This is a genomic window from Mycobacterium kubicae, from assembly GCF_015689175.1.
Classification (GTDB): Bacteria; Actinomycetota; Actinomycetes; order Mycobacteriales; family Mycobacteriaceae; genus Mycobacterium; species Mycobacterium kubicae.
Genome location: NZ_CP065047.1, coordinates 634,387 through 865,072, shown reverse-complemented (window position 1 = coordinate 865,072; position 230,686 = coordinate 634,387). Strand labels below are relative to the sequence as shown.

The window sequence follows — 230,686 nt, the reverse complement described above, 5'->3', positions numbered from 1 at the left end:
GCCAGAACCGGCCATCGCGCGGATCGTCCCAGTCTTGAGCCCGGCGTGGATCTCCTCTTTGAACCGCGATATCAGCAGCAAGTTGTAATCCGAGCCGACCGCCAGCAGCAAGATGATCGCCATCGCCAGCACCATCCAGTGCAGCTTGATGCCCAGAATGTATTGCCATAAGAGCACCGACAGGCCGAACGAGGCGCCCAGCGACAACAACACCGTCCCAACGATCACAAAGGCTGCGACGACGCTTCGGGTGATGATCAGCATGATCACGAAAATCAATGTGGCAGCTGAAATCCCGGCAATCATCAGGTCGATGTTGGACCCGTCGTGCATGTCCTTGTACGTCGCGGCGGTGCCACCGAGGTAAACCTTGGACCCTTCCCAGGGGGTGCCCTTGATCGCCTCGTGGACGGCCCGCTTGATCGGCTCGATGAGGTTGATGCCTTCAGGAGTCGCCGGGTCGCCTTCGTGCGAGATGATCAACCGGACAGCGTGCCCGTCCGGCGAGATGAACTGCTTGAGACCGCGCGCGAAATCCGGGCTCTGAAACGCTTCGGGCGGAAGGTAGAACGTGTCGTCGTTCTTGGCTCTGTCGAACGCATCGCCCTGGGCGGTGGCGTTGTCGGCCTGAGCTTTCGCCTGGGCGTTGAGACCCATGGTGGTCGCATAGTTCGACATGATGGTGTCCAGATTGCGCTGCTGGCTCTCGATCTGCGGCGGTATCAATGCCACCAGCTTGGGCTGAATCTGGTCCAACTTATCGAGATTGGCGCTGAGAGCCATGATGTTCTGCGCCACTTGGTCGATTCCATCGAGGGCATTGAAAATGGACCGTATCGCCCAACAAATCGGAATGTCGTAGCAGTGCTTCTCCCAGTAGAAGTAACTACGAATCGGCCGGAAGAAGTCGTCGAAATTGGCGATATCGTCCCGCAACGCCTCGGTGATCTTCACGGTTTCTTTGGTCAGCTTGGTGGTTTCGTGCGTCGTGTTGCTGAGGTCCTGAGTGACCTGCATCTGCTCATGCAGCGTCGCCATCGTCTTTCGCAGCTCGTCCGCCTGGTTCAGCAGGTTTTTGGCCTGCTCATCCTGGTAGTGCTGGGTCTGAAGCCGCGACGCGGCCTGTGCACCCATCTGAAAACCGAGAGTGCTGTGGTCGAGCGGTGTGCCCAACGGCCGGGTGATGGTCTGCACCCGACCGACACCGGGAATGTGGAAAATCGCCTTGGCGACCTTGTCGAGAACGAGGAAGTCGGCCGAGTTGCGCACGTCATGGTCGGTTTCGATCATCAACAGCTCGGGATTGAGCCGGGCCGGGTTGAAGTGCCGGTCGGCAGCGCTGTAACCGACATTGGCCGGGGTGTCCGCCGGTAGGTAGTGGCGGGTGTCGTAGTCCGTCTTGTAACCAGGCAGAGCAAGCAGACCGACCAGAGCGACTGCGATAGTCACCGCGAAAACCGGCGCGGGCCAGCGGACGATGGCGGTGCCGATCCGTCGCCAGCCCCGAAGTTGCATTTGTCGCTTCGGGTCCAGCAACTTGAAGAAGCTGGCTACCGTCAATACCGCCGGTCCCAGCGTCATCGCGGCAATGACTGCGACCAGCATGCCGACGGCGCACGGCACACCCAGCGTCTCGAAATACGGCAACCGGCAGAAGCTGAGGCAGTACATCGCGCCGGCAATGGTCAGACCCGACCCCAACACGACGTGCGCCGTGCTGTGGAACATCGTGTAAAACGCTTCTTCGCGCGTCTCACCCAGACCGCGGGCTTCGTGGTAGCGGCCGACCACGAAGATCGCGTAGTCGGTTCCAGCGGCAATCGCGAGCAAGACCAGCAGGTTATTGGCAAAAGTGGACAGCTCGATGATCCCGTAGTTGCCGAGTACCGCGACGACCCCTCGAGCTGCGGCCAATTCGACGAAGACCATGAACAACACCGCGAGGACGGTGACGAGCGAGCGGTAGACGAAGAGCAACATCACGAGTATCACCAGAATGGTGATGAGCGTGACGATCGCGACGCCCTTCTCACCCGCGTGGGATTGATCGGCGATCAGCGGACCCGCGCCGGTGACATAGGCCTTGATTCCTGGCGGCGCGTGCACCGACTCCACGATTTTGCGGACGGCGTCGCTGGATTCCGCACCCGGCCCACCGCCCATGTTGCCCGCGAGGTAGACCTGAACGTATGCGGCCTTTTGGTCGTGGCTCTGGGAGCCTGCAGCCGTGAGTGGGTCACTCCAGAAATCCTGGACGTGCTGCACATGCTTCTTGTCTTGCTCGAGTCGCTTGACGATCTCGTCGTAATAGCGGTGCGCTTCAGCCCCGAGCGGCTGGTCGCCCTCCAGCACGATCATCGCCGAGTTGTCGGAATCGAACTCTTTGAACGTCGATCCGACGCGCATCATCGACTGGAACGACGCCGCGTCCTGGGGACTCTGCGACACCGAGTGCTTCTTCGAGACGACCTCGAGCTGCGGCGCGACCGTGTTCGTCACGAAGACGATGCCCAACCACACCAGGACGATCGGTACCGCCAGCCGATGGATCATTCGGGGTAGGAAAGGCGGGATCAGCGGCTGATCGACGCGCGGTGCGTCGGTTTCGGTGGGCTCGCTCATGCGGACTTGTCCAGGCAGTAGACGAAGGCATTCACCGTTTCGTTGTCGGGTGAACGATTCGGAGCCTTGATGACGTCACCGCGCCCGTCGTTGTTGTTGACGACGAACCGGCAGGCGATCCAGCTGCCGTCTCCTTGTGCCATCAGGTTGGCCGGGATTCCGGGCTTCGTTGACTTCAATTGCGTCTTCCAGGGTAGGGGGACGTTGAGGGCCTGCTGAGGATGCGAATTTTCGTCCAGGTAATTGATCGTCGCCGTGCTGCCCGGTGCGCCCCAGACCTCGAGCGTGATCGTCTTGGGGTTGAACTGGTCGATGACGTCACCGGATGAGCCGCCACCGAATGATCCGCTGTGGACGCCGAAGACATTGTGCAATCGGTGGACGACGAATGCCGATACCGCAACGACGGCTAACACGGTGAGGACGAGCCAGAACCGGCTGACGAGGCGCCTCAGTCTTCCGCCGTTGTCGCGCTGGCGAGTCGCCGCTTTGCCTTGGCTATCTGCAGTGTCCGGCCGCCCTGATGGGTCGGTCCGTGGCTCGGTCATCGTCATGGCCGCGCTTTCTTAACCAGTGACGAGAGCCGCCAACTAATTAGCCTATATGTCAACTTAGGCCCCCTAACCTAATGCAAACCCGGTAGCAAAGCGCGACGTGGTGCATCAAGGCCCGGTGCCATCGAGGCGCGCGCACCGACGGCCCGTCCGACGTCATACGTTCCGCGCTGGTCATCGAGCCCCCGAAAGCGTGCCGATGCAGGTCGCGCTGAGTACCCGGGTGAGCGCGGAACCGAATTCGATGTTCCATTCCGGCGGGAGTACCTCAGGATCTTCCTCGTAGACGTCCGAAATCTTGGCCGGCGGATTGGCGATCTGCCAGAACGCCGCGGCCAGTGAGTAGGCGGCGATCAGAATGTCGAAGGCGCCGGACCGCCCGAGCGCGGGCAGGGCCCGCTCGATCGCATCGGCCAGCGCGATTGCCGCAGCAGCGATGGTTCGTCGGATCTCGATGACGCGTTCGATCTCCACTTCGTGTTCAAGATGCAGATGCAGATTGGCCAGCAGGTCGCAGAACAGCGGGTCGGCGGCAAGGCCGTTGGCCAGGGTCTCGGCCACCCGCTCCGGCGTCATGGCCTCGGGAGCGGTCAGCTGCTCGCACACGGTGTTGGACCACCGCACCCAACCTTCGGCCGACAGGTGCAGCAGGACCTCTTTATGGGAGGTGAAGTAGCGGCGGACCGCCGAGTAGTGGATGCCTGCGCGGCTGGCCACGGCGGTCAACGTCACGGACGCAACGCCGGTTTCAGAGGCCAGCGAGCGCGCGGCCTCGACCAACGCCGCCGCACGTTGGCGCTTGTTCTCCTCGGTGCGCGCGCGCCGGAAGCTCAGTTGCGCCATCGGCAGAGGATAACGCACATAGTGTGATTTGCGACACGTAATAGCAGGCGGTACCGTGCGGTTACGCACGTGATATGCGTTACACCTTCGGTGCGACTAGGAGGGAGTGAGAACTCCGGACCTAGCATGTCTGGGGTCGTGGTTAACTTAGGTAAGGCTTGGTTGTCTCGACGATTGGGGCGCGTGCGGGGCGCGGCCATCGCAGTTGCACAGGTTTGCGCGGGCCACGTAAGTTCCGCCCGAAGAAATGCCTACCGGTAGAGGGGATTTGAGATTTTCAGGGTGCTGGCGCGGACCTGGATTCCGCTGGTAATCCTGGCGGTCGTCATCGCCGGGGGTTTTACCGTGCACCGAGTTCGCGGCTTTTTCGCCTCCGAGAAGCGCGAGGCATACTCCGACAGCAACCTGGAAAACAGCAAACCGTTTAATCCCAAACAGATTTCGTACGAAGTCTGGGGACCACCCGGAACGGTCGCCGACATCAGCTATTTCGATGTCAATTCCGATCCCAAACGCGTTGATGGAGCAGTCTTGCCCTGGTCGTTGCATGTCACGACAACCTTGGCTGCCGTTATGGGAAACCTTGTGGCACAAGGCAATAGCGACAGCATTGGCTGCCGGATCACGGTGGACGGCGTCGTCAAGGCCGAGCACGTTTCCAACGAGGTCAATGCATTCACCTATTGCTTGGTGAAATCGGCGTGACCACCACATTCGCCAACGAGCCTCAAGCCAGCACGCACGCCGAGAGGCCCTTCATCGCCCGGATGATCCATGCCTTCGCGGTGCCGATCATCCTGGGCTGGATCGCGCTGTGCGTCGTGCTGAGCTTGTTCGTCCCGTCCCTGGAGGTGGTCGGCCAGGAACGCTCGGTGTCGCTGAGCCCGAAAGAGGCGCCCTCCTATGAGGCGATGAAGCGCATGGGTGAGGTCTTCCACGAGGGCAACTCCGACAGCTCGGCGATGGTCATCCTGGAGAGCAAGCAGCAGTTGGGCGATGAGGCCCACCGGTACTACGACGTCTTGATTCGCAAATTCCGGGCCGACAAGGCACACGTCACCAACGTTCAAGATTTCTGGGGAGATCCGCTCACCGCGGCCGGCGCTCAGAGCAACGACGGCAAGGCGGCGTACGTCCAGATCAATCTCGCCGGCAACCAGGGCGAGCCGCTGGGCAACGAATCCGTCGACGCGGTCCGCAAGATCGTGGCCGAAACCCCCGCCCCGCCGGGCCTCACGACGTATGTGACCGGGGCCTCGGCGCTGGTCAGCGACATGCACAACAGCGGCGACAAATCGATGATCAAGATCACCGTCACTACCGTCGCCGTGATCTTCCTGATGTTGCTGGCCGTCTACCGGTCGGTGATCACCGTCATCGTGCTGCTGATCACCGTGGGCTTCGAGTTGACCGCCGCACGCGGGGTGGTGGCGTTGCTGGGCCATAGCGGGGCCATCGGTCTGTCCACTTTCGCCGTCAGCCTGCTCACCTCGCTGGCGATCGCGGCCGGCACCGACTATGGGATCTTCATCTTCGGGCGCTATCACGAGGCGCGGCAGCTCGGCGAGGACAAAGAAGCGGCGTTCTACACGATGTATCGCGGCACCGCCCATGTGATCCTGGGGTCCGGGTTGACGATCGCCGGCGCCACCTTCTGCCTGAAGTTCGCCCGCATGCCTTACTTCGAGACACTCGGCATCCCGTGTGCGCTCGGCCTGACGGTCGCGGTCCTGTGCGCGCTCACCCTGGGCCCCGCAGTGCTGACTGTCGGCAGCCGGTTCGGCTTGTTCGATCCCAAGCGGCGGTTGAGTTTCCGCGGCTGGCGACGGGTGGGCACGGTGGTGGTGCGCTGGCCGCTGCCGGTGCTGGCCGCCACCTGCGCGGTCGCCCTGGTCGGCCTACTCGCGCTGCCCGGCTACCGGATCAACTACAACGACCGGGCCTACCTGCCCACGGACATCCCGGCCAACGAAGGGTTCGCGGCCGCCGATCGGCACTTCTCCCAGGCCCGGATGAAGCCCGAGATTTTGATGATCGAGTCCGATCACGATATGCGCAATCCGGCGGACTTCCTGGTGATCGACAAGCTGGCCAAGGGGATCTTTCGGGTGCCGGGCATCTCGCGGGTCCAGGCCATCACCCGCCCCGATGGCACCGCGATGGACCACACCTCGATCCCGTTTCAGATCAGCATGCAGAACGCCGGCCAAGTGCAGACGATGAAGTACCAGCGCGACCGCATGGACGACATGCTCAAGCAGGCCGACGACATGGGCACCATGGTCCTGACGATGCGCCACATGTATGACCTGATGACCCAACTGGTGGCCAACACCCACCGCATGGTCAACGACACCATCGAGATGCAGCAGATCACCACCGAACTGCGCGACCACATCGCCGATTTCGACGACTTCTGGCGCCCCATCCGCAGCTACTTCTACTGGGAAAAGCACTGCTATGACATCCCGATCTGCTGGTCGTTGCGGTCGATCTTCGACGCCCTCGACGGGCTGGATCAGATCGACGAACGCCTCAACACCCTGGTCGCTGACATCAAGAACCTCGATGCGCTGATGCCGCAGATGATCGCGACGTTCCCGCCGATGATCGCGACCATGGAAAGCACCCGCACCATGATGCTGACCATGCACAGCACCATGTCGGGCATCTTCAGCCAGATGGACGAAATGAGCGAAAACGCCAACGCCATGGGCAAGGCGTTCGATGCCGCCAAGAACGACGACTCGTTCTACCTGCCACCCGAGGTGTTCAAAAACAAGGACTTCCAGCGGGCCATGAACTCATTTTTGTCCCCCGACGGGCACGCCGCGCGGTTCATCATCTTGCACCGCGGTGACCCGCAAACCGCCGAAGGCATCGCCAGCATCGACAAGATCCGCACCGCCGCCGAGGAGTCACTCAAGGGCACCCCACTCGAAGACGCCAAGATCTACATCGCCGGCACCGCCGCAGTGTTCAAAGACATCTCCCAAGGCGCCAACTGGGACCTGGTCATCGCCGCCATCTCCTCGCTGTGCCTGATCTTCATCATCATGCTGATCCTGACCCGCGCATTCGTGGCCGCGGCCGTGATCGTGGGCACGGTCGCGCTGTCGCTGGGCGCCTCGTTCGGGTTGTCGGTGTTGTTGTGGCAGCACATCTTGGCCGTCGACTTGCACTACATGGTGCTGGCGATGTCGGTGATCGTGTTGTTGGCGGTGGGCTCGGACTACAACCTGTTGCTGGTCTCGCGGTTCAAAGAAGAGATCCATGCCGGGTTGAAGACCGGCATCATCCGCTCGATGGGCGGCACCGGCAAGGTCGTCACCAACGCCGGGCTGGTGTTCGCCTTCACCATGGCCTCCATGATCGTCAGTGACCTGCGGGTCATCGGCCAGGTCGGTACCACGATCGGTCTGGGTCTGCTGTTCGACACCTTGATCGTGCGCTCGTTCATGACGCCGTCCATCGCCGCACTGCTGGGCCGCTGGTTCTGGTGGCCGATGCGGGTGCGTACCCGCCCGGCGCGCAGCCCGGCGCTGCCGGACAGTGAGCCACCCACCGAGCGCTTCGCGGCCTACAGCCAGTCTGAGCGGGGTTCCAGCTAGCCGCTGACACCTCCGTCCACCCGTCGGTGGGCTCCGAATACAAGGTGTGCAGCACAGTCACCCCGCGAGCCCGCCGGCTGCCACGGACTTGTCCGCGTCGGCCCCTGCGGGGATGTCGACGCCGGCGAGCTACCGCACCTGGTTCAGCTACTCCGGGCAGGCGCCGGTGCAGCACACGTTCGAGTACCTCAGCTACAGCTGGTACGTCGATCTGGACCGGATCCCCGACCTGCCCTGGTGGCTGCGTCCATTCCTGCGATTGAACGGCGAGGATCACTTCGCGGGCCGGTGGGACGGCTCGCTGCCGAATCGGGTGCGAGCGTTCGTCGCCGAACACGGCGAGTCCGCGCCCGAGGGGCGGATCACCGCCCTGCTGCAGGGTCCCGTTCGCGGTTGCTCCTTGAGCCTGTTCTGGTGTCATGACCGCGACGGCACGGTGCGCCACGTGATCGCCACGGTGAGCACCGCCGACGGCGGCCGACACGCCTGCCTGCTGCCGCCGGCCGATGTGCCCGTACTGGTCCGCGAGGGGCTCTGCCCACCGTTTCTTGCCCGGGGCGGCCGGTACTTGGTGCTGGCGCCGCCACCGGCGCAGGAGGTGGATGTCGTGGTGTCGTTGCATCACGAAGACCGGCTGACGTTCACCGCCGCGCTGCGCGGTCAGCGGCGCCCGGTGCGGGGATGGGCAATGGCGCCGCGGCTGTGGTTGCACCGCGCGGCGACGCGCAGGTTGCGAGGCAACCGGTGAAACTGTGTACCGGCTTGGCTCACCAGCCACCGGCTGGCGCTAGGCTACCGACCGATGACCGGACCCGCGCCGCAAAGCAGCGACCTGGACGCCTTGCTGCGCCGGGTGGCCCGAGGCGACGATGCGGCGTTCGCCGCGTTCTACGACCAAACCAAGACCCGGGTGTACGGACTGGTGACCAGGGTGCTGCGTGATGCTGGATACAGCGAGGAAACCACCCAGGAGATCTACCTCGAGGTGTGGCGCACCGCTTCGGAGTTCGATTCGGCCAAAGGTTCCGCGCTGGCCTGGCTGTTGACCATGACACACCGGCGCGCCATTGACCGGGTGCGCAGCGAGCAAGCCGGCACTCAGCGGGAGTCGCGCTACGGCATGACCAGCGTCGAACGCGCCACCGACGTCGTCGCCGATTCGGCCATCGCCGGTGATGAACGTCGTCGGGTGACCCAGTGCCTGGAGGCGCTCACCGACGCCCAGCGCCGCTGCATCGAGTTGGCCTACTACGGCGGACTGACGTATGCCGAAGTCTCGCAGCAGTTGTCGGCCAACCTGTCCACGATCAAGTCCCGCATGCGCGATGCGCTGCGCGGGTTGCGCAACTGTCTGGACGCGGCATGACTCAACCCAATGACTTCGAACTGCTCGAGCTGGCCACCCCGTATGCGTTGCACGCCGTGTCCGACGCGGAGCGGGCAGAGATCGAGCGGCGGGTGGCCGCCGCGCCGGCGTCGGTGGCCACGGCCTTCGACGACGAGGTACGTGCGGTGCGCGAGACAATGGCGACCCTGTCGGCGGTGACGGCCGTCGAGCCGCCGCCGCAGCTGCGCGCGGCATTGCTGGCGCAGACCAAGCCTGCTGGTGCAAAGCGTCAATCACGTTGGCGCACAACTGCTTTAGCTGCCGCGGCGGCCGTCGTCATCGGTCTGGCGGCGTTCGGGCTCGGCGTGCTGACCCGGCCGTCGACGCCGCCGACCCTCACCGAGCAGGTGCTGACCGCCCCAGACGTGCGGACCGTTTCGCGCCCCTTGGGCAACGGCACGGCCACGGTGGTGTTCTCCCGTGACCGCAACGCCGGTGTGCTGGTGATGAACAACGTGCCGCCGCCGTCGCAGGGCACCGTGTATCAGATGTGGCTGTTGGGCGCCAAGGGCCCCACCTCGGCCGGGACGATGGGGGCCGCGGCGGTGACGCCGTCGACCAAGGCCACGCTGGATGACCTGGGCAGCTCGACGGCGCTGGCATTCACCGTCGAACCGGGCGCCGGATCGCCTCAGCCGACCGGCGCGATATTGGCCGAGCTGCCGCTGGGTTAGCGCTGGGCTTAGGGCTGCGCCGGTCGCTTCACCACGCTGCCGCCCACCGCGGCGAGCACGCCGAGGACGACCAGTGCCGCGCCGGCGACCAGCGCCAAGTTGAGCCACACGTGCAAGCCGCGTTCGGCGTAGCTGACCATCACGTCGGCCACCCGGCGGATGTCGCCGGTGGTCTGATTGAGCGCGGCGTTGATATACCGCCAGACGGTTTCCAGCCCGGCCCACCCCACCGCCCCCACCAGCAGCACCGACACGCCCAGGCTGGTCAGCGCCCGGCCGCGGCCGCGCGCGATGAGCAGCGTCAGCAACCCACCAACAGCGCTGACGGCCACCGCGCCGATCGTCACCCCGGGTCCCCACACCGCCAGCCGTCGCAGCTGCCCCTGCCGCATCGGCTGCGACACCGTCGCCGTCACCGGCACCCGCAGCGTCGTGGGCACCGTCACGTGGTAGCTGCTGAGCATCTGCTGGATCGTCGGGTCCTTCAGCATCGGCGCCAGATCGACCAGCCATTGATCGCCGTCGCGCACCGACGCCGGGTCGCTGAAGACATAGCCGTGCACCGCGCGGTTCAGCTGCGCGAACAGTTGCGGAAAGGCGGGCCCGGCGGTGAACGCGGCGGCGGCGTCGTGCACGACGGAGCTGTTGATCGGATAGCGTCCGCCGCCGTGCTCGATGATGAGCGCCATCGCCCGGGTGGTGAGCTCACCGGCCATGGCCGACTGCAGGGTGGGGTCGGCGGCGGCCCGTTGCGCCAGCGCGGCGTAGCCGTCCTCGTCGACGATGTTGAGCTGGGTCCAGGCGGCCGGAATCGCCACCGCCAGTGCGATCGTGGTGATCAGCCAGCACAGCACCGCCGCCGCGAATCGCACGCCTTCGAACCTACTGAATCCCTCTCAGGTAGGCGGCCTGGCCGAGGTGCTGGGCGCAGTCGTCGATGATGCTGACCAAGCGGGCGCTGGCGGTCACCGGCGGGTCCCAGTTGGTGTCGACGATGCGGGCCAGCTCCTCGGCGGTGATGCCGGCTACGTACTCGAGGGTCAGCTGGTGCACGGCGTGGTAGTACCCGGCCAGCAGATCCGCCGGCGCACGCACCTTCGCCACCTCCTGCGGGCCGTGCCCGTACCCGGTGTCATTGGGCGGCAGTTCCAGGCCCAGCCGGTCCACCCAGCCGTCGCGGCTGTACACCTGCTCCACCCCGGCCACATCGGCCAATTGGGCGTCCTGGACCCGTGCGCTGTGCCAGAGCAGCCACGCGATGCTGTTGGCGTCGTCGGTCGGCCGGTAGGTGGCGACGTCGTCGGTCAGGCCGTCGGCGATGTCGTCGACGTGTTCGATCAACCGGGTGAACGCGTCGCGCAACAACTCTCGGGCCGCGGAATCGGGGTTGGCCATATCAGCGACCCTACGACAGCGCCCCGTGGCAGACCGCTTCGATGTTGTTGCCGTCCGGATCGCGCACGAAGGCCCCGTAATAACCGGGGTGGTACTCGGGCCACAGCCGCGGTTCGTGCAGCGACTCGGCGCCCAAGTCGACCGCCGCCTGGTGAAAGGCGCGCACCGCGGCCTCATCGGCGGCCTGGAACGCGACGTGGTTTTCCCGGTTCGGGCCCATCCCGGAGCCATCGGCGATCCAGAACGCCGGATGCCCGTCGCGGCCGTAGCCGATGGCGACGCCGAAATCCATCTGCCGGGAGAAGCCCAGCACACCCAACACCGTGTCGTAGAACTGCTGCGACTTCGGGTAGTCCGCACAGTTGATTCCCAGGTGATCGATCACGGCTCGATCCTGGCATGAGCTACCGACACGGTCGTAGATTAATTCGATGACCTATGACCTGATCGTCCGCAACGGCACCATCGTCGACGGGTTGGGCGGTGAACCGTACGTGGGTGACGTCGCGGTGCACGACGGGGTGATCGCGGCGGTCGGAACCGTGAGCGGCGATGCGGCGCGCGAGATCGACGCGACCGGCCTGCTGGTCACTCCGGGCTTTGTCGACTTGCACACGCACTACGACGGCCAGGCCATCTGGTCGGAGCGCCTGACACCGTCCTCCGCGCACGGCGTGACCACCGTGGTGATGGGTAACTGCGGTGTCGGCTTCGCGCCGTGCCGCCAGGAAGACCACGACGTGCTCGTGGACGTGATGGCCGGGGTCGAGGACATTCCCGGCGTCGTGATGACCGACGGGCTGCCGTGGACGTGGGAGACCTTCCCCGAATACCTGGACGCGCTGGACTCGGGCCGGCGCGATATCGATGTGGCCGCCTACTTGCCGCACTCGCCGCTGCGGGTGTACGTGATGGGTCAGCGCGGGGCGGACCGCGAGCCGGCCACCGCCGAGGATCTGGCCAAGATGCGGGCGCTGGCCAAGGAGGCCATGGAGGTCGGCGCGCTGGGCTTCGCGTCGTCGCGGCTGACGATTCACAAGACCGAAAGCGGCTCGCCGATCCCCAGCTATGACGCCGCCCGGGAGGAGATCGAAGAGATCGCCAAGGGTGTGGTCGACGGCGGCGGCGGCGTGCTGCAGTTCGTGCCCGACATCCCGGCCGGTGGCTACCAGCCGGTGCTGCAGACGGTGTTCGACGTTGCCGAGGACGTGGGGCTGCCGGTGACGTTCACCCTCGTCGTCGCCAACACCGGCGACCCGACCTGGCCGGACGCGATCAACATGGTCGAGAAGGCCAACGCGGCCGGGGGCGACATCACCGCCCAGCTGCTGCCGCGTCCGATCGGCTTGATCATCGGGCTGCAGCTGACCGCCAACCCGTTCGTGCTCTACCCCAGTTACCGCGAAATCGCACACCTGCCGCTGGCCGAGCGCGTCGCCGAAATGCGCAAGCCGGAGGTCCGCGCCCGCATCCTGGCCGACAAGCCCGGACACGGCCATCCCATCCTCTACGTCGCCCAGGCTTGGGACTGGATCTTCCCGTTGGGAGACAACCCGAACTACGAGCCCAACCCGCAAGACAGCATCGGCGCCCGGGCCCGCGCCCGCGGGGTGAACCCGATGGAAGAGGCCTACGACCGGCTACTCGACGACGACGGCCGCGCCATGCTGCTGGTGGCGACCAGCAACCTGGAGAACAACTCTTTGGACACCGTTGGCAAACTTTTGCACCGCGACGATGTGGTGCTGGGACTCGGTGACGGGGGCGCGCACTACGGCATGATTTGCGACGCGAGCTACTCGACGTACTTCCTGGCGCACTGGGCGCGCGACCGCAAATCCGGACGGTTCAGCGTCGCCGAAGCGGTCCGCGAACTCACCTCGGTGCCGGCGCGGGTGGCCGGGCTGGCCGACCGGGGACGCATCGCCGTGGGCTACAAGGCCGACCTCAACGTCATCGACCACGACGGCCTGCGACTGCACAAACCGGTCATCAGTTACGACCTGCCCGCCGGCGGACGGCGCCTCGACCAGACCGCCGAAGGCTACGTCGCGACCGTCGTCTCGGGTCAGATCATCGCCGAAAACGGCGTGCCGACCGACGCTCGCCCCGGCAAGTTGGTGCGCGGCCGCCAAGCCGCGCCGGTTCTCACCTAGGTGCTTGGCAACCACTTGGACTGGGCTGTGAGACGGCTGAGGATAGCCGGTTTTTAGATTCCGATACGGCCACGGCAACGGGCGCTGCCGGGTAGTTTGGGTTGGTGACAAACCCGCATTTTGCGTGGTTGCCGCCAGAAATCAACTCGGCACTCATGTTCGCCGGTCCCGGGGCGGGGCCGCTCCTTGCCGCGGCCGCGGCATGGGGCAGCTTGGCTGAGGAGTTGGGTTCGGCGGCTGCGTCATTCAGCTCGGTCGCCCAAGATTTGACCACCGGTTCCTGGCTCGGTGCGTCGTCTGCGGCGATGATGGCCGTGGCGACTCAGTACATGGCGTGGCTCAGTGCGGCGGCGGTCCAAGCCGAGCAGGCCGCCGCACAGGCGACGGCGACCGCGTCCGCGTTCGAGGCGGCGCTCTCGGCCACGGTGCAGCCGGCGGTGATCGCCGCCAACCGCGGGCTGGTGCAGATGCTCGCGTCGACGAACTTCTTCGGCATGAACTGGCCGGCGATCATGGACACCGAGTCCGCCTACGAGCAGATGTGGGCGTTGGACGTGATGGCGATGGCCAACTACCACTTCGACGCGTCCGCGGCCGCCGCACAGTTGGCGCCTTGGCAGCAAGTGCTGCGCAACCTGGGCATCGACATCGGCAAAAACGGATTCAACTTCGGCTTCGGCAACAGTGGCAGTGGCAACATCGGCAACAACAACATCGGCAACAACAACTGGGGCAGCGGCAACGTCGGCAGCGGCAACTTCGGTAGCGGGAACACCGGCAGCGGCAACATCGGTAGCGGCAACACCGGTAGCAACAACTTCGGCTTCGGCAACTTCGGCAGCGGCAACATCGGCTTCGCGAACACCGGTAGTGGTGACTTCGGCTTCGGCCTGACCGGTGATCAGCAATTCGGCTTCGGGGGCCTCAACTCGGGCAGCGGCAATGTCGGCTTCGGTAACTCCGGCAGCGGCAACGTCGGGTTCTTCAACTCGGGCTCGGGCAACCTCGGCATCGGCAATTCCGGCTCGCTCAACTTCGGTCTGGGCAACTCCGGCAGTTCCATCGCCGGCTTCGGCAACGGCGGCATACCAGCCACCGGCCTCTGGCAGGGCGGGCTGCACGAGAGTGTGTTGGGCAACGCCATCGGCGGGGACCTCAGCCTGGGCTCCCACTACGCCACCGGCGGGTTGAGCACCGCAGCATCCGGCATCCTCCATTCGGCGCTGGGCAGCACCGGCGGCCTCAGCCCGGGCCTGGCGGCGTTGAACACCGGCCTGGTCGGCACCGCCGCCGTCAGTCCGGCCAGCGCCGCCACCGGGGTCCTGGAATCCGGCAACCCGAACGCAGTGACGGCCAACGCCACCAGCAGCGCCGCGGCCAACTCGGCGCTGCGCACCACCAACGGCGCCGGCTACACCGGTCTGTTCAGCCCCGGCAGCGACGCCGGAGCACGGGCCACCACCGGCCGCGAATCGATCCTCAACTCGGGCACCGCAGGTCTGTCGAGCTCCAACATCCCGAAGTCCGGCTTCTATCCGCAGGACGAGCGCGAGCCCGTGCGCGGCATCAGGCAGCATCTCCCGTCGGAGTAGGGGCGGGCCTATCCTCGGATCATGGCTACCAAGGCCGCGAAGAAGGTCGATTTCCAACGGCTGGCCGCCGCGCTGCCCGACTTCCCGTACGCCTACCTGATCTCGGTCGACGACGGCTACCGGGCGCACACCGTGACGGTCGAGCCGGTGCTGAACGGAGAAGTCCTCGACATCGGGCTCATCGGTGGACGCACCCGGGGCAATCTGGCCCAGCGCAGCGACGTCACACTGCTGTTTCCGCCGCGGGAACCGGGCGGCTACTCGCTGATCGTCGACGGCCGCGCCGAGTTGTCCGATGCCGGTGACGAAGCCGTGCGGCTGGGTGTCGTGCCGACGCGGGCGCTTCTGCACCGCGAAGCCGACTCTCCGTCGCAAGCCAAGGGCTGCCTGCACGACTGCGTGGTGTTCTCGCTGCCGGCCTGAGTTCTTGCGCCCAAGGTGGGCGCCACGCACGAAAACGGCGTCACATTCGTCCATAGGCCCCACGTTCGCCGAGCTTCGCCCTGACGCGTTCAACGATCACCTCCGGCCGCCGCGACAGCATCTCGGCGCTGACCCGGATGACCACCCAGCCGGCCGCTTCCAGCAAGGCGATCCGCTCGATGTCCCACGACCGCTGGTATCGGTCGTTCCAGTGCTGAACACCGTCGTACTCCACGGCCACCTGCCACTCGCGCCATCCCATGTCGACCCGGATGCGCAACTGCCTGAATTCGATCTGCGTCTCCGGCTTCGGCAGCCCAGCGCCTATTAACAGCAGGCGCACCCTCGTCTCCTGCGGCGACTCCGCACCCCCGTCAGCCAGATCCAGCGCGGCCCGCAGCCGCCGAATGCGGCGAGCGCCCTTGTGCTGGTCGGCCAAAGCGGAGACGTCCGCCGGTTTGATACCCGTCGCGTTGAGCAAGGCGTCGAGGATCGCCACCGCCTTCGCGGTGGGCACTTCGCGGCCGATATCGAAGGCCGTGCGGGCCGCGGTCGTCACGCGCATCCCCGCGACCGTGCGGACCTCGTCCTCGGCAAGCTGGTAGCTGTGCACGACGATGCCCGGCTGGCCACGCCGGTCCGCGCGCACCACTTCTGCCGGTGCCGCCGCGTCGAGCCACTTCGTGCCCAGCGCCGCAGCGGCGGACTGGCCGCACAACACCGCACCGGTCGACAGCCAGGCCGAGCGCGCCTTCACGGCAGCGGTGAGTTCGGCCTCCTTGGGGATGTAGACGTTGCGGAAGACCGGCCGGTATCGCGTGCGCAATTGACTGCGGGTGACGGCGCCGGTGGCGAGTGCATAGCTGCCCACAAATGGCTGCATGCCGGCATCTTCGCCGTCACCACCGAGCCGCGTGTGCGCCAAGGTGGGGGCTGTGGAGGAAACTCCGGGTGTGGACGTCCCTATCCCCCACATTCGACAGACACGAAAAAGCCCGGCCTGCCAAGCAGACCGGGCTTCTTCGCTGAAGGACTTAGAAGTCCATACCGCCCATGCCACCGGTCGGGTCGCCCGCAGGAGCGGCCGCCTTCTCCGGCTTGTCGGCGACGACGGCCTCGGTGGTCAGGAACAGCGCCGCGATGGACGCCGCGTTCTGCAGCGCCGAACGGGTCACCTTCACCGGGTCGGCAACGCCGGCCTTGAGCAGGTCCTCGTACTCACCGGTGGCGGCGTTCAGGCCGGTACCGGCGGGCGAGTTGCGGACCTTCTCGGCCACCACACCAGGCTCCAGGCCGCCGTTGAAGGCGATCTGCTTGAGCGGAGCCTCGAGCGCCACGCGCACGATGTTGGCACCGGTCGCCTCGTCACCGGACAACTGCAGCTCGTCCAGTGCCGGGGCCGCGTGCAGCAGGGCCACGCCACCACCGGCGACGATGCCCTCCTCGACGGCCGCCTTGGCGTTACGCACCGCGTCCTCGATGCGGTGCTTGCGCTCCTTGAGCTCCACCTCGGTGGCAGCGCCGGCCTTGATCACCGCAACACCGCCGGCCAGCTTGGCCAGGCGCTCCTGCAGCTTCTCGCGGTCGTAGTCGGAGTCGCTGTTCTCGATCTCAGCGCGGATCTGGGCCACCCGGCCAGCGATGGCGTCGGAGTCACCGGCGCCCTCGACGATGGTGGTCTCGTCCTTGGTGATGACCACCTTGCGGGCCTTGCCCAGCAGGCTGACGTCGGCGTTCTCCAGGGTCAGGCCGACCTCTTCGCTGATGACCTGACCACCGGTGAGGATGGCCATGTCCTGCAGCATCGCCTTGCGGCGGTCACCGAAGCCGGGAGCCTTGACGGCCACCGACTTGAAGGTGCCGCGGATCTTGTTGACGACCAGGGTGGACAGCGCCTCGCCCTCGACGTCCTCGGCGATGATCAGCAGCGGTTTGCCGGCCTGAATGACCTTCTCCAGCAACGGCAGCAGGTCCTTGACCGTCGACACCTTGGAGCTGACCAGCAGGATGAACGGGTCCTCGAGGACCGCTTCCTGACGCTCGGCGTCGGTGACGAAGTAACCTGAGATGTAGCCCTTGTCGAACCGCATACCCTCGGTGAGCTCGAGCTGCAGGCCGAAGGTGTTCGACTCCTCGACGGTGATGACACCCTCGTTGCCGACCTTGTCCATCGCCTCGGCGATCAGGTCGCCGATCGACTGGTCGCCCGCGGAGATGGCCGCGGTGGCAGCGATCTGGTCCTTGGTCTCGACCTCCTTGGCCGACTTGAGCAGCGTCTCGGTGACCTTCTCGACGGCCTTCTCGATGCCGCGCTTCAGGCCCAGCGGGTTAGCGCCCGCCGCGACGTTACGCAGACCCTCGCGCACCAGCGCCTGGGCCAGCACGGTAGCCGTGGTGGTGCCGTCACCGGCGACGTCGTCGGTCTTCTTGGCGACTTCCTTGACCAGCTCGGCGCCGATCTTCTCGTACGGGTCCTCCAGCTCGATCTCCTTGGCGATGGACACACCATCGTTGGTGATCGTGGGGGCACCCCACTTCTTCTCCAGGACGACGTTGCGGCCCTTGGGGCCCAACGTCACCTTTACCGCGTCGGCGAGGCTGTTCAAGCCCCGCTCGAGGCCGCGACGGGCCTCTTCGTCGTACGCAATTGTCTTGGCCATTGCGAAGTGATTCCTCCGATTGGGGATGACTCCGGGTGACCTCGGGTCACCCGTTACTTACGCTGGCCGGGCGCAGTGCCCGCGACGGACGACCTGCTGGTCTCACCGTCCCGACCTAGCACTCGCCGGTCGCGAGTGCCAACGTCATTCTTAGCACTCGCCTATGCCGAGTGCAAGAACACCGGCCCACGCTATCGGGTGTGCGCACGCGGTTTTCACGGTGCGGCCACGGCGGCAATTGCGACGGATCTCCGCCGTGGCCGCACCGGGAAAGCCCAGCCTGCACGCTCGCTGCGGCAGACTGGGTTGATGTCGCTGGTCGTACCGCCCTATCCGCCGCCCCGCTATACGAAAGAAAAGCCGGAAGTCAGCGCCTGGCTCAAACGGGCGGACGCCGCTCCCGACTATGAGGCGTCGGGCGTCAAGTACCACTACCTGGCCAATCAGCAAGCGACCAACGGCGACTACGGCCTCTATCGCGTCGACATCGCACCGGCCGGCGGCGGCCCGGGACCGCACTTTCACCGCGCCATGTCCGAGGCCTTCTTCGTGCTGTCAGGAACGATGACGCTCTACGACGGCACCGACTGGGCCGACGGCCACCAGGGCGACTTCCTTTACGTCCCACCCGGCGGCATCCACGGCTTCCGCAACGAAGCCGACGAGCCGGCGTCCATCCTGATGTTGTTCGCTCCCGGCGCACCCCGCGAGGCCTACTTCGAAGGCTTCACCGCGCTGGCTGACATGACCGACGACGAGCGGCGCGAGTGGTTCATCCGGCACGACAACTACTGGGTGCAATGACGCCCTAGCGGCCCGGCGACAGATCGCCCTCGATGTAGTGCTGCAAGTTGGGAGTGATGGCCGCGAGCACCTCGTCTTCGGTCATCGATGCCATCGGTTCGATCTTCCAGATGTAGCGCATCAGCGCGAAACCAATCATCTGCGACGAAATGAGCCCGCTGCGCAGCATGCGGTCGCGGTCGTCGACACCCAGCTGCGAGACACCCATCAGACTGCTTTCGACGATGCGGCGCAGCTTCTCGTGCGTGACGGGCTCGTGAGCCGCGGTCTGCATGACCGCCCGCAGCGTCGGCCCGGTCTCCTCGTCGGCCCAGCTGTTCAATAACAACTTCAGTAGCGCTGCACCCAGGTCCGGAAGCGGCGTGGTCCACACCTTGGCGACGTTGTCCAGCCACTTCTGCGGCGGGTTGGTGGCGGCGTCGAGCAGCTTTTCCTTGGATCCGAAGTAGTGGTAGACCAGCGCCGGGTCGACGTCGGCCGCGCGAGCCACCGCCCGGATCGTGGTGCCGGCCCAGCCGTGCCGGGCGAACTCCTCACGCGCCGCGGCGACGATCCGGGCGGACAACACCCCACGCTCGTCGCGCGGGCCGGGAGGCAACGACTTCTTCGCCATAGGTTTCATCGTAGCGTGAATTTCCTCTTGCGTTGAAACTAGTTTCATCGTACGGTGAGACTAGTTTCAACGGACCGTGAAAAAGGATTCCGCCCATGAGCACCACCTCGTCCACCACTGACGTCGTCGTCGTCGGCGCCGGCCCGGTCGGCCTGGTCGCCGCATATGAACTCGCCCGCCGCGGCGTCCGGGTTCGGGTGATCGACAAACTCAGTCAGCCGACCACCGAGTCCCGAGCTATCGCCCTGCACGCCCGCAGTCTCGACATGTTGGACCGGATGGGGGTCATCGAGGACCTGCTCGCCACCGGGGTCAAGTCGACCGGCATGAACATGGTCGCCAACGGCAAGACCCTGGTCCGCGTGCCGCTAGACCGCGTCGACAGCGCGTTTCCCTACACACTGGTCACCGCGCAGACGGAAACCGAGCGGGTGCTCGGCGACCACGTGCGGGCCCAAGGCGTCACCGTTGAGCGAGGCGTCAACGCGACCGCCCTCAGTCAGGACGACACCGCGGCCCACCTGTCGGTGCAACACCCGGACGGGTCGACCGAGGAAATCACGGCGTCGTGGGTGATCGGCACCGACGGCGGTCACAGCACCATCCGACGTCTCGTCGGCACCAAGCTCGACGGCTCCTTCCACGGCGAGCGGTTCATCCTCGGCGACGTCGAAGCCGAGCACGATCTCGGCAACTCGCACATGTACACCTTCTTGTCGCCCAAGGGTCCGGTGGTGACGCTGCCGATGCGCGGCGGACGGGTGCGGTTCCTGGCACAGATCCACGACGCCCCGGGGCAACCACTGAACCTGCATCCCACTCAACAGCAGTTACAGCAGATCCTCGACGAGCGCATCGGGGGCATCACCATCACGCAGTCGCACTGGCTCACTTGCTTCGAGGTGCACCACGGCCAGGTGCCGCAGTACCGCCACGGGCGGGTGTTCCTCGCCGGCGACGCGGCGCATATCCACAGCCCCGCCGGCGGCCAGGGCATGAACACCGGCATGCAGGACGCCTTCAACCTGGCATGGAAGCTCGCGGCGGTGGTCCGCGGCGAAGCCGGACAGCACCTGCTCGACAGCTATCACGCCGAGCGCCACCCGGTCGGCAAGAGCGTCATCGACTTCACCACCGTCCTGGCCAAGGTCGGCACCCTCAAAGGCGGCGCGCGGGTGGCACGCGACGTCGCCATCCGCGCCGCCGCCGGCATCACCCCCGCGCTGCGCAAGATGGCCGGCAACGTCGAAGAGACCAACGTGAACTACCGCAACAGCCCGATCGCCGTGGGCCAGCGCCCAAGACACGCGAAAGTCGTTGCCGGGGAACACGTTCCGCACGTGACCGATGCGGCCGTGGACAAACAGCTCCGGGCGGCATGCGGTGCGTCGAACCCCGGTCACGCCGTGGTCACCGTCGCCGCCGGGCAGGTGGCTCCCGCCGCCGGCGCTCACGGCCCGCTGCAAGTGCTGGTCACCGCGGACGACACTCCGGTCCCCGGCTACGACGACGTCGTCGCCGACCCCGACGGCATGCTGGCGCGGCGACTCGGACTCCGCCGCGGCGGCCGCCTGGTCATCCGGCCGGACGGCTACCTCGGCGCCATCGCCGCACTCGACGACACCACGACCCTCGCCGACTACTTCGCCACGATGAGGAGCTGAAACACCATGTATACCTACGACATCGACGTCGCGGACATGTTCACCGACCGCGCTCATCAGTTCGAGAAGTTCGGCATCCCCCGGGCCGACATCGAGCGGGTACGCGCCGCTTGCACCGACATGTGGGTCGACGCCCCCGGTGGCTGGCCCTACGAGTGGTCGCAGCTGGCCGAGGAATACGCCGCCCGCGACGACCACTATCTGGCGTCGATGATCTACGGCTGCGCGAAGTTTCCCGCGTTGACCGACCCGCCGCGAGAACGTGCCTTGGCTCACCAACTCGAGCAATTCGAATTGGCCGCCAAGGACTTCCCGGTGTCCTTCGAGCGCCGCATCATCACGGTCGGATACCGCGGCGGCCGCGTCGAGGTGCCCGTCCACCTGTACTCCACCGACGGTGACTACGCGCGCCGGCCGGTGCTGATCGCCAGCGGCGGGGTGGACACCTGGAAGATGGACATCCACCCGTGGTGGGTTGCTTTCACCCAGGGCGCCGGTGTGACCACGCTGGCTTTCGACCACCCCGGTACCGGCGAAACCGCCATTGCGCTCGACAAGCACGCCGACGAGGTGATCCGCGGCCTCGCCGAGTACGCCCGCACGCTGGGCGACGGTAGGGTGGCCCACTTCGGCGCCTCGTTCGGCGGCAACTTCTCGGCGATGTCGGGGCTCGCCGGAATCGTCGACGCGGCCGTCGATCTCGGCGGACCGGTCCACTACGCCTTCGCACCGGACAACGCCGCCAAGCTGCCCTTCGGTATGCACGACATTCTCGGCAACGCCATGCACTGGGATCACTCGCCCTCACTCGACGAGCTGACCGCCGGCCTCGAACAGCTTGACCGCGGCAATCTGCTTGCCCAACAAGTCAATTCGCGCATGTTGGTGATCAACGGCGCGGACGACTACTTCGTCCCCCAGTCCGACACGCTGGTCTTCCGGGGCCGGCCGCGACCGAAGTGCACCTGATCGAGGGCACCGGCCATGTCGCCATGAGCAAGGCGCCCGAGGTGGTGCCGCAGATCATCACCTGGCTGCGCGACCTCTGGTAGAGATCGCCAGAGGTTGGATCAAGCGCCGAGCGTGAAGTCGCCGGGGATCATCGCCCGGGTGCGTTCATAGAATGTGCGGCCGCTGTAGGGCAACTGGGTGACGACCTTGCCGCTGGGATGGCGGTAGTAGCTGTTGCAATTGGCCAGCCACACCTTCCCGGCCATGGCGGCCTGGATCTCGTCGTTGTAGCGCCGATGCGCGTCGGGCGTCACCTCGACGGTGCGGGCTCCCTGGGCCCCCATCCGGTCGAGGATGTGGCGGACGAAGGTGGTCTGCGCCTCGTGGATGTAGATGATGGAGTTCACGCCGTTGGTATTCGGCCCGTAAAGCATGAAGAAGTTGGGGTAGCCCGTCGCCAGCGTGCCCAGGTACGCCTCGGCCCCGTCGCGCCAGTCCTCGCGCAGGTGGCGTCCACCGGTTCCGAAGACGTCGATGCTCGTCAAATAGTCGGCGGCCTGGAAACCGGTGCCGTAGATGATGGTGTCGACGCGGTGTTCGACGCCGTCGGCGGTGCGTACCCCGCGCTCGGTGATCTCGGCGATCGCAGTGGTTTCCAGCCGCACGTTGGGCAACGCGAAGGTGGGATACCACTCCCGCGACATGAGCGGACGCTTGCAGCCGACCGGGTAGGCCGGGGTCAGCTTGGCGCGCAGTTCAGGATCGACCACCTTGCGCATCAGATAGCTGCGAGCAAGTTCGGTCGCTTCGCGGGTCTGGGCGGCGTCGACGTCGAAGCTCGAGGACTCGTAGGAATCGAACGCCTCGGCCCGCAGCTGCAACGCCATCGCGGGGTCACGTTCGAACAGCTCGTGCTGCTCCGGGGTGAACGGAAAGTCGAATCGGGGTGAGATCCAGATCGGCGTGCGCTGAAAGACCGTGAGGTGGGCGGTGTGCGGGGCGATCGCCGGGACGTACTGGACCGCGCTGGCGCCGGTGCCGATCGACGCCACCCGCTCACCGGCGGTCGACTTGCTGTGATCCCAACGCGCCGAATGGAATTGGCGGCCGCGAAAACGCTGCGCTCCGGCGATGACGGGGATGTTGGGCACGTCGAGCATCCCCACCGCACTGACCACGACCTCGAAGTCGTAGTCGCGGCCCCGGTCGTCGGTCAGCGTCCAGCGGCGGTGCTTGTCTGACCAGCGAACCAGCGTGATCGCGGTGTGGGGCCGTAGGTGGGCGTTCAGCCCGTGATCGGCGGCGACCTTTTCCAGGTAGGCAAGGATCTCGGGTTGGTTGGCATACGTCTTGCTCCACCGCGGATTGAGCGCAAACGAGTAGGAGTACAGGTGCGAGGGCACATCGCAGGCGGCCCCCGGGAAGGTGTTGTGGCGCCAGGTGCCGCCGAATCCGTCGGCGCGGTCGAAGATCGTGAAGTCGTAGCCGCCGGCGGCCAATTGAATGCCCATCGCGATGCCCCCGGCGCCGGCGCCGATGATCCCCACTCGGGGCCGAGTGCCCGTCACGCCCGCTCACCAGCGCTGCGAACGGCATTACCGAACACGGTAATCACGTTCTCAACCTTACGTCACGTCGCGCCGCCGCCGGCATGAGAGCGCGGACACCGCTGAGTATGTTGTGGCCATGACCAAAAAGAACCGCAAGTGGTCGCAGGCTGACATCCCGGATCAGCGGGGCCGGGTCGTCGTGGTCACCGGCGCCAACACCGGCATCGGCTACCACACCGCCGCCGCCCTGGCCTACAGCGGCGCGCATGTGGTCCTGGCGGTGCGGAACCTGGAGAAAGGCAACGCGGCGCTGGCCCGCATCGTGGCCGCCAAGCCGGAAGCCGACGTCACCCTGCAGCAACTGGACCTGGGGTCGCTGGCATCGGTGCGCGCCGCCGCCCAGGCACTGCGCGACGCCTATCCACGCATCGACCTGCTGATCAACAACGCCGGGGTGATGTGGACGCCCAAACAGGTCACCGCCGACGGGTTCGAGTTGCAGTTCGGCACCAATCACCTGGGCCACTTCGCGCTCACCGGGTTGCTTCTGGACCACCTGCTGCCGGTGCGAGACTCGCGCGTGGTCACCGTCAGCAGCCTGGGCCACCGCATCCGCGCCGCGATCCACTTCGAGGATTTGCAATGGGAACGCAGCTACAGCCGCGTCGGCGCCTACGGGCAGGCCAAGCTGGCCAACCTGTTGTTCACCTACGAGCTGCAGCGCCGACTGGCCGCGCAGGACAAGGCCAACACCATCGCCGTCGCCGCGCACCCGGGTGGCTCCAACACCGAACTGGCCCGCAACCTGCCGGGAATCTTCCAGCCGGTCAAGGCGGTGCTGGGGCCACTGCTTTTCCAGAGTCCGGAGTGGGGTGCCCTGCCGACCCTGCGGGCCGCCACCGATCCCGACGTTCAGGGCGGGCAGTACTACGGTCCCGACGGTCTCGGTGAACAACGCGGCCACCCGAAACTGGTGCAGTCCAGCGCCCAGTCGCACGACGAGGACCTGCAACGCCGACTGTGGACGGTGTCCGAAGAGCTCACCGGCGTCACCTTCCCGGTCTGATCATGCGATCAGTCGACGAACATCAGCGTGCGGTAGCCGAGATGATCCGGGCCCGGCCCCCGGTGCGAGTCCCGCTCGCCGACGCCCTGGGCCTGGCGCTGAGCGAAGACGTGGTCGCGCCGCTGTCCCTGCCGGTGTTCGACAACTCCGCGATGGACGGCTACGCGGTGCGCGCCGAGGACACCGCGGAGGCGAGTCCGGAGCGCCCGGTCGTGCTGCCGGTCGCCGAAGACATCCCCGCCGGACGCACCGACGTCCTGACCCTGCAGCCGGCGACGGCGCATCGAATCATGACCGGCGCGCCGGTCCCAGCGGGCGCAACCGCCATCGTCCCGGTGGAGGCCACCGACGGCGGCGAACAATCGGTGCAAATCCGCCAGCATTCGCAAGCCGGCAAGCACATCCGCCGAGCCGGCGAGGATGTCGCCGCCGGTACCACCGTGCTGCGCGAAGGCCAGGTGGTGACGCCGGCCGCACTCGGCTTAGCCGCCGCGTTGGGGCTGGCCGAGCTGCCGGTGTTCCCGCGGCAACGGGTGCTGGTGATCTCCACCGGTTCGGAGCTGGTGGCCCCGGGCACGCCGCTGCAGCCGGGCCAGATCTACGAGTCCAACTCCGTCATGCTGGCCGCGGCGGTCCGCGAGGCCGGCGCAGAGGTCATCGCCACGCCGACTGCCGGTGACGACGTCGCGCAGTTCAGCGCGGTCCTGGACCGGTACGGCAAGGACGCGGACCTGATCATCACCAGCGGCGGCGTCAGCGCCGGCGCCTACGAGGTGGTCAAGGACGCCTTCGGCCGGGACGGGGACCAGGGCGTGGAGTTCGTCAAGGTGGCCATGCAGCCGGGCATGCCGCAGGGGGTGGGCCGGGTGGCCGGCACACCGATCGTGACGTTGCCCGGTAACCCGGTCAGCGCGCTGGTCTCATTCGAGGTGTTCCTCCGGCCCGCGCTGCGCCGGGCCATGGGCCTGCCGGACGTGCAGCGTCCGCATCGATCGGCGGTGCTCACCGAAAGCCTGACCTCGCCGCGCGGCAAGCGGCAGTTCCGCCGAGCGATCTATGACCCCGTGGCCGGCGAAGTCACCAGCTACGGCCCGCCGGCGTCGCATCATCTGCGCTGGCTGGCCTCGGCCAACGGCCTGCTCGACATCCCCGAGGACGTGGTCGAAGTGTCCGCGGGAACCGAGCTGCAAGTGTGGGACCTCACTTAATCGGTGGGCGCCCGATGAAATTCGTCGGCGGTGTCGAATGCCGAGGTGCAGTAGACGGCGGTCGCCGCGATCACCAGCATCGCCGGGATGGTCAGCAGCGCCGCCCCTAGCCCGACCAGTGCGGCCAACTGCCCGATCAGCGGCGGCCCGAGCACATACCCGAACCAACCGGTGGCGGCGACGAGAGCGATCGCCGACCCGCCGACGCTGGTCGCCGAATATGCCGCGCTGAAGGTCGTCGGCACCAGCAGCGCCACCCCCGCACCGAGGGTCGCGAAGCCGAGCACGGCGAGCACCGGGTCGGCCGTCGCCAGCGCCACGCTCATCGCGACCGCGGCCAGCAACGCCAACCCCGGCAGCAGACGCCGACTGGACAGTCGCGATTGCAGGCGCAGCCCGGCGAACCGGGTGACCACCATGGTCAGCGTGAACGCGGCATAGCCGAGACCGGCTGCGCCGTTGCCGCGGTGAACCACGTTGTGCAGGTAGGTCGCCGACCAGTCGGCGGCGGCGCCTTCGGCCACGAACGACGCAAAGGCGACCGCACCCAAGATCGCGACCGTCGACGTCAGCCACGTCCGCTTCGGTGCGCCACCGGCCTGGGCGGATCCGTGCTCCTGGTGGTCCGGGATCAGCCTGCGCACCAGCGGTGCAACCGTGACGAGGACGATCCCGCCCAGCACGGCTAACTGCGCGGCCAGGCCGATATGCGCGCTGACCGCCCCCGCACCGATCAGCGCGCCGATCAGGGCACCGAGGCTCCACACCCCGTGAAAGCGCGACATCAGCGGCGCCCCGGCCCACCGCTCCACCGTGGCCGCCTGGGTGTTCATCGCGACGTCGAGCCCGCCCTGAAACGTCCCCCACAGGGCGAGTGCGGCGAACAACCAGATGCCCGAGCCGGCCAGCCCTACCGTCGGCCCGGCCGCGGCGTAGCCGGCGACCAGCGGCGGCACCAGCCGCTGGCTGCCCCACCGGGGCAGCGCCCAATGGCCGAACACGCTGGCCAGCACCGACCCCAACGGTGCACCGAACAACGCCAACCCCAACTGCGCGTTGGACAACCCGAGCCTGGCTTGCACCTGCGGGACGTGCGCGGCCCACGAGGAGAACAGCACCGCGTGGGCCAGGAACGTCGCGGCGACGCCGAGCTTCACGCGCTGGCTATTCATAGTCGAGTCATTCCCCCGGCAAAGAGTATTTCTTGCCTTCACCGCAACGGCGTCATGGGGCGCGAAGGGCTTCCGTAAGATGACCGCGTGGCACGACGCCCTCGTCCCAGTGGTCCGCAACACATATTCGAGTTGGTGCGGTCCTCCATCCCGCCAATCCACCCGGCCGGCCGACCCTTCATCTCCGCCGGCCTTGCGGTCGCGGCGCTCGGATACCGCAACCGAGTGCTGCGCAGGACGGGCCTGCTGGCCGCAGGGGCGTGTGCGGGTTTCTTTCGCCATCCGTTGCGGGTGCCGCCCACCCGGCCCGGCGCCATCGTCGCACCCGCCGATGGCTTGATCTGCGTCATCGACTCCGCGGTCCCGCCCGCCGAGCTAGGGCTGGGTGAGCAACCGCTGCCCCGGGTCAGCATCTTCCTGTCCATCCTGGACGCCCACGTGCAGCGGGCCCCGGTCAGCGGAGAGGTGATTGCCGTGCAACACCGGCCGGGCCGGTTCGGTTCCGCCGACCTGGCCGAAGCCAGCACCGACAACGAGCGCACCAGTGTGGTCATCCGCACGGACACCGGCGCCCAAGTGATCGCCGTGCAGATCGCCGGACTGGTGGCGCGGCGCATCGTGTGCGACGCGCACGTCGGGGACAAGCTGTCGATCGGCGACACCTACGGCCTGATCCGGTTCGGGTCCCGTCTGGACACCTACCTGCCGCCGGGGGCCGAACCCATCGTCACGCTCGGCCAGCGCGCTGTCGGCGGCGAGACCGTACTGGCCGAGCTGCCGTGATCGACAAGCCCCGGGTCCGGCGGACAGTCGACCTGCATCTGCTGCCGAGCGCGATGACCGTGTTGTCCATCTGCGCCGGGCTGACCTCCATCAAGTTCGCCCTCGACGAGAAACCGATCCCCGCGATGGCGCTGATCGCGGTGGCCGCCATCTTGGATGCGCTGGACGGCCGGGTGGCGCGCATCCTGGACGCCCAGTCACGGATGGGTGCCGAGATCGACTCGCTGGCCGACGCGGTGAACTTCGGCGTCACACCCGCCCTGGTGGTCTACGTGACGCTGCTGTCGAAGTGGCCGGTCGGCTGGGCGGTGGTGCTGCTGTACGCGGTGTGCGTCGTGCTGCGGCTGGCCCGATACAACGCCGAGCAGGACGACGGCACGCTGCCTCCCTACGCCAAGGAATACTTCGTCGGCATGCCAGCGCCCGCGGGCGCGGTGTCCATGATCGGCACCATCGGGCTCAAACTGCAGCTCGGCGAGGGCTGGTGGAGCTCGGTGTGGTTCCTGTCCCTGTGGATCACCGGCACCTCGCTGCTGATGGTCAGCGCGCTGCCGATGAAGAAGTTCCACACCCTGGCGGTCCCGCCGAACTGGGCTGCCCCCCTGCTGGCGGTGTTGGCGATCGCCGCGGCGGCCGCCGTCTTGGCGCCCTACATCCTGATCTGGGTGATCATCATCTCCTACGTGTGCCACATCCCGTTCGCGGTGCGCAGCAAGCGCTGGCTGGCCAAACACCCGGAGGCATGGGGCGACGACAACAAGCAGCGACGAGCGGCGCGACGAGCGACCCGTCGGGCCGAACCGCACCGCCGTTCGATGGCGCGGCTGGGGCTGCGCAAGCCGGGCCGGCGGCTGTGACTTGGCCGAGCAGCTCACCCTCACCGCCCGACTCAACACCTCGGCCGTCGACTCGCGCCGAGGCGTCGTGCGCCTGCACCCCAGCGCCATTGCCGCCCTTGGCATCCGGGAGTGGGATGCGGTCGCGCTGACCGGCTCGCGCACCACCGCCGCGGTGGCCGGCATGGCCACCCAAGACATCCCGGTGGGTGTCGTGCTGCTCGACGATGTGACGCTGTCCAACGCCGGATTGCGCGAAGGCACGCCGGTGCTGGTCAGCGCGGTCACCGTCTACGGCGCCCGCACGGTGACGTTGAGCGGCTCGGCGATGGCCACCCGATCCCTGTCGCCGGTCACCCTGCGGCTGGCGTTGCTGGGCAAGGTGATGACCGTCGGCGACGCAGTGTCGCTGCTGCCGCGCGATCTGGGCCCGGGCACGTCGACGTCGGCGGCCACCCGCGCGTTGGCCTCCTCGGTCGGCATCAGCTGGACCTCGGAACTGCTCACCGTCACCGGCGTCGACCCCGACGGGCCGGTGAGCGTTCAGCCCAACACGCTGGTCACCTGGGGCACCGGGGTCCCGTACGGCGTCCGGGCTCCCGCCGCACCGCACCCGGCCAGCGTCTCCAATCCCGACATCGAAGTCGAAGAGCTCAAAGGCGCGCAGCCACAAGCCGCCAAGCTCACCGAGTGGCTCAAGCTGGCGCTCGACGAACCGCACCTGCTCAAGACCCTGGGCGCGGGCACCAATCTGGGCGTGCTGGTGTCCGGCCCGGCCGGCGTCGGCAAGGTCACGTTGGTGCGCGCGGTCTGCGCGGGCCGCCGTGTGGTGGATCTGGACGGCCCGGAGGTCGGGGCGCTGGCCGCCGAAGATCGGCTGAAAGCCGTCGCGTCGGCGGTGACGGCGGTGCGCGACGGTGGCGGGGTGCTGCTGATCACCGATGTCGACGCCCTACTGCCGGTGGATCCGGAGCCGGTCGCTTCGTTGATCCTGGCCGAGCTACGCACCGCGGTGGCCACCGACGGGGTGGCCTTGATCGCCACCTCCGCGCGGCCCGACCAGCTCGACGCGCGCTTGCGCGCCCCCGAATTGTGCGACCGGGAACTCGGTCTGCCGCTGCCCGACGCGGCGACCCGCAAGGCGCTGCTGGAGGCGTTACTCAAGCCGGTTCCTGCCGGTGACCTCAACCTCGACGAAATCGCTGCCAAGACACCGGGATTCGTGGTCGCAGATCTGGCCGCGCTGCTGCGCGAGGCGGCGCTGCGGGCCGCGTCGCGGGCCAGCGCCGAGGGTCAATCGCCCAAGCTCAACCAGGAGGATCTCGTCGGGGCGCTGACGGTCATCCGGCCGCTGTCCCGCTCGGCCGGTGAAGAGATCAGCGTCGGCAACGTCACGCTCGACGACGTCGGCGACATGGCCGCAGCCAAACAGGCCCTCACCGAAACGGTGCTGTGGCCGCTGCAACACCCCGACACGTTCTCCCGGCTCGGTGTCGACCCGCCGCGTGGCGTGTTGTTGTACGGGCCGCCCGGCTGCGGCAAGACCTTCGTGGTCCGCGCCCTCGCCAGCACCGGGCAGCTGAGCGTGCATGCGGTCAAAGGCTCTGAGCTGATGGACAAGTGGGTGGGCTCGTCGGAGAAGGCGGTCCGGGAATTGTTCCGCCGGGCCCGCGACTCCGCGCCGTCGCTGGTGTTCCTCGACGAGGTGGATGCGCTGGCGCCGCGGCGCGGCCAGAGCTTCGACTCGGGCGTGACCGACCGGGTGGTGGCCGCGCTGCTCACCGAATTGGACGGCATTGATCCGCTGCGCGACGTGGTCGTCTTGGGGGCTACCAACCGCCCCGACCTCATCGATCCGGCGTTGCTGCGCCCGGGCCGGCTGGAGCGGCTGGTGTTCGTCGAACCGCCCGACGCGGCGGCCCGCCGCGAGATCCTGCGTACCGCAGGCAAATCCATTCCGCTGAGCTCCGATGTCGACCTGGACGAGGTGGCCGCCGGGCTGGACGGTTACAGCGCCGCCGATTGTGTGGCGCTGCTGCGCGAAGCCGCGCTGACGGCCATGCGCCGCTCCATCGACGCCACCGACGTCACCGCCGCCGACCTCGCCGCTGCCCGGGAGGCGGTGCGCCCGTCCCTGGATGCCCTGCAGGTGGATTCGCTGCGCGCGTTCGCCAAAGCCCTCTAGCGTCGGTCAGCTAGTCCGACAGCTCGAACTCCACCATCGCCGTCACCGAGTCCACCGCCTCGAGCAATGCGACCAGCCGGTCGGCGGCCGACGGCGCGGCCAGCACGGCATACCGGTCGGCGGGCCCCATCGGAACGCGAGATGCCAACGCGTACAGCCACTTTCCCGCATCACCCGGCGGCGGCTCACCGAGCAGGACCTCACGCGGCGGCAACTCGACACCGCGGACGTCCGCGATCCGCTCGAACAAGGCCAGCACCCGGTCTTCGACGTCGCGCAGCTGGGCACCGGTCACCGGTGACGTTCCGCGTTCGTCCGGCCAGGCCCACACGGCGGCTCGCGGATAGGGGTCGTCGGGCAACCAGTCGCGCACCCGGATCCGTTCCCCCACCCGGCAGCTCAGCACGTACCGGCCGGCGCCGGCATCGATGCACTCGGCGATCTTGGCCAGGGCGCCGACCTCGCAGCGGCCCTCACCGCCGCCGACTTCACGGCCGCGCGAGATCAGCACCACGCCGAAACGCGGATCATCGCTGTCCAGGCAGTCCCGGACCAGCGCGGTATAGCGCGGCTCGAAGATCCGCAGCGGAAGATCGTCGCCGGGCAGCAACACCGATTCCAGCGGGAACATCGCCAGCTCGACCGGTTCGTCAGGTTCGACGGGCAGCACGGCTAGATCACCAGCTCGGCGACCAGCGCGTCGACCACCGCGCGCAGGTCGCCGTCGTGCTCCTCGGCCACCCGCCGCTGCCGTTGATAGGAGCCTCCCACGCGCGGAATTTCGGCTACCGCGGCCAACTCGTCCACGCAATCCAGCGACTTCGCGACGGGCTGTAGGCGGGTCAGCACGTCGTCCAGGTCGTCGGTGACCAACCGCTCGTTGCTGTCGGCGTCAAGGATGATCACCGCGTCCAGGCCGTAGCGAGCGGCGCGCCACTTGTTCTCCTGAACATGCCACGGCGGCATGGTCGGCAGCTTCTCCCCGGCGTCCAGCCGGCGGTCCAGGTCCACGATCAGGCAGTGCGTCAGGGCGACCAGTGCGCCCAGCTCCCGCAGGTTGGACACACCGTCACAGACCCGCACCTCCAGGGTGCCCAGATGCGGTGACGGCCTGATGTCCCAACGAACTTCGTCGATGTGGTCGATGATGCCGGTCTTCTTCTGGTCGTGCACGAAACCTTCGAATTCCGACCAGGTTTGGAACTGGAACGGCAACCCGGCGGTGGGCAGCTGCTGAAACATCATGGCCCGGTTGCTGGCGTAGCCGGTGTCTTCCCCGCCCCACCACGGTGAGGACGCCGAGAGCGCCAGCAGGTGCGGGTAGGCGTTCAGCAACGACGACATGATCGGCATGACTTTGTTGGCCGACGAAATGCCGACGTGCACGTGCACGCCCCAGATGAGCATCTGCCGGCCCCACCACTGCGTGCGTTTGATCAGCTCGGCGTACCGCGGTGCGTCGGTGAGCTTTTGGGTGGACCACTGCGCGAACGGGTGGGTGCCGGCGCAGAACAGTTCCATGCCGCGGTCGCGGACGATCCGCCGCGCCGGTCCCAACGTTTGACGCAAGTCCTCCATCGCTTCGGGCGCGGAGGCGCAGACCCCGGTGACCACTTCGACGGTGTTGCGTAGCAACTCCTTGTGCACGCGCGGGTTTTCGCCGATTTCGGCGATCACCGCGGTGGCTTCGTTGCTCAGGTCACGAGTCTGCGCGTCGACGAGCGCGAACTCCCATTCCACCCCGACCGTGGGCCGGGGTGAACGGGCGAAGTCGATACGCGCGCCGGCCCGGGTATCGGGTGAGCCAACCGGACCCTTACCCCGATCCGTTGACACCGCACGCCACCCGCTTGCCGGCGTCACCGGTGGTCATCGTCGTCTCGTCGGGGCCAGGCGTCCCGTTGGCCTGGTTGTAGCGATCCGACGGAATGTTGGCGAAGTTGTCCGCACCCGCGTGGATGATGATGGCCGTCTTCTGGCCGTTGGTCAGGTCGTCCATGGTGAACGCGTCGGTGGTGGTGACCAGCATGCCGGTCCCGTCCCCGCGAACCTGCAGGGAGGTCAGGTCACCGCCGGCCTGCCCGGCACCATGCCCACCGCCGTGGAAGTGACCGCCGGCCGACAGGAAGTCGCCGGGTGCACCACCGGTGGGTGCGACGGAGTTCGGTTCACACTTGCCGATCTGATGGATGTGCACGCCGTGGAAACCGGGCGACAGCTTGCCGGGACCGCTGGTCGTGATCGTGACGGTCGCGTAGCCGTTGGCAAACTCGAATTTCGCCGTCGCGACCTCGGTGCCGTTGGGCCCGTTGAGTCGAGTGGTGAGCGTTTGACCGTTACCCCCACCGTTGCCCTGGCCGTCGGCCTGCCCGGCCGGCTGGCCGCCGTCGTGATGACCGCCGCCCTCATGCCCGGAGCCGGCGCCCGACGGCGCGGGCGACCCGGTCCAGACCGGCGGCGTGCTCCCCGGTGAGGTCGCGGGATGCTGGGGCGACGTGCACGCGCTGAACAGCGCGACGCTGGCAGCCGCGGACAAGGCGGCGACGAAAGTGCGGTGACCGGCGGGCATAGGCATAGCGAGAGCCTAACCTGATCGCGTCATCGAGTGTGCGCCCACGGCTTTGAGTGAGCGTCGACGGCGACGATCTCGGCTAATCCTCGCCCTGGACTCACTCGCGAAGCCGGCCATTCACACTCGACGGGGGCCGACCAAGACGAGAGCTCAGCCCGCCACCAGCACGATGACCCCGGCCGGCTGGTCGGCGAGCGCGGCTATGCGCCGTTCGACGGGCGCGCCCAGCTTCTGGCCTACCGCATCGGCGGTGGCTTTCTCTCCGTCGGCGTCGGTGTAGTACACCGTGGTGGCCGTGACGTCGGCAACGGTGAGGTTGGTGACGTCGGTGACCTTGAAACCGGCCGCCTTCAGCTCGTCGCCGGTCCGGGCGGCCACGCCCTCTTTGGAAGAGATGTTGTAGACGCGCACCTCGGCCTGATTGGCGGCCGGCTTCGCGCTCGTCGCCGTCGCCGCCGTGGTGGTCGCGCTCGAGACCGGCGAGCTGTCATCGTCGGACTTCCCCGACGAGCCCAGAGCTTGCCAGCCGAGCAGCAGGAAGATGACGCCGAGGAACAACAGCACCATCACCATGGCCCGGAGTGGAAGTCCCGTGGAGTCGGGTACGCGCTCGTTCATCGAGCCCACTGTAGCCAGCCGGCAACGGGAGGCGTCAGGTCACCTCGAAGCCAAGGCGGCGCGCCGCGCGCGCCTTCTGGCGACTGGCGCGCAGCCGTCGCAGCCGCTTCACCAGCATCGGGTCGGCAGCCAGCGCCTCGGGCCGATCGACGAGCGCATTGAGGACTTGGTAGTAACGCGTCGCCGACATCGAGAACAGCTCTTTGATCGCATCTTCCTTGACACCGGCGAACTTCCACCACTGCCGCTCGAACGCCAAGATGTCGTGCTCGCGTCGTGTCAGCCCATCAGCGATGTCCGAGTCTTCCCCCGACCGACTTGCCCGCGCCATCGCGCTGTCCATATCGCTTCCCCTGGACCCTTCCGGCGAATTCCCAAACTGCTCTTATGACTTGACTATCTGTGGGCTTGGTTCGGCGATTATTGAACCACGCCGCGAACCCTCAAGCTGTAATGCAGACCCGCGAGTCGGCCGAGTCGCTTGGATTGCCCCGCCTCCCCCCGGCGCCACCGCGCGGCCCGCATAAGCTAGCCGACCATGGCAGTGGTTCCGATCCGGATTGTGGGAGATCCCGTACTACGCACTCCGACGACGCCGATCCCGGTCGGCGCGGACGGATCACTGCCCGCCGATCTGGCAGAACTGATCACCGATATGTACGACACGATGGACGCCGCCCACGGCGTTGGACTGGCCGCCAACCAGATCGGGGTGGGGCTGCGCGTCTTCGTCTACGACTGTGCCGACGACCGCGGACTGACCGACCGCCGCCGCGGCGTCGTCGTCAACCCGGTCTTGGAGACCTCCGAAATTCCCGAGACGATGCCGGCCGCTGGCCACGACGACGATGAAGGTTGCCTGTCGGTGCCGGGCGAATCGTTCCCCACCGGCCGTGCCGACTGGGCACGCGTCACCGGGCTCGACGCCGAGGGTAAGCCGGTCTCGATCGAAGGCACCGGACTGTTCGCGCGGATGCTGCAGCACGAGACGGGGCACCTGGACGGATTCCTCTACCTGGACCGCCTGATCGGCCGGCACGCCCGCGCCGCAAAACGCGCGGTCAAGTCGCACGGCTGGGGCGTGCCCGGCCTGTCGTGGCTGCCCGGCGAGGGACCCGACCCGTTCGGTCACTGATGGTTTCGTGGCCGAGCCTGGGCACCCGGGTGACGGTTCGCTACCGCCGGCCCCTCGGGTCGGCGCCACCGCTGACCGACGCGGTGGGTCAGCTGTTGGCCGTCGAGCCGGTGGTCCAGGTCCAGACGAAAAGCGGTGCGATCGTCTCGTGTAGTCCGTCGGACGTGGTGGCGCTGCGGGTGCTCACCGACACCGTGGTGCGCACCGCCGACATCCGCAACCTCGAGCACGCCGCCGCCGCAGCCATCCCCGGCCTGGACCGGGAGTGGCTGGATGGCTGGTTGCTACGGGCGGGAACCGACGTCGACCCCATGCTGAATTCTGCTGTGCCGCTGGACCGCGCCGCCCACGCCGGTACCCTTCCCGGCATCGTCGACTGGTACCGGCGGCGCGACCTGCCACCGCGACTGGCGATTCCGGAGCGCCTACTCACCCCACCGGCCGGACTGGTCTACGAGCGGACCGACCTGGTCATGGTGCGCGAGCTGTCGAGCGTCACGCCGCAGACGCCGACCGCGGACGGTGAGCCGGCGGTGACGACCGCACCCGACGGCACCCGATGGCTGGGCCTGTCCACGATCAGTCTGCGCAACCACGGCGCAGCCCCGCTCGCTTCGGGCGCCGGGCACGGCGCCACCCGTGCCGTTGTGCGGGCGCACCAGCCAGACGACATCGCCCTGGCCGAGGAGCTGGGTTTCACCCTGCACCACCGCAGCCGCTACTTCGCCGTGCCGGCATCCCGATAGCCTCTAGCCATGCCCGACGGCGTCCTGCGGCTGGCCACCTGGAATGTGAATTCGATTCGCACCCGGCTGGATCGCGTGCTGGACTGGCTGACCCGCGCGGAGATCGACGTGCTGGCCATGCAAGAGACCAAGTGCTCGGACACCCAGTTCCCCAGCCTGCCGCTGTTCGAGCTGGGTTACGAAGTCGCCCACGTCGGCTTCAACCAGTGGAACGGCGTGGCGATCGCCTCACGCGTCGGGCTGGACGATGTGCAGATCGGCTTCGAAGGCCAACCGACCTGGAGCAGCAAACCCGAGGTGGCCGCCACCGCGGAAGCCCGGGCGCTGGGCGCCACCTGCGGCGGGGTACGGGTGTGGAGTCTCTACGTGCCCAACGGTCGCACGCTCGACGACCCGCATTACACCTACAAACTCAAATGGCTTGCGGCTCTGCGTGATACGGCCGCAGGCTGGCTGCAAGACGACCCGAACGCCCCGATAGCGCTGGTTGGGGACTGGAACATCGCACCGACCGACGAAGACGTCTGGAGCCCGGAGTTCTACCGCGGCTCCACCCACGTCTCCGAGCCGGAACGCAAGGCGTTCAATGCCATCGTCGATGCTCAATTCGCGGACGTGGTACGGCCTTTCGCTCCCGGACCAGGCGTCTACACCTACTGGGATTACACCCGCTTGCGGTTTCAGAAACGCCAAGGCATGCGCATCGACTTCGTCCTGGCCTCACCTGCGCTGGCCGCCCGCGTCGTCGACGCGCGCATCGACCGCGAGGAACGCAAAGGCAAGGCGCCGAGTGATCACGCGCCGGTCGTCGTTGATGTGAACGTCGTGTGAGTTCGGTATCCGTTCCGTTTGCGCCAGCGGAGAGCGCCGTCTGCCCAACTTGGTCGTTGTCCGCGCGTTTGTAACGTGGCAGGCTGGCTCGTACAGATGCTGAGAACGAGAACCGTTTCGCCGCTATTAACCGTGCGTTCAACGGGTATACACGCGGTACCACCAAGGTTCTTACGCAAAGCGGTCGAGACCAGGGAGTCATCATGAGTGTCATCGGCGGAGCCGTCCGCAATGTCGGTCGAACGGTGAGTCGGGCCGCGACGGCCACCACGACGGCCGCGGGCGCTGTCGGCGGCGCGGCGGTCAACGGTGTCGTGGGTGGCGTCAAGGGAGCCGCAGACGGCGTCCAGCGCGGCATCAGCACCGGTAGCAAGTCAACGCCCGCAGCGGCATTGGCGATCGGCGCGATCGGCGCCGCCGGTCTGGTCGAGTGGCCGATCCTGTTGGCCGTCGGCGGTGGCGCCTTGCTGTTGCGCCGCCTCAACCAAACCAGCGAGAACGGCGGGGCGCCCACGAAGGCGACGCTGAGCCCGGTACCCGACGCGGGTGAGCCCGAGCAGGCCGCGCCGAAGAAGGCGCCTCGCAAGGCAGCCAAGAAGACGCCCGGCCGCCGGGCGGGCGCAAGCGAACTGCGCAGCACCAACTAGCGCCGAGCGTTGAACGCCCGGTGACCATTGCCACATCGCTGAGACGGTCCCTCAAGGGCGGCCTGGACATTGCCGCCATCCCACTGCGTGAAGGAGTTCGGGCGCTCACCGCCGACCTCTCCCTCGAAACGCTCAACCGCCATTGCTGGCGCGGCCCGAATCGGGCCTGGGTCGAGGTGCGTGGCCTCGCTGGTCCCGACGGGGACCAACTCGGGGACCTCGTTCTCGAGGCGCTGCGCGCCCACCCCGGCGTGACGTCGGCCGTCTTGAATCATCCGCTCTCGCGGGTGGTGGTCGGCCTGGACGACCGCGACACGTCGCTGCGTGACTTGTGCCGCGTGGTGGAGCGTGCGGAAAAGCGTTGCGGCGCAACACAAGAGGCTGCCTCAGCACCAAGCCTGCCGGCCGACGGCGTGGTCCTGGCGACCCGAGCGGTGACCGTCGCCGCCAACGCGGCGGGGTTGGGACTAGCCGTCACCGGCCGAGCGTTGCGGTGGCCGCGAATGCCGGTGAGTGTGCTGGCCGGGGTCGCAGCCGTGGACTACCAGCCGCGGCTGCGTGGATTGCTCGAAGACAGGATCGGCGGGCCGGCGACGGACACGGTGCTGACCCTGGCCGTCGCGGCCGCCGAGACGCTCGCGCAGGCGCCCGCATCGCTGTCGGTGGGTCTGGTCATGCAGTCACTCAAAGCCGCCGAAACCCGTGCCGAGGCCCGCGCCTGGCACCGGCACGAACCCGAATTGGCCCGTCACGCCGAGGCGCCGGTCGCGCCGTTCCCCCAGTCGCCACCCCCCGCGCGCACCGTCGAACGCCACGCCGATCGGTTCGGACTGATCCAGGCGCTCAGCGCCGGGCTGGTCGGCCTCGGCAGCCGCGACCTCAACGCCGCCGCCACCGCGGCACTGGTCGCCACCCCGAGAGCCAGCCGGACCACCCCGGAGGCGTTTGCGGCGGCGCTGGGCCAGGGCTTGGCCGATCGGCATGCGGTGCTGCCGTTGCGGCCCGACGGCTTGCGCCGGCTGGACAAGGTGGACGCCATTGTCATCGACCCCCGGGTGCTGTGCACCGACAGCCTGCGGGTGGCCCGGATTCGGGGCGCCGACGAAACCGAGTTGTCGGTGGCATGGAATCGCGCGCAGCTGGTGCTGGAGAAAAGCGGTCTGCGCCCGGGTTGGCATCCGGTGCCGGGGATCTCGCCCAGCGGACCGGGCTCTCAGGTGCAAGCGCTCTTCCGCTACGCGCACGACCCGTTGGCCTCCGCCGTGGTCGGCGAGGCACACCGCAGCGGAGCCGACTTGGTGTCAGTGGATGTCGATTCGCTGGGCGAGTTGCGCCCCGCCTTCGACGAGGTGCGGCCGGTGACCACCGATTCCGACCAATCCATCGACGACGCCCTGGCGCGCGCGGTCACCGATCTGAAGTCCGCCGGGCGTACCGTCGCCGTCTTGTCCTCTGTTGCCGCACAGGCGATTTCCCTGGCCGACGTGGCGCTCGGTGTGCTGCCGCACGGGGAGTCCAGCGCACCACCCTGGTATGCCGACCTGCTGCTGCCCGACCTCGCCGCCGCCTGGCGCGTCCTGCTCGCCCTCCCGGCCGCCCGGGCCGCCCGTCGCCGTGGCGTCGAAATATCCGGTGGCGCTTCGGCATTGGGCACTCTGCTGATGCTGCCCGGGGTCCGGGGCCGGGGACCCGGACCGGTGACCACCGGCGCGGCGGCCGGAATGTTGTCGGGCTATTCGCTGGCCCGCAAGGTCGTCGGAACCCCCACCCCACGCCCGGCGGCGTTCCACGAGTGGCATGCGATGTCGGTCGAGCAGGTGCGCAAGGTCCTGCCGTCACCGCCTGAGCAACAGCCGAGGACGCGGCAACGTGCGACGCTGGCCGGACGAGCAGTGGCCGGCGGGGTGGGGACGGCCAGACGCGGGGTAGAGCTGACCGCGCCGCCGGTCCAGGCGGTGGGCAAGCTCTTTGCGGCCGTGCGCGCGGAGTTGTCCGATCCGTTGACTCCCATGCTGGCCTTGGGGGCGACCGCCAGCGCGGTCCTGGGGTCTCCCGTCGACGCAGTGATGGTCGGTTCGGTGCTGACCGGCAATTCCATCCTGGCGGCGACCCAACGACTGCGTGCCGAGAGCCGACTCAATCGTCTCTTGGCGCAGCAGATTCCGCCGGCGCGCAAGGTGGTGGCCGGGGCCGACGGGCAACGCGAATACGTGGAGATCGTCGCCGAGCAGCTGCAGCCCGGTGATGTCATCGAGGTGCGCACCCATGAGGTGGTTCCCGCTGACGCCCGCGTGATGGAAGAGGTCGACGTCGAGGTCGACGAGTCGGCGCTGACCGGTGAATCGTTGTCGGTGACCAAACAAGTCGAGGCCACGCCGGGGGCCGATCTGGCCGACCGCCGCTGCATGCTCTACGCCGGCACCACCCTGGTCGCCGGCACCGCGGTCGCCGTGGTCACCGCGGTCGGGGCCGACACCCAGGAGCGCCGCGCCGCTGACCTGGTGTCCGGCGACGCCTCCACCGTCGGCCTGCAGCACCAACTGAGCCAGCTCACCAACCAGGCCTGGCCGATCAGCATGACCGGTGGCGCCTTGGTCACCGGGCTGGGCCTGTTGCGCCGCCAAGGCCTGCGTCAGGCGGTGGCCAGCGGTATCGCGGTCACCGTGGCCGCCGTTCCCGAAGGCATGCCGCTGGTCGCGACCCTGGCTCAACAGGCGTCGGCGCGGCGACTGAGCCAATGCGGCGCGCTGGTGCGCATCCCGCGTTCGGTGGAAGCCCTCGGCCGCGTCGACATGGTCTGCTTCGACAAGACCGGGACGCTCAGCGAAAACCGCCTACGGGTGACGCGGGTGCAGCCCGCGCCCGGCCAGCCGAGCGAGGAAGTGTTGCGGTGCGCCGCGCATGCCGCCCCGCCGTCCAACGGCGGCCCGCAGATCCATGCCACCGACGTCGCCATTGTCGAGGCGGCCGAGGCCAATGGTTCGGGTCCCGACACCGAACCGGCGGCGCACCTGCCGTTTCGCTCCGGCAGGTCGTTCTCGGCGTCGGTGACCGGCACCCAACTGACCGTCAAAGGGGCGCCGGAAGTGGTGCTGCCGGCGTGCGGCCAGACCAGTTCGCAGCTGGCCGCCACGGTGCACGAACTGGCCGCCGACGGGCTGCGCGTCATCGCGGTGGCCCAGCGCCGGCTCGACGACGAGCAAGCACAAGCGGTGCTAGACGATCCGGACGGCATCGCCGACTTCTGCGATGAAGGTTTGACATTGGTCGGATTCCTGGGTCTGTCGGACACCCCGCGAGCCACCGCCGCCGACCTGCTGGCGGACCTGCGCACCCACCACCTCGACGTGCGCCTGATCACCGGTGATCACCCGGTGACCGCTGCGGCCATCGCACGGGAGCTGGGCATGTCAGTGGACGTCGACCAGATCATCAGCGGCGCGGAGTGGGATGCCCTGTCGCGCAAGGATCAGGAGAAGGCGGTCGCCGAGCGGATGATCTTCGCGCGGATGACACCGGAGAACAAGGTGCAGATCGTTCAGACGCTGGAGCGCAGCGGCCGGGTTTGCGCAATGGTCGGCGACGGCTCCAATGACGCGGCCGCGATCCGCGCCGCCACCGTCGGCATCGGGGTGGTGGCGCACGGCAGCGACCCGGCGCAGGTCGCGGCCGACATGGTGCTGGTGGACGGGCGGATCGAGTCGCTGCTGCCGTCGATCCTGGAAGGGCGCCAACTCTGGCAGCGGGTGCAAGCGGCGGTTTCGGTGCTGCTCGGCGGCAATGCCGGTGAAGTCGCGTTCGCCATCATCGGCAGCGCGGTCACCGGGGTCTCCCCGCTGAACACCCGCCAGTTGCTGCTGGTCAACATGCTGACCGACGCGCTGCCCGCCGCCGCGCTGGCGGTCAGCAAGCCGCGCGATCCGGCGGATTCGGGCGCTCGCGGCCCGGATGAGCGCGCGCTGTGGCGGGCGGTCGGTGTCCGGGGCGCCACCACGGCGGCGGCGGCCACGGCAGCCTGGACCATGGCCGGTGTCACCGGCTTCCCCCGCCGCGCGTCGACCGTGGCGCTGGTCGCGCTGGTGTCGGCGCAGTTGGGTCAGACGTTGCTCGACTCGCGCGACTGGCTGGTGGTGTTCACCGCGGCTGGGTCACTGGCCGCGATGGGCACGTTGATCAGTATTCCGCTGATCAGCCAGTTGCTCGGCTGTACGCCGATCGGGCCGGTCGGGTGGGCTCAGGCCCTGGGCTCGGCTGCCGCCGCGACCGTCGCGGTGGCGGTGCTGAACCGCGTTCTGGAAAGTCGCGACCAATCGAATCGGCAACCAGCGGAGTTGGGTACTCCTCCGATGCAGGAAGGTCCGCAGCACGATGAGGTGCCGGATCGGACGTCACAATGTCCACCACCCCAGCGCGCCACAACAGGGCGTAAAGCTCCCGCAACGGCACGCACAGCAAAGCGGCAAACGACGAAACTAGCGGGTCGGCCGGGGCGTCGGTCGTCGACATACACCCGACGGTGACGGCTTCATCCGGCAGGACGGCAAACCCTTAGTTACTGAAAGGCAAATGATGGCCGAAAAGAAGGCGCGGCAGGCAACGTCTCAGCGTGAGGCCGTGGAGAAGATTCGGGCCGGGGAAACCTTCGCGGTGAACCTGCCGGTGGTGGGTCAGGTGACCATCCCACGGCCCGACCAACTCGCCTACTACGGTGGCCTGGCCGCCCTGGCCGCGTTCGAGCTCATCGACTGGCCGGTGGCTTTGGTCATCGCCGCCGGGCACGTGATGGCGAGCAACCATCACAACAAGCTGTTGGAGGAGTTCGGCGAAGCGATGGAAGAGGTCTAGCCGCCCTCCCCCGCGAGGTGCTGTCAATCCTCAGTGGGTTGATCGCGCTGCAGCGCGTCGTCGACGGTGGGATAGATGTCGAAGATGCGGTTCAGCAGCGTCACTTCGATCGGCTGCAGGACCTGGGCATGGTCAGCGACCAGTCGCACCGACGTGCCGGCGGCTACACCGGCTTCATGACAGTCCAGGATGGCGTTCAGTCCGGCGCTGCCGAAGAAGGTCACCGCTTTCAAGTCGACAATCACCAACTGGGCCGGATGTGTCGCCGCCAACCGCAGCGCTTCGGTGAGATGCGTGACGAGTTCGTCGACCGTGCTGGAGTCGACGTCGCCTTTCACATGCACAAAGATTGCGTCGTCGCGGGCCGCGTGCTCAACAGCCAGCAGTTCCATCCCTTGACCCGTCTTGAGTGCCTCAGGGTTTCCGGCGGCGGTCAACCGCGGTGCCCGAACCGCGGCGTGCGCCGGCCAAAGTCGCATCGAGCCTAACCCGCGCAGGTGCGCTTCCGTGATGAGTCACGTCAGGACTTGCGATGGGAATCGCCAGGAATACGGTCGTGCGCGGTCAACAGCAGATGATCGAACTGACTTTGCACCGCCGCCGAGGGTGCGGTCATGGTCATGACGTCATCGAGGAGTTGTTTGGCGAGCGCGCGAACCTTGGTGTTGGTCTCTTGCGACCGCCACTGCAGCACGCGGAAGGCTTGCTCGGCGCTGACGCGGTAGACGTACATCAGCACGCCCTTGGCCTGCTCGATCGCCGCCCGATTCTCGAACAGGTCGGGCAGCGCCTCGTCGAGCACCTCCTGTCGCGTCTCGAACCGCGCTTCATCGAAGGTGTCGGTGAGGTCTATGTAGTGGCCGGCGGTGCCAAGCACCGTCCCGTTGTCGTCGAGCATGCGGTCGGCGACCACGATCGCGTCGTGCACATTGCCCGCGGTGTCGATGAACCGGTGCCGGCTGGAGAACGACTCCCCGGACCGCAGCGCATAGTCGAGCAGGTCTTGGACGTGCGCGCGATCGTCCGGATGTTTGTGGGAGAGAAGCAGTTTCGTGGTCGGCACCACGGTGCCCGGCTCGTAGCCGTGCATGCGGGCAACCTCGTCGGACCACTCCCAGCGCTGGCCGACGAACCAGAAGCGGAAGCTGCCCACGTTCAAGTACGCGCCGGCCCCCGCAGGCATCGCGGTGGCGAACCGATCCATGTTTGCACCGGCTGCTGATGTGCCAATTCGAGCGGACTGCTGCACGTTTGCATCATCGCATTTGGCCCTGGCGGGGGCCAGCACCGTGGCGGCGCTGCGCCTGCCCTGCACATTGGGGTCATGCTGCGCTAGCGTGGACGAGGTCCAACTCGATACGCGGGAGCGCACGCCCAGTGCGCTGAGAGGACGGCTGGGGCCGTCGACCGTACGAACCTGACCGGGTAATGCCGGCGTAGGGAGATGAAATGACCGTAACCATTGAACCGTCGGTGACCACCGGACCCATCGCGGGCAGCCACAAGGTCTACCGGGACGTGGCAGGCATGCAGGTGCCGTTTCGGCGCGTGGACCTGTCCACCGGCGACCACTTCGACCTTTACGACACCTCCGGGCCGTACACCGACGACAACGCGGTGATCGACCTAGCCGCTGGCCTCCCGCCGAGACCGGGCGTGGTGCGGGACCGGGGCACGCAGCTGCAGCGGGCGCGCGCCGGGGAGATCACCGCGGAGATGGCCTTCATCGCCGCCCGCGAAGGCCTACCCGCCGAACTGGTGCGCGACGAGGTGGCCCGGGGGCGTGCGGTGATCCCGGCGAACTTCAACCACCCCGAGAGCGAGCCGATGATCATCGGCAAGGCGTTCGCGGTCAAAGTGAACGCGAACATCGGCAACTCCGCGGTGACCTCGTCGATCGCCGAAGAGGTCGACAAGATGGTGTGGGCGACCCGGTGGGGAGCCGACACCATCATGGACCTGTCCACCGGCAAGAACATTCACGAGACCCGAGAGTGGATCCTGCGGAACTCGCCGGTGCCGGTCGGCACGGTGCCGATCTACCAGGCGTTGGAAAAGGTCAAGGGTGATCCCACCGAGTTGACTTGGGAGCTCTACCGCGACACCGTCATCGAGCAGTGCGAGCAGGGTGTGGACTACATGACCGTGCACGCCGGGGTGCTGTTGCGGTACGTGCCGCTGACCGCCAAGCGGGTCACCGGGATCGTGTCTCGCGGCGGCTCGATCATGGCGGCCTGGTGCCTGGCGCATCACCGAGAGTCGTTCCTGTACACCAACTTTGAAGAGCTGTGCGACATCCTGGCCAGCTATGACGTCACCTTCTCCCTCGGCGACGGACTGCGTCCCGGCTCCATCGCCGACGCCAACGACGCCGCGCAATTCGCCGAACTGCGCACGCTGGGCGAGTTGACCAAGATCGCCAAAGCCCATGGCGCACAAGTCATGATCGAGGGCCCCGGGCACGTGCCGATGCACAAGATCGTAGAGAACGTGCGCCTGGAAGAAGAGTTGTGCGAAGAGGCGCCCTTCTACACGCTGGGTCCGCTGGCCACCGACATCGCACCGGCATACGACCACATCACCTCGGCGATCGGCGCTGCCATCATCGCCCAGGCCGGCACCGCGATGCTGTGCTACGTGACGCCCAAGGAGCACCTCGGACTACCGGACCGCAAGGACGTCAAGGACGGTGTGATCGCCTACAAGATCGCCGCGCACGCAGGCGATCTGGCCAAGGGGCATCCGCACGCGCAAGACCGCGACAATGCACTGAGCCAGGCACGATTCGAGTTCCGCTGGAACGACCAGTTCGCGCTGTCGCTGGACCCCGACACCGCCCGGGAGTACCACGACGAAACGCTGCCGGCCGAACCCGCCAAGACCGCGCACTTCTGCTCGATGTGCGGCCCGAAGTTCTGCTCGATGCGGATCACGCAGGATGTCCGCGACTACGCCGCCAAACACGGCCTGGAGACCGAAGAGGACGTGGAGGCGATGTTGGCCAGCGGGATGGCCGAAAAGTCGCGGGAGTTCGCCGACCACGGCAACCGGGTGTATCTGCCAATCACGCAGTGAACTACCTGCCACTGCCGCCGCCGGGAACGACACCGCTGCGGGTGTTGACCATCGCGGGGTCGGATTCCGGTGGCGGCGCGGGCATCCAGGCCGACATGCGCACCATCGCGATGCTCGGCGGGCACGCCTGCGTGGCCGTCACCGCGGTGACCGTGCAGAACAGCTTGGGCGTCAGAACGTTCCACGAGATCCCCGATGACATCGTGGCCGGACAGATCGACGCCGTGGTCACCGACATCGGCATCCAGGCCGCCAAGACCGGAATGATGGCCTCGGCCACCATCATCACCACCGTGGCCCAGACGTGGCGACGGTTGGGAGTGACGGTTCCCCTGGTCGTCGACCCGGTGTGCGCCTCGATGCACGGTGACCCGCTCCTGGCTCAAGACGCGCTGGATTCCCTTCGCGCGGAGCTGTTTCCGCTGGCGACGCTGGTGACTCCGAACCTCGACGAGGTGCGACTCCTGGTTGACATCGACGTGGTGGACGGCGAATCGCAGCGGGCGGCGGCGAAGGCCCTGCACGCCATGGGTCCGCGGTGGGTGCTGGTCAAGGGTGGGCACCTGCGCTCGTCGGACCGCAGCAGCGACCTGTTGTATGACGGTGCCGATTTCCACGAGTTCGATGCGCCACGGGTGCCCACCACCAACGATCACGGCGGCGGTGACACCTTGGCGGCCGCGGTCGCCTGCGCGTTGGCGCACGGGTTCTCCGTTCCCGAGGCGGTGAGTTTCGGCAAGCGCTGGGTGACCGAGTGTCTGCGCGCGGCTTATCCCCTGGGCGGCGGCCATGGGCCGGTCTCGGCGTTGTTCCGGCTGGCATGACGCGCCGGGTGATGAGGAGGAGCGGCGCCATGGTTCTCGATTCGATCGACGGCGTCGCGCACCAACCTGAATATACCCCGGCCGGCGTCGTGGTGCTCACCCATGGTGCCGGCGGGAACCGGGAATCGCCTCTGCTGCAACGCGTTTGCGATGAGTGGTCCAGACGCGGCTGGCTGGCGGTCAGATACAATCTGCCCTACCGTCGGCGCCGCCCGAAGGGGTCGCCGTCGGGTTCGGCAGCGAGCGACCGGGAAGGCATCGTCGAAGCGATCGAACTGTGTCGCGGGCTGGTCAGCGGTCCGGTGATCGCCGGCGGGCACTCCTACGGGGGCCGCCAGACGTCAATGGTGGTGGCCGCCCAGCAGGCGCCCGTCGCCGTCCTGACGCTGTTCTCGTATCCGGTCCATCCCCCGGGCAAGCCGGAACGCGCCCGCACCGAGCACCTGCCGGACATCACGGTTCCAACGGTGTTCACACATGGCACCTCAGACCCGTTCGGTACCCCGGCGGAACTGCGCGATGCCGCGGCGCTGATTCCGGCGCCGACGGAGATCGTCGAGATCACCGGCGCGCGACATGACCTGAGCTCAAAGACACTTGACGTTGCCGCATTGGCAATCGCGGCGGCGCTTAGGCTTTCACGAACCGCCCGGCGCTAATCGGTACCCGAACAACCACCCGGTAGCAGCAGTAGCGCGGGCCACAGGACCGTCGCCTCGCCGAGTGCGGCGATGTCCGCACCGGCCGGCAACAACTTGTCCCAATAGGCTTGCCGTTCCTGGACCTTGCCGGCATGCAGGAACGCCCAGGCGATGCCGATCACGATGTAGGGCACCGCGAGCCACATGGCCAACTCGAGCATCGCCCCGACCGATATGGGACGCGCGAGAGTGGATCTGAGCAGTTGCAACCCTCGCATGATCACTCACAGCAGGGGTTTGCGGCGCCGCACTCGCCGCCGCACATCGGCCAGCAGAACGTGGCTGCCCCCTTGGCGCAGAAAGGGAGGAATGAAGCGGTTGACGAACGCGACGAGTAGGAACAGCCGTTCAAACCGCCACTGCTTGCCGGTGCTCCACGACACGCCCAACGCCTCGCGAAAGACCGGCGCCAGGAAGCCGATGGTCAGGAACTTCAGCAGCGGCCGAAACGGCACACCCAGGAGCGGATTGACCATCTTCAACTCGATCAGGTCCAGTAGGTAGCCGCGCACCACGTCGTCGACCATCACCCGCCGGCAGGCCGTGTTCCAATATTCGTCGAACGCGGCGCGAGTCGGCGGCCATTGTTCGGTGCTGACTTGCAATGTCGTCCCCAACGTCCATGCCGACCGGTAGAACTGTTCGGCCTGTTCGGCGGTCATCTGCCCCCGCAACAGTTGGTAGGTGTCCTCTAGCCCGACGAACAGACAAGCGGCCACCCACATCTGCAGGTCGCGGTCAAAAGCGTTGTAGGACAACGGGCTAGCGGATGTGGAGCGGACGTGGCGATGAGCTGTGTCGACCGCGGCGCGAAACGCGCGACGGTCATCGTCGGTGCCGAATACCGCCACGGCCAAGTATTGGAAGGTGGTGCGGGCCCGTTTCCAGGGGTGCTTGAATAGGTTGCCGGAATCGACCTTGGATTCGACGACGCCGTATCCGACCTCGGGCCAGGACAACTGCATGATGACGTTCGCAGCCCCCGCGGCGAAGGCCCAGAAATCCATGGCATCGGTGACCGTGACGGGCCCGTCGCTCCAGCGAGCCGTGCGTCGGCCGATGCTGATCCGCGTCTGGCTGGTATTCAAGGGGGCGGCGGCCGACGCCGTCGCACGCGGTGTGGACATGGCTATCCCTGGCGTATCCCTGGTCGCTTTGGTGCGTGCGCTTGCACGGGCGGAATCCCGTGCCTCGAGCGTCTCACATGCTCGACGGGGCGCGCAACGTTAAGTGAATGGCTATTCTTCTTACATGAAGTAGGTGCCGCTGGCTATTAGCCGATCGCAGGCGGGAGAAGTGAGCAGTCATTCAGGTGTTAGATGCGGCGGGGTCGGCGCGGCAGAACGAGGCGCTAGCGTGAACGCCATGACCGGTGCCCGCGACGAGTCCGCCCCTCCGATACGCCGGCGCCCGAAGGACCGGAAGGCCCAGATCGCGCGGGCCTCCACCGACGCATTCAGCGCTCACGGTTATCACGCCGTCAGCATGGAGGACATCGCCTCGCGGGTGGGCATCTCACCTGCGGCGTTGTATCGCCATTCCCCGAGCAAATACGACCTCTTCCGCGATGCGGTCCTGTCGTTGGGCCGGCAACTCGTCGACGCCACCGCCTTCGCAGACGACGCCACCGGCACCGATCCGGCCGAATTGCTGACCGGTCTCATCGGCGCCCTCGTCGACACCACGATCGCCAACCGCACCGCCGGTGGTCTCTATCGGTGGGAGGGACGTTATCTCAGGGGCGCCGACCAGACCACGCTCAAAGACCAACTCAAACTCACCAACAGACGGCTGCAACGACCGTTGTCCGCGCTGCGGCCCAAGCTGCAACCGCCGCACCTGTGGACGTTGTCTGCGGCGGCCCTCAGCGTCATCGGCAGCATCACCGATCACTCGATGCCGCTGGCGGTCAACGAGATTCGCAGCGGCGTGGCAGAGATGGCCGCCGACGTGCTGGCCGCGGAGTTGCCGGCCATCAAGGGCCGCGCGTCGATGCCGTCGCCCCGGCCGGTCGTCACCGCGGCCGCGGGCGTCTATGAGTTCGTCCTCTCCGAATCCATGCGGCTGTTCTACGAGCGCGGCTTTCGCGATACCAGCATGGACGACATCGCGGCGGCGGTCGGCATGCAACCGTCCGGGCTGTACCGCTACTTTCCCAGCAAGGTCGACATCTTGGCCGCAGCGTATCGTCGCGCGGCCGACCGCTGTTCGGCCGATGTCGCCAAAGTCATTGCCAAAACCGACGACCCGGAAGTCGCGTTGGCCGCGCTGGTCGACGCGTACGTCGCCCGGTCCTTCGCCCGACCCGAAATCGCCTACGTCTACTACACCGAGCGGCACAACCTGCCGCCCGACGAGCTGTCCATGCTGGACACCATCCAGCAGTCCACCGCCGAGGCCTGGGCCCGTCTGATGACCGCCGTCCGTCCGGAGCTGAGTGTGGCGCGGGCCCGCTACGGCGTCTATGCCGCCTACGCGTTGATCGTCGACTCTGGGCGCCTGGTGCGGCGACACGACTTCGCGCAGGCACGGTCAACCGCTCGCCGCCTGACCGAAATCACTGCGCTGGGGCGGCCGGCCAAGAGGAGGTGAGCCGCGTGATCACCAAAGTGCGTCAAGTGCTCAGTTACCAGATGACTGTCGCCGAGTGGATCGGACTCGGCGTGCTCTTCGGCGCGCCGTACTTGGTCGTCGGGCTGATCTGGTCGGCAACCCACACCGACCACCTCCGCGGCATGCAGGGCGCCGACCTCGTCGTGTCCTTTCTCGGTTCGATCGTCTCGTGGCCGGTGCTGGTGGTCTCCAACGTCTGTATGACCTGAGCCCATCGCGTTACCCGACCTACCGCACGAGAAGAATATTCATTAACATAAGGCGCAGCCGGGGGGCTTGATCAGGTTTCAGCAGGGCCTCCGTCAAAATGGCTGAAGGAACCGATCATGTTGGACAAAGCGCGCCGAATGCTCAGTTACCGTGTCAGCGTCGGCCAATTGATCGCCGTTGGATTGACGCTCGGCACACCGTACTTGCTCGTCGGCGCCATCTGGTCGACCACCCACACCGATCACCTGCATCGGTTGCAGGGCGCCGACCTGGCGGTGTCCTTCCTCGGGTCAATCGCATCCTGGCCGGTGCTGTTGTTCTCCGACGTGTGCATGACGTAGCCGACAACCGCCGTAACCGCTATTTACTTACAGACCCGACATGGGAGAGGCCGTGAGTCGTCGTCAAATCTATATCGGCGTTGCGGGCCTGGTGCTGCTGGTCATCGGCGTGGCCGGCCTCTGGTATCCCGTGTATTTGAATCAATTCGACATGTATGGCATCAAGGTCAGTTGCGGCAACGGCTTCGCCTCCGCCGTTCCCCAGAACGCGCTCTCCGACGGCGGCAACCCTGCCACGCGCTGCGGTACCGCTCTGCTGGTGCGCCGCGCCTGGACCATCCCGGTCGTTGCCCTGGGCTGGCTACTTCTCACCCGGTTCGCCGTGGCGTGGGTGCACACCGGTCAACAGACATCCGGGGAAGCTTCGCCCGCCTGACCTCCGCCTACGCCGGGTAGCGCGCGTAGCAGCCGTCCATCTCGCCGGCCACGCCGCCACGGAAGGCGGCGATGCGGGTGAACCCGGCCGGCACGCTGACGCCGTCGGCGTCGCTGGCGACCATGTGGTTGGTGAGCAGCCCGGAGACGGCTTCGTCGAGGTCACCGGCGGTGAGCACCAACTGGTTGCCGGATGCCAGTTCGATGGGGTCGGCCATCTTGCGGTGCGCAACGCCGGTCAGGCAGGCCGTCCGCAACGCGGTCCACGGGCTCCGCATCGCCAGTCCGCGTTCATGCTGCACGGCGAGCGCGTAGCGCGACATCACCACCGACAGGGCGGTGTCGTCGCCTTGCGGCAGGCTGTGTTGCTTCTCGCCGGCAACCTTTCCCATCGCGGCCAGCGCCGGCAAGTCGACGACGATGGTGTTGCTGGCCGGGCAGTACGACGCCGGCGGGCTCGCTTTGGCATCCGAACAGCTCGCCCCCTGATAGGACAGCGTCGGCGGGTTCTTGGGCGAGAAGATCTTGCCCATCAACTCCATCAGCGTCTTCAAGGTGTCCTGGGTGATCTGTACCTCTCCGGTTTCCGGACTCCCGGTGGTGTCGACCCGCAACGTCGTCGGCAAATCCCCGCGGCGCCGCTCGATTTCAGCTCTGTTGATTGCCGCGCACGCCGAAGTGCCGGTGATGAAGCCCATCTGGAAGGCGCTCACCCGGTCCAACGCGGACCCGTGTTCGTCGTCGTTTTGCGTGTCGGACTCCATCACCGGGTCGCGGGTGGTGATGATTCCGGCGAGCACATGGTCGAGGCCGTCGGCGGTACTCAGCGTGAACCGCGGCGACTTGCCTTCAGCCACGTGGTAGAGGTAAACCCCGGCGAAGCAGTCGGCCTGCTGCTCCCGGACGATCGTCGGGTCCTTGCGGCTGACCAGTTTGGCCATCGTCTGTAACGCATGCCCGAACTCGTGAGCCAAGACACCGTTGACGGACATGTCGCCGAAGTACTTCTGCGCGACCGCCATGAATACGCCCCGGTCCCAGGCGATCATGTTGCAGCGAGAGGTGAAGAAGGCGTTGACCAGCTGATAGGTGTCGTTGTGGCAGACGATCGGACTGTTGGGATCGTCGGAGTCGTAGGAGACCAGCTTGTCGACCGGCTTGAAGGTCCCCTTCAGCGGATCGCGGTAGTTCGCTTTCCAGAATTCTTGGATGTCGTTGATCGATAGCAACGACAACTTGTCGATGGGGCCGTTGTTGGTGTTGATCACCGTCCCGGTGGGCGCGGGCCCGTTGGGCCGAGCACCGCTGGGACCGTTGTCCGCGGGCAGCCCGCCGACCCGGAACGGGTCGTTGAGAATGGAGAGCGCGTGCCCGTTGACCATGGTGGTACAGCCCGCCACCACCAGTATCGCGGCGAGGCAGGCCATGGCGGCCCGCGCTGAAGCGATTACCCTGCGCGAGCGCCTATTCATCAAATCAACCCCGTCCCGACCGGTGCCATCAAGGGAACCCCATTTTAGAACGCTTCGTTTGCTGTCAAGCCCCAAATGCGCCGCTACGACGGCCGTATTCGGTGACGTTTGTCGTGCGGTGTGACGCCGTTGACGCCGGTGATGGACTGCGCGTAGTACCCGACGGCGAATGCGACGCCAGCACCCATGACGGCCAACGCCTCGGAGTTGATGTTTTCCACCGTGTCACCGGCTCCCGGGTAGTTGGGATCGAACGGTGCACCGGCCTGCCCGCCCCAAAGCCGGGCCTGCACCGTGGTTTTCGTCTGCGAGGCGCCGGTGTTCATCCCGCCGACCGGAACGCCGGCAACCAGGAACGGATGGTAGTCGGTGCGGGTGTTCAGCGGCATGTCGGCGGGCCGCCGACCGGCAAGGTTCAAGTATCCGGCCAGGGTGCGCTCGAGTCCCGCCGATCCCTCGGGCACGTCTGCCGACGCCACCCCCGGCCCCGGCGGACCCGACTGGTCACCGTCATCGGTGAAGTAGCCGGCGTTCGCAGAGCCCAGCATGTCGAAGTTCAGATAGAGCGCGATGTTGTTGAGCTGCTCGTTGTCCAACCCGAACACGTAGTCCGTGGCGCCGTTGATCCCGTTTTCCTCGGCTCCCCAAAACACGAACCGCACCGCGTTGGTCACCGGCGCGAGCGGGCCAAGTTGCAGCGCGGTCTCCACCAGGGCGGCCGTCCCGGAGCCACCGTTGTTGATGCCGGGGCTGTCCCCCGGGCTGTCCAGGTGCGTACCGACCATCACGACCTCATTGGCCGCGCCAGTTCTCGTCTGTGCCACCACATTTCGTGACGTGATGTCAGCGGTTTCCGCGTCCAGCACCAGGCGCACCGGAGCGGTGGCTCGTTCCAGCGCCGTTGCGCCTTTGCCCCCGACCACCGCGACGGGCACGGTGAGCTGCTTGTAGTAGCCGCGGTTGAACAGCCCGGGCGGGGCCCCTTGACCGGTGGACCGGTTGATCACCACAACGGCCGCCGCTCCGCGGGCCACAGCGCTGTTCTGTTTGTCGACCACCGAGCAGCGGCTGTCATCGACCACCGCGACGGCGCCCTTGGGGACCACGGGTGGATAGTCACCTGCGGCGCATCCGGCCGATTGCGTGGGCCGGACCACCGGACCGGTCAGGCCCCCCGGTGGGGTTCGAACCAGCAGCGAAGCCTGGTCGACGGGGTAGCTGCGGCCGACCACCGTCAGCGTGGGCTTACCTTGCGACACGGTGACCAATCGTTCGAACTGCGGTGTCGATACGTCGAACCCTTTGTCGCGCAGCAACTTAGCGACGTAGTCCACACTGGCGTCATAGCCCGGGGTCCCCGCGGCACGGTTTCCGCGATTCGCATTGGCGATGGCCTGTAACGCCCGCAGATGACCCATCATTGCGTCGACGGTGACCTTGGCGGCCAGCGATCGACCCAGATCCGGCGCGGCGGCCGGCGGCGCGGGATGGTGTGTCGTGGTGCACGCAACCATCACAGCGGCCAGCAGCGCCGCGCCGAGTGCCTTCCAGCCGCCTGCGATCACGGTTTGGCGAGCACGTGCCGCGTGCGGTCCCCCATCGCCGGAACCCCGTTTCGGCCACTGAGATCTTGGGCGTAAAGCCCTATCGCGTAGGCGACACCGCCCCCTTGAATGCCCAGCGACGTGCGGTCGATGTGCTCGAGGGTGTCGCCTTTCTGGTGGTAGTTGGGGTCGAACGGTTGGTCGGCCGCTCCGCCCCACAACTTGGCCTGTTCGTCGGACTTCTTCACCTCGGCGCCGGAGAACAATCCGCCGGCTGGGATCCCCGAGAGCGTGAAGCCGTCGTAGTCGGAGCGACCGTCGAACGAGGTGTCCTGCGCGGTCTTACCGGCCGCCTTCAGATACGCGACCAGCGTGCGCTCGATGCCGGCCGAGCCCTCGGGCACCACCGGCTGGCCCCGGGCATCCATCGGCAGCGACTGGTCGCCGTCGTAGGTGAAATAGCCGGGATTGGGCGACGCCAGCATGTCGAAGTTCAGATAGAGCGCAATGCTTTTCAGAGCGTCGAGGTCCAGTGACTCGACGTAGTTCCGGGAGCCGATCAGCCCGAGTTCCTCGGCGCCCCAGAAGCCGAATCGCACCGCGTTGTGCACCTGTGGCGAATTCCCAAGTTGCACAGCGGCTTCCAGGATTGCAGCCACCCCGGAGCCGTTGTCGTTGATGCCGGGCCCCTCAGGCACGCTGTCGAGGTGCGCGCCGGCCATCACCACGTCAGTGGGCGATCCGGTCTTGGTCTGCGCGATGACGTTGCGGGCCTTGAAGCTTTGCGTATTGGCGCTGAGCTTGACGGTGGTGGGTCCGGACCGTTCGCGCAGTTGGAGCCCGACGGACTTGGTCACGCTGACCACCGGAAGCTTGACGTCGGTGTTTGCTCCCAGCGTGCCGCCCATCGTCTGTTCGTCGACATTGTCGACGATGACCAACGCCGCGACACCCCGCTGGGCGGCGGCGTCTTCTTTCTGGGCGAATTGGCAACTGCCGCGGTCCACGACCACGACCGCCCCCTGCACCGGCAACTTGTCGTAATCCGACGGAGTGCAACCGGGGCTCTCCTCGGCGGGCGCGACCACCAGCGGTCCGGTCACTCCGTCGGGTCCGGTGCCCAGACTGAATTCCAGCGCGCGGGCCTCGACCGTCTGACCCGCCACCGTCACCGATCCTTTGTCGGCGTGGAACACCCGGGCGGAAAACTCCGGTGTCTGCACGTCAAAACCGCTGCTGCGCAACGTGTTGACGACATAGTCCACACTGGCTTCATAGCCGGGGGTGCCCACCGCACGGGTGCCGTTGTTGGCGTTGGCGATGTCTTGGAGTTTGGACAGGTGCCTCATCATCGCGTCGGTCGTCACTTTGTTGCGCAACGTGTTGGCGAATTCGCCCGCGGCGGGATTGCCGGCCGGGGGCTGCGACTGAGTCGACCCACGATGACAACCCACCAGTAACGACGCGACCAACGCGGCCACGACGAGCACCGCAGACATGGTTCTCGATTTGTTCACCATCGCGCTCAGACTAGACGGCGCCGTGGCAGACGCGCCCGTTAACCACCCATCCGGTGCTCGAATCTTTTGCTACTCAGACGAACAGCGCGTTGAACGGGGACATCGGAATGTTGCGCACCACGAACCAGACGGCCACCAACGACAGTGTCACCGCCGCCGCCCAGCGATTGTGCTGCCAACTGCCAATCCGTCGACCGACCAGGCGACCATAGGTCCAGGCCAGGTAAGCCCAGATCAACAGTGCCAGCGCCGCCAGGCCAAGAGCATTGAACCTGGCGGCGGCCAACACGTTGCCGTGCAGAAGGCTGTAGAGCATTCGTAAGCTGCCGCACCCTGGGCAGTCGATGCCCAGTAAGGCTTTGGTGGGGCAGGTGGGGAGCGGACCGTTCGGGGTAGTCGGGTCACCCACCCAAATGGCGGCGCACATCAGCGTCGAGGCCGCGGCCACCAGCAGTGGCGCTCCCAGACCCAGTTGCACCGACCCTGGACGGGTCACCATCGACGCAACCCGGCTTAGAGCATCGCCGCCATGGCGGCGTTGGTGTCAGTGTTCATCGCGCCCAGGGCAATCAAGATGCCGTAGATGACCAGCGCGACGACGCCGGCGATGACCGACCACTTCACCCACTTCTTGGCGGCTTCGGAAGCCGCTTGCGCCTCGCCGTATTGGCCCTGCGCCCACAGCCCACTGACCTGAGAGGACTTCACAATCGCAACTACCCCAAGAGGAAGGCAGCAGAACAACGTCGCCAAGATCGACCACACCAAGTAGTTGTCCGGCTGTTGCCCTGCGGGCGGCTGCTGCGGGGGGGTAACCGGGCGGTGGGGGCGGTGGTTGTGTCATGGATTCTCCAGTCAAGAGAAGTTAGCTGGCGTAAAGCGGTGCTTACCATACCGGAGAGCCGTCGCAACGGCACCACCAAAGTGCAAAGTTTTTGCGCGACGGGTGTGCCGCGCGGCATCAGCGGTGGTGAGCGCGCCGCTGACGCGGTGATTCGACGAATCAACGCCCATACGACCCCGAGTGCGCACACAATCACCCGCGAAAGTCGGGGTGACGCCTCAAAGATGTTGGCTGAGTTGTTGTTTCGGGATCGCTGCCAGCGCTCCATCGCAAGCTTGAGCACACTGTTGCGGCAAATTGATTCCTACACAGATAATTTCCCAGGGCACGTGTTGCATGGCCAACTCATTGCCCACTCATGCCAATGGGCGGAAAGCTGGCGGATTCAAGGTTTGCTTGCAACAGTGGCTGTTGACGCGCTCGACAGTAGCCGATCGAGCATCTTGGCGGGGCTGTCCCAGTCGAATCGCTTTCGTGGCCGGTTGTTGAGTTCGGCAGCAACCTCGTCGAGGTAGGCAGCTGAGTGGATTGATAAGTCGGTGCCCTTCGGAAAGTATTGGCGCAAGAGGCCGTTGGTGTTTTCGTTGCTGCCGCGTTGCCAGGGTGAATGTGGGTCGCAGAAGTAGATGTCGAGGTCAGCGGCAAGGCTGATACGGCCGTGAGCGGCCATTTCGTGGCCTTGATCCCAGGTTAGGGTCTTCCACAGATCTCGTGGCAGGACTTGGATTTTGGCGATCATGGCCTCGGCGACCACATCGGCCTGGCGGCTAGCGGGTAGGTGCAGCAGCTGCACGAATCCAGTGGAGCGCTCGACTAGGGTGCCTATCTGAGAGGCCTGGTTCTTGCCGATGATGAGGTCTCCCTCCCAATGCCCAGGTACGGCGCGGTCGGCGGCCTCGGCGGGGCGCTCGCTGATGTTGACCATGCCCGGAATGCGGCTGCGACCATCTCCTGCGCGAGCTCTCTTACGGGGTCGACGCAGCGCGCGCCCGGTGCGCAGGCAGGTGACCAGATCGCGGCGTAACTCACCGCGTCCTTGCACGTAAAGCGCTCGGTAGATGGTCTCGTGGGACACGTGCATCTCCGGGCTGTCGGGATAGGTCTTGGCTAGCTCGCCGGCGATCTGCTCCGGGCTGTATTTCTTAGTCAACAATGCCTGCACCTTGCCGGCCAACTGCGGGCAGCGGGTCAGCTTGCCGGCCTTCGGGCGGCGCGCCCGTTCCTCGCTCCGGCGTTGAGCGATCCGCGCCGAATACCCCGACGTGGCATCCCACCCGCACTGGCGGGCCCCGAACCGATACTTAGCCCGATAGCGACCGGTCAGACCGCGAGCAGCGCCGTTTCGGTCAATCTCGCGCATGACCGTTGACGGCGCCCGCTTCAATCGATGAGCGATCAAGCGAATCGACTCACCTCGTGAGGTGCCGATCATGATCTGTTCGCGCTCCTCAGGCGACAGCCGCGGACGCTTGCGCCCCTGTGGCGCTTGCAGTTGTGGATTCACGCCACCAAATCTGCAAAACCATCTCCAGCCGCAGCTTCCAGACACGCCGACAGCAACACCGGCATCCTCTGAAGACCATCCCGCAGCGATCAACTCCCAGAACCGACGCCGAGCCGATAACCCCTGCCATTGGCGCGTCACCGAACACTCCTTACTACGAAGTGTTGCAATTACCCCCTGAACCCAAGGCTCTGTTTTCCGGCGATCAATAGAAATACACTCCCGAATGTCAGCGCCGCTGCACCGTCGGTCCGACGACCTAAGGAGTCAAGGATGTTCAACACCACTCACGCACTTCGGGCAGCGACGGCTGCGGCGCTCCTCGGCAGCGTTGGCTGTCTGGGCGCTGCGACCGCGAACGCCGACCCGTCCGACGCGCTTACCAGCTCGCTGTCGAAGGGCTACAGCACGAGCAACTGCGGCACACAGCCGGTTTCGGAAGTGCAGTCGACATTCCCCACCGTGCAGGCGATCATGGCGTGCGGGCAGAACGCCGACTCGGCCGGGCCCGCCTCGGCCAAGTACTTCCAGTTCCCCAACAGCGCCGACCTGGCCAGCGCCTTCCACCAAACTCATTGGCACCGACACCCTCACCAACTGTGGGGACGCCAAGTCGCCCACCACCTGGCACCAGGGCACCAACAACGACTCGGCCGGGCAGGTTGCCTGTGGCACCGATCAGGGCCAAGCCGAGGTCATCTGGACCGTCGACGCCAAGAACGTACTGGCCTTCGTCCGCGCGTCCAACGGTGACACCTCGAGCCTGTACCAGTGGTGGCGCACCAACGGCTGACCGTCACAATTCGGCGGCGATCAGTTCCGCCACGGCACGCATGCCGGCGCCGTTGGGATGCAGCGGCGCCGGCCTACCGGGAACCGGCACACCAGGTTTCGTCGTCCACGCCGCCGCAGACCACGCGTGGTGATCGCGGCTGGCCGCGCCGGCCCGAATGACGCCACACCCCGCTGCCTCGGCGGCCTCGGCCGTGCGTTGCTCCAGTGTGGCCGCGACGTGGCGTCCCAAGGCCGCATCGGCTTGCGACAACGGCGGTGCGGGCACGCCGGCCGGTGGCAGCACCGTCAGGTAATCGACGAACAAGACCCGGGCATGCGGTGCGCGCTCGCGCACCGCATGGCCGACCGAACACAGCGAATCAAAGACTGCGGCCAGAGCTTGTTCGCGACTGCCGCGGTCGAGCAATTCGCGAATATGATTGCCCACCAAGGGTATTCGTCGCACTACAGCGGGCAAGGACGCCGCCATCAACAACGGGATGTAGCCGACGTCATTGCCGCCGATGGTGATCGTGACCAAGGATTCCGAGCCGTCCAACGCGGTCACTTGCGGCGGCGCCCCATGTCGGTGCTGGGTGAGCAGGTCGGCGGTGGTGGCACCCGAATAGGTCACGTCGACCAGGTCGAAGTCGTGTTGGCGCGCCAGCAGATGTGGGTAGTTGCGGGCCGATCGGCCTGCCCTCCTTGGCGAATCGGCCGCGCGTGGCCGGATACCGGGCCCGGCAGCCATCGAACTACCCAGTGCCACATAGCGTTTCATGGAACGGTGGGGCTGGAGGCTTGGGCCCAGAAGCGTTTCGGGATCCGACCGGCCCGGCGCGCCAGATAACCGGCGGTGACGGCGGCGTTCATCGCCGCGGCCATTGCCGGTGGATCGACGGCCCGGGTCACCGCGGTGGCCAACAGCACGGCATCGCAACCCAACTCCATCGCCAGTGCGGCATCACTGGCGGTGCCGATGCCCGCATCCAGCACCACCGGAACCCCGGCGCGCGCCACGATCATCTCGATGTTGTGCGGGTTGTTGATGCCCAGGCCGGTACCGATCGGGGAACCCAGCGGCATTACCGCCGCGCATCCGGTGTCTTCCAGTCGACGCGCCAACGCCGGGTCGTCGTTGGTGTAGGGCAGGACGACAAACCCGTCGTCGACCAATTGTTCGGCAGCTCGGACCAATTCGACCGGGTCGGGTAGCAGGGTGCGTTCGTCGGCGATCACTTCCAGCTTGACCCAGTTGGTGTTCAGCGCCTCGCGGGCCAATTGCGCGGTCAACACCGCCTCGGCCGCGCCGCGACACCCGGCGGTGTTGGGCAGCGGTGTGATGCCGAGCCGGTTGAGCAGGTCCAGTAACCCGGTGCCGCCTTCGGCGTCGACCCGGCGGATCGCCACGGTCGTCAGCTCGGTTCCCGAGGCGATCAACGCCTCTTCGAGCACCGCCAGGTTGGTCGCTCCCCCGGTGCCCATGATCAGTCGTGAGGAGAAGGTGCGGTCCCCGATCGTCAGCTTTGCGTCAACCACCTTGCACCGCCGTCACCACTTCCAGTCGCACGGGCTCCGGTAATTCGGAGACCCGTCGTGCCCAATCCGATCTGGGCAGCACCGAGAAGTCCAGAGCCACCGCGACTCCCCGCTCCGGATAACCCAGGCGCTCGAGCAACGCGGCGACCGTCGTCTGCGCGTCGACCTCGATTTGTTGTTCGTTGACCGTCACGATCATCGGTGCGCTCCGACCGGGCTGAGTTCGGACACAATCTGTTCGGCGGTCCACGGCGCCAGCAGGAAACCCGATCGTCCGTGCCCGGCGGCCACCAGCGTCCGCGCGTCCAGACGGTGCACCAACGGCAGATTGTCCGGTGTCATCGGGCGCAACCCGGCGGCGCACTCGGCCAACTCGTATTCGCCCAGGGCGGGCAGCACCGCACACGCGTCGTCGAGCAAGTCGCGCACCCCGGACACCGCCGGGGCGGTGTCGCGGCCGTGTTCGTACTGGGTGGCGCCCACCACCACCCCGTCGGACCGGGGCACCAGGTACACCTGACGCCCGTGCACGCGGGCGCGAATAACCCTGTCCAGCAACGGCATACATCCTTTGCGCCAGCGCAGGCGCAGCACCTCGCCCTTCACCGGCCGCACCGGCAAGCCGGGCCACAACGCGGGCGCGTCGATCCCGTTGGCAATCACCACCGCGTCCGCAGTCACGGCGGACAGCTCGGTCACCGGCGCCGCCCACCGGACTCCCAGCTGCTCGCAGTCCGCGCCCAGCGCCTCCAGCAGCGCGCGGTTGTCCACCGCCAGTTCGGTGGGTGCGCGAAAGCCGTGCCGAATGCCTTGGGCCAGGAGGGGTTCGATGTCGCGCATCGCCGACTCCCACACCACCGGGTGGCCTTGCGCACACAACCAGTCGGCGACGGTGCGCAGATCCGCGACGTCGGCCCGATCGACGGCGACCACCAACGACTCGCGCGCGGTGATCACCTGTGGGGGCAGCCGGTCGAGAAATCCGCTTTCGTGCCACAGCCGCAGCGATTCCAGACCGAGCCGCAGTAGCCGTTCCTCCCCCGGCCAGGCTTCGCTGTGCGGGGCCAGCATCCCGGCAGCGACCCACGAGGCGCCACGCTCGTTGCTGCGGTGCACCCGCACCTCCCAGCCGGCCTGGGCGGCTCGGCGCGCCACCGACAGCCCGATGACGCCGCCGCCGATGACGGCAAGCGACCCCGTGGGGATGGTGGGCATTGACTGCTCCCTTCGCCGGCATGACCCGGATCAGGTGTGACGGTCAGGACAGGCCCAGACGCGGTCCGGTGGTGTCCACTCTCAGCCCCGCTGGTACCCGGGACTCCCGTGCTCTTCGGGGTCCACGCTAGCGCGCTACCGTCGGTTTGTGCACAGTCCCAGTACCAGCGCCCGGGTCCGGTTGGCGACGGCCCGGCTCTATCTGTGCACCGACGCGCGTCGGGAGCGAGGAGACTTGGCCGAATTCGCCGACGCCGCCCTGGCCGGCGGCGTGGACATCATCCAGCTGCGAGACAAGGGCTCGCCGGGTGAACAGCGGTTCGGCCCGCTCGAGGCACGCGACGAACTGGAGGCCCTGGCGGTGCTGGCCGACGCGGCCCGCCGGCACGGCGCCCTGCTGGCGGTCAACGACCGCGCCGATATCGCTCTAGCGGCCCGGGCCGACGTGCTGCACCTGGGCCAACGCGACCTGCCGCCGCATATCGCGCGGGACATCGTGGGGCCGGACACGGTGATCGGCCTGTCCAGTCACGACCCCGACCAAGCCAGGTCGGCGGCCGGGGCCGGTGACTACTTCTGCGTGGGCCCGTGCTGGCCGACCCCGACCAAGCCGGGCCGTGCCGCGCCCGGGCTGGACCTGGTACGCGCCGCCGCCCAACAGGCCGCCGGCATACCGTGGTTTGCTATCGGCGGCATCGACGCCCAGCGACTGCCCGAAGTGCTGGCAGCCGGCGCCCGCCGCGTCGTGGTGGTCCGCGCGATCACCGCGGCCGAGGACCCGCGGGCCGCGGCCCAGCAGCTCAGCTCGGCGCTTGCAGCAGCGAGCTGATCCGCCGGCTCAACTGCGACGGCACCTGGTCGGCGGCGCCGGGCATGCACCACACGAACACCCCGGCCTCGACCTCCATGGTCCGCGGCAGGCCGTGGCGTCGCTCGTCGCCGTCGCCCAGCGGCACGGTCGCCGGAGCCGTGCGCAGCCGCTGCCAACTGGCCGCGAACCCCGGATGCAGCGGCAGGTCGGCCACTTCGTCCTCACCGACCCACCGCAGCTCGGCGCTTTCGTGGTTGGGCCTGGTGTGCAGCAACTCGTCAGCGTCGGCGACGACGGTGGTGTAGGTCCAATCGGTGCCGCTGGCGACCGCGGTGACGACAGTGCCCCGCACGGTCACCCGCTCAGCGGCCAATCCAGCCTCCTCGTGCGCTTCACGCACTGCGGTTTGCTCGGGCGTCTCGTGGCTGTCGCGGGCACCGCCGGGCAGTCCCCAGGTGCCGCCCTGGTGGCTCCAAATCGCCCGGTGTTGCAGCAGCACCGCGGGCGTGCCGTCGGGGCGGGGCGCTCGCAGGAGCAGACCTGCCGCGCCGAACCTGCCCCAGTAGTGGGCGCCGCTGTCGGATACCACCCACCCGTCGCCGTCGCCCCGCACGAGTTCAGGATAGGCAGACTGTTCCATGAGGTTCCTCGCAATTGGGGTCGAATTAGGTCCGCCTACCCCCATCTGACGGAACATTCTCTTAGAATTCGCTTATTCGGGTTCGACATGGTCGAAAGATGAGGTCCGAGCAGACGTGACGGTTGAGCTGGCGCACCCGTCGACCGAGCCGCTGGGGTTGCGCTCGCCCGTGGAACCGGCCCACCCGCGCTGGTGGTTCGTCTCGACGACGCCCGGCCGCATCCTGACCATCGGCATCGTCCTGGCGGCGCTCGGCGTGGCCAGCGCGTTCGCCACCTCGACGACCATCAACCACCGCCAGCAGGTGCTCACGACCGTGCTCGAGCACACCGAGCCGCTGTCCTTCGCGGCCGGACGGCTCTACACCACGCTGTCGGTGGCCGACGCCGCGGCGGCTACCGCGTTCATCGCCCAGGCCGAACCCCGCGCGGTGCGGTTGCGCTACGAGCAGGCCATCACCGACGCCGCCGTGGCCGTGACGCGCGCGTCCAGCGGACTCAACGACGAACGGCTGGTGCAGTTGCTCGGCCGCATCAACGCCGAGCTGGCCGTCTATACCGGCCTGATCGAAATCGCCCGCACCAACAACCGCGCGGGCAATCCCGTGGGTTCGTCGTATCTGTCGGAAGCATCCGGGCTGATGCAATCGACGATCCTGCCGGACGCGCAGCAGCTGTATCAGGCGACGTCTGCCCGGGTGGACAGCGAAACCACCGCCTCGACCCAGATCCCGGCGCCGGTGATCCTGGTCGTCACCACCACGGCGGTGTTCGGCGCGTTCTCACATCGCTGGCTGGCCCGGCGCACCCGACGGCGCATCAACCCAGGTCTGGTGGTCGGCGCCCTCGGCATTCTCGTCATGGTGGTGTGGGTCGGAACCGCCCTGACAATCTCCACCACCGCCAGCCGCAGCGCCAAAGACACCGCCGCGGAGTCCCTCAAGACCATCACCAACCTGGCGATCACCGCCCAGCAGGCGCGCGCCGACGAAACCCTGTCGTTGATCCGTCGCGGCGACGAAGAGGTCCGCAAGCAGGCCTTCTACCAGCGCATCGACCGGATGCACCACCAGCTCGACGAGTACATGGCCCGCAACGACGCCGTCGACAAGCCCGACTTGCAAGGCGCCGACCAGCTGCTGGTGCGCTGGCAGCAGGCCAACGACCGGATCAACTCCTACATCTCGGTCGGCAACTACCGGGCCGCCACCCAGGTCGCGCTCGGCAAGGGCGAAAACGACTCGACGCCGGCGTTCGACAAGCTCGACGAAGCGCTGACCAAAGCCATGGATCAAAGCCGCAATCATCTGCGCAACGACGTCCTCAATGCGCACGCCGGGCTGGCCGGCGCGCAGGTGGGCGGCGTGGTGCTCAGCCTCGGCGCCGCCATCGCGGTGGCCCTCGGCTTGTGGCCCAGGCTGAAAGAGTATCGGTGATGGCGCGCCTGCCCATGCTCCGGCGGGCCGTGACCGTGCTCGGCGTGGCGGTGCTGTTGGCCGGCTGCGGGCATACCGAGCCGCTGAAGGTGGAGGCGACGCCGACGCTGCCGTTGCCCACTCCGGTCGGTATGGAGGAACTGCCGATGCAGCCTCCGCTGCCGCCAGACAACACCAGTCAGGGCTGCAATCCCACCGCCAGCCTGCGCCCGTTCCCCAACAAGGCCGACGCGGACGCCGCGGTTGCCAACATCCGCGCCCGCGGCCGGCTGATCGTCGGGCTGGACATCGGCAGCAACCTGTTCAGCTTCCGCGACCCGATCACCGGGGAGATCACCGGCTTCGACGTCGACATCGCCGGGGAGATCGCGCGCGACATCTTCGGCGTTCCCTCCCACGTCGAGTACCGGATCCTGTCGGCCGACGAGCGGATCACCGCACTACAGAAATCCCAGGTCGACGTCGTCGTCAAAACCATGACCATCACCTGCGAACGCCGCAAGCTGGTCAACTTCTCCACCGTCTACCTCGACGCCAACCAGCGCATCCTGGCGCCGCGCGACTCGCCAATCTCCAAGGTCTCCGACCTGTCCGGCAAGCGGGTCTGCGTGGCCCGGGGCACCACCTCGCTGCGGCGTATCCGCGAGATCGCCCCGCCCCCGATCGTGGTGTCGGTGGTCAACTGGGCCGACTGTCTGGTGGCCCTGCAGCAGCGGGAGATCGACGCGGTGAGCACCGACGACTCGATCCTGGCCGGGCTGGTTGAAGAAGATCCGTACCTGCATATTGTGGGGCCTAACATGGCCACGCAGCCCTACGGCATCGGAATCAACCTGGACAACACCGGTCTGGTCCGGTTCGTCAACGGCACCCTGGAACGCATCCGAACCGACGGCACGTGGAACACGTTGTACCGCAAATGGTTGACCGTTCTCGGGCCGGCTCCGCTGCCGCCCGCGCCGAGGTATGTCGACTGATGGGCAAGCCAACGCAGAACGCGCACGATGAGCTCCGGACCGACCAGTCGGTCCCCGCCGGTCAGCAGGAGACCGAAGAGGCCACGCACGATTCGGGCATGCAGGCCGCGGACGCGCAGACCGGTTCGGCGGCGGCCAGCCGACCCGTGGCCACCCAGGCGTTGTTCCGCCCGGATTTCGATGATGACGACGACGACGATTTCTCGATCTCCGTCGGCACGATGGACACCCAGCCCCAGGACCAGATGACGGCCGCGACGCGGGCGTTGCCGCAGGTGCGCAAGCTCGGCGGCGGCCTGGTGGAGATTCCGCGGGTGCCGGACATCGATCCGCTCAAGGCCCTGATGACCGATCCGGTGGTGCCGGAGAACAAGCGGTTCTGCTGGAACTGCGGGCGGCCGGTCGGGCGATCCGGCTCAGAAGGCGAGGGCGCATCCGAGGGGTGGTGCCCCTACTGCGGCAGCCCGTACTCGTTCCTTCCGCAGCTCAACCCCGGTGACCTCGTCGCCGGCCAGTACGAGGTGAAGGGCTGCATCGCGCACGGCGGCCTGGGGTGGGTGTATCTGGCCGTCGACCACAACGTCAACGACCGCCCGGTGGTGCTCAAGGGTCTGGTGCATTCCGGGGACGCCGAAGCGCAAGCGATCGCGATGGCCGAACGGCAGTTCCTGGCCGAGGTGGTGCACCCGCAGATCGTCCAGATCTTCAACTTCGTCGAGTATGAGGACAAGCATGGCGATCCCGTCGGCTACATCGTCATGGAATACATCGGCGGCCAGTCGCTCAAGCGGAGCAAGGGCGAGAAGCTGCCCGTCGCCGAGGCCATCGCCTACCTGCTCGAGATACTCCCGGCGCTGAGCTACCTGCATTCGATCGGCCTGGTCTACAACGACCTGAAGCCGGAGAACATCATGCTCACCGAAGAGCAGCTGAAGCTGATCGACCTGGGCGCGGTGTCGCGGATCAACTCGTTCGGCTACCTCTACGGCACTCCCGGATTTCAGGCGCCCGAGATCGTGCGGACCGGCCCGACGGTGGCCACCGACATCTACACGGTGGGTCGCACGCTGGCCGCGCTGACGTTGAATTTGCGCACCCGCAACGGCCGCTACCTCGATGGCCTGCCCGAAGACGACGCGGTGCTCAGCCAGTACGACTCGTTCGGCCGGTTGCTGCGCCGCGCCATCGACCCCGACCCTCGACGCCGCTTTGCCACCACCGAGGAGATGTCCGCCCAGATGATGGGTGTGCTGCGCGAGGTGGTGGCCGCGGACACCGGGGTGCCGCGGCCCGGCTTGTCGACGATCTTCAGTCCCAGCCGGTCGACGTTCGGGGTGGACCTGCTGGTCGCGCACACCGACGTGTACCTGGACGGGCAGGTGCATTCGGAGAAGTTGACCGCCAGGGAGATCGTCACCGCCCTGTCGGTGCCGCTGGTCGATCCGACCGATGTCGCCGCCTCGGTGCTGCAGGCGACGGTGTTGTCCCAGCCGGTGCAGACGCTGGACTCGTTGCGCGCGGCACGCCACGGCGCGCTGGACGCCGAGGGCCTGGACCTGTCGGAGTCGATCGAATTGCCGCTGATGGAGGTGCGGGCGTTGCTCGACCTCGGTGACGTCAGCAAGGCCACCCGCAAACTCGACGACCTGGCCGAGCGGGTGGGCTGGCGCTGGCGGTTGGTGTGGTACCGGGCCGTCGCGGAATTGTTGACCGGCGACTATGACTCTGCCACAAAGCATTTCACCGAGGTGCTCGATACTTTCCCCGGCGAGTTGGCGCCCAAGTTGGCGCTGGCCGCCACCGCGGAATTGGCCGGTGATACCGACCAGCACAACTTCTACAAGACGGTGTGGCAGACCAACGACGGGGTCATCTCGGCAGCGTTCGGACTGGCCCGGGCGCTGTCGGCGCAGGGCGATCGGTCCGGCGCGGTGCGGGTGCTCGACGAAGTGCCGCCCACCTCAAGGCATTTCACCACCGCGCGGCTGACCAGTGCGGTGACCCTGCTGTCCGGGCGGTCGACGAGTGAGATCACCGAGGAGCAGATCCGCGACGCCGCCCGGCGGGTGGAGGCGCTGCCGCCCACCGAGCCGCGGGTGTTGCAGATCCGCGCGCTGGTGCTGGGCGGGGCGATGGACTGGCTGGAAGACAACGAGGCCAGCACCAATCACATCCTGGGTTTTCCTTTCACCGAGCACGGGCTGCGACTCGGGGTCGAGGCGTCGCTGCGTCAACTCGCCCGCGTCGCGCCCACCCAGCGGCATCGGTACACGCTGGTCGACATGGCTAACCGAGTGCGGCCCACGAGCACGTTTTAGTCGCCCTTGGGTGGTGAGTGTGCGTGTGGGGCCGGCGAGTGTGCGTGTGGGGCAGCGAGTGTGAACCCTGAGCGTCGAGTGTGCGCCTACGGCGCCGAAACACCACAAACCCCGCCCTGGACGCACACTCAAAGCCGCTACCGCACACTCAAAGCCGCGACAGCACAGTCGATTCGGCCGGCCCGCCGCTGAAGCACACTGAGCGCCGAGCGTGCACTGACGGCGTCGAGTGTGCGCCTACGGCGGCGAAACGCCGCAAACCCCGCCCTGAGCGCACACTCAAAGCCGCGAGCGCACAGCCGATTCGACGATCGCTTCGCGAACCCGTCGCAGGATGTCGGCGGGCCGATCCTCCACGACGACCCGTACGATGATCCAGCCCATCCGCTCGAGCATTTCTATCCGGCGCAGGTCCTTGACGTACTGACGTCGGTCCATCCGATGTTGGTCGCCGTCATACTCGACCGCGACCAGGTGTTCCGGCCAGCCCAAGTCGAGGTAGGCGACCGGGATGCCGTCCACGCCCAATACCGGAATCTGCGTCTGCGGTCGAGGCAGTCCGGCGTCGATGAGCAGCAGCCGTAGATAGCTCTCACGCGGCGACTGTGCACCCGGGTCAACGAGATCCAGCGCCGCTTCCAACCGCCGCAGCCCGCGCGCGCCGCGATGGCTTTGCGCGACGGCCAAGACGTCGTCGACCTTGAAACCGGTAGCGCGGGCCAGCGTGTCCAATCGGGCGACCGCCGAGCGGATCGCGCCGCGCCGGCCGATGTCGAACGCGGTGCGCTCCGGTGTGGTCACCGCGAGCCCGTTCATGGTCTGGGATTCACCATCGTGCAACGCCTCGCGGCGCGTCAGTACACCCAGTGGCGGTCGAGTATTCGGATAGATGAGCTCGACTGGGACGTCGTCGGGAATCCACTCGGCTCCGTGCAGCGCCGCCGCGGCCGCACCGGCGATGGTCGCCTGACGGTGAGACCACAGCCAGGCTCCGCCGATGCGTTGCCGCAGGGTCGGATCGACGCCCTTCGTCAAGTAGACGTTTGGATAAACCGCGCAAAACCGCGTCCGCAGCTGATGCCGGTTCAACACTCCGCACGCCAGCGCTTCACTGCCGATGAACGGCTCGCCGAGATCCATGCGAGCAGAGTGGCACGACGAGCCCCATCCGCGCGTTCACCTATCCACAGGGGTATCGAGTGTGCGCTCGCGGTTTCCAGTGAGCGTCCAGGGCGGGTCTGACGGCGATTTCCCGCCGTCAATGCACACTGGAAGCCCACGCTTCACACTCGACGCGGCGACGCCGACTCCTGAACGCCGAACCCCCCTACGACTCCGCCATAACGCTGACGCAATCGCGGGCGATAGCAAGTTCCTCGTTGGTCGGAACCACCAGCACGGCAATCCGCGACCCCGTTGCCGAGATGACCCGCGCCCCCGACGCCGGAGCAGCATTCAGATCCTCGTCGACCTCGATACCGAGTTCGGCCATCCCGGCCAGAGCGTCTCGGCGCACCGCGACGTCGTTTTCCCCGATCCCGCCGGTGAAGGTGACGGCGTCGGTGTGCCCCAGCACGGCCAGATACGCTCCGACGTACTTGCGCAACCGGTGGATGAACACGTCGTACGCCAATTTCGCTGCGCTGTCTCCGGATCCGATCAGCTCACCGATCTTGCGGAAGTCGTTCGACCCGCACAATCCCAACACTCCCGACCGGTGGTTGAGCATCGACTCGATGTCCTCGACATCCATCTGCGCGCTGCGCCATAAGTAGTAGATGACGCCCGGATCGATGTCCCCGCTACGGGTGCCCATCACCAACCCCTCCAGCGGCGTCAAGCCCATCGACGTCTCCACCGGCCGGCCACCGGCGATCGCGGACGCTGAGGCGCCGTTACCCAGATGCAGCACAATCTGATTCAAACTGTCCAACGGCCGCCCCAGCACCTCGGCAGCCTGCCCACTGACATACTCGTGGGAGGTGCCGTGGAAGCCGTAGCGGCGAATCTGCCACGCTTGGGCCACTTCTCGGTCGATGGCGTAGGTGGCCGCGGCGGGCGGCAATCCGTGAAAGAACGCCGTGTCGAACACCGCCACATGCGGAATCTCGGGCAGCAGTTTGCGCGCCACCTCGATGCCCTCGACCGCGGGCGGGTTATGCAACGGCGCCAGCGTCGACAATTCCTTCAGCTTGTCGATCACCGCGTCGTTCAGCAGTGTGGGCTGATAAAAGTCGTTGCCGCCGTGAACAACTCGATGTCCAACGGCCACCAGACCGCAAGTCTGTATGTCGATGCCCTCGTCGGCCAACTGCTCGAACGCGCGGTGTAGCGCCGCTTCATGATCGGGCACCGACGACGATGCCTCCCCGATCTGCTCGACGCGCCCGCTCGCCCGCGACTGCCCGGACGAAGGGTCGACCAGCTGGAACTTCAGTGACGAAGATCCGGAGTTGATGACGAGGACCAAGCGGCTATCCATGAACACCCTGTGCCTGAATCGCAGTGATGGCAACGGTATTGACGATATCCTCGACCAGCGCACCGCGGGAGAGGTCGTTGACCGGTTTCCGCAGGCCCTGCAGCACCGGGCCGATGGCGATGGCGCCGGCGCTTCGCTGCACCGCCTTGTACGTGTTGTTGCCCGTATTGAGGTCCGGGAAGATCAACACCGTCGCGCGACCGGCTACCGGCGAGTCCTTCATCTTGGTGGCCGCGACCGACGGGTCCACTGCCGCGTCGTATTGGATGGGGCCTTCGACCAGCAGGTCCGGTTTCCGCGAGCGAACCAATTCGGTTGCGGCTCTGACTGATTCGACGTCGGCTCCCGTCCCGGACTCTCCGGTGGAGTAGGAAAGCATCGCCACGCGCGGGTTGATCCAGAACTGCGCGGCGGTGCGCGCCGAGGAAATGGCGATATCGGCAAGCTGCTCGACGGTCGGGTTGGGGATGATCGCGCAGTCACCGTAGGCCAACACCCGATCCGGCAGACACATCAGGAAGATGCTGGACACGGTAGACACGTCGGGCACCGTCTTGATGATCTCCAGCGCCGGGCGGACGGTGTGGGCGGTGGTGTGCACGGCCCCGGACACCATGCCGTCGACCATGCCGTTGTACACCAGCATGGTGCCGAAATACGTTGCGTCGTTCATGATTTCGTGCGCTCGCTCGATGGTCACGCCCTTGGCCTTGCGCAGTTCGGCGTACTGATTGGCGAATTGGTCGTGCAACTCGCTGGTGCGCGGATCGATCACCCGAGCGTCGTCGAGATTCACTCCGAGTTCTGCGGCTCGCAACCGGACTTGGGCCTCGTCGCCCAAGATGGTCAGGTCGGCGACGCAGCGCTGCAGCAGGCGACCGGCCGACCGGAGGATGCGGTCGTCCTCCCCTTCGGGCAGCACGATGTGCTTGCGGTCGGCTCGGGCCTGCTGGCGCAGCCGATGGGTGAACATCTGCGGCGTGACGATGGCTGGAATCGGAACGCTGAGCTGGGCCAGCAGGTCGGCGGTGTCGACGTATTGGTCCATCAGTTCCAGCGCGGTGTCGATCTTGCGTTGCGATGTTGCGGTGACCCGCCCGCGTGCCGACGCCACCGCGCTGGCGGTGTCATAGGTGCCCAGGTCGGTGGTGATGATGGGCAGCCGCAGCCGCAGCCCCGAGACCAGGGCCGCTATGGCGGGATGCGGTTGCAGCCCACCGTTGAGGATGATGCACGACAGCGCCGGAAAGCCTTCTGCGGCATGCGCACTCGCGACGGCAAGGACCACGTCGGAGCGGTCGCCCGGGGTGATCACGGCCATGCCGTCGCGCAACCGCTCCAGCACATGTTCGGCGGTCATCCCGGCGACCAGCACGCCCATCACCTCGCGCTCGGCCAGTTGCGCGTCGCCGCGGATCTGCGTTCCGTTGACCGCCGTGGTCAGTTCGGCCACCGTCGGCGCGGCCAGCAACGGTTCCTCGGGCAGCACGTAGGCACGGGGTTCGAACGCGCGCAACGCTTCTGCGACAGCGTCGAGTTGGGCGGGATCGCACCGGTTGGCGATGACGGCCGCCGCATGCGCGCGCTCGGCGGACAGCTCAGCCAGGCACACCGCCACCACACTGGCGATCTCGTCGGGAGTGCGGCCCTTGCCGCGCACCGTCAACAGCACCGGCGCGCCGAGGTTGGCTGCGATGCGGGCGTTGACCGACAACTCGGCCGGGCTGGTGACATCGGTGTAGTCGCTGCCGACGATCAGTACTGCGTCACACGACTGCGCCATGGCGTGATAGGACTCCACGATGGTGCTGATGGCGCCGTCACGGTCGTCGTGCAACTGCTGGTAGGTCACGCCGACGCACTGTTCATAAGGCAAGTCCGCGCTGGTGTGCTCGAGCAGCAACTCGAGGATGTAGTCGCGTTCTTCGTTGAGCCGCGTAATCGGGCGGAACACACCGACTTTGGCGACTTTGGCGGTCAACCGGTGCAGCAGCCCCAGCGCGACCGTCGACTTACCGGTCTCCGGTTCGGGCGCAGCGACATAGATCGACCAGACGTCGGTGTCGGGGCTGGGCACAACCCGTCAGCCCAGCCGCCGCAACCGGGGCTCCAGGTCCCGTTGGAATAGCTCCAGGAACCGGCGCTGGTCGTGACCGGGTGCGTGGAAAACCAAGTGGTTGAGGCCCCAGTCGACGTAATCCTTGACCTTCTCGACCGCCTGGTCGGGGTCCGATGCCACGATCCAGCGCTTGGCCACCTGCTCGATCGGCAGCTCGTCGGCCGCCTTCTCCATCTCGAGGGGATCGTGGATGCTGGTCTTCTGTTCGGCGGTCAGCGACAGCGGCGCCCAGAACCGCGTGTTCTCCAGCGCCAGGTCGGGATCGGTGTCATAGGAGATCTTGATCTCGATCATCCGGTCGATGTCGTCGGGATTCTTCCCGGCCGCCTCGGCGCCCTCCCGCATGGCCGGGATGAGCTTGTCCTTGTACAGCTCCTCGCCCTTGCCGGAGGTGCAGATGAAGCCGTCACCGGCGCGGCCGGCGTACTTGGCGACCTGCGGGCCCCCAGCCGCGATGTAGATCGGGATTCCGCCCTCGGGCACGTCGTAGATCGAGGCGCCTTTGGTGTGGTAGTACTCGCCGTCGAAGTCGACGCGGTCGCCCAGCCACAGCTCGCGCATCAGCCGCACCGATTCGCGCAACCGGGCGTAGCGCTCCTTGAATTCCGGCCACTCGCCTTCGTATCCGGTGGCGATTTCGTTGAGTGATTCGCCGGTGCCGACGCCGAGGAAGATGCGGTCGGGATAGAGGCAGCCCATCGTGGCGAACGCCTGGGCGATGACGGCGGGGTTGTACCGGAAGGTGGGGGTGAGCACCGAGGTGCCCAGCAGCAGTCGTTTGGTGCGTTCGCCGACGGCGGTCATCCAGGCGAGGGAAAACGGGGCGTGCCCGCCCTCGTGGCGCCACGGCTGGAAATGGTCACTGACGGTGGCGCTGTCCATGCCGTGCTCTTCGGCGGCGACGGCCAGTTCGACGAGCTCACGCGGTGCGAATTGTTCGGCGGATGCTTTGTACCCGAGTCTTAGTTCAGCCACTAGTTCTTTCTACTCCTGTGCCCCTGGTCGCGACCCGCCGCGCCCGGCTACGCCGCGCTTGCGATCGCTCCTGTGCCCCTGGTCGCGTCCCGCCGCGCCCGGCTACGCCGCGCTTGCGATCGCTCCTGTGCCCCTGGTCGCGACCCGCCGCCGCCCGGGTCTCAACGCACCAGCCCTAAACTCGCGGGCATGGCGGAGCTAGTCCAGGTCACCGACACCGTGCACCTCGCCCAGGGCCATGCGGTCAACTGGACGCTGGTCACCGACGACACCGGCGTCATGTTGATCGACGCCGGTTACCCCGGCGATCGCGAAGACGTGCTCGCCTCGCTGGGCAAACTGGGCTATCAGCCCGGCGACGTGCGCGCGATCCTGCTGACGCACGCCCACATCGACCACCTGGGGTCAGCGATCTGGTTCGCCAGCCAGCACAACACTCCGGTCTACTGCCATGCCCGCGAAGTCGGTCACGCCAAGCGCGAGTATCTGGAGCAGGTGTCGACCATCGATGTGGCGCTGCGCATCTGGCGGCCCCGCTGGGCGGTGTGGACCACGCACGTGATCCGTAGCGGCGGCCTGATCCGCGACGGCATCCCGTCGACCCAGCCGCTCACCCCCGAGGTCGCCGCCGGCCTACCGGGCCACCCGGAGCCCGTGTTCAGCCCCGGTCACACCAACGGGCATTGTTCCTACCTGGTCGACGGCATTCTGGTCAGCGGCGACGCGCTGATCACCGGGCACCCGCTGGTGCGGCACCACGGACCGCAACTGCTGCCGGCGATCTTCAGCCACAGCCAAGAGGACTCCATCCGCACCCTGTCCGCGCTGGCGAAGGTGGAAACCGAGGTGCTCGTCCCCGGACACGGAGACCTGTGGCGCGGACCGATCCGCGAGGCCGCCGAGGCAGCTATCGCGCGGGCTCGCTGATCCCGAGGTGGTCGCGCAGCGTCTCGCCGGTGTATTCGGTGCGGAAGGCGCCGCGTTCCTGCAGTATCGGCACCACCTTGTCGACGAACTCGTCAAGACCGTGCGGGGTCAGATGCGGTACCAGAATGAACCCGTCGCAGGCATCGGCCTGCACGTACCGGTCGATCTCGTCGGCGATGTGTGCGGCGGTGCCGACGAACTGGTGCCTGCTCGTGACGGCGATGACCAGCTCGCGGATGGACAGATTCTCCGCCTCGGCGCGCTCCCGATAGCGGCGCGCCACCGCGACGGGGTCGCCGTGGCGAACCCGGCCTTGGGTGATGGTGCTGTCGACGATCGGGTCGACGTCAGGTAGGGGCCCGTCGGGATCGTAGGCCGAAAGCTCACGGCCCCACACCTGTTCGAGCATCGTGATGGCGGTCGCGCCGCTGACCTGCTGATAGCGGATGTGGCGCGCCTTGTCCCGCGCTTCGGCGTCGGTGTCGCCGAGCACAAATGTCGCGGCCGGGAACACCTTGAGCTGGTTGGGGTCTCGACCGTAGGACCGGGCGCGGCCTTTGACGTCGGCGTAGTACCGCTGGCCGTCTTCCAGCGATCCGTGCAAGGTGAACAAGGCGTCGGCGTGCCGGGCGCCGAATGCCCGGCCTTCGTCAGAGTCGCCGGCCTGCAACAACACTGGATGGCCCTGAGGCCCGGCCGGAAGTGTCGCGAAGCCGTGCACGTCGAACTGCGAGTCGGAGTATTCGACGCTGTGGATGCCGTCCGGGTTGACGTACACCCCGGCCTCGACGTCGGCCACCACCGCCTCGAGCGACCAGCTGTCCCAGAACTTGCGCGCGGCGGTGAGGAATTGCTCGGCCCGCGTATACCGGTCGGCGTGCGACAAGAAGCCGCCCCGCCGGAAGTTGGCGCCGGTGAAGGCGTCCGAGGAGGTCACTATGTTCCAGCCGGCGCGGCCTTCCGACAGGTGATCCAGAGTCGCGAATTGCCGTGCCACTTCGAAAGGTTCGTTAAAGGTGGTGTTGATGGTGCCGGTCAGCCCCAGCCGCTCGGTGACACCGGCGAGCGCGGCCAGGACGGTGAAGGTGTCCGGACGGCCGACGACATCCAAATCATGGATCTTGCCGCGGTGCTCGCGGAGTCGCAGCCCTTCGGCCAGGAAGAAGAAGTCGAACAGGCCCCGTTCGGCGGTCCGGGCCAGGTGAACGAAGGAGTCGAATTCGATCTGGCTGCCGGAACTGGGGTCGGTCCACACGGTGGTGTTGTTGACGCCCGGGAAATGCGCCGCCAGATGAATGGGCTTGCGGGTCATGACGTCAACCCCCAGCGCTGTGCGATCAACTCATGCGACCGCAGCCGGTCCTCGTGCCGGTGTGTGACCGAGGTGATGACCAGTTCGTCGGCGTTGGTGACGCGCTGCAAGGCCTGCATCCGCTCGGCAACCTCGTCGGCATTGCCGACGAATTGCGTTGCCAGTCGGTCTTTCACCAATGCGAACTGCTCGTCGGTGAGCGGTGGGCAGTCATCGGGATCCGGGAACGGCATGGCGCCGACGCCGGTGCGGATCGAATACACCCAATGGCCATAGCTACCGGCCAACCGGGCAGCCGTGGCGCTGTCGTCGGCGACCACGATGTCAGCCGACACCACGACGTAGGGACGCTCCAGCGCCGCAGACGGAACGAAGGCATTGCGGTACGCCTCGATCGCCTCGAGCGCGGTAGCCGGCGTGATGTGGTAGCTGGCGACGAACGGCAGTCCCAACGCCCCGGCAACTTGGGCGCTTTGGCCCCGGGTGCTGCCGAAGATCCAGGGTCTCAAGTTCGCGTGCTCACCGGGCACGGCGTGCACGTCGAACTCGCCGGCGCGGTAGCGGCCCTCCAAGAGTGCGACGATGTCACCGACCTGTTCGGCGAAGTCAGGCGAAACCGCCTCGGGCTGCTGCAGGACGGCCATGGTCGCCTGCAACCGGTCGAGGTCGAGTAGTCCGCGCAGGTCGAACGGGGTGGGAACCACGACACCATCCACCTCGTGCCACTCACGCGGCGGCCGTGGCGTTCTCGGCTTTTTGGGTTTGTTCTCATCTGAGCGGCGCTGACCGGACCGACCCACACCCAGATCGATCCGGTCCGGGTAGAACGCGTCGAGCATGCCGAAGCTTTCGACGACGGCGACGGCAGTGGTGTACCCGAGCTGAACGGCGGCCGCTCCGACGCGAATCGTGTTGGTGGCCGCGGCAATCTGGCCGATGAGTACGGCCGGAGACGAACTGGCGACACCGACGAAGTGGTGCTCGGCCACCCAGTACCGGCGAAAACCGCACCGCTCGGCATGCTGGGCCAAGTCGATGGTGTTGTGCAGCGCCGTCGTCGCGTCGCTGCCGGAACTGATGGGCGACAGGTCCAAGATGGACAGCGGCACAGCACTCATTTGTCCACCCTCACATAGCGATTGAGCGCGACGGGCAGACCCAGTCGCTGACGCAGCGTCTGCCCCTCGACGTAGCCGGACCGGAAGCGGCCCGCGCGCTGCAGCAACGGCACCACCTCGTCGACGATCACCGGCAGGTCCGTGCCGTTGACGGCCGGACGCAGGCGCGCGCCATCGATGCCCAGCTCTTGCCACTCCACCAGCATGTCCACCAACTCCGTTGCCCTGCCGCCGAACACCAACGCGTCGGAGCGGAAGTCGGTGTTTCCCTTGAACGAGACCACCACGTCGGCGAAGACTTTCAAGTCCTGGCCGCCGGCAGTGCGCACTTCGCCCAGGATGTTGCGCACGCCGGCCTCGTCGGTGGGGGTGATGAACACGACGTCGACGCTGGCGGCGGCGAATTCGTAGATCGGTCCGGCGTGCGCGAGCGCGGCCACCACTGGTTGGCCCTGCGGCGGGCGCGGTGTGATGGAGGGCCCCTTGACCGAGAAGTACTTTCCGGTGAAGTCGATGTAGTGCAGCTTGTCGCGATCGATGTAGCGGCCGGTGGTCACGTCGCGAATCACCGCGTCGTCTTCCCAGCTGTCCCAGAGCCTGCGCACCACCTCGACGAAGTCACGCGCCTCGTCGAACAACTCCGACGGGTCGACCGAACGGCGCCCGAACAAGGCCGCTTCGTGCGTGGTGGCGCTGACCCGCGGTTGCCAACCCGCCCGTCCGTACGAGACGAAGTCAAGCGTGGCAATGGACTTGGAGACGTGAAACGGCTCCGTGTGAGTGACCGTGGCCACCGGGATGAGCCCGATGTGTCGGGTCGCCGGCGCGATGCGGGCCGCGGTCAGCACGGCGTCGGCCCGGCCGGTCAGCCGATCCGGATGAATCCGTGCGCTCCGCCCTACCTGCGGCATCAACGTGTCGTCAATGGTGAGGAAGTCGAGCAGGCCCCGCTCGGCGGTAACCGCCAACTCCGCCCAATACCGGCCGGTGAGCATCGCCGTCGGGGCGGTGCCGGATGCCACTGTCGGGCGCCAAGCGTGCGGATCCCAGCCGTATCCGTCGAGCGCGACGGCCAGATGCAGGTGCTGGGTCATGACAGTTCCTTGACGAAGGCGATCGGGAACACCGGGCCAGTGCTGGGCAGCGGTTCGGCCAGTCTGGAGTATCCGGTGGCTTCGTACAGTTCCTCTGCCTCGGGCTGGCGATTGCCGGTCATCAGGTAGATCCTGCGGTAGCCGCGGGCGGTGATCTCGGCCTCCAACTCGGTGAGCAGCGCGCGCGCAAAGCCGCGGCGCCGATGCCCGCTGTCGGTCCAGATCCGCTTCAATTCCGCGGTCTCGGCGTCATAGCGTTTGAACCCACCGCCGGTGACCGGCCGTCCGTCCAACAACCCGATCAGCATGCCACCGTGCGGCGGTGCGAACTCGTCGTCCGGGTTATCGGTCAACCAGGCCAGCACTGTCGGCGCTGAGCTGTCATAACGCTGCGCGTACTCGGCGGCCAGCTCGGCCAGCAACGGCTGGGCCAGCGGATCGTCCAGCGCAGCAGGAACGAACCGCAGCTGCGCCGCCGGGGGTGACTGGCTGGATCGGGACATCACCACATGTCTAACGTCTACGAATTGGATGCATTCCGGTCGTCCATCCGGATGGCCGTCACGTAGCGCGGCGAGATCTCCGCGTGGCGAGGGCTGACCTGTGGACGCCCGGCCATCCCAATGGTCTCGAGCAACTCGACGACCGTGAGTTCTTCGACCTGCCAGCCATTTGCCGCCATGAATTCCGAGACAGAGGTGAATTCCGCGGCGTACGTCAGCCGGGAAAGGTCCACGTCGAGGCCGTGTCGGCGCCAGCGGTCCACGAAGGCTTGACCTTCCCGCAGCTGCATCGATGTCCAGGTAGGCATGTGGTCGGCGGCCAGCCGGCTACCCGGCGCACTCACGTCGGTGACGTCGCGCAGTAACCGATCCTGGGCATCGGGCGGCAGATATCCCACCAACAGGTTCTCCGCCACCCACACCGTCGGTTGGGCGTCGTCGAAACCGACCCGCCGCAGCGCGGTAAGCCAGTCCTGGCGCAGGTCGATGCCCAACGCGCATCGGTTAACGCCCAGCTTGGCGCCCATGTCGCGCAGCACCTGGGTCTTGAAGTCGATGACGTCGGGCAGGTCGATCTCGTACACCGTCGTCCCCCGCGGCCACCACAGTCGATACGGGCGGGTGTCCAGCCCAGAGGCCAGGATCACCGCTTGGCGAAGGCCGGCCCTGCAGGCGTCGGTGAGGAACTCATCTACGAACCGCGCGTGCAACGCAAGTATTTGCAGCATCCCGGAGATAAGTGGGTCATTCTTCCCGTCGGCCCCGTACCGCTCGTCGTCGATCAGCCGGGTGAAGTAGTCCACTCCGGCCGCGCGCACCAGCGCCTCGGCGAACGGATCGTTGAGCAAGCCCTTGTTGGCGGCCACCGCCCGGGCGGCCGCGCCGAACGTGGCGGTCATGCCAACACCGGTGGTGGGATCCCACGTGTCGCTGTCGGTCGGAACCATCTGCGCTATCAGCCGTCCGAACGGCGCCGTCGCGCCAGGCCCAAAGCCGCTCGCCAGCCGAGTAGCAGCAGCGCGGTGACCGAGGACGCGACCACGATGAAGCTGGCCGCCACACCCGCGGACGTCGCCTTGCGTAAGACCATGCCGACCACCACGGTGGACAGCCACACGACCACTCCGGTGGGTACCACTGCCGTGGGCCGCCGCCAGCCTCGCGAGGCCAGCCACCCCAGGGCGGTCCCGGTGAGGAACGGCCAGGCCGTCGACGCGACACCGGTGACGTTGAGTCCTTCGTCGTGACTGCGGCGGCCGATCGCGCAGAAGAAGACGACAGCGACGACGTCGGTGACCAGCCAGGCCGGCCAAGTCTGCCGCCGCCGTGGTTGCATGCAGCGAGATTACCGGGCAGGGCAGGATGGGAGCATGAGCACCAACACACCGCCCGCCTTCGACGGGCAGGACCCGCTGGGCCTTGACGCGTCGCTGTCCGACGACGAGATTGCGGTCCGCGACACCGTCAGACGATTCTGCGCGGAGAACGTCACCCCATATGTCGCGGAATGGTTCGAGGAAGGCGACCTTCCGGTCGCGCGGGAATTGGCCAAACAGTTCGGGGAACTGGGCCTGCTCGGCATGCATCTGGACGGCTATGGCTGCGGCGGAGCGTCGGCCGTGCACTACGGCCTGGCCTGCACCGAACTAGAGGCCGCCGACTCCGGGGTGCGGTCGATGGTTTCCGTGCAGGGCTCACTGGCGATGTTTGCGATCTGGAAGTTCGGGTCCGAGGAACAGAAACAACAGTGGCTGCCCGGCATGGCCGCGGGCGACCTGCTGGGCTGCTTCGGGCTGACCGAACCCGACGCCGGTTCGGACCCTGCCGCGATGAAAACCCGCGCGCGACGCGACGGTTCGGATTGGGTCCTCAACGGCCGCAAGATGTGGATCACCAACGGCTCGATCGCCGATGTCGCGGTCGTGTGGGCGGCCACCGACGACGGCGTGCGCGGGTTCGTCGTGCCGACCGACACGTCCGGATTCGCCGCCAACACCATTCACCACAAGTTGTCGTTGCGGGCGTCGATCACCAGCGAACTGGTCCTTGACGACGTGCGACTGCCGGCCGAGGCGATGCTGCCGGAGGGCAAGGGTTTGCGCGGGCCGCTGTCTTGCCTGTCCGAGGCCCGCTACGGGATCATCTGGGGCTCAATGGGAGCGGCTCGCTCAGCATGGCAGGCTGCGCTGGACTATGCGACCCAGCGCACCCAGTTCGGCCGTCCCATCGCCGGATTTCAGCTCACCCAGGCGAAATTGGTGGACATGGCAGTCGAACTGCACAAGGGCCAGCTGCTGTCGCTGCACCTGGGACGACTCAAAGACAGCGTCGGCCTTCGCCCGGAGCAGGTGAGCTTCGGCAAGCTGAACAACACCCGCGAAGCGCTCAAGATCTGCCGGACAGCACGAACAATATTGGGCGGCAACGGGATATCGCTGGAGTATCCGGTCATCCGGCACATGGTGAATCTGGAGTCGGTGCTGACCTACGAGGGCACACCTGAGATGCACCAGTTGGTGCTGGGTCAGGCGTTCACCGGTAGCAACGCCTTCCGCTGACGGGAGCATGATGGCCGACCGTTTGGAGTACACCTCCGAGCATCGTCAATTCCGCGAACTGGTCCGTGAGTTCGTGCAGCAGACCGTGGTTCCGGCTCACGAGCAGTGGGAGCGAGACGGCCAATGGGACCGCTCGCTGTTCATCGAAGCGGGCAAGCTTGGCCTGCTGGGCTTTTCGGTTCCCGAGCAGTTCGGTGGCCCGGGTGTGAACGATTTCCGTTACAACGCGATCGTCATCGACGAATTGCAGCGTGGCGGAGCGGCGTCGGAGGCCATCGCGTTCACGTTGCAAAACGATGTGGTGCTGCCATATCTGACCGATCTGACGACGCCGGAACAACAACAGCGGTGGCTGCCCGGTGTGGTGACCGGTGAGACGGTGCTGGGCATCGGGATGACCGAACCCGGCGCCGGTAGTGATCTAGCGGGAATCCGCACGACTGCGGTCCGAGACGGCGACCACTATTTGGTCAACGGCGCGAAGACCTTCATCTCCAACGGGCAAAGCGGCGATCTGTTCGTCATCGCCGCGCGCACCTCACCCGACCGGCACAAGGGTCTGACGCTTCTGGTGGTCGAGGGTGATACACCGGGATTCGAGCGGGGCCGCAATCTGGAGAAGATCGGTCTGCACGCCCAAGACACCAGCGAACTGAGTTTCACCGATATGCGGGTGCCGGCGGCCAACCTGCTCGGATCCGAAGGTGACGGGTTCTACCAACTGGTGCGCAACCTGCCGCAGGAGCGATTGGCGTTGGGCGTCGGCGCGGTGGCCGCCGCAGAGAGCATCCTGGCGGAGACCCTGGACTACGTGCGAGACCGCAAGGCGTTCGGGTCACCGATCGCCAGTTTCCAGAACAGTCAGTTCGTGCTGGCCGAGCTGGCAACCGAGATCGACGTCGCGCGAACCTATCTCGACGATTGCCTGGCGCAGCACCTGGTGGGCGAACTGACCGCCGCGCGGGCGGCGCGGCTGAAGTGGTGGACCACCGACCTGCAGGTGCGTACCGCCGACCGGTGCCTGCAGCTTCACGGCGGCTACGGCTACATGCGGGAATACCGCGTGTCGCGCGCATTCGTGGATGCCCGGATTCAGACCATTTACGGCGGGACCAATGAGATCATGAAGACCATCATCGCCAAGGAGTTAGGCATCTAACCGCTATGGCCACTATTGCTTTGACAGTCCGGATCGCCGCGTGCGCGGTGTTGCTCTGGGTGTCAGCCGCGCCCGCGGCGTCCGCGGACCCGGTGACCCTGCCACCGATGACACCCACCGGCGCAGGACCGATCATCGGTGGCGGAGGCGGCGGGCCGATCGCGCAGCAGCTCACCAGCCTGGGCAATCCGAACGTCCAAGAGGTGGACGGCAACGACGCGGCCGCGTTCATCAATGCGGCGGCATCGACCGCCAACCCCCAATTATCCGCCCCGTTTTCGCTGTTGCGGCGGGCGCTGACGTGTCAGAACAACAACGCCGGATTCGCGGCGCGGGCCTTCCGGCGCAACGACGGCCTGTGGGGCGGCGCCATGTTGGTGGCGGCGAAAACCGCCAAACCCGACATCGAAGCCCTCACCACTTGCGCCAAGACCAACTGGCGGCGGGCGACGGTGGGAAATGAAACGTCCATGTGCAACAGCGGGTGGAACACCCCCACCGCGTTCAGTAGCCGCGGCGGCGAGACGTACTACATCATGCTGGCGGGCACAGCGTCGGACTTCTGTGTCGCGCTCAACGGCAAGTACAAAGAGAACGCCACCGGTTGGCCCACTTAGCCGCGCGACGTGCATGAAGCGACCGCGCCCAGACGCCAAGACGCCAAGACAGCTCAACGGTTGAGTAGCCGGGCCTCCGCTCAGATGCTCGGCGGTGTCCTGGCCGGGCCACTGTTCGTCACTTCCTTCACCGCGATCGGCGCGGCGCGGCGCGACTACGACTGGCGGCGCTACCCGGTCAGTTCGCTGGCGATCGGTCCGCACGGTTGGCAGCAGCGCCTCAACTTCATCCTCACCGGAGTCCTCTATTCATGCGCGGCCGTGGCTCTCGGGCGCTCCGATCGGCGGCGCATTGGACCCCGCGCCGTCCCGGTACTCAGCGCAGCGGCGGGAATCGGCCTGATCGGCTCGGGCGTGTTCGTCACCGATTACGTTGGTGACCCGCTGAGTGGGGAGCCTGACCCGACTCGCCGCAATTCGGCCGATGCCGCTGCGCCGGTCCGCACTCGTGTCGGGCAGATTCACGACCTCTGCGGTATTCCGGTGTTTGCGGGCATACCCCTGGCCGGGCTGGCCAGTGCGGCCACCGCCGTGCGCAGCGGAGACTGCCGCTGGGCCTGCTACTCGGCAGCATCGAGCATGGTGATGACGGGCAGTTTGGTCGTCTTCGGTGCCACGATCAAGGGTCGCCCCGGCTTTCGCGGGAATAGCGGTGTGTTGCAACGGATTGCGATCGCAATCGGACTCGGGTGGCTCAGCGCTCTGTCATTTCGCGCGCTGTCTCAGTAAGAACCCGCACCGACCTGCTTCGCCCATCATGCTCGCGGGCACGGCGTTCGAGAGACCACCTGCGGCCGACCTGACGAACGTGGTTCAGCCCTGGTCTATCCAGATCGTCAGGCCAGCCACAGCCACGGCAAGGGTGGCCAGGAAGATGGTGTCGACCTTCCGCAGGCCTGGCGACTCAGAGTCAGCCATGCGCAATTCGCGGGCGATGAGAAACAGCGGGAAGGCCACACTGACCGCAACGAAAAACCCGGCGATGTAGAGCCACACCCATCTCACGCCATACCTTCGGCCCTCGATCACGGTCAAGATCGCGACGGAAGTGCCCAACATCAAGGCGTCGACCGCGACGAACCGAGAGGCCGAATTGACCTTGGTGTCGTGTCAGAAAGTCACCAAGAAGTCGCTGACGTCGTGGAGGTAGGGCCCCCCTTGGCTCCACGTCCCAATGAGGGCTGCGACAGCGATCGCGCCGTAGCAGATGCAGAGCGCTTTGCGCGACCTCGGGATGGACGATGCGTGCTCGGTTGTTGTCACAACCTCACGTTAAGGGATGTGACCTGCGCTGTTCGCTTTCCACGACGGTCTGGCGAGCACGAGCACGAGCACGGATCGTCATCAGGATCCTCCAGCGTCGCCTAACGATCCTCTCGCGAGGCCTCAAGCGCTGCAACCGAATTCAATCCAGCAGGCGCACCCGCTTCTGCGGCTTCGCGATGTTTTGTGTAAGCCCGGTTATATTGCTAGTCATGTGGACGGTGTCGCAGAAGGCCAAAGACAAGCCTTCCGCGCTCACCGACGCAGCGGCTAGCGCCCACAAAGCCATTCAGATCAGCCGCCACGGGCCGGGTCGCCGCGGCCAGTATGTCCGCCGATGATCTCCAGTCCCTCGATGCCGGCCGGCACGCGAAGCGGACTCGGTAGCGCCGAGGATCTCGTGCGCGACGACGCCGACCACAGCGAGCAGACCCGAAAATGGTGCGGCCGGAAGTGACAGACCGCGCAGCGTTCGACGAACTCGACGCCAGGATAACCGCGGGCATGAAGGCCTATGCGATTCCGGGCGTCGCGGTTGCCGTCTGGGTACACGGTCACGAATACGTCAGGGGCTACGGGGTCACCAACGTCGACCATCCGTTACCTGTCGACGGTGACACCGTCTTTCGAATCGGTTCGACGACAAAGACGTTCACCGGTACGGTGATGATGCGGCTGGTCGAGCAGGGCAAGGTCGACCTGGATGCACCGGTGCGCCGCTACCTCTTCGACTTCGCGGTGGCCGACGAATCAGTCAGCGCCAAGGTGACCGTCCGCCAACTGCTCAACCACACCGCAGGCTGGGATGGCCGCAATGGGCAGGACTTCGGGCGCGGCGATGACGCGGTGGCGCGCTACGTCAGCGCGATGACTCGGCTACCGCAGCTGACTCCTCCGGGAACCACGTTCGCGTACAACAATTCGGCTCTGGTGGTGGCGGGGCGCATCATCGAACTCGTCACCGGAAAGACGTACGAGTCCGTGGTGCAGGAGCTGGTGATCGACCCGCTGCAGCTGGCTCATACCCGCTATTTCTCCGACCAGATCATCGGCATGAAGGTGGCGGCAGCCCACAGTGTGGTCGACGGCCAACCCGTTGTAGAGCCCGACTTCTGGCCCTTTCCACGCAGCTGCAACCCCACCGGCGGGTTGATGTCCACCGCGCGAGACCAGTTGCGCTACGCGCAGTTTCACCTCGGTGACGGTAGAACGCCGAACGGTGAGCGGCTGCTGAGTCGACGGTCGTTGCAGGCAATGCGCTCCCACCCCGGGGCGGGCGGGACACTGTGGGTCGAGCTGACCGGGATGGGCGTGACTTGGATGCTGCGGCCCTCGGCGGAGAATGTCACCATCGTCGAGCACGGCGGCACCTGGAAGGGTCAACGGTCCGGGTTCATGATGGTGCCCGATCGCAACTTCGCCATGACCGTGCTCACCAACTCCGACGGCGGATTCCATCTGATCAACGACCTGTTTTCCCATGACTGGGCGTTGCACAGATTCGCCGGCGTCACCAACCTGCCCGCCACGCCGCAACACCTTTCCGCCGCCGAATTGGCGCCTTACGAGGGCTGGTACATCGCCGAGCAAGTCGCCCAGAACGGCAGCATCGAGCAAACGGTGATCGACTTCCAGGCCGGGGACGGCCAGCTGGTGGGTAGCATCTGCGTCGGTGATGCCGACCCGGAGGGCCAACAGAGCGAAAAGCTCGGCCTCGCCTTCTACCGGCTCGACTATGGGCTGGACCTAGGACCCGACAACAATCCGACCGGCAGTCGATCCAATTTCGTCCGCGGTCCGGACGGTGACATCGCCTGGTTCTGTAGCCAACATGGGCGCTTGTTCCGACGCCAATAAGGAGATTTGATGCCCCGCACTGACGACGACGACTGGGATCTGTCATCTGGCGTCGGGGTCACTGCGACCATTGTCGCGGCCGGGCGCGCAATGGCCACCAAAGATCCGCGCGGTTTGATCAACGACCCGTTTGCCGAACCTCTGGTCCGCGCGGTGGGGCTGGATTTCTTCACCAAGATGATGGACGGCGAACTCGACATGTCGGCGATCGGAGACGTGTCACCGACCGTGGCGCGCGCGATGGTCGACGGAAACGCGGTCCGCACCAAGTACTTCGACGACTACGTCCTCAACGCCACCGACGCGGGCATTCGGCAGGTGGTGATCCTGGCCGCCGGGTTGGACGCCCGGGCCTACCGCCTTCCGTGGCCGACCGGGACTGTGGTGTACGAGATCGACCAACCCCAGGTCCTGGACTTCAAGACGACCACCTTGGCCCACCTGGGCGCCGAACCCTGCGCCACCCGGCGCGCCGTAGCCATCGACTTGCGCGCAGATTGGCCGACGGCTTTGCAAGCCGCAGGCCTTGACTTGGCAGCACCGACGGCGTGGCTGGCAGAGGGGTTACTGATCTATCTGAAGCCGCAGGATCAGGACCAGCTGTTCGACAACATCTCCGCACTCAGCGCGCCGGGAAGCATGATAGCGACCGAATTCGTGTCCAGCATCGCAGATTTCAGCGCCGAGCGCGCACGGACCATCTCCGACCCGTTCCGCGACCATGGCGTCGACGTCGACTTGGCCTCTTTGGTGTACACCGGCCCGCGCAACCACGTCCTCGACTACCTCGGCGCCAAAGGCTGGCAGCTCCAAGGCGTGCCCCTGGCAGAACTGTTCCGGCGCAGCGGCCTGGATGTGCCCGCTGCAGACGACGACACCATCTTCATCAGCGGCGGCACCGGCTCGGCACACCCCTGACTCAATGCGGAGAAATAGTGTCACCCAGCACGCTGTTGGTGTGCGATTCTTGATCCCGGAGAGGATCGTGATGCGTACAGACGACGACAGCTGGGATCTGACCAGTCATGTCGGCGCGACCGCGACACTGGTGGCCGCGGGCCGTGCCAGGGCTACCAATTCGGCCCGGCCGTTGATCGAGGACCGGTTCGCCGAGCCGTTGGTCCGCGCGGTGGGTATCGAGTTCCTCATCAAGTGGGCCACCGGAGACCTGTGCGCGTCCGACGTCGACGAGCCCGAAGCGGCCTGGGGCCTGCAGCGCATGACCACCGAATTGGTGGCTCGCACTCGCTACTTCGATCAGTTCTTCGCGGACGCGGCCGCCGCCGGGATTCGGCAGGCGGTGATCCTGGCGTCGGGGCTCGACACGCGCGGTTATCGACTGCCGTGGCCGCCAGGCACGACGGTGTATGAGATCGACCAGCCGCATGTGCTGCAGTTCAAGGCCGAAACGTTGGCGCAGCTCGGTGCTGAGTCGACGGCGCACCTGCGGATGGTGCCGGCCGACCTGCGCCACGACTGGCCGTCCGCGCTGCTGCGTGGCGGATTCGACCCGGCCCTGCCCACCGCCTGGATCGCCGAAGGACTGTTCGGTTATCTGCCTCCCCAGGCCCAGGATCGGTTGCTGGACAACGTGACCCGGCTCAGCGCACGGACAAGCCGGATGGCCATGGAGACGTTTGTGGGGTCATCGGACTCCGGACGGGTCGAAGAGATCATCCGCAGCGCAACTCGCAACTGGCGCGAGCATGGATTCGATCTCGACATCTGGTCGCTGAACTATTCCGGGGCCCGCAGCGAGGCTTCCGACTACCTCGCCAACCACGGGTGGCGATCGGTGGGGACCACGTCGGCTCAGTTGCTGGCCGCTCACGGCGTGGCCGCGACCCCTGGCCATTACGTCGCGCCGTCCGACAAGCCCAGCTACTACACGTCGATTCTCGCGTGATCCACGCGACCTAGCGGACACCACGATGCGGATTCTGGCGGTAACGCGCGCCCACAATGCCGGGAAAACCTTGGCTGCGACCTTGGACTCGCTGGCAACCTTCAGCGACGAGATCTACGCCATCGACGACCGCAGCACCGACGACACCGCTGCAATCCTGGCGAACCACCCCGCGGTCACCAATGTTGTTCGCGCGCGGACAGATCTACCGTCGACACCATGGTTGATCCCCGAGTCCACCGGGCTGGAGCTGCTGTACCGGATGGCGGATTTTTGTCGCCCGGATTGGATGGTGATGGTCGACGCCGACTGGATCTTCCAGATCGACATCGATATCCGCGAGGTGCTTGCGCGCACACCGGGTGACGTAGCAGCACTGATGTGTCCGATGGTTTCCCGCTGGGACGATCCGGAATACCCAGACATGGTGCCGGTGATGGGCACGGCCGAGGCGATGCGCGGGCCGTTCTGGCGTTGGTACCCGGGTCTGTACGCGGGACCCAAGTTGATGCACAACTCGCACTGGCCGGCCAACATCACCGATCACGGTCGGATCGGGCAGCTGGACGGAATCCGCTTGACGCACAACGGCTGGTCGACGCTAGAGGAACGGATCTCGCGAGTCGGGCACTACATGCGGCTCGATCCGGATTTCCGGCACAACTTCGGTGTCGCATATGACCGGTCCCTGTTGTTCGGCTACGCACTCGACGAAGTCGACCTCCTCAAAGCGGACTACCACCGGCGGGTGCGCGGCGAGTTCGACCGTACCGAGCCAAGGCCACGGCTGCCTATCGAGGCGGAGCCGCGCGCGATCGGCCGCGGATACGGACCCCGCGCCGACGGTTTCCATCCCGGCGTCGACTTCGCCGCTGATCCCGGCAGCCCTATCTACGCCGCCATATCCGGAACTGTCTGCTACGCAGGCGAACTCGATCACCTTTACTCGGTGATCATCTCGAACGGCGACACCGAGACCCGCTACGTGTTTCGGCCCGGCGACGCCGGACACATCGCCGTCGGTGATCGGATCTGCGCGGGAACCCAGATCGGCAGTCTCGGCGCGGAGGACGAATCGACAGACGCATACCTGCATTTCGAGACGCGGGTGCGGCGCGCACATGTCAATCCGCTGCGCTATCTGGGCAATATGGGGCTGCGGCCCTGGCCACCGCCGGGGCGGTTGCGCGCCGTCTCGGGCAGTTATCCGCCCGCCACACCATGCACGATCACCGCAGACGATTAATCGTCGGCGACCTACGCAGGGCGCTCCGCTGGTAGGCCTCGACCCGTTCCAGCAGACTGCGGCCCGCGCGGATCGTCGAGCGGACTTCTTGCAGCAGTTTGGCGGGGTGCTGCAGGTCCATGTCGTGCAGTCCTTCGTAACGGTCGATCCCGAAACCCACCGTCTCGATGCGAATTCCGCACGGCAACGTCAGAGTGCGCAGCGCGTCGAAGTTCTGATAGGGCACGAATGGCTGACCGGTCACCAGTAGACAGCTCGATTGCCGCATATCCAGTGTCTGGGCGGTGAAGGCAAAGGTATCCGCGGAGGTGGCGCGACGGTTTTTCGGGTCCGGCGAAGGTGCCTCGAGCAGTGTGATCGGCAGCCCGAGGTCATTACTGTCTCCACCGAAGCGCCAAACCATCTCGCCCCGATGCGGGTCGCTGACTCGCTGCTGCCCATGCCGTACCACTTCGCGCGTATCCACGCCGAACGCGTCGGCCGCGGCGGCCGCCAGCAGGTCGAATTCGGTACGCGCGCCGGGTGCGCAGGACGCGACCGCGTCGGCTTCCGACGGCAACAGCCGCCGAGACGCGGCGGCCAGGACGATATGACCGATGCGATAGTGGGCAGCCAGTTCCCGCGCCCACCGGGCCCGAAGCATATTGGAGTAACGTCCGGTGCCGATCACCAGTACATAGTCGAATGCTGTTCCGGTGGGCACTGATTCATCGGTGAGGCCTAGCTGTTGGGCCAGCGTCATGATGGTGTCCAGTTGCCGGTCCGACAGGTCCAAACGTGGGATCATCCATCGTGCTCCGCCGCCGGCGTCTTGGGATTGGACCTGCTCCCCGCTCGGATGTGCCCTCGTCCGGCCCCGGTAATCCCATACCTCACTGAACTCGTCCAGGGCGGCCAACCGGGCCGCGAGATCGTCGTACCTCGGGAATACTCCGCCGAACATCGCAACCAACTGGGCCAGCGCGTCCTGTCCGGTCCACGAGTCCACCTGCGCGCGCAGCGACATCAGACATTCTGTGTCGAACGAGCCGCCGAACGCCGACGTTTCGAGCGAACTGTTCACTTCATGTTCCTTGCTCCCTCAACACGCCACGTTTTCCCGGAGGGCCGTAATCGCGGTGATCACCGCGGAGACAAGGCGCCGCTGTATCCGTCATGTTCATAGGCGTACTGCGGCTGGTCCTTCGCCCATTGGATATACCGGTCGATGCCCTCCCAGATATCGACTTCCGGTTTGAATCCGATGCTCTTGGCGAGGTCAATATTGGCGGGAAAACGGGCGACTTCGCCGGCGCGTGCGTCGCAATGGGTGATCTTGGCGCCGAACTTTTCAGCGATGTACTCGACGATATCCTTCACCCGGGTATCCGTGCCGCTCGCGAAATTGATCGCTTGTCCGCGAAGCCCGGTGTTTTGCAACACCAGGTTGTAGGCATTGACGATATCGCTTACGTACAGATAGTCGCGCGTTGCCGAGCCGTCGCCGAAGATCGTGAGGTTTTCGCCGTTGATGGCCTGCCGGACGAGGCGTGGAATCAGCGCGCCGAATCGGCCGGTTTTCTGGCGCACGCCGAAGATGTTGAATGGCCGAACAATCGTGACGTCCAAACCATAGGAGCAGTAGTAGGAGTAACACAACCGATCGGCCGCTGCCTTGGAGGCGCCGTAGGGGCTGTTCGGTCTCAGCTCCGCTGTCTCGTCGAGACGCTCGCCCTCCTGCAAATCGTGTCCGTCGCCGTACACTTCGCAGGTCGACACATAAATCAACCGATTCTTATAGCGCCGGACCGCCTCAAGCACCCGGTAAGTACCCATGACGTTGGTTTCGAGGAAGCTCTCTGGATCACCGAGAGATTGGTCGACGTTGATATTTGCGGCCAGATGAAAAACGACGTGGTGCTCGCGTACCGCGCGATGGACCGTTTCTCCATCGGTCACCGAGCCGGAAATAAAGGCGGCTCGTTCGTGCGAACGAAAGTCATTCGTGTTCCGAGTCGCGCTCTTCGATGACGTATTCAGGACAGTGACCCAATGCCCGTTGGCCAGGAGCGACTCCGACAGATGACTTCCCTGGAAGCCTGCGCCCCCGGTAACAAGTATTTCCAACTGGTTCGCCCCTTGGTGTCTTCGGTACGGCGTGAGCTTAATCGATGCTCGCGGCCAAGTCAGCGAATCGACTTGACTCACACGAACTCCCGCGAAACACCCTCAGGCAGTCCTAGATAAGAATTTGCTCGCCAAAATGTGCTGCCGTCACACTCGGAAGTGCGTTGTCGATCGGATGATGCCATGCCCGGCCCCTGGGGCACCTGGCGGCGAGGATTGTGATCAGCATCAGTCGTCAGCCGCAGACGGTCGACGGCCAAGGACCAAATTCAGCCGCCTCGTTGGCCAAACCGCCACTCGCGCTGTGCAATTCGACCCCGACCGCGCCGGCACATCACCTGAACGCCAGCCCAAGAAGCCAACGCTGAACACACAGCAGTCTCGCGGGTGGTCATGCGCCTACATACAGTTAGCCTAAGTAAAAAGATTCTCATGGGACACTACACACACTGGGCAGCAGCAACAGCCGTGATCGCCGCGGGCTTTGGGTTGGTTGGCGTGGGTGTCGGCGCCGAGGCGCACGCCGATCCCGGTCCGCCGCCACATTGGTGTCCGGGTGACTTCTGGGATCCCGCATGGGGTCCGAATCTCAACCCGTTCAGCTGTCACGATGACTCCCTGCCACCCGATCCGAACCTCGTTCCTTACCCCGTCGAGCCGTTCCCGGGATCCGGCACACCCGGATACCACCCCGGCCATCCCGGCCATCCCGGTGCGCCTGGCAATCCCGGCGGGCCCTACCACCCCGGCGGACCTAGTGGACCCGGGGGCGGCGCTGGCGGACCGGGTGGCGCGCCTGGCGGACCTGGGAGCGGCCCCAGCGGGGCACCAGGTGGACCCGGCGATGGACCCGGCGGCGGCGCCCCGGGCGGACCCGGCGGCGCACCCAGCGGCCCGGGGGGCGGCGCCCCTGGCGGACCCGGTGACGCGCCGGGAGGCGGCGCACCGGGCGGTGGTGGCGCACCGGGCGGCGGCAGCATCGGCGGCGGTAGCACTGGCGGAGGCGGTGGCGGCCTCGGCGGAGGCGGAGGCAGCACCGGCGGAGGCGGCGGTAGCACTGGCGGCGGAGGCGGCGGTAGCACTGGCGGCGGAGGCAGCACTGGCGGCGGTGGCGGTGGCAGCACCGGCGGCGGTGGCAGCACCGGCGGCGGCAGCACCGGCGGTGGCCACTAAGCCAATCAGCGCGCCAGTCGCCACGGCGCTCATCTTCGTTCCAGAGACCGGTCCGGGACCGTAGCAACATTGCGCCACCTAGAGACGTGTGCCTAGGCGAGTCATAGGGTGGGTATGCGCTGCGGAGAGTGTGAGACAACACGGACCGGAGAAAGGGAAGAAGAATGACGTCCCCATCCAGCGAGCTCTCGACCACCAACCGGCGCCATCACGTCGTCATCATCGGCAGCGGATTTGGTGGCCTGAACGCCGCCAGGGCGCTGAAGCGGGCCGACGTGGACGTCACCCTCATCTCCAAGACGACCACCCACTTGTTCCAGCCCCTGCTCTACCAGGTGGCCACGGGAATCCTGTCCGAAGGCGACATCGCCCCGACCACCCGCCTGGTCTTGCGTAAGCAGAAGAATGTCCGCGTGCTGCTGGGCGAGGTCACCGACATCGACCTCAAGGGCCAGACAGTGACGTCGAAGTTGATGGACATGAACACGGTGACCCCCTACGACAGCCTGATCGTGGCCGCCGGCGCGCAGCAGTCCTACTTCGGCAACGACGAATTCGCCACCTTCGCGCCCGGTATGAAGAGCATCGACGACGCCCTCGAGTTGCGCGGCCGCATCCTCGGCGCGTTCGAAGCCGCCGAAGTAAGCACCGACCCGGCCGAACGCGAACGTCGGCTGACCTTCGTCGTGGTCGGCGCGGGACCGACCGGCGTGGAACTGGCCGGACAGATCGTCGAACTCGCCGAACGCACGCTGACCGGAGCGTTCCGGACCATCAAGCCCAGCGAGTGCCGCGTCATCCTGCTCGACGCGGCCCCGGCGGTGCTGCCGTCCATGGGAGAGAACCTGGGCAACAAGGCGCAGCGCCGGCTGGAAAAGATGGGCGTGGAGATCCAGCTCAACGCGATGGTGACAGCCGTCGACTACAAGGGCATCACCGTCAAAGACAAGGACAGCGGAGAGCGCCGCATCGACTGCGCGTGCAAGGTGTGGGCGGCGGGCGTGCAAGCCAGCGGACTGGGCAAGATCATCGCCGAGCAATCCGACGGCACCGAGACCGACCGCGCCGGACGAGTGATCGTCGAGCCGGACCTCACGGTCAAGGGGCACCCCTATGTCTTCGTCATCGGCGATCTCGCCTTGGTCCCCGACGTACCGGGGATGGCACAAGGCGCCATTCAGGGGGCGCACTACGCGACCAAGACCATCAAGCGGGCGGTCAAGGGCCAGGACGACCCGGCCAACCGCAAGCCCTTCGACTACTTCAACAAGGGCAGCATGGCCACCGTCTCTCGGTACAGCGCCGTCGCCCAGGTCGGCAAGATCGAATTCGGCGGCTTCCTCGCCTGGTTGGCGTGGCTGGTGCTACACCTTTATTACCTTGTCGGGCACCGCAACCGGATCGCCGCATTGTTCAGCTGGGTGATCTCCTTCCTCGGCCGCACCCGCGGGCAGATGGCCATCACCAGTCAGATGATCTATGCCCGAGTGGTGACGAACTGGATGCAGCAGACCCAGGGGCAAGGCGCGCTGGCCGCCGCCGAGGAGGCCGAGCACGCCGAACAAAAAGCCGCGGGCTAGCCCAACGCCTGGTCGATATCGGCGATCAGATCGTCGGTCCCTTCCAGGCCGACCGAGATGCGGACCACGCCGTCGCCCAGACCTATCGCGGCGCGACCCTCCGGGCCCATCGCCCGGTGCGTTGTCGTTGCCGGGTGTGTGACAAGGGATTTGGCGTCACCGAGGTTGTTGGAGATGTCGATCAGCTGCAACTTGTCCAGCAGCTCGAAGGCGCGCTGCTTGGCGGCGCCCTCGTCGGCGTCGAGCTCAAAGGTCAACACCGTTCCGCCGCCGGTCATTTGACGCTTAGCCAAGTCGTGCTGCGGGTGCGACGGCAAAAACGGGTAACGGACCCAGCGCACCGCAGGGTGGCCCTCCAGGAACTCGGCTATCCGCTGGGCCGAAGCGTTGCTGTAGTCGACCCGAACGGCCATCGTCTCAAGGCCTTTCAGTAACACCCAGGCGTTGAACGCGCTCATCGCCGGGCCGGTGTGGCGCATCAGCTTCTGCACCGGGCCGTCGATGTACTCCTTGTCACCGAGGATTGCGCCGCCGAGCACCCGGCCCTGACCATCGATGTGCTTGGTGCCCGAATACACCACCACGTCGACCCCCAGCGGAAAGCCCTGCTGCAACAGCGGTGTCGCAAAGACGTTGTCCAGCACCACTTTCGCCCCGGCGGCATGGGCCAGTTCGGTCACGGCGGCGATGTCCACCAGCGACTGCATCGGGTTGGACGGCGTTTCGAAGAACACCGCCTGAGTGGGCACCGACAAGGCTTGCTCCCATTGCGAGAGATCGTCGCCGTCAACGAAAACCGTCTCCACACCCCAGCGCGGCAGGATCTCGTTGCACACCACGAAGCACGAGCCGAACAGGCTGCGCGCGGCGACCAGCCGATCGCCGGCACCCAGCAGCGCGCCCAGTGACGTGAACACGGCGGCCATGCCACTGGCCGTGGCGAATGCCGCTGGCGCCCCTTCGATGAGCCGCAGCCGCTCTTCGAACATGGTGACCGTCGGATTGCCGTACCGCGAGTAGACGAAGTGGTCGACTTCGCCGGTGAAGGACTGCTCGGCCACCCCGGCCGACGGGTATACGTAGCCCGACGTCAGGAACATCGCCTCGGCGGTCTCGTCGAAACCCGAGCGCAGCAGGCCGCCCCGCACACCGATGGTGGCTTGGCTGACGCCCTCGGGCAATGCCTTGGGCGTGCGGACCGAGTTGTCTTCAGCCATCGGCGGGTCAGCCCTGTTTCCAGGGCAACCCGATGGCCCGCCAGCCGCCCAGGCCGCGGTGGCCATGGTCGTCGAGGTGTCCTTCGAAACCGTCCAGCACGTTGTAGGCCGGCGCCAGGCCGGCCTCGGTGGCGGCCTCGGCTGCACCGATGGAACGATTGCCGGACCGACACAAGAACACCACCGGCCGTTCTTCTTGCCCGTCAGGCGCGATCTGGTCCTGCAACTCGGCGAGGAAGTTCTCGTTGTGACTGCCGTCGGTCTTGTTCCACTCGACGTACACGACGTCGCGGCCCAGGCTCGACAGATCGGGCACACCAACGAAACGCCATTCCGCTTCGGTCCGAACGTCAACCAACACCGCTTGAGGGTTGTCGCTGAGCATCTTCCACGCTTCCAGCGGCGTTATGTCTCCTGCGTAGCTCACTCGCGTGAGTCTCGCATATTCAGCCGAACCGCGACGTCGCGGGCGCGGTCGCGAGCGACCGTGACCTCGGGCGCGGTGGCCAACGCCACACCCAGCCCACGGGCGGTACCGACGTGACGGCTGCCCCCCGCTCCCCCGAACACCCGCACGTCGCTTTCCGGGGTGGCCAGCGCGGCGGTCAACGCGTCAGCGGTGGGCACCGCCCCGTGGCTTTGCACCCCCACGGTGCGCGCGGCGCCCGGCGAAACCATCATGGTGTCCACCGCCAGGCCCATGATCGCTCGGGCCTGCAACTCGAACACCGAAAGCCGTTGGCTGCGTAGGGTCGGCCAGGCGGTTTCCTGCGGCCACGCCGTGACGTCGGCGAAGTACACCTCGTCGCCGTTGATCATCAGTTCGACGCTGAACACCCCGCGGCCGCCCAGCGCCTTGGCGATGCGGGCGGCGATCGACTTGGCCGCGTCCAGTGCGGCGGCGCTGATCTTCTGCGGCTGCCACGACTCCAGCTCGCCGCCGTCCACGCCGACATGGCCGATCGGGGAGCAGAACTCGATCACGGGTCCGGACGGACCCTCGCTGCGGATCACGATCAAGGTGACCAGAACCTCGACCTCGACCACGGTCTCGGCCCACACGCGTGGCTGCGCACTGCCGGCGTATGCGGCGATGGCGTCGTGCCAGGCGCGCTCCACCTCAGCGGGTTCTTTCACGACCGTGTGCCCATGCCCGGCCCCGTTGACCGGTTTGACGAGCAGAGGAAAACCGGCGTGGGCGGCGACGGCCTCGAGTTCACCCAGCGATCCGACGAACCAGAACGGGGCGGTGGGCAAGCCGAGTTGGTCGGCGGCGAGCTTGCGCAGGCCCTCGCGGTCGGCCGTCAACCGCACGCAGCGCGCGCTGGGCACCAATTCGGTGATTCCGCTGGCCGAATCGGCCTGTTGCGCCTCCTGGGCGGTGAGCGCTTCCAACGCCTCCACCGATACCGCGTCGGTCAGGGTCACCACGAAGTCGGGCTGCAACCGATCGAAGACGCCGGCCAGCTCGTCGGCGTGGGTCATGGGCACGACCAGCTGCTGGTCGGCGACGCGATGCGCGGGGGCGTCGGCGTACTCGTCGACGGCGATCACCTCGGCACCCAGGCGCTGCAACGCGACCGCCAGCTCGCGGCCGAGTTCACCGGAACCCAGCAGCAGCACACGCGGCCGCGGGTCGGAATCGAGGGCGACGGGCTCGTCAGCCGGCTGCGCTGTCGGCTCGTCAGTCGGCTCGTTCAGCGGCGCAGGCGCCACCGTCGGCGGGATGTCGAGGACCGTTGTCTTGTCGTCCTCGGCGGGCGCGGGCTCCGGGTGCGTGCCGGTGGGCTCGTCTTGTCCTTCGGTCAAGCCCTCAGTCACCAGCTCAGCCTCTCGCTCGTTTGCATGCCGATCAAGGATAGGTGCGCCGACTGGGGTTGAGAGAGGGCTCTATAAGAGAAAGCCGCGTCTGCACTCATTTCTTGAGTTTTTGTGTAAGTCTGCTGGCAGCTTGCTGTGCGATTCTCGCTGAGGAGGTCGGGGCGGACCGATGTTGATGGATTTCGCGTCGCTGCCGCCGGAGATCAACTCCGCCAGGATGTACTCGGGCCCCGGCTCGGCCCCGCTGATTCATGCGGCGGCGGCGTGGCACCGGTTGGGCACCGGTTGGCCAGGGACCTGACCGCGACAGCGGCTTCCTATGCGGAGGTCATCTCGGGGCTCACCGGTGAAGAGTGGGCCGGTTCTTCGGCCTTGTCGATGGCGGCTGCCGCCGCCCCCTACGTGGCGTGGATGAAGGCGACCGCCGCGCAAGCCGAGCAGGCGGCGGCTCAAGCCGTGGCCGCGGCGAACGCGTACGAGTCGGCCCACGCGGCGACGGTTCCGCCGGCGGAGATCGCGGTCAACCGCAGCACGATGATGGCGCTGGTCCAGACCAACATCTTCGGGCAGAACACCCCCGCGATCGCCACCAGCGAAGCCGACTACAGCGAGATGTGGGCCCAGGACATCGTCGTCATGGACAGTTACGCCGGTAGCTCGGCGGCCGCGGCGGAACTGACGCCGTTCACGCTCCCGCCGGGCACCACCACCGGCACCGACTCGGCTGTCGAGGCGGCCGCGGCGGCAGCAGCCGCGGGACCCGCCGCAGCAGCGACGTTACCGGCCGCCGCCATCGGAATACCGACTCCGCTTGGGGATCTCGATGTCCTGGTGGCCGCGGCCGTGGCAGTCGCGACGGTCAGCACTGCCGTCCAGGGCGCCCAGCTGATCGAGGTTTACCGCCACGACGCGGTCGCAGAGAGCGACGCGGGCCGGTGCGGCACCGACATCGACGACGGTGGCGCGGCCGGCGGCGGAAACATCTCGATTCCGGGTGGTTCCCGGGCCGATGACGCGAACCCGGGAACCGGACGAGCTATCACCCCGCCACAACGGCCGCCGACCGTTGCGCTGTCGGGCTACTCGGCCAACATCGGCGGCCTGTCGGTGCCGCAGAACTGGTTCGTCCCGCCGGCGGTGCGCCAGGTGGCCGCGATGTTCCCGGGCACGACGCCCATGTTCATGACCGGCGGCTCGGACGGCGGCTATACGGGGATGGCGGCGGCGGGCTTGGCCGGCACCAGCCTGGCCGGTCTGGCCGCCCGGGGCGGCGGCGGGTCGACCACGCCGGCTGCGGCCGCGCCGACGGCGGGCGGCTCGGCAGGAGGGGCCGCGGCGGCCATCAGACCCGCGGCGAACACGCCCGCGATCCCGGCGGCCGCCACCGGGGTGCAGTTCCCCGGCCTACCGTCCGGGCTGCCGGCCGGTGTGGTGGCCAATCTGGCCGCAACCCTTGCGGCGATCCCGGGCGCGACGATCATCGTGGTGCCGCCCAACCCGAATCAATAGTTACGGTTGCCCCGGCAACAACTGCACCATCAGGCCGTTGCCCTCGGCGAGCAGCGTCTCCTCGGTGTCGACCAACTCCGCGGACACGAACGCCTTGCGCCCTTCAATGCGGCTGACCCGGCCACGCATCACCAACGGCACCTCGATCGGGGTGATCTTGCGGTAATCGACGTGCAGGAACGCGGTGCGACTGATCGGCCGCGAGGCGGCATGCGACACCATGCCGAACATGTGGTCAAACAGCAGCGGCAGCACACCGCCGTGCACGGCGGAGTTGCCCCCGACATGGAACCGGCTGAACGAGCCCGTCATTTCGACGCCTTCGGCTTCATAGCGGGTCAACGTCCACGGCGGCAGCAGCAGGCTGCCCATGCCGGGCAAATCGGGGGTGCGGCCCGCCGGTGACTGCCCTTCGGCCGCCTGGAACGGGCCGAGCAGATCGACCAAAGCGGCGGCCCGCTCGGCGGCCTCGTCCCACACGTCGTCGCCGGGGTCGGCGGACACCGAAAGGTCTTGCAGGCGATGCATGGTGGTGACGAACCTGCGGAATCCGACGCCGGGGTCGGCCGGCCCGTATTCCGGGAAGCCGCCGTGGTGTTCGTAGTCGGGATCCACATCTTCAGGACGAATCGACGAATAATGCGTCACGGGCGAGCCTGCAGCACGTCCCGGCGCACGATGGTCTGGTCCCGGCCCGGGCCGACACCGATGCACGAAACGTGGGCTCCGGCAAGCTCTTCCAGCCGCAGCACGTAGTCGCGCGCCTTGGCCGGCAGGTCGTCGAATTCGCGTGCGGCCGAGATGTCTTCCCACCAGCCGGGCAGCTCTTCGTAAACCGGTTCGGCGCGGCACAGGTCGCTTTGCGTCATCGGCATGTCATAGGTGATCGATCCGTCGATGCGGTAGCCGACGCACACCGGCACGGTTTCCAGACTCGACAGCACGTCGAGCTTGGTCAGGAAGAAGTCGGTGATGCCGTTGACCCGGGTGGCGTAGCGCGCGATGACCGCGTCGAACCAGCCGCAGCGCCGGCGCCGGCCGGTAGTCACCCCGAACTCGCCACCGGTTTTGGACAGGTATTCGCCGTACTCGTCGAACAGCTCGGTGGGGAACGGGCCGGAACCGACCCGGGTGGTGTAGGCCTTGAGGATGCCCAGCACCGTGTTGATGCGGGTGGGGCCGATGCCGGAGCCGACCGCCGCGCCGCCCGCCGTCGGATTCGACGACGTCACATAGGGATACGTGCCGTGGTCGACATCGAGCAAGGTGCCCTGCGAGCCTTCCAGCAACACCGTTTCACCGGCGTCGAGCGCGTCGTTGAGCAGTCGCCGGGTGTCGGCGATGCGATGGCGGAAGCCCGCGGCCTGTTCGAGCACCTGCTCGACCACCTGCGCGGGTTCCAGCGCCTTGCGGTTGTAGATCTTGACCAGCACCTGGTTCTTGAACTCCAGTGCCGCTTCCACCTTGTGCGCCAACCGGTCCGCGTCGAGCACGTCGGCGACCCGGATCCCCATGCGGGCCACCTTGTCTTGGTAACACGGCCCGATGCCACGGCCGGTGGTGCCGATCTTCTTGCTGCCCATGTAGCGCTCGGTGACCTTGTCGATGGCGACGTGGTAGGGCATCAGCAGATGCGCGTCAGCGGACAGCAACAGCTTGGAGGTGTCCACGCCGCGTTCTTCGAGGCTGTGCAGTTCCCCGAGCAGGACACCCGGATCGACCACCACGCCGTTGCCGATGACGTTGGTCACCCCGGGCGTCAGCACGCCCGACGGAATGAGGTGCAGCGCGAAGTTCTCTCCGGTGGGCAGGACGACGGTGTGGCCGGCGTTGTTGCCGCCTTGGTAGCGGACCACCCATTGCACCCGCCCACCCAGAAGGTCTGTGGCTTTACCCTTGCCCTCGTCACCCCACTGGGCGCCGATGAGGACGATTGCCGGCATGCCTTGCTCCCTGATCTGGCGGGTCATCAGCCCGCTTATTGTGGTCAGCCGGTGACCTACCCTACCGAGCAGGTTGCGAGGAACTGATGAAAAGCGCCCGGAAAGCGGCGGACAACGCTCCCAGTATGGCGGTTCTGCTGTTTGCCGGGGCCCAGGTGCCCAAGCCGCTTGCCGACCTGCCCGTCCACCCGATCGGGGCCGCCGCGGACGTCGACGCGGCCGTCGGCGCCTATCAACGGCTGGTGGTGGCCGGCGGTGACGCCGACCTGGCTACCACGCTGACCCGGTTGCTGCGCGCCGAGCGGCTCGACGTCGAAGTGGGATACGCCGCGCCCCGGCGCACCCCTGCCACGCGGGTGTACCGGCTGGCGACCGGCAAGCGTGCGGCGCGGCGGGCGCGCAGCGGGACGGCGCGTCGGGTTCCGCTGATCCGCGACGACACCGGAACGGTGATCGTCGGCCGGGCGCAGTGGCGACCCGCCGACGAGAGCCGAGTGATTCACGGTGAGGCGGTCGTCGACGACACCTCGTTGTTCGACGGCGACGTCTCCGGCGTACGCATCGAACCCACGCCAGCCGTCCCGGGCTTGCGGGCGTCGATCGACGGCGGATTGTTCCGCCGCTGGGTGCCCGGGCGCGCCGCTCAGCTCGGCACCACCGGCGCCACCGTCGTGCGCGATGGCGTCGCGGGCGGGCGCCCGGTGCGTCGATCGACGTTCTACCGGCACATCGAGGGTTGGCTGCTGGTCGGGTAGGTTCGACCGGTGCGACCCAGCCCGATCTTTCTGGGCCTGGTGGGACTGACAGGCTTGGGTGCAGTGCTGGCGTGGTTGGCCGGGTCCAGCGTGCGCCCCTTGTCCTACGGCGCGGTGTTCCTCTTCGTCATCGCCGGCTGGCTGGTGTCGTTGTGCCTGCACGAATTCGGGCACGCGTTCACGGCGTGGCGCTTCGGGGACCACGACGCCGCGCTGCGCGGTTACCTGACGCTGGATCCGCGCCGCTACACCCATCCGATGCTGTCGCTGGGCATGCCGATGCTGTTCATCGCGCTGGGCGGGATCGGCCTGCCCGGCGGTGCGGTCTACCTGCGCACCTGGTTCATGAGCGCCCGACGCAGGACGCTGGTCAGCCTGGCGGGCCCGGCCGCCAACGTGGCGTTGGCGGTGGTGCTGCTGGCGGCGGCCCGGCTGGGCTACGACCGGGCCCATCAGGTGCTGTGGTCGGCTGTGGTGTTCCTGGGTTTCCTGCAGGTCACGGCGGTGGTGCTGAACCTGCTGCCCATTCCGGGCCTGGATGGATACGACGCCCTGGAACCACATCTGAGCCCGGCGACCCAGCGGGCGGTCGCTCCGGCCAAACAGTTCGCCCCGTTGTTCTTGGTGTTCCTGTTCTTGGCGCCTGCGCTTAACCGCTGGCTGTTCGCCGTCGTGTACTGGTTGTTCGACTTCTCCGGTGTCCCGCACTGGCTGGCCGGGGCGGGCAGCACCCTGACCCGGTTTTGGAACGTGTGGTTCTAGGCGGCGCGCGCCGGCCATTGCTATACATGCGTAAGTACGCATATATTACTCGGCATGGGTGCAGGACAGCGCCAGCGACTACGAGAGACGTTCTAGAGCCCGAGCGCCGGCCGGGCCTGCGGGTCGCAGTCGTCGAGCAGGTCCTGGCAGCGCAGCAGCTCGTCGGTTTCACCGATCGCGTCCGCGGCCTTGGCCAGCGCGGCCACGCACCGCAAGAAACCGCGGTTGGGTTCGTGGGCGTAGGGCACCGGCCCGAACCCCTTCCACCCGTTTCGGCGCAGCTGGTCCAGGCCGCGGTGATACCCGGTGCGGGCGTAGGCGTAAGCAGTGATGGCCTTGTCGTCGGCCAGCGCCTCCTCGGCCAGCGCGGCCCAGGCCACCGACGCCGAGGGATGCGCGGCAGCGACGATGGCGGGGTTCTCCCCGGCGAGCAACTCCGCCTCGGCTTCGGTGTCTGCCGGCAGCAGAATCGGATCAGGTCCTAATAGGTCACCCATCGGCGTCATGAGTCCATTGTGCGAGGGTTGGGTCGCTAAGCTCCAACTACCCACTCGATAGCCGGAGGACAGCAGTACAGATGCCAGACGAACGCGAGCCAGACAGCGACGGCAGCGAATCCCCGGGCGAACCGGCCGGCCGGCAAGGCACCGAGGATCAACCGCTGGTGCCCAGCGACGCCGAGACCGAGACCGTGGTGATCGCCAAGGACGATCCGCAACCAGCACCGGACGCCGCGGGCGCGGACGCCCAGACCGAACGCCGCTTCACCGCACCGGGATTCGACGCCAAAGAGACGCAGGTAATGGCGACCGCGCCGGAGGCTGCCACCGAAGTCATCCACACTCAACAGGCGCCCGCCGTTTCGCCGCCGCCGCCTCCTTCCATGGCCCCCAAGCCGTCCGGGCCGCAGTCGATTCCGGGACGTTCCGGCGGTAAAGCGACGTCGTTCAAACCCAGCAAGTGGGGCTGGGTGCTGGCCATCGTCGTGATCGTGCTGGCGTTGACGGCGATCGCCATCCTGGGCACCGTCCTGTTGACCCGCAGCAAGCACTCCAAAGCCTCCCAGGAAGACCAGGTTCGCCAGGTCATCCAGACGTTCGACGGTGCGGTGCAGCGCGGCGATCTCACCGCGCTGCGCAGCATCACCTGCGGCACCACCCGCGACGGCTACGTCGACTACGACGAGCACTCCTGGACCGAGACCTACCAACGGGTTTCGGCGGCCAAGCAGTATCCGGTGATCGCCACCATCGACCAGGTGGTCGTCAACGGCCAGCACGCCGAGGCCAACGTCACCACGTTCATGGCCTACGACCCGCAGGTCCGCTCCACCCGCAGCCTGGACCTGCAGTTCCGCGACGACCAGTGGAAGATCTGCCAGCCCCCCAGCAGCTAGGGCCCGAGCGTCCAGTCCTGCCGAGCGTCCAGCCCCGCCGAGTGTGCGGCCAGCCGCACAGTGGGCCTCGAGTGTGCGGCCAGCCGCATACTCGAGCGCAGGGGGGTTCAGCCGGCGACCGACTTGCCCGCGCAATGCAAGTCGTTGCACGCCTCGATGACCCGCTCGGTCATGCCGGCTTCGGCCTTCTTCAGGTAGCTGCGCGGGTCGTACACCTTCTTGGAGCCGACGTCGCCGTCGACCTTGAGCACGCCGTCGTAGTTGGTGAACATGTGCCCGACGATCGGGCGGGTGAACGCGTACTGGGTGTCGGTGTCGACGTTCATCTTCACCACGCCGTAGCGCAACGCCTCCTCGATCTCGGACTTCTCCGATCCCGAGCCGCCGTGGAACACGAAGTCGAACGGCTTGGCGTCGTCGGACAATCCGAGCTTGGCGGCGGCCACCTTCTGTCCTTGAGCCAAGATGTCGGGGCGCAACTTGACGTTGCCCGGCTTGTAGACGCCGTGCACGTTGCCGAACGTGGCGGCCAGCAGGTACTTGCCGTGCTCGCCGGCCCCGAGCGCCTCGATGGTCTTCTCGAAGTCCTCCGGGGTGGTGTAGAGCTTGTCGTTGATCTCGTTGGCGACGCCGTCCTCTTCGCCGCCGACGACGCCGATCTCGATCTCCAGGACGATCTTGGCGGCCGCGGCCTGCTTCAGCAGTTCCTGCGCGATGTCGAGGTTTTCGTCGATCGGCACCGCCGAGCCGTCCCACATGTGCGACTGGAACAGCGGATTGTCACCCGCGCCCACTCGTTCCGCCGAGATGGCCAGCAGCGGGCGCACGTAGGTGTCGAGCTTGTCCTTGGGGCAGTGGTCGGTGTGCAGCGCGACGTTGATCGGATACTTGGCCGCGATGACGTGCGCGAACTCGGCCAGCGCGACCGCGCCGGTCACCATGTCCTTGACCCCGAGCCCGGAAGCGAACTCCGCCCCACCGGTGGAGAACTGGATGATGCCGTCGCTGCCGGCGTCGGCGAAGCCTTTGATCGCGGCGTTGACGGTCTCCGAGGAGGTGCAGTTGATGGCCGGGAAGGCGTAGGCGTTCTCCTTGGCACGTTCGAGCATCTCGGCGTAAACCTCGGGCGTTGCGATAGGCATGAACGTTCCTCCTCCGGGACTGGGCCCATTCAGTATTGCAACGCCGGTATGTTGATGCCTCATGAGCACCGCGGTGGTTGCCCTGGGGGACATCCTCGACCCGATGTACTGGCTGGGCTCCAACGGCGTCTTCGGCTCCGCGGTGTTGCCGGGCATCCTGATCATCGTCTTCATCGAGACCGGGTTACTGTTTCCGCTACTGCCCGGGGAATCGCTGCTGTTCACCGGCGGGCTGCTGGCCGCGCATCCCGATCCGCCGGTCAGCATCTGGGTGCTGGCGCCGTGTGTCGCCCTGGTCGCGATCCTGGGCGATCAGACCGGCTACTTCATCGGCCGCCGCATCGGGCCCGCGCTGTTCAAGAAGGAAGATTCGCGGTTCTTCAAGCAGCACTACGTCACCGAGTCACACGCGTTCTTCGAAAAGCACGGCGCCAAGGCCATCGTCTTGGCCAGGTTCGCCCCGTTTGTGCGGACCTTCGTCCCGGTCATCGCCGGGGTGTCCTACATGCGCTATCCGGTGTATCTGGCCTTCGACATCGTCGGTGGCATCGCCTGGGGTGCGGGTGCGACGCTGGCGGGCTACTTCCTGGGCACCGTGCCGTTCGTGCACAACAACCTGGAGAAGATCATCCTGGGCATCTTGTTCGTCTCGCTGCTGCCGGCGATGTTCGCCGCCTGGCGCGGGTTCCGGTCGCGGCGGGCGCGGAAGAACAACCCCAGCGATGAGCCCGCACTACCCGAGTGAGCTGCCCTCGGCGGCACTGTGCGCGGCCTCCATCAGCATCCAACCGGAGAGCTGAACGGACAGGTCGCGCTCCGGGATCGCGGAGCTGTTGACCGCGCCGTCGACCGACTGCGCCTCCTGCCCACCGGCGGTGGGCAATTCGGCGTCGCGATCCCAGAACGCACCGAACACCGGCAGGCCGGCCACCGTTTGCCGGTTGTCCCAGGCCGCTTTGGCGGACGACAACACAATGTTGCGGGCGGTGTCGCGAGCGACGGCGTCGTCGGCGGAGTCTCCAGGCAAAGTGGTCGCCACCAGTGCCAGGTACCGAGCGGTGATGCCGCCGAACAAACCGCCGTCGCCGCCGCCGGCGCTCTTGAGCACACCGTTGGGCGCCATGTGCTCGTTGACCGCCGCCACCAGGCGGTGCACCCGCGCCTTGTGCCGGTCACGCGCCTCGGCGCCGGTGCGCACCGCCAACTCGGTCTCCAGGCCCAGCACCACCCCCTGGCAGTAGGTGTACTGCGCGCGCACCAGCGAGCCGTCCTTGATGCCGTCGAACACCAGGTGTGTCTCCGGGTCGATCAGCGCGCCGTCGATCCAGTCGCTCATCTGGTCGGCCCGGCGCACCCCGCCCTCGTAGCGGGCCAGGAAGATGCCGGCCGGGCCGTTGGCCGGAGCGTTGAAGAACCGTTCCTGCCCTTTGCGCCACGGGATGCCGCCGCCGTCTTGGGGAGCCCACGCGGTGACGAATTGGTCGGCGAGTTTCTGCAGCGCGCGGCGACGCTGCACGCCGGCCACCCGGGCGGCGCGTTCCAGCGCCAAGGCGAGCCAGGCCATGTCGTCGTAGTAGTTGTTGATCCACCGGAAGTTGTTGCGCAGCCGGTGTGCGCGGATCTGCCGGGAAATCCGGGTGTGTCGCTCTGGCTGCGGGTCACGTAGCTGGGCGTCCAGCAGGCAGTCCAGCAAGTGCGCCTGCCACCAGTAGTGCCAGGTGCCGAAGAGCCGGTGTTTGCGTTCCGAGGGCCAGGCCACCACGCCCAGCTGAGTGCCCGGCAGCGCCCAGAGCCGGTGCAGGTGCCGTTGCGTGACAGCGGCTTCGGAGCTAGCTGCCCGATTTGCCCAAAGCTGATCCATACTTGCCGATCCTGCCTTAAGCGGTCCCGGCGAGGATGCTGGAGTCCATGGGCGAGGACAACACCGCGGCGACACGGTCGCTGACCGTCAACGGGCAGCGCCACGAGGTGCACACCGAGGACGACACACCGCTGCTGTACGTGCTGCGCAACCACCTGAACCTGAAGGGCACCCGGTTTGGCTGCGGCGTGGGCTTGTGCGGCGCGTGTTTCGTGCTCGCCGACGGCCGACCGATCTACTCCTGCGACACACCGGTGTGGTCGGTGGCGGACAAGTCGATTCGCACCGTCGAGGGGCTGGGCACCGATGAACAACCGCACCCGGTGGCGCGTGCCCTGATCGCCGGGCAAGCGGCGCAATGCGGGTACTGCATGTCGGGCATCGTGGTGGCCGCGGCGGCGCTGCTGGCCGACAACCCCGATCCCACCGAGTCGGAGGTGCGAAAAGTGTTGAACCCCAACCTGTGTCGCTGCGGGTCGCATAACCGGGTGGTACGGGCGGTGCTGAGCGCCGCGGCGCAGATGAACGGCTCCGGCGATGTCCGTTAGCGACCTGTCGCCGTCGTTGGCCGCCAACCCGGTGCTGGGTCAGTGGTTGCGGATCACCTCGGACGGCGTCGTGGAGGTGCGCTCGGGCAAGGTGGAGCTGGGCCAGGGGGTGTTGACCGCGCTGGCCCAGATCGCCGCCGAGGAACTCGACGTCGACGTGGCGCGGGTGCGGATGATCGCGGCGGCCACCGATCGCAGCCCGGACGAAGGCTTCACCGCGGGCAGCCGGTCGATCCAGCATTCCGGGGCAGCGCTGCGCCAGGTGTGCGCGGAGGCGCGGGCGATCTATGTCGACGTCGCCGCCGCCAAGCTCGCCGTGGCGCCCGACGAGTTGGACGTGTTCGACGGTGAGATCCGCGGCCCGCACGACGTGGTCACCAGCTATTGGGAGCTCGCCGACGACGCGCTGCTGGATCGCGAGGTCAGCGGTGACGTGGCACCCAAAGCGGAGTCGGACTACGCGGTCGTCGGGACCGACCTGGCGCGCCTGGATCTGCCTGACAAGCTGACCGGGCGGCCCCGCTACCTGCACGACCTGCATCTCGACGGTCAGCTGTACGGCCGGGTGGTGCGCCCGCCGTCGCGCGGCGCGCGGTTGCGCGCGGTGGACACCGGCCCGACCGAGGCGCTGCCGGGCGTGGTGGCGGTGGTGCGCGACGGAGACTTCGTGGCGGTGGTGGCCGACCGCGAAGAAGTCGCGCTGCGCGCCGCCGACCGGCTGGGCGGCGACGCCGATTGGGACGAGCACCCAACCCTGCCGGACGAGAACGAGCTGCCCGCGTTTCTGCTGTCCGCGCCGGCCGAAACCCGGGTGATCGCAACCAAAGACGACCCGTCGGCGACGCCGTCGGCCCGCTCGTATCAGGCGCGCTTTCACCGGCCGTACTTGGCGCACGGAGCCATCGGGCCCTCGGCGGCGGCCGCGCTGGCCCACGCCGACGGCCGGTTGGAGGTGTGGTCGCACAGTCAGGGCGTCTACCAGTTGCGCCACGAGTTGGCCGCGGCCCTGGACATGGCCGTCGAGCGGGTGGTGGTGCGCCATGTCGAGGGAGCCGGCTGTTACGGGCACAACGGCGCCGACGACGTCGCCCTGGACGCCGCGCTGCTGGCGCGGGCGGTGCCCGGCCGGCCCGTACAGGTGGTGTGGTCACGCACCGAGGAACTGGGGTGGAGCCCGCTCGGCCCGGCCGGCGTCGTCGAAATCGCCGCGGACTGCGCCGACGACGGGCGCGTGCTGTCCTGGCGGCACGAGATTTGGAGCGGCAGTTACATGGGCCGTCCGGGCACCACGCCGACGAACGCGTTGCTGGCGGCCAGCCACCGCGCAGGCGGCGCCCCGATCCGCGCCGGCGGCGAGCCGCCGGTCGACTTCGGCGGCGGCTCCAGCCGCAACGGCATCCCGGGTTACGACTTTCCGGCCTATCGGGTGACCAATCACCTGCTGACCGAGATGCCGTTGCGGACCTCGGCGCTGCGTTCGCTGGGCGCCCACCTCAATGTGTTCGCCATCGAGTCGGCGATGGACGAGCTCGCCGCGGCCGCGGGCCGCGACCCCGTCGAATTCCGGTTGGCGCACCTGTCGGACCCGCGGGGGCGGGCGGTGCTGCAGGCCGCGGCGCGACGGGCCGGCTGGACCGAGTGGACTTCGCGGGAGGCGATCGGCCACGGCGTCGGTTACGCCCGCTACAAGAGCTCCTCGGCGTATTGCGCGGTGGTGGCCGAGGTGGAGGCGGTCAACGAGGTGCGGGTGCGGCGGCTGGTGATCGCGGTGGATGCGGGACTAGTCATCAACCCCGACGGTGCGGCCAATCAGATCGAAGGCGGCGCCATTCAGGCCACCAGTTGGACGCTCAAGGAGCGGGTGCGCTTCGACCGGATGAACGTGACCAGCACCACCTGGGAGACCTATCCCATCCTGCGCTTTTCCGAGGTACCCGCCGTCGACGTGGAATTCGTTGCGGCACAGGAGAATTCCCCGCTGGGAGTGGGTGAGTGCGCGCAGGGCCCGACCGCGGCGGCGATCGGCAACGCGGTGTGCGACGCGCTGGGCGTGCGGGTGCGGTCCCTGCCGTTGACCACCGAACAGCTCATCGCCGCAATTTCGGACTAGCCAGCGCGGCCGGCCCCTCGCCGCCGCACCAACAGCCAGGCGAGCACCATCGCGGCCAGCAGCGCGACACCGGGGGCGCCGTACTTCTTGAGCTGCTCGCCGCCGGCGAGTTGCAACAGGTCGATGGGGGCAGGCTCAGCGGAGGCGGCCGTGGCCGCGGCGTCTACGGGGACCTCGGCGCTTCTCGGTAGCTCACCGTTGGTGCTGACCGGGCTCTCCGGCGCTGGGCTGGCCTTGGCTTTGAGTTCGGCTTCCAGGGATTCGACGAACTGGCCCAACAACTTCTCCGACACCTGTTGCAGCATGCCGCTGCCGAACTGAGCCAGCTTGCCGACGATCTTGAGATCGGTGTCGACGATGACGTGGGTGCGCTCCCCCGCCTCCTGCAGCTGCGCGGTCACGGTGGCCGCCGCATTGCCGGTGCCGCGCGACTCTTTGCCCTTGGCGTCGATCACGGCCCGGTATTGGGCGCGGTCTTGTTCGACGAAGTGCACCTTGCCGCTGAATTCGCTGGTCACCGGGCCCACCTTGACCTTTACTTTGCCGAGGTAGTCGTCGCCCTGGTGGCCGGTCAGCTGCGCTCCGGGCATCAGCGGAATCACCTGCTCCAGGTCGCACAGCACGTCCCAAGCCTGATCGATCGGCGCGCTGACGGTGAACTGGTTGGCGATCTTCATCGTTGAAGTCCTCTCGTGTCCGGGCGGTGTTCGACAACTGCGTCGCGAATCAGCCTGGCACACCGGCGCCGGACGGAATCACTTACACGTCGCGGTGGATGCGGCCGCTGAGCTCAGCCAGGGGACGGCCCTGCCCGCCCCACCGTCGGGCGATGATGTCCGCGGCGATCGAAACGGCGGTTTCCTCGGGGGTGCGCGCGCCCAGATCCAAACCGATTGGGCTCGAGAGGCGACTCATCTCCGCGTCCGTCAACCCGGCCGCGCGCAGCCGGTCCATGCGGTCGTCGTGGGTTCGCCGCGATCCCATCGCGCCGACGTAGCCGACCGCGGGCAACCGCAGCGCCACCTCCAGCACCGGCACGTCGAACTTCGGGTCGTGGGTGAGCACGCAGATGACCGTGCGCTCGTCGATTGCCCCGGCCTGCACCTGGCCGGCCAGGTAGCGGTGCGGCCATTCGACGACGACTTCGTCGGCCGTCGGGAAGCGCGCCGGCGTGGCGAACACGGCGCGGGCATCGCAGACGGTGACGCGGTAGCCGAGGAACGAGCCCTGCCGGGCCAGGGCGGCCGCGAAGTCGATGGCGCCGAACACCAGCATTCGCGGGCGCGGCGCGTAGCTGGCGACGAAGACCTCCATGCCTTCACCGCGGCGCTGGCCGTCGGTCCCGTATTCGAGGATGTCGCTGCGGCCCAAGGCCAGCAAACCGCGGGCGTCGTCGGTGACGGCGGCGTCGGCGCGCGCCGAACCCAGCGACCCGGCCGCGGTGTGGGGCCAGATGACCCGCCTCCGGCCCGTCCACTCCGGATGGGAGATGACGGTGGCCACGGCGACCGGTCGGTGCGCGGCGATATCGTCGGCCACCGTGCCGAGCTCGGGGAAGGTCGCCTGCGACACCGGTTCGACGAAGATGTCGATGATGCCGCCGCAGGTCAGGCCTACCGCGAAGGCGTCTCCGTCGCTGATTCCGTAGCGCTCCAGCCGCGGCGACCCGGTCTGCACGACCTCAGCGGCGAGGTCGTAGACGGCACCCTCCACACATCCGCCCGACACCGACCCGCTGACCGAACCATCCGGCGCGACCACCATCGAGGCGCCCGGCGGGCGCGGCGCCGACCGCAAAGTCCGGACCACGGTTCCTACCCCCGCGGTGCCGCCGGCGCGCCAGACCGACATCAGATCAGCAAGCACGTCACGCACGCATCCCAAAGTAAGCTCACCCCGCCCTCTGGGCCCAACTTCGGGGCTATTCGGCCGTTGTCGTGTGTGGCGTCGAGTGTGTACTGACGGCTTCCAGCGTCACGCGTGGGCGGCCGATTCGCCGGAATCCCGCCGCTGGCGCACACTCGACGCCGCTGGTGCACGGTCGCCGGGCTATTCGGCCGTTGTCGTGTGTGGCGTCGACTGTGTACTGACGGCATCCAGCGTTACGCGAGGGCGGGCGATTCGCCGGAATCCCGCCGCTGGCGCACACTCGACGCCGGGCGCTCACACTCGGGGGCTATTCGGCCGTTGTCGTGTGTGGCGTCGACTGTGTACTGACGGCTTCCAGCGTCACGCGTGGGCGGGAAATTCGCCGGAATCCCGCCGCTGGCGCACACTCGACGCCCTCACCTCACACTCGGCGCCGCTGCCGCACACTCACCAAGCCCGCGACAGGTCTGCGTGCTCGCGGATCCACGCATGCATCGCGATCCCCGCCGCCACACCGGCATTGATGCTGCGGGTCGAACCGAACTGTGCGATCGAGACGGTCAGCGCCGCACCCGTGCGCGTGTCGTCGGTGATGCCGGGGCCTTCTTGACCGAACACCAGCAGACAGTCCCGCGGCAGCGTCGTCTCTTCCAGCCGGCTGGCGCCCGGGACGTTGTCCACCGCGACCACGGTCAGCCCGGCGTCGGCGGCAAAAGCCATCAGGTGGGCGGCATCGTCGTGATGGCACAACCGTTGGTAGCGGTCGGTCACCATGGCGCCGCGGCGATTCCAGCGGCGACGCCCGACGATGTGCACGGTGTCGACGGCGAACGCGTTGGCGGTGCGCACCACCGAGCCGATGTTGGCGTCGTACCCGAAGTTCTCGATCGCCACATGCAGCCCATGCCGGCGCCGGTCGATGTCGGCGATGATCGCCTCGCGAGTCCAGTACCGGTAGGCGTCGACGACGTTGCGAGTGTCCCCTTCGCGCAACAACATTGGGTCATAGCGCGGGTCGTCGGGCGGGTCCCCCACCCACGGGCCGACGCCGGTGGCCGGTGCACCCCACTCAGTGGGCCCGGGTCCGCTCACTTCGCGGTCCAGACCGCGGCGTGGGTGCCGACCACCGCCACGGTCGCATACAGCAACGCGTCGTTGATTTCACCCTGGGTGCACAGCGATGCGGTCACCTGCACCGGGTCCCGCGACGACTCGGGCAGGATCAGCACCGACGAACCGTACGCCGCGCACGCCGGGTTCAGCCCGCGGCCGGGCACCGTCGGTGCGGCCAACAGCATCAGGGGCCCGCCGCGGCTGGCCGACTCGTCGCGGTAGCGGGCGGCCAGCGCGTCTGCCTCCAGCCCGAGCAGCATGTAGCCGTTGCCGGTGAACGCCGCCGCGTCACCAAGCTGGGCCTTGTTCACCGGTGTGCCGTCGGCACGCCAGGCCGAGACGCTGGTGGTCTTCACTACCAGACCAGTGTCGTTCTGGTTGGTCGGCAGCAACCCGACCGGAAACGCCGCCGGGTAGGCCGCCGCGGTGTCCGGGATCCGGTCGCGCGGTGAATAGGTGTAGACCCCGCGCACCGCGCTGCGATCCTTCAGCGGACCCAGGCAAACCGTGCCGGTGAGCCGATCGGGCGGCGCCGACAGCGGCGCGGCGATCGGGTGCACCTTGCCGACCGCGTCGCTGCAGCTGCCCAGCCCGTTGGCCTCCATCGGATGGGCCAAGGCGCCGTAGAGCCCGTAGCGAATGTCTTCGACCTTGGCGTGTGGGGCATGCGGATCGGTGGGGGCCGCGTCGATGTCGATCAACACGTAGTCGCCGTCCCAGCGCAGGTTCGACACCGACATGTTCCAGCCCAGCACCGCCGCCGATTCACCGACGCCGGCGGTCTTCGCACCGTAGATGGGGCCGGGTTTGGCGCTCGAGCAGCCGACCAAACCGCACAGCGCTACCGCAATCACCAGGAGAATGCGCACAGCCAGCGACCTAAGACAGCCCCAGATCGGCGAGGCCGAGCACACTGCGATACGGCAGCCCCTCGGCTTCGATCGCTTCGGCCGCGCCGGTGGCGCGGTCCACGACGGTCGCGACACCGACCACCTCGCCCCCCGCTGCGGTGACCGCGCGCACCGCCGTCAACGCCGAATTGCCCGTCGTGCTGGTGTCCTCGACTACCAGGACCCGCTGGCCCGACACCTCTGAGCCTTCGATAAGTCGTTGCATGCCATGGCTTTTCGCCGATTTGCGTACCACGAACGCGTCGATCGGGCGGCCCGGGGCGTGCATGATCGCGGTGGCGACCGGGTCTGCGCCCAAGGTCAATCCACCGACCACCGCGTAATCCCAGTCGTCGGTGAGCTCGCGCATCAGCCGGCCGATCAGCGCCGACGCCTGGTGGTGCAAGGTGGCGCGGCGCAGGTCGACGTAGTAGTCGGCCTCCTTGCCCGACGACAGCGTCACCCGGCCATGCACCACCGACAGCCGGCGCACCAGTTCGGCCAACTCGCGCTTAGGTTCGGCCACTGCCGCCGCCAAAGCGTTTGGTGACGGCCCGGGTCAGCCGTCGCGGCAGCATCCGGCCGGTGGCGACCAGGTACTTGTACTGGACACCGGGGACACTGAGCACCTTGCCGCGGGCGATGTCGGCCAGGCTTGCACTGACCACGTCGTCGACCTCGAGCCACAGCAACGACGGCACCGAGGCCATGTCGATCCCGGCCCGACTGTGGAATTCGGTGCGCACATAGCCGGGGCACACCGCGTGCACGCCGACGCCGGTGCCCTGCAGTCCGTTGGCCAGCCCCTCGGTGAACGACACCACCCACGCCTTGGATGCCGAGTAGGTGGAACCTCGTCCGGGCAGCAGGCCGGCAACGCTGGCGATGTTGATGACGGTGCCCGCCCCGGCGGCCAGCATGGGCGGCAGCGCGGCGCGGGTCAGGTGCATGACCGCGGTGACGTTGACGTCGAGCTGGGATTGAAGCTGCGCGGGATCGGCCTCCCAGAATTCCCCCGACGTGCCGAAACCGGCATTGTTGACCAGCACTCGCACCCCGGCGCCCAGCCGCTCGATGACCTTGTCGCGCCCGGCGGCCTCCGCCAGATCAGCCTGCAGCACCTCGATGTGGCCGGCGTTCGCCCGCAGCTCGTCGGCCAACTGGTCCATCCGGGCGACGTCGCGGGCAACCAGCACCAGGTCGTAGCCGTCCCGGGCGTAGCGGCGCGCAAATCCCGCGCCGATTCCGGAGGTAGGGCCGGTGATCAGGGCGACAGGGCGCGGCATGACCGACAGCGTAGCGAAGCGCCGACTGCGGCTTCTCGCCCCAGTGAGATGTCAGCGCTGGAAGTTGGGAGCCTGATTGCCGTTGCGGCCGGGCGGCGGGCGCCGGCCGGCTTCCGGGCGGCCCTCGTCGCGGCGCACCGGCTCCGGTTGGCGTCGACCGCCGTCGGCCAACAACCCGGTGACATCCTGCTCGGCCCGCCTGGGCGGCAGTTCTGCGCGCGAGGCGGGCGCCAGCGGGCGAGTCGGGGCCGATTTGCGCGGCGCCGGCAGCTCGGCCGGTTCGGCGGCAGCCTCGGCGGGCAGCGGCGGCAACACCCGCAGCAGATCGTTGAACTGGCGAACGGTGCGCAAACCCTCGTCCCACTGGGCGCGGGTGCTGGCGATCGGCATCGCCACCAACGTCCAGTTCTGCTCGTTCCACATGATCTCGGCGCAATCCGGCGCGGTGTGGGCGAAGGTGACCATCCGCCGGTCGCAGGCGCGCCGGGCGGCGTCGAGGTTGGTCGAGTACACCATGCGTGGTCCGATCGCGCCGAGCAGCCAGATGTCGCTCTCGCGTGGTTCCTTGAGCCCTTTGAGGCGCAGGTCGACGACGACGTTGGTGCCGACCTTGCGGTGCAGGGCGATGACGGTGGCGACTTCCTCGAGGTCGAAGATGTAAACGGCCTCGCCACGGATCTGGCCCAGCACGACGTTGCGGGCCGGGATGTCACCGACGGTCGACATCACGCCGCGCTTCCAGCGGTGCAGAATCTCGGTCGATTCGCGTTCGTAGTCGAATCCGTGCGAGCGCGCCCACGACTTGCGGCGCCTGCTGCGCCCGCGACGCTTGTCGATGTCGATGTACAGCAACACCGCCGCACCGACGAAGCACAGTGCGGAGAGCGTGAACCAGAGCGGGACCATCCCCAACAGAGTATCTGTAGTCAGTACTGAACGAAGAATCCGAGCAGGTCACAACCGAATCACAGGAGCGAATAGTTCACCGGCCGACACCGGGCCCGAGCGCCGGGCGTGGTAGATGCCTAGGAATGTATGCGGACTATCGGCTCTTTCACCTCGCCGTCGCCGACGGCGTTTGCCGGGCGACGATCGACAACCCACCCATAAATCTGCTGGATGTTCCGCTGTGGAGCGAGATCGACCGCCTCACGCGGGAGGTGGCGGCCGACGACGACGTGCGGGTGCTGATCGTGGACTCGGCCGACCCGGAATTCTTCGTCGCGCACGCCGACGCCGGGATGATTCTCGATCTACCGGCCGACGACATCGGGCTGCACGACGAGCTGAGCCCCTTCCACGCCGCCATGGAAGCCTTCCGGCTCCTACCGAAGGCCACCATTGCCGTCATCGAAGGGATCTGCCGCGGCGGCGGCAGCGAATGGGCGATGGCGTTCGACCTGCGCTATGCGGCACTGGACAAGGCGGTGTTCGGCCAGCCGGAGGTGGCCTTCGGTCTCATCCCCGGCGGTGGCGGCACGCAGCGCCTCCCCCGGTTGGTGGGCCGCGGACGAGCCCTGGAAGTCATCCTCGGCGGTAGGGACGTCGACGCCGCGACCGCCGAAGCCTGGGGTTACGTCGACCGGGCGCTACCCGCCGATCAGCTGCGCAGCTTCGTCGACAAGCTGGCCCGGCGCATCGCGTCCTGCCCGCAGTCGGCCATCACCAACGCCAAACGCGCGGTCGACGCCGCGTTGTCCAGCGATGTGACGACCGGACTGCGGATCGAGGATCAGCTGTTCCGCGAAACACTTGCCCAACCGGTGGCCCGCGAACGGCTCCAGGCAGTCATCGACGCCGGCGCCCAGACCCGAGAATTCGAGCTGGGCGACCGGCGCCGAAACGGTAGCTAGAACTAGCCGAGGATCAACGAGTCGCCGTCCGGGCTGACGTTGACCGGAACCATGTCGCCGTCGTGCACATCGCCGGCCAGCAACATCTTGGCCAGCTGGTCGCCGATGGCCTGCTGGACCAACCTGCGCAGCGGGCGCGCCCCATAGATCGGGTCGAAGCCGCGCTGGGCCAGCCACTGCTTGGCCGGCAGCGACACCTGCAGCGTGAGGCGACGCTGGGCGAGCCGCTTCTGCAGCTGGGCCAGCTGGATGTCGACGATCGCCACCAGCTCACCGGGTTCGAGGCCGTCGAAGATGATCACGTCGTCGAGCCGGTTGATGAACTCCGGCTTGAACGCCGAGCGCACCGCCGCCATCACCATCTCCTCGTCGCCGCCCGAACCGAGGTTGGACGTCAGGATCAGGATGGTGTTGCGGAAGTCGACCGTGCGGCCCTGCCCGTCGGTCAACCGGCCCTCGTCGAGCACCTGTAGCAGCACGTCGAACACGTCGGGGTGCGCCTTTTCGATCTCATCAAACAGGATCACCGTGTACGGACGCCGGCGCACTGCTTCGGTCAGCTGCCCGCCCTGGTCGTAGCCGATGTAGCCCGGCGGGGCGCCGACCAGGCGCGCCACCGAGTGCTTCTCGCCGTACTCGCTCATGTCGATGCGGACCATCGCACGCTCGTCGTCGAATAAGAACTCCGCCAGCGCCTTGGCCAGCTCGGTCTTACCGACACCGGTGGGGCCCAGGAACATGAACGAGCCGGTCGGCCGGTTGGGGTCGGCCACGCCGGCCCGGGAACGGCGCACGGCGTCGGACACCGCCTGCACGGCCCTGCGCTGGCCGATGACGCGCCGGCCCAGCTCCTGCTCCATGCGCAGCAGTTTGGCGGTCTCGCCCTCGAGCATCCGCCCGGCGGGGATGCCGGTCCATGCCGACACCACCTCGGCGATGTCGTCGGGCCCGACTTCTTCCTTGAGCATCACGTTCTCCCGGGCCTGGGCCTGCGGGAGGGCGGCGTCGAGTTTCTTCTCGACCTCGGGGATCCGTCCGTAGCGCAGCTCGGCCGCCTTGGCCAGGTCGCCGTCGCGCTCGGCGCGCTCGGACTCTCCGCGCAGCGTCTCCAGCTGTTCCTTGAGTTCGCGGACGACGTCGATCGCGTTCTTCTCGTTGTGCCAGCGGGTGGTCAGCTCGCTGAGCTGTTCCTTCTTGTCGGCCAGCTCCGAGCGCAGCTTCTCCAGCCGCTCCTTGGACGCCTCGTCTTCCTCCTTTGCCAGCGCCATCTCCTCGATCTCGAGGCGGCGCACCAGGCGCTCGACCTCGTCGATCTCCACGGGCCGGGAGTCGATCTCCATCTTCAGCCGGCTGGCGGCCTCGTCGACCAAGTCGATGGCCTTGTCCGGGAGGAACCGGGCGGTGATGTAGCGGTCGGACAGCGTCGCGGCGGCGACCAGGGCCGAGTCCGTGATGCGCACGCCGTGGTGCACCTCGTAGCGGTCCTTGAGCCCGCGCAGGATGCCGACGGTGTCTTCCACCGACGGCTCGCCGACAAAGACCTGCTGGAAGCGCCGCTCCAGCGCGGCGTCCTTCTCGATGTACTTGCGGTACTCGTCGAGGGTGGTGGCGCCGACCAGGCGCAGCTCACCGCGGGCCAGCATCGGCTTGATCATGTTGCCGGCGTCCATCGCGCCCTCGCCGGTCGCGCCGGCGCCGACGATGGTGTGCAGCTCATCGATGAAGGTGATGATCTGGCCGGCGGAGTTCTTGATGTCGTCGAGCACGGCCTTGAGCCGTTCCTCGAACTCGCCGCGGTACTTGGCGCCGGCCACCATCGATCCGAGGTCCAGGCTGATGACGGTCTTGTCGCGCAGGCTCTCCGGCACGTCACCGGCCACGATGCGCTGGGCCAGGCCCTCGACGATGGCGGTCTTGCCGACGCCGGGCTCGCCGATGAGCACCGGGTTGTTCTTGGTGCGGCGGCTCAGCACCTGCACGACACGGCGAATCTCGTTGTCCCGGCCGATGACCGGGTCGAGTTTGCCCTCGCGGGCGCGGGCGGTCAGGTCGGTGGAGTACTTCTCCAGCGCCTGGTAGGTGGCCTCCGGCTCGGGGCTGGTGACGCGGCCGCTGCCACGCACCTTGACGAACGCCTCCCGCAGGGCCTGCGGGGACGCGCCATGACCGGTCAACAGCTTGGCGACGTCCGAGTCGCCGGTGGCCAGCCCGACGAGCAGGTGCTCGGTGGAGACGTATTCGTCGTCCATCTCGGTGGCCAGATGCTGGGCGGTGGTGATGGCCGCCAGCGACTCACGCGACAGCTGCGGCTGTGAACTGGAGCCGCTTGTCTGGGGCAGCCGGTCGAGTAGGCGCTGAGCCTCGGCGCGGACGGTAGCGGGCTCGACACCGACGGCCTCCAACAGCGGTGCGGCGATCCCGTCGTTCTGCGTCAGCAACGCCAACAGCAGATGAGCGGGCCTGATCTCGGGGTTGCCGGCGGCTGATGCCGCCTGCAGAGCCGACGTCAGGGCCGCCTGCGTCTTGGTAGTCGGATTGAATGAGTCCACGACACCTCCGTTCGGGGTACGTCCTAGAAAAATGCTTGTCGGCTAGTTCAACGCCGTCAAGGTTGAGTCTGTTCCGCTCAAGGTTAGCGAATTTTCGGCACCGGTGGCACCCCTGTGCCGAAGCCTAGAATCGGACTCCGTGGGCTTAGAGGACCGAGACGCGCTGCGGGTGTTGCGAGACGCCTTCGCGACCGACGGTCCGGTCGGCAGCAACGAGGTGGTTCGCCGGTTCTACGGCCACTGGTTTGCCGTGGACAGTTCGATCCGCGACCTGTTCCCGCCCGAGATGGCAGGTCAGCGCGACGCGTTCGCCCACGCCATGCACTGGGTGTACGGCGAACTGGTGGACCAGCGCGCCGACGAACCGGTGGCCTTTCTGGCCCAGCTCGGCCGCGACCACCGCAAATACGGGGTGCTGCCGGGCCACTACCCGACGCTGCGCCGCGCGCTGTACACCTCGCTGCGCGACCACCTGGGCAGCGCCTGGACCGATGCGGTCAAAGAGGCCGCCGATCAGTCGCTGAACCTGATCACCGGGGTAATGAGTGGCGCCGCAGATTCCGACGACGGACCGCCGTGGTGGGACGGCACCGTCATCGAGCACAACCGGGTGTCGCGGGATCTGGCCGTGGTCCGGTTGCGGCTGGACCGTCCGATGCACTACCACGCCGGCCAGTACGTCACCGTCCACGTGCCACAATGCCCGCGCCGCTGGCGCTACCTGAGTCCGGCCATCCCGGCCGACCCGGAAGGCAATATCGAGTTCCACGTCCGCGTCGTGCCCGGCGGCCTGGTCAGCACGGCCGTGGTCGGGGAAACCCGGCCCGGTGACCGGTGGCGGTTGTCGAGTCCGCACGGCGGCCTGCATGTCGACCGCGACGGCGGCGACGTGCTGATGGCGGCCGGCAGCACCGGCCTGGCGCCGCTGCGGGCCATCATCATGGACCTGTGCCGCTATGCGGTGAATCCCCGGGTGCACCTGTTCTTCGGCGCCCGCTACGGCTGCGAACTCTACGATCTGCGCACGCTGTGGCACGTCGCCGCGCACAACCCCTGGCTGTCGGTCTCGCCGGTGTCGGAATACAACCGCGATCCGGCGTGGGCCGCGGACTATCCCGACGTTTCGCCGCCGCGGGGTCTGCACGTGCGGCAGACCGGCCGACTGCCCGAGGTGGTCACCAGGTACGGCGGGTGGGGTGACCGACAGATCCTGATCAGCGGGGGCCCCGGCATGATCGAGGCGACCAAGGCCGCGCTGATCGCCAAAGGCGCGCCGCCGCAGCGCATCCAGCACGACCCGCTCTAGGCTTGCCGGGTGCACGTCGTCACCTTGCGCGAGGACTCGCTCGCAGCGCAGTTCGTGGTGGATGCCGGGATGATCGGCACCTCGCTGACGGACTCGGGAACCGAACTGCTGGGACAACGCCGCGGCCTGGACGCCTATCTGTCCGCGGGCAAGACGATGGGCATCCCGATCCTGTACCCGTGGGCGAATCGGTTGGGCGACAACAGCTATACCGCCGAGGACGTGACCGTGACGCTCAAGCCCGGCGAGAACCGGGTGCGTGCCGACCCGGCCGGGCTGCCCATCCACGGCGTGCTGGCCGCCTATCCGCATTGGCGGCTGACCGCCCAATCGGACCAGGAACTGACCGCCGAACTCGACTTCGGCGCCGACGCGCAGTTGCTCGCCAGCTTCCCGTATCCGCATGTGCTGGCGATGACCGTGCGACTGGCCGAGCGGACGCTGACGGTGCGCACCACGGTCACCCCTACCGGTGACCGGGCGGTGCCGCTGTGCTTCGGCTATCACCCGTATCTGCAGTTGCCCGGCGTCCCGCGCACCGAGTGGCTCATCGAGACACCGGCCCTGCGCCACCTGGCCCTCGACGACCGGGGCCTGCCCACCGGCCAGACCACCCCGCACCAGCCAGGGTCGGAACCGTTGGGCGACAAGAGCTTTGACGACGCCTTCGACCAGGTGCCCGACGGTGCGGTGTTCGCGGTGTCGGGCGGTGGCCGTCGTCTGGAAGTTCAGTTCGAGCGCGGTTACGCCGCCACGCAGATCTTCGCGCCGCCCGGGGAAGACCTGATCTGTTTCGAGCCGATGACCGCGCCCACCGACGCGTTGCGGCGTGGCGGCTATGAGTCCGCGCGTCCGGGTGAGCCGGCCGTCGCGGTGTTCTCTATCCGCGTGTAGGGCGGCTCAGCGCCGCTCGCCGGTCCGCGGCTTCCAGACCACCAAAGCGGTGCTCTTGGGCATCACTGCCACCTCGCGGCGCTGGTTGGCCCGCAATGCGGCTATCTCGTCGGCCATCTCCTGCAGCCGGGACTGCAGCGCCTCGACCTGGTTGGTCAGCTCGATGATGCGCTTGATGCCGGCCAGGTTGACGCCCTCGTCCTGCGACAGCCGCTGCACCTCGCGCAGCAGATCGACGTCGTGCTGGGAGTAGCGGCGTCCGCCACCGGACGTGCGTTGCGGGGTGACCAGGCCGAGCCGGTCGTAGGTGCGCAGCGTCTGCGCATGCATCCCGGCCAGCTCGGCGGCCACGGAAATCAGAAACGTGCGCGATTCGCGTTCGGACTTCTTGGCCATCAGCGGTTACCTGCCCATCCGGCCCGCGGGTTGAACCCGCTGGACCGCTCGGCCGCCGCATAGGCTTCCAGCGCCTCTTGGGCGGCGCCTTCCAGATTCGGTGGTACGGCGACCTTGACGGTGACGAGCAAGTCACCGGCGCCGCCGCTGCGCTTGGGCACCCCACGACCGCGCACCCGCAGGATGCGGCCGTCGGCGGTGCCTTTCGGCACCCGCACACCCACGGTGCCGTCCAGCGTTGGCACCGAAAGCGTTGAGCCCAAGGCTAATTCGGTGAAGCTGACCGGCACGGTGACGGTGAGGTCGTCACCGTCACGGCCGAAGATCTTGTCCGGCCGCACATGCACGGTCACGTACAGGTCACCCGACGGAGCACCGCGCAACCCCGCCTCGCCTTGTCCGGCCAGCCGGATCCGCTGCCCGTCCTCGACGCCGGGAGGTATCCGCACGTTGATCGTGCGAGTCCGGGTGGTCACGCCGGTCCCCTTGCACTCGTCACACGGGTGCTCGATGATCGAGCCGCTGCCCCGGCAATCGGTGCACGGTTCGGAGAAGCCGAACGCGCCCTGGTTGCGGTTGATCACCCCGGCCCCGTTACAAGTGGGGCACACCTTGGGGCTGGTGCCCGGACGCGCGCCGCTGCCATGGCAGTTGGTGCACGGCGCCGGGCTGGTCAGCCGCAGTGGCATGGCCACGCCCTTGGCGGCTTCGACGAAATCCAGCTCCGTCTCGGTCTCCAGGTCGTTGCCGCGCCGGGGACGGCTGGGCCGGGTGCTGCCGCCTCGTCCGAACAGCCCGCCGAACAGGTCGCCGATGTTGGCGCCCCCGCTGCGGCCGGCCGCGTCGAACAGGTCGTTCAGGTTGAACTCGGCGCCGTCACCGCCCCCGCCGAAGCCACCGAAACCACCGGTGTTGAAGCGGCGTCCGCCAAGGCCCCCGCCCGCGAACAGCCGGCGGGTCTCGTCGTACTCCTTGCGCTTGGCCTCGTCGGACAAGACGCTGTAGGCCTCGGAGACCGCTTTGAACCGTTCCGCTCCGGCAGGGTTCTTGTCCGGGTGCAGATCGGAAGCCAGCTTGCGGTATGCGGTCTTGATCTCTTTGGCATCGGCGTCAGAGGAGACGCCCAGCTCCTTATAGAAGTCTTTCTCGACCCATTCACGCTGGGCCATGTCGCGTCACCCCCTCTCACCTCTCTTGTTGATTGTGTGGTCTAGTCACCGGAGGTGCCGGCGTTATCGTCGGTTTGCGTGTCGGATTCGGCAGGGCCGGACGCTGTTTGCGATGAACCGGCACCTTCGACCGTGTCGACGACGCCGACCAGAGCGTGCCGGAGCACGTTCTCGCCGAGCCGGTATCCCTGCCGCATGACGGTGCCGATGACGGCCCTGGAACCTTCGCCGCCGTCGCCCTCGTGCTGCACGGCTTCGTGCAGGGCCGGATCGAAGTCTTCGCCCTCCACGCCGAACGCCTCCAGGCCAAGCCCGGTCAATGCGTTCGCCAGCTTGTCGGCCACCGACTTCAGCGGGCCGGACTCCAGGTCGCCGTGCTTGCGCGCCCGGTCCAGATCGTCGAGCACACCGAGCAGTTGGGAGATGACGCTGGCCTTGGCCCGGTCGGCCGCCGCCTGCTGGTCACGCAACGCCCGCTTGCGGTAGTTGGCGAAGTCCGCCGTCACCCGCTGCAGATCCGCGGTCAACTCGGCGACCTTGTCCGATTTGTCGGCCGATTTGTCGGCCGGCTGGGCGGCCGGCGCCGCCTCTCCCGGCGAACTGCCGGGAGAGACGTGCCGGACCTCACCGGTCTCGGGATCGATGCGCCGTTTGTCGGTGACCGTTACGTGTTCCTGATTACCTTCGGTCACTTGGCCTCCCGGTCGTCGTCGACGACCTCCGCGTCCACGACATCGTCAGCGCCGGGCTGCGCGCCGCCGGGCGCGCCGCCGGATTCGCCGCCCGCTGCCTGGGTCGCCTCGTAGATCGCCTGGCCGAGTGCCTGCGATTCCTGGCCGAGCCGCTCCATCGCCGACTTGATCGCGGTGATGTCGGTGCCACCCAACGCCGCCTTGGCGTCGGCCACCGCGGCATCGACCTTGTTCAGCGTGTCCTCGGGCACCTTCGAGCCGCCTTCGGCGCTGCGCTGTTCGGAGACGAACTTCTCCGTCTGGTAGACCAGCGTCTCGGCCTGGTTGCGGACGTCAGCCTCCTCGCGGCGCTTGCGGTCTTCCTCGGCGTGCGCTTCGGCGTCCTTGATCATCCGGTCGATCTCTTCCTTGGACAGGCCAGAGCCTTCCTGGATCCGGATGGTGTTCTCCTTGCCGGTGCCCTTGTCCTTGGCGGTGACGTGCACGATGCCGTTGGCGTCGATGTCGAAGGTCACCTCGATCTGCGGGATACCGCGCGGCGCCGGCGGGATACCGGTCAGCTCGAACGAGCCGAGCAGCTTGTTGTGCGAGGCGATCTCGCGCTCACCCTGATAGACCTGGATCTGCACCGACGGCTGGTTGTCGTCGGCGGTGGTGAAGGTCTCCGACCGCTTGGTCGGGATGGTGGTGTTGCGCTCGATCAGCTTGGTCATCACGCCACCCTTGGTCTCGATACCCAAGCTCAGCGGCGTAACGTCAAGCAGCAGAACGTCTTTCACCTCACCCTTGAGCACACCGGCCTGCAGCGCCGCGCCGACGGCGACGACCTCGTCCGGGTTGACGCCCTTGTTGGGCTCCTTGCCGCCGGTCATCTCCTTGACCAGCTCGGAGACCGCGGGCATCCGGGTGGAACCACCCACCAGCACCACGTGGTCGATGTCGGACACCGAGATACCGGCGTCGGCGATCACCGACTGGAACGGCTTGCGGGTGCGGTCCAGCAGGTCCTGCGTGATGCGCTGGAACTCCGCCCGGCTCAGCTGCTCGTCGAGGAACAGCGGGTTCTTGTCCGCGTCGACGGTGATGTAGGGCAGGTTGATCGACGTGGACTGCGAGCTGGACAGCTCGATCTTGGCCTTCTCGGCCGCTTCCCGCAGCCGCTGCATGGCCATCTTGTCCTTGGTCAGGTCGATGCCGCTGGTGCCCTTGAACTTGTCGACCAGCCAGTCGACGACGCGCTGGTCCCAGTCGTCACCACCGAGGTGGTTGTCACCACTGGTGGCGCGAACCTCGACCACACCCTCGCCGATCTCCAGCAACGAGACGTCGAACGTGCCGCCACCGAGGTCGAAGACCAGGATGGTCTGTTCCTTCTCGCCCTTGTCCAGGCCGTAAGCCAGTGCGGCTGCGGTGGGTTCGTTGACGATGCGCAGCACGTTGAGGCCGGCGATCTGACCGGCGTCCTTGGTGGCCTGGCGTTGGGCGTCGTTGAAGTAGGCGGGCACGGTGATCACCGCGTCGGTGATGTCCTCGCCCAGGTACGCTTCGGCGTCCCGCTTCAACTTCTGCAGGATGCGGGCGCTGATCTCCGGCGCCGTGTATTTCTTGCCGTCGATCTCGATGGACCAGTCGCCACCCATGTGGCGCTTGACCGAGCGAATGGTCCGGTCGACGTTGGTCACCGCCTGGTTCTTGGCAGGCTGGCCGACCAGCACCTCGCCATTGCGGGCGAATGCGACGACCGACGGTGTAGTCCGGGAGCCCTCGGAGTTAGCGACGACGACCGGATCGCCACCTTCTAGAACCGCGACGACTGAGTTAGTGGTCCCGAGGTCGATTCCGACCGCACGAGCCATAGTGAATCCTCCTGATTGTAGCTTCTTCTTGCACTATGCTGAGTGAACCCGGCTCAAGACTGCCCCTGGCGGAGCCGTCCTGTCAATACGATGTTGAGCCAGGTTCACTCAACTTGCTGACTATCCTAACGGCTGCCGGATGCAACTTGTTCCCGGGTGGCTGCGTCCGGGAATGTTTATGAGATTGTTCAGAAACTGCCGGCCGGCCGAGCGCCGCACCGGCGACGTAGCCCAAAATTCAGGACGTGGGGATCGCACTGCCGGGGTTGACTCGAACGCGTAGCAGCGGCCTTTCTCGGGAGGGCCGCATGCTGGCCTACAGTGCATCCCTGGCGTTTTCGGCAGGCTGGGTCAACTCCATGGCCCTGCTCATCCTCGCGGTTCCGGTCGGCAACCTCACCGGCGTGACCACCCAGCTCGGCATGGACACGGCCCACCCGTGGCGATATGAGAGCCACGTCCTGATCGCCATCTTGGCCGGCTTCCTGGTCGGCGCGGCCATCGCCGGCGTGGTCCTGGCGTCCGAACGGGCCTCCCTCGGTATGCGCCACGCCACCGTGCTAGTCATCGAGGCGACGCTGCTGGTGCTTGCCGCGGCGGGCGTCGAAGAGTCCGACGTCAAGGCGCTGATCCTGGGCGCCGGGATCGAGGAGACCGCGGTGCAGGCGTTGCTGGCCGCCTCGGCCCTCGGCCTGCAGAACGGGCTCACGTCCAGCTTCCGCGGGATGCCGGTGCGGACAACCCACTTCACCGGCACCGTCACCGACCTCGGACTGATGCTCGGCCGCAGCCGCAAGCACGGCATAGACAAGTGGAAGGCCGCCATTCTCACCGCGACGCTGTTGCTCTTCCTCACCGGCGCCGTCGCCGGCCTGGCGGTCGGTGCCCGGTTCGGCGGCTACGGCCTGCTCATTCCCGCATCGATCTGCCTGACGTTGGCCGCCATCAGCGTCGCCCGCAGCCGCAGGCTGCGCACCCAGACGGAACTCGCCGAATAACAGAGCGAATGCTCTGTTATTGTGCGGTGCATGCCGCGCCCACGCGTCCACGACCTGGATCGGGTCCTCGACGCCGCCGAGTCGCTGGCCGTCGCGTCGGGACCGGCGGCGGTGACCATCCGTGCGATCAGCGCGAGCGTCGGCATGTCCAACGGCGCGCTCTATCACAGCTTCGGTTCCCGGGCGGTCCTCGTGGCGCAGGCCTGGCTGCGGGCGGGACGCCGGTTCCTCGACGCGCAATCAGGCTTGGTGGATCAGGCCCTCGCCACCCACGGCCGGCATGCCGGGGCGCTGGCCGTGGCTGCCGCTGCCGACGCACCGGCGGCGTTCGCCGAGCAGTATCCCGATTCGTGCCGGCTGCTGCTGACGATCCCGCGAGCCGAACTGCTCGACCCGCAGCTACCCGAGGAAACGTCTGATCGGATAACCGATCTCGAGTCCGAGCTGATCAAGCTGATGATCCGGCTGGCCCAAGCCGTCTGGGACCGCAAAGATGCGGCGGCCGTGGACGCGATCACGCTGTGCATCGTCGATCTACCCACGGCCATCCTGCTGCGCCGCGACCGCCTGCACAGCGATACGGCACGCGCGCAGCTGCGCGCTGCCGTGCGAGCGGTATTGGAAATCGAACCACCTACCCGCCAAGCCGGAAGGAACACACCATGACCATCAGCCTCAGCTACGACGAGAAGATCGCCGTCATCGATCTCGGCGACGACGAAAACCGCTTCTCCCCCGAGTTTCTCGACGACATCAACGCCCACCTCGACGAGGTGGAAGCCAGCGGCGCACACGGTCTGGTCACCACGGCGGCCGGCAAGTTCTACACCAACGGGCTGGACCTGGACTGGCTGATCGCCCACGGTGATCAGACCCAGTGGTACGTCGGCCGGGTGCACCGCCTGCTGGCGCGGATGCTCACCCTGCCCATGCCGACGGCCGCGGCCGTCGTCGGTCACGCATTCGGCGCCGGCGCCATGTTGGCGATCGCTCACGATTACCGGGTGATGCGCGCCGACCGCGGCTTCTTCTGCTTCCCCGAGGTGGACATCAACATCCCATTCACCGACGGGATGGCCGCACTGATCCAGGCCAAACTGACCCCGCAGGCGGCCGTTGCCTCGATGACCACCGGCCGTCGGTTCGGCGGCAGCGACGCCGCGAGCGCCGGAATCGTCGACGCGACGGCGGCAGAGGGTGAAGTGACCGCGGCGGCGGTGGAAGTGCTCCGCCCGCTGGGTAACAAGAACCCCGGCACGCTGGGCGCCATCAAACACACCATGTTCGGCCCGGCGGTCCGAACGCTCACCGCGCAGTGACCTCACTCGGCGCCGCATCCTCGATCAGCGCCAGCAGGGCGCGCGCGGCCGCGCTGGGGCGCCGGGTCGACGACGTCGCGACATACAACCGCCAGCGCAGGTCGCAATCGGTGATCCGCAGCCTGGCCAGACCGGAGGCGTCGATGCCGTCGAGCATGAATTCGGTGAGAAACCCGATGCCCAGGCCTTTGCGGATATAGGTCGCGGCCGTGCCGATGTCGGCGACTTCCAAGGCGACGGTGCGTGTCACGCCGGCCGCGGTGAACGCGTTGTCCACCAGGGCCCGGTTGCCGTAGCCCGGTGGGCCGTCCACGAACGACATGCCGGCCAGATCAGCCAGCGTCACGTCGGTCTTCGCGGCCAGCCGGTGTTCGGCAGGAACCACAAGCAGCAGCTGCGCCGTGGCGATCAGTCGGGCGTGCAGGTCGGCCGGTGGCGTGCCGGTGAAGGCGATGAAGGCGATATCGAGGTCGCCGTCGCGCAGTTCCCTGGCCAACCCGGCCGAACCGGCCGTGGTCGAGCGCAGGTGGACCTGTATCCCCGGATGCCGGTCGTAGAGTTCGGCCAGCAGCTCCGGCATGTCGATGACATCGATCGACGTGAGCGTGCCGACGGTCACCGTGCCGCGGACGGCGCCGCGGGTGGCGTGGACGGCGTCTTTGGCGGCCCGCACAGCGTCGAGGGTGGCGCGGGCATGCGGCAGCAGTTCCTGTCCCGCGACGGTCAACTCCGTTCCCGCCGGACCGCGGATGAACAAGTCGGCGCCGAGTTCACGCTCCAGCGCCCGTATGGTCGCCGAGACGCCGGACTGGACGACGTGCAGCTTCTGGGCCGCGGCGGTGAAACTGCGGTGGTCGGCGACCGCCAAGAAGTACTCGAGGTGGCGCAATTGCACCATGTCAGTATCACCAATGGTGCTGCCGATGATCACAAGCTTTCATTAGCCGTGATGAGCGGCGCCCGCGTAGCGTCGGGGCGTTACGCCGGCAGAGCGGGAGGCGTCCTGATGCGAACCATCGCCCTCGAAGAGCACTACGCCACCTCGAGATTCCTCAACGGGCCAGGCGGCTGGCTGCAAAACCGGCCCGGCATCGCCGAACCGCTGTGCGATCTCGGCGAGACGCGCATCGCTGCCATGGACGACGCCGGCATCGACGTCTCCGTGCTGTCGCTGGCCGCACCCGGTGTGGAACAAATGGACGGACCCGCGGCCTGCCTGATGGCGCGCGACTGCAACGACGAACTCGCCGACGCGATCAGCCTCTATCCCGACCGGCTGGCCGGCTTCGCGGCCCTGCCGATCAGCGCTCCCGAGGCCGCGGCTGACGAACTGGAACGGACGGTCCGCCAACACGGGTTTGTCGGCGCGGTGATCAACGGCCATTGCCAGGGCGTCTACCTCGACGACCCCACGTTCGAGCCGATCCTGGACCGGGCGGCCGCCCTGAACGTCCCGATCTACCTGCACCCGACCATCCCGCCCCCCGCGGTTATCGAGTCCTGCTACGCCGGCTTCTCCGACCGGGTGAGCTTCGCTCTTGCCACCGTCGGATGGGGCTGGCACATCAACACCGGCACCCATGTGCTGCGCCTGATCCTCGGTGGGGTCTTCGATCGACACCCGTCACTGCAGTTCGTCATCGGGCACATGAGCGAGGCGATCTCGTTCATGCTGCCGCGCTTCGACGACACGCTGAAGCCCGACTTGACCGGGCTCAACCACCCGGTCAGCACCTATCTGCGGGAGAACCTGCACTACACGTTCGCCAACTTCAACGACGAAGCCACCTACGCGAATCTGGTGGCGCAAGTGGGCATCGAGCGCGTGACGTTCTCCACCGACTATCCGTTCGGCAACATGTGCGCGGCGCGGGACTTCTTCGACAACCTGCCGCTGAGCCAGGACGACCGCGCCAGCATCAGCTACCGAAACGCCGAACGACTGCTGAAGCTTTGAGCGGATTGTTCCCCCTGTGTTAACGCCTGACGCCGCGAACGCTGGGTGGGATAACGTGAACCCGATGGCACCGTCGGCAAACGCGTTGACCCGCGAAGACACGGGCTACCACAAATCGCTGAAGAACCGGCAACTGCAGATGATCGCCCTGGGCGGGGCCATCGGAACCGGGTTGTTCCTGGGCGCCGGCGGTCGACTGGCCTCGGCGGGGCCGGGTTTGTTCGTGGTCTTCGGGATCTGCGGCATCTTCGTCTTCCTGATCCTGCGCGCGCTCGGCGAACTGGTGCTGCACCGGCCCTCGTCCGGGTCGTTCGTGTCCTACGCCCGCGAATTCTTCGGCGAGAAGGTGGCTTACGCGGCGGGCTGGATGTACTTCGTGAACTGGGCGATGACCGGCATCGTGGACACCACCGCGATCGCGCACTACTGCCATTACTGGCAGGCGTTCCACGTCATCCCGCAGTGGACCCTGGCACTCGCCGCGCTCGTGGTGGTGCTGTCCATGAACCTCATCTCGGTCAAGCTGTTCGGTGAGCTGGAATTCTGGGCCGCCTTGGTCAAGGTGCTGGCGCTGGTCACGTTCCTGATCGTCGGCACCGTCTTTTTGGCCGGGCGCATCAAGGTCGACGGCCAGCAGACCGGGATATCGCTGTGGACCCACCACGGTGGATTCCTGCCGACCGGGGTGCTGCCGCTGGTCCTGGTCACCTCCGGTGTGGTCTTCGCCTACGCCGCCATCGAACTGGTAGGCATCGCGGCCGGGGAGACGGCCGATCCGGAGCGGATTATGCCGCGCGCCATCAACTCCGTGGTGTTCCGCATCGCCGTCTTCTACATCGGGTCCACCGTCCTGCTGGCGCTGCTGTTGCCCTACACCGCCTACCAGGACCACGTCAGCCCGTTCGTCACCTTCTTCTCCAAGATCGGCTTCGCCGGCGGCGGCAGCCTGATGAACCTCGTGGTGCTCACCGCGGCCCTGTCCAGCCTGAACGCGGGCCTGTATTCGACCGGGCGGATCATGCGGTCGATGGCGATGAGCGGCAGCGGCCCTCGGTTCACGGCGGCGATGTCCAAGAACGGCGTGCCGTTCGGCGGCATCATGCTGACCGCCGGGATCGGGCTGTTCGGCATCGTGCTCAATGCCGTCACACCCAGCCAGGCCTTCGAGATCGTGCTGCACATCGCCGCGACCGGGGTGATCGCCGCCTGGGCGACGATCGTCGCCTGCCAGATCCGGTTCCACCGGATGACCAAGAGGGGTGAACTGGAGCGGCCGAGCTTCCGCATGCCGCTGTCGCCCTACACCGGCTACGTGACGTTGGCCTTTCTGGTGGCCGTGCTGGCGCTGATGTTCTTCGACGAGTTATACGGCCGCTGGATGCTGGCCGCGCTGGCCATCGCCGTCCCGAGCTTGATCGGCGGCTGGTATTTGATCCGGGACCGCGTGCGCGCGGTCAGCGAAGCCGAGGAGCCGACGCCGGAGCTTTGAGCGCCTCAAGCGCGCTCGTCGATGTCGTGCCCAACGGCCAGGTCGCTGCAGTCGACCACCTCGACGTCGCCCCGGCTGCGCAGATACGCCCCGGCGCCCTCGTCGCCGGAGACCCGTGCGGCCACCTGCGGCCAGTGCCGGCGCGCGATCACCACCGGGTGACCGGGCCGGTCCCCGAAGTAGGCGCGCGCCAGCCCGCTGCCGGATGACAGTGCCCGTTCGAGCACCCGCGCCACGACGGCGGGGCCGACGTCGGGCGTGTCGACCACATGCAGCACCGCGTAGTCGGCGTCCAGCCGCTCGGCCGCAGCCAGACCGGCCCGCACCGAGGCGCTCAGGCCCTGCTGCCAGTCCGACGCGGTGACCGCGGTGACTCCTGGCGGCGCCGGCACCTGCGCAGCACCCAAGACCAGCACCACGTCGGCACAGCCGCCGTCCTGCAGCGCATCGACGGCCGTTTCCAGCCAGCCCTCCACCAGCACTTTCGGCTTGCCGTACCGTCGCCCGGCGCCCGCGGCAAGCAACACTCCCACGGCTATCGACTGCGATAACGCCACTCTCCTATGATGACATTCAGCTTCTCATTGGGTGACAACCGGATGGAGCACCATGACGCAGGACGTACCCGAGGCCCCCAGTACCCCGGCGCCTCGCTATGCCGGCACCCGGGTGCAGCGGGTGGAAGACGGGCGGCTGTTGACCGGACGCGGCGGCTTCGTCGACGACGTCTCCCGGCCGGGCATGCTGCACGCCTGCTTCGTGCGCAGCCCGTTCGCCCGCGCCCGGATCAACAGCATCGACGCCTCGGCGGCGTTGGAGCTGCCCGGCGTCCATGCCGTGTTCACCGCGGCCGATCTGAACGCCGACGTCAAGGAAGCCTGGCACGCGGTGGCGGGCAAGGACATGCCCGACACTCCCCGGCCGCCGTTGGCCGAAGGCGAGGCGAAGTTCGTGGGGGATCCGGTGGCGCTGGTGGTGGCCGAGAACCGCTACCTCGCCGAGGACGCGCTGGAGCTGATCGACGTCGACTATGACCCGCTGCCGGCGATCACCGACTTCACCGCGGCCCAGGACTCCGACGTCCTGGTGCACGACACCTACCCCCACAACGTCGCGGGCGGTATGGCCGGCGCGCCGCCGGACGAAGACATCTTCGCTAATTCGCCGTGTGTGGTGAAAGAAACCGTCTATCAACAGATTTACGCCCCGGTGCCGATCGAGACCCGCGGACTGGTGGTCGAATGGTCAGCCGCGACCGAAGAGCTCACCCTGTGGGCGTCGACTCAGACACCGCACGAACTGCGAGCGTTCTGTGCGCGCCTGTTAGGCATTGCCGCACAACGGGTTCGGGTCATCATGCGCGACACCGGCGGCGGTTTCGGCCAGAAGGTGGTGCCGATGCGCGAAGACATGTGCATCATGCTGGCCGCCCGCAAAGTTCCCGGCGCGCTGAAATGGATCGAGGACCGGCGCGAGAATTTGATGTCGGCCGGCCAGGCCAGGCACGTCAACGGCACCGGCCGCATGGCGTTCGACGAAGACGGGCACCTGCAGGCGGTGGACATCGACTACGCCCAAGACATCGGCGCCTATCCCACGCCCTATCCGGTGTTGACCAGCGCCGCCATCGGGATGTTCTTCCCCGGCCCCTACCGAGTGCCCAAGGCCAGCTTCAACTACAAGACCGTCTTCTCCAACACCAGCGGCCTGGCGGCCTATCGCGGCCCGTGGCAATACGAAACGCTCGCCCGCGAGGTGCTGCTCGACATCGCCGCCCGCAAGATGAACCTCGACCCGGTCGAGTTGCGGCGGCGCAACCTGCTGCGCCGAGACGAGATGCCCTACTTCAACCCCAACGGCATGCCTTACGACCACGTCGCGCCGATGGACACCTTCGAGCAAGCGGTGAAAATCCTTGACCACGAAGGGTTCCGCAAAGAGCAGCGAGAAGCGCTGGCTCAAGGCCGCTACCTGGGCCTTGGGTTCTCGGCCTACATCGAGCCGACGGGGGCTGCGACCGGACACCTCGCCACCGAGGGCGCCACCATCCGGATGGAGCCCACCGGCAAGATCAACGTCTACGTCAACGGCGGCTCCAGCGGAAACAGCTTGGAGACCACCGTCGTTCAGTTGACCGCCGATGCGCTGGGCGCCGACATCGGCGATGTGGCCACCATTCAAGGCGACACCGCGGTTACCCCGTACGGGGCCGGAACCCAAGGCAGTCGCAGCGGACCCATGACCGCAGGTGCCGTCAACGAGGCGGGCGGCATACTGCGGCAACGAATTGTGGCGATGGCCGCGCACCGGCTGCAGGTAGCCGAATCCGACGTCGAACTGGCCCAGTCCACAGCGGCTGTGCGTGGTGACCCGTCGAAGAGAGTCACTTTCGGTGAGCTGGCCTACACCGCGTACTACGAACCCCAACAGCTGCCGCCGGGCGTCTCGCCGGTGCTGGAAGCGACCGCGCGTTACGTCGCCACCGCCCCGATCTTGTGGGCTAATGCAACTCACGCCTGCACCTGCGAAGTCGACCCGCAGACCGGCAAGGTGACGCTGCTGCGCTACATCGTCAGCGAGGACGTGGGGCCGATGATCAATCCGGCGATCGTCGAAGGACAGATCGCCGGCGGCACCGTGCAGGGCATCGGCGGCGCGCTGATGGAAGACATGGTCTACGACGACGACGGCAACCCGCTGGCCACCACCTTCGTCGACTATCTGCTGCCGACGGCCACCGAGGTGCCACTGATCGAATACGGCCACGTCGAGATACCCGGTCCCGGGCCCGGCGGTTACAAAGGCGTCGGCGAAGGCGGCGCCATCGGTTCGGTGCCGGCCGTCATCAACGCGATCAACGATGCGCTGGCGCCGCTGGGCGTCACCATCACCCGGTTGCCGGCGAGCCCAGCCTCCATCGCCGCGTTAATTCCCGAGGGGCACCGATGAAACCGGCGACATTCGCATACCACCGCCCCGACACCATCGAGGACGCCGTAGGCCTGCTCGCGGAATTCGGCGACGACGCCAAGTTGTTGGCCGGTGGGCAGAGCCTGGTGCCGATGCTGTCGATGCGCCTGGCCTTCTTCGACCACCTGATCGACATCTCACGGCTGGACGGGCTGCAGGGCATCGAGCAGCGCGGTGACCAACTGTGGATCGGCGCCGGAACGACCGAAGCCACCGTCGGCGCGGAACCCCAAGTGCGCCAGATGGTTCCGCTTCTGACGGAGGTGACCCCCTACATCGGGCACTTCCAGATCCGCAACCGGGGCACGCTGGGTGGGTCGATCGCCCACGCTGACGCCGCGGGGGAATACCCGACAGTGGCCCTGACCCTGGACGCGACCATGGAAGTGTTGTCGCCGCGCGGCCGGCGCGAGATCGCCGCGTCGGACTTCTTCGCCGGACTGTGGGAAACCACCATGGACCCCGATGAGGTACTGACCGGGGTGCGATTCCCGCAATGGTCCGGCAGATCCGGCTTCGCGGTGCACGAATTCGCCCGCAGGCACGGCGATTACGCAATTGCCGGCGCGGTCGTCGCGGTTACGCTCGACGACCAAGACCGAGTCAGCCGGTGCGCGATCGGGTTGTTGGGCCTGGGAGCTACGCCCAAACGGGCCACGGTGGCCGAGCAAGCGGTGATCGGTCAGCCGGTCAGCGAAGTGGTGGCCGAGGACGTCGGCCAGGCCGCCATGAGCGGACTCGACGACATCCCGACGAATCTGCAAGGGTCGGCGTCCTACCGCGCGCGGATAGGAGCCACCATGACGGCCCGCGCCTGGACGGAAGCCGTGAACGAGGCAATGGTGGGGGCAGTCCATGCATGAGCAATCGATTCGCTTGTCGGTCAACGGGACTCCGACGTCAGCCAGCGTCGAAGCCCGGATGACGTTGGCCGATTTCCTCCGGGAGAAGTGCGGGCTCACCGGCACGCATCTGGGCTGTGAGCACGGGGCCTGCGGCGCCTGCACCGTGCTGCTCGACGGCGCCGCGGTGCGGGCGTGTCTGTTGTTCGCGGTGCAGGCCGACGGGCTGGAGGTGACGACGGTTGAGGGCATCGCCTCACCCGATGGCCAACTGTCGCCCGTGCAGTCCGCACTGCGGGAATGTCACGGATTGCAGTGCGGCTTCTGCACTCCCGGGTTCGTCATGTCCCTGACCGCACTGCTGCGCGACATCCCCAACCCGACCGACGAGCAGATCCGAGAAGGCTTGTCCGGCAACTTCTGCCGATGCACCGGATACCAGGGAATTGTCGCCGCGGCGCATCGTGCCGCCGAGTCGATGTCGGCCAAGGTCGAGTCCCCGGCGTCGCGGTAACGCTTTGTCATCAGCGCGGTTCCAAAACCGCGTCGCCGCAGTAACTTGCATGTTCCGCTGCGTAATCTGACAGCTTGACATTCGGATTTCTCCGGGGGAGTTGCGCGTGCGGTTATCGCTGAAGGCACGGCATGGCGTCGCGGCCCTGCTGGCCGCGACGGCACTGGTCGCCGGGTGCAGCACCACCATCACCGGCAGGCCGGTCGCCGCGCCGGGGGCCGGGCCCACCGAACCGTCGTTCCCGACACCTCGACCCGGCACCATTCCCCCGACGACGCCGACGACACCGCCGAGCACCCCCGCGCCGTCGTCCGCGCCCCCCACGACGCCGACCGCGCCCGCCGGCGCCATCCCGCTCAAACCCGACGAAAGCGGTTGGGTGTTCATCGAGACCAAATCCGGGCTGACGCGCTGCCAGATCAACAAGGACAGCGTCGGCTGCGAGGCGCCGTTCACCCACTCACCGATGCAGGACGGCGAGCACGCCAACGGTGTGCACATCACCTCCACCGGCAACGTGCAGTGGATTCTGGGAAACCTCGGCGCCATCCCGACCGTCACCATCGACTACAAGACCTACGACGCGCAGGGCTGGACCATCGTCGCCACCAAGGACGGCACCCGGTTCCAGAACAACGGCACGGGCCACGGCATGTTCGTCAGTGTCGACAAGGTGAGCACGTTCTGAGCGGCGAGCTCAGCCCTTTCCCTTGGTCTCGACGCATCGGCCGAATACGGTGAGCTTGTCGACCGTGCACGGCGCTGACGGTCACTCTGACTGGGGGCGCAGGGCATGGCTGCAGCGGACAAGGGTGCCGGCGGCGCCGTCGAGCACCGCCGTGCTGCGCCCAGACAGCTGACGGGGGCGGTCGTCTTCGTCGCGCTCGTGCCGGCGATCTCGGGTGCGCTCTACGGCTACGACACCGGAATCATCTCCGGTGCCCTGCTGCAAATGACCAAAGACTTCGGTATCGCCGAAAGCTGGAAGCAGTTGATAGCGGCCAGCATCCTGGTGGGTGCAGTGATCGGCGCCCTGGTGTCGAGCCACCTCGCCCATAAGCGCGGCCGCAAACCCACCCTGGTGATCCTCGCGGCCGTCTTCGTCGTCGGCGCGCTGTGGTGCGCGCTGTCACCCAACCCCGTCCTCCTGTCACTGGGGCGGCTGGTTTTGGGCTTCGCAGTCGGCGGAACCCTCACCGCACCCACCTACGTCGCCGAATTGGCCCCCAAGAACTATCGAGGCCGCCTGGTGCTCTGCTTCCAGATCGCCATCGGGGTCGGCATCTTGATCGCGACCCTCATCGGGGCGTCCCAGTCGATCCCCTGGCGGTGGTCCATCGGCATCGCCGCCGTCCCCGCCGCGCTCATGCTGGGCTTGCTCCTGCGGTTGCCGGAGAGCCCGAGGTGGCTGGTCAAGCGCGGCAACGTCGACGACGCGTTGGACGTGCTGCAGCGGGTGCGCCCGCCCGGGTACGACATCAAGGCGGAACTGCAAGAGATGACCGAGTCGGCCCAAGCCGAAGAGACGGCGGGCACTCAGGGTTGGCCCGGCCTGCGGGAGAGGTGGGTGCGTCCAGCACTGATACTCGGCTGCGGATACGCGATCTTCACCCAGCTCAGCGGCATCGAGATGATCGTCTATTACTCGCCAACCATCCTGACCGACAACGGCTTTCCCACTTCAGTCGCGCTGGACGTCTCCGTCGGTCTGGGACTGAGCTACCTGCTCGCCCAGCTCGTCGGGCTCAGCGTCGTGGACAAGGTGGGACGCCGTCGGCTCGTCCTGATCATGATTCCGGGTGCAGCGGTGAGCCTGTTTGTGTTGGGACTGCTGTTCGTCACCGGCAACAGCGGCCGTGACTCCGTCCCGTTCATCGTCGCCTGCCTCATCGTGTTCATGCTCTTCAACGCCGGCGGGTTACAGCTGGCCGGATGGGTTACCGGCTCCGAGATCTTCCCGCTGGCCGTGCGACCGGCCGGCACTGCCGCACAGACGGCGGTGATGTGGGCGACCAACGTGGTCATCACCTCGACGCTGCTGACCTTGATCAGTGGCATCGGGGTGGGGCCGACCATGTGGCTGTATGCCATGTTCAACGTCGGGGCTTGGCTATTCGTGTTCTTCCGATTGCCCGAACTCACCGGCAGAAGCTTGGAGGAGATCGAAGGCAAGCTCGCGGCCGGGAAGTTCCGGCCGATCGACTTCGCGCGTGATCGCTGATCGTCGCGCGCCACGGGGTGCAGGCGCGTCGTCGAAGCGCTCGCCGGGTAGCCGCCGCGCGTCAGTACCATCGGTGCCGTGGAACGCTACGGCCCTCCGGATGACTTCCATGAGCAGCAGACGCAGTACGGGCCCCTAGGCATGGGCGGGAACCGGCCGCAGGGGCCGCCGCCGCAAGGCCCGCCGCCGCAGGGGCCGCCGCCGAACAGCCCGTGGGCGCCCGGCCCGCAAGGCCCGTACGGACCGCAGGGACCGCCGCCGCCCCCGTCTGAGCAGGGCACGGTGGAATCGACGCCGCCGTCGTATCAGGAGACGGTTGAGGGGCCGCCACCCATCGATCCGGGTCAAATCGACCCGCTGGAACCGGACACCGATGCCCGCCCGTGGTACCGCAAGCCGGCGGCCCTCATCGGCTGGGCATTGCTGGTCCTGATCCTGCTGGCCCTCATCGTCTACGGCATCCTGCAACTGCTCGGCAGCGACCAGGGCACCACCCCGGCCCCGAGCACCACGTCGAGGACGACCACCACCACCACCGAACCGCAGGTGACCACCACCACCGCGACGACTCCCGAGACGACCTCCGAAGCTCCCCCGAGCACCACGGAAGCTCCGCAAGCGCCACCGGCCACCTCGCCCCGTGGCCAGCCGCCGCGGCAGCAACCCCCGTCGTCACCGCCGTCGCACCGCCACCTGCCGCCGCCGCCGTCGGTGATCACGATTCCAGGTGTGCCGTCGCCGATTACGCTTCCGCCAAACCTTCCTTAACAGCAGGTCACCGATCGGCAACAGCGCTGTGTGGCGGGGGCGTCCGACTCTGCGCAGCGGCTAGCATCGGCGGCCGTGGCAAGGTACGACGCGCCGGACGCCGGCGCCAACGGGCCCGTCTACGGCCAGTACGAACAAGAACCCGAGCCGACGCCGGGCTGGCGCAAACCGCTTGCTCTGGTCGGCTGGGGGCTACTCATCGCGGTCCTGATCGGGCTGATCATCTACGGCATCATCCTGCTCTCCCAGGGCCCCGCTCCCACGCCTACGACCACGACCGCGACACCCACGACCACTGCCTCGACGACCACCACCCCAACCACGACCTCGTCCACCACCACCTCGACGACGACCACCACGACGACCACGACCACCACCACGACGCCGACCACGACGACGCCGACCACCACCAACTCCCGCGGCGAGGGCGCCTTGCCTCGGCTCCCGTCGCAGATCACGCTGCCGCTGATCCCGACGGTCATCAATCTGCCGCCGGGGCGGTGAGCCCGGGACGACCAAGGTTCTGCTGAATCTGGGCCGCTATGGTGGGGAACGGCCGACCGCCAGCAAAACGACGGATACAGGGGTGTGGGTATGAGCGAGTCGCTCGGGTTGTCGATCGGGGTGGCCAACCTGGTCGCGACTCGCGCCGGAGCCACCCCGGTAACCCGCTCATCGGTGCTGACCTTGTTCGGCCACCGAGCACCCGAAGTCGGTTTGCCAGAAGAGAACCCGAACTTGACCGAACCGGGTCTGGTCTTGCGCGGATTCGTCGAGCGCGTCGGTGACCAGGCGCCCCTGGTGGCGGCCGACGGCACCAAGTACCTCGGCTCAGCGCTGACGGTGGAAGCCCTGGACTCCATGGGCCGCGGCGTCGGCTACGGCGCGCCCGTCACCATCGCGGTGCCCGCATATTGGTCGGAGGCACAGACGGCCGCGCTGCGCGCCGCGTTGGCCACCAGGCCTTCCCTGTCGCCCAACGGTGTGGCGCCGGAGTTGCTCTCCGATGCTCAGGCTGCGCTCAACACGCTGGCCGCTCGACCCGGCTTCCCGACATCGGGCGTGGTGGCACTCTGTGACTTCGGGGCCAGCGGCACCAGCATCACGTTGGCCAACGCCGGGTCGACCTTTCGCCAGCTCGGCCCCACCGTTCGGTACCGCGAGTTCTCCGGCGACGAGATCGACCAGCTGATCCTCAACCACCACCTGGTGACGACCTCCGGCGCCGACGCCACCGCCGCGGCCGGCGCCGAAACGGGCATGGCGCCGGTCACCCGCCTGCTCGCAGGTTGTCGACGCGCCAAAGAACAGCTGTCGGTGGCCACGGTGGCCAGCCTGCCGGTGGCCGGAGCCGCTCCGGGCATCGCCGATGCCCGCTTGTCCCGTGCCGAGTTCGAGCAACTGATCTCCGGGCCGCTGGACCGGTTCGCCGCTGCGGTCGCAGATGTGCTGCACCGCAACGGGATCCCGCCGGGCGGCCTGGCCGCGATCGCAACCGTCGGTGGCGGTGCCAGCATTCCGCTCATCACCACCCGCCTCTCCGAGCGGCTGCAAGCACCCGTGTTCACCACACCCCAGCCCCTCTTCAGCGCCGCCGTCGGCGCCACCGCCCTGACCGCCGGCGCCCTGGCGGCCGGGCTTGCCACCGGCATCGGCCCCGCCGTCGACGTCCCCACCTCGTTCGTCGGAACCGCCGGGCCGGCGACCGAGGCCGCGCCCACGGCGTTTGCCAACGACGCCACCACCGCGGCCGTCGCCCCTGGCGCCGACGTCCCGGGCACCGGAAACCTCGGCGCGCTGGCTTGGTCGGAAGACCCGGGCACGGGCGCCGAACCGGTCCCGTACACCGGACCCGCCGACTATGCCCCGGTCGCGTCGGTCGACGATTACCCGCCGGCCCCCGCCGCACCCGACGACGATCGCTACCCCGCCGAGCCGGGACCGCTGCCGTGGTACAAGCGCTGGGCTCTGGTGTTGGGCGTCGCCGGGGCGGGCGTGGCCATACTGGTCGCCATCATCCTGGCGCTCACCTTGCGCCCGGAGAGCAACAAGCCGGTCAATACCACCGCACCCCAACCGCCACCCGAGCCCGTAACCACCACGGTGATCGGCCCGAACAACAGCCCGACCGTGACGGTGGTGACCCCGCCGCCGCCCGCGACCACCACCGAACCGCCGCCTGCGAGCACCACGACCACTGAACCGCCGACGACGACAACCGAGCCGACGACCACGACGACGCAGCCGCCGACCACCACGACAACGCAGCCGACCACCACTGCGCCGCCGACGACCACCCAGGCCACCACGACGGCTGCCCCGACCACCACCCGGGAACGACCACCGTTCTTCCCGCCGCGGCGCCCGTAACCTAGCGACGCGCCGCGTACTCCGCGACCATCGCCTCGGCGCTGCGCACGGCAGCGCGGCAGGCCCTGGTGGTGAACGGGTCATTGAGTGGATGCTCGGCACGGCGTCGCCAGCGTTGCGCCGCGGCGAAAGCGGCGCGCGGCCCCTCGTTGGGGTCCTCGGAGGTCAGCCCCAGCCGGGCGGCCGGTGGAGTGCCCGAGCCGCCGAGGATGCGCCGCAGGGAAGCCATTTCGTCGTCGTTCAATGTTGTTTGGCGAGAGGGTAATACGCTCAGCAGCCGCAATTCTTCGAAGGCGTGGGTGTCGTTGAGCAGCGGGTCGATGTCGGCGATCACGTAGGGCGTCGCGAGCACCGGGTGGGCCTCGACGAATCGTCGTAACGACAGTAGGGCGGTGTGCGCCTTGAGCATGTCGGCACGCTGGGCGAACTGCTGGTCGATGACGTCGCGCAGCGCCACCAGCCCGCTGCGCTCCAGCAGTTCTGCGGCCAGCCCGGCCGAGTCGCTCACACCGGCGGCCAGCACCGCCAGCGAGATCCGGATACCGAACATCCCGAAACGTTCGAGCAGTTGGGCGCGTGTGCCCGCGTCCACCGGCAGCGGGCTGTCCGGCCGGACGAATCGGTCCACGCTGAGCAGCGCCTTGTTCAGCTCGGCGGCATCGGCCCGGGCGAGCTGCTGCAGTGCGTTGAACTCACTTTGGCGCAGCGTGCGGGCGGTCAGGGCAAGCAGCCCGGACACCGGCACCACCGCCTGGCAGATGCCGGTCTGGTTCATCTCGGCGGTGAACCGCTTGGCGACCTCCTGAGCCGACATCATCGCGTCGATGCGGCCGGCGCCGATCTCGTCCGCTCGGGAGGCGACGCCCACGATGCCCAGCGCGCCGGCCGATCCGCCCACCAATCCACCGATCTGCTTGAGCAGGGCGACGTCGGCGGCGTTGAGGGTGCGCAGCAGGAACACCACCGCGTCCACCCGCGGCACCCCGTCGGGAGGAACCAACAACTGCAGGGTGCGCGCGGAGGCGTCGCGCGTCAGCGACGAGGTGCCCGGGGTGTCGATGATGGTCGTCTGCGTCAGCTCCTCGGCGGGCCACTCGACATCCAAGTCGACCACCTCGGCGGGGTTGAGCCGGCTCAAATCGAAGCTGAGCCCGTCGCGATGAATGATCGGCACGTTGGTGCGCCGCCCGCCGCGGTGGTTGGCGGTGACCCGGGGCGCGGGTCCGTGCCGAAACCACGTCACGATGCGGGTGGCCTCGGTCGCGTCGGTGGGCGCTATGTCGTCTCCGACCAGCGCGTTGAGCAGCGTCGACTTGCCTGCCTTGAGCGTGCCGGCCAGTGCGATGCGGATCGGCTCGTTGAGCCGCGCACCGATGCGGTCCAGTTGGTAGAAGACGTCGGCGCGCTGACGGTAGGCCGGTTCGCCGCGATAAGCCCGGATGGTTCCGCCCAGGATCGCGCGGACCCGATCGCTTGTGCTCACCCTCGTCCCACGGTCACCGGCGGCATCAGCTTGTCGACGTTGTCGGTGACCTGGTTCAGGATGTCCAACTGTCGCTCGAGTTCGCGCACCCGGTTGTCGCGTTCGAGGTCTTCCATGTGGGCGGAGGTGATCAGCGATTGCAGCGACTCGTTGAGCGAGCGGGTGACCTCGTTGGCGATGTCGCGGTAGTGGTCGCGCAGCGTGCGCTGGATGGTCTTGAGTCGGTCCCGCGATTCCTTGCCTACCACGAAGGACACCTCGTCGATGAAGCGCCGCACGTTGGCCTTCGCTTCACCGCGGGCCCGTAACAGCCGGTTTTCTTTGTCCTCCTTGTAAGCCATCCGGCCCAGTATCAAGCCCGCACCCACCGACACGGGATTGAAGAGGCCCAAGCCGGCCACCGAGGACAACATGCCGATCATCACCACGCCGCCGTAGGAGCCCCGCAATCCGGAAACCACCTTCTGCCCCTTGCCGAGCGGCTTGGATTCCAGCCGCGCCAGCGCCTTGAGCCGGCCGAAGTCGCCAGCCATCAGCCGAGCGGTCAGCTCGGGGGACATCACCGAGTCCAGTCCGGCGTCGACGAACGACCGGGCCACCTCGTCAGCCAAGGCCTCGGCGCGCTGGTAGGCCCAGACGAAGTTGTCGCCGACGGCTTTGGCGACGGCGTCTTCGGCGTCGGCGCCGATTTCGGCCCAATGCCGAGTCGGGTCGCACGCATCGATCTGACGTTCCAGATCGTCGGTGATGGCGCGGAAGCGCACCCGCAAATCATGGTCGACATCGGTGCTGAGGTCGGTGAATCCGTCGTTGAGCACCTGCTGCCACAACGCGGTCTGCTGCACCGCGTCTTGGGCTTCGCGTTTGCGTCGTTCCAGGTCCTCGGTGAGACGTTCGCGCATCGTCGGGTCGTTGACCACCGACAGCTCCGAGCCCGTCGAAATCGTCAATTGTTCTGCCGCCGAACGTATTTCGTGGAGGACGTCATCGCGGACACGGTCGTTCTGGCGGGAGAGCACCTTGTCGCTGAGGAATTGCACCACCGCCGGATAGTTGGACTCGTCGTTGAGTTCCTTGTCGTTGAGCGTGACGGCGTGGCTGCGCAGCAGTGATGAGACGGGAATGATAGGCAACGGAACTCCGGCGCGTTGCAGGTGCGCGGCGTTGGTGTTGACGATCTCGCGCCAGCGCGGATAGAGGTCGGTCTTGGTCGCGACGACGACGCCGACCGGGCAGACCTCGTACGCCTTCCGGATGAACCACATCTCGGGTTCGGTGAACTCCTGGCTGGTGTCGCTGACCATCAGCAGCGCGTCGGCGTCCGGCAATAAACCCAGCGTCGAGGACAGGTGTGGCTGGCCGTGCCCGCCCACTCCCGGGGTGTCGATGAACGCCAATCCGCCTTGCAGCAGCGGGCTGGGCGCGCCGATCTCGACACGCAACACTTCGCGGCCGCCCGCCTGGGGCGCCCTGCGCAGGTCGGTGTTGATCTCGTCGAGCGGAATGTTGACGGTTGCTGTCTCGCCGTGGGGTCCCGCGGCCACGACGAGCCGGGCCGACGGTTCGGGGCTGTAGCTGACGACGGTGATGACCACCGTCGCCTCGTCATCGCCCACGCGCGCGACAGGCAGATTGAGCAGCGAATTGAGCAGCTGACTCTTGCCCTGCTTGAGCTGACCGGCGATCACGACCCGGATCTGCGGGTCGGTGATGCGGGCCCGCGCCCGCGTCAGGCGCTGGACCAGATCGCTTCGGTCGTGCAGCTTGGCGATCGCCACGGTGTGGTCGATCAACTCGACGATCACACCGACCCGACGCGGGTCATCCGGTTGAGTCACCGCGCTGCCCCACTTTCTCGATCGCTTGCTTTCCAGATCACGGTAAGCGGACGAATCGGCGGGGACCACGAAGGTCCCCGCCAGCTTCGTCAGGTCGGCGAATCAGAACCCTGGGTGGCCCACCGGGCCGTGCGCCGAGGGGTCGGTGTGCACCGGCGGCGTGTCGGGCGCAGGCGGCTCATGCCCGAACACTGATGGGCTCGGCGGCTGGTGAAAGACCGGCTGCGGTTCGACCGGGGCGTGCTGCGTCGGCGTGATCGGCGCGTGCTGCGTCGGGGCCGGCGTGTGCTCGACCGGCGTCTGCGTTTGCGGCTCCGGCGCGTGAATCACCGGCGGGTTCGCGCCGCCGTGGCCCGCTGCGCCGCCCTGCCCGGCCGCCCCGCCCGGCGTCTGGATGACGGGTCCGCTACCCGAGGGCGCCGTGACCGGCCCGCCGGTACCTGCGCCGCCCTGGACGACAGGGCCGTGGCTAGTTGGGACGGTCGGGCCGTGGTCGCCGGGCGTGACGCCGCCGTTCGCGCCTCCGCCACCGTTGTAGCCGCCCCCAGGATGGAGGCCGCCGCCGGGATTGGCACCGCCACCCGGGTTGCCACCGGCGCCGGGGTTGACCCCACCGCCACCGCCGAGCGTGGCACCTTCTTCGCCGATGATGCCGCCGTGTGCTCCGGCTCCGGCAGTGCTGCCCGCAGGTCCACCCGCAACGTGTCCGCCCCCGGCTCCGGTGGCCGCGACGCCAGCGGGCGCCGTTTGTGCGCCTACTCCAGCGCCGGCTCCGGCCGCGGCGGCTGGCTGCGGGCTCGGGTGGGCGCCCATGGGGTTGCTCTGGCCCGCCAGAGCGTCACCGCGTGCGTTGCCGCCGATTCCCAGGCCGGCGCCACCGGCTGCACCGGCTTGACCGCCCACTCCGACGCCACCCAGCGGGCCCGAGACGTGCGGTGTTGCAGCGCCGTTGAGCGCGGCCCCTTCGCTGGCGATCAAGCCGGCTTGGCCGCTGGCGCCACTGGCCAACACTGCGTTGCCGCCGGCCAGACCACCGACGTTTCCGGCACCGGCCAGTCCCCCGCCAGCGGCAAGATTCGCCTGACTGGCGAAACCGGCCTGGCTGGCGAGACCCGCCTGACCCGCTAAGCCCGCCTGACCGGCGAGACCGGCCTGACCTGCCAAGCCCGCCTGGCCTGCAAGACCAGCGCCGGCGCCGAGGCCAGCACCTGCACCGGCACCGACTGCAGCCTGGCCGCCAAGGCCCGCACCGGCACCGAAGCCGCCACCGACACCGGCTTGGCCGCCAAGGCCCGCACCGGCGCCGAAGCCACCGCCAACACCAGCCTGGCCACCAAGCGCTGCGCCAGCACCTGCCTGACCGCCGACAGCGCCACCGATACCGGCTTGGCCGCCCAGGCCGGCGCCAGCACCGAAGCCACCACCGAGACCGGCCTGGCCACCGACAGCACCGCCGATGCCCGCCTGACCACCCAAGCCCGCGCCCGCGCCAACGGCACCACCGACACCGGCCTGGCCACCCAAGCCAGCACCGGCGCCGAAGCCACCACCGAGACCAGCCTGGCCACCAACGGCACCACCGATGCCCGCCTGACCACCAATCGCGCCGCCAATCCCAGCCTGGCCGCCAACACCAGCACCCGCGCCGAAGCCACCACCGAGACCAGCCTGGCCACCAACGGCACCGCCGATCCCGGCCTGCCCACCAATCGCGCCGCCAATCCCAGCCTGACCACCAATCGCGCCGCCAAAGCCACCACCGACACCGGCCTGGCCACCAACGGCACCGCCAATCCCAGCCTGACCACCAATCGCGCCGCCAACACCGGCCTGACCACCAATCGCGCCACCGATCCCAGCCTGGCCGCCAACACCAGCACCTGCGCCGAAGCCACCACCGAGACCCGCCTGGCCACCCAAGCCCGCACCGGCACCTACGGCACCACCAACACCGGCCTGACCGCCCACTGCACCACCAATGCCCGCCTGGCCACCAACGGCGCCACCGATCCCAGCCTGGCCACCAATCGCGCCACCAACACCAGCACCAGCACCGGCGCCGAAGCCACCACCGACACCGGCCTGGCCACCAATGGCACCACCGATCCCGGCCTGACCACCCAAGCCCGCACCGGCACCTACGGCACCACCAACACCGGCCTGACCACCGACTGCACCACCAATGCCCGCCTGGCCACCAATGGCGCCGCCGATACCGGCCTGACCACCAATCGCGCCACCAACACCAGCACCAGCACCAGCACCAGCACCGAAGCCACCACCGACCTGGCCACCAACGGCGCCACCGATCCCAGCCTGGCCACCAATGGCGCCGCCGATACCGGCCTGACCACCAATCGCGCCACCAACACCAACACCAGCACCAGCACCGGCGCCTAAGCCACCGCCGACACCGGCCTGGCCACCAACGGCACCGCCGATCCCGGCCTGACCACCCAAGCCCGCACCGGCACCCACGGCACCACCAATGCCCGCCTGGCCACCAACGGCGCCACTGATACCGGCCTGGCCACCGATCGCGCCGCCGATACCGGCCTCACCGCCCACACCAGCACCGGCGCCGAAGCCGCCACCAATGCCCGCCTGACCACCGAGCCCGAAGCCCCCGCCGACACCAGCTTGGCCACCAATCGCGCCGCCGATTCCTGCTTGACCCCCGACGCCAGCGCCGAGGCCGAAGCCGCCGCCAACACCGACCTGGCCGCCGACGCCAAAGCCCCCGCCGATCCCCGCCTGACCACCGATGCCGCCGCCAAGCCCGGCGCCAGCACCGGCGCCGATGCCCAAGCCAAGTCCGGCACCGATTGGACCACCGACGGCTGCCTGTCCTCCTAAGCCGAAGCCCAGCCCGGCGCCCAGACCCGTCTGAGCTCCGACGCCAAGACCGAGACCCGCCCCAATCTGAGCGCCGATTCCGGCTTCAAAGCCGGCGCCGAAACCCAGCCCGGTCTGTGCACCGAAGCCGACCGGCGCACCAAACCCGACAGGCGCACCGAAGCCGAACCCGGCCGGGGCACCGAAGCCCGTCGGGACATCGAAGCCGCCTAGCCCCCCGAAACCGATCGGCCCCGCAAAACCGATCGGAGCGCCGAAGCCGCCGGTTGGCTCGGCGAAGCCGAAGCCGGGCGCGACCGCCGTCTGCAACCCGAGACCCAAGCCAGTCGCAAGCCCAGCGCCGACATCTGTCACGACCGCGTTAGCCAGCCCGGCCCCCACATCGGTGGCGACCAGCCCGGCATCACCCACCACAGCGCCCGCATCGTCGATCACCGCGCCGGCCTCTTGGGCAACCAACGCTGGGCCGTATCCCAGACCGCCGCCATAGCCGGGGTCGTACGCATAACCGGGGTCGGCGTACCCGTAGCCCGGATCGGAAACCACACCGTAGTCCGGGGTCGGCGCGAAGCCGTACTGATCAGCCACTGCCTGTTGCAGGCCACCGATCGGGTTAGCCGGATCAAGAGCCAGCCCCGGCACTGCACTGGCCGCCACCGAGGAGAACTCGTCGGGTGACACGTTGATCAACCCGGCATTCGTCATGGCTTGCCCAGGTGCGGCGACGAAGGACCGCGCCGCCTCTTCACTACGGAACAGGCTCAGGATGTAGTCGACCAGCGAGGTCATCTTCTTTCCCTTCATCGAAGTGGGCCGCCGCACGGGCGGCGCTCTGCCATACACGCTATGGATTGCGACCTACCGCCGAATCGGGGTGAGATCCCTTAGCCGCAAGCCCGCCAACCGGGGTGGTAGGGGTCAGTGTCTTAGGGGATTAGGGGGAACTCGGGGTGGCCCCTGTCCGCGCCCCGTTCGCGCGCCAAAAAAGCCCATTTAGGCAGCTCACAGCGCTGACCAACGCCACAAAGCGGGCAGTGAGTAATTACCCGTGGATGCCGAAGCCGTGGTGATCGGGGCCCGGGGCGTCCGGATGAATGACGGGGTCGTGCCAGATACCGGGGTCCTCAGCCGGGAAACCACCATGATGCAGCGCCGCGTCGGGCAGCTCGGTACCGCTGAGCAGCACCGACGGTTCATGTGGCTCCACTCCGACGGCCGGCGGCTGCGCGGGCGCCTCGATCGGCTGGTGCGTGACGGGCTGGTGGATCACACCACTCCACGGTTCATGCTGGGCCACGACGGCCGCGGGCTGGTGCGGCGTGAACGCATCCAACGCAGCCGTCGCCGCACCACTCGCCCACACGTTGCTGTGATCGGCAACCGGGCCTGCACCAACGGCTCCTGCCGGGTTGGCCATCGACAATGAGTCCGACACCATGGGAATCAAGTTGTTGACGTCGACGCTGGTCACATCCGTAAGGTGAGCGTCGGCGATGGTCTTCACCGGGTCGGCGGCGTATCGGGCGGCGGCCTCGGGATCACGGACGAGGGAGATGACAAAGTCGAGTAGCGAGTTTGCCACCATGCGCCTCCTTACCGCACCAATCCTGCGCCGCAGATGTTCACAACGACGGCCCGACCAATGCCACGATGTTATCGGTTCAGGGTGACGGCTGTGATCGGTGCGCAACCCGACTGGCCTAAAACGGTATTAGGGGATGGCATATTAGGGGAATTGCGGGGATCGACGTGAAACACTTGGCCGGCATATCGGGTGCGACGGCACGGTGACCGACGCACTTTTCGACCTGCCGGCCCCCGCGCACGCGGCACTGCGCGACCTCGCCAATGCCGCGACGGTTCCGGTCAAAGCGTTGGTCAGCGGCGGTATCGGAACCGGCAAGACGACGATTCTCAGCGCCGCGCGGAACGCGCTTCGTGAGGGCGGGCTGACCGTGCTGGCAGGCGCGCCACAAGACGGTGATCCGAGCGACGCCGCGCTCGTCGTCGACGACCTCCACCTACTGAGCGACACCGACCTGCAACGCCTGACCGACCGTGTCGCCAATCCTCGCACCACCGTCGTCGCCGCGACCCAAGCCCGCGAACAACGACCGGCGCTGCGCACTCTGATGACCGCCTTCGAACAGGAGCGACCGCACGTTGCGCTGGGGGCGGTGCCGGTCGACGAGCATCTGCTCGCTTGCACCGCCGGGCTGCCGTTCCTGGTTGCCGCGGTATCCCGCAGTGGCCAATCCCCCGAACAGGCAGCCAAATTCGCGTTGATGGAGCGGTTACGCCGATTCGACGAATCCGACTTGGACACCCTGCTCATCCTGTCGCTCACAGTTGGACTGGGCAGCTCCGATGTTGCTGGCGCGCAACAGCTTTCGACAACCGAGGCGCGCGAGCTGGTCGACCGGGCGCGCGCCACCGGGGTTGTCGAACCTTCGCATCCCGCAGCTTTTCTGGCTTTGGTTCACGACGCCGTCGCGCTCCTGGTCGGCAACGCACACCATCACCAGACCGAAACGTCCTTGCTGCGTTCCCAACTCGAGACCGCAGGTGTGTCCGCCGATTTCGCGCTTCGGCTGGCCGAACACGGCCTACGTGACGACCGGTTGGCCGCCATCCTGGCCCGGCAAGCCGCCGCGACCGAAGGTGACCCGATTCAGTCTGCACGCTTGTATCGGGCCGCCGTCCAGGCCGGCGCCGAAGGCGTGACCGCCCAACTTGCCGATACGCTCGCGCGCACCGGAGATTGTGGGGGCGCGGCCGCACTGGCCGACGAGCTACTCACCTCCCCCGACTCGACCGAGCGGGCCGCCGGCGTGCGCATCGCCGCCAGCGTGGCCGCACACGACGGCAATGCCGGTCAAGCCGCCGAACTGTTCGGCTGGCTCGGCCCGCACCCGGACGCGGTGATCAGTGCGGCCGCCGCGGTCGCGCTTGCCGCGACCGGTGACCTCGCCGCAGCGCGCGCCGCATTAAGCCTTCAGGACACCGGTCCGCCGACGACTGCGGCGCGGGCGTCGCGCAGTCTTGCCGACGGGCTGCTCATGACCATGGATCAGCCGTATCAAGCGGCCATGGCCAAACTCGGGCAAGCCCTCGCCACCGAACACTCCCTGACCCAGATCACGCCGGACAGCCCGCCAGCGTTGGTGACCTTGGCCGCACTGCACGGCGGTGATCCAGTTCGGGCCCGCAGTGTGATCGGCCGCGCCTTGCGCACCAGCCAGAACGCGCTGTTCGAGCGGCGGCACCTGCTCCTCTCCGGCTGGATCAAGATGCAGGAAGGCCAGCTCACGTTGGCGGCCGCCGACGTCGCCGCGGCCGGTTCCGGGACGGAATTGCACCGGCGCGACGCCCTGTGGGCGGCGGCGATGCAGACCGCGATCGCGCGGCGCAACGGGGATGCCGGTGCCCTGCAAAAGCATTGGCTGGCGGCCATGGAGGTGCTCGCCGAGTACTCCATCGATCTGTTCGCGTTGCTGCCGTTGGGCGAGCTGTGGGTGGCAGCCGCCCGAATGCGTCAAGTCGAACAACTGCGCCACGCGCTGGATCAGGCGTTCATGCTGCTGAATTCGCTCGGTAACCCGCCGTTGTGGTCAATCTCACTGCACTGGTCGGGGGTTCATGCCGGAATCCTCAGCAGCTCACCGGAATCGGTGGCTCCGCACGGCCAAGCCCTCAGCAGCGCGGCCACCCACAGCGAGCTTGCTCAAGTGTTGTCCGGGGCCGGCCGAACCTGGCTCCGCGTCCTGGCCGACCAGGTCAACGTCGACGAAGTCACCGTCGCTGCGCGGTCGTTGTCGCGGGTCGGGCTCACCTCCGACGCCACCCGCCTAGCCGGCCAGGCCGCCCTGCAGACCCCGGACGCCCGGGTGTCGGGGGCGATGCTGCAACTGGCCCGCGACCTCAAACTCGGTACCGGGGCCGGCGAAACATCCTCTGAGGCACCCTTAATCGACTCTGTCGAGCCGACGACAGGCAGGATACGCCCGCCAGCGGAGCCTCCGGCGGGTTCGCCGCTGTCGGACCGGGAACGCGAAGTTGCCGAGCTTCTATTATTGGGGTTGCCCTACCGCGACATCGGCGGCCAGTTGTTTATCTCCGCGAAAACGGTCGAACACCACGTTGCCCGGATCCGTCGTCGGCTGGGTGCCGGCTCCCGCTCGGAGATGTTGTCGATGCTGCGCGCGATGCTGGCCCAACAAGCTTGAGCCGCAGGTTAAAGGCACCTACTACGGGCGAGTTAGGACAGCCTTTCTCGCGGTCAGAGCCGAATAGATGTCACTATGGGCTGGCTGAGCAGGCAACAAAGCCGGCCAGCGTAACAATGCATTGGAGAGACCTTCGGTGACCACGCAGATGCTCATCAGACTGATAGTGGGCATGGGCATGACGCTCGTCGTGCTCGGATTAGCTGCGCGGCGGGTCCTGTGGCTGTTCAAATTGGTCACATCCGGACAGCCCGCGCCCGGGCACACCAACGACCCCGGCAAGCGCCTGTGGGCGGAGATCGCAGAGGTCTTCGGACAGCGTCGCCTGTTGAAGTGGTCGATTCCCGGCCTGGCGCACTTCTTCACGATGTGGGGCTTCTTCATCCTGCTGACGGTCTACATCGAGGCCTACGGGTTCCTCTTCCAGCAGAACTTCCACATCCCGATCATCGGCCGCTGGGATGCGCTGGGGTTCCTGCAGGACTTCTTCGCCACGGCCGTGTTCCTGGGCATCTCCACCTTCGCCATCATTCGGCTGCGGCGCGGCCCGCGTGAGATCGGCCGCGCCTCACGGTTCTACGGCTCCCACACCGGTGGCGCCTGGCTGATCCTGTTCATGATCTTCAACGTCATCTGGACCTACGTGCTGGTCCGCGGATCGGCGGTCAATAACGGCACCCTGCCCTATGGCAAGCCGGCGTTCCTTTCCCACTTGTTCGGCGCCATCCTTCGTCCGCTCGGCCAGCCGGCCAACGAGATCATCGAAACCGCAGCGCTGCTGCTGCACATCGGCGTCATGCTGGCGTTCCTGGTCATCGTGCTGCACTCCAAGCACCTGCACATCTTCTCGGCGCCAATCAATGTCGTGTTCAAGCGGCTGCCGGACGCTCTTGGACCGCTGTTGCCGATCCAAGCCGACGGCAAGCCGATCGACTTCGAAAACCCGCCCGACGACGCCGAATTCGGCCGCGGCAAGATCGAGGACTTCAGCTGGAAGGCCATGCTCGACTTCGCCACCTGTACCGAATGTGGCCGCTGCCAGTCGCAGTGCCCGGCCTGGAACACCGGCAAGCCGCTGTCCCCCAAGCTCGTCATCATGGACCTGCGCGACCACTGGATGGCCAAGGCGCCCTACATCCTCGGCGAAAAACCTTCTCCCCTCGAGAACACTCCGGAGGGTGGTCTAGGCGAGAAGGTTCAGCGCGACGAACACTACGAGGAACACCACGTTCCCGAGTCCGGCTTCGGCCGGGTCCTGGGCTCTGGTCCTGAGCAGGCGACCCGTCCGCTGGTCGGCACCTTAGAACAGGGCGGCGTCATCGACCCCGACGTGCTGTGGTCCTGCGTGACCTGCGGCGCCTGCGTCGAGCAGTGCCCGGTGGACATCGAGCACGTCGACCACATCGTCGACATGCGCCGCTACCAAGTGATGATGGAGTCGGAGTTCCCCTCCGAACTGTCGGTTCTGTTCAAGAACCTGGAGAACAAAGGCAATCCGTGGGGACAGAACGCTTCTGACCGCACCAACTGGATCGACGAGGTCGACTTCGACGTTCCCGTCTACGGTCAGGACGTCGAGAGCTTCGACGGCTTTGAGTACCTGTTCTGGGTGGGCTGCGCCGGGGCTTACGACGACAAGGCGAAGAAGACCACCAAGGCCGTCGCCGAACTGTTGTCCATCGCCGGGGTCAAGTACCTGGTCCTGGGCACCGGGGAAACCTGCAACGGTGACTCCGCGCGCCGTTCAGGCAACGAATTTTTGTTTCAGCAGTTGGCGCAGCAAGCCGTCGAAACCCTCGACGAGCTGTTCGAGGGCGTGGAGACGGTCGACCGCAAGATCGTCACCACCTGCCCGCACTGCTTCAACACCCTGGGCCGCGAATACAAGCAGTTGGGCACCAACTACAGCGTGTTGCACCACACCCAGCTGCTCAACCGGCTGATCCGCGACAACAAGCTGGTCCCCGTTTCGCCTGTCTCGCAAGACATTACGTATCACGACCCGTGTTACCTGGGCCGGCACAACAAGGTGTACGAGGCGCCGCGTGAGTTGATCGGTGCTGCGGGAGCTACCTTGACCGAGATGCCGCGGCATGCCGAGCGCAGCTTCTGCTGCGGCGCGGGCGGTGCTCGGATGTGGATGGAAGAGCACATCGGTAAGCGCATCAACCACGAGCGCGTCGACGAAGCTCTGGCCACCAACGCCGCCACGATCGCCACCGGCTGCCCGTTCTGCCGTGTCATGGTCACCGACGGTGTCAACGACCGGCAGGAAGAAGCCGGCCGCAGCGGCGTCGAGGTGCTCGACGTTGCGCAGGTGCTGCTCGGCTCTCTCGACCGCGACTCGGTGAAACTGCCCGAAAAGGGCACTGCTGCAAAGCAAGCCGAGGAGCGCGCCGCCAAGGCCGAGCCCAAAGCGGCCGTGGCGACCGCTCCCGCCGAGGCACCGGAAGAGACACCCGCCGAGGAACCCGAAGCGCCGGCGGCCTCGGCTCCTGCGAAACCGGCCGCGCCCGCCAAGGGACTGGGAATCGCCGGCGGCGCCAAGCGACCCGGTGCCAAGAAGGCAGCTCCGGCAACCGCCGCAGCCGAGTCGGCACCGGAGGCCAAGGCCCCGGCCGCGCCCGCCAAGGGACTCGGTATCGCCGGCGGCGCCAAGCGACCCGGTGCCAAGAAGGCAGCGGCGACAGCCGCCGAGCCCGAGGCGGCACCGAAAGCCGAAGCCGCCACGGAGGCCAAAGCCCCGGCCGCACCCGCCAAGGGACTCGGTCTTGCCGCCGGCGCCAAGCGGCCCGGCGCCAAGAAGGCAGCGCCGAAGGCCGCGGCACCAGCGGCTACGGAGGCGGCTGACACCGACGAGGCACCTGCGGCACAAGCCGAGCCTGAGGCTCCGGCCAAGCCGGCCGCGCCGGTGAAGGGTTTGGGCATCGCCGCCGGCGCCAAGCGTCCGGGGGCCAAGAAGAGCCCGGCCAAGGCGGAGGCAGCCGCACCGGCCGAACCGGCCGCAGCGGCCGAGCCGAAGCCCGAAGCAGAGGCGGAGGAAAAGCCGGAAGCAAAGCCGGAGCCGGAATCATCCACCGAAACCAACGGTGACCCCAAGCCGCCCGCCGCGCCGGTTAAGGGACTCGGCATCGCGCGCGGTGCCCGCCCGCCGGGCAAGCGCTGATCACGAATTGACATCCGTCAGCAAATTTCAGTGGACAGCGGTGGCACCATAGTGGACGTGACTACTCACCAGGCGCCCTGGCACGCTGCCAGTCATCACCGGCAGCGTGCCTTCGCGCAGTCGTCCAAACTGCAGGACGTCCTGTACGAGATTCGGGGCCCGGTGCATCAGCACGCCGCGCGTCTGGAGGCCGAAGGGCACCGCATCCTCAAGCTCAACATCGGCAACCCGGCACCGTTCGGCTTCGAGGCGCCTGACGTGATCATGCGCGACATGATTCAGGCGCTCCCCTACGCCCAGGGCTACTCCGATTCACAAGGGATCCTGCCGGCCCGACGCGCGGTGGTCACTCGCTACGAGCTCGTCGAGGGCTTCCCGCGGTTCGACGTCGACGACGTGTACCTCGGCAACGGTGTCTCCGAGTTGATCACGATGACGCTGCAGGCCCTGCTGGACAACGGCGATCAGGTGTTGATTCCCTCGCCGGACTATCCGTTGTGGACGGCGTCGACGTCACTGGCGGGCGGCACACCCGTGCACTACCTGTGCGACGAGACTCAAGACTGGCAGCCCGACATCGCCGACATCGAGTCGAAGATCACCGACCGCACCAAGGCGCTGGTGGTGATCAATCCCAACAACCCGACCGGCGCGGTATACAGTCGCGAAATCCTCACCGAGATGGTCGATCTGGCCCGCAAGCATCAGCTCCTCCTGCTCGCCGACGAGATCTACGACAAGATCCTCTACGACGACGCCAAGCACATCAGCGTGGCCACACTAGCGCCAGACATGTTGTGTCTGACGTTCAATGGGCTGTCCAAGGCTTATCGCGTGGCCGGCTACCGGTCCGGGTGGCTGGCGATAACCGGGCCCAAAGACCACGCGAGCAGCTTCATCGAAGGCATCAGCCTGCTCGCCAATATGCGGCTGTGCCCGAATGTTCCCGCGCAGCATGCAATTCAGGTGGCCCTGGGCGGTCACCAGAGCATCGATGACCTGGTCCTTCCCGGCGGACGGTTGCTCGAACAGCGCGACATCGCCTGGCAGAAGCTCAACGAGATACCCGGGGTGTCCTGCGTCAAGCCGAAGGGCGCGTTGTACGCCTTCCCGCGCCTGGATCCCGAGGTCTACGACATCACCGACGACGAGCAACTGGTTCTGGACCTGCTGCTGTCGGAGAAGATCCTGGTCACCCAAGGCACCGGGTTCAATTGGCCGGCACCGGATCACCTGCGCCTGGTCACGTTGCCGTGGTCGCGGGACCTGGCTGCCGCGATTGAGCGGCTGGGCAACTTCCTGGTCAGTTACCGGCAGTAACTGAATTCACCCGCGCTCCAACAGGTTCAGCAGGTAATCCCCGTACCCCGACTTGACCAGGCCACGGGCCCGCTGCACCAGGTCCTCATCACCGATCCACCCTCGACGCCACGCGACTTCCTCGGGGACACTGATTTTCAGGCCCTGCCGCCGTTCCAGTGTCCGGACGAAATCGCACGCGTCAAGCAGCGAATCGAAGGTGCCGGTGTCCAGCCATGCGGTGCCGCGGGCCATGACCTCCACCGAAAGCCGGCCCCGGTTCAGATAGATCTGGTTGACCTCGGTGATCTCGTACTCGCCGCGGGCCGATTTCTTGAGGCCCTTCGCGATCTCGATCACGTCGTTGTCGTAGAAATACAGGCCCGGCACCGCGTACTGAGACTTGGGTGTCTCGGGCTTCTCCTCGAGCGACAGCGCCATCCCGTCGGCGCCGAACTCGACCACACCGTAGGCCGACGGGTTGGCCACCCAGTAGGCGAATATGGCTCCGCCGCTGATGGTTTGGAAGCGATCCAAGCTGGTTCCCAGACGGGGGCCGTAGAAGATGTTGTCGCCCAATACCAAAGCGACGGGCTCGTTGCCGATGTGCTGTTCGCCGAGAATGAACGCCTGCGCCAGACCTTCGGGTTGATCTTGGGTGGCATAGGTCAAGGCGATGCCGAATTGCGTTCCGTCGCCGAGGAGTCGCTGAAAGCCTGCGGCGTCATGCGGGGTGGTGATGACGAGGATGTCTTGGATGCCGGCCATCATCAGCGTCGACAACGGGTAGTAGACCATCGGCTTGTCGTACACCGGCAGCAGTTGCTTGCTGATGCCCATGGTGATCGGGTGCAGACGAGTGCCCGAACCACCGGCCAAGATAATCCCGCGCATATAGCTAGGCTCCTAACGCCTCAATCGATAAGGTCGGCCTCGGTGAGATCGGTGGCTGCCAGGGCGGACGCGAGATCGGCGTGGCCGAACACCGAGGTGACATGGTCATGAACCACTCGAAACGCGACGGCCGCCTGCTGATCGCCGACTTTTTGTTCGGCGACGACGACGCCGTCGTGCACGTACATCCTGCCCAGTTCTGCGGTCACCTTCCGCGATTGCGCCCAACTGCGCAGCGCCTCATGGCCTTGTGCGGCTCCGTGCGCGTCGCCGATCTCGATGTCGTCACTGGACAAGCCCACCAACGTCGCTATGTCATTCGAATTCAGGGCGTCGTGCCAGGCCAGAACGGTGGCGATCTCGGAAGTGGTCATGGTCAGCCAGTTTAGAGAGGGGTGTGGTCCAGCCATTTTTGCCATACGGCGTCGTCACCGAACAGCTCAATACCGGTGTCAGCGAGCGGCACTCGGCGCAGCATCGCTAGCAGTAAGTCGGTCGCGCCGCCGCGCAACGCCACGGTGCCTTTGCCGTGCTCGTGTGACCACGTGATCTTCGCGTCCTCGACGCCGACGGTCCACTCACCGGGCTCGCTCAAGTCGGCATCGGTCGCGTGGAAGTGGATGGTTTGGCCGCTCTCCAACGGCAACGCAGCACCATCTCTTCCGGCCTGAACCGCTACGCGCTCAAGCCATTCGGTGATTGCGTCGGCGGCCACGTCCGCGTCGAGGGCGAAGTCGCTTCCCAACGCGAGCGCGGCGTCAGCTCGATGCACCGCGGTCTCGTGCAGCCTGCGGCGGATCCACCAGTTGGCGGGTCGGGTGCCCAGGAAGGTCCACACCGGTGTTTCCACGCCGGTCTGTTCGACCGCGTCGAGCAACCGCTGCGCGCCGCCGCTCAACCATGAGCCGGCGTCGTCTGGGTTCGGTGGCGGCTTGCCTCCTTCGACACTGCGCGGATCGAGCGGTTCGCTGAGTCGGTCGCGGACGATCTGGGCCGCCCACCTGTCCCCTCGGCCGACGTGGCGCATCAGCTGCTCGAGGCTCCACCCGGGGCAGCTCGGCACCGGCTTGGACCGGTCGGCGTTGCTGAGCAGTGCTGCGAAAGCGCGGTTCTCCGCGACGAAGGCGGACGCGTAATCCACGCCGGTCAGGCTACTCGACGGCGCAGGGGTGCACAGTTGGATTCGATCGATACCGAAGGCAGCAAAATCCGGCGATACAAGCGGTAGCGTCGTTGGTGGCCGGCTGGGCCGTCGACGGCGTTTGCCACCGCAGGCGCCCGGCAAAGACGGCGATGTGACGGGAGACAACCATGAAGCGCTGCATCGTCGCAGCGGTGGCGGCCCTGCTGGTGGCCGCAGGGCTGATCGGCTCGGCGCCGTCGGCCAGCGCCGGCTGCCAGTACGGCGGACCCTACATCAGCAAGTGTGATGGTCCCGTCCAGCCGGACGGCACCTGGCAACGTTGCGTCGCAGTTGCCCAGTTGATTCCCCGTGGCGCCAGTTCTTTCCTGGCGCCCGAGAAGCACTGCGATGTGCTGGGTCCTGACCAAAGCCCAGGGGATCCCGCTCTGGCCGATCCCCCGATGCACATCGACGACTGAGTCGTGTATCGCGTTAGCGGCGCGACCCGAGGCGGAACACCCGCCAACCGGCCTGCTGCCAGCGCAAGACATCCAGGCAGTTGCGGCCGTCGACGATGACGCGGGCGCGTACGCGATCGGCCAGATCGTTGGGGTCCAGGTCGACGAATTCGCGCCATTCGGTAAGCACCAGAACGGCGTCGGCGCGCTCGCAGGCTTCGGCCACCGAAACCGCGTAGTTGAGCGTCGGGAACAGCCGCTTGGCGTTTTCCAGTGCTTTGGGGTCGTACACGTTGACCGCTGCGCCGTTGAGTTGCAGTTGGCCCGCCACGTTCAGCGCGGGGGAATCACGCACATCGTCGGATTCGGGCTTGAACGCCGCGCCCAGGACCGCGATGTTGGCGCCCAGCAGCGCGCCACCACATGCGGCGGTAGCCAATTCGACCATCCGGGTACGCCGGCGCATGTTGATGCTGTCGACTTCACGTAAGAAGGTCAGCGCCTGGTCCGCGCCCAGCTCACCGGCGCGGGCCATGAAGGCGCGGATATCCTTCGGCAGGCAGCCGCCACCGAATCCCAAACCGGCGTTGAGACATTGGCGTCCGATACGGGGGTCGTAGCCCAGCGCATCGGCCAACAAGCTGACGTCGGCACCGGCGGCCTCGCACACTTCCGATATTGCGTTGATGAACGAAATCTTGGTCGCCAGAAAGGCGTTGGCCGATACCTTGACCAGCTCGGCGGTCTGCAGGTCGGTCACCAGAAACGGCACACCGGCGTCCAGCAGTGGCGCATACAACTCGCGGACCGCCGCCTCGGCGCGGGTTGAATCATCTTGCACGCCAAGGACAATGCGGTCCGGATGTAGGGTGTCGTGCACGGCGTAACCCTCGCGCAGGAACTCAGGATTCCACGAGACCTCGACGTCGATTCCCGTCGGCGCCAGGGCGGCGGCGCGGTGCGCCAACTCTGCCGCGGTGCCCACCGGCACCGTCGATTTGCCAACCAGGATTGACGACCTGGTCAAACGGGGCACCAGCGCATCGACGACGGCGTGCACGTGCCGCAGGTCGGCGCCATACTCACCGCGCTTCTGCGGCGTGCCGACACCGAGAAAATGCACGTCGGCGAAGTCGGCGGCCAGGTCGTAGTCGGTGGTGAACTGAAGCCGCCCGGCAGCGAGGTTGTCGGTCAACAACTTTCGCAAGCCGGGCTCGTAGAACGGGATGTCGCCGCCGGCCAGCTTGGCGACCTTGCCGGGATCGATGTCGACTCCGACGACCTCATGTCCCAACTCGGCCATGCCGACCGCGTGGGTGGCACCCAGATAACCCGTGCCGAAGACGGTGCACCTCATACCACCGTGTGTAGGTCGCCGCGATGAGCTAACTGCATCGCGACGCTGAACGGCAGATGACAGCTATCCGGCGGGATCAGATGCTGTCAACCTAACGGCGACCGCCGCCGTGGCCACCGCCACCAAAGCCGCCCCCGCCGTGACCCCCGCCGCCGAAGGGACCGCCGCCGAAGGGGCCGCCACCGCCGCCCTTGCCGGGACCGCCGCCACCCTTGCCGGGGCCATCGCCACCGCCACCGCCCTTGCCGGGGCCGCCGCCGCCACCGGGAAACCTGCCCGGTATGCCGTCGTTACCACCGCCGGGCAGACCCGGTAGCTGCGGACCGAGGATCGGGGGCAACACAATCGGTACAGGGACCGGCACGGGCGCCGCCGGCACTGGGGCCGGAGCGGCCGGCACCGGAGCCGGAGCGGCCGGCACCGGAAATTGAGGGGCCGGAGCCTGGGGCACCTCGACGGGAACCGGAACCGGAGCCGGGGCCTGCGGCACCTCGACGGGAGCTTGCGGTGCCGGGGCGGGCGCCTCGGGCACCTGTGCAGGAGCTTGAGGCGCCGGAGCGGGAGCTGGCGGCACCGCCTCGGGGGCCGGCGCCGGGGCCTGCGGCGCTGGGGCTGGTGCCTGTTCGGGGGCAGGCGCCGGCGCCGCCGGAGCGACCAAGTTGGAGCCGGGGTCAGGCTTCGTCGCCGAAGTGGTCCGGATGCTCACGGCCAGCGCGACAACCAGTGAGGCCACCCCGATGACGAAGATCGACAGCAGCACGCTGCCGACCAGCCCGAAGGACTTGCGCTCGTCGGGCGCTTCGAACTGACCGGTCAGTTCGCTGGGGACCGCGCTGTAGGCCAAGACGCTGCTGCCCGTGTCCACGCGGTCGGAGACGTCATCAAAATAAGCCGCGTCCAGCATCGACGGGTCGTAGGCGCCGGTGCCTGGGTCCTGCGCCCAGGCCAGCGCCGCCGTCGACGACACGAAGAGCGGTGTGTTGGCCGACGCCAGTGCGGCGCCGCGAGCGAGCGCCGTCTCGGGCTCTTCGGGCACGGCGAGCGGAAGGGTGGTCGCGGCCTCCAGCGCGGGCTTGATCAGGGGAATGTCCACCCCAGAGCCCACGACGAACACCGCGTCCGGGCGCGTTTCCAGCGCCTCAGCACTCGAGACCATCTCGGCCAGCTGAGCCACCGCCGCGTCGTCGTCTTCGGGCAACGCGGTGCGATGAATGTCTTTGACCGACCCGTCAGCACTATCTACCACCGCCAATGTGGCGGTGTCCGGCTCGACGAACAGCAACGCCGTCTGCGCATAGTTGGTCGAACTGCCGACAGATTGGGCGAGGGCGGCCGCGGCGAGGAACGCCGAAACCAGCATGACGTTCTCGACCTTGCGGGCGGCCAGCGCGTCACGCAGCACAGCGGGACTGATCGGATCGGTCCACGTGACACCGGTCGATGCCAGCTGGTAACCGCCCTCAGCCGCGCCCTCGCGCGTGCCCAGGATGGCCGAAACGACCTGCTCGGCCGCGCTGGGCGCGGTCAGTTCCTGGTCAGTTTCGACCGCAATGTTGTCTTCGTCGACGGTAGGGCCATCCCCGTTTTCACCTTCGACCAGCACCATTCGGACTGCCGTTGGCGCCATCGACACACCGAGTACGGTGTCCACAGCTCCCCCATGAGTCTCTTGCGTGGGTTCCCCAACCCCTGCTGATACCACGGTACCCGCGTGGTCAATTAGTCCGTTTAACTATTTACGGCCCCCGCCACCATGACCGCCGCCGAAGCCGCCGTGGCCTCCGCCACCGAAGCCACCACCGCCGCCAAACGGACCACCACCGCCGCCGTGGCCACCGCCGCCGAACGGTCCGCCGCCGCCACCGGGGCCACCGCCCCCGCCGAACGGCCCACCACCGAAGGGGCCACCACCGCCGCCGTGGCCACCGCCACCGAACGGACCACCGCCGAAGGGCCCGCCAGGACCGCCGAGGCCTCCGCCGCCGAACGGACCGCCGTGACCCCCGGGACCACCAGGACCGCCGGGGCCGCCACCATCGAACGGACCGCCGTGACCGCCGGGCCCACCCGGGCCGCCGCCACCGAACGGACCACCGCGCCCACCGCCGCCGAAGGGTCCGCCCCCACCGGGACCGTTACCGGGCGTGGGTGAGGGCCCGCGCACCGGCGGAGCCTGCTGCACCGGCGCCTGCGGAACCTGCGGCACGATGCGCGGCGGCGAGGCAGGCAGCTGCGGAGCTTGCGGTTCCAGTTGCGGTACCCGAACCGGGGCCTGCGGCGCCGGCGGACGGAACAGCGAGTTCGGACCCGGAATCTGCACGGGCGGCACCACAATCGGCACCACCGGCGGGACCGCGACCGGCTCGGGCGCAACCGGGGCGACCGGAGCCACGGGCGCCGGCAGGGCCGGGGCCTCGGGCAACGGAGCCGGCGCCTGCGGAATCACCGCCCGGGGCGCCGCTGCCGGCTTGGGCACATCGATCTTGCGCTGCGCCGGTGCGGCCACCTCGACCGGCGCGGGCGGTTGTTGGGTCGGCGCGACAAAGTGGTTTTGGCTCGGTGTGGGTTGCAACGCGACCGTCGGGCGGATCCCAATCGCCAGCGCGATCTCCATCGCCACCACCGCGGCGATGGCGACGACCGCCAGCACGCTGCCGACCAGGAACATGGGCCGGCGTGCGGCAGGCTCGTCCGCGGCGTCGATGTCGCCCGGCTCTTCGTCGTAGCCGAATTCCATGGGGTCGTCGGCAACCGCTGGATCCTGGGCGTAGGCCAGGGCTGTCGTGGACGCCGCAAACAGTGGCGAGTTGCCCGAGGCCAGCGCCGCACCGCGCGCCAGCGCCATCTCGGGCTCTTCCGGCGCGCTAACCGTCAGCGACGTCGCTGCCTCGAGCGCCGGCTTGATGAGGGGGACGTCGACGCCCGAACCGACGACATAGAGCCCGTCGGGATGGGTGTCCAACGTCTCAGCGGCGGCGACCAGATCGACCAGTTCGGCTACCGCCGTCTCGTCGTCGTCGGCCAAGGCCTGCCGGCGCAATTCGCACAAGGACCCGTCAGCGGTATCCACCACGGCCAACGTCGCGGTCTCCGGCTCGATGAACAACACCGCGGTCTTCTGGTGCCCGACGGCACAACCGACCGACTGTCCGAGCGCGGCCGCGGCCATGAACGCCGAAACCAGCATGACGTTCTCAACCTTGTACGCGGCCAACGCATCACGCAGCGCGGCCGCCTGGACCTGATCGGTCCAACTCACGCCGATCGCGGACAGGTGCAAGCCGGCGTCGGCCGCGCCCTCTTGGGTGCCCAGGATGGCTGAAACGACCTGATCCGGTGCGCAGGTGGTGGCCGAGTCGCGGCCGATACGGAAACTGTCTTCGTCGACGATCACGCCGTCGCCGTCTTCGCCTTCAACGAGCGCCATACGAACGGCTGACGGCGCCATCGAAACCCCGAGTACGACGTCCACAACCCCTCCCAAAGGTCTTGTGTGCCAGGGTCTGGCGGAGGGAACACGGCGCGCGATCGCCAACTATCTATGGTCGCCGATAGAGCTGTGCAGCAGCTAGGTGGACCTTATGAAGTTCTGGTACGACCGCGACGGCGTGGGGCCTCGCTGACCCTGGTATTTCGACCCTACTCGGGAACTGCCGTATGGGTGCTCCGAAGGGCTAGTTAGTCGGAGAATACATAACTGACCGATTTTCATCCCTGGCCACAACGTAATTGGCAGGTTGGCGACGTTCGACAACTCGAGCGTGATGTGCCCGCTGAAGCCCGGGTCGATGAAGCCTGCGGTCGAGTGGGTGAGCAGCCCCAGCCGGCCGAGCGAGGACTTGCCTTCCAGGCGCCCCGCGAGGTCTTCGGGCAGGGTGAACTGCTCCAAGGTGGACCCGAGTACGAACTCCCCCGGATGCAGGACGAAGGGATCGCCCTCTTTGGGTTCGACCAGGGTCGTCAACTCATCTTGCTGCTTGGCCGGGTCGATGTGCGTGTAGCGGGTGTTGTTAAACACTCGGAACAGGGAGTCCAGTCGGACATCGATGCTGGACGGCTGAACCAGGCTGTCGTCGAACGGGTGGATGCCCACCCGCCCCGCGGCGATTTCGGCCCTGAGATCACGATCGGAGAGCAGCACCCGAAGAGCGTATCTGCCGCGGTCCGTTCAGCTCAGCGAACGTAGATCTCGTCGCCGGTCGGGTATCCGCCTCCGGTGGTGGTGACGTGGACGTGGTCGTAGTGCCCGGCGCCGGTGGATTGTGCGCCGCCGGGCGTGTAGTAGACGCCGCGCCAGATGGCGTCTTGTATCCCGAACCGGGTCGCGTTTTCCATCACGAAGGCCACGATCTTGTTGCCCAAGGCGATCCCGTCGGCGGTGTCCGGGTTGGGGATCATCACATCGAGCGCCAGTCCCCGGGGGTGCCAACCGAGGGGGTCGGGTCGCACGCCGCCGATCTCATGGATCTCGGGGAACTCTGCGCTGATGCTGCGTGCGGTGAGGATGGTGCGGATCTGCAGGCCCTGCTCGGGCGCGACTCCGGCGGGCAGGAAGCGGGATCGCGTGTCCACCCGATATCTCGATGCGGCGGGCATTTGTCCCGCAGCAAAACTTGGCCCGTCACCGGTACCGGCCAGTTCCGACATGGGTGCTGGGGACGCGGCGACCAACTCGACGCAACAAGGGTTTATATCCTCGACGACGGGTTTCGGTTTCTCGCGCGCGGCCAGCGGGTTCACATCTGCTCCGGCGACGAAGAACACAGCGGCAGGGGCGATGAGGGCGGCCAGCACGGCCGACGACTTTCGTCGCTGCCTCACCAATTCGTGCCGACCCACGAATGGCACCTTACGAGGTGGCTTCAGATAACAAAAGAATAACTATGCATTTCTTATGATTCTTAGTGCGTCTAATCCGACACCTGCCAGCAAAGGAGGCCTGGCAGCGACCGCGGGGCTGTGGGCGCGGCCAGCGGCTGGGTGCTAGCCTTCTGAGGCGAACGCGCCGATGTAGTTCAATGGCAGAACATCAGCTTCCCAAGCTGAATACGCGGGTTCGATTCCCGTCATCGGCTCCACTCCTGCCAGAGCGGCCGTGGAACCGCACGCTGCCGCCGCGGCGGTGGTCCCGTGACGGTGCTGCACGCAGGATGAGAAGCGATTGCTGTTGCCGTCGTTCGCAACCTTCATTCGTCTGTGTTCCGGAAGACCGAAGGGGGCCGTTACGCCTGGGCTAACTCGAATCCGCAGACGCGCCCGCACCCCCCTTGTCAATGCCGAGTCGACCCATAACCGAGAAGAGTTCCTCGTAGATGTTGTCGGGGATCGAGTACGACTCGGTGTCTGAAACCTGAGCAAAGTGTTCGGCGATGTCGTCGGCAGTGGCGGTGACGTCCCTCTCGGCCAGCCAGCCGTCGCCGAGACCGATAAACACCCGTCCGTATCGGCCCGCCAAGGCGGAGTAATTCTGGTGGGTGACTTCACAGGCCCGACTAGCCAGATAGGTAACCATCGGCACGACCTTTTCCGGCGCTATCAAGTCCTTCAGCCCGGTTTCTTCCAGTGTCTTCGCGTCTACCGTCTCGGTGACCATGCGCGAAAAGCCGAAGGGCAACACGGTGTTGGAGAGGATGCCGTGCTCGGCCCCTTCAAGGGCAATGACGTTGCTCAACCCAACCAGGCCCGCCTTCGCGGCACCATAGTGCGCCTCAAGATGCTGTCCGAACATTCCGCCCGATGACGAAATGAACACGAACCTCCCGTAGCCCTGATTCTTCATGATTTTGAACGCTGGCTGGCTCAGGTGAAACCCGCCGTCGAGATGCACCTTGAGCATCTGCCGCCACTGGTCCGGGGTCATCTCCTCAAAGGCGATGCTGTTGAAGATCCCGGCGTTACTCACCACCGCGTCCAACCGTCCGAAGTGCTTGATCGCAGCCTGGACAATCGCCTCACCGCCCTCAGGGCTTTCGACAGAGTCGTGCGAGGCCACCGCCTTGCCGCCCCCCTGAGTGATCTCACCAACGACCTCATCGGCCACCGTTGGATCGGCGCCCTCGCCGCCCATGCTGCCCCCGAGATCGTTCACCACGACCGACGCACCCCGCTTTGCGAGGTCCAGCGCATACAACCGACCCAAACCACGTCCGGCGCCGGTTACCACTATTGCCTGGTCAGTGAAGTCGATCATCAATCCTCCCCACAAGTGGCTGTTCGTCGCGCGATTCGAACATACAATGGAACAGAGATTTGGTCACGCATGTAGAGATCCACGTCCGTCGCGTCCCACAGCCAGTGGAGAACTGCAAGCAATTCAGCACCCGGCGACCGCATCGGATAAGGAGCGGGAACGGCTCGTGTTTACCAAGTTTTTGCTCCGAACTATCTGGGGCAATCTCCTCGGGCCTGACCCTCATCAGGCTCGGAGACGAACAAACCGGGCATGCCGCCGCTGAACGCCAAATCGCGGCACTGATCCTCTAGTCGCGAAAAGGTTTCGGAGTTGCTAGGTGGCACACCGGCGATCGCTCACTCGTTCGCATAGCGAAAAAACTCCCAAACTGGATGGGCGGGTCCGATTCCCGTCATCGGCTCCACATCGAGCGGCACGACCTACCCGCCTTTCTCAGCTATCCGACCTCCGCCGCAACAACATGACGTTGTCCTTGACGCTGGCCTTCTGACCGTCCGGCCCTGCGACGTCGCGATCGACGGCCTCGACCCGAACCCGTTGCCACTGGGCCACATCGAGGTCGAGCGAGTCGAGTACCTCGTCGGCGCCGGGGAATGGGTAATCGTGGTGCTCCGACCACGACGGTGCCGATCCGTGGTCAACGATCAGCAGGTGACCTCCCGGGCGCAACGCCTCCGCGGCCGCGCGGAGCACGGCGCTGCGGTTGAGCGCCAAGGGTTCCGGCACGTGAAAGTAGTGCGCAGACACCAGATCGAACGGACCGGCGGGCACGCCGTCGGCCAGATCGGTGCGGACGAATTCGATCCGCTCGGCGAGGCCGCGGGCCCGGGCGTCCTCGCGGGCGCGCTCGATGGCCACCGGGGAGATATCGGTGGCCACCACCTGCCAACCCCGCTCGGCGAGCCACATGGCGTCGCCACCCTCCCCGCAGCCCAGATCGAGGGCCCGGCCCGGCGGGAGGTCGACCGCCACCTCGGCGAGTCGGGCGTTGACGTTGCCGCTCCAAATCCGGTCACTTCTGCGGTACAGGCGGTCCCAGAAGTCCGGCGCCGCCTCACCGGGTTCAGGCGTGTGCATCCGCGTTCTCCTTGATCTCGGGCCAGTCGGGAACTGCCAGGCCGACGTTTTCGGCCTGCAGGGTTTGCACCACAGCGGACGCCGCCAGCGAGCCCGCCGCGACGGCGCCCGCCACCTGCGGCATCTGGGTGCTGACGTCGCCGGCGGCGAACACGCCCGGCACCGAGGTCCGGTGCATGGCGTCGATCGCGACGGCGTCGGCCACGACGGGCCCGGGCGGCGCCATCGCGAGGCCCAGTTGGGCCGGTAGCGTCGAACGCTGGTGCAACGTCGCCGCGACCAGCACACCGCGGCGCGGCAATCGGAAGCCATCGTCGAATACCACTTCGTCCAACCCACCATCGCGAGAGGACAATTCGGCAATCGTTCTGGTGTCCGCGTCGATCCCGGCGGCACTGAGCTGCTGCCGTTCCGGTTCGCTCACGGGTGATCCGTTGGACAGCACCATGATGTCGTCGCTCCAGGCCCGCAGCAGCAGCGCAGAGTGCACGGCGCGCTTCCCGTCGGCCAGGACGGCGAGCGGTTGATTACGTACCTCCCAGCCGTGGCAGAACGGGCAGTGGAAGGCCGACCTGCCCCACAGCGCGTCGAGCCCCGTGATGTTCGGGTAGCGGTACTCCATGCCGGTGGCCAGCAACACCGTCCGCGTGTGCTCCACGGTGCCGTCGGCCAGGGCGACCTCGAATCCCCGCTTCGCCGTCGTGATTTCGCTGTTGCGCACTTCGACCGTCGGATACTTGGTGAGCTCTTGGCGACCCGCCGCGTAAAGCTCCGCGGGCGGGCGGCCGTCATGACCGAGCAGTCCGCCTATGCCGGGTGCGGGCAGATTGCTTTGTCTACCCGCGTCGACGAGCAGGGTGCGGCGCCTGGCCCGCCCGAGCACCAGTGCGGCGCTGAGGCCCGCGGCCCCGCCACCTATGACTGTGCAGTCCCACGTTGTGTTCATGACAGCGAGGTTGCCCGCCCGCGGCGAAAGTGCCAAGCTATTTTGCTATGGAGGCAAAGCCCGACTCCGTCGACGCCCGCGTGCGGCGTCGTTTGCGCGAACTGCGCACCGAGCGCGGCATGACGCTGGAAGACGTCGCGTCACGAGCGAAGATCGACGTGTCCACGCTGTCCCGGCTGGAGTCGGGTAAGCGACGCCTGGCGCTCGACCACCTGCCGCGACTGGCCGAGGCGCTCTCGGTGAGCACCGACGAGCTGATGCGCGCGCCGGAATCACCCGATCCCCGCGTGCAGTCGAATGCGTTCACCCGCGACGGCATCACCTTCTGGCCCCTGACGCGCCAGGGACCGGCCAGTGGGCTGCACGCCTACAAGATCAAGGTGAGCGCCCGTCGCCGCAAGCCACCGGCCGAACTGCGGGTCCACGAGGGGCAGGAGTGGATGTACGTCCTGTCCGGGCAGCTGCGGCTTCTGTTGGGCGACAAGGACTTCGTGATCCAGCCGGGCGAGGCCGTCGAGTTCTCGACGTGGCAGCCGCACTGGTTCGGGACCGTGGACGGCCCGGTCGAGGCCATTGCCATCTTCGGCGTACACGGTGAGCGCGTCCACATGCATCAATGAAGTCCATATGGGCGTCAAGCTCTCGGCCGACGCACCGCCAGCAAATCAGTAATATCGCCTCATGAGGCTCGTTGCGCGTTGCGTCCTCATTCTTGCGATTCTCGCCCCGCAAGTGGCGGCGGTGTTGGCGGTGGCCCCCGTCGCGTCGGCGGCATGCCCAGACGCTGAAGTCGTCTTCGCCCGCGGCAGGGAAGAACCACCCGGCGTCGGTGCGGTGGGCGACGCGCTGGTCAATTCGCTGCGCGGCAAGACCCGCATGTCGGTTGGCGTCTACGGGGTCAACTATCCCGCCAACATCAGTATCGGTAGTGGCGCCGGTGATTTGAACGCGCATGTCCAGTCCATGGCGAAGAATTGCCCCAACACGCGCGAAGTCGTGGGCGGCTATTCGCTGGGTGCCGAGGTGGTCGACGGCGCGCTGTGGACCGGTTTCCCGCCGGGTGTGGATCAGCACATCGCAGCGGTCGCCCTGTTCGGCAATGGCACTCGGGCGATCCCGCCCGCCTTCGCCGGTAAGACGATCGACCAGTGCGCGCAGGGTGACCCCATTTGTCGAAACGGCACGAATTGGCCGTCGCATCTGCAGCCGTCGTACATCGACTCGGGATTGGTGGATCAGGCGGCCAGCTTCGTCGCCGGCAAGCTCTGACCGCCGGCTAACCGGCCGCGTTGGGCAGCAGCGGCGGGCAGTTCCCGGCCGCATCGGCGGCCAGCTCGAAGTGCCACACTTCGTTGGCGTAGATCCGGCACAGCCCGAAACGCAGCCCGTTGGTCATCAGCCACTGGTCGGCGCCCGCACCGCCGACGTCGACCGCCTGACCGACGACGTGTTTGGACGCCGCGGGCGTCTGCACATATTGGCGCGCCGCGGCGACGCTGCCGTAGGTCTGCACGGCCTCGTCGAGCAGCTGCTGCTGAAATGCCGGCGAGCGCCAGCCCGAGGTGATGGTCATGGTGATGCCGTCGTTGCGTGCCGCGGTGGCGGCGCTCTGAATGGCGCTCAGCAACGCCGGATCAAGGCGCCCGATCGCCGGGTTCTGGACGTCGTAAGGGGTCAGCGGGCGCCCGTCGGGCAATGATCCGTCGCCCGGGTCGGAGGCCGGATCCAAGGGGATGGAGTGGTCGGTGAGCCTGATCGGCGCATCGGTCGGAGCAAGCGCCGCTGCTAGACCCATCGACAGCGCAGCGGCCGCGACGAGCGCCCCCGCCAACCGCGAGACCCACGTCGTTGTCCCTGTCTTCACGTCGGGCCACCCTAAGTCATCTCGCGAATCGGAGACCAGCGTGGTACATCTCCTGCGTGGTCGAACGAGTCACCTTCCAAAGTTCAACGGGCCCGAACCTGGCCGGTGTCATCGACGTGCCGGAAACCGACGCGCGCGGTTGGGGTGTGTTCGCGCACGGGTTCACCCTGGGCAAGGACTCGCCGGCCGCGGCGCGGATCTGCAAGCAACTCGCCGCGGACGGGATCGGCATGCTGCGCTTTGACGCGCTGGGGCTCAGTGGTTCCGAAGGAGATTGGGGTGACGGGTCGTTCACCGTCAAGGTCAACGACATCGTCAAGGCATGCCAGTTCATGGCCGACCGCGGCACCCCGGCCGACATCTTGGTCGGGCACTCGTGGGGCGGTGCGGCCGTGCTCGCCGCGGCCCGCCAGTGCCCCGGTGTGCGGTCGGTCGTCACGGTGGCCGCCCCCATCGACGTCGGCCACGTCGAAAAGCACTACGACGCGGTAGTCGACCGTTGCTTGACCGAGGGCAGCGCGGAGTGGATGGTCGGCGGGCGCACGCTGACTTTGAAGCGGGAGTTCGTCGAGGACGTCCGCGCGGCGGATCTGGCCGACAAGATCACCGACTTGAAATTGCCGCTGCTGATCTTGCACTCGCCCACCGACAACACGGTCGGCATCGAAAACGCGAGCGAGATCTTTCGCCTAGCTCGTCATCCGCGCAGCTTCGTGTCGCTCGAAGGCTCCGATCATCTGCTCACCGCCCGCGGCCAGGCTCATCGCGCCGGACGGATCATCGGCGCGTGGGCCGACGCTTATCTCGACGACGAGTAGCACGTCCCCGTTGGCGCCAGCGCTCTGACGGCCTCGTCGGCGAGTTTGCACGGTGTGGCCACACGGCCGCGCGCGACGGCTAGTCCGATTTGCGTTGCCCTGCCTAGCGTTAATGGCCAACCGCTGGTACGTCTGGCCACATCAACCGGGGGCATGCAGTGAAATTCGGTGTCGTCGAAGCACCTTTGCACAGCCGGTTCGCGCCGATGCTGGCGGCCGAAATGGGTTACCGTACGGCCGCGGTGACCGGCGCCGATTCATACTGGTTGTCCGATCACCTCAACGGCTTTTTGCCCCGCGCCGTGATGACACCGAAGTACAGCGGGATAGCCCGGTTGGTGCCCGATGCCGACGCGTTCCTCGAACCGTGGACGACGCTGGGGTCGCTCGCAGGCCGGCACCGATTCGGCCGGACCCGCTTGGGCGTCGGGGTCACCGACAGCGCACGCCGCAATCCCGCCGTGACGGCGCAGGCCGCGGCGACGCTGCACCAGATGACCCGTGGCCGGGCGGTCCTCGGAATCGGGACCGGTGAGCGCGAAGGCAACGAGCCGTACGGCGTGGACTGGTCCAAGCCGGTGGCAAGGTTCGAAGAGGCGCTGGCCACCATCCGCGCCCTGTGGAACTCCAAAGGGCAACTGGTCAACCGAGATTCGGAATACTTCCCGCTGCGCAGCGCGATCTTCAGCCTGCCACCGGTGAAGGGCACCTGGCCGCAGATCTGGATCGCTTCGCATGGACCGCGGATGCTGCGCGCGACCGGTCGCTACGGCGATGCGTGGTTCCCGGTGTCGGTCTTCAGCCCGGAACGGTACGCAGCAGGGTTGCACCAGGTGCGGACCGCTGCCGACGATGCCGATCGCGACCCACACTCCATCATCGCGGCGAACGCCCAATTCGTCGTCACCGGGCGCAGCGCGGCCGAGGTCGACGAAGCCTTAGATTCCGTTCCCGTGCGGGCATATTCGCTTCTGCTGCCGGACTCGGAGTGGGCCAACCACGGTGCGCGCCATCCGATGGGAGCAGGCTTCACCGGCTTTCAGGACATCCTGCCCCAGTTACTCGACGAGGAGACGGTGCTCTCCTACGTCGCCGCGGCGCCGCTGTCGTTGCTGCGGCAAGGCCTGCTCACCGGAACGGCTGACGAGATCCTCGATCAGCTCGCCGCCTACCGCGATCACGGTGTCCGGTACCCGGTGCTGCTCAACGCGAGCCCCATCCAGCCCAAACTCCGCCGCGGCCTGTCCACCGCCTTGCCCTTCATGAAGATCCTGCGCGGACTGCGCAAGATGTGAGGACGCGCTAATCTGCCCGCTGCCGTCCGGTTTGATCTGCACATGTGGCGGGGAAAACGTCATGGCGCGCGCTGTCCAGCGTGTGCCGCCGACGCAGGTCACCCACCAGCCCGACGTCCTGCCGACGACGCAAGGCAAATCGACAAGGAGAGGCTCACCATGGCACTCGATGACGACGACATCACCACCAGCGGCGCAGGCGGCGAAGGAACCGCCGACGGCGGCTCCAACCCTGAAGGCCACGACGGCGGAGCCGACGGCACCGCGGGCGGTGAAGGAACCGCCGACGGCGGCTCGAACCCCGAGGGCCACGACGGCGGAGCCGACGGCACCGCGGGCGGCGAGGGAACCGCCGACGGCGGCTCGAACCCCGAGGGCCACGACGGCGGAGCCGACGGGACGGCCTGACCTCGCTGCGATGCTGAGCCGTTGTATCGCCACCGATACCGGGTCGTTCGCGACCCGGTATTGGGGGCGTAGGCCACTGCTCAGCCGCGCCGATGATCTGCCGCGCGACTTCGACGACTTGCTGTCGCCCGCAGCGGTCGACGAGCTGATCGCCGAACGAGGGGTGCGTGCGCCGTTCATCCGCATGGCCCGGCACGGTGAATTGCTGGCGAAGGACTGCTTCCTGGGCCCCGCGGGTTTCGGTGCCGAGATGCCTGACCAGGTGGATTCGGCCAAGGTTCTCGGGCAGTTCGCCGCCGGCGCGACCATCGTCTTGCAGGGTTTGCATCGCCTGTGGCCGCCGCTCATCGACTTCGTCCGGGCCATGGTCGACGATCTGGGCCATCCCACCCAGGCCAACGCCTACATCACCCCGCCCGACAACCGCGGCTTCGATCCGCACTACGACGTCCACGACGTGTTCGTGTTGCAGGTGGCCGGCACCAAACGCTGGATTGTGCACGAACCGGTGCACGTCGACCCGCTGCCGTCCCAGCCGTGGACCGATCACCGCGACGCGATCTCCCGGCGCGTCCGCGACCAGCAGCCCGTGGTCGACACCGTCTTGTCCCCCGGCGACGCGCTGTACCTGCCGCGCGGTTGGGTGCACGCCGCCGAGGCGCTGGAGAACATCTCGATCCACCTCACCGTCGGCGTGTCCGCCCTGACCGCTGTGGACGTCGTCCGGACCATCGCTGATGTACTGGCCACCATGCCGGAGTTCCGGAAGTCATTGCCGATGGGCATCGACCCCGCCGACCATGACGAGATGGCATCGCTGACCACCAAGATCGCCGCCGAGGTGGTCGACACCCTGCGCTACCGCGCCGCGGAAGTCGGTGACACCGCGGCCGGCCGGTTGTCGCGCCGGCACGCCGACCGGACCCGGCCCGTATCGGTGCGCCCGCTGGCCGCGTTCGCGGCCTCCGAACAGGCCGCCGCCACGAAAGTGACGTGGCGCCACGGGCTGATCGCAACGCTTGACGAGCTGGACGGCAAGCTCGTCTTGCGCCTGCCCGACCGCACCATCACCTTCCCGGTGCTGTGCGCGGCCGCAGTCAATGCGCTGCATCGCGGCGTGGTCGCCGACGCCGATTCGCTGCCCGGCCTGGACCGCGCCGACGCGACGGTGTTGATCCGGCGGCTGCTGCGGGAAGCCGTCATCGTCCCGGTGCGCCACGGCGATCCGACCGAGCTTCGATGACGGCGGGCAAGCGCATCCCCTGCAGTGACCAATCTTTGGCGCGCAACGATCCGATGTACGGCACGGCGTCGGCGGGCGCCCGGTGGATGCTCGTCGAATTGTCCGGCGGCTGGGGACCTTCGGCGTTCCTGCAATCCCCCGCGGTGATCGAACCCGGACTCGGCCGCGCGATCTGCCGTCGGGTGGAAGCGGCCGGCTTTCGGATCGCCGCCATCCGCCGCCCCGGCCGGCGCCCCGCCGTGCCGCGGTGGCGCTGGTTCATCGCCGACGCGCGGGAAGGCACCGAGGCGATGTTCGCCGGTGAGGTAGCCGCCCCCACCGACCTCCTGGAAGTCGCGCTGGACGGATCCGACGGCCAACCCTACGACGGGCCGCTCGTCGTGGTCTGCGCCCACGGCAAGCACGATCAGTGCTGCGCCGTGCGGGGCCGCAGCGCCACCAAGGCGATTGCCCAGCAGTATCCCGAATTGACTTGGGAATGTTCGCATTTGGGTGGCGACCGATTCGCAGCCACGATGCTCATCCTGCCCGAAGGGTTGTGTTATGGACGGGTCGACACCGCCGACTCGGCCGAGTTGGTGCGGCTCTACCTGGACGGGCGGTTGCACAACGAGTTCCTGCGGGGCCGCACCTCGCTTCCCCACGCGGTTCAAGCCGCGCAGTATTTCGTTCGCAAGGCCACCGGCGAGGACCACATCGCGGCCCTGTCGCCGCTCGACGTCCGTCACGACGACCACACCATTCGGGTGATACTCGCCGGCCCGCAGCAGCACACCGAAGTCGTCCTCGCCGAGCAGATGTCCGATCCGCTGCTGTCCATGTGTCGCGCCTCGACCCCGGGACGGGTCCGAACGTTCACGTTGGTGTCGATGGGGCCGGCGTAGCCGCAAAATATGAATCCGCCCAATTCACGTAGCGAAGCGGGCATGCCAGCTAATCTGCGCGCATGCCAAGCAGCGGTATCAGCAAAGTTTTCGTCGCGCTCTGCGCCGCGGCGATGGTGTGCACCAGCTGTCACAGCGGCGCCACCAGCAAGCAGGGCTCAACCACCAGCGCAAAACCGAGCGCCGGCCCGACCGGTGCGGCGCCCGGGGCGTTGTTCGAAGTCACCGAGCCCTTCAGCGGCAACGTCAGCGGATCGCCGGTAGCCCAACGCAGCAGCGCGATTACCCAGGAACTCGGCAACCTGGGCGGCTGGGGCAACAACAACACCTTCCAGATCGACTTTTCGATTCCGGTCTTCTACGCCGACAGCCACACACCGCGCATGCAAGTCGTCGGCGCCGAGGAATACTGCTTCGGCGGCCCGGACTGTGACCGGGTGCCGGCCCGCATGCCGGTGCCGGCCAACGCCTACATCGAGGGGTCGTCAGATCTGACCTGCGACCCGTCCGGCAACACCGAGGGCCAGGGCGACTGCCACCTGCTCGTCGTCGAGCGCGACGAGCACAAGCTCTACGAGATCTATCAGGGCACGAAGAAGGGCGATTCTATTGCCGCCGTGGGCTTTTTCGTGTGGGACCTGGAAAAGCAGTATCCGGCGACGCTGCGCGGCGATCAGTGCACCAGCGCCGACGCCGCCGGGTTCCCGATCGCTGCGATGCTGCCGACCGCGGACGAGGTTGCGGCCGGTGCGGTGAACCACCCGCTGCGCTTCATCCTGCCCAACAGCCACATGAAGGAGGGCGTCTACGTGCGTCCGGCGACACACGCCGGGGGCCCGCAGAGCACCGACCCGAATGCGCCGCCGTACGGGGCGCGGTTCCGGCTGAAGGCCGACTTCGACGAGTCCAAATTCTCCGCGTCAGAGAAAGTGATCATCAAAGCGCTCAAGACCTACGGCATGCTCCTTGCCGACGGCGGTGAGATTCCACTGACCTTCGCCGACGACCGCACCAGCACCGCCAAGTGGTCGAACCTGGGCATCAGTGCGGGCTCGTTCAGCAACATCGGGGTCGACCAGTTCGAAGTCGTCGACCTGGGCCCCGACATCAACCTCACCTACGACTGCGTCCGCAACCCCTGACCGGGCTCAGTGGGGAGCGTCCGGGCACAGATTCGTCGTCGCGGCACTGACGAACAACGTACCCTGGCTGAAGTGGTACCGCTGCTCGACCTTGCTCATCTCGTCGAGGATGGAGGTGCCGCCCGGATGTCGCCGCATGTCTGGTATCCGGCATTGATGACCTGGCCAGGAGTCATATTGGGCGGTTGGGCGTTGTTGGTGCGCAGTTCGTCGAGGAAACCGTTGGGATCCGCTGATGCGGCGGGCGCGGCCAGGACGGCGCCCGCAGCGAGAGCGGCAAGAGCAGGCGCGACGATTTGCAGAGTTAGTTTCACAACGTGTCCTTTCATTAGCTGCGCCACTTAAGTACGCAGGCTGTTCCCTAAGTTATCTTTCGCCAAACCTTTTGTTGTAAAGATTGCGATATCCGCACGCAAGGCATTCGTAGGAGGTACGTCGGTGAGGCTCAGCGCGCAGAACCTCGGCGCTTTGTCGATTCCGGTTCCGCGCTATGACCGCAGCCGAATCACGGTTGGCGTGGTTCATTTCGGCTTCGGCAGCTTTCACCGCTCGCATCAGGCGTGCTACCTCGACGACCTGATGAACAAGGGCTTGGCGCTGGACTGGGGAATCTGCGGCGTCGGCGTGCTGCCGGAGAACAAGCGAATGCAAGATGTGCTGCGTCGTCAAGACCACCTCTACACGCTGATCAGCAAGCACCCCGACGGCAGCAACGAAGCACGCGTCATCGGCTCCATCGTCGACTTCCGCTATGCGCCCGATGAACCCGAGGCGGTGATCGAACTGCTGGCCGCGGCGAGCACCCGGATCATCTCGCTCACCATCACCGAGGGCGGCTACCAGTCACCGTTCAGTGCCGTGTTCCCGTTGGTGACCGAAGCAATGAACCGGCGCCGTCAGCGAAACCTCCCGGCCCCCACCATCATGTCGTGTGACAACATCGTCGAAAACGGGCAGGTGGCGCGGGCCGCCTTCACCTCGTATGCGCGACAGGTCAATACCCAAGCGGCGCAATGGATCGCCGACCACGTCAAATTTCCCAGCTCGATGGTCGACCGGATCACCCCCATCACCACGCCGCAGATGATCGAGCAACTGGCTCAGGAATACGGCATCGACGACGCCTGGCCGGTGGTCACAGAACCGTTCGCCATGTGGGCTCTGGAAGACGACTTCGCCGACGGCCGTCCGCCCCTGGAAGAGGCGGGCGTCCGGCTGGTCGACGACGTCTCGCCCTACGAGCGGATGAAGCTACGACTGCTCAACGGCAGCCACCAGGGCCTGTGTTACTTCGCCTACCTGGCTGGCTACCGCTTGGTGCACGAGGCCGCCCAGGATCCGGCCATCCTCGAGCTCATCTCCCGCTACATGGATTCCGAGGCCATGGTGACCCTGACGCCGGTACCGGGTTTGACCGAATTCCGGGACGGCCTGCTAGGCCGCTTCACCAACCCCCATCTCCGCGACACCGTCGTCAGACTGTGCGCCGACTCCTCCAACCGCATCGTCAGGTGGATACTGCCGGTGGTTCACGACAACCTCCGATCCGGCGGACCGGTGCGGCTGTCCGCAGCCATCGTGGCCAGCTGGGCCCGCTACGCCGAGGGCATCGACGAGGACGGCCAACCGATAGACGTGGTCGACGAGCAGGCCGATGCACTGATTCCGCTCGCGCGGGCACAGCGTGACAACCCGACCGCTTTCCTGGCGAACCGGTCCATCTTCGGAGACCTGGTCGACCACCCGCGCTTCGTCGAGCCCTATCTGTGGGCGCTGCACTCCCTGCACCGCGACGGTGCCCGCGCGACGCTGCGGGCATTGCTCGCGGACAAGACGTGACGCTGGTCGCCGGCGTCGACTCCTCCACCCAGTCCTGCAAGGTAATGGTGTGCGACGCCGAAACCGGTGCGGTGGTGCGCCAAGGCCGCGCCCCTCACCCCGACGGCACCGAAATCGATCCTGCCGCATGGGAATCCGCCGCGCGCAGCGCGATCGCTGCGGCGGGCGGGTTCGACGACGTCGCCGCCGTGGCCGTCGGCGCACAGCAGCACGGCATGGTGTGCCTTGACGAGACCGGTCGGGTGATTCGGCCCGCGCTGCTGTGGAACGACGTGCGATCGGCCGACGCGGCCCGCGCTCTGGTCGACGAACTCGGCGGAAGCCGGGCGTGGGCCCAGGCCGTGGGTGTGGTGCCACTGGCCGCCGTCACGGTGGCCAAGTTGCGTTGGCTCGCCGACCACGAGCCACGGCATGCCGACCACACGGCGGCCGTCTGCCTACCGCACGACTGGCTGACGTGGCGGCTGCGTGGTGAGGGCGACGTCGCGACGCTGACCACCGACCGCAGCGACGCCAGCGGCACCGGCTACTTCGACGCCGCGACCGGTGCCTACCGCCTGGATCTGCTCGAGCTGGGCATGCGGGGTCGCCGCCCGCAAGTGCCGAAAGTGACTGGCCCGTCGGAGAAAATCACTGCGGACATGGCGACGTTCGGGGCGGGACTCGGCGACAACGCCGCCGCGGCGCTGGGGTTGGGTGCGGCAGAGGGCGATGTGATCGTGTCCATCGGCACCTCGGGGGTGGTGGCCGCCGTCGTCGCCGACCCCATTCGCGACGAAGCCGGATACGTCGCCGGATTCGCCGACGGCACCGGACGCTACCTGCCGCTGGTTTGCACGCTCAACGCCGCCCGCGTGCTAGATGCCGCCGCCACCATGCTGCGGGTCGACCACGAGGAACTGTCGAGGCTCGCACTCTCGGCAGCCCCGGGCAGCCAGGGCCTGGTACTGGTGCCGTACCTGGAAGGTGAGCGAACCCCCAACCGCCCCAACGCCTCTGGCGCGCTACACGGGCTACGGATCGCCAACGCCACGCCGGCCAACCTGGCGCGCGCCGCGGTGGAAGGGCTCCTGTGCGCGCTGGCCGACGGCCTGGCCCAGCTCACCCGCCACGGAGTCGTGGTGCGCCGGATCATGCTGGTGGGCGGCGGCGCCAGATCCCAAGCGTTGCGCCGCATAGCGCCCGCCATCTTGGGGATGCCGGTGCTGGTGCCCCGCCCGGCCGAATACGTCGCGCTGGGCGCGGCACGCCAAGCCGCGTGGGCGCTGGCCGGATCGCCGCAACCGCCGCGCTGGCAGCCCCCGCCGACCGAGCAATACTGCGCCGACCCGGTGCCGGCGGTCTGGGAACGCTATGCGCAGGTGCGCGACTTGACCGAAGGCACTTGATATTTCAGGACCGCGGCCGGAACACCGACAGCGCCCGGTACTGCGCCGCGAAGGTGGCATGGTCGTATTCCTCGCTGACCTCACCATCGCGGGCGATCACCGTCGGCGCGTCGAGGACCTTGAAGCTGAACTGCGGCACCTGCATCTCGTGATAGAGCGGGCTGCGCTCGAGGCGGCCGAACATCAGGGCAACCAGGATCCTGGTGCGCGCCAGTCGGCGTCCGGTCTCGAGGATGCGCACGTCGATCAGGCCGTCGTCCATCCGGGTACGCCGGGACGGCGCGAAACCCGTTGGCAGATAGAGCGAATTGCCAATGAAGAACAGCGACGTCTGCAACGTCTTGTTGTCGTAGGTGATCCGCACCGGCTGGTCGTGGCGCAGCGTCTGCAGCATGGCGTACAGCCCTGCCAAGGGTTTGCCGATACGCTTTTCGAGTTTTTCGCGCTTCTGCACGAACAGCGGATACGCCCCGATGCTGGCCGTATTGACCACCATGCGAGTTTCGTTGAGACACACCAGGTCTACGCACGACACCGTGCCCCGCCGAATCGCCTCGACGGTCTTGGCCACCGTGTCGCACCCGATGTCCTTGGCGAAATGGTTGAAGGTGCCTGCGGGAAAAACCGCTAACGGCAGACCCGCGTTGACCGCGACGGCGGCCCCCGTCGACACGGTGCCGTCACCGCCCGCCACGCCGAGCACCTCGGCACGTTCGGCGGCGCTACGCAGCACGTCCAACGGCTCGTCGTCATCCCCCAACTCGATGATCTCGGCCTTGGGTAACGCGGCCCGCACCTCGTCGGCGACCCGCGCCCCGGTGCCGCTGCCCGAGGCCGGGTTGACCACCAGCACGACTCCCGAGCCGTCGGGCCGTTCCGGCGTATCGATCCACAGCGGCTCGGTCTTGGGCAGCTGAGTCTCCACGACCGGCGGCACCAGGCGGCCGCCCAACACCGCGATGCCCGCGCCGAGGCCGAATCCGGCCAGCACATCGCCGGGGTAGTGCGCCCCCACGGCCACCCGCGACAGGCCGACCAAACCCGCCAGCAAGGCCAGGCCGAAGCCCAGGGGCGGGTTCTCCAGCCCTACGCCGACGGCGAACGCCGCCGCGCTGGCGGAGTGCCCGGAGGGGAACGAATTGGACGTCGGCCGCCGGCGCACCTGCCTGATCAGGGGCACCGAGTCATAGAGCGGCCGCGCCCGCGGGCGGACGCGTTTGGCGATCTGATTGGCGAACAGACTGGTAACCCCGAGGGTGGCGACGCCGCGGACGGCCCCGCGCTGCGCGGAGTTGTTTCGTGAGGCAAACAACAGACCGGCCAGGGCGAACCACAGCTTGGAATGATCGGCCGCGCGGGTCAGCGGCGGCATCACCCGGTCGAGCAGCGGGGTAGGCGTCTCGGCGATCGCCTCGAAGAGCTCGCGGTCCAGGGCACCAAGGCCTCGGGTGATCTGTTTGATGCTGCGTGCACGCTGCCAGGGCCGACGATTCACCCGCACCACCCTAAGGGCCGCGCCCATCGCGGTGACCGCAACTAGCGTTTTCGGCGCAGCGTCCAGGCCGGAACCCAGTGGGTGACGGTTTTGCGCTGGGAGCCGAACTGCACCGGGTAGGTCACCAACCCCCACCAATCGCCCTGCTCGCAGATGCCCCAGCAACTCAGCCGGCCCTCGACCACCTTGTGCAACTGCAGACCGTTGGGTTGATACCGGCCGGTGCGGTGTGGCTCGCGCGGGAAGAGCACCGTCAGGTCGACCAGCACCGCGATCGGCGGGCGGACCACGCGAAACGGGCCGCGGACCGGTTGCCCGTTGTATCCGATAGCGGCGAGCTCGCCCATCGTTCGATCATAGGTTCGATAGATGTGGACGCGGCAGGGGTTTCACCGGTGCCGACATGGGCAATTCGACGCCCATACGAAAGGGGTCCAGGTGAAACGAATCTTTGCTGCTGCAGCGCTGGCGTGCGGGGGTCTGATGACCATGTCGGTGGGCGTCGCCAACGCCGACGAAGTCCAAGTGGAGGGCAACTACGCGACGCTGGCGGCTTGTCAGGCCGACGGCCCGCACGTCGAGATCACCCACAACGACGGGGCCTACACACACTTCGACTGTCGACAGCACGACGACGGGCTCTGGTACCTGTACCTGACCAACTGACCGGTCAGCCCAGCCGGATCGGGTCGTTGGGGTGCGGGCTCAGCGCTGTCGTCTCGATGGTCATCCAGCCCGAAAGCGGTAGCGATTCCAGGATCGTCATGAGCTCGCCGGGATCACGAGCGCGCCACAAACCCAGGGTGCGCCGGCCGTCCGGTCCCGGCGGCAACGCCCACAGCCGCACCAGATGTCCGCGTCCGGCCAGATCCCGGGCGCGGGCCGCCTCTCGCCGGGTGGTCTCCTCGACGACGTCGGCCGGGGTGTCCTGCGGCACCGTGATCGTCATGGTGATCAAGAATTCCGGTCCCCGACCCGGCCGGCGAGCGACGCCGCTACCCGACGGGTCGTTGGGATGGGAGTCCAGCGCGGTCACCTCGTCGGTGCGCCAGATCCGCAGCGGCATCCCCGCGAGCACCTGCTCGAGTTGAGTGCCGTCGGCTGCGGCGAACAACCCGATGGTGCGCCACTCCCCTGGCTGCAGCGGTGGGCGCCACAGCCGCAGCAGGTGCCCCTGGGCCGCGAGTTGGCGGGAGTGCGCGGCCTCGCGGGCACGAACCGCGTCGACCTCACCGTCTGCCGTGCCGTCGGGTACCTGGGTGCTCATGACGACCAGGAACTCCGTCATGACGGTTGCCCGGGCCAGATCATGGTGGCCGCGTCGGCGGCCATCGGCTCACCCGCCGCGGTGGCGAACCGGTCGAGGGCCGTCTTGAGCGCCTCCCGGTCCTCGGGCTCCATGTCGCCCAGCACGCGGATGATGGCGGTGCGGCGGTGCTCAATCACCTTGTCCACCAGTTGCCGTCCCGCCGCGGAGAGCGTCAAGGTGATGTTGCGCCGATCGTCGGCGGCTTCCTGACGGTTCAGCAGGCCCGCCTTGATCAGGCGGTCACAGATGCGGCTGGCGTTCGACGGGTTGACGCCCAAACCGGCCGCCACCCCGGCCAGATTCAACGGGCCCCTGGTGTCGACCATCACCAGCACCCGCAATTGCGGCACGGTGACGGTGTCGTCGACCTCGGCGATGGACGCCGCGGCGATCCCGACCATGGCCCGCGTCGCCCGCAGGACAGCATCGATTTGTTCGGGCGAAGGGCCGTCAGAGGACACGGTTGATTCGACTCTAGAAGACGCGCACCCAGTCGACGAGCATCTCCTGCGGATAGCTGCCCGCCGCAGGATCACCGCCCCCCGAACCACCGACCGCCAGATTGAGCACCGGGAACATCGTGTAGCTCGGGTCGTTGAACGGCCACTCCCGGATGGGTTCGTTCAGGTCCTCGATGCCGGTCGCCGGTACCGAGAAATAGGGCTGCATGCCCTCGGCGTAGTCGAGCCAGAAGTACATGCCGGCCGGGTCCCAGCGAACGCGCCAGTTGTGCCATCCGCCGTCGACGCCGAACGGGCAGGTCTCGAACGCCGTGCCGTCGGGATTGGCGTGCACGGTGGTTCCCGAGGGCCAGGTGCCGTTGCCGTACCACTCGATCACGTCGACTTCGCCGCTGCGGCCGGGGTCATCGTTGGACAGCCACCACGCCGGCCACATGCCAGGTGCGAGGCAGTTGAACTTGATCCGGGCTTCCCAGGTGGTCCCGACGCCGCCGCGCCACAGCCCGTGCACCAAACCGCCGAAGTATTGGTTGCCGTCCTTGGTGGCCCGCAGCACCAAGTTCGACTTGCCGTCCACGAACACGTTCTGGCGGCTGTCGCGGTACTGGCCCCAGAACTCGGGCCGGTCGAATCCGACCGGGTTCCGGATCGGGGTGCGGAAGTTCGACACCTGCCACTTCGACGCGTCGGGCGCCGAGCCCGCCGGGCCGTCGAACTCGTCATGCCAGAGGTAGCCACCCGCTGCCCCGGTCGCCGGTGCAGCCGGCGCTTCGGGAGCGGGCATGGCGGCCGCCAATGCGCCGAATCCGGCGATCATGATCATCCGGCGACGATCCATCTGCGGCATAAGCAGCAGACGATATCAGCTGGGTTCGCTGATCTTGACCAGCGTCTTGCCGATGTTGGCGCCGGTGAACAGCCCGTTGAGAGCGTCGACGCAGGATTCGATGCCGTCAAAGATGGTTTGCCGGTGCCGGAGCCGACCCTCGGCCTCCCATTGCCGCAGGTTGGCGAACGCCTCATCGAAGCGGCCCCACTGGTCCAGCGCGTTAAAGCCTTGCATCAAAGCCGTTTTGGCGAGCAGGTTCACATAGTTGGCCGGCCCGGGATGCTCACCGGTCAAGTAGCTGGAGATGACGCCGCACAACACCACCCGCGCCTTGTGCGCCAGGCGGCCCAATACCGCGTCGAGGATCGGGCCGCCGACATTGTCGAAGTAGACGTCGACCCGCTTGGGGCAGTGCTCCTTGAGCGCGGCCGCCAGGTCACCGGCCTTGTAATCGATGCACGCGTCAAAGCCGAACTCCTCCACCACCGCCCGGCACTTCTGTGGTCCGCCGGCGATCCCCACCACCCGCGCTCCGGCGATCTTGGCGATCTGTCCGGCCACCGACCCGGTGGCACCGGCGGCCGCCGAGACCACCACCGTCTCACCGGGCTGCGGCCGACCGATGTCGGTCATCCCGAAGTAGGCGGTGGCTCCTGTGGGCCCGTACACCGACATGATCGCCAGCTGATCGTCCTCACCGGGGATGGGCGTGCTGAAGACGTCATCGCGGATCAAGACGTACTCCTGGAATCCGGTGAGTGTGGTGACGATGTCGCCGACGGCGTAGGCGTCACACCGGGATGCGACGACCTCGCCGATCCCGGCCGCTCGGATGACCTCACCCAGCCCCACGGGCGGAAGGTAGCTGGGCTGGTCGTCCAGCCAGGTGCGGGCGGCGGCGTCGATGCCCACGTAGGTGGTACGCAGCAACGCCTCACCGTCGGCAGGCTCGGGCGCCGGCGCGGTGACCATCTCGGTGTCATCGGGTGCCACCAGTCCGGTCGGCCGACGACGCAAGAGAATCTGGCGGTTCAACAATTCAGGCACGCTGCGAGCCTATTCGGCATCGATGCCGGTATGGGAGCATCTGTTCATGAATCCAGAGGATGATCCCGAACTTCGGATCCGGCAGCTCGAACAGCCGCTGGCCGACGCGGCGCACGCCTCAGAGCTGGGCGGTGCGGGCGGCTACCGACCCCCACCGGGGCCTGTCCCGCCGCCGCCCGGTCCGGTGCCGCCACCGCCGGGACAGCTGGCACCACCGCCCTCGTACGGCTACGGCAGCCCCTTTCCCGGGGCGACGCCGCGCTCGTCCTCGGGTTCGCGAGTGTTCTGGATTCTGGCCGCGCTCTTCATCGTTGGCGTGTTGGTCGGGGTCGGCGCCATCGCCCTCTACGCCTCGCGGCAACTGCACCGCGCCGACATCGTCGTCACTCCGCCCAGCGACAGCACCTCGATGCTCAGCAGCCCGCCGGGCAGTGCCGCACCGAGCACCACCGCGAAACGCGGGGAGAGTCTGACCGTCACGGGCATGAACGAGAACAGAAATCTCGCCTGCAACGACAGCGTCGTGAGCATCACCGGCATGTCCAATACCGTTGTGATCAGCGGTCACTGCACCAAGATCAGCGTGTCGGGGATGAACAACGTCATCACCGTCGACGCCGCCGACACCATCACGGCAGCCGGCATGAACAACAAAATCACCTACCACTCCGGCTCGCCGAAAATCAGTAACCCCGGCGGCTCCAACACGATCGAGCAGGGCTGATATCGGGCGATCAGGCCATCGATTCGGCCTGCGCGCGCGCCCCTTCGAATTCGGCTGCTATCGCCTGGGTCCGGAAGCGGTGCACGAACTCTCGATACCCGGCTTCGTTGCCGCGCGACCGGCACAGCAGCGCCTGTAGCCGCAGCACCGGCAATTCGTGCAACACGAACCCCGGCTCGGTCGGCACGGCCGCCAGCCGGTCGACCGCGCGCTGCGCGTGCTCGAAGTCCTCGTCGGACCCCCGCGACAACAGCGCCTCAACCAGCACCGTGGTGGCAGGGCCGCGGAAGATCATCTCGCCTGTCTCGAATTGTTCGTCGAGAACCGATGCCGCCAAAGCGATTCCACCATCGAGGTCCCCGACCCGGGCCCGCTCCCGGGCCACTTCGATGTCACACATGCGCTGCAGTGTCACGATGAGCTTCTGTTCGACGAATATGCGCTGCGCCTGTTGCAGGAAGCCGAAACCGGCTTCCCGGTTGTCGCTGTGGATCAGCGTGGTGGCGCGGTTGAGCAGCGCGTAGGCCAGCGCGACGTTGTTGCCGGATCGTTGTGCGGCCGCCAGCGACTCCTCCGCCTCGGCGACATCGCGCTCATTGGGCAGCACGGCGCAGTTCTGCACCGCAGCCGCGTATTTGTAGAGATGCACGAACGGAGGGGCGGCCGGATCCACCGACAGCGCCATGGCGATGCCGGCTTCCATGTCGTCGCGCCAACCGGGCTGTCCCAGAAACATTCGGGCCGCACCCTTGACCGTCAGCGCCCATGCCAGCGGCGAGCCGATGATGAAATCACCCATGGTCGGGTCACCGCCGGCGGTGTCGATGACGCGCTGGGTCAACCGCAGGCTTTCGCTCGCCTCACCGGCTTCCCACTTGGCTTGCGCCGCAGCGTAAAACAGTCCGACCGTCATCGCCGGATCGCCGATCGACTCCACGAGCGTCGCGAATTCCGATGCCTGCTGCGCCGCCTTGCGGTGCTGGGAGTTGAACGCCAGGGTGGTGAGGTAACCCGCCATGCCCAACGCCAGCGACCTCTTGTCCCCAGCGGCCGTGGTCAGCTCGCGCAATTCCTCGAAACCGGTGTCGGCGGGTGTCCCGCCGACTTGGAAAGCGCTGCCGCACAACAAGGCTCGCGGAGCGATACGCATGGCGAGCCGGTCGGGCTCGTCGTCGGGAAGGCGGTCGGCGACGCGCTGCGCCTGCTGCCAGCTGTCCCGGGCGGCCTGGATGTCGCGCGCGCCGTACCAAGTCGCCGCCTGCATGTGCCAGTCGAACGCGTCGCGCAATTCACCGGCCGCGGCGTATTGGGTGGCCACGATGGCGGCCTCTTGGCCGGTGAAGTGGCCGCGGGTCCGTTGCATCACCGCAGCCACCCGGCGGTGCAGCTCCGAGCGTCCGCCCTTCAACTGTGATTCGTAGGCCACCGCTTGAATCAGCGGATGACAGAAGGCACAGGTGGCGTGTGGGGTGAAGCCGACCTGCTCGACCAACTCCGCCTCCACCAGCGGTGGGATATTGGTTGTCTCCAGTATTGCTTCGAGCAGATGCATGTCGAACCGGGCGCCGATGACCGCCGCCGCGTTCAATGTGCGCTTGGCCGTGGCGCCGAGGCGGTCGATGCGGGCACCGATGATCGCCTGCAGGCTGGCCGGCACGTGAATGTCGCGGATCTCGCGCAGGCAGCGATACGCGCCCGGACTGCCCTGCAGTTCACCGCGCTCCACCAGATCGCGCACGATCTCCTCCGCGGCGAACGGAATGCCCGCCGCCCGTTCGGTGATCACCCCCGTCAGGTTCCGCACCGACGGGTCATCGCCCAGCAGTTCGGTGATCAACTCCGTGACGTGCGAATCGCTCAATGGCGAAAGCGTGAAGTGTTGCCCACCAGCTAATTTCGACAAGACACCGGAATACTCCGGCCGATGGATGATCAGCAGCGTGGCCCGCATCCTGGGCACCGCGGCGGCGAAGTCAGCCAGCAGCGACTCACTGACGCAGTCGATCCACTGCACGTCCTCGATGATGTAGAGGGCGGGCTGCGGCCGTGCCAGCGCGACGGTGGTGACCAGCCCCATCAGGTGCCGGCGCCGGGCATCGGGGCTGATGTCGGGCAGCGGTTCGGAGGCGTCGCGGATGCCGAGTACGTCGTCGAGGGAAGCCAGGTGCTCGGCGCTGGCCTCGATCATCTTGCCGCGCACGCGCGCCCGCGCCTGCTCGGCCGTCAGGTCGCCGATGGCGAACGCCGACCGCAGCAGCCGTGACATGACATGGAACGGGATGTCGCGGGTGTGGGACTCGCAGTAGGTGACGAACACGTCGAAACCGAGGCCGGTCGCCTTGGCGATCGCCTCCCGCGCCAGCCTCGTCTTGCCGACGCCCGGGCGACCGGAGACCGTGATGATGGTTCCGGCGCCCCCGGCGGCCTGGTTCAGCAACTCCTCGACGGCGTCGATCTCTGCCTGGCGCCCGACAAGTCGGGATTCGTGGCGCGGTTTGCGGCGGCATTCCAAGTCGACGGCCAGCAACCGGCGGGCCGGGATGCCGGTGGTCGAGCCCTTGATGCGCACGGTCTCCGGCTCGCTGAGCATGACGCGCGCCTCCACCAATCGCGCCGTCGACTCGCTGAGCATGACGCCGCCCGCAGGTGCCACCGACTCCATCCGCTGGGCCATCCCGACCTGCTCACCGACCGCGGTGTAGCCGAGGTGGGCGGCGCCGACTTCACCGGCGATGACCTGGCCGGAATTCAGCCCGACACGCAAGCGCAGCTCGATCCCGTCGCGGCGCGCGACTTCGACCGCCAGCTCCTGGGCCACCTGCTGAATGTCCAGCGCCGCCAGGCACGCGCGAAAAGCGTGGTCTTCCAAGGTGATCGGCGCACCGAACAGCGCCATGATGCCGTCGCCGGTGAACTTGTCCACGGTGCCGCCGTAACGCTGCACCACGGCCGCCGTCTGATCGACCAATTGGGTCATCACCTCGCGCAGCCGCTCGGGACCCAGCGCCGCGGCGATGTCCATCGACCGCACGACATCGGCGAACAGGACCGTCACCTGCTTGTATTCGGCCGGGTCGACGACGACCGTCAGAGGCGATCCGCAGGCATCACAGAACCGCGCCCCTTTGCGCGGTTCCGCGCCGCAGGAACGACATACGGACGACGTGGCGGCCACAATCAACAGAGAATAGGCCGCTTACGCCCTTATGTGGGCTGGTCGGACGGATCACCGGGCGGATCGTCGGGCAAATCGTCCAGGACGCTGACCGCAATGCCGTAGGGCAGGAAGCGGACTTTGCGCTTGGGGTCGGTGTTGTTCTTGTTCGCGCGCAGGGCGTCCAACTCGGTCGCATAGACCTGTTCGACGCGGGCATTGCCGTCGTCGTCGACGGTGTAGATCGCCCACACCCCGTCGCCGGTCTCGCCGGTGGTCTCCGGCTGGGGCCGCGCGCGGCGGCCCGGCTCCTCGAACAGGAACGACCACCCGCCGCGACCGCCGGGGGCGCTGACGAACCTGCTGATTCGTTCGAAGGCGTCGCGCAGTCCCTCGCTGCCTTCCCTGATCACTCGATCGATGTCGTCGGGATCGAATCCGAACGGACCGTACTCACCCACACCGGCCTCCTTGTTCATACCGTTACTGCCCAGTGTGCGCTCTGGTCGACCGCTCCGCCACGCTATGGCGCCGGCGCCTCCTGCGCGGGTGCCGGCGGCGCGGGGGGCGGTGGCGGGTTGATCGGAATCGGGACGCTGACGAAGGGCAGGTGCAGATACATCGTCATGACCGGTGAGGGCGGCGGCGCGACCGCCGGCGGTGGGGGCGCCGGGGGTGCCGCTGGTGGTGTGGTGGCCGCCGGCGGGGCCTGTTGCACAGGGGCCGGCGCCTGCCGGCTCGGAGCCCGACGCGGTTGTTGTGGTGGTGCCATGTTGACCACCGTCTGCGGTGGTGGCTGGGTGACCGTCTGCGGCGGCGCGGGCTGCCGGGCCGGGGGCGGCTCGACGGCCGGCGGGGCGGCCGCTTCGGCGACGGGCGCCGGCGGGGCGGGGGTGGAACTGACGGCGGGCAGTTGCACACTTTCCCGCTGGCTGGGGTGGGTAGCGGCGGGCCGGACGTCGGACGCCAGCGACACCACCAGGGCAGCGCCGATCACCACCGCGATGCCGCCCATGGCGCCCGCCGCCAGCGCCATCGGCCGGCGCCGCGACGCGCCCGGCCGGTATTCGTCGGTCTCGTCGTCAACAGCGCTGTAGGCCAGCGCTCCGGCGCCGGCTTCGGCGGTGGCGCACACGTCGAGGTAGGTGGGGCTCAGGCCGCGGGTGCTGACCTCGCCGGTACCCGGGTCCAGTGCGTATGCCAGCGCGGCTGTCGAGGCGGCGAACAGCGGCGCGTTGGCTGAGGCCAACGCCGCCCCGCGGGCCAACGCCAGGTCCGGCTCCTCGGGAACCGACACCACCAGCGACGTCGCGGCTTCCAGTGCCGGCTTGATGCCCACGATGTCGACTCCACAGCCGACCAGGAACACACCCTTGGCGCGTGATCGGGGGGCATCCAGACCGGCCACCATGGTGGCCAGTTCGGCGGCCTGCGCGCTGCGCGCGCCACCCACGGATCGGCGGTGCAGGTCGACGATGGAGCCGTCGCCGGTGTCCACGACCGCCAGCGTCGCGGCACCGGACTCCACGAAGACCAACGCGATGTGGTCGTAGTCCAGCGCCGCCCCCACGGTCTGCGCCAGCGCGGCGGCCGCCAGCAACGGCGAGACCAGCATGACGCTGCCCGCGTCGTGCTGGGCCAGCTGCGCGCGCAACGGCGCGACCTGGTCGGGATGGGTCCAGGTCGCCCCGATCGACGTCAGTTGGTAGCCGCCCTCGGTCGCGCCTTCCCGGGTGCCGACGATGGCGGCAAGGGCCGCAGCGGCCGCGCCGGACGCCCCCGCGTCCTGCGCCACCTCGATCTTCTCTTCTTCCACGGTGACCCCGTCGGCGTTCTGCCCCTCGATCAACACCAGACGCACCGCCGCGGCCTCCACACAGACCCCAAGAACGATGTCCATAACCCCTCCAGCGCATCGCTTGCTGGAGTTTTAACGCGATTCACAGCTCACCGCAAGGTGAGCGCAAATGCCCTATTGAACCCCGGGATACATGAACGGATTCTGCTGCACCGGAGCTGGCACCAGCGGCGCCTGAGGTGCCGGGGTGGGAGTCGCAGGGGCCGGCACCGGGACCGGGATCGGGACCGGGACCAGCGGCAGATGCAACCACTGCGTCGTCATCTGCACCGTCGAGGTGGTGGTCGGCGGCGGCTCGGTGGTCGTCGGCCGCTCGGTGGTCGTGATGGTCGTGGTCGGTGGCGTGGTGTGGGTCGGCGGCGGAGTCGTGGTGGCCACCGGCGGCCTGGTCGTCGTCCGCGGCGGCGGGGGCGGCGGCGGCGGGGGCGGCGTCTCGACGGAGGGAGGGGGCGCCGCGCTGGGGGCCGGCACCTCGGTGGGGGGCGGCGGGACCGGACTGGGTTCTGCGGGACTGGGCACCAGGACGCTCGGCGCGACTGGACTGGGCGCAATGGAGCTGGGCGGGGCCGGCAGCGGCGCGACGGTGGGAACGGTCGGCGTTCGCGGCGCCTGTTGGCGCTCGAGGGAGGTCAACGTGATGGCCGCCCCGCCGATCGCCGTCACCGCCACTACGGCGCACACCCCGATCAGCAGCTGTGACAACCGGAAGCGCCGCCACGGCGGTTCTTTGGGCGGCTCGATCAAGTTCAGCCGCATCGAAAAGCAGGGACCCTCTTCGCTGAAAGCGTCCCCGACGAGAGGCGGGGGTGCTGCGACCGGGAATTCGGTCTGCGACCACGCCAATTCCCGCTCGGTGAGCGCATCCTGGTCGATGACCATGACTTCACCGGCCGGCAGTTCGAGGATGTCGGCGCAGGGAGCGCCCGCGGCGGCGACCGCCAGGCCGATCGAGGCCCGGGTGTGGAAATTGAGCTCCCGGCCGCGGCCGGCCAGCAGCAACGCGCCCGCCGCGGCCGCGCAGGCCGGCTGCGCCACGGTGAGGACCGGTCGTCGAGTGTGCACCGAAAGCCGTTCGGTGACAAGCGGAATGCTGGCGCCACCGCCGACGGTGACCACGGCGGCCAGATCGCCGAAGGCGGCGTGGTTGCGGGCCAGCATGTCGTCGAACGCGTAGATGAAGCCGGTCAGCCGGTCTTGTATGAGGTCCTGCAGCTGCTCGCGCGTCACTTGCAATGTCCGGTTGCGTCCGGGCAAGTTGACCGCGAGTTGGGTGACCACGTCTGTGGACAACCGCTCTTTGGCTTCCCGGCAGTTCTCCTTGAGTTGCGCCAACCGTCCCAAAGCGGTGGTGCTCGCCGCGTCGGCGTCACCGCCGTGACCGATCTCTTCGAACACATGCTGCAGCAAGGCCTGGTCGATCTCCTCGCCGGAGAAGTCGCGGTAACGCACTGTGGCGCTAATGGGTTCGAAATCGGTCTTGCGCTCCAACAGCGTGACCGATGTGCCGGTGCCGCCGAAGTCGATCAACCCGATCACACCGTCTTGCGGCAGGGTCAACTCGGAGTCGGCCGCGGTCATCGCGGTCACCGAGTCGGGCACCAGCCGGGGTGCCATGCCACTGCGCACGAAACCGACATGCGTGCGTAAACCGTTGCGCAGCGCCTGAATCGTTGCCGGCCGCCAATGCGCCGGAATGCCGATCACGATCTCCGACGAGCTGGCGTCGGCACCGACGCACACCACCATCGCGTCCAACGCTTCGACCATCAGCAGGTCGGGGTCGTGCGCGGATCCGTCCGGTGACACCAGCGCCACAGAGTCGCCGATGCGCTCGACGAAGCCGCTCATCAGTGTGCCGGGTCCGGTCGAGCTCGGATCTTGCTCGTACACACCAATTTTCGGCGCGCAATGCGGGTACAGCGTCAGCACTGCGCGACGGATAACCGGAGCACGTCCGGTACCTGCCGCGACCAGGTTGGTGGACCCGATCGACAACCCCAGCGGGTCGTACATAGTGCACATACCTTCGTCGGATTCGGTCAAAGGCCAGCGTCAACCATAGCCGCGGGCGCCCCGGATCCGATTCGGCGCCAACGCTATTGGTATCGGCTCGATGCCGTGTCGTCACCGAAAAGGTACAACCGCCGCCTTGACAAGTCGCCTTCGGTCCCGTCGCGGGAAAGGCAGCAAACTGCAGGGTTGCACCCAGCTCCTTGCCCGTCGAACCGGTGTGCTGCAATGACGTGATGAGCCTTGCTGATGACGTCGAAGCGATCAAACAGGTCAAATACCGCTACCTGCGCGCGCTGGATACCAAGCACTGGGATGACTTCGCCGAGACCCTGACTGAGGATGTCCGCGGTGACTACGGTCCCTCGCTCGGCAACGAACTGCACTTCACCACTCGGACCGACTTGGTGGACTACATGCGCAACTCGCTCGGGCCGGCGATCATCACCGAACACCGGGTCACTCACCCGGAGATCACCGTCACCGGCGACACCGCGACGGGCAATTGGTATCTGCAAGACCGGGTGATCGCCGCCGACTTCGACTTCATGTTGATCGGCGCGGCGTTCTACCGCGACGAGTACCGGCGCACCGATCAGGGCTGGAAGATCAGCGCCACCGGCTACGACCGAACCTACGACGCCACAATGTCGTTGCAGGGACTGAACTTCAAGCTCAAGCCCGGTCGCGCCGTCGCCCGGTGATGGGCGCCGCTACTTCGCGATCGCGATCACCGCGCCCGGGCGCAGCCAGCGGATGACTTGCACCAGAGTGGCGTCGTCGATCGCCACGCAACCCGCGGTGGGACCGCCGTCGGTGGTGTGGAAGAAGAAAGCCGAACCGCCGCCGGGCGTCTTGTTCTTGTTGACGCCCATCACGACCGAATGCTTGTACTGCGGGATCTGCAGGTTCTCGCTGTCGGCGGTATTGAACGGACACTGCGCCTTCTCACATACCTGCATGCTGTTGAACGTGGGGCTGTGGTCGTCGCCGCTCCACCAGTGATTGGGTCCCACTTGGGTGTAGGGCAAGCCGCCACCGGGATTGGGGGCGGTGCCAAAGGCAGAGTCCAGGCTGTACACCCCCATCGGGGTCGCGGGATAGCCGCTCTTGGCCTGCGGCGCCATACCCGCGGACCCGACGTGCGTGGTGATCCCGGTCTTCAGCGGCTGCCACCCGGCGGCGGTGCGCTGATAGAGGTCCATCTTGGCGTTCGAGCCACCGGTGCTGACCACCGAAACCACTTGGGTGGCATTGCCAACCGAGTTCGCGAACCATGGGCTGCCGGCCGCCATCGTCACCGGGGCAAGCGCCACGGCCGCACCGCCAATGCAGACCGCAGCACACAGTAGAGCTACCAGTCGGCGCATTGATTCATCGTCGAAGGCCCCGGCCTTGAGGTCAAGTAAAGCTTCAGCCCCAATCAGGTCACTGCGCCGTGACCAACGCTCGCCGGATCGGAGCCGGTCGAAAGATCCACAGGCACAACATGAAATAGGCGTAGCCCAGCGCCCAACCGGCCACCACATCGGACGGGTGATGCACGTTGAGCGCCACGCGGGATATTCCGACCATCACCACTGCCAGCGCCGACACCACGATCGCGCCGATGCGGAGCCACTGAGTTCTGATAAACGGCAGCGCGACGGTCAACAGCGCCAGCAGGCTGGCCATCGCCTCGAGCGCGTGGCCGGACGGAAACGACGTCGACGGTGCATACACCAGCGCCGTCACCGGTCGGGGTCGACCGGCCAGGCCTTTGGCCGCCGCTGTCACGAACCCGTTCAGTGGTGCACACGTCAAGAGCAACAACGCGATTCGTATCTGACGCTTCATCAGCGAGACCAAGGCGGCAGCCAAACCGAGCAGCCGCAATGGGATTGGGCCGAACACGAAGGACACCACCGACCAGAACTGGACCCAACTCGAGTGCTTGATGCCGATATCGTGGGCGGGGGTCAGCAACGACCAGTCGACGGTGTGCAGCCAACCCCAGTTCTGGCGGTGCCCCACCCACAGCACGGCGTAGCCGGCCAGGGCGGCCACGACGCACAGCACCGACACGAATCGCGGTCGGGTCATCGCCACACCGTTACCAGCATCGGTGCGCGCAGAACCAAACCACTACATACTGGCGTCATGGCGGTGATTCTTCGGAGGTTATTCGGCCTGGGCAAATTGCCCACAGAGTTACGGGACCAAGTCGAGGTGGAAGGACTGCTCTACCTCGCCGAGCATGTGGCGGTCACCAGGCGGTTCAGCGGCGCCATCCCCGGTCTGCGCTCACAGGGCAGTATCGCCAGCTACGTCGGCTGCCTGGCGTTCAGCTCCGAACGAGTGCTCGCCACCCTGTCGGTGGTGCCCAAGCTGGCCGGTCGTGCCGTCGACGTGCGGTGGGACGAGGCGCAGACCGGGGCCGCCCGGGCAGAGATCTCCGAGACCGGCCTACAACTCGAACTCGACATCGCCGAGGTGGACGAGCGGTTCCACGGACACCTGTCGATGCACTTCAAGGCCGCCCTGCCCGACGAGGTGCTGGCCCGCCTGCCGCGGCGGTCGTTGGCCTTCGACGTGCCGCCGGAGTACGTCTTCCGTGCGGTGGGCGTCACCTATAGTCCCTGATCGTGGGTCATGCGTTCACTGCCCGGGAGCGGCAGGCCGTTTATCGCGTGATCTCGCAGCGCCGAGACATGCGCCGCTTCGTCCCCGGCGGCGTGATCTCCGAGGAGGTGCTGACCCGCCTGCTGCGGGCCGCACACGCCGCACCCAGCGTCGGTCTGATGCAGCCGTGGCGGTTCATCCGGATCACCGACGAGCGGCTTCGGCTGCGGATCCACGCCCTGGTCGACGAAGAACGCGCGCTGACCGCCCAAGCCCTTGGCCCCCGGGCCGAGGAGTTCCTGGCCCTCAAGGTCGAAGGAATCCGGGAATGCGCCGAGCTGCTGGTGGTGGCCCTGAGCGACGATCGCGACCGGCACGTCTTCGGGCGGCGCACGCTGCCGCAGATGGATCTCGCGTCGGTGTCCTGCGCCATCCAGAACCTGTGGCTGGCGGCTCGGTCAGAGGGCCTGGGCATGGGATGGGTATCCCTGTTCGACCCGCCGCGGTTGGCAGCGCTGTTGCAGATGCCCAGCGACGCCGAGCCAGTCGCGATCCTGTGTCTGGGTCCGGTGCCCGACTTCCCCGACCGGCCCGCGCTCGAACTCGACGGGTGGACGCTCGGGCGGCCCTTGGCGGAGTTCGTCTCGGAGAATCAGTGGGGACTAACGGGAGAGGTAACCGACTTTGACGGTTGAGACGGCGGCGCACGCACCCGCCAATGTGCTGATCGTGCACTGGCACGATCTCGGACGTTACCTCGGTGCCTACGGTCACGCCGACGTCGCGAGCCCGCGACTGGACCAGCTTGCCGCAGAAGGCATTCTGTTCACCCGCGCCCATGCCACGGCGCCGTTGTGCTCCCCGTCGCGAGGCTCGCTGTTCACCGGCCGCTACCCGCAGAGCAACGGGCTGCTCGGCCTGGCCCACCACGGTTGGGAGTACCGCAGCGGAGTGCGCACCCTGCCGCAGCTACTGTCCGACTTCGGCTGGTATTCCGCGCTTTTCGGCATGCAGCATGAGACGTCCTATCCCAAGCGTTTGGGTTTCAACGAGTTCGACGTGTCGAACTCCTATTGCGAGTATGTGGTGGACAAGTTGCGGAACTGGTTGCAGCACAGTAACGCTGCCCGATCCGGGCAACCATTCCTGCTAACCGCCGGCTTCTTCGAAACCCACCGCCCCTACCCGCACGACCGTTACGAGCCGGCTGACAGCGCGGCGGTGGATCTGCCCGACTACCTGCCCGATACGCCGGAGGTGCGCCAAGACCTGGCCGACTTCTACGGGTCGATCGCCACCGCAGACGCGGCCGTCGGCCAAATCCTGGACACCCTGACCGAGACCGGGCTCGCCGAAAACACCTGGGTAGTGTTCTTCACCGATCACGGGCCGGCCTTCCCCCGCGCCAAATCCACGCTCTACGACGCGGGTACCGGTATCGCCATGATCATGCGGCCGCCCACCGGGCAGGCGCTGGAGCCCCGCGTCTACGACGAACTGTTCAGCGGTGTCGACCTGGTTCCCACCCTGCTCGGCTTGCTGGGAGTGCACGTGCCGGCCGACATCGACGGTGTGTCACATGCGCAGGCGCTATTGGCGCCCGATACACAGGCCCGACCCGTCCGTGATCAGGTCTACTCCGCCAAGACCTACCACGACTCCTTCGATCCGATACGGGCAATCCGCACAACGGAATACAGCTACATCGAAAATTATGTCCCCCGTCCGATGCTGGACCTGCCGTGGGACATCGAGGCCAGCCCGTCGGGACTGGCCGTCGCACCGTTCGTCAAGACACCCCGCCCGCAACGCGAACTGTACGACCTGCAAGCCGATCCCACCGAGACCAACAACTTGCTTGCCGGTGAGAACACCCAGCGCGCCGATGCGATCGCCGCGGATCTTGCTGATCAGCTTTACAATTGGCGCCAACGCACCGGCGACGTCATACCGTCGGACTTCGCCGGAACGCGCATCGCGGAGCGTTACACCGAGACCTATTTGCGGATTCACCGCACCGCGCCAACCAGCAGGTCGGCCATCGCTGTCGACCGCGGTATCGAGGAAGAAGCTGCGCCGCCGACCTACCCGGGTGAGCGCTGACCGCCGCCCACTTCGGCCACGATGAACACCCGCCGGAACGGGAAGATCGTCGTTCCGTCCGGCCGAGGCGGATAGGCGTCGTCGAGCAGCGGGATGAGTTCGTTGCGGAACCGTTCCCAGCCTTCCTTGTCGAGCCGTTCGCGCACCGGTACCAGCGCGGTGCCGGTGATCCATTCCAGCACCGGATGGGCACCGGTCAGCTGGTGCAGGTAGGTCGTTTCCCAGACGTCGACCCGGCATCCGGCGTCCATCAGCAGATCGGCGTAATGCGTCGGGGGATGAACTACCGCCCCGACACGAAATGGTATGTCACGCATGATTTTTGCGTAGGGTTCTCGGCGGGCCAAGGCGCGCACCGCGGCATGTGACGGGGTTTCGAAGTTTCCGGGCAGTTGCGCGCCGATCCACGATCCGGCCGGCAGCTGGTTGACCCAGCGCACCAGCAGGTCGGCGTGTTCGGGAACCCAGTGCAATGCGGCATTGCTGACCACCACATCGGTGTCGGGTTTGGGCTTCCAGTCGCGCAGGTCGCCGGTGGTGGCCTCGATGCCGCGTTCCCGCGCGGCGGCGACCATCTCCGGTGAGCTGTCCAGCGCCTCGATCACCGCGCCGGGCCAGCGCCGGGCCAGATACTTGGTCAAGTGACCCGGTCCGCAACCGAGGTCGACCACCCGCCGCGCCCGCTCGGCGCCCACCCGCGACACCAGGTCGTAGAACGGACGGCTGCGGTGGTCCGCGAAAGCCAGGTAGACGTCGGGATCCCACATAACGGTCCTCCTGATCCACACCCTCGCCCGTCGGGTGATAGACCAACCGTATTACCGGGCCCGTCCGGATACCCACCCAACGCCGAATCCCAGAGATACCATCAGCGAGATGTCAGAGACTGGCGGGCGGTCCCCGGAGACGGATCCGATCACATTGCCCGTCCCCCTTCCCGACGTGCCCGGTGCCGATGCCGGCGCCGAAGGATTACCCGCACTCAGCGCGTTGACGCCCCGGCAGCGTGTGGTGGTCGAGTCCTCGGCGCTCAGCGACATCGCGTTGCGTACCGCGGTCGCCTCGATACTGTCGGTGACGGTGGCCCCTGCGGTGCTGGCCGGGGCGCTGCGCCGCAGCGACGGCGGCGACGAGCGCAGCGACCTGGAGTTCTACGCTCAACTCGCCGCGCAGCACGATCCGCAGCAGTCGTTTCCGGCGCCCACCGAACTACCCAAGATCGTGTCGCGGCGGGCCAGCCCGCTGGCCGAGCGGGCCGCCGGCGGCACCGTCGAGAACATCTCCTTCGCCAGCAGCTTCCGCGCGGTCAACCCCAAACTGCGCCAGCGGTGGAGCGGCTTTGAGGCCAACACCACCGTGCGGGCGCAGCATTGGCGCCACACCGACGGCCCGCGGCCGACGCTGTGCGTGGTGCACGGGTTCATGGGCTCGTCCTACCTGCTCAACGGCCGGTTCTTCGCGCTGCCGTGGTATTACCGATCGGGTTACGACGTGCTGTTGTACACGTTGCCGTTTCACGGGAAGCGCGCCGAAAGGTTCGCCCCGTTCAGCGGATTCGGCTACTTCGCGGCCGGATTGAGCGGGTTCGCCGAGGCGATGGCACAGGCGGTGCACGACTTCCGGTCCATCGTCGATTACCTGTGCCACAGCGGTGTCGAGCGCGTCGCGCTGACCGGCATATCGTTGGGTGGGTACACGTCTGCGCTGGTCGCCGCGGTCGAGCATCGGCTACAGGCGGTGATCGCCAACTGCCCCGTGGTCACGCCCACCACGATGTTTGACGAGTGGTTCCCGACCAACAAGCTGATCAAGCTCGGGCTGCGCATGTCCGGCATCAGCCGCGAGGAGATGGTCGCGGGGCTGTCCTATCACAGCCCGCTGACCTACCCGCCGCTGCTGCCGAAGGAGCGACGGATGATCATCACCGGACTGGGTGACCGGATGGCGCCGCCCGGTCAAGCCGCACTGCTCTGGGAACACTGGGATCGCTGTGCGCTGCACTGGTTTCCCGGCAACCACGTCCTGCACGTGAGCCAGCTGGACTATCTGCGACGCATGACCGCGTTTTTGCACCGCGTCATGTTTGACTAGCCGCTTCGGTCAGCGCCCGGTGCGATCCCGCCGTCGCCGTGGGCCAGTCCAGCCGCGTCAGGAAGTCAGCGGGCACTGCCGTGTGTCCATCGAGTCGTTGGGTGGCCCCCGGAGTCAACGCCTGCAGGGCGGGTAGGTGGTTTCCGCGCTGTGGGGTCAGTCCGGGCAACGACACGGCAGCGCCGGGGGTGTCGGTGCGGAAGGCGCAGGCGGCCGCGACGGTGTACTGGCCCGCCGCGTGCGGCGCGTCAGCGATTTCCAGCGCGGTCCACGTTTGACGCGCCGACTGCTCGCGGATGGCGGACAGCCGCTCCGGCAGTGCGTCGTCCACCGAAACCCTATATGCGGCAAGGTAATTCGAGTCGCCCTGGCGCACCGCCGCCCAGCTTTCCCGCGCGCCGGGCGCCAGCAGCGCGGGAACTTCGTCGGGGCTGACCGTGCTGGTCTCCCAGCCGATTTCGCGCAGATGATCGGCCAACCGCCGAGCGGCCACCTGCGCGGTCTCGTGCAGCGGAATTCGCGGCGAGCGGGCCTGCAACGCGGCCAGGTTGTCGGCGGCATCGATCGTCAGGCCGATCCAGGTGTGCAGCGCTGCAGAAGCAGTGTGCCGGCTGGTGATTCGGATCGCGTCGGCGCGCACGCCATAACAGTTGAGGTAGCGGGCGATCAGCGGCAGCGGCAGCACGTCGGTGTCCGAGGGCGGCGCACCGACGCGCACCACGGCCGTGGTGCGAGTGCCCGTTTCGGCCTTGGCCGTCGAGCGGCGGCCGCCCATGATCGCCAGTCGGCGACGCAGGATGGTGGTCCAGTGCAGCCCTCGCCACCAGCCCAGCAGCAGCATCACGACGACGAAGGCGATGCCGATGAGCCAGTAGTCCCGCGTCGTGCGCCACGGATATGCCAGCACCGCGGGCAGCAGCGCCAGCAACGCCAGGGTGATGCGGCCGCTGCCGGGCAGAACGATCGATCGGCTCACGGGGTGGGCTCCTTTCGTCGGCGGGTGATCGCCACCGAGGCAGCGACTGCCGCCACCAGCAACGCCAGCGCGCCGACACCGGCGAAGGCGACGTTGCGCGGTGTGGTATCGGTGGGTGCGGGCGCGGGCGGCGGGGCGACCGGCCTGGTGGCCGGTGCGCCGGGCTGGGCGCCGGCGGGCAGTTGCCAGGTCAGTGCCGCGACCGGGTCGACGGCGCCGACGCCGACCACGTTGGAGGGGTCGCGGGCACCATTGTGGGCCGTTGCCGTGATGCGGCGTACCACCTCGGTCGCGGTCATTCCCGGGTACTTGCTGCGGACCAGCGCCGCGACGCCGGAGACGTAGCCCGCCGCATAGCTGGTTCCGCTGAGCGCGACCAGCTGCTGATGCTCGTCGGGCAATCCGTTGGCCAGGCCCCCGCCGTCGCCGTTGCTGACCGAGGCGATGTTCTCACCCGGTGCGGCGATGCCGACCCACGGCCCGGCCATGGTGAACTTCGACGGGCGGCCGTCGGGGGTCAGCGACGCGACGGACAGCACGTAGGGCTGCCACCACGACGGGATGGACACCGAGGTGACGCCGGCCCAGTTGCGCGGATCGTCGGGGCGGCTCAGGTCGGTGAGCGGGTTGGAGTCACACGACGTCCCGCCGGCGACCGATCCGGTGGGTCCGCTGTTGCCGGCGGCGGCGACGATCACCGCGTCCTTGTCCACTGCGGCATAGCGGATCGCCGCACCGAGCGCGGCCTGGTCCACTGGCCGATCCGCGGGTAGGCAGGTGATCGCGGAAATGTTGATCACCCGCGCGCCGGAGTCGGCGGCGTGCACGATCGCCCGGCCGAGCGCGGCGACGTCCAGCGATGCCCGCGCCAATGTCGGATCACCACCCGCCGAGCGGGGCGAGAACTTCGCCGACGTCACCCGAACCGACAGCAGCCGCGCCGCCGGAGCGACACCGGAGAAGCCGTCGTCACCCGGTTGCCCGGCGATCACTCCGGCGACCAAGGTGCCGTGGCCGTCGCAGTCGCTGAGGCCGTCGGTGGCTTCTACGAAGTCGCCGCCGGCATCGACGTTGGGTAGTCGGGGCCCGGGCCGGACGCCGGTGTCGAGGACCGCGACCAGTTGCCCGTCACCGCGGGAAAACTGCCACGCACCAGGCAGATTCAGCATCGTCTGACTCGCCGTGGGCACGCCCGGATCGGTGCCCGCGATAACCCCCGAGACGCTGCAGGGGCCGCGCTGTTCCATCGGCTGCACCGGTCCGGGACTGCCGCTCGGTGGCGGCACCCCCGGGTCGACCTCCGGCTTGGTGACGGCCAGCGCCGCCGGAGAGGTCCACACCACAACTGCGAAAGCCGCTGTGAGACAGGCTAAGCCACGCTGAATCATCGATTGAGGACCCAGGCGAACAGACCGACCAAGAAGGCCATGACGGGGATCAGGGACGCGTCCAGCGCGGCGGCCACAAAGCCCAGCAACCGGCGCAGCGGCAACGAATAGCTCTCCGGTGAGGCGATGTTCGGGTTCAGCGACACCACCATCCACGCCAACGCCAGCACGGTCAGCACCAGCACCGCGCCGAAAGCGGCGACGTAGTGCGCCGTCGCGGTGTAGACCACCAGCAGGATCCCGGCGACCAGGAAGGGCTGGGCCAACAACCACGCCTTGCAGGTGGCCGAATCCCACACCCGGGCACGCAACGTCGCGGTGGCTGCCGTGGCCGCCACCACGTACCAGCCGAGCAGGCTGAGCACGTCGGGACGCCAGGCGATGGCCACCGAGCCAAGCACACTGAGTAGCACCGCAGCCGCGATGAACCCGTTCTGGTGTGCATCGCTGACCCGGACCCGCCGCGGCAGGTCTTCGAGCACACGTACCGACGGAGCCGAGGGAGTCGGATCCCCGGGAGCGGGAATGACGGGCAACGGGAACCGCGCCCACAGCGCCGAGAGTTGCGGCGCCTGGATGGTGACCAGCAGTGCCGCCACGATCAACCCACAGCCGATGCTCAACAGCGACAGGTGCCACAGCAATTCGGCGCCGGCCGCCAACGCCAGCCCGGCGCCGAGCACCGCGACCGCGGTGAAGAAGGCGACGACGCGTTCGCGTTCAGCACTGGGCACGATCAGCGCGATCGCCGCCCACGCGGTGATGCCCGCTGCGGCGAGCAACACCTGCGCCGGCCCGAACCTGCCAGGTACCGCCAGCGCCAAGGCGCCGGCGATGGGCGCCAGCGCGGCGATCGTCAGCGCGTGGCCAGCGCGCGGTGAACGACCCGTCACCAGCAGCCCCGCTACCGCGATGACCACCGCGATGGCGCCGGCCGCCAACAGCCCGGCCAGCGCACCCGTGGCCGCCCGGTAGCTGACCGCCAGGCCGGTCGCCACCAGCACGACCGCGATCACCGCGGTCAGCGCGAACCGCTGAATGTGCCTGGTACCCCACGGCTTGAGCCGGGAGGCGGAGAAGATCATGGCGGCGTCGGCGATGTCTTCGACGATTCCCGGCGCGGCCGGCCCGTTGGGCACCGGCTGCAGCGCGAGCAGATCGCCGTCGACCACGCCCACCGTGTCCAGGCTCGCGTCCAAGCTGAACGGTGCCCCACCGATGGGCGCCAAGCTCAACTGCACGGCCGAGGTCTCGGCGTCGCCGGCGTCACCGTTGTGCGCGGCCGGGGCCGCCAAACGTTGCACCGCGGGCAGGATTTCACGCAGCGGCAACTCCGCGGGCAAAGCCATCTCCGTCAACCTGCTGTCCGCGAGGATGGCGACGCGAACGATCGGCATGACGGTGCCCGACGTCATCGGACCCTCAGATTCGGCTGGGACCCTTGCTGGTGCATCGTGCTCTCTTCTCTATCTCGTTGCTACTTGGGATCTGGTGGGTACTTCGGAGTGCGGTGCGGAAAAGTCTCGGGATAGCCGGTGATCGGGGAACCAGTGCCCGCCGGGCAGGTTCGCGGTCAGCTGTTCGATGGCGACGGCAACCGCGAACGTAGTACCCGGGGCGAACGTCGAAACCCATTCCCCATCAAACGCTTTCGACGGACTGACCAGTATCCGGCCCGCGGTGGTGTCGACAAGGCTCATCCCCACCTCTGTGGTGGTGTGCCGGCCGTCGCGGTTGCAGCCGGCCACGACCTCGACGTAGCTGCGCGGGCCGTTGAACACCGCGTCCACCACCGGACGAGCCGATTCCGGAATGCCCAGGTACTCGAGAACCTCGGCGAGCGGCGCGCCGGACCGCAGGCGCTCGTCCGCCCTGGCGCCGACCCGCGTCGGCATGCTGAAGGTCTCGAACCGCGCCGGCGGGCGTTGCGCCAACCCGACACCGAGGACCGGCACCAGCGCCCTGGGGTCGTCGATGTCCATGGCGGTGAACGTGATCAGTTGCGCGCTGCGCAGGGCCACCACGGTGCTGGCGCCGGCGCGCATCGCGACTATGCCACGCAGCAGATCAGGGGCGCCGTGGGCCGAGGCGGGCCCCAGGTAGCGCAGGTCGAGCCACCGATCGGGGAAGCACACGACCTTGATCCAGCCGGCGACCGCCGGATTGATGACGCCGTCGGCCGAGATCAGACCCATCTGGGTCAGTTCGTCGCGTTGCTGCTGGAGGAACGAATCCCGTTGCGCGGCATCGCAGTAGGGCGGGGTGATCGCCAATACCCATGGAAAACTCCCCGCCCCAACCGTTTCCGCGATGAACCACGCGTGATCGACCGTCAGCTCGACGGCGTTGGGTTCGGACCGCATCGAGCCGGCTAGCCGCCCCACTTAGCGGCTTCGGCCTGGTCGCGAGCCATCATGGACATGGTGTTGGCTTCGTGGGTGCTGGCCATCGACTGGTAGGCCCGCACCAGATCCGCCATCGCCTGGTTCCACTGCCCCTGCCAGGCCTGGTAGGTCATACCGGTGTCACCCTGCCAGGCGTTCGACAGCGCGGCCTGCTCGGCGGAGATGTCGGCACCCAGGCCCTGCATGGTGCCGGCGTAGCCCGCCATTTCACCCGCGTGAGCCAGCATAGCCGGGTAGTTGTACATGATCTGGGACATCAGAAATCCTTTCGTTCGTAACGGCCCGGATCAGAACCCGGTGTAGGTGGACGCGGCCGCGGAGTCGGCGGCAACATAGGTGCCGGCGGCGTCGCCCAAGTTCGCCTGCGCGATGTCCAGCAGGGCGTTGACCTTGGCGGCTACTTCCACGAAGCGGGCGTGCGCGGCCTGGAAGGCCGCCGACGACTCGCCCTGGTGGAAAGCCTGCGCCGACATCGCGGCCTGCTCAGCCTGACCGATGGTGTGGCGCATCAATCCGGCCTTGGCGCCGAAGGCCGACTCGGACGCCACCAACTGGGGAATGTGTGCATCTAGAAGACTCATAGAACTGCCCTTTCGTTCATTCGATTACTCGTGTGGATCCTCGTGTCGCTGACTATTGGGCCCTCCCCCCTCAGCCGCCGGCCATGCCGTAGGTCGCGGCGGCCGCTGCGTCACCGGCGAGGTAACTGGCACCCGATTCGCCCACGCCGATCCCGGCGCGGCCCAGCTCCTCCACGCCTTGAGCCGCGACCGCGGCGTGCTCCTGGCCCTGCGCGCTGAACCCGGCCGCGGTCTGCAGCGACACCGGGTCCGCCGCGGGCGGCACCACCGCGGTGATCAACGGCGCGGCGCTGGCATGTGCGGCCGCCAGCCGGGCCGTCAGCGCCTCTACCGCGGCGCTGGCCGAGGCCAATCCCTCCGGAACCACTCGCAACGTCATGATGAACTTCCTCCCTGTTGCGTATCACCAAATGATGCGGCCTCACCCACCAGCGGGTTGACCAATTGGACGTAAGTCGGGCTATCGCTGTCGCCCAGCAGAATCCCGCGCCCGGCCGGCAACCGGCCGAACCGTTGGCCGCGGATCTTGCCGCTGTCGGCCGGATTGCCCGACAGCATCAACGTGGTCGCCTGCAAGTCGTTCAGCCGGCGCAGCAACGGGCTCGTCATGATGCCGTGCGCCGAACCGGTGGCCCGCCCGGTGACGATCACCCGCAGCCCCAGGTCGCCGGCTTGGGCCAGCAGGTTGATCAGCGGTGTCCACGGTCGCTGGCCCACGAAGGGGCCGCTCATCGCGGCCGAATCCGGAATCTGGTCGACGTCGTCGATGATCAGGTAGTGAGTGTGGCCCTGATAGCTCCACCGCGACAGTTCGGCCGCCGACATCCCGGCCGGCGGGCGCCGCGACTCGATGAGGTTGGCCAGCCCCTGCATCGCCGGGATGACCCGGTCGATGTTGGCCGTGTACTCGTTGTCCGAGAACAGCGGCTCGTCGACCAGGTGTAGCCGGCGATCCAGCACCGTGAACGCCACCTGCTCGGCGGTGGAGTTCTCCCGGATGGTGCGGATGATGTGACGCAGCAGCGTCGTCTTGCCGGACTTGCTGTCTCCGAACACCATCAGCAACGGGTTGTCGGCGAAGTCGAGGACCACGGGCGCCAGGTCTTCTTCGCGTTGGCCGATGACGACTCGTTCGGGCCCGCGGTACAGCGCACCAACCGCGTCCGGGGTGAGGTTGGTGGGCAGTAGCCGCACCGGCGGCGCGGACACTCCGGGGTGCCGCGCGTTGATCGCGGCCACCTGGCTGAAGTCGGGCGCGGCGAACAGGAAATGCTCTGCGGCCATGGTCAATCCGCGGCCCGGCTGGTCATGCGGCACCGCGTCGGCGGGGCGGCGCAGGGCGCCCACCACTCGCACGTTGCTGTCCCGGGCGTCGTGCAACTTCAACTCGAGGCGCAGTCCGAGTCCATCGCGCATCGCCAACGGCACCTCCAGCCAGCTGGGCGTGGTGACGATGACGTGGATGCCGTACGCCAAACCGACGTTGACTAGCTCGGTTACCTTGCCCAGCAACGGGTTTCGGGTGTTGAATTGATCGGTGTTGTCGCGGCCGAAGGCGTACAGGTTGTCGATGACCAGGAACACTTCGCCGAAACCGTCGTCCGGCGCCGACCCGTTGCCGTTTCCGTTGGTGGGCCGGTCGCGGAAGGCTTCGCGCTGCTGCCGGGACAGCAGCAACTGCTCCAGCTCGCCGAAGGTACGACGGATGCGTTCGGGCTCCAGCGCCGAGGCCACACTGCCGACGTGGGCCAGGTCCTCGAGCGGGCGCAACTGTCCGCCGCCGTAATCCAGGCAGTAGAAGGTGACCTCGCGCGGTGAGTGCAGGCTCGCGGCGGACAAGATGAAGGTTTGCAGGGCAGTCGATTTGCCGGACTTGGGACCACCGTGGATCACCATGTTGCCGGCCGACGACGTCGCATCGAAGATCAGCGGGTCGCGGCGCATCTCGAAGGGCCGGTCGATCTCACCGAGCGGCCAGCGCCAGTGGCGGGCCGGCACCCCGGCGCGGGCCAGCACCGCGCTCAGCGCGATCGGCTCGTCCAGCGGCGGCAGCCACAACTGCGGCGCCCGGGGTCCGTACCCGGCCAACTGCTCGCCGATGGTGGCGATGAGCTTGCGCGGCGGGCCGGCCGGCTCGTCGTCGTCCCCGCCGGAAATCACCATGCCCGGATCCGGTTCCACCGCGGTGGCGGTGAACAGCTTCGGCTCCGGAACCGAGTGCACCACCAGGGCTTTGGCGGTCTGCGGCGGCTCGTAGATGCCGTCGACGTAGGTGCTGCGGAACTTGATCGGGGTGGCACCGGGCGCGGGGACCAGGAAGCCGACGCCCTTGTGTTCCTTGCCCGACTCGATGTGATAGGCGTCCTCCACCCCGATGATCTGGCGCGACACGCTGGGGCTGGCCACCTTCAGACCGATCCGGTAGGAGGTGTTCTTGTCGATGTCTTTGATCTTGCCGACGTCGAGGGTCTGCGAGGCGAACAGGATGTGGATGCGGAACGAGCGACCCTTGCGGGCCACGTAGTCGAACAACTCCGCATATTCCGGGTGATCGGCCAACATCAGGGTGAACTCGTCGGCCACCACGAAAAGCGTTGGTATCGGAGGCAGATCGTGCCCGGCGGCAATCGCGTTCTCGTATTCGGTCACCGAGTTGAACGCGCTGCCCTGCACCCGGCGCCCGGCTTCGCGCAGCACCATCTCGCGGCGGGCCACCTCCCCGCGCAGGGTGTCGGCGAACCGGTCGGCCAGTGACTTCTTCTCGGCCATGTTCGAGATGACCGCGACGACTTGCGGGAAGTTGCGGAAGCTGTCGGCGCCCGCCTCACCCTTGAAGTCGGCGTAGATGACGATCAGCCGATCCGCCGAGTGAGTCGTCAACAGCGACAACAGAATCGACATCAACGTCTGCGACTTGCCGGATCCGGTCATACCGATCATCAGCCCGTGCGGTCCCATGCCGCCCTCGGCTTCGTCCTTGAGGTCGAACATCAGCGGTTCGCCGGTGGCGGTGACGCCAATCGGCACCCGCAACTCGTCATCGCGACGGCGCGGCGCCCACAGGGTGGGCACATCGAGGTGCGAGGCGTCCGGGATGTTGTGCAGCGTGGTGAAACTGGCGCCGCGCGTGGCCGCCGAACGCAATCCGGTGTGGGTCGGGTTGGAGTCCCACCGGGAGAGCCGGCGGGCCAGGTGCGACGCCTCGTCGGCGCCGAGGTGGTCGGCAGCGTCGATGTAGGGCTGCCATCCACCGGTCTGCCAGCGCTCGATGGCTCCGCCGCCGATCCGCAGAATGGGCTTCTCGGGGTCCGAGTACTGCTCGCGATGCGGCGCCGTGGCGGTGCGGTGGATGACGGTCACGCCCGCGCGGCCCAGCGCCAACGTCGAGGTGCTCAGGTCGTAATCGGGATCGTCCACGACAATGAGTAAGTGGCGCAACGTATCCGCAGGTCCGCCGGTGAACGCCGGGCGGTCTTCCAGCGCCGAGCCGAGCAATCCCACCAACTCATCGGCGTCGGCCGACAGGTAACGGGCCGGGCCCACACCGTCGACCTGTCCGGGGATGTCGACGTGCGGCAACCACTTCAGCCAGGACCAGTCCGGCTGCTCGACGTCACGGGTGGCCAGGGCCACGCCCAGGACCGTGGGGTCGTGCCAGGTCACCGCTTGAGCGATCCAGGCCCGCAGCGCGCCGCGCACGTCGTCGTCATCGCCCAGGACGGTGATGCGGGAGACCTTGCCGAGGTCGATACCGGTCGGCACGTCACGCACCGTGCGTTGGGCATCCAACAGGCTGCGTAATGCGCTGTGCGACACCGGTTCCAGATCGACTTCGTCAGCGGTGTCGTTGACCCGCAACGCGGTCGTCAGCGGTGCCGAGTGGCGACCGGCCCGGACCACCAGAAAGTCGGGGTCGTGGGGGTCGCGCTCCCATTGACGCCGGGACCCGGGCACGGCGGCCAAGGCGGCGGGGTCGGGATGCGACCACTGCGCGGCCGCGCGTTGTTCGGCGGCGGCGGCCCGGATGTTGTCGCGAACCACCGACAGGTAACGCAGGTAGTCGGCACGTTCGGCGTCGACTTCCTCGGTACGCATCTTCTTGCCGTCACCGCGGTAGAGCGCCGTGGCCGCCAGCAGCAGCACGAACGGGAAGAACAGCGTCTGCGGGGAGATCAGCCGCATGCCGGTGGCCACCAGCGCGACGATCATGCCCACGATCAGGATCCCGATCAGATAGGGCAGCGCGCGGCGCAGCAGCGACGGCGGAATCACCCGCGGCAGTTCGGGCGGCGCCTCGATGGTGATGGTGCCCTTGCGGGTGGCCGGCGGCGTCAGGCGCCGACGAGCCTCGAAAATCAGTCTGCTCATCGGGGCTCCCCCTGGGCCGCTACGGGACGGCCGGGCTTGGTGTCGGGCGGAAGGCCGTCGTGCGCCAGCAGCGCGTCGGTGCGCGACAATGTCGGGCCGGGCGCGAACTGCGACAACATCGACCACGGGACGGCGACGGGAGGCCATTGCAGGCCAAGTGACTCAAGGGTTTTGCCGTGACCGCCGGTCCCCGACCCCTGGTCGGACTCGGTGTCGATGCCGTACCGCACGCCGGTGTCGGACACCCAGAACAGCGACCCGGTGGCTGGTGCAGCCGGGCCGCCGCCGACCGATTGCGCGAAGTATCCGGTTCCCGGTGCCAACGCGACGCGGGTGGCCACGCCGTTGGTACCGGCGCCGACCAGATCGACGGTGCGCAGCTCCTCGGGCACCGGCAGGGCCGAGCCGGACAACAGGCTCAGCGAGCTGGTCGCCGCACCGGACGGCTTGGTCCAGTGGGCACACGAGACCGGGTCGCGCGTCACGTCGACCAGCTTCACCGACTGGGCCGGGTAGCGACTGGCATCCAGCAGGCGAGAGACGGGCAGCTTGGCGATTTCGTCAGCGCCCAGGCGCGGCGGCTGTTGCAGCCCATAGGAATTGGCGTTGCGCAGGATCGCGGCCAGCACCGGGGAGATCGGTTGCAGACCATCGGGCAACACGGCGTAGTACAGCGCGCTGCCGGCGTTCAGGGAGTACGACTCGACCACCGCCCCGATCGGCGCCGGCGCCGCAAAACTGGCCGGGCTTCCGGCATTCGGGATCGCCGGTACCGTCAGGGGCGGCGCTTCGGGTATCGCGTTGAACAGTCCGGCGGCAACGGGCCGCGGCGCGGGCACGTCGGCGCCCAGGCCCAGGGCGTTCGTTATGGCGTGATCTGCCAAGTCGATTCGGCTGCGTTTGCCGTCCCACAGCAGCCAACTGCCACTTCCGTTGTCCACCAGGATCGCTTGCCCGGTCTGCAGCGCGCCGGCGCGGGCGCCGCTGCTGTCCAGCGGGCCGGCAATGACCGTGACGCCGGTGCTGTGGGCCCCACGCGCGCCCTGCGCAGTACCGCTGACGGCGTCGCAGACGGTCCAGTTGGCGTCGCGCGCGGTGTTCTGCACCATTCGCTCCGGCGCACCTGGGATGCCGATCAGGTTGCCCCGCGGAAAGCGGTCCAGCTCAGCGCTTTTCACCGTCGTCGGATTGACCGGTTGACCGGCGATCAGGCGAGCCGAGGTCAAGTTGAGCACCGGGTGCAGTTGGTCACCGACGCGGACGTACAGGGCGGCGGTGGACCGATCGGCCAGGACGGCGTTGTTGCCGGCCTGCCCGTTCGGTCGGATAAGCGAAAAGACAAAGCAGCCAATCAATCCGGTGATCAGCAGCAGCACACCCATGAACACCGCACGTGATTGGGTCCGCAGCGGGTCGACCAGCATGCGGGTGTCGTGCAAGGCGATGCCGGATGCGATGCGGCGCATCACGAATCGCCAACCGGTCACCTGGTGACGAGTGACGAAACCCCGGCGGTACACCACCTGGTCGGGGTTGTCGTTGACCGGCGTTCGGGAGGCGAACGATCGCCGCGCTCCGTCCCACTGGTCCTGGTCGTCGTTGGTCATGCGGGCACCGAAAGCCCAAGGCCACGCAACAGCGGCTCCACCGATCTACCCACATCCTCGGCCGTAATGGTCATCAGTTCTTCATCGGTGAACTCACCGGTACCGGCGTGCTCGGAGTGGTCCAGCCGGAATTCGCGTTCTTCCTCGGAACGCTCGACGATGTTGCGGACAAACCGGCCGTTGCCGGCGATGTCCAGGCTGCGCCGGGCTATGCCGTTGGCATCCGGTGTCGTTGCCGCGGCCAGCTTGGCGAACAACTCCTCCAGATGGTCCAGGGCCTCCTGTTCGAACACGCTGTCGCGCTGTTCGGCCATCTTGTGCGCGATCTCGACCAGTTCGTGCGACGCGTACGACGGAAAGTCGATGCTGCGGGTGAACCGCGAACGCAGACCTTCGTTGGTGTCCAGGAACTTGTCCAGGTCGGCCCGATAACCGGCGATGATCACCACCAACCGGTCGCGGTCGTTTTCCATGCGGGCCAGCAGGGTGTCGATGGCCACCAGTCCGAAGTCGTTCTTGGCGCCGGTAGCCACCAACGCGTAGGCCTCGTCGAGGAACAGCACGCCGTCCAGCGCGCTGTCGATGATCGCGTTCGTCTTGGCCTCGGTCTCGCCGATGTGCTGGCCGATCAGGTCGGCGCGGTGCACCTCTCTGATGTTCTCCCGCTTCAAAAGCCCTAGGCCGCAATAGATCTTGGCGACGACACGGGCAATGGTGGTCTTACCGGTCCCGGGCGGACCGGCGAAGATGAGGTGGTGGGTGCGCTGGGCGACGGTGAGGCCACGCTGCTTGCGCACCAACTCCATGGCCACCGAACTCTTCAGGCGCGCAACCTGATTCTTGACCTCGTCGAGTCCGATGAATTCCGCGAGCTGACGTTCTGCCTCGTGCAGCAGCACGGCTTTGCGCTCGTGCGCCGCGGGATCGATGAAATCGTCGGCGCTGGGCTCGGTGGTGGGGTCCCATGGGTCGGTGCGGGCTTCGATCCGGCCGGCGGTGGTGGTCACGATGCCAAAGCTGGTGTCGGACAGCGCCTGTTCGATCTGCTCGTTCTCCGGGTGCGCGGCATACAGGTCTTGAAGCACTTCGGCCGCCGCCTCTTCGTCGACGTGCGCACGCAGCACCAGCGCTTTGGCCAACGCCCCGTCGACCGCGGCGACCGGCACCGGACCCTCGGGTTCCTCGAGATAGGACAATGCCGGAGCGAACATGCCCAGGCGGGCCAGCGCGGTCCCCAACGCGATCTTGGCGGCGTGAGAGAAGGACGGGTCCAGTTCGGGATCGTTGACGATCGGCGTGAGCAATTTGACGACGTCCGACCACCGTTCGGCCCGGTAGTTGACGACGACCGAAAGCCAACGAGCTTCGCGCCAGCTCGGGCGGCGGCCGACGATCGCGGCAATGATGTTGTGCGCCTTGGCATATTCGCCGGCGGTCACCAACCCGGCCGCATAGGCGAGGTGGAAGTCGTCGGGCCCGGTGGCGCGGAAACGCAGATACAGTCCGGTGTCGTAATGGAATCCCAACGCGTTGGGCGCCAGTTCCACGTGGCGCTGCAACACACCGGCGGTCGCCGTGGTCGCGGAGACCGCCTCGAGCACGCGTAAGGACTGCTCGCCGCTGGCGGCCAATCCCACCCAGGCGTCGCACTGGTCGCTGGCGACCCGGGTGAGGGCCAGGAATCCCGATCGCGCGGCGGTCAAGTCAGCTGGACGCTGCCGTCCGTAGACGGTGATGCCGAGAGCCCGGCAGCACGTCGCGAACCGGCTGACGACGTCAGCGTCTACCTTGCCGTTTATCCGGGATGCGACGGGCACAGCCGTGAGCATGCCGATATCACCGCGTTCCACTCCCCCGCCGTCTCCTGAAGTCAAGGCCATAAGCCGATTCCACCTGCAGTAAGCCTCCCGAAGTTAGCATTCCCTAAGCTAACTGTCGAGGCGGTCCAGCTGGGCCGATTCATCGCCGTTCTCCGGCCCGGGGGGCGGTAACCAGCACATTTGGGATGTCGGTCATCCGCTCCTCCTCAGGGCTACGTCTCTCAGCTAGGCAGCCTACTGAACATGATTTTCATTATCAAAGGGGGATGCCCAATCTGTCGCCGCCACCACTAAGGAGTCGGGGGCGGGCCCGGCAAAGTTCCACAACGACTGATCCCAGTCCCGGCTCGAGTGCTCTTTAGGGCTTGGTGGCACTCACCAGCGTGTTGCGCGCGAACATCGACGCGGCTTCGGAATCCGGGCCGGGCACGGGTCGACCGACCTCGCGGAGATAGTCGTTCAATGGCGTACCGATGGCCGTCCAGCCTCGCGCACTGAACCATTCGGTGGCCGGGGCACAGCGCTCGTTATAGACCAGTTGGAAGAAGGGACTCTTGCCCTCGGCGGCGCGTTCTTCTTCCAGCCTGGCCTGGTACTCGTCGTCCGGAAGCGGCGCGCCGTCCTCGACGGCGACGTGGCTGCCCATACTGGCCAGCCGGTCGATCCCGGTGAACAGCTGCTCTTGGGCGGTGGCGGGCAGATAGATCAATAAGCCCTCGGCGATCCACGCCGAGAATTGGGTGGGGTCGAAGCCGCTGTCGATCAGGGCTTGCGGCCAATCGTCGCGCAGATCAATCGGAATCTCTCGCCGCTCGGCCTTCGGTTGCGCACCATGGCGAGACAAGACCTCGCGTTTGAACTCGAAGATCTGCGGTTGGTCGAGTTCGAACACCTTTGTTCCATCGGGCCACGGCAGCCGATAGGCGCGCGAGTCCAGCCCCGCCGCCAAGATGACGACCTGGCGCGCGCCGGCATCTGCGGCTCTGCGGAAGTACGCGTCGAAGTATTTGGTGCGCGCACCCTGGAACGTGACGAAGTGCGCACCGAAGTCGTCGCTGACGAGTTCATGGTCGGGCGCCTTGCCGTCGAGGACGTCGGCCCAGGTGCCGCCCACCGCGCGCACGAACAATTCCGCATAGGGGTCGACGGCCAGCGGGTCGGGCTTTTGGGCCTCCAGAGCCCGGGCGGTGGCTACGAAGAGCGCGGTCGATCCGACGCTCGTGGTGATGTCCCAGGTATCACGTTCACTACGCACGCACCCGACCCTACGCGGCTAGTTCTGCGGGGTGTCCCAAGTTCCGGGAAGCATCGGTGCGGTTGGGCCGGAATTGAACTCGTCACCGGCCAGCGTGGTCAGCCCTGCCACGTCGTCCACCGTCTGGTTGGGCAGCGTGCCGGCGAACCCAAGATTGCGGGCGCCGTGGTCGGAGGCCACGGGCCCGCCATCGGGCGGGTCGCCCCATTCCGGATCGACTCCGAGGTTCATGTGCTCGTCGGCGTGGTCGCGCAACGCCGCGCGGCGCCGCCGCCGGCGACGCGCCTGCTCGCGTGCAGCCGCCGCCTCCGAAGCCGCGGCGGAATCGGGTTCTGGCGCCTTCTTCTTGGCGCTCGCACTGGCACTGGCACTCATGCCGGAACCGAATCCGATGCCCGGACCACCGCCCACCAAGACCGGGAAGCCGAACCCGGCGGCTACTGGGGCTGGGGGCGGCGGCGGTGCTGCACTGGCGACCGTGCTCGCCACCGACACCGGAGCGGGGGCCGGTGCGGCAGGTGCGACCGAGGCGACCAGGCTCGGCGCCATTCCGGCAGCCGGCAACAACGTGGGCGCGGCGGCGCCACCCGGGGGCGTTATGACGGGCACGGCCGCAGGTTGAATCGCCGCCAGACCGGACAAGCCCGCGAAGCCGGTCGCCACGCCCAGATTCGAGACGACGCCGGTCATCGCGACCGCCAGCAACTGCGGGGATTGCACCAAGGGTGCGAGCTGGGCCAGGTGGGTGGGCCAGTCGAACTCGGCGAGTTCGACCACGTACTCGAGAGCCCCCGCCGGATTGGTGAACAGCTCCTGGACGAACGTCTCGAACTGCTGGCCGAATTCGAGGGACCGCACGACCCACCACAGTGGTTGTGTCGCGTCGGTGTAGTCGTGCATCGGGATACCGTTCATGGTCTCCTCGAGGGGATCCCAATTGACCTGCCCGCCGGTGAGCATGCGCAGCAGATCGGCAACCAAATAATCCAGTGGCGTCGGGTCACCGTGCTCATGACCCTCGTGCTCGCCTTCTTCGTGGTCGTGGTCGTTGTCTGCGGCTTCGGAGTGCAGAATCTGCGGCGCGGGCGAGGTAGGCGGCGTTGACATCAGTGCGGTGTCGGTGGTTGCTTCATAGGCGCTCATCGTGGTGGCCGCTTGCACCCACATCCGCACGTAATCAGCTTCGTTCAGCGCGATCGGGATGGTGTTGATGCCGAAGAAATTTGTCGCCACCAGCACGGCGTGGATGGCGTGGTTGGCGGCGAGTTCGGCCAGCGTGGGCATGGCGGCCAGGGCACTGGCGTAGGCGGCAGCGGCGATTTCGTGTTGGGCGGCCGCGCTCGCGCTGGTTGCGCCGGCCTGCGACAGCCAAGCTAGGTAGGGCAGATGGGCGGCCACGTACTGCTCAGCGCTGGGCCCCTGCCACGCCCCGCCCTGCACCGCTGCCAGCACCGCACTGAGTTCATCTGCCACCGCGGCGTATTCGGCGCTCAGGGTCGACCATTGTGCGGCGGCCGACAACACCGAGCCCGGCCCTGGCCCGTTGCTCAGCAAAGTCGAATGGAACTCCGGTGGTGAGGCCATCCAGATGGCAGACGTCATGGTCGTCGACCCGCGGCCAACTCGATCATGACTACCTCCCCGCCCTTGAACTGCGCGCTAGGGAGATTACTGAATGTGAAAATCGTTTTCAACACCACGTCAGCGACCGCCGTGTGCGCGCCGCATCGGGCGCACATACGAAGTTCTGGCAAATTTCACATGTGATACCTAAGCAGCGCGGGGGTCAGTTCTGCTCAGTACCGCCGCGCGACCGCGCCGCTAGACCAAGGGCTGGCCGGTTCTGATCCGCCGGTCCAGGTCCCAGAGCAACACATTGAACGGGAAGTGCCGCAGGAAGCCCGGCAGGAGGCGGTTGAGCGTGCCCAGCGTTGCCGTCAGCCGGTCGAAGCGTCGTTGCTTGGCGGCGTCCCACGGCAAGCGCATTTCGTCGCGGAATCGCTGGGGCAGGAAACCTGTGGTGATCAGCAGCGAGATGCTTTCCGACCGCTCTTGCAGCCAGCGCGGCAACCGCACACCCCGGATCCGGGACACCGCGATCGGATAGAGGTACTCACGGACGGCGTCGTCGATGTGCACCTTGTCCAGCGATTCCTGCCAGTACTTGTCGAACGCCGCCCGATCAGCCGGCCACATTTCCGGCGGCACCTGCAATGTGGTGCCCATGGTCATGCCTTCGCGGTAATGCCGATCGGCCTGCTCGTCGTCGATCTCTCCGACAAAGGTTCGGTAGATGTCGACTCCGCCCTTGTAGAGGCATGCGGCCACCCAGAGCTGCAGGTCGACGTCGAACGCGTTGTAGGAAACCGGGCTATCCGGCAGCGAATACACCTGTGCGTGTGCTCTATTGACCGCCCGGCGGTAGGCGGCCTTCTGCGCGTCGGTCCCGGCGGTCGCCACCGCCAGGTAGGTGAAGGTGGTGCGCGCCCGCTTGATCGGATGCAGATCGACCCGTCCGCTTTCGACCCGACTCTCCATCACGCCGTAGCCGACACCGGGCCGGGCGAGCTGCATGATGACGTTGGCCGGGCCGGCCAACAGCGCCACGCCCATGAGCGCGTCGTCGAAGTCGGCATGTCTGCGGGCTGGCGCACAACGTGGCGGGTCGGCCATCGGCCGCTCGACATGCGGCAGCGGCCGGTGCGTCGTTTCCTGGATCGTCATGACATCGCTCCCGCCGCACTGACCGCTAATTCTGGTAACACCTGTTTCCCGATATTGGCGCTACCCTAGCGTGGTGTCAAGAGTGGCTCATGAGCAGTCCGCGGACACCTCCAGCGCGCGGCCCTACCGGGGCGTGGAGCCGGCCGAGCGGCTGGCCGTGCGCCGGCGCCAGTTGCTAGCCGCCGGGCTCGATGTGCTGGGGGCCGACGACCACGACATCGCCGAGTTGACCGTGCGCGGGATCTGCCGGCGCGCCGGGCTTTCGGCGCGCTACTTCTACGAAAGCTTCGCCGACAAGGACGAATTGGTCAGCGGTGTGTTCGACTGGGTGATCGCCGAACTGGTCACCACCACGCAGGCGGCGGTTGCCGCGGTACCGCCGCACGAACAGAGCCGCGCGGGCATGGCCAACATCGTGCGGACCGTCGCCGAAGACGCTCGCATCGGGCGCCTGCTGTTCAGCACCAAACTGGCCAATGCCGTGATCATGCGCAAGCGCGCCGAATCCAGTGCCCTGTTCGCCATGCTGTCTGGCCAGCATGCGGTGGACAGCCTGCGCGCGCCGGCAAATGACCGCGTCAAAGCCGGCGCTCACTTTGCCGTGGGTGGCGTAGGGCAGACGATCAGCGCATGGCTGGCCGGCGATGTGCGCATGGCGCCCGACGAGTTCGCCGATCACCTGGCCTCGCTGCTCGACGAACTGACCAAGCCGAGCCTCTATTCGGGCGACACCGTCACGGCAGCAGCGGCAGCTGCCACAGCCGCCGGTCCGGATCGACCAGCACCCGGGCCTGACTGAGGCGCAACACTCGAAGGGCGCCGCCGATCAGCAGGAACGCCATCGGCACCTGGATCAGCATGGCCGTGATCACCGACAACCACGCATCTTCGGGCCCGGCGGTCATCAGGTCGAACCAGGCGTCGCAGATCAGCAGCACGCCAGTGGTGAACCCGGTCAACAGCAGCAGCAGGCGGCGCAGATAACCGAAGATGGCCGTCGCGGCCATGAAACACATCAGCAGGATGTCGAACCCGATCCAGGTGACGGGCCAGTTATGGGCGACGTATTTCTGCGGCAGCGTCGTCGCCAGGTAGCCGATCCACGGAATCATCACGATGCAGCCACCGACGATCAGGCTCAGGCGGATCTTGCGCATGCGGTCGAGAGCCTGAGGGTCTTCCAGTTCTTCTACGGGCAACTCGAGCCGGATGATCAGGTCTCGCCGCTGCGCGGGCGTCATCGCCGCAATCTGCAGATCGGTCAAGATGGCTTGGGTCATGGCACTTGTTTTCCCCGCCGCGGGCGGTTCTAACGGTCAGCGCCAGCCGTCACCGCAGGCCGGCGGTCAGCCGCCGTCTTCGGCACGGCCTGCGTGTCGTTGTCGGCGAATTCTTTAGTCCAACAGGCGAATTCCAGGGTGATGCCGTCGGGGTCCTGGAAGTAGAAGGAGCGCACGTACACCCCGGGGTGCACGGTCGCCGAGACCTGCATCGGACTTTCGTCGTGGTTGAGGATCGGGCCCACCCGCACGCCTTTGTCTTTCAGGCGTTGGCGGTAGGCGTCGAACTTCTCGGCGGGCACATGGAATGCGAGGTGGTTCATGGTGCTGACCGCGCTGGTGATGTCGCCGATACCCGGGATGGCACCCGGTGACGAGACGCCCGGTACCCGGTCGGGCGCGTCGGCGAACCAGAAGAACGCCACGCAGTCACCGTTGCCGGCGTCGAAGAAGAAGTGCTGGCCGGCGCCGCCGGGCAGATCCAGCGACTTGATCAGCGGCATGCCCAGGATGTTGCGGTAGAAGTCGACGGTGGCCGCCATGTCTGAGCACACCAGGGCGACGTGATTGATCCCGCCGAGTTCGAATTCCGTGTTCGTGTTGTGCGGCTTGATCATGTCACCACTCCCATCTGGCCAAGCGATGATTCTGAATCTAACATCAGGTTCAGTTTCCCGGGAAGGTGCGCCGCTGTTGACGAGGTCCGATCACAGGTCCGGTCCGGCGAAACATCCGCCGCACTTCCCCACGCACCGCGGCCGCCGCACCCAAGCCGCCATCGACAACGCCGCCCGCACGGTCATCGCCCGCAAGGGCTTCCTGGCCACCACCATTGCCGACATCGCCGCCGAAGCCGGCCGATCGGCCGCGTCCTTCTACAACTATTACGACTCCAAAGAGGCGATGGTCCGCCAGTGGGCCATGCGCTTTCGCGACGAAGCCAACGAACGGGCGGCGTCGGTGACCCGACACGGAATGTCGGATCGTGAGCGCGCGTATGAGGCCGCCGCCGCCCACTGGCAGACCTACCGCCACCGCCTGGCGGAGATCATCAGCGTTTCCCAGCTGGCGATGGTCAACGAAGACTTCGCCGAATACTGGGCGCAGATGTGCGCCATCCCGATCTCGTTCATCGCCGAAACGGTCCGACGCGCCCAAGCCGAGGGCCACTGCGCCGACGATGATCCCGACCTCATCGCCGAAGCGATCGTGGCGATGTTCAACCAGTTCTGCTACATCCAACTCAGTGGCGGCAAGGAGCCCGACGACCAGGCCTGCATCCGGACGCTGGCCAACATCTATTACCGCGCTATCTTCGGAGGATCGCTGAATTGACCCGTCCTACCGGCGCCCCCGGGGTGCTTCGCGAGTTCGTCGGGCTGCCATCGCGCACGGCTGGGCGGGCCGGCGCCGGCGGCCACCCCTGCCAGGGGCTCTACCACCGAGGGGTAGGACACCAGCCCAAGGTGGCGATGATCGCCACGCATTACCAAATCGACTTCTCCGAGCACTACCTCGCCGACTACCTGGCCACCCGCGGCATCGGGTTCCTGGGCTGGAACACCAGGTTTCGCGGCTTCGAGTCCAGCTTCATGCTCGATCACGCGCTGGTCGACATCGGAGTCGGGGTGCACTGGTTGCGCGAAGAGCAGGGCGTGGAAGTGGTGATCTTGCTTGGCAATTCCGGTGGCGGCTCGTTGATGGCCGCCTACCAGTCGCAGGCGGTCGAGCCCAATGTGACTGCGCTGGAAGGCATGCGGCCCGCCGAGGGGTTGACGGAGTTGCCCGCGGCGGACGGGTACGTGGCCACCGCGGCACACCCCGGCCGCCCGGAGGTCCTGACGGCCTGGATGGACGCCGCCGTGGTCGACGAGACCGACCCGGTCGCCACCGACCCAGACCTCGACCTGTTCGACCCGGGTAACGGCCCCCCGTACGCACCGGAGTTCCTGCGCCGTTATCGCGCAGCCCAAACCGCGCGCAACCACGCCATCACCGACTGGGCCGAATCCGAGCTCAAACGCGTTCGCGCCGCGGGCTTCTCGGATCGGCCGTTCACAGTGATGCGCACCTGGGCCGATCCCCGCATGGTCGACCCCACCATTGAGCCCACCAAACGCGAGCCCAACATGTGTTACGCGGGCACTCCGGTGCGGGCCAACCGGTCCGCGCGGGGTATCGCGGCGGCGTGCACGGTGCGCAACTGGCTGGGGATGTGGAGCCTTCGGGTGGCACAGACCCGGGCCGAGCCACATTTGAACCGCATCACCTGCCCCGCGCTGGTGATCAATGCCGAGGCCGACACCGGCGTCTTCCCGTCAGACGCCCAGCGCATCTACGACGCCTTGGCCAGCACCGACAAAGCCCGGGCCTCGATCGACAGCGACCACTACTTCACCACCCCGGGCGCCCGCGGCGAACAGGCCGACCTCATCACCGAGTGGATCACCCAGCGGTGGCCCTAAGAGTCCTTGCCCACTTCGTGCCCGGCGCGAAGGTGCTCGAATACCTTGCCGACGAAGCGGATTGGCTCGACATTCGCTGGTGTGCCGAGCAAGACGACCCCACGTTCTACCGTGAGTTACCCGAAGCCGACGTGATTTGGCATGTGCTGCGCCCACTTTCGGCCGCCGATCTGCGCCGCGGCGCACGACTGAGGCTGGTCCACAAACTCGGCGCCGGCGTGAACACCATCGACGTCGACGCCGCCACCGAGTGCGGTATCGCGGTCGCGAACATGCCGGGCGCCAACGCGCCTTCGGTGGCCGAGGGCACGGTGCTGATGATGCTGGCCGCGCTGCGTCGGCTGCCGCAGCTTGATCGCGCGATCCGTCAGGGCCGGGGCTGGCCGGCCGACCCGGCGCTGGGCGAGACGGTGCGCGACATCGGCGGTTGCACCGTGGGCCTGATCGGCTACGGCAACATCGCCAAACGTGTGGAATCCATCCTCGCCGCGATGGGAGCAACGGTGCTGCACACCAGCACCGGCGACGACGGGCGTCCGTCCTGGCGGCCCCTGCCGGAGTTGCTGGCGGCCAGCGACATCGTCTCGCTGCACCTGCCGTTGACCGCGGCCAGCCATCACCTGCTCGATGCCGAGGCGCTCGGGTCGATGAAATCGACCGCGGTGCTTGTCAATACGTCGCGCGGCGCCATCGTCGACGAGGCGGTGCTCGCCGATGCGCTGCGCGGTGGCCGCCTGGCCGCCGCGGGACTGGACGTGTTCGACGTCGAACCGGTGCAACCGGACAACCCGTTACTCGGCCTGGACAATGTGGTGCTGACCCCGCACGTCACCTGGTACACCGCCGACACGATGCGGCGCTATCTGACCGAGGCGGTGGCGAACTGCCGTCGGCTGCGCGACGGCCAGCGGCTAGCCAACGTGGTCAACCAACCGGCCGGTTTGTAGGTTGGAAGGTGCTGGGCTCAACGGCGCCGAAAGCATGGGAAGGCGAACAATGCCGATCGCGATAACTCCTGAGCATCAAGACCTGGCCGAGTCGGTGCGGTCCCTGGTGGCGCGGGTGGCGCCGTCGGAGGTGTTGCACGCCGCCATGGAGGCTGCGGTGGACAATCCGCCACCGTATTGGCAAGCCGCCGCCGATCAGGGATTGCAAGGGGTGCATCTGGCCGAGTCCGTCGGCGGACAGGGTTTCGGCATCTTGGAGCTCGCGGTGGTGCTCGCCGAGTTCGGGTACGGCGCCGTCCCCGGGCCGTTCGTGCCGTCGGCGATCGCCAGCGCGCTGATCGCCGCGCACGACCCCGACGCCAAGGTGCTTGCCGACCTGGCGTCCGGTGCCGCCATCGCGGCCTACGCGCTGGACTCCACGTTGACCGCAACCCGCCACGGTGATGCCCTGGTGATTCGCGGGGAGGTTCGCGCGGTTCCGGCGGCCGCACAGGCGTCGGTGCTGGTGTTGCCGGTGGCGATCGACAGCGGCGAGGAATGGGTGCTGCTGCCCGCCGAGGAACTCGAGATCGAACCGGTACGCAGCCTGGACCCCTTGCGGCCGGTTGCCCACGTCCGGGTCAACGCCGTCGAGATCGGCGACGACGCGGTGCTGAGCAATCTGAGCATGGCGACCGCGCATGCGTTGATGACCACGTTGCTCTCGGCCGAAGCCGTGGGCGTGGCGCGCTGGGCGACGGATACCGCGACGGAATACGCCAAGATCCGCGAACAGTTCGGCCGGCCGATCGGCCAGTTCCAGGCCATCAAGCACAAGTGCGCGGAGATGGTCGCCGATACCGAGCGCGCCACCGCAGCGGTGTGGGACGCCGCCCGCGCGATCGACGAGGCATCCGGGTTCGAGTTCGCCGCGGCGGTGGCCGCGACGCTGGCTCCTGCCGCCGCTCAGCGCTGCGCCCAGGACTGCATCCAGGTGCACGGCGGCATCGGCTTCACCTGGGAACACGACACCAACGTCTATTACCGCCGCGCGCTGATGCTGGCGGCCAGCTTCGGTCGCTCTTCGGAATACCCGCAACGCGTCGTGGACGTGGCGACCACCAGCGGCATGCGCCCGGTCAACATCGACCTGGACCCGGAGACGGAGAAGCTGCGCGCCGAGATCCGCGCCGAGGTCACCGCCTTGAAGGACATGAGCGACCGCGAGGCGCGCAAGGTCGCGATCGCCGAAGCCGGGTGGGTGCTGCCGTATCTGCCCAAGCCGTGGGGCCGGGCGTCCAACCCCGTCGAGCAGGTCATCATCGCCCAGGAGTTCACCTCCGGACGGGTCAAGCGGCCGCAGGTCGGCATCGCCGCCTGGATCATTCCGTCGATCGTCGCGTTCGGTACCGACGAGCAGCAACAACGGTTCCTGCCGCCCACCTTTCGGGGCGAAATGATCTGGTGCCAGCTGTTCTCCGAGCCGGGTGCCGGTTCTGATCTGGCCGGCCTGTCAACCAAGGCAACCCGGGTCGACGGCGGCTGGCGCATCACCGGACAGAAGATCTGGACCACCGCAGCGCAGTATTCGCAGTGGGGCGCCCTGCTGGCCAGAACGGACCCCGACGCGCCGAAACACAACGGCATCACGTACTTCCTGCTGGACATGAAAAGCGAAGGCGTGCAAGTCAAGCCGTTGCGTGAGCTCACCGGTCACGAGATGTTCAACACCGTCTACATCGACGACGTGTTCGTGCCCGACGACTGTGTGCTCGGCGAAGTGAATCGGGGCTGGGAGGTCAGCCGCAACACGTTGACCGCAGAACGCGTGTCGATCGGCAGCAGCGAAGCCAACTTCCTGGCCACCCTGGCCGAGTTCGTGGAATTCGTCCGCGACGGACAGTTCGACCAGGTGGCCCGGCACCGCGCCGGGCAGTTGATCGCCGAGGGGCATGCCGCCAAGCTGCTCAACCTACGTTCCACCTTGCTGACGATCGCCGGCGGTGACGCGATGCCCTCGGCGGCCATCTCGAAGTTGTTGTCCATGCGCACCGGCCAGGGCTACGCCGAGTTCGCGGTGGCGTCCTTCGGGACGGATGCCGCGATCGGCGACACCGACGAGTTGCCGGGTAAGTGGGGTGAGTACCTGCTGGCCAGCCGGGCCACCACGATTTACGGCGGCACGTCGGAAGTGCAGCTCAACATCATCGCCGAACGGTTGCTCGGCCTGCCCCGCGACCCGTAACGGACCCCGGACGACTACTCGGCTTTTTCGCTCTCCTTGTCGGCTTTGTCGTCCTTCTTGTCGGCTCCGTCCGCCTTGGCCTTGTCGTCCTTGTCGTCCTTCTTGTCGGCTTCGTCGGTCTTGGCCTTGTCGGCCCCGTCCTTGGCCTTGCCGCCTCCGTCGGCCTTCGACTTGCTGTCGGACTTACTCTTGCCGCCCTTGCCGCCACTGCCGGAGTCCTCCGGATCCATCTCGCGCAGTTCGCGCTTGAGGATCTTGCCGGTGGGGTTGCGCGGCAGTTCGTCGAGGAAGATCACTTCGCGAGGCACCTTGTACCGGGCCAGGTGATCGCGGACATAGTGCTTGAGGGTGTCCTCGTCGACGTCGGCGTCGCCCTTCTTGACCACGAACGCCCGCAGCCGGTGACCCCACTCCTTGTCCTCGACCCCGATAGCGGTGGCCTCCACCACGTCCGGGTGGCCGTTGAGCAAGTCCTCGACCTCGGCCGGGAACACGTTCTCGCCGCCGGAGACGATCATCTCGTCGTCGCGCCCGCTGATGTAGAGCAGACCGTCGTCACCGAAGTAGCCCACGTCGCCGGAGGACAGCAGACCGTCGATGATCTGCTTCTTCCCGCCGCCGGTGTAACCCTCGAACGGGAAGGCGTTGCCCACGAAGATCCGCCCGATCTCGCCCTGCGGCAGTTCCTTGCCGTTGTCGTCGTAGATCTTGACCTTCACACCCTTGACGACGGGACCCACCGTCGACGAGTTGTGTTGCAGGTGCTTGGGTTCGGCGATGGTGGCGAAGGCGATCTCGGTCGAGCCGTACATGTTGTAGATCACCGGGCCCAGGTCCTCGAGCGCACGTTCGGCGAGGTCGGCGCCCAGCGCCGATCCGGAGACGAAGACGATCTTCAGAGTGGACAGGTCGGGCTTTTTGTCCATCTTCTCGATCGCATCGAGGATCCGGGACAGCATCACCGGCACCACCACCATGGCGGTGACCTTGTGCTTCTCGATGTCCTCGAGCACCAGCGGCGGCTTGAACTTGCGCCGCAGCACCAGCGTCGAGCCCAGGAACATCGCGATGGTGCCATGCAGGAAACCCAGGGCATGGAACATCGGGGCGGGCAGCGAGGTCACCTCGTTGGCCTTGAACGGGACGTGCGACAGGATGCCGCCGACCGGCGCCAAGGTGGGTGGGGTGCTGCGGTTGGCGCCCTTCGGGGTGCCGGTGGTACCGCTGGTCAGAATGATGATCGACGCATGCCTACTGGCCTTCGGGGCCGGGTCCTTGCTGCTGCGTTCGATCAGGTCGGCCAGCGTCTCGTCCTTGCTGCCCGAGGACTCGTCACTGTCCGGGTTGGTTCCCAGCGCGCGTAGCTTGCCCAGCTCCGGCTCGGCTTTCTGGACAGCCTTGGTGTACTCGTCGTCGTAGATGATCAGTTTGGCGTCCTCGCGCTCGGACACCTCCTTGATCTGCGGACCGGAGAACTCGCTGTTGAGCAGGATGATGCGGGCACCCACCCGGGCGGCGCCGAAGTAGGCGATCAAGAACCAACGACTGTTGCGGGCCAGGATGGCCACCCCGTCGCCGCCCTTGACGCCTTTTTCGATCAGGCCGTTGGCCACGGCGTGCGCGGCCTCGTCGAGCTCTTTGAAGGTGAACTCGCCGTCGTCGTCAATGCACGCCGCCCGGTCGGGGTGGCGCCGGGCGTTGAGCGACGGCAGCATGCCGAACTCGCCCCACTTACGGATCTCGACAGCCATGGCCGCGTAGTTTTGCGGCGGCTCGAGCCGGAAGGCACCCGACTCGAAGATTTTCCGCACGTAGTGCAGTTCGGCTGCGCCGCGTTCGACGTACTGCTGAATCTTGGAGACAGCTTGACCGGGCAGCCCAGGCAGGTCACTGAGGTTAGGCATGAGTTCACCATATGTGACGGGCGTCGCACTGCTGTCAAGAAGCCTCCCCGAATTACAGTGGACTTCCATGGCCCGCCCGGTGTCGCTCGAGATTGCTGGGCGTGAGGTCGCCATCACCCACCCGGACAAAGTCATCTTCCCCGAGCACGGCGGCCGGCCCGGCCTGACGAAGCTGGATCTGGTCCGCTACTACCTGTCGGTGGCCGACGGGGCGTTACGGGGTGTGGCCGGACGCCCGATGATCCTCAAACGCTTCGTCAAGGGCATCTCGGTGGAGGCGGTGTTCCAGAAGCGTGCGCCGGCGAACCGGCCGGGATGGGTCGACGTCGCCGAACTCCATTACGCCTCAGGCACATCGGCCGCCGAGGCGGTCATCCATGACGCCCCTGGACTGGCGTGGGTGATCAACCTGGGCTGCGTCGACCTCAATCCGCATCCCGTCCTGGCCGGGGACCTTGACCACCCCGACGAACTTCGCGTCGACCTGGACCCGATGCCCGGCGTGGACTGGCAGCGGATCCTGGCTGTCGCGCTGGTGACCCGCGAGGTGCTCGAGGACTACGGGCTGGTTCCGTGGCCCAAGACGTCGGGCTCCCGCGGCTTTCACATCTACGCCCGGATCGCCCCGCGGTGGCCCTTCAAGCAGGTCCGGCTGGCCGCACAGACAATCGCGCGGGAAGTCGAACGGCGCGCACCCGAGCTGGCCACCAGCCGGTGGTGGAAAGAAGAACGCGAGGGCGTCTTCGTCGACTTCAACCAGAACGCCAAGGACCGCACGGTCGCGTCGGCCTACTCGGTGCGGGCCACTCCGGACGCGCGGGTGTCCACCCCGCTGCACTGGGATGAGGTGGCCACCTGCCGGCCCGAGGCCTTCACCATTGCGACCGTGCCGGATCGATTCGCCGATGTCGGCGACCCCTGGGCGGGCATGGATGACGCGGTCGGGGGGCTGGATCAATTGCTGGCGCTGGCCGAAGAGCTGGGTCCCCCGGAGAAGGCGCCGAGGGGGTCGCGAAAGTCCGCCGATGGCCGGCGCCAGTCCTCGATGCCGCTGATCGAGGTCGCCCGGACCAAGACCAAGGACGAGGCGATGGCCGCGCTGGACGTCTGGCGCGAGCGTCATCCCGCCGCGGCCGAACGGCTGCAGCCCGCCGATGTGCTGGTCGACGGGATGCGCGGACCCAGCTCGATCTGGTACCGGATCCGCATCAACCTGCAGCATGTGCCGGCCGAACAGCGGCCGCCGCAGGAGGAGCTGATCGCCGACTACAGCCCTTGGGTGGGCTACCAGCCCAAGCCGCGGCCAAGTAACTGACCACTGCGTCAGACACGCGATACTCTCACGCTGTGCACAAGGGATGGAGTCGGCGGGGATTCTTGCACGTCGCCGGGGCTGCAGGACTTCTCGCAACCGGGGCCACCGGATCCCTCTCGGGATGCTCCAAACCCAAGCCGCCCCCGGGTACGGCGGGTGGCGATGCGGTGACGGTCAACCACCTTTTCGGTCAGACCGTCATCAAGCAACCACCGAAGCGGGTAGTCAGTGCCGGCTACACCGAGCAGGACGACTTGCTGGCGGTCGGCGTCGTCCCGATCGCGGTGACCAACTGGTTCGGCGACCAACCGTTCGCGGTATGGCCCTGGGCCCAGCCAAAACTGGGCTCCGCGCAGCCCGTTGTGCTCAACTTGGACAACGGGATTCCCGTCGAACAGATCGGCGGACTCAAACCTGACCTGATCGTGGCCATCAACGCCGGTCTGGACGCCGACACCTATCAGAAGCTGTCGGCCATCGCCCCGACGCTCGCCCAATCCGAGGGGGACGCGTTCTTCGAGCCGTGGAAGGACCAGGCCACCGCCATCGGCACGGCGGTGTTCCAGGCCGACCAGATGAAGTCGCTGATCGGCGCCGTCGACCAGAGATTCACCGACATCGCCGCGAAAAACCAGCAGTGGAAGGGCAAGAAAGCGCTGCTGCTGCAGGGCCGGTTGTGGCAAGGCAGTGTGATCGCGACGCCCGGCGGCTGGCGAACCGACTTCCTCAATCAGATGGGCCTGATCATCGCCGACAGCATCAAGCCCTTCGTCGCCTCCAACCGCGCAGTCATCCCGCGCGAGCAGATCAAACCGGTGCTCGATTCGGCCGACGTGGTGATCTGGACCACCGAGAGCCCCGAGGAGCAGCATGCATTGCTGGCCGACCCCGAAGTGGCGGGCGCCCAGGCCACCGTCCAGAACCGGCACATCTTCACCAGCAAGGATCTGGCCGGGGCGATCGCCTTCAGCTCGCCGCTGAGCTATCCCGTCGTGGCCGATCAACTACCACCCTTGATCGGCAAAATCCTGGGCTGAGTGAGCTTTCGGTAAGGCAGCTCTGGCAGTGCTCGAAGATTCCTGGCGGAGCCGCCGAATCCGGCATTACCTTGAAAACTATGAGCGTGACGGAGTCCTCCATGGAGCCGGCACTGGCGTGCGACGTCCTCGACTACGGCGACCGAGCGCTCATGTTGCAATGTCGGGACACCACAGCGGTTTTGGCGTGGACGGAGGCGCTGCGCGGGGCCGCGTTGCCCGGTGTGGTCGACATCGTTCCCGGCTCGCAAACCGTGCTGGTGAAGCTGGCCGAGCCTCGCCATCAGGGCCTCACCCGCCAGCGGATCCGCAGATTGCGCGTGGTCGGGTCCGACGCGGCGGCCACCGGGAACGACGAGATCGTCATCGACGTCGTCTACGACGGGCCGGATCTGGCTGAGGTCGCCGAGCACACCGGCTTGACGACCGCGCAAGTGATCAACGCGCACACCGCAACCCGGTGGCGAGTGGGGTTCAGCGGCTTCGCTCCCGGCTTTGCCTATCTGATCGACGGCGACCCGCGGCTACGGGTGCCACGCCGGGCCGAACCACGGACATCGGTGCCCGCCGGTTCCGTCGCCCTCGCGGGCGAATTCAGCGCGGTCTATCCGCGGCAATCACCCGGTGGCTGGCAGCTCATCGGCCACACCGAGGCGGTCCTGTGGGACATCGATCGACCCAACCCCGCACTGTTGACGCCGGGAATGTGGGTACGGTTTCGCGCCGCATAGGAGGCTTTGCCGTGACGACATTGGAAATCCTGCGCAGCGGACCGATGGCCATCGTCCAGGATCTGGGCCGGCCCGGTCTGGCGCATCTCGGTGTGGGCCGGTCCGGGGCTGCCGATCGGCGCTCCCACACTCTGGCCAACCGGCTGGTTGCCAACCCGGACGACCGGGCCACCGTGGAAGTGACGCTGGGCGGTTTCGCCGCCCGGGTTTGCGGCGGTGACCTCGACATCGCTGTGACCGGTGCCGACGCCGATCCGACTGTCGATGGAAACATCTTCGGTAACAACAGCATTCACCACGTCCACGACGGCCAGGTGATCTCCTTGACCACACCGCGCGCCGGCCTGCGCACCTATCTGGCGGTGCGCGGTGGCATCTGCGTCAAGCCGGTGCTCGGCTCCCGCAGTTATGACGTGATGTCGGCGATCGGGCCGTCGCCGCTGCGTACCGGAGACGTGCTGCCCGTCGGCGATCACACCGCCGACTACCCAGAACTCGATCAGGCCGCGGTCGCCGCCATCACCGACGACGTGGTCGAGTTGCTGGCGGTCCCCGGGCCGCGCGACGACTGGTTCGTCGACCCCGACGCTTTGGTCCACACCGTCTGGGTGGCCTCCGACCGCAGCGACCGAGTCGGTATGCGGTTGAGCGGCCGACCGCTGCGACACCGCAACCCGGACCGGCAACTGCCCAGCGAGGGCCTCACCCGCGGCGCAATTCAGGTGCCGCCCAACGGACTACCGGTGATCTTGGGTCCGGACCACCCGCTCACCGGCGGCTATCCGGTCATCGGTGTGGTGATCGACGAGGACATCGACAAGGTCGCCCAGGTGCGTCCGGGCCAGCGCGTGCAACTGCACTGGGCGAGACCCCGGCGCCCACCCGAGTGGTAAGAGCCGGCACGCGCGATGGTGCACAGCCCGGTTCACACCGCCCGCCTGGTCCATACCGCCGATCTCGACCACGACACCCGCCAACGCACCTACGAGATGGTGACCGCGGCCTTTGCCGGTGATTTCACCGAAGACGACTGGGAGCACACACTCGGCGGCATGCACGCGCTGGTGTGGCATCACGGCGCGATCATCGCGCACGCCGCCGTGGTGCAGCGCCGGCTCATCTACCGCCGCCAGGCGCTGCGCTGCGGCTATGTCGAAGGTGTTGCGGTACGCGAGGATTGGCGCGGACAGGGTCTGGTGAAGGCGTTGCTGGACGGCGTCGAGCAGGTGATTGCGCGGCGCCTACCAGCTGGGCGCCCTCAGCTCGTCGGCCCGGGCGCGCAACCTCTATGCGTCGCGTGGCTGGTTGCCGTGGCGGGGCCCGACCTCGGTGTTGTCTCCCACCGGACCAATCCGCACACCCGAGGACGACGGATCGATATTCGTGCTACCAATCGACGTCGACCTGGACACCTCGGCGGAATTGATGTGCGACTGGCGCGCGGGCGACGTTTGGTGATCACAGCGCCACCGCCGGGGCAGTGATCGGAAGTTCATCCCCGGGTCATTGCGGGAAGCGCGCGGGCAACATCGGATTCCTAGCGTGATGGGCATCGCTGAAGACGACAGGAGTTCTACCCATGTTTTCCCGCGGCCGCTCACATGTGATCACCGACTGGGACCCAGAGGACGTAACGGCATGGGAGGCCGGCAACAAAGACATCGCCCGGCGCAACCTCATCTGGTCGGTCGCGGCCGAGCACATCGGGTTCTCGGTGTGGTCGATCTGGTCGGTGATGGTGCTGTTCATGCCGGCGTCGGTGTACGGCTTCTCGGCGGGCGACAAGTTCCTGCTCGGCGCCACCGCAACGCTGGTCGGCGCCTGCTTGCGGTTCCCTTACACGTTCGCCACCGCGAGGTTCGGCGGCCGTAACTGGACTGTCTTCTCCGCACTTGTGTTGTTGATCCCCACCCTCGGCACCGTCTTTCTGCTCGCCAACCCCGGCTTGCCGCTGTGGCCGTATCTGCTGTGTGCGGCACTGGCCGGCTTCGGTGGCGGCAACTTCGCCTCGTCCATGACCAACATCAACGCCTTCTATCCCCAGCGGCTCAAGGGATGGGCATTGGCGCTCAACGCCGGTGGCGGCAACCTCGGGGTGCCCGTGGTACAGGTGGTGGGGCTGTTGGTCATCGCCACGGCCGGTGACCGTGAACCCTACTGGGTGTGCGCGGTGTACCTGGTCCTGCTGGCCATCGCCGCTGTCGGCGCCGCGATGTACATGGACAACCTGGAGCAGTACCGCATCGAACTGCGCACCATGCGTGCGGTACTCAAAGAGCCGCACACCTGGGTGATTTCGCTGCTGTACATCGGCACCTTCGGCTCGTTCATCGGGTTTTCGTTCGCGTTCGGCCAGGTGTTGCAGATCAATTTCATCGCCGGTGGCCAGAGCGCGGCGCAGGCGTCGTTACATGCCGCCCAAATCGCCTTCCTGGGACCGTTATTGGGATCGCTGTCCCGGGTGTACGGTGGCCGGCTCGCCGACCGCATGGGTGGCGGCCGAATCACCCTCGCCGCCTTTTGTTCAATGATTCTGGCCGCCGGGATACTAGTCCTGGCAAGCACTTTCGGCGATCACGCCACCGGGCCTGTCCCGGCGGCCACGATGATCGGCTACGTGGTCGGGTTTGTGGCGTTGTTCATCTTGTCCGGCATCGGCAATGGGTCTGTCTACAAGATGATCCCGTCCATCTTCGAGGCACGCAGCCACTCACTTGCTCTTGACGAGACGCAACGGCAGCAATGGTCACGCTCCATGTCCGGCGCACTGATCGGCTTGGCCGGAGCGATCGGCGCGCTCGGCGGCGTCGGTGTCAATCTTGCTCTGCGCCAATCGTATTTGAGTAGTGGCACAGCGACCGCAGCGTTCTGGGTGTTCGTGCTGTTCTACCTGGGGGCGTCGGTGCTGACGTGGGCGGTCTATGTGCGACGGCCGCTGACAGCCACCACACAGGTCGCGCCGGAGAGTCCCGCTGGTCTGGCCTACGTGTGACCCCGAACACTATGGCCTGCCAGGGAGTTACCAGAATACTGAGATCCAACTTTCAGCCGATATCGGCCCAATTAGGTTGACTGTCAATGTTGTTCGGTGTGAGCATGAACGGACGCGGCGGCGCAACGCCTCTCGCTCTTGGTTAGCGAGCGACCGCGAGCGACGTTCACGAAAGGTAGTGCTCCGATGCGCCGCGATCATCGTTTGGCGAATTTCAATCCCGAAGACACCGCAGCCTGGACCGCCGGCAACAGCAAAGTCGCTCGCCGGAACCTGCTTTGCACCATGGCCGGTGACCACGTGGCGTTCTCCATTTGGACGCTGTGGCCGGTGATGGCCTTGTTCATGCCGGCATCGAGTTATGGCTTTTCCGCCAGCGACAAGCTGTTGCTGGGCGCGGTGGCCACCTTGGTGGGCGGCGCCGCCCGCATTCCGTACACGTTGGGAATCGCCAAGTTCGGCGGCCGCAACTGGACGACGTTCTCCGCGCTCGTACTACTCATTCCCACCGCAGGCACCATCGTGCTGCTGGCGAACCCAGGCCTGCCGCTGTGGCCGTATGTGTTGTGCGCGGCGGTGACTGGACTCGGTGGCGGCAACTACGCCGCATCGCTGGCCAACGTCAACGCGTTCTACCCGCAGCGGCTCAAGGGGGCAGCGTTGGCACTCAACGCCGGGGTCGCCAACCTCGGGGTCGCCGTGATCCAGTTGATCGGCTTACTGGTGCTGGCCACCGCAGGCCACCAGGCACCGTATTGGGTTTGCGCCGTTTATCTGGTCCTGCTGACCGTCGTCGGTATCGCCGCCGCAATGTTCATGGACAACCTCGAGCACGGCATCGAGGTCAACCACATGCGATCGATCCTGTTCGACCGGGACACCTGGGTCATCTCGCTGCTCTACGTCTGCACCTTCGGCTCCTGGATCGGTTTCTCGTTCGCCTTCGGCCAGGTGCTGCAGGTGAACTTCGCCGCCAACGGGGAAAGCCCCCAACACGCCTCGCTGCACGCAGCCCAGATTGCGTTCGTCGGCCCGTTGTTAGGGTCGCTGGCCCGTATCTACGGCGGCAGGCTAGGCGACCGGCTGGGCGGTAGCCGCGTCACCTTGGGCGTTCTTGCGGGCATGATCGTGGGGGCCGGATTCCTGGTCGCGGTCAGCACCTACGGCGACCAGACCCCGGGCACCACGCCGACCACGCTGATCGGCTCCATTCTGGGGTTCATCGTTTTGTTCATTCTGGCCGGCATGGGCAACGGCTCGGTGTTCAAGCTCATCCCTTCGGTTTTCGAGGCGCGCAGCCGGTCGCTCGACGTCGACGAGGCGCAGCGCCGCCACTGGTCGCGGGCGATGTCCGGAGCGCTGATCGGCATCTGCTCTGCGGTCGGCGCACTCGGCGGTGTGGGCATCAACCTGGCGTTGCGGGAGTCTTACCTGCGCAGTGACACCGAGACCGCGGCATATTGGGCCTTTCTGGCCTCCTACGTCATTGCGGCGTTACTGACCTGGAGCAGGTACGTGCGCCGGCCGAGTTCTGGCTCTGCGGTCCATGGGCCCCGGTCCGAGACCGAACTGACCCGGGTGTGATCAACGCCCTACCGGGGCAATGCGTAAGCAATTGCCAGGTAACGCATCTGAAATCTGACAGGCATAGACAGTTAATATGGCTCAGCCAAACTCTGCACCCCTGACCGGATACCGGGTTGCAGTGACCTCCGCGCGCCGCGCCGAGGAGTTGTGCGCGCTGCTGCGCCGTCAGGGCGCCGAAGTCTGCAGCGCACCGGCGATCACCATGATCGCACTACCCGACGACGACGAACTGCACGCCAACACCGAGTCGCTGATCGCCGATCCGCCCGACATCCTGGTGGCCCACACCGGCATCGGCTTTCGCGGCTGGATCGCCGCCGCCGAAGGGTGGGGGCTGGCCAACCAA

Annotated in this window: 213 protein-coding genes, 1 tRNA gene, 8 pseudogenes and 1 riboswitch (2 of these 223 running past the window's edge); of the genes and pseudogenes, 105 read left to right on the top strand and 117 right to left on the bottom strand. The window is 67.2% G+C overall.

The genetic code is table 11. The features are described from left to right. The 3 genes from I2456_RS04005 to I2456_RS03995 form a co-directional block, all read right to left on the bottom strand. Positions 1-2,622 carry the 5' portion of an MMPL/RND family transporter gene (locus tag I2456_RS04005; RefSeq protein WP_085075062.1) on the bottom strand. Its footprint begins 327 nt before the window's first position, so 2,622 of the gene's 2,949 nt are visible here — the first part of the coding sequence; the start codon lies at positions 2,620-2,622; the stop codon falls past the left edge of the window. Further along, positions 2,619-3,176, bottom strand: coding sequence for an MmpS family transport accessory protein (locus I2456_RS04000; protein WP_068022476.1), 558 nt, complete (start codon positions 3,174-3,176; stop codon positions 2,619-2,621). The genes I2456_RS04005 and I2456_RS04000 overlap by 4 nt, the downstream gene beginning before the upstream one ends. 174 nt (positions 3,177-3,350) lie before the next feature. After that, positions 3,351-4,037: a TetR/AcrR family transcriptional regulator gene (locus I2456_RS03995; RefSeq protein WP_082951965.1), complete on the bottom strand. Its 687-nt coding sequence runs from the start codon at positions 4,035-4,037 to the stop codon at positions 3,351-3,353. Positions 4,038-4,301: 264 nt separating this feature from the next. On the opposite strand from I2456_RS03995, the gene I2456_RS03990 reads away from it, so the two are divergent. The 5 genes from I2456_RS03990 to I2456_RS03970 all read left to right on the top strand — a co-directional run bounded on the left by I2456_RS03990 (position 4,302) and on the right by I2456_RS03970 (position 9,691). After that, positions 4,302-4,724, top strand: a complete 423-nt coding sequence (locus tag I2456_RS03990) for an MmpS family transport accessory protein (RefSeq protein ID WP_085075063.1) — start codon at positions 4,302-4,304, stop codon at positions 4,722-4,724. Positions 4,725-4,786: 62 nt separating this feature from the next. Continuing rightward, positions 4,787-7,630, top strand: coding sequence for an MMPL/RND family transporter (locus I2456_RS03985; protein WP_116645874.1), 2,844 nt, complete (start codon positions 4,787-4,789; stop codon positions 7,628-7,630). 112 nt (positions 7,631-7,742) lie between these two features. Beyond that, the gene (locus tag I2456_RS03980) at positions 7,743-8,378 is read left to right on the top strand and encodes a DUF1365 family protein (protein ID WP_068164502.1); all 636 of its coding nucleotides are present in this window, start codon (positions 7,743-7,745) and stop codon (positions 8,376-8,378) included. A 54-nt stretch (positions 8,379-8,432) separates the two neighbouring features. After that, complete coding sequence (locus I2456_RS03975) at positions 8,433-8,996, top strand: sigma-70 family RNA polymerase sigma factor (RefSeq protein ID WP_068022493.1); 564 nt, start codon at positions 8,433-8,435, stop codon at positions 8,994-8,996. Continuing rightward, complete coding sequence (locus I2456_RS03970; protein WP_085075064.1) at positions 8,993-9,691, top strand: anti-sigma factor; 699 nt, start codon at positions 8,993-8,995, stop codon at positions 9,689-9,691. Before I2456_RS03975 ends, I2456_RS03970 begins: the two co-directional genes overlap by 4 nt. A gap of 8 nt (positions 9,692-9,699) precedes the next feature. Here I2456_RS03970 and I2456_RS03965 read toward each other — a convergent pair whose 3' ends face one another. Genes I2456_RS03965 through I2456_RS03955 form a run of 3 tightly spaced genes read right to left on the bottom strand, consistent with a single transcriptional unit; the run spans position 9,700 to position 11,471 of the window. Further along, on the bottom strand, positions 9,700-10,563 hold the full coding sequence (locus I2456_RS03965) for a hypothetical protein (protein WP_085075065.1): 864 nt from the start codon (positions 10,561-10,563) through the stop codon (positions 9,700-9,702). A 10-nt stretch (positions 10,564-10,573) separates the two neighbouring features. Further along, the gene (locus tag I2456_RS03960) at positions 10,574-11,086 is read right to left on the bottom strand and encodes a mycothiol transferase (RefSeq protein ID WP_085075066.1); all 513 of its coding nucleotides are present in this window, start codon (positions 11,084-11,086) and stop codon (positions 10,574-10,576) included. A gap of 10 nt (positions 11,087-11,096) precedes the next feature. Then, on the bottom strand, positions 11,097-11,471 hold the full coding sequence (locus I2456_RS03955; RefSeq protein WP_068164492.1) for a VOC family protein: 375 nt from the start codon (positions 11,469-11,471) through the stop codon (positions 11,097-11,099). 46 nt (positions 11,472-11,517) lie between these two features. On the opposite strand from I2456_RS03955, the gene I2456_RS03950 reads away from it, so the two are divergent. The 3 genes from I2456_RS03950 to I2456_RS03940 all read left to right on the top strand — a co-directional run bounded on the left by I2456_RS03950 (position 11,518) and on the right by I2456_RS03940 (position 15,257). Continuing rightward, on the top strand, positions 11,518-13,242 hold the full coding sequence (locus tag I2456_RS03950; protein ID WP_085075067.1) for an N-acyl-D-amino-acid deacylase family protein: 1,725 nt from the start codon (positions 11,518-11,520) through the stop codon (positions 13,240-13,242). Between the two features lie 104 nt (positions 13,243-13,346). Next, complete coding sequence (locus tag I2456_RS03945; protein WP_085075068.1) at positions 13,347-14,834, top strand: PPE family protein; 1,488 nt, start codon at positions 13,347-13,349, stop codon at positions 14,832-14,834. A 21-nt stretch (positions 14,835-14,855) separates the two neighbouring features. Continuing rightward, positions 14,856-15,257, top strand: a complete 402-nt coding sequence (locus tag I2456_RS03940) for a pyridoxamine 5'-phosphate oxidase family protein (RefSeq protein WP_085075069.1) — start codon at positions 14,856-14,858, stop codon at positions 15,255-15,257. A 40-nt stretch (positions 15,258-15,297) separates the two neighbouring features. Here I2456_RS03940 and I2456_RS03935 read toward each other — a convergent pair whose 3' ends face one another. Next, complete coding sequence (locus tag I2456_RS03935; RefSeq protein ID WP_085075099.1) at positions 15,298-16,140, bottom strand: endonuclease domain-containing protein; 843 nt, start codon at positions 16,138-16,140, stop codon at positions 15,298-15,300. Positions 16,141-16,291: 151 nt separating this feature from the next. Then, complete coding sequence (groL, locus tag I2456_RS03930; RefSeq protein ID WP_068022520.1) at positions 16,292-17,917, bottom strand: chaperonin GroEL; 1,626 nt, start codon at positions 17,915-17,917, stop codon at positions 16,292-16,294. A gap of 309 nt (positions 17,918-18,226) precedes the next feature. Between groL and I2456_RS03925 the strand changes: the two genes are divergently transcribed. Further along, positions 18,227-18,721 (top strand): cupin domain-containing protein, encoded by a 495-nt coding sequence (locus tag I2456_RS03925; protein ID WP_085075070.1) that lies wholly within the window; start codon positions 18,227-18,229, stop codon positions 18,719-18,721. Positions 18,722-18,725: 4 nt separating this feature from the next. Here I2456_RS03925 and I2456_RS03920 read toward each other — a convergent pair whose 3' ends face one another. Beyond that, complete coding sequence (locus I2456_RS03920; RefSeq protein WP_068022526.1) at positions 18,726-19,334, bottom strand: TetR/AcrR family transcriptional regulator; 609 nt, start codon at positions 19,332-19,334, stop codon at positions 18,726-18,728. A gap of 95 nt (positions 19,335-19,429) precedes the next feature. Between I2456_RS03920 and I2456_RS03915 the strand changes: the two genes are divergently transcribed. Then, a complete protein-coding gene (locus tag I2456_RS03915; protein WP_085075072.1) occupies positions 19,430-20,998 on the top strand; it encodes an FAD-dependent oxidoreductase in 1,569 nt (522 codons plus the stop codon). Between the two features lie 6 nt (positions 20,999-21,004). Then, positions 21,005-21,967, top strand: a complete 963-nt coding sequence (locus tag I2456_RS03910) for an alpha/beta hydrolase (RefSeq protein ID WP_241007856.1) — start codon at positions 21,005-21,007, stop codon at positions 21,965-21,967. Between the two features lie 101 nt (positions 21,968-22,068). Here the strand turns inward: I2456_RS03910 and I2456_RS03905 are convergent, their stop codons facing one another. Beyond that, positions 22,069-23,517, bottom strand: a complete 1,449-nt coding sequence (locus I2456_RS03905; protein WP_139823265.1) for a flavin-containing monooxygenase — start codon at positions 23,515-23,517, stop codon at positions 22,069-22,071. Between the two features lie 118 nt (positions 23,518-23,635). On the opposite strand from I2456_RS03905, the gene I2456_RS03900 reads away from it, so the two are divergent. After that, positions 23,636-24,565 carry an SDR family NAD(P)-dependent oxidoreductase gene (locus I2456_RS03900; protein WP_085075073.1) on the top strand — a complete coding sequence of 310 codons (930 nt, stop codon included), beginning with the start codon at positions 23,636-23,638 and terminating at the stop codon, positions 24,563-24,565. Positions 24,566-24,567: 2 nt separating this feature from the next. After that, entirely contained in the window at positions 24,568-25,773 is a 1,206-nt protein-coding gene (gene moeA / locus I2456_RS03895) for a molybdopterin molybdotransferase MoeA (RefSeq protein ID WP_068164460.1), read from the top strand. Here the strand turns inward: moeA and I2456_RS03890 are convergent. Further along, a complete protein-coding gene (locus tag I2456_RS03890) occupies positions 25,770-26,945 on the bottom strand; it encodes an MFS transporter (protein ID WP_085075074.1) in 1,176 nt (391 codons plus the stop codon). The two genes, moeA and I2456_RS03890, sit on opposite strands and share 4 nt — an antisense overlap. Positions 26,946-27,032: 87 nt before the next feature. Between I2456_RS03890 and I2456_RS03885 the strand changes: the two genes are divergently transcribed. The 3 genes from I2456_RS03885 to I2456_RS03875 are packed head-to-tail and all read left to right on the top strand — an operon-like array spanning position 27,033 to position 30,749. Next, positions 27,033-27,728 (top strand): phosphatidylserine decarboxylase, encoded by a 696-nt coding sequence (locus tag I2456_RS03885; RefSeq protein ID WP_085075075.1) that lies wholly within the window; start codon positions 27,033-27,035, stop codon positions 27,726-27,728. Then, a complete protein-coding gene (gene pssA, locus I2456_RS03880) occupies positions 27,725-28,585 on the top strand; it encodes a CDP-diacylglycerol--serine O-phosphatidyltransferase (RefSeq protein WP_068022544.1) in 861 nt (286 codons plus the stop codon). The genes I2456_RS03885 and pssA overlap by 4 nt, the downstream gene beginning before the upstream one ends. Before the next feature lies 1 nt (position 28,586). Next, complete coding sequence (locus I2456_RS03875; protein ID WP_085075076.1) at positions 28,587-30,749, top strand: AAA family ATPase; 2,163 nt, start codon at positions 28,587-28,589, stop codon at positions 30,747-30,749. Between the two features lie 10 nt (positions 30,750-30,759). Here I2456_RS03875 and I2456_RS03870 read toward each other — a convergent pair whose 3' ends face one another. The 5 genes from I2456_RS03870 to I2456_RS03850 all read right to left on the bottom strand — a co-directional run bounded on the left by I2456_RS03870 (position 30,760) and on the right by I2456_RS03850 (position 34,282). Next, positions 30,760-31,380, bottom strand: coding sequence for an LON peptidase substrate-binding domain-containing protein (locus I2456_RS03870; RefSeq protein ID WP_085075101.1), 621 nt, complete (start codon positions 31,378-31,380; stop codon positions 30,760-30,762). A 41-nt stretch (positions 31,381-31,421) separates the two neighbouring features. Beyond that, positions 31,422-32,585, bottom strand: a complete 1,164-nt coding sequence (locus tag I2456_RS03865) for a glutamate--cysteine ligase (RefSeq protein WP_116645871.1) — start codon at positions 32,583-32,585, stop codon at positions 31,422-31,424. After that, the gene (gene sodC / locus I2456_RS03860; protein ID WP_068022551.1) at positions 32,566-33,324 is read right to left on the bottom strand and encodes a superoxide dismutase[Cu-Zn]; all 759 of its coding nucleotides are present in this window, start codon (positions 33,322-33,324) and stop codon (positions 32,566-32,568) included. Before sodC ends, I2456_RS03865 begins: the two co-directional genes overlap by 20 nt. A 147-nt stretch (positions 33,325-33,471) precedes the next feature. Further along, on the bottom strand, positions 33,472-33,939 hold the full coding sequence (locus I2456_RS03855; RefSeq protein WP_068022554.1) for a LytR C-terminal domain-containing protein: 468 nt from the start codon (positions 33,937-33,939) through the stop codon (positions 33,472-33,474). A 34-nt stretch (positions 33,940-33,973) separates the two neighbouring features. Beyond that, the gene (locus I2456_RS03850; RefSeq protein WP_068022557.1) at positions 33,974-34,282 is read right to left on the bottom strand and encodes a DUF3263 domain-containing protein; all 309 of its coding nucleotides are present in this window, start codon (positions 34,280-34,282) and stop codon (positions 33,974-33,976) included. Between the two features lie 195 nt (positions 34,283-34,477). Here I2456_RS03850 and I2456_RS03845 point away from each other — a divergent pair, with 195 nt between their 5' ends. The 5 genes and pseudogenes from I2456_RS03845 to I2456_RS29005 form a co-directional block, all read left to right on the top strand. Continuing rightward, the gene (locus tag I2456_RS03845; protein ID WP_068164450.1) at positions 34,478-35,074 is read left to right on the top strand and encodes a peptide deformylase; all 597 of its coding nucleotides are present in this window, start codon (positions 34,478-34,480) and stop codon (positions 35,072-35,074) included. Continuing rightward, positions 35,074-35,820: a GNAT family N-acetyltransferase, cg3035/Rv0428c family gene (locus I2456_RS03840; protein WP_085075077.1), complete on the top strand. Its 747-nt coding sequence runs from the start codon at positions 35,074-35,076 to the stop codon at positions 35,818-35,820. The genes I2456_RS03845 and I2456_RS03840 overlap by 1 nt, the downstream gene beginning before the upstream one ends. A gap of 24 nt (positions 35,821-35,844) precedes the next feature. After that, entirely contained in the window at positions 35,845-36,651 is an 807-nt protein-coding gene (locus I2456_RS03835; RefSeq protein ID WP_174814178.1) for an exodeoxyribonuclease III, read from the top strand. A gap of 203 nt (positions 36,652-36,854) precedes the next feature. Beyond that, a complete protein-coding gene (locus I2456_RS03830; protein ID WP_068164441.1) occupies positions 36,855-37,298 on the top strand; it encodes a hypothetical protein in 444 nt (147 codons plus the stop codon). A 503-nt stretch (positions 37,299-37,801) separates the two neighbouring features. Beyond that, positions 37,802-41,521, top strand: a pseudogene (locus I2456_RS29005) (HAD-IC family P-type ATPase); the annotation flags it as partial. On the opposite strand, the gene I2456_RS28330 reads toward I2456_RS29005, so the two are convergent. Further along, a complete protein-coding gene (locus I2456_RS28330; protein WP_241007943.1) occupies positions 41,487-41,804 on the bottom strand; it encodes an Rv1535 domain-containing protein in 318 nt (105 codons plus the stop codon). The pseudogene I2456_RS29005 and the gene I2456_RS28330 overlap by 35 nt on opposite strands. Positions 41,805-41,867: 63 nt before the next feature. Here I2456_RS28330 and I2456_RS03820 point away from each other — a divergent pair, with 63 nt between their 5' ends. Then, the gene (locus I2456_RS03820; RefSeq protein WP_116645873.1) at positions 41,868-42,143 is read left to right on the top strand and encodes a hypothetical protein; all 276 of its coding nucleotides are present in this window, start codon (positions 41,868-41,870) and stop codon (positions 42,141-42,143) included. 23 nt (positions 42,144-42,166) lie between these two features. On the opposite strand, the gene I2456_RS03815 is transcribed toward I2456_RS03820, so the two are convergent. Together I2456_RS03815 and I2456_RS03810 are read right to left on the bottom strand one after the other, a co-directional pair. Next, a complete protein-coding gene (locus I2456_RS03815) occupies positions 42,167-42,535 on the bottom strand; it encodes an STAS domain-containing protein (protein ID WP_085075079.1) in 369 nt (122 codons plus the stop codon). Between the two features lie 128 nt (positions 42,536-42,663). After that, on the bottom strand, positions 42,664-43,347 hold the full coding sequence (locus I2456_RS03810) for a PAS and ANTAR domain-containing protein (RefSeq protein ID WP_068164433.1): 684 nt from the start codon (positions 43,345-43,347) through the stop codon (positions 42,664-42,666). Positions 43,348-43,493: 146 nt separating this feature from the next. Beyond that, positions 43,494-43,603: riboswitch (TPP riboswitch) on the top strand. Between I2456_RS03810 and thiC the strand changes: the two genes are divergently transcribed. The 3 genes from thiC (at position 43,593) to I2456_RS03795 (ending at position 46,701) form a co-directional block, all read left to right on the top strand. Next, complete coding sequence (thiC, locus tag I2456_RS03805; protein WP_085075102.1) at positions 43,593-45,218, top strand: phosphomethylpyrimidine synthase ThiC; 1,626 nt, start codon at positions 43,593-43,595, stop codon at positions 45,216-45,218. It overlaps the preceding riboswitch by 11 nt. Then, the gene (gene thiD, locus I2456_RS03800; protein WP_085075080.1) at positions 45,215-46,042 is read left to right on the top strand and encodes a bifunctional hydroxymethylpyrimidine kinase/phosphomethylpyrimidine kinase; all 828 of its coding nucleotides are present in this window, start codon (positions 45,215-45,217) and stop codon (positions 46,040-46,042) included. Before thiC ends, thiD begins: the two co-directional genes overlap by 4 nt. A 29-nt stretch (positions 46,043-46,071) precedes the next feature. Beyond that, positions 46,072-46,701 carry an alpha/beta hydrolase family protein gene (locus tag I2456_RS03795; protein ID WP_085075081.1) on the top strand — a complete coding sequence of 210 codons (630 nt, stop codon included), beginning with the start codon at positions 46,072-46,074 and terminating at the stop codon, positions 46,699-46,701. Here I2456_RS03795 and I2456_RS03790 read toward each other — a convergent pair. Then, a complete protein-coding gene (locus tag I2456_RS03790) occupies positions 46,698-46,952 on the bottom strand; it encodes a hypothetical protein (protein WP_371869910.1) in 255 nt (84 codons plus the stop codon). The two genes, I2456_RS03795 and I2456_RS03790, sit on opposite strands and share 4 nt — an antisense overlap. A 15-nt stretch (positions 46,953-46,967) precedes the next feature. Beyond that, entirely contained in the window at positions 46,968-47,870 is a 903-nt protein-coding gene (locus tag I2456_RS03785) for an oxygenase MpaB family protein (protein ID WP_085075082.1), read from the bottom strand. 238 nt (positions 47,871-48,108) lie between these two features. On the opposite strand from I2456_RS03785, the gene I2456_RS03780 reads away from it, so the two are divergent. The 4 genes from I2456_RS03780 (at position 48,109) to I2456_RS03765 (ending at position 50,283) form a co-directional block, all read left to right on the top strand. Continuing rightward, positions 48,109-49,335: a TetR/AcrR family transcriptional regulator gene (locus I2456_RS03780; protein ID WP_085075083.1), complete on the top strand. Its 1,227-nt coding sequence runs from the start codon at positions 48,109-48,111 to the stop codon at positions 49,333-49,335. 41 nt (positions 49,336-49,376) lie between these two features. Continuing rightward, positions 49,377-49,565 (top strand): hypothetical protein, encoded by a 189-nt coding sequence (locus tag I2456_RS03775; protein ID WP_276052367.1) that lies wholly within the window; start codon positions 49,377-49,379, stop codon positions 49,563-49,565. 117 nt (positions 49,566-49,682) lie between these two features. After that, positions 49,683-49,907 carry a hypothetical protein gene (locus I2456_RS03770; RefSeq protein ID WP_085075084.1) on the top strand — a complete coding sequence of 75 codons (225 nt, stop codon included), beginning with the start codon at positions 49,683-49,685 and terminating at the stop codon, positions 49,905-49,907. Positions 49,908-49,959: 52 nt separating this feature from the next. Beyond that, entirely contained in the window at positions 49,960-50,283 is a 324-nt protein-coding gene (locus I2456_RS03765; RefSeq protein WP_174814170.1) for a hypothetical protein, read from the top strand. A 7-nt stretch (positions 50,284-50,290) separates the two neighbouring features. Here I2456_RS03765 and I2456_RS03760 read toward each other — a convergent pair whose 3' ends face one another. From I2456_RS03760 to thiO, 11 genes and pseudogenes are all read right to left on the bottom strand, one after another. Further along, positions 50,291-51,754 (bottom strand): neutral zinc metallopeptidase, encoded by a 1,464-nt coding sequence (locus I2456_RS03760; RefSeq protein WP_085075086.1) that lies wholly within the window; start codon positions 51,752-51,754, stop codon positions 50,291-50,293. A gap of 83 nt (positions 51,755-51,837) precedes the next feature. Then, positions 51,838-53,268: a M28 family peptidase gene (locus I2456_RS03755; protein ID WP_085075103.1), complete on the bottom strand. Its 1,431-nt coding sequence runs from the start codon at positions 53,266-53,268 to the stop codon at positions 51,838-51,840. Between the two features lie 47 nt (positions 53,269-53,315). After that, positions 53,316-54,818: a M28 family metallopeptidase gene (locus tag I2456_RS03750; protein WP_068164418.1), complete on the bottom strand. Its 1,503-nt coding sequence runs from the start codon at positions 54,816-54,818 to the stop codon at positions 53,316-53,318. 73 nt (positions 54,819-54,891) lie between these two features. Further along, entirely contained in the window at positions 54,892-55,317 is a 426-nt protein-coding gene (locus tag I2456_RS03745) for a DUF2752 domain-containing protein (protein WP_085075087.1), read from the bottom strand. A gap of 14 nt (positions 55,318-55,331) precedes the next feature. After that, positions 55,332-55,662: pseudogene (locus tag I2456_RS03740) on the bottom strand (CD225/dispanin family protein). 385 nt (positions 55,663-56,047) lie between these two features. Next, complete coding sequence (locus tag I2456_RS03735; RefSeq protein WP_163703785.1) at positions 56,048-57,307, bottom strand: IS30 family transposase; 1,260 nt, start codon at positions 57,305-57,307, stop codon at positions 56,048-56,050. A 260-nt stretch (positions 57,308-57,567) separates the two neighbouring features. Further along, complete coding sequence (locus I2456_RS03730) at positions 57,568-57,705, bottom strand: hypothetical protein (protein WP_163703786.1); 138 nt, start codon at positions 57,703-57,705, stop codon at positions 57,568-57,570. Between the two features lie 257 nt (positions 57,706-57,962). After that, entirely contained in the window at positions 57,963-58,721 is a 759-nt protein-coding gene (locus I2456_RS03725) for an SGNH/GDSL hydrolase family protein (protein WP_085072731.1), read from the bottom strand. Next, a complete protein-coding gene (thiG, locus tag I2456_RS03720) occupies positions 58,718-59,425 on the bottom strand; it encodes a thiazole synthase (protein ID WP_390639493.1) in 708 nt (235 codons plus the stop codon). Before thiG ends, I2456_RS03725 begins: the two co-directional genes overlap by 4 nt. A gap of 46 nt (positions 59,426-59,471) precedes the next feature. Then, positions 59,472-59,678, bottom strand: a complete 207-nt coding sequence (gene thiS, locus I2456_RS03715) for a sulfur carrier protein ThiS (protein ID WP_068164408.1) — start codon at positions 59,676-59,678, stop codon at positions 59,472-59,474. Further along, on the bottom strand, positions 59,675-60,694 hold the full coding sequence (gene thiO, locus I2456_RS03710) for a glycine oxidase ThiO (RefSeq protein ID WP_085072746.1): 1,020 nt from the start codon (positions 60,692-60,694) through the stop codon (positions 59,675-59,677). Before thiO ends, thiS begins: the two co-directional genes overlap by 4 nt. Before the next feature lie 148 nt (positions 60,695-60,842). Here thiO and thiE point away from each other — a divergent pair, with 148 nt between their 5' ends. Further along, positions 60,843-61,523, top strand: coding sequence for a thiamine phosphate synthase (gene thiE / locus I2456_RS03705; RefSeq protein WP_085072730.1), 681 nt, complete (start codon positions 60,843-60,845; stop codon positions 61,521-61,523). Here the strand turns inward: thiE and I2456_RS03700 are convergent. Next, positions 61,495-62,118, bottom strand: coding sequence for an NUDIX hydrolase (locus I2456_RS03700; protein WP_068022952.1), 624 nt, complete (start codon positions 62,116-62,118; stop codon positions 61,495-61,497). The genes thiE and I2456_RS03700 overlap by 29 nt on opposite strands. A gap of 142 nt (positions 62,119-62,260) precedes the next feature. Between I2456_RS03700 and glnX the strand changes: the two genes are divergently transcribed. Genes glnX through I2456_RS03685 form a run of 3 tightly spaced genes read left to right on the top strand, consistent with a single transcriptional unit; the run spans position 62,261 to position 66,875 of the window. Next, complete coding sequence (gene glnX, locus I2456_RS03695) at positions 62,261-63,580, top strand: protein kinase G-activating protein GlnX (RefSeq protein WP_068022636.1); 1,320 nt, start codon at positions 62,261-62,263, stop codon at positions 63,578-63,580. Beyond that, a complete protein-coding gene (locus I2456_RS03690; protein ID WP_068022638.1) occupies positions 63,580-64,557 on the top strand; it encodes a glutamate ABC transporter substrate-binding protein in 978 nt (325 codons plus the stop codon). Before glnX ends, I2456_RS03690 begins: the two co-directional genes overlap by 1 nt. Beyond that, entirely contained in the window at positions 64,557-66,875 is a 2,319-nt protein-coding gene (locus I2456_RS03685; RefSeq protein ID WP_085072729.1) for a serine/threonine-protein kinase PknG, read from the top strand. Before I2456_RS03690 ends, I2456_RS03685 begins: the two co-directional genes overlap by 1 nt. 279 nt (positions 66,876-67,154) lie before the next feature. Here I2456_RS03685 and I2456_RS03680 read toward each other — a convergent pair whose 3' ends face one another. From I2456_RS03680 to fgd, 4 genes are all read right to left on the bottom strand, one after another. Further along, on the bottom strand, positions 67,155-68,015 hold the full coding sequence (locus tag I2456_RS03680; RefSeq protein ID WP_085072728.1) for a hypothetical protein: 861 nt from the start codon (positions 68,013-68,015) through the stop codon (positions 67,155-67,157). Positions 68,016-68,202: 187 nt separating this feature from the next. Then, positions 68,203-69,357 (bottom strand): acetate kinase, encoded by a 1,155-nt coding sequence (locus I2456_RS03675; RefSeq protein ID WP_085072745.1) that lies wholly within the window; start codon positions 69,355-69,357, stop codon positions 68,203-68,205. Next, on the bottom strand, positions 69,350-71,434 hold the full coding sequence (gene pta, locus I2456_RS03670; RefSeq protein WP_085072727.1) for a phosphate acetyltransferase: 2,085 nt from the start codon (positions 71,432-71,434) through the stop codon (positions 69,350-69,352). Before pta ends, I2456_RS03675 begins: the two co-directional genes overlap by 8 nt. 6 nt (positions 71,435-71,440) lie before the next feature. Beyond that, entirely contained in the window at positions 71,441-72,451 is a 1,011-nt protein-coding gene (gene fgd / locus I2456_RS03665; RefSeq protein ID WP_085072726.1) for a glucose-6-phosphate dehydrogenase (coenzyme-F420), read from the bottom strand. A gap of 189 nt (positions 72,452-72,640) precedes the next feature. On the opposite strand from fgd, the gene I2456_RS03660 reads away from it, so the two are divergent. Continuing rightward, complete coding sequence (locus I2456_RS03660; RefSeq protein WP_085072725.1) at positions 72,641-73,378, top strand: MBL fold metallo-hydrolase; 738 nt, start codon at positions 72,641-72,643, stop codon at positions 73,376-73,378. Here the strand turns inward: I2456_RS03660 and I2456_RS03655 are convergent. From I2456_RS03655 to I2456_RS03630, 6 genes are read right to left on the bottom strand one after another with little or no spacing between them, the layout of a single operon-like run. Then, positions 73,359-74,690 (bottom strand): NtaA/DmoA family FMN-dependent monooxygenase, encoded by a 1,332-nt coding sequence (locus I2456_RS03655; protein ID WP_085072724.1) that lies wholly within the window; start codon positions 74,688-74,690, stop codon positions 73,359-73,361. The genes I2456_RS03660 and I2456_RS03655 overlap by 20 nt on opposite strands. Next, complete coding sequence (locus tag I2456_RS03650; protein ID WP_085072723.1) at positions 74,687-75,808, bottom strand: LLM class flavin-dependent oxidoreductase; 1,122 nt, start codon at positions 75,806-75,808, stop codon at positions 74,687-74,689. Before I2456_RS03650 ends, I2456_RS03655 begins: the two co-directional genes overlap by 4 nt. After that, positions 75,805-76,902, bottom strand: a complete 1,098-nt coding sequence (locus I2456_RS03645; protein WP_085072722.1) for an LLM class flavin-dependent oxidoreductase — start codon at positions 76,900-76,902, stop codon at positions 75,805-75,807. The genes I2456_RS03650 and I2456_RS03645 overlap by 4 nt, the downstream gene beginning before the upstream one ends. Next, positions 76,899-77,405, bottom strand: coding sequence for a GNAT family N-acetyltransferase (locus I2456_RS03640; RefSeq protein WP_085072744.1), 507 nt, complete (start codon positions 77,403-77,405; stop codon positions 76,899-76,901). The genes I2456_RS03645 and I2456_RS03640 overlap by 4 nt, the downstream gene beginning before the upstream one ends. Positions 77,406-77,422: 17 nt before the next feature. After that, on the bottom strand, positions 77,423-78,352 hold the full coding sequence (locus I2456_RS03635) for a class I SAM-dependent methyltransferase (protein WP_068163892.1): 930 nt from the start codon (positions 78,350-78,352) through the stop codon (positions 77,423-77,425). A gap of 8 nt (positions 78,353-78,360) precedes the next feature. Further along, entirely contained in the window at positions 78,361-78,741 is a 381-nt protein-coding gene (locus tag I2456_RS03630) for a DUF3054 domain-containing protein (RefSeq protein ID WP_085072721.1), read from the bottom strand. Positions 78,742-78,775: 34 nt separating this feature from the next. Between I2456_RS03630 and I2456_RS03625 the strand changes: the two genes are divergently transcribed. From I2456_RS03625 to I2456_RS03610, 4 genes are read left to right on the top strand one after another with little or no spacing between them, the layout of a single operon-like run. Then, a complete protein-coding gene (locus tag I2456_RS03625; protein ID WP_068163889.1) occupies positions 78,776-79,963 on the top strand; it encodes an acyl-CoA dehydrogenase in 1,188 nt (395 codons plus the stop codon). Between the two features lie 10 nt (positions 79,964-79,973). Next, the gene (locus I2456_RS03620) at positions 79,974-81,122 is read left to right on the top strand and encodes an acyl-CoA dehydrogenase family protein (protein ID WP_085072743.1); all 1,149 of its coding nucleotides are present in this window, start codon (positions 79,974-79,976) and stop codon (positions 81,120-81,122) included. 5 nt (positions 81,123-81,127) lie between these two features. Beyond that, the gene (locus I2456_RS03615; RefSeq protein WP_139822987.1) at positions 81,128-81,739 is read left to right on the top strand and encodes a hypothetical protein; all 612 of its coding nucleotides are present in this window, start codon (positions 81,128-81,130) and stop codon (positions 81,737-81,739) included. A 9-nt stretch (positions 81,740-81,748) separates the two neighbouring features. Further along, positions 81,749-82,468 (top strand): DUF998 domain-containing protein, encoded by a 720-nt coding sequence (locus I2456_RS03610; RefSeq protein ID WP_139822986.1) that lies wholly within the window; start codon positions 81,749-81,751, stop codon positions 82,466-82,468. A gap of 84 nt (positions 82,469-82,552) precedes the next feature. Here I2456_RS03610 and I2456_RS28325 read toward each other — a convergent pair whose 3' ends face one another. Further along, positions 82,553-82,798, bottom strand: coding sequence for a DUF2834 domain-containing protein (locus tag I2456_RS28325; RefSeq protein WP_241007855.1), 246 nt, complete (start codon positions 82,796-82,798; stop codon positions 82,553-82,555). 663 nt (positions 82,799-83,461) lie between these two features. Here I2456_RS28325 and I2456_RS03600 point away from each other — a divergent pair. From I2456_RS03600 to I2456_RS03585, 4 genes and pseudogenes are all read left to right on the top strand, one after another. Then, positions 83,462-84,859, top strand: a pseudogene (locus tag I2456_RS03600) (serine hydrolase domain-containing protein); the annotation flags it as partial. A 9-nt stretch (positions 84,860-84,868) separates the two neighbouring features. After that, on the top strand, positions 84,869-85,777 hold the full coding sequence (locus tag I2456_RS03595; RefSeq protein WP_085072718.1) for a class I SAM-dependent methyltransferase: 909 nt from the start codon (positions 84,869-84,871) through the stop codon (positions 85,775-85,777). 67 nt (positions 85,778-85,844) lie between these two features. Beyond that, the gene (locus I2456_RS03590; protein WP_186246601.1) at positions 85,845-86,765 is read left to right on the top strand and encodes a class I SAM-dependent methyltransferase; all 921 of its coding nucleotides are present in this window, start codon (positions 85,845-85,847) and stop codon (positions 86,763-86,765) included. A 25-nt stretch (positions 86,766-86,790) separates the two neighbouring features. After that, complete coding sequence (locus I2456_RS03585) at positions 86,791-88,011, top strand: peptidoglycan DD-metalloendopeptidase family protein (RefSeq protein ID WP_085072717.1); 1,221 nt, start codon at positions 86,791-86,793, stop codon at positions 88,009-88,011. Here I2456_RS03585 and I2456_RS03580 read toward each other — a convergent pair. Then, positions 87,995-89,017, bottom strand: a complete 1,023-nt coding sequence (locus I2456_RS03580; protein ID WP_085072740.1) for a hypothetical protein — start codon at positions 89,015-89,017, stop codon at positions 87,995-87,997. The genes I2456_RS03585 and I2456_RS03580 overlap by 17 nt on opposite strands. A gap of 116 nt (positions 89,018-89,133) precedes the next feature. Next, complete coding sequence (locus I2456_RS03575) at positions 89,134-90,117, bottom strand: NAD-dependent epimerase/dehydratase family protein (protein WP_085072716.1); 984 nt, start codon at positions 90,115-90,117, stop codon at positions 89,134-89,136. 393 nt (positions 90,118-90,510) lie between these two features. Between I2456_RS03575 and I2456_RS29285 the strand changes: the two are divergent. From I2456_RS29285 to I2456_RS03565, 3 genes and pseudogenes are all read left to right on the top strand, one after another. Further along, positions 90,511-90,684, top strand: a pseudogene (locus I2456_RS29285) (hypothetical protein); the annotation flags it as partial. A 43-nt stretch (positions 90,685-90,727) separates the two neighbouring features. Continuing rightward, complete coding sequence (locus I2456_RS03570; protein WP_163703769.1) at positions 90,728-91,354, top strand: hypothetical protein; 627 nt, start codon at positions 90,728-90,730, stop codon at positions 91,352-91,354. A gap of 100 nt (positions 91,355-91,454) precedes the next feature. Next, positions 91,455-92,870 carry an NAD(P)/FAD-dependent oxidoreductase gene (locus I2456_RS03565; RefSeq protein ID WP_085072714.1) on the top strand — a complete coding sequence of 472 codons (1,416 nt, stop codon included), beginning with the start codon at positions 91,455-91,457 and terminating at the stop codon, positions 92,868-92,870. Here I2456_RS03565 and I2456_RS03560 read toward each other — a convergent pair. The 3 genes from I2456_RS03560 to purT are packed head-to-tail and all read right to left on the bottom strand — an operon-like array spanning position 92,867 to position 95,908. Further along, positions 92,867-94,087: an O-succinylhomoserine sulfhydrylase gene (locus I2456_RS03560; RefSeq protein ID WP_068159839.1), complete on the bottom strand. Its 1,221-nt coding sequence runs from the start codon at positions 94,085-94,087 to the stop codon at positions 92,867-92,869. The two genes, I2456_RS03565 and I2456_RS03560, sit on opposite strands and share 4 nt — an antisense overlap. A gap of 7 nt (positions 94,088-94,094) precedes the next feature. Further along, positions 94,095-94,514: a rhodanese-like domain-containing protein gene (locus I2456_RS03555; protein WP_085072713.1), complete on the bottom strand. Its 420-nt coding sequence runs from the start codon at positions 94,512-94,514 to the stop codon at positions 94,095-94,097. After that, positions 94,511-95,908 carry a formate-dependent phosphoribosylglycinamide formyltransferase gene (purT, locus tag I2456_RS03550; protein ID WP_085072712.1) on the bottom strand — a complete coding sequence of 466 codons (1,398 nt, stop codon included), beginning with the start codon at positions 95,906-95,908 and terminating at the stop codon, positions 94,511-94,513. Before purT ends, I2456_RS03555 begins: the two co-directional genes overlap by 4 nt. A 175-nt stretch (positions 95,909-96,083) precedes the next feature. On the opposite strand from purT, the pseudogene I2456_RS03545 reads away from it, so the two are divergent. Next, a pseudogene (locus I2456_RS03545) lies at positions 96,084-97,417 on the top strand (PPE family protein). Here I2456_RS03545 and I2456_RS03540 read toward each other — a convergent pair. After that, on the bottom strand, positions 97,418-98,047 hold the full coding sequence (locus tag I2456_RS03540) for a PaaI family thioesterase (protein ID WP_371869913.1): 630 nt from the start codon (positions 98,045-98,047) through the stop codon (positions 97,418-97,420). Between the two features lie 14 nt (positions 98,048-98,061). Then, complete coding sequence (locus tag I2456_RS03535; protein WP_068022974.1) at positions 98,062-99,360, bottom strand: adenylosuccinate synthase; 1,299 nt, start codon at positions 99,358-99,360, stop codon at positions 98,062-98,064. Between the two features lie 86 nt (positions 99,361-99,446). Between I2456_RS03535 and I2456_RS03530 the strand changes: the two genes are divergently transcribed. Both I2456_RS03530 and I2456_RS03525 read left to right on the top strand, forming a co-directional pair. Continuing rightward, positions 99,447-100,115, top strand: a complete 669-nt coding sequence (locus I2456_RS03530; RefSeq protein WP_085072710.1) for a peptidase M50 — start codon at positions 99,447-99,449, stop codon at positions 100,113-100,115. 9 nt (positions 100,116-100,124) lie between these two features. Further along, complete coding sequence (locus I2456_RS03525; RefSeq protein ID WP_068022705.1) at positions 100,125-100,877, top strand: site-2 protease family protein; 753 nt, start codon at positions 100,125-100,127, stop codon at positions 100,875-100,877. A gap of 92 nt (positions 100,878-100,969) precedes the next feature. Here the strand turns inward: I2456_RS03525 and I2456_RS03520 are convergent, their stop codons facing one another. Further along, complete coding sequence (locus tag I2456_RS03520) at positions 100,970-101,383, bottom strand: DUF3151 domain-containing protein (RefSeq protein WP_085072709.1); 414 nt, start codon at positions 101,381-101,383, stop codon at positions 100,970-100,972. Between the two features lie 71 nt (positions 101,384-101,454). Between I2456_RS03520 and I2456_RS03515 the strand changes: the two genes are divergently transcribed. Continuing rightward, positions 101,455-102,273: an Rv0361 family membrane protein gene (locus I2456_RS03515; RefSeq protein WP_085072708.1), complete on the top strand. Its 819-nt coding sequence runs from the start codon at positions 101,455-101,457 to the stop codon at positions 102,271-102,273. A gap of 107 nt (positions 102,274-102,380) precedes the next feature. Here I2456_RS03515 and fbaA read toward each other — a convergent pair whose 3' ends face one another. Then, positions 102,381-103,415 (bottom strand): class II fructose-bisphosphate aldolase, encoded by a 1,035-nt coding sequence (fbaA, locus tag I2456_RS03510; RefSeq protein ID WP_068022717.1) that lies wholly within the window; start codon positions 103,413-103,415, stop codon positions 102,381-102,383. Between the two features lie 61 nt (positions 103,416-103,476). Between fbaA and I2456_RS03505 the strand changes: the two genes are divergently transcribed. Next, entirely contained in the window at positions 103,477-104,160 is a 684-nt protein-coding gene (locus tag I2456_RS03505) for a VTT domain-containing protein (RefSeq protein ID WP_068022720.1), read from the top strand. Here the strand turns inward: I2456_RS03505 and I2456_RS03500 are convergent. Continuing rightward, positions 104,149-105,276 carry a glycoside hydrolase family 76 protein gene (locus I2456_RS03500; protein ID WP_068022722.1) on the bottom strand — a complete coding sequence of 376 codons (1,128 nt, stop codon included), beginning with the start codon at positions 105,274-105,276 and terminating at the stop codon, positions 104,149-104,151. The genes I2456_RS03505 and I2456_RS03500 overlap by 12 nt on opposite strands. A gap of 47 nt (positions 105,277-105,323) precedes the next feature. On the opposite strand from I2456_RS03500, the gene I2456_RS03495 reads away from it, so the two are divergent. Continuing rightward, positions 105,324-105,824 (top strand): (2Fe-2S)-binding protein, encoded by a 501-nt coding sequence (locus I2456_RS03495; RefSeq protein ID WP_085072739.1) that lies wholly within the window; start codon positions 105,324-105,326, stop codon positions 105,822-105,824. Further along, entirely contained in the window at positions 105,814-107,934 is a 2,121-nt protein-coding gene (locus tag I2456_RS03490; RefSeq protein ID WP_085072707.1) for a xanthine dehydrogenase family protein molybdopterin-binding subunit, read from the top strand. The genes I2456_RS03495 and I2456_RS03490 overlap by 11 nt, the downstream gene beginning before the upstream one ends. Here the strand turns inward: I2456_RS03490 and I2456_RS03485 are convergent. The 7 genes from I2456_RS03485 to ttfA form a co-directional block, all read right to left on the bottom strand. After that, the gene (locus I2456_RS03485; protein WP_085072706.1) at positions 107,931-108,611 is read right to left on the bottom strand and encodes an SRPBCC family protein; all 681 of its coding nucleotides are present in this window, start codon (positions 108,609-108,611) and stop codon (positions 107,931-107,933) included. The two genes, I2456_RS03490 and I2456_RS03485, sit on opposite strands and share 4 nt — an antisense overlap. A gap of 82 nt (positions 108,612-108,693) precedes the next feature. After that, complete coding sequence (locus tag I2456_RS03480; protein ID WP_169717178.1) at positions 108,694-109,809, bottom strand: XdhC family protein; 1,116 nt, start codon at positions 109,807-109,809, stop codon at positions 108,694-108,696. A gap of 441 nt (positions 109,810-110,250) precedes the next feature. Next, complete coding sequence (locus I2456_RS03475) at positions 110,251-110,895, bottom strand: TrmH family RNA methyltransferase (protein WP_085072704.1); 645 nt, start codon at positions 110,893-110,895, stop codon at positions 110,251-110,253. Continuing rightward, positions 110,892-111,785 (bottom strand): hypothetical protein, encoded by an 894-nt coding sequence (locus I2456_RS03470; protein WP_085072703.1) that lies wholly within the window; start codon positions 111,783-111,785, stop codon positions 110,892-110,894. Before I2456_RS03470 ends, I2456_RS03475 begins: the two co-directional genes overlap by 4 nt. A 10-nt stretch (positions 111,786-111,795) precedes the next feature. Continuing rightward, positions 111,796-112,332: an orotate phosphoribosyltransferase gene (gene pyrE / locus I2456_RS03465; RefSeq protein ID WP_068022739.1), complete on the bottom strand. Its 537-nt coding sequence runs from the start codon at positions 112,330-112,332 to the stop codon at positions 111,796-111,798. Continuing rightward, entirely contained in the window at positions 112,319-113,092 is a 774-nt protein-coding gene (locus tag I2456_RS03460; RefSeq protein ID WP_068159802.1) for an SDR family NAD(P)-dependent oxidoreductase, read from the bottom strand. The genes pyrE and I2456_RS03460 overlap by 14 nt, the downstream gene beginning before the upstream one ends. A gap of 51 nt (positions 113,093-113,143) precedes the next feature. Further along, on the bottom strand, positions 113,144-113,998 hold the full coding sequence (ttfA, locus tag I2456_RS03455) for a trehalose monomycolate transport factor TtfA (RefSeq protein WP_068022745.1): 855 nt from the start codon (positions 113,996-113,998) through the stop codon (positions 113,144-113,146). 125 nt (positions 113,999-114,123) lie between these two features. Here ttfA and I2456_RS03450 point away from each other — a divergent pair, with 125 nt between their 5' ends. Further along, the gene (locus I2456_RS03450; protein WP_085072702.1) at positions 114,124-114,945 is read left to right on the top strand and encodes an enoyl-CoA hydratase/isomerase family protein; all 822 of its coding nucleotides are present in this window, start codon (positions 114,124-114,126) and stop codon (positions 114,943-114,945) included. Positions 114,946-114,947: 2 nt separating this feature from the next. On the opposite strand, the gene clpB is transcribed toward I2456_RS03450, so the two are convergent. Next, entirely contained in the window at positions 114,948-117,494 is a 2,547-nt protein-coding gene (gene clpB / locus I2456_RS03445; protein ID WP_085072701.1) for an ATP-dependent chaperone ClpB, read from the bottom strand. 139 nt (positions 117,495-117,633) lie between these two features. On the opposite strand from clpB, the gene I2456_RS03440 reads away from it, so the two are divergent. Then, positions 117,634-118,800 carry an FAD-binding oxidoreductase gene (locus tag I2456_RS03440; RefSeq protein WP_085072700.1) on the top strand — a complete coding sequence of 389 codons (1,167 nt, stop codon included), beginning with the start codon at positions 117,634-117,636 and terminating at the stop codon, positions 118,798-118,800. Between the two features lie 9 nt (positions 118,801-118,809). After that, a complete protein-coding gene (locus I2456_RS03435; protein ID WP_085072699.1) occupies positions 118,810-119,694 on the top strand; it encodes an aldose 1-epimerase in 885 nt (294 codons plus the stop codon). A gap of 6 nt (positions 119,695-119,700) precedes the next feature. On the opposite strand, the gene I2456_RS03430 is transcribed toward I2456_RS03435, so the two are convergent. From I2456_RS03430 to dnaK, 4 genes are read right to left on the bottom strand one after another with little or no spacing between them, the layout of a single operon-like run. Further along, complete coding sequence (locus I2456_RS03430) at positions 119,701-120,090, bottom strand: heat shock protein transcriptional repressor HspR (protein ID WP_068022797.1); 390 nt, start codon at positions 120,088-120,090, stop codon at positions 119,701-119,703. Beyond that, positions 120,090-121,259, bottom strand: coding sequence for a molecular chaperone DnaJ (dnaJ, locus tag I2456_RS03425; RefSeq protein ID WP_068022799.1), 1,170 nt, complete (start codon positions 121,257-121,259; stop codon positions 120,090-120,092). Before dnaJ ends, I2456_RS03430 begins: the two co-directional genes overlap by 1 nt. A gap of 41 nt (positions 121,260-121,300) precedes the next feature. Then, a complete protein-coding gene (gene grpE, locus I2456_RS03420) occupies positions 121,301-121,951 on the bottom strand; it encodes a nucleotide exchange factor GrpE (RefSeq protein WP_068022802.1) in 651 nt (216 codons plus the stop codon). Then, positions 121,948-123,807 (bottom strand): molecular chaperone DnaK, encoded by a 1,860-nt coding sequence (dnaK, locus tag I2456_RS03415; RefSeq protein ID WP_068022803.1) that lies wholly within the window; start codon positions 123,805-123,807, stop codon positions 121,948-121,950. The genes grpE and dnaK overlap by 4 nt, the downstream gene beginning before the upstream one ends. A 308-nt stretch (positions 123,808-124,115) precedes the next feature. Between dnaK and I2456_RS03410 the strand changes: the two genes are divergently transcribed. From I2456_RS03410 to I2456_RS03400, 3 genes are read left to right on the top strand one after another with little or no spacing between them, the layout of a single operon-like run. Further along, entirely contained in the window at positions 124,116-124,805 is a 690-nt protein-coding gene (locus I2456_RS03410; protein WP_082951970.1) for a YoaK family protein, read from the top strand. 30 nt (positions 124,806-124,835) lie between these two features. Then, positions 124,836-125,471, top strand: a complete 636-nt coding sequence (locus I2456_RS03405; protein ID WP_068022805.1) for a TetR/AcrR family transcriptional regulator — start codon at positions 124,836-124,838, stop codon at positions 125,469-125,471. After that, on the top strand, positions 125,468-126,124 hold the full coding sequence (locus I2456_RS03400) for an enoyl-CoA hydratase-related protein (RefSeq protein ID WP_085072698.1): 657 nt from the start codon (positions 125,468-125,470) through the stop codon (positions 126,122-126,124). Before I2456_RS03405 ends, I2456_RS03400 begins: the two co-directional genes overlap by 4 nt. Here the strand turns inward: I2456_RS03400 and I2456_RS03395 are convergent. Next, a complete protein-coding gene (locus I2456_RS03395; RefSeq protein ID WP_241007854.1) occupies positions 126,111-127,055 on the bottom strand; it encodes a LysR family transcriptional regulator in 945 nt (314 codons plus the stop codon). The genes I2456_RS03400 and I2456_RS03395 overlap by 14 nt on opposite strands. Before the next feature lie 75 nt (positions 127,056-127,130). Between I2456_RS03395 and I2456_RS03390 the strand changes: the two genes are divergently transcribed. Together I2456_RS03390 and I2456_RS03385 are read left to right on the top strand one after the other, a co-directional pair. Next, a complete protein-coding gene (locus I2456_RS03390) occupies positions 127,131-128,081 on the top strand; it encodes an amidohydrolase family protein (protein WP_085072697.1) in 951 nt (316 codons plus the stop codon). Positions 128,082-128,145: 64 nt separating this feature from the next. After that, positions 128,146-129,570, top strand: a complete 1,425-nt coding sequence (locus tag I2456_RS03385) for an amino acid permease (protein WP_139822985.1) — start codon at positions 128,146-128,148, stop codon at positions 129,568-129,570. Positions 129,571-129,575: 5 nt separating this feature from the next. On the opposite strand, the gene I2456_RS03380 is transcribed toward I2456_RS03385, so the two are convergent. After that, positions 129,576-130,127, bottom strand: coding sequence for a nucleotidyltransferase family protein (locus tag I2456_RS03380; protein WP_174814171.1), 552 nt, complete (start codon positions 130,125-130,127; stop codon positions 129,576-129,578). A gap of 52 nt (positions 130,128-130,179) precedes the next feature. On the opposite strand from I2456_RS03380, the gene I2456_RS03375 reads away from it, so the two are divergent. The 8 genes from I2456_RS03375 to I2456_RS03340 all read left to right on the top strand — a co-directional run bounded on the left by I2456_RS03375 (position 130,180) and on the right by I2456_RS03340 (position 139,255). Beyond that, the gene (locus I2456_RS03375; RefSeq protein WP_085072695.1) at positions 130,180-132,519 is read left to right on the top strand and encodes a xanthine dehydrogenase family protein molybdopterin-binding subunit; all 2,340 of its coding nucleotides are present in this window, start codon (positions 130,180-130,182) and stop codon (positions 132,517-132,519) included. Next, positions 132,516-133,403, top strand: a complete 888-nt coding sequence (locus tag I2456_RS03370) for an FAD binding domain-containing protein (protein WP_085072694.1) — start codon at positions 132,516-132,518, stop codon at positions 133,401-133,403. The genes I2456_RS03375 and I2456_RS03370 overlap by 4 nt, the downstream gene beginning before the upstream one ends. Then, positions 133,396-133,896, top strand: coding sequence for a (2Fe-2S)-binding protein (locus I2456_RS03365; protein ID WP_085072693.1), 501 nt, complete (start codon positions 133,396-133,398; stop codon positions 133,894-133,896). The genes I2456_RS03370 and I2456_RS03365 overlap by 8 nt, the downstream gene beginning before the upstream one ends. 106 nt (positions 133,897-134,002) lie before the next feature. After that, entirely contained in the window at positions 134,003-134,584 is a 582-nt protein-coding gene (locus I2456_RS03360) for a hypothetical protein (RefSeq protein ID WP_085072692.1), read from the top strand. A 105-nt stretch (positions 134,585-134,689) separates the two neighbouring features. Beyond that, positions 134,690-136,117 carry a sugar porter family MFS transporter gene (locus I2456_RS03355; protein WP_085072691.1) on the top strand — a complete coding sequence of 476 codons (1,428 nt, stop codon included), beginning with the start codon at positions 134,690-134,692 and terminating at the stop codon, positions 136,115-136,117. Positions 136,118-136,195: 78 nt separating this feature from the next. Then, positions 136,196-136,885 (top strand): hypothetical protein, encoded by a 690-nt coding sequence (locus tag I2456_RS03350; protein ID WP_085072690.1) that lies wholly within the window; start codon positions 136,196-136,198, stop codon positions 136,883-136,885. A 75-nt stretch (positions 136,886-136,960) separates the two neighbouring features. Further along, positions 136,961-137,389 carry an oligopeptide transporter substrate-binding protein gene (locus I2456_RS03345; RefSeq protein ID WP_241008044.1) on the top strand — a complete coding sequence of 143 codons (429 nt, stop codon included), beginning with the start codon at positions 136,961-136,963 and terminating at the stop codon, positions 137,387-137,389. A gap of 90 nt (positions 137,390-137,479) precedes the next feature. Next, positions 137,480-139,255: an Hsp70 family protein gene (locus tag I2456_RS03340; protein WP_085072689.1), complete on the top strand. Its 1,776-nt coding sequence runs from the start codon at positions 137,480-137,482 to the stop codon at positions 139,253-139,255. A 1-nt stretch (position 139,256) separates the two neighbouring features. Here I2456_RS03340 and iniC read toward each other — a convergent pair whose 3' ends face one another. The 4 genes from iniC to I2456_RS28315 all read right to left on the bottom strand — a co-directional run bounded on the left by iniC (position 139,257) and on the right by I2456_RS28315 (position 143,865). Further along, on the bottom strand, positions 139,257-140,738 hold the full coding sequence (iniC, locus tag I2456_RS03335; RefSeq protein ID WP_085072688.1) for an isoniazid-induced dynamin-like GTPase IniC: 1,482 nt from the start codon (positions 140,736-140,738) through the stop codon (positions 139,257-139,259). Next, positions 140,735-142,576 carry a dynamin-like GTPase family protein gene (locus I2456_RS03330; protein ID WP_085072736.1) on the bottom strand — a complete coding sequence of 614 codons (1,842 nt, stop codon included), beginning with the start codon at positions 142,574-142,576 and terminating at the stop codon, positions 140,735-140,737. Before I2456_RS03330 ends, iniC begins: the two co-directional genes overlap by 4 nt. A gap of 102 nt (positions 142,577-142,678) precedes the next feature. Further along, positions 142,679-143,740, bottom strand: a complete 1,062-nt coding sequence (locus I2456_RS28320; RefSeq protein ID WP_163703787.1) for a hypothetical protein — start codon at positions 143,738-143,740, stop codon at positions 142,679-142,681. Continuing rightward, the gene (locus I2456_RS28315; protein WP_241007853.1) at positions 143,701-143,865 is read right to left on the bottom strand and encodes a hypothetical protein; all 165 of its coding nucleotides are present in this window, start codon (positions 143,863-143,865) and stop codon (positions 143,701-143,703) included. The genes I2456_RS28320 and I2456_RS28315 overlap by 40 nt, the downstream gene beginning before the upstream one ends. Between I2456_RS28315 and I2456_RS28310 the strand changes: the two genes are divergently transcribed. Continuing rightward, the gene (locus I2456_RS28310) at positions 143,855-144,976 is read left to right on the top strand and encodes a hypothetical protein (RefSeq protein ID WP_163703788.1); all 1,122 of its coding nucleotides are present in this window, start codon (positions 143,855-143,857) and stop codon (positions 144,974-144,976) included. The genes I2456_RS28315 and I2456_RS28310 overlap by 11 nt on opposite strands. Here I2456_RS28310 and I2456_RS28305 read toward each other — a convergent pair. Further along, the gene (locus tag I2456_RS28305; protein ID WP_085072686.1) at positions 144,973-145,224 is read right to left on the bottom strand and encodes a hypothetical protein; all 252 of its coding nucleotides are present in this window, start codon (positions 145,222-145,224) and stop codon (positions 144,973-144,975) included. The two genes, I2456_RS28310 and I2456_RS28305, sit on opposite strands and share 4 nt — an antisense overlap. On the opposite strand from I2456_RS28305, the gene I2456_RS28300 reads away from it, so the two are divergent. Next, positions 145,217-145,432: a hypothetical protein gene (locus I2456_RS28300; protein WP_085072685.1), complete on the top strand. Its 216-nt coding sequence runs from the start codon at positions 145,217-145,219 to the stop codon at positions 145,430-145,432. The two genes, I2456_RS28305 and I2456_RS28300, sit on opposite strands and share 8 nt — an antisense overlap. A gap of 696 nt (positions 145,433-146,128) precedes the next feature. On the opposite strand, the pseudogene I2456_RS28295 reads toward I2456_RS28300, so the two are convergent. Both I2456_RS28295 and I2456_RS03320 read right to left on the bottom strand, forming a co-directional pair. Then, positions 146,129-146,221: pseudogene (locus I2456_RS28295) on the bottom strand (IniB N-terminal domain-containing protein); the annotation flags it as partial. A 253-nt stretch (positions 146,222-146,474) separates the two neighbouring features. Continuing rightward, entirely contained in the window at positions 146,475-147,014 is a 540-nt protein-coding gene (locus I2456_RS03320) for an Rv0340 family IniB-related protein (protein WP_085072735.1), read from the bottom strand. Positions 147,015-147,219: 205 nt separating this feature from the next. Here I2456_RS03320 and iniR point away from each other — a divergent pair, with 205 nt between their 5' ends. The 3 genes from iniR to I2456_RS03305 all read left to right on the top strand — a co-directional run bounded on the left by iniR (position 147,220) and on the right by I2456_RS03305 (position 154,144). Then, positions 147,220-149,658 carry an isoniazid response ATPase/transcriptional regulator IniR gene (iniR, locus tag I2456_RS03315; RefSeq protein WP_085072684.1) on the top strand — a complete coding sequence of 813 codons (2,439 nt, stop codon included), beginning with the start codon at positions 147,220-147,222 and terminating at the stop codon, positions 149,656-149,658. A gap of 136 nt (positions 149,659-149,794) precedes the next feature. Beyond that, a complete protein-coding gene (locus I2456_RS03310) occupies positions 149,795-152,824 on the top strand; it encodes a heterodisulfide reductase-related iron-sulfur binding cluster (RefSeq protein WP_085072683.1) in 3,030 nt (1,009 codons plus the stop codon). Positions 152,825-152,854: 30 nt separating this feature from the next. Beyond that, a complete protein-coding gene (locus I2456_RS03305) occupies positions 152,855-154,144 on the top strand; it encodes a pyridoxal phosphate-dependent aminotransferase (protein WP_085072682.1) in 1,290 nt (429 codons plus the stop codon). A gap of 6 nt (positions 154,145-154,150) precedes the next feature. Here I2456_RS03305 and rfbA read toward each other — a convergent pair whose 3' ends face one another. Genes rfbA through I2456_RS03290 form a run of 3 tightly spaced genes read right to left on the bottom strand, consistent with a single transcriptional unit; the run spans position 154,151 to position 156,158 of the window. Next, a complete protein-coding gene (gene rfbA / locus I2456_RS03300; protein WP_085072681.1) occupies positions 154,151-155,017 on the bottom strand; it encodes a glucose-1-phosphate thymidylyltransferase RfbA in 867 nt (288 codons plus the stop codon). A gap of 20 nt (positions 155,018-155,037) precedes the next feature. After that, positions 155,038-155,391, bottom strand: a complete 354-nt coding sequence (locus I2456_RS03295) for a nuclear transport factor 2-like protein (RefSeq protein WP_085072680.1) — start codon at positions 155,389-155,391, stop codon at positions 155,038-155,040. Positions 155,392-155,402: 11 nt separating this feature from the next. Then, the gene (locus I2456_RS03290) at positions 155,403-156,158 is read right to left on the bottom strand and encodes a maleylpyruvate isomerase family mycothiol-dependent enzyme (protein ID WP_085072679.1); all 756 of its coding nucleotides are present in this window, start codon (positions 156,156-156,158) and stop codon (positions 155,403-155,405) included. A gap of 170 nt (positions 156,159-156,328) precedes the next feature. Here I2456_RS03290 and I2456_RS03285 point away from each other — a divergent pair, with 170 nt between their 5' ends. Beyond that, entirely contained in the window at positions 156,329-156,619 is a 291-nt protein-coding gene (locus tag I2456_RS03285) for a CDGP domain-containing protein (RefSeq protein ID WP_068034749.1), read from the top strand. Positions 156,620-156,632: 13 nt separating this feature from the next. Here the strand turns inward: I2456_RS03285 and I2456_RS03280 are convergent, their stop codons facing one another. From I2456_RS03280 to I2456_RS03260, 5 genes are all read right to left on the bottom strand, one after another. Beyond that, positions 156,633-157,955 (bottom strand): UDP-glucose dehydrogenase family protein, encoded by a 1,323-nt coding sequence (locus I2456_RS03280; RefSeq protein WP_085072678.1) that lies wholly within the window; start codon positions 157,953-157,955, stop codon positions 156,633-156,635. A 91-nt stretch (positions 157,956-158,046) separates the two neighbouring features. After that, positions 158,047-159,582, bottom strand: coding sequence for a DUF7159 family protein (locus tag I2456_RS03275; RefSeq protein WP_116672541.1), 1,536 nt, complete (start codon positions 159,580-159,582; stop codon positions 158,047-158,049). A gap of 105 nt (positions 159,583-159,687) precedes the next feature. After that, entirely contained in the window at positions 159,688-161,403 is a 1,716-nt protein-coding gene (locus I2456_RS03270) for a DUF7159 family protein (protein ID WP_276052879.1), read from the bottom strand. A gap of 120 nt (positions 161,404-161,523) precedes the next feature. Then, positions 161,524-162,096, bottom strand: a complete 573-nt coding sequence (gene dcd, locus I2456_RS03265; protein WP_068034743.1) for a dCTP deaminase — start codon at positions 162,094-162,096, stop codon at positions 161,524-161,526. A 32-nt stretch (positions 162,097-162,128) separates the two neighbouring features. Then, entirely contained in the window at positions 162,129-162,794 is a 666-nt protein-coding gene (locus I2456_RS03260; protein WP_085072676.1) for a VldE C-terminal domain-containing protein, read from the bottom strand. Positions 162,795-162,959: 165 nt separating this feature from the next. On the opposite strand from I2456_RS03260, the gene I2456_RS03255 reads away from it, so the two are divergent. Beyond that, a tRNA-Gly gene (locus I2456_RS03255) sits at positions 162,960-163,033 on the top strand. A gap of 155 nt (positions 163,034-163,188) precedes the next feature. Here the strand turns inward: I2456_RS03255 and I2456_RS03250 are convergent. From I2456_RS03250 to I2456_RS03240, 3 genes are all read right to left on the bottom strand, one after another. Then, positions 163,189-164,145, bottom strand: coding sequence for an SDR family NAD(P)-dependent oxidoreductase (locus tag I2456_RS03250; protein WP_085072675.1), 957 nt, complete (start codon positions 164,143-164,145; stop codon positions 163,189-163,191). A gap of 435 nt (positions 164,146-164,580) precedes the next feature. Then, positions 164,581-165,225, bottom strand: coding sequence for an SAM-dependent methyltransferase (locus I2456_RS03245; RefSeq protein WP_085072674.1), 645 nt, complete (start codon positions 165,223-165,225; stop codon positions 164,581-164,583). After that, positions 165,212-166,171, bottom strand: a complete 960-nt coding sequence (locus I2456_RS03240) for an NAD(P)/FAD-dependent oxidoreductase (protein ID WP_085072673.1) — start codon at positions 166,169-166,171, stop codon at positions 165,212-165,214. Before I2456_RS03240 ends, I2456_RS03245 begins: the two co-directional genes overlap by 14 nt. A 47-nt stretch (positions 166,172-166,218) precedes the next feature. Here I2456_RS03240 and I2456_RS03235 point away from each other — a divergent pair, with 47 nt between their 5' ends. Together I2456_RS03235 and I2456_RS03230 are read left to right on the top strand one after the other, a co-directional pair. After that, on the top strand, positions 166,219-166,791 hold the full coding sequence (locus I2456_RS03235) for a helix-turn-helix domain-containing protein (RefSeq protein ID WP_085072672.1): 573 nt from the start codon (positions 166,219-166,221) through the stop codon (positions 166,789-166,791). Between the two features lie 61 nt (positions 166,792-166,852). Next, the gene (locus tag I2456_RS03230) at positions 166,853-167,440 is read left to right on the top strand and encodes a cutinase family protein (RefSeq protein ID WP_085072671.1); all 588 of its coding nucleotides are present in this window, start codon (positions 166,853-166,855) and stop codon (positions 167,438-167,440) included. Positions 167,441-167,447: 7 nt separating this feature from the next. On the opposite strand, the gene I2456_RS03225 is transcribed toward I2456_RS03230, so the two are convergent. Next, positions 167,448-167,966, bottom strand: coding sequence for a M15 family metallopeptidase (locus I2456_RS03225; protein WP_085072734.1), 519 nt, complete (start codon positions 167,964-167,966; stop codon positions 167,448-167,450). A 125-nt stretch (positions 167,967-168,091) separates the two neighbouring features. Here I2456_RS03225 and I2456_RS03220 point away from each other — a divergent pair, with 125 nt between their 5' ends. From I2456_RS03220 to I2456_RS03195, 6 genes are all read left to right on the top strand, one after another. Continuing rightward, the gene (locus I2456_RS03220; protein WP_068034719.1) at positions 168,092-168,853 is read left to right on the top strand and encodes an alpha/beta hydrolase family protein; all 762 of its coding nucleotides are present in this window, start codon (positions 168,092-168,094) and stop codon (positions 168,851-168,853) included. 206 nt (positions 168,854-169,059) lie between these two features. Then, on the top strand, positions 169,060-170,148 hold the full coding sequence (locus I2456_RS03215) for an LLM class flavin-dependent oxidoreductase (protein ID WP_174814181.1): 1,089 nt from the start codon (positions 169,060-169,062) through the stop codon (positions 170,146-170,148). A 159-nt stretch (positions 170,149-170,307) separates the two neighbouring features. Further along, positions 170,308-170,556, top strand: a complete 249-nt coding sequence (locus I2456_RS03210) for a BatC protein (RefSeq protein ID WP_068034714.1) — start codon at positions 170,308-170,310, stop codon at positions 170,554-170,556. Between the two features lie 10 nt (positions 170,557-170,566). Further along, positions 170,567-171,799, top strand: coding sequence for a cupin domain-containing protein (locus I2456_RS03205; protein ID WP_085072669.1), 1,233 nt, complete (start codon positions 170,567-170,569; stop codon positions 171,797-171,799). Continuing rightward, a complete protein-coding gene (locus I2456_RS03200) occupies positions 171,796-172,683 on the top strand; it encodes a sucrase ferredoxin (protein WP_085072668.1) in 888 nt (295 codons plus the stop codon). The genes I2456_RS03205 and I2456_RS03200 overlap by 4 nt, the downstream gene beginning before the upstream one ends. A gap of 62 nt (positions 172,684-172,745) precedes the next feature. Continuing rightward, positions 172,746-173,825, top strand: a complete 1,080-nt coding sequence (locus I2456_RS03195) for a hypothetical protein (RefSeq protein ID WP_085072667.1) — start codon at positions 172,746-172,748, stop codon at positions 173,823-173,825. 95 nt (positions 173,826-173,920) lie between these two features. Here the strand turns inward: I2456_RS03195 and I2456_RS03190 are convergent, their stop codons facing one another. Further along, positions 173,921-174,139, bottom strand: a complete 219-nt coding sequence (locus tag I2456_RS03190; protein WP_163703790.1) for a DUF732 domain-containing protein — start codon at positions 174,137-174,139, stop codon at positions 173,921-173,923. A gap of 124 nt (positions 174,140-174,263) precedes the next feature. On the opposite strand from I2456_RS03190, the gene I2456_RS03185 reads away from it, so the two are divergent. Both I2456_RS03185 and xylB read left to right on the top strand, forming a co-directional pair. Further along, positions 174,264-175,664 (top strand): mannitol dehydrogenase family protein, encoded by a 1,401-nt coding sequence (locus tag I2456_RS03185; RefSeq protein WP_068157333.1) that lies wholly within the window; start codon positions 174,264-174,266, stop codon positions 175,662-175,664. Then, on the top strand, positions 175,661-177,052 hold the full coding sequence (xylB, locus tag I2456_RS03180; RefSeq protein WP_085072665.1) for a xylulokinase: 1,392 nt from the start codon (positions 175,661-175,663) through the stop codon (positions 177,050-177,052). Before I2456_RS03185 ends, xylB begins: the two co-directional genes overlap by 4 nt. A gap of 4 nt (positions 177,053-177,056) precedes the next feature. Here xylB and I2456_RS03175 read toward each other — a convergent pair whose 3' ends face one another. Beyond that, positions 177,057-178,547: a bifunctional phosphatase PAP2/diacylglycerol kinase family protein gene (locus I2456_RS03175; RefSeq protein ID WP_085072733.1), complete on the bottom strand. Its 1,491-nt coding sequence runs from the start codon at positions 178,545-178,547 to the stop codon at positions 177,057-177,059. A gap of 41 nt (positions 178,548-178,588) precedes the next feature. After that, positions 178,589-178,894: a hypothetical protein gene (locus I2456_RS03170; RefSeq protein WP_068034700.1), complete on the bottom strand. Its 306-nt coding sequence runs from the start codon at positions 178,892-178,894 to the stop codon at positions 178,589-178,591. 91 nt (positions 178,895-178,985) lie between these two features. Here I2456_RS03170 and I2456_RS03165 point away from each other — a divergent pair, with 91 nt between their 5' ends. Beyond that, positions 178,986-179,213: a hypothetical protein gene (locus I2456_RS03165; RefSeq protein ID WP_068034698.1), complete on the top strand. Its 228-nt coding sequence runs from the start codon at positions 178,986-178,988 to the stop codon at positions 179,211-179,213. 4 nt (positions 179,214-179,217) lie between these two features. Here I2456_RS03165 and I2456_RS03160 read toward each other — a convergent pair whose 3' ends face one another. From I2456_RS03160 to I2456_RS03145, 4 genes are all read right to left on the bottom strand, one after another. Continuing rightward, positions 179,218-179,835 (bottom strand): muconolactone Delta-isomerase family protein, encoded by a 618-nt coding sequence (locus I2456_RS03160; RefSeq protein WP_068034696.1) that lies wholly within the window; start codon positions 179,833-179,835, stop codon positions 179,218-179,220. Then, positions 179,832-180,257, bottom strand: a complete 426-nt coding sequence (locus tag I2456_RS03155) for a MarR family winged helix-turn-helix transcriptional regulator (protein ID WP_085072664.1) — start codon at positions 180,255-180,257, stop codon at positions 179,832-179,834. The genes I2456_RS03160 and I2456_RS03155 overlap by 4 nt, the downstream gene beginning before the upstream one ends. Positions 180,258-180,330: 73 nt before the next feature. Next, complete coding sequence (locus I2456_RS03150; RefSeq protein WP_068034693.1) at positions 180,331-181,170, bottom strand: glycoside hydrolase family 16 protein; 840 nt, start codon at positions 181,168-181,170, stop codon at positions 180,331-180,333. 9 nt (positions 181,171-181,179) lie between these two features. Beyond that, positions 181,180-182,193, bottom strand: coding sequence for an NADP-dependent oxidoreductase (locus tag I2456_RS03145; RefSeq protein ID WP_068034691.1), 1,014 nt, complete (start codon positions 182,191-182,193; stop codon positions 181,180-181,182). Positions 182,194-182,239: 46 nt separating this feature from the next. On the opposite strand from I2456_RS03145, the gene I2456_RS03140 reads away from it, so the two are divergent. Next, complete coding sequence (locus tag I2456_RS03140) at positions 182,240-182,917, top strand: DUF3060 domain-containing protein (RefSeq protein WP_085072663.1); 678 nt, start codon at positions 182,240-182,242, stop codon at positions 182,915-182,917. 10 nt (positions 182,918-182,927) lie between these two features. Here the strand turns inward: I2456_RS03140 and I2456_RS03135 are convergent, their stop codons facing one another. From I2456_RS03135 to I2456_RS03120, 4 genes are all read right to left on the bottom strand, one after another. Next, positions 182,928-186,092 carry an ATP-binding protein gene (locus tag I2456_RS03135; RefSeq protein WP_241007852.1) on the bottom strand — a complete coding sequence of 1,055 codons (3,165 nt, stop codon included), beginning with the start codon at positions 186,090-186,092 and terminating at the stop codon, positions 182,928-182,930. A 29-nt stretch (positions 186,093-186,121) separates the two neighbouring features. Continuing rightward, a complete protein-coding gene (locus tag I2456_RS03130) occupies positions 186,122-186,532 on the bottom strand; it encodes a hypothetical protein (protein WP_068157362.1) in 411 nt (136 codons plus the stop codon). 62 nt (positions 186,533-186,594) lie between these two features. After that, complete coding sequence (locus I2456_RS03125) at positions 186,595-187,971, bottom strand: DUF7159 family protein (protein ID WP_085072662.1); 1,377 nt, start codon at positions 187,969-187,971, stop codon at positions 186,595-186,597. Positions 187,972-188,043: 72 nt separating this feature from the next. Next, entirely contained in the window at positions 188,044-189,942 is a 1,899-nt protein-coding gene (locus I2456_RS03120; RefSeq protein ID WP_163703791.1) for an Hsp70 family protein, read from the bottom strand. A 215-nt stretch (positions 189,943-190,157) separates the two neighbouring features. On the opposite strand from I2456_RS03120, the gene I2456_RS03115 reads away from it, so the two are divergent. After that, positions 190,158-190,643 carry a nuclear transport factor 2 family protein gene (locus tag I2456_RS03115; protein ID WP_068156413.1) on the top strand — a complete coding sequence of 162 codons (486 nt, stop codon included), beginning with the start codon at positions 190,158-190,160 and terminating at the stop codon, positions 190,641-190,643. Positions 190,644-190,652: 9 nt separating this feature from the next. On the opposite strand, the gene I2456_RS03110 is transcribed toward I2456_RS03115, so the two are convergent. Both I2456_RS03110 and I2456_RS03105 read right to left on the bottom strand, forming a co-directional pair. Continuing rightward, complete coding sequence (locus tag I2456_RS03110) at positions 190,653-191,309, bottom strand: L,D-transpeptidase family protein (protein WP_068033433.1); 657 nt, start codon at positions 191,307-191,309, stop codon at positions 190,653-190,655. A gap of 58 nt (positions 191,310-191,367) precedes the next feature. Further along, positions 191,368-192,021 carry a phosphatase PAP2 family protein gene (locus I2456_RS03105; RefSeq protein WP_085075615.1) on the bottom strand — a complete coding sequence of 218 codons (654 nt, stop codon included), beginning with the start codon at positions 192,019-192,021 and terminating at the stop codon, positions 191,368-191,370. A 57-nt stretch (positions 192,022-192,078) separates the two neighbouring features. On the opposite strand from I2456_RS03105, the gene I2456_RS03100 reads away from it, so the two are divergent. From I2456_RS03100 to I2456_RS03090, 3 genes are all read left to right on the top strand, one after another. After that, positions 192,079-192,561, top strand: a complete 483-nt coding sequence (locus tag I2456_RS03100; protein WP_085075616.1) for a hypothetical protein — start codon at positions 192,079-192,081, stop codon at positions 192,559-192,561. A gap of 68 nt (positions 192,562-192,629) precedes the next feature. After that, positions 192,630-193,235, top strand: coding sequence for a 5,6-dimethylbenzimidazole synthase (gene bluB, locus I2456_RS03095; RefSeq protein ID WP_241007940.1), 606 nt, complete (start codon positions 192,630-192,632; stop codon positions 193,233-193,235). Then, the gene (locus tag I2456_RS03090) at positions 193,225-194,643 is read left to right on the top strand and encodes a sulfatase family protein (RefSeq protein ID WP_085075618.1); all 1,419 of its coding nucleotides are present in this window, start codon (positions 193,225-193,227) and stop codon (positions 194,641-194,643) included. Before bluB ends, I2456_RS03090 begins: the two co-directional genes overlap by 11 nt. Here the strand turns inward: I2456_RS03090 and I2456_RS03085 are convergent. Then, the gene (locus I2456_RS03085) at positions 194,625-195,410 is read right to left on the bottom strand and encodes a trans-aconitate 2-methyltransferase (RefSeq protein ID WP_068033438.1); all 786 of its coding nucleotides are present in this window, start codon (positions 195,408-195,410) and stop codon (positions 194,625-194,627) included. The genes I2456_RS03090 and I2456_RS03085 overlap by 19 nt on opposite strands. A gap of 109 nt (positions 195,411-195,519) precedes the next feature. Between I2456_RS03085 and I2456_RS03080 the strand changes: the two genes are divergently transcribed. After that, on the top strand, positions 195,520-196,734 hold the full coding sequence (locus I2456_RS03080; RefSeq protein ID WP_085075619.1) for an alpha/beta hydrolase family protein: 1,215 nt from the start codon (positions 195,520-195,522) through the stop codon (positions 196,732-196,734). Here the strand turns inward: I2456_RS03080 and eccE are convergent. The 13 genes from eccE to I2456_RS03015 all read right to left on the bottom strand — a co-directional run bounded on the left by eccE (position 196,721) and on the right by I2456_RS03015 (position 213,858). Further along, complete coding sequence (eccE, locus tag I2456_RS03075; protein ID WP_085075620.1) at positions 196,721-197,710, bottom strand: type VII secretion protein EccE; 990 nt, start codon at positions 197,708-197,710, stop codon at positions 196,721-196,723. The two genes, I2456_RS03080 and eccE, sit on opposite strands and share 14 nt — an antisense overlap. Continuing rightward, positions 197,707-199,098, bottom strand: coding sequence for a type VII secretion-associated serine protease mycosin (gene mycP, locus I2456_RS03070; RefSeq protein ID WP_085075621.1), 1,392 nt, complete (start codon positions 199,096-199,098; stop codon positions 197,707-197,709). Before mycP ends, eccE begins: the two co-directional genes overlap by 4 nt. Further along, positions 199,095-200,513 carry a type VII secretion integral membrane protein EccD gene (eccD, locus tag I2456_RS03065; protein ID WP_085075622.1) on the bottom strand — a complete coding sequence of 473 codons (1,419 nt, stop codon included), beginning with the start codon at positions 200,511-200,513 and terminating at the stop codon, positions 199,095-199,097. The genes mycP and eccD overlap by 4 nt, the downstream gene beginning before the upstream one ends. A gap of 51 nt (positions 200,514-200,564) precedes the next feature. Next, a complete protein-coding gene (locus I2456_RS03060) occupies positions 200,565-201,461 on the bottom strand; it encodes an ESX secretion-associated protein EspG (protein ID WP_085075623.1) in 897 nt (298 codons plus the stop codon). 8 nt (positions 201,462-201,469) lie between these two features. Further along, entirely contained in the window at positions 201,470-201,760 is a 291-nt protein-coding gene (locus I2456_RS03055; protein ID WP_068033443.1) for a WXG100 family type VII secretion target, read from the bottom strand. 30 nt (positions 201,761-201,790) lie between these two features. Further along, positions 201,791-202,084: a type VII secretion system protein EsxG gene (gene esxG, locus I2456_RS03050; protein ID WP_068033444.1), complete on the bottom strand. Its 294-nt coding sequence runs from the start codon at positions 202,082-202,084 to the stop codon at positions 201,791-201,793. Positions 202,085-202,154: 70 nt separating this feature from the next. Then, positions 202,155-202,463 (bottom strand): PE family protein, encoded by a 309-nt coding sequence (locus I2456_RS03045; protein WP_068159605.1) that lies wholly within the window; start codon positions 202,461-202,463, stop codon positions 202,155-202,157. Continuing rightward, on the bottom strand, positions 202,460-206,452 hold the full coding sequence (eccCa, locus tag I2456_RS03040; protein WP_085075624.1) for a type VII secretion protein EccCa: 3,993 nt from the start codon (positions 206,450-206,452) through the stop codon (positions 202,460-202,462). The genes I2456_RS03045 and eccCa overlap by 4 nt, the downstream gene beginning before the upstream one ends. After that, a complete protein-coding gene (gene eccB / locus I2456_RS03035; protein ID WP_085075625.1) occupies positions 206,449-208,059 on the bottom strand; it encodes a type VII secretion protein EccB in 1,611 nt (536 codons plus the stop codon). Before eccB ends, eccCa begins: the two co-directional genes overlap by 4 nt. Beyond that, positions 208,056-209,909 carry a type VII secretion AAA-ATPase EccA gene (gene eccA / locus I2456_RS03030; RefSeq protein ID WP_085075626.1) on the bottom strand — a complete coding sequence of 618 codons (1,854 nt, stop codon included), beginning with the start codon at positions 209,907-209,909 and terminating at the stop codon, positions 208,056-208,058. The genes eccB and eccA overlap by 4 nt, the downstream gene beginning before the upstream one ends. Positions 209,910-210,237: 328 nt before the next feature. Then, positions 210,238-211,134: a class I SAM-dependent methyltransferase gene (locus tag I2456_RS03025; protein ID WP_085075627.1), complete on the bottom strand. Its 897-nt coding sequence runs from the start codon at positions 211,132-211,134 to the stop codon at positions 210,238-210,240. An 18-nt stretch (positions 211,135-211,152) separates the two neighbouring features. Further along, entirely contained in the window at positions 211,153-212,736 is a 1,584-nt protein-coding gene (locus I2456_RS03020) for a PPE family protein (protein ID WP_085075628.1), read from the bottom strand. Positions 212,737-212,955: 219 nt separating this feature from the next. Further along, positions 212,956-213,858 carry an oxygenase MpaB family protein gene (locus I2456_RS03015; protein WP_085075629.1) on the bottom strand — a complete coding sequence of 301 codons (903 nt, stop codon included), beginning with the start codon at positions 213,856-213,858 and terminating at the stop codon, positions 212,956-212,958. Positions 213,859-213,940: 82 nt separating this feature from the next. Here I2456_RS03015 and I2456_RS03010 point away from each other — a divergent pair, with 82 nt between their 5' ends. Then, complete coding sequence (locus tag I2456_RS03010) at positions 213,941-214,657, top strand: TetR/AcrR family transcriptional regulator (protein WP_085075630.1); 717 nt, start codon at positions 213,941-213,943, stop codon at positions 214,655-214,657. On the opposite strand, the gene I2456_RS03005 is transcribed toward I2456_RS03010, so the two are convergent. Together I2456_RS03005 and I2456_RS03000 are read right to left on the bottom strand one after the other, a co-directional pair. Further along, positions 214,593-215,138: a hypothetical protein gene (locus I2456_RS03005; protein ID WP_085075631.1), complete on the bottom strand. Its 546-nt coding sequence runs from the start codon at positions 215,136-215,138 to the stop codon at positions 214,593-214,595. The two genes, I2456_RS03010 and I2456_RS03005, sit on opposite strands and share 65 nt — an antisense overlap. Before the next feature lie 29 nt (positions 215,139-215,167). Further along, positions 215,168-215,755: a VOC family protein gene (locus tag I2456_RS03000; protein WP_085075632.1), complete on the bottom strand. Its 588-nt coding sequence runs from the start codon at positions 215,753-215,755 to the stop codon at positions 215,168-215,170. Positions 215,756-215,831: 76 nt separating this feature from the next. Here I2456_RS03000 and I2456_RS02995 point away from each other — a divergent pair, with 76 nt between their 5' ends. The 4 genes from I2456_RS02995 to I2456_RS02980 are packed head-to-tail and all read left to right on the top strand — an operon-like array spanning position 215,832 to position 220,774. Then, positions 215,832-216,473 carry a TetR/AcrR family transcriptional regulator gene (locus I2456_RS02995; protein WP_241007851.1) on the top strand — a complete coding sequence of 214 codons (642 nt, stop codon included), beginning with the start codon at positions 215,832-215,834 and terminating at the stop codon, positions 216,471-216,473. After that, complete coding sequence (locus tag I2456_RS02990; RefSeq protein WP_085075634.1) at positions 216,470-217,603, top strand: alpha/beta fold hydrolase domain-containing protein; 1,134 nt, start codon at positions 216,470-216,472, stop codon at positions 217,601-217,603. Before I2456_RS02995 ends, I2456_RS02990 begins: the two co-directional genes overlap by 4 nt. Next, positions 217,594-218,550: a 2-hydroxyacid dehydrogenase gene (locus tag I2456_RS02985; protein ID WP_139823332.1), complete on the top strand. Its 957-nt coding sequence runs from the start codon at positions 217,594-217,596 to the stop codon at positions 218,548-218,550. Before I2456_RS02990 ends, I2456_RS02985 begins: the two co-directional genes overlap by 10 nt. A 49-nt stretch (positions 218,551-218,599) precedes the next feature. Further along, positions 218,600-220,774 (top strand): acyl-CoA dehydrogenase family protein, encoded by a 2,175-nt coding sequence (locus I2456_RS02980; protein WP_085075636.1) that lies wholly within the window; start codon positions 218,600-218,602, stop codon positions 220,772-220,774. Positions 220,775-221,001: 227 nt separating this feature from the next. Here I2456_RS02980 and fadD2 read toward each other — a convergent pair. Then, positions 221,002-222,678, bottom strand: a pseudogene (gene fadD2, locus I2456_RS02975) (long-chain-fatty-acid--CoA ligase FadD2); the annotation flags it as partial. A gap of 67 nt (positions 222,679-222,745) precedes the next feature. Here fadD2 and I2456_RS02970 point away from each other — a divergent pair. The 8 genes and pseudogenes from I2456_RS02970 to I2456_RS02935 all read left to right on the top strand — a co-directional run. After that, positions 222,746-223,993, top strand: coding sequence for a DNA polymerase domain-containing protein (locus I2456_RS02970; RefSeq protein ID WP_085075637.1), 1,248 nt, complete (start codon positions 222,746-222,748; stop codon positions 223,991-223,993). 32 nt (positions 223,994-224,025) lie between these two features. Further along, complete coding sequence (locus tag I2456_RS02965) at positions 224,026-225,030, top strand: ABC transporter substrate-binding protein (protein ID WP_085075638.1); 1,005 nt, start codon at positions 224,026-224,028, stop codon at positions 225,028-225,030. An 80-nt stretch (positions 225,031-225,110) separates the two neighbouring features. Beyond that, positions 225,111-225,761, top strand: coding sequence for a 5-oxoprolinase subunit B family protein (locus I2456_RS02960; protein ID WP_085075639.1), 651 nt, complete (start codon positions 225,111-225,113; stop codon positions 225,759-225,761). Between the two features lie 11 nt (positions 225,762-225,772). Beyond that, complete coding sequence (locus I2456_RS02955; RefSeq protein ID WP_085075640.1) at positions 225,773-226,654, top strand: 5-oxoprolinase/urea amidolyase family protein; 882 nt, start codon at positions 225,773-225,775, stop codon at positions 226,652-226,654. A 15-nt stretch (positions 226,655-226,669) separates the two neighbouring features. After that, positions 226,670-227,219: pseudogene (locus tag I2456_RS02950) on the top strand (GNAT family N-acetyltransferase). A 121-nt stretch (positions 227,220-227,340) separates the two neighbouring features. Further along, a complete protein-coding gene (locus tag I2456_RS02945) occupies positions 227,341-228,753 on the top strand; it encodes a nitrate/nitrite transporter (protein WP_085075641.1) in 1,413 nt (470 codons plus the stop codon). 186 nt (positions 228,754-228,939) lie between these two features. After that, a complete protein-coding gene (locus I2456_RS02940; protein ID WP_085075642.1) occupies positions 228,940-230,337 on the top strand; it encodes an MFS transporter in 1,398 nt (465 codons plus the stop codon). A gap of 76 nt (positions 230,338-230,413) precedes the next feature. Then, positions 230,414-230,686, top strand: partial view of a uroporphyrinogen-III synthase gene (locus I2456_RS02935; protein WP_068033467.1) — the beginning only. 885 nt of this gene lie beyond the right edge of the window; 273 of the gene's 1,158 nt are visible here — the first part of the coding sequence; it begins with the start codon at positions 230,414-230,416; its stop codon lies off the right edge, out of view.

Bases quoted from the DNA above. Each gene is read 5' to 3' on its own strand.
- I2456_RS03235 (WP_085072672.1), top strand. From the start codon at position 166,219: ATGGAGGCAAAGCCCGACTCCGTCGACGCCCGCGTGCGGCGTCGTTTG.
- I2456_RS03195 (WP_085072667.1), top strand. From the start codon at position 172,746: ATGCCAAGCAGCGGTATCAGCAAAGTTTTCGTCGCGCTCTGCGCCGCG.
- I2456_RS03390 (WP_085072697.1), top strand. From the start codon at position 127,131: ATGCGAACCATCGCCCTCGAAGAGCACTACGCCACCTCGAGATTCCTC.
- I2456_RS03530 (WP_085072710.1), top strand. From the start codon at position 99,447: ATGAAAAGCGCCCGGAAAGCGGCGGACAACGCTCCCAGTATGGCGGTT.
- I2456_RS03110 (WP_068033433.1), bottom strand. From the start codon at position 191,309: ATGCGCCGACTGGTAGCTCTACTGTGTGCTGCGGTCTGCATTGGCGGT.
- I2456_RS03620 (WP_085072743.1), top strand. From the start codon at position 79,974: ATGGCCGACCGTTTGGAGTACACCTCCGAGCATCGTCAATTCCGCGAA.
- I2456_RS03920 (WP_068022526.1), bottom strand. From the start codon at position 19,334: ATGGCGAAGAAGTCGTTGCCTCCCGGCCCGCGCGACGAGCGTGGGGTG.
- I2456_RS03410 (WP_082951970.1), top strand. From the start codon at position 124,116: ATGCTGGCCTACAGTGCATCCCTGGCGTTTTCGGCAGGCTGGGTCAAC.
- I2456_RS03685 (WP_085072729.1), top strand. From the start codon at position 64,557: ATGGGCAAGCCAACGCAGAACGCGCACGATGAGCTCCGGACCGACCAG.
- I2456_RS03650 (WP_085072723.1), bottom strand. From the start codon at position 75,808: ATGAGTGCTGTGCCGCTGTCCATCTTGGACCTGTCGCCCATCAGTTCC.
- I2456_RS03615 (WP_139822987.1), top strand. From the start codon at position 81,128: ATGGCCACTATTGCTTTGACAGTCCGGATCGCCGCGTGCGCGGTGTTG.
- I2456_RS03355 (WP_085072691.1), top strand. From the start codon at position 134,690: ATGGCTGCAGCGGACAAGGGTGCCGGCGGCGCCGTCGAGCACCGCCGT.
- I2456_RS03450 (WP_085072702.1), top strand. From the start codon at position 114,124: ATGTATGCGGACTATCGGCTCTTTCACCTCGCCGTCGCCGACGGCGTT.
- I2456_RS03760 (WP_085075086.1), bottom strand. From the start codon at position 51,754: ATGAATAGGCGCTCGCGCAGGGTAATCGCTTCAGCGCGGGCCGCCATG.
- I2456_RS03505 (WP_068022720.1), top strand. From the start codon at position 103,477: ATGAGCACCGCGGTGGTTGCCCTGGGGGACATCCTCGACCCGATGTAC.
- I2456_RS03085 (WP_068033438.1), bottom strand. From the start codon at position 195,410: ATGTGGGATCCCGACGTCTACCTGGCTTTCGCGGACCACCGCAGCCGT.
- I2456_RS03870 (WP_085075101.1), bottom strand. From the start codon at position 31,380: ATGTTCCCGCTGGAATCGGTGTTGCTGCCCGGCGACGATCTTCCGCTG.
- I2456_RS03055 (WP_068033443.1), bottom strand. From the start codon at position 201,760: ATGTCCCAGATCATGTACAACTACCCGGCTATGCTGGCTCACGCGGGT.
- thiS (WP_068164408.1), bottom strand. From the start codon at position 59,678: ATGATCGTGACGGTCAACGAACAACAAATCGAGGTCGACGCGCAGACG.
- I2456_RS03925 (WP_085075070.1), top strand. From the start codon at position 18,227: ATGTCGCTGGTCGTACCGCCCTATCCGCCGCCCCGCTATACGAAAGAA.
- I2456_RS03810 (WP_068164433.1), bottom strand. From the start codon at position 43,347: ATGGATCGGTTCGCCACCGCGATGCCTGCGGGGGCCGGCGCGTACTTG.
- I2456_RS03915 (WP_085075072.1), top strand. From the start codon at position 19,430: ATGAGCACCACCTCGTCCACCACTGACGTCGTCGTCGTCGGCGCCGGC.
- I2456_RS03910 (WP_241007856.1), top strand. From the start codon at position 21,005: ATGTATACCTACGACATCGACGTCGCGGACATGTTCACCGACCGCGCT.
- fbaA (WP_068022717.1), bottom strand. From the start codon at position 103,415: ATGCCTATCGCAACGCCCGAGGTTTACGCCGAGATGCTCGAACGTGCC.
- dnaJ (WP_068022799.1), bottom strand. From the start codon at position 121,259: ATGGCCCAGCGTGAATGGGTCGAGAAAGACTTCTATAAGGAGCTGGGC.
- I2456_RS03045 (WP_068159605.1), bottom strand. From the start codon at position 202,463: ATGACGTTGCGAGTGGTTCCGGAGGGATTGGCCTCGGCCAGCGCCGCG.
- I2456_RS03430 (WP_068022797.1), bottom strand. From the start codon at position 120,090: ATGGCCAAGAAGTCCGAACGCGAATCGCGCACGTTTCTGATTTCCGTG.
- I2456_RS03155 (WP_085072664.1), bottom strand. From the start codon at position 180,257: ATGGTCGGGATCGCCGCGGCGTCCATCGCCGAGGTCGACGACACCGTC.
- I2456_RS03770 (WP_085075084.1), top strand. From the start codon at position 49,683: ATGTTGGACAAAGCGCGCCGAATGCTCAGTTACCGTGTCAGCGTCGGC.
- I2456_RS03890 (WP_085075074.1), bottom strand. From the start codon at position 26,945: ATGAATAGCCAGCGCGTGAAGCTCGGCGTCGCCGCGACGTTCCTGGCC.
- I2456_RS03565 (WP_085072714.1), top strand. From the start codon at position 91,455: ATGACGTCCCCATCCAGCGAGCTCTCGACCACCAACCGGCGCCATCAC.
- I2456_RS03340 (WP_085072689.1), top strand. From the start codon at position 137,480: ATGAGCGAGTCGCTCGGGTTGTCGATCGGGGTGGCCAACCTGGTCGCG.
- I2456_RS03675 (WP_085072745.1), bottom strand. From the start codon at position 69,357: ATGGATAGCCGCTTGGTCCTCGTCATCAACTCCGGATCTTCGTCACTG.
- I2456_RS03495 (WP_085072739.1), top strand. From the start codon at position 105,324: ATGGGCGAGGACAACACCGCGGCGACACGGTCGCTGACCGTCAACGGG.
- I2456_RS03280 (WP_085072678.1), bottom strand. From the start codon at position 157,955: ATGAGGTGCACCGTCTTCGGCACGGGTTATCTGGGTGCCACCCACGCG.
- I2456_RS03935 (WP_085075099.1), bottom strand. From the start codon at position 16,140: ATGCAGCCATTTGTGGGCAGCTATGCACTCGCCACCGGCGCCGTCACC.
- I2456_RS03500 (WP_068022722.1), bottom strand. From the start codon at position 105,276: ATGGATCAGCTTTGGGCAAATCGGGCAGCTAGCTCCGAAGCCGCTGTC.
- I2456_RS03105 (WP_085075615.1), bottom strand. From the start codon at position 192,021: ATGACCCGACCGCGATTCGTGTCGGTGCTGTGCGTCGTGGCCGCCCTG.
- I2456_RS02960 (WP_085075639.1), top strand. From the start codon at position 225,111: ATGAGCGTGACGGAGTCCTCCATGGAGCCGGCACTGGCGTGCGACGTC.
- I2456_RS03120 (WP_163703791.1), bottom strand. From the start codon at position 189,942: ATGTACGACCCGCTGGGGTTGTCGATCGGGTCCACCAACCTGGTCGCG.
- I2456_RS03285 (WP_068034749.1), top strand. From the start codon at position 156,329: ATGAAGCGCTGCATCGTCGCAGCGGTGGCGGCCCTGCTGGTGGCCGCA.
- I2456_RS03560 (WP_068159839.1), bottom strand. From the start codon at position 94,087: ATGGCTGAAGACAACTCGGTCCGCACGCCCAAGGCATTGCCCGAGGGC.
- thiC (WP_085075102.1), top strand. From the start codon at position 43,593: ATGACCGTAACCATTGAACCGTCGGTGACCACCGGACCCATCGCGGGC.
- I2456_RS03215 (WP_174814181.1), top strand. From the start codon at position 169,060: ATGCTGGCGGCCGAAATGGGTTACCGTACGGCCGCGGTGACCGGCGCC.
- I2456_RS03485 (WP_085072706.1), bottom strand. From the start codon at position 108,611: ATGAAGATCGCCAACCAGTTCACCGTCAGCGCGCCGATCGATCAGGCT.
- I2456_RS03645 (WP_085072722.1), bottom strand. From the start codon at position 76,902: ATGACCCAGCACCTGCATCTGGCCGTCGCGCTCGACGGATACGGCTGG.
- I2456_RS03980 (WP_068164502.1), top strand. From the start codon at position 7,743: ATGTCGACGCCGGCGAGCTACCGCACCTGGTTCAGCTACTCCGGGCAG.
- I2456_RS03000 (WP_085075632.1), bottom strand. From the start codon at position 215,755: ATGATCAAGCCGCACAACACGAACACGGAATTCGAACTCGGCGGGATC.
- I2456_RS03295 (WP_085072680.1), bottom strand. From the start codon at position 155,391: ATGACCACTTCCGAGATCGCCACCGTTCTGGCCTGGCACGACGCCCTG.
- I2456_RS03960 (WP_085075066.1), bottom strand. From the start codon at position 11,086: ATGGCCAACCCCGATTCCGCGGCCCGAGAGTTGTTGCGCGACGCGTTC.
- I2456_RS03625 (WP_068163889.1), top strand. From the start codon at position 78,776: ATGAGCACCAACACACCGCCCGCCTTCGACGGGCAGGACCCGCTGGGC.
- I2456_RS03230 (WP_085072671.1), top strand. From the start codon at position 166,853: ATGAGGCTCGTTGCGCGTTGCGTCCTCATTCTTGCGATTCTCGCCCCG.
- I2456_RS03855 (WP_068022554.1), bottom strand. From the start codon at position 33,939: ATGAACGAGCGCGTACCCGACTCCACGGGACTTCCACTCCGGGCCATG.
- I2456_RS02970 (WP_085075637.1), top strand. From the start codon at position 222,746: ATGGCCCGCCCGGTGTCGCTCGAGATTGCTGGGCGTGAGGTCGCCATC.
- I2456_RS03170 (WP_068034700.1), bottom strand. From the start codon at position 178,894: ATGGGCGAGCTCGCCGCTATCGGATACAACGGGCAACCGGTCCGCGGC.
- I2456_RS03900 (WP_085075073.1), top strand. From the start codon at position 23,636: ATGACCAAAAAGAACCGCAAGTGGTCGCAGGCTGACATCCCGGATCAG.
- I2456_RS02945 (WP_085075641.1), top strand. From the start codon at position 227,341: ATGTTTTCCCGCGGCCGCTCACATGTGATCACCGACTGGGACCCAGAG.
- I2456_RS02980 (WP_085075636.1), top strand. From the start codon at position 218,600: ATGCCGATCGCGATAACTCCTGAGCATCAAGACCTGGCCGAGTCGGTG.
- I2456_RS03200 (WP_085072668.1), top strand. From the start codon at position 171,796: ATGACGGCGGGCAAGCGCATCCCCTGCAGTGACCAATCTTTGGCGCGC.
- I2456_RS28325 (WP_241007855.1), bottom strand. From the start codon at position 82,798: ATGTTGGGCACTTCCGTCGCGATCTTGACCGTGATCGAGGGCCGAAGG.
- I2456_RS03405 (WP_068022805.1), top strand. From the start codon at position 124,836: ATGCCGCGCCCACGCGTCCACGACCTGGATCGGGTCCTCGACGCCGCC.
- I2456_RS03210 (WP_068034714.1), top strand. From the start codon at position 170,308: ATGGCACTCGATGACGACGACATCACCACCAGCGGCGCAGGCGGCGAA.
- I2456_RS03690 (WP_068022638.1), top strand. From the start codon at position 63,580: ATGGCGCGCCTGCCCATGCTCCGGCGGGCCGTGACCGTGCTCGGCGTG.
- I2456_RS03385 (WP_139822985.1), top strand. From the start codon at position 128,146: ATGGCACCGTCGGCAAACGCGTTGACCCGCGAAGACACGGGCTACCAC.
- I2456_RS03750 (WP_068164418.1), bottom strand. From the start codon at position 54,818: ATGGTGAACAAATCGAGAACCATGTCTGCGGTGCTCGTCGTGGCCGCG.
- eccD (WP_085075622.1), bottom strand. From the start codon at position 200,513: ATGACGTCGGGCACCGTCATGCCGATCGTTCGCGTCGCCATCCTCGCG.
- I2456_RS03595 (WP_085072718.1), top strand. From the start codon at position 84,869: ATGCCCCGCACTGACGACGACGACTGGGATCTGTCATCTGGCGTCGGG.
- I2456_RS03940 (WP_085075069.1), top strand. From the start codon at position 14,856: ATGGCTACCAAGGCCGCGAAGAAGGTCGATTTCCAACGGCTGGCCGCC.
- I2456_RS03365 (WP_085072693.1), top strand. From the start codon at position 133,396: ATGCATGAGCAATCGATTCGCTTGTCGGTCAACGGGACTCCGACGTCA.
- I2456_RS03775 (WP_276052367.1), top strand. From the start codon at position 49,377: ATGACTGTCGCCGAGTGGATCGGACTCGGCGTGCTCTTCGGCGCGCCG.
- I2456_RS03680 (WP_085072728.1), bottom strand. From the start codon at position 68,015: ATGGATCTCGGCGAGCCGTTCATCGGCAGTGAAGCGCTGGCGTGCGGA.
- I2456_RS03100 (WP_085075616.1), top strand. From the start codon at position 192,079: ATGGCGGTGATTCTTCGGAGGTTATTCGGCCTGGGCAAATTGCCCACA.
- ttfA (WP_068022745.1), bottom strand. From the start codon at position 113,998: ATGGTCCCGCTCTGGTTCACGCTCTCCGCACTGTGCTTCGTCGGTGCG.
- I2456_RS03080 (WP_085075619.1), top strand. From the start codon at position 195,520: ATGTCAGAGACTGGCGGGCGGTCCCCGGAGACGGATCCGATCACATTG.
- I2456_RS03815 (WP_085075079.1), bottom strand. From the start codon at position 42,535: ATGGAACTGCTGGCTGTTGAGCACGCGGCCCGCGACGACGCAATCTTT.
- thiO (WP_085072746.1), bottom strand. From the start codon at position 60,694: ATGCCCACCATCCCCACGGGGTCGCTTGCCGTCATCGGCGGCGGCGTC.
- I2456_RS03795 (WP_085075081.1), top strand. From the start codon at position 46,072: ATGGTTCTCGATTCGATCGACGGCGTCGCGCACCAACCTGAATATACC.
- I2456_RS03725 (WP_085072731.1), bottom strand. From the start codon at position 58,721: ATGAAACGCTATGTGGCACTGGGTAGTTCGATGGCTGCCGGGCCCGGT.
- esxG (WP_068033444.1), bottom strand. From the start codon at position 202,084: ATGAGTCTTCTAGATGCACACATTCCCCAGTTGGTGGCGTCCGAGTCG.
- I2456_RS03490 (WP_085072707.1), top strand. From the start codon at position 105,814: ATGTCCGTTAGCGACCTGTCGCCGTCGTTGGCCGCCAACCCGGTGCTG.
- I2456_RS03245 (WP_085072674.1), bottom strand. From the start codon at position 165,225: ATGCACACGCCTGAACCCGGTGAGGCGGCGCCGGACTTCTGGGACCGC.
- I2456_RS03845 (WP_068164450.1), top strand. From the start codon at position 34,478: ATGGCAGTGGTTCCGATCCGGATTGTGGGAGATCCCGTACTACGCACT.
- I2456_RS03125 (WP_085072662.1), bottom strand. From the start codon at position 187,971: ATGGACATCGTTCTTGGGGTCTGTGTGGAGGCCGCGGCGGTGCGTCTG.
- I2456_RS03240 (WP_085072673.1), bottom strand. From the start codon at position 166,171: ATGAACACAACGTGGGACTGCACAGTCATAGGTGGCGGGGCCGCGGGC.
- I2456_RS03655 (WP_085072724.1), bottom strand. From the start codon at position 74,690: ATGACCCGCAAGCCCATTCATCTGGCGGCGCATTTCCCGGGCGTCAAC.
- I2456_RS03520 (WP_085072709.1), bottom strand. From the start codon at position 101,383: ATGACGCCGATGGGTGACCTATTAGGACCTGATCCGATTCTGCTGCCG.
- I2456_RS04000 (WP_068022476.1), bottom strand. From the start codon at position 3,176: ATGACGATGACCGAGCCACGGACCGACCCATCAGGGCGGCCGGACACT.
- groL (WP_068022520.1), bottom strand. From the start codon at position 17,917: ATGGCCAAGACAATTGCGTACGACGAAGAGGCCCGTCGCGGCCTCGAG.
- eccB (WP_085075625.1), bottom strand. From the start codon at position 208,059: ATGACCAACGACGACCAGGACCAGTGGGACGGAGCGCGGCGATCGTTC.
- I2456_RS03780 (WP_085075083.1), top strand. From the start codon at position 48,109: ATGACCGGTGCCCGCGACGAGTCCGCCCCTCCGATACGCCGGCGCCCG.
- I2456_RS03370 (WP_085072694.1), top strand. From the start codon at position 132,516: ATGAAACCGGCGACATTCGCATACCACCGCCCCGACACCATCGAGGAC.
- I2456_RS03640 (WP_085072744.1), bottom strand. From the start codon at position 77,405: ATGTCCCGATCCAGCCAGTCACCCCCGGCGGCGCAGCTGCGGTTCGTT.
- I2456_RS03205 (WP_085072669.1), top strand. From the start codon at position 170,567: ATGCTGAGCCGTTGTATCGCCACCGATACCGGGTCGTTCGCGACCCGG.
- I2456_RS03950 (WP_085075067.1), top strand. From the start codon at position 11,518: ATGACCTATGACCTGATCGTCCGCAACGGCACCATCGTCGACGGGTTG.
- I2456_RS03660 (WP_085072725.1), top strand. From the start codon at position 72,641: ATGGCGGAGCTAGTCCAGGTCACCGACACCGTGCACCTCGCCCAGGGC.
- I2456_RS03630 (WP_085072721.1), bottom strand. From the start codon at position 78,741: ATGCAACCACGGCGGCGGCAGACTTGGCCGGCCTGGCTGGTCACCGAC.
- bluB (WP_241007940.1), top strand. From the start codon at position 192,630: ATGCGCCGCTTCGTCCCCGGCGGCGTGATCTCCGAGGAGGTGCTGACC.
- I2456_RS02940 (WP_085075642.1), top strand. From the start codon at position 228,940: ATGCGCCGCGATCATCGTTTGGCGAATTTCAATCCCGAAGACACCGCA.
- rfbA (WP_085072681.1), bottom strand. From the start codon at position 155,017: ATGCGCGGGATTATCTTGGCCGGTGGTTCGGGCACTCGTCTGCACCCG.
- eccCa (WP_085075624.1), bottom strand. From the start codon at position 206,452: ATGAGCAGACTGATTTTCGAGGCTCGTCGGCGCCTGACGCCGCCGGCC.
- I2456_RS03585 (WP_085072717.1), top strand. From the start codon at position 86,791: ATGCGGATTCTGGCGGTAACGCGCGCCCACAATGCCGGGAAAACCTTG.
- I2456_RS03830 (WP_068164441.1), top strand. From the start codon at position 36,855: ATGAGTGTCATCGGCGGAGCCGTCCGCAATGTCGGTCGAACGGTGAGT.
- sodC (WP_068022551.1), bottom strand. From the start codon at position 33,324: ATGCCTATGCCCGCCGGTCACCGCACTTTCGTCGCCGCCTTGTCCGCG.
- mycP (WP_085075621.1), bottom strand. From the start codon at position 199,098: ATGATTCAGCGTGGCTTAGCCTGTCTCACAGCGGCTTTCGCAGTTGTG.
- I2456_RS03270 (WP_276052879.1), bottom strand. From the start codon at position 161,403: ATGGCGCCGTCAGCCGTTCGTATGGCGCTCGTTGAAGGCGAAGACGGC.
- I2456_RS03970 (WP_085075064.1), top strand. From the start codon at position 8,993: ATGACTCAACCCAATGACTTCGAACTGCTCGAGCTGGCCACCCCGTAT.
- thiG (WP_390639493.1), bottom strand. From the start codon at position 59,425: ATGGGCACCGGGGGAGCGACCAACCTGGCGGTGCTCGAAGAGGCGTTG.
- I2456_RS03840 (WP_085075077.1), top strand. From the start codon at position 35,074: ATGGTTTCGTGGCCGAGCCTGGGCACCCGGGTGACGGTTCGCTACCGC.
- I2456_RS03060 (WP_085075623.1), bottom strand. From the start codon at position 201,461: ATGCGGTCCGAACCCAACGCCGTCGAGCTGACGGTCGATCACGCGTGG.
- I2456_RS03580 (WP_085072740.1), bottom strand. From the start codon at position 89,017: ATGTCGCTGCGCGCGCAGGTGGACTCGTGGACCGGACAGGACGCGCTG.
- I2456_RS03400 (WP_085072698.1), top strand. From the start codon at position 125,468: ATGACCATCAGCCTCAGCTACGACGAGAAGATCGCCGTCATCGATCTC.
- I2456_RS03985 (WP_116645874.1), top strand. From the start codon at position 4,787: ATGATCCATGCCTTCGCGGTGCCGATCATCCTGGGCTGGATCGCGCTG.
- I2456_RS03820 (WP_116645873.1), top strand. From the start codon at position 41,868: ATGGCCGAAAAGAAGGCGCGGCAGGCAACGTCTCAGCGTGAGGCCGTG.
- I2456_RS03745 (WP_085075087.1), bottom strand. From the start codon at position 55,317: ATGGTGACCCGTCCAGGGTCGGTGCAACTGGGTCTGGGAGCGCCACTG.
- I2456_RS03975 (WP_068022493.1), top strand. From the start codon at position 8,433: ATGACCGGACCCGCGCCGCAAAGCAGCGACCTGGACGCCTTGCTGCGC.
- I2456_RS03375 (WP_085072695.1), top strand. From the start codon at position 130,180: ATGACGCAGGACGTACCCGAGGCCCCCAGTACCCCGGCGCCTCGCTAT.
- I2456_RS03460 (WP_068159802.1), bottom strand. From the start codon at position 113,092: ATGCCGCGCCCTGTCGCCCTGATCACCGGCCCTACCTCCGGAATCGGC.
- I2456_RS03785 (WP_085075082.1), bottom strand. From the start codon at position 47,870: ATGTCCACACCGCGTGCGACGGCGTCGGCCGCCGCCCCCTTGAATACC.
- I2456_RS03250 (WP_085072675.1), bottom strand. From the start codon at position 164,145: ATGATCGACTTCACTGACCAGGCAATAGTGGTAACCGGCGCCGGACGT.
- I2456_RS03850 (WP_068022557.1), bottom strand. From the start codon at position 34,282: ATGGACAGCGCGATGGCGCGGGCAAGTCGGTCGGGGGAAGACTCGGAC.
- I2456_RS03140 (WP_085072663.1), top strand. From the start codon at position 182,240: ATGAATCCAGAGGATGATCCCGAACTTCGGATCCGGCAGCTCGAACAG.
- moeA (WP_068164460.1), top strand. From the start codon at position 24,568: ATGCGATCAGTCGACGAACATCAGCGTGCGGTAGCCGAGATGATCCGG.
- I2456_RS03015 (WP_085075629.1), bottom strand. From the start codon at position 213,858: ATGACGATCCAGGAAACGACGCACCGGCCGCTGCCGCATGTCGAGCGG.
- I2456_RS03020 (WP_085075628.1), bottom strand. From the start codon at position 212,736: ATGACGTCTGCCATCTGGATGGCCTCACCACCGGAGTTCCATTCGACT.
- I2456_RS03755 (WP_085075103.1), bottom strand. From the start codon at position 53,268: ATGGTTGCGTGCACCACGACACACCATCCCGCGCCGCCGGCCGCCGCG.
- I2456_RS03225 (WP_085072734.1), bottom strand. From the start codon at position 167,966: ATGGGTCTAGCAGCGGCGCTTGCTCCGACCGATGCGCCGATCAGGCTC.
- I2456_RS03515 (WP_085072708.1), top strand. From the start codon at position 101,455: ATGCCAGACGAACGCGAGCCAGACAGCGACGGCAGCGAATCCCCGGGC.
- dnaK (WP_068022803.1), bottom strand. From the start codon at position 123,807: ATGGCTCGTGCGGTCGGAATCGACCTCGGGACCACTAACTCAGTCGTC.
- I2456_RS03570 (WP_163703769.1), top strand. From the start codon at position 90,728: ATGACTCCCTGCCACCCGATCCGAACCTCGTTCCTTACCCCGTCGAGC.
- I2456_RS03005 (WP_085075631.1), bottom strand. From the start codon at position 215,138: ATGACCCAAGCCATCTTGACCGATCTGCAGATTGCGGCGATGACGCCC.
- I2456_RS03275 (WP_116672541.1), bottom strand. From the start codon at position 159,582: ATGGCGCCAACGGCAGTCCGAATGGTGCTGGTCGAAGGTGAAAACGGG.
- I2456_RS03635 (WP_068163892.1), bottom strand. From the start codon at position 78,352: ATGGTTCCGACCGACAGCGACACGTGGGATCCCACCACCGGTGTTGGC.
- I2456_RS28330 (WP_241007943.1), bottom strand. From the start codon at position 41,804: ATGTCGACGACCGACGCCCCGGCCGACCCGCTAGTTTCGTCGTTTGCC.
- I2456_RS03160 (WP_068034696.1), bottom strand. From the start codon at position 179,835: ATGACGGAGTTCCTGGTCGTCATGAGCACCCAGGTACCCGACGGCACG.
- I2456_RS03535 (WP_068022974.1), bottom strand. From the start codon at position 99,360: ATGCCGGCAATCGTCCTCATCGGCGCCCAGTGGGGTGACGAGGGCAAG.